The 189,232-nt window shown below is 61.1% G+C and carries 189 protein-coding genes, 2 tRNA genes and 1 pseudogene (1 of these 192 running past the window's edge); 95 read left to right on the forward strand and 97 right to left on the reverse strand.

What is annotated here, in order from left to right:
* The 3 genes from GVK95_RS04880 to thrC all read right to left on the reverse strand — a co-directional run.
* A protein-coding gene (locus GVK95_RS04880) for a GNAT family protein (RefSeq protein ID WP_159947074.1) crosses the window boundary here: on the reverse strand, positions 1 to 378 show its 5' portion. It extends 234 nt beyond the left edge of the window; the window shows 378 of its 612 coding nt (coding positions 1-378); its start codon is at positions 376 to 378; the stop codon falls past the left edge of the window.
* A gap of 66 nt (positions 379 to 444) precedes the next feature.
* On the reverse strand, positions 445 to 1,743 hold the full coding sequence (locus tag GVK95_RS04885; RefSeq protein WP_159947076.1) for a pitrilysin family protein: 1,299 nt from the start codon (positions 1,741 to 1,743) through the stop codon (positions 445 to 447).
* A gap of 20 nt (positions 1,744 to 1,763) precedes the next feature.
* Positions 1,764 to 3,170 carry a threonine synthase gene (gene thrC / locus GVK95_RS04890; RefSeq protein WP_200844219.1) on the reverse strand — a complete coding sequence of 469 codons (1,407 nt, stop codon included), beginning with the start codon at positions 3,168 to 3,170 and terminating at the stop codon, positions 1,764 to 1,766.
* A gap of 302 nt (positions 3,171 to 3,472) precedes the next feature.
* Between thrC and GVK95_RS04895 the strand changes: the two genes are divergently transcribed.
* Both GVK95_RS04895 and GVK95_RS04900 read left to right on the forward strand, forming a co-directional pair.
* Positions 3,473 to 4,069 (forward strand): hypothetical protein, encoded by a 597-nt coding sequence (locus GVK95_RS04895; RefSeq protein WP_159947080.1) that lies wholly within the window; start codon positions 3,473 to 3,475, stop codon positions 4,067 to 4,069.
* Between the two features lie 123 nt (positions 4,070 to 4,192).
* On the forward strand, positions 4,193 to 5,113 hold the full coding sequence (locus GVK95_RS04900) for a diacylglycerol kinase family protein (protein WP_159947082.1): 921 nt from the start codon (positions 4,193 to 4,195) through the stop codon (positions 5,111 to 5,113).
* 70 nt (positions 5,114 to 5,183) lie between these two features.
* Here GVK95_RS04900 and GVK95_RS04905 read toward each other — a convergent pair whose 3' ends face one another.
* The 4 genes from GVK95_RS04905 to GVK95_RS04920 form a co-directional block, all read right to left on the reverse strand.
* Positions 5,184 to 5,873, reverse strand: a complete 690-nt coding sequence (locus tag GVK95_RS04905) for an HAD family hydrolase (RefSeq protein ID WP_159947084.1) — start codon at positions 5,871 to 5,873, stop codon at positions 5,184 to 5,186.
* A gap of 115 nt (positions 5,874 to 5,988) precedes the next feature.
* Entirely contained in the window at positions 5,989 to 6,564 is a 576-nt protein-coding gene (locus GVK95_RS04910) for a TetR/AcrR family transcriptional regulator (RefSeq protein ID WP_159947086.1), read from the reverse strand.
* A gap of 1 nt (position 6,565) precedes the next feature.
* Positions 6,566 to 6,910: a multidrug efflux SMR transporter gene (locus tag GVK95_RS04915; RefSeq protein WP_159947088.1), complete on the reverse strand. Its 345-nt coding sequence runs from the start codon at positions 6,908 to 6,910 to the stop codon at positions 6,566 to 6,568.
* A gap of 153 nt (positions 6,911 to 7,063) precedes the next feature.
* The gene (locus tag GVK95_RS04920) at positions 7,064 to 7,750 is read right to left on the reverse strand and encodes a helix-turn-helix domain-containing protein (protein ID WP_159947482.1); all 687 of its coding nucleotides are present in this window, start codon (positions 7,748 to 7,750) and stop codon (positions 7,064 to 7,066) included.
* Positions 7,751 to 7,954: 204 nt separating this feature from the next.
* Here GVK95_RS04920 and GVK95_RS04925 point away from each other — a divergent pair, with 204 nt between their 5' ends.
* The 6 genes from GVK95_RS04925 (at position 7,955) to GVK95_RS04950 (ending at position 11,082) form a co-directional block, all read left to right on the forward strand.
* A complete protein-coding gene (locus tag GVK95_RS04925; RefSeq protein WP_159947090.1) occupies positions 7,955 to 8,284 on the forward strand; it encodes an NIPSNAP family protein in 330 nt (109 codons plus the stop codon).
* Entirely contained in the window at positions 8,281 to 8,625 is a 345-nt protein-coding gene (locus GVK95_RS04930; RefSeq protein WP_159947092.1) for an antibiotic biosynthesis monooxygenase, read from the forward strand. Before GVK95_RS04925 ends, GVK95_RS04930 begins: the two co-directional genes overlap by 4 nt.
* 78 nt (positions 8,626 to 8,703) lie before the next feature.
* Positions 8,704 to 9,372: a GntR family transcriptional regulator gene (locus GVK95_RS04935; RefSeq protein WP_159947094.1), complete on the forward strand. Its 669-nt coding sequence runs from the start codon at positions 8,704 to 8,706 to the stop codon at positions 9,370 to 9,372.
* Positions 9,373 to 9,603: 231 nt separating this feature from the next.
* Entirely contained in the window at positions 9,604 to 10,194 is a 591-nt protein-coding gene (locus GVK95_RS04940; RefSeq protein ID WP_159947096.1) for a biotin transporter BioY, read from the forward strand.
* Between the two features lie 7 nt (positions 10,195 to 10,201).
* Positions 10,202 to 10,693 carry a DUF1284 domain-containing protein gene (locus GVK95_RS04945; RefSeq protein ID WP_159947098.1) on the forward strand — a complete coding sequence of 164 codons (492 nt, stop codon included), beginning with the start codon at positions 10,202 to 10,204 and terminating at the stop codon, positions 10,691 to 10,693.
* A 44-nt stretch (positions 10,694 to 10,737) separates the two neighbouring features.
* Positions 10,738 to 11,082, forward strand: a complete 345-nt coding sequence (locus GVK95_RS04950; protein ID WP_159947100.1) for an MmcQ/YjbR family DNA-binding protein — start codon at positions 10,738 to 10,740, stop codon at positions 11,080 to 11,082.
* Between the two features lie 6 nt (positions 11,083 to 11,088).
* On the opposite strand, the gene GVK95_RS04955 is transcribed toward GVK95_RS04950, so the two are convergent.
* Both GVK95_RS04955 and GVK95_RS04960 read right to left on the reverse strand, forming a co-directional pair.
* Positions 11,089 to 11,382, reverse strand: coding sequence for a type II toxin-antitoxin system RelE/ParE family toxin (locus GVK95_RS04955; protein ID WP_159947102.1), 294 nt, complete (start codon positions 11,380 to 11,382; stop codon positions 11,089 to 11,091).
* Complete coding sequence (locus GVK95_RS04960) at positions 11,379 to 11,627, reverse strand: type II toxin-antitoxin system ParD family antitoxin (protein ID WP_159947104.1); 249 nt, start codon at positions 11,625 to 11,627, stop codon at positions 11,379 to 11,381. The genes GVK95_RS04955 and GVK95_RS04960 overlap by 4 nt, the downstream gene beginning before the upstream one ends.
* Before the next feature lie 323 nt (positions 11,628 to 11,950).
* Here GVK95_RS04960 and GVK95_RS04965 point away from each other — a divergent pair, with 323 nt between their 5' ends.
* A complete protein-coding gene (locus tag GVK95_RS04965; RefSeq protein ID WP_159947106.1) occupies positions 11,951 to 13,081 on the forward strand; it encodes a site-specific DNA-methyltransferase in 1,131 nt (376 codons plus the stop codon).
* 137 nt (positions 13,082 to 13,218) lie between these two features.
* Here GVK95_RS04965 and GVK95_RS04970 read toward each other — a convergent pair whose 3' ends face one another.
* The 4 genes from GVK95_RS04970 to mutY form a co-directional block, all read right to left on the reverse strand.
* Positions 13,219 to 13,581, reverse strand: a complete 363-nt coding sequence (locus GVK95_RS04970; protein ID WP_159947108.1) for a nuclear transport factor 2 family protein — start codon at positions 13,579 to 13,581, stop codon at positions 13,219 to 13,221.
* 374 nt (positions 13,582 to 13,955) lie between these two features.
* Positions 13,956 to 14,420 (reverse strand): hypothetical protein, encoded by a 465-nt coding sequence (locus GVK95_RS04975; RefSeq protein ID WP_159947110.1) that lies wholly within the window; start codon positions 14,418 to 14,420, stop codon positions 13,956 to 13,958.
* Positions 14,421 to 14,477: 57 nt separating this feature from the next.
* Positions 14,478 to 15,092, reverse strand: a complete 615-nt coding sequence (locus tag GVK95_RS04980; RefSeq protein WP_159947112.1) for an HAD family phosphatase — start codon at positions 15,090 to 15,092, stop codon at positions 14,478 to 14,480.
* Positions 15,093 to 15,095: 3 nt separating this feature from the next.
* Positions 15,096 to 16,202 carry an A/G-specific adenine glycosylase gene (gene mutY / locus GVK95_RS04985; RefSeq protein ID WP_159947113.1) on the reverse strand — a complete coding sequence of 369 codons (1,107 nt, stop codon included), beginning with the start codon at positions 16,200 to 16,202 and terminating at the stop codon, positions 15,096 to 15,098.
* A gap of 93 nt (positions 16,203 to 16,295) precedes the next feature.
* On the opposite strand from mutY, the gene GVK95_RS04990 reads away from it, so the two are divergent.
* From GVK95_RS04990 to GVK95_RS05005, 4 genes are all read left to right on the forward strand, one after another.
* On the forward strand, positions 16,296 to 16,790 hold the full coding sequence (locus tag GVK95_RS04990; RefSeq protein ID WP_159947114.1) for a DUF721 domain-containing protein: 495 nt from the start codon (positions 16,296 to 16,298) through the stop codon (positions 16,788 to 16,790).
* A 178-nt stretch (positions 16,791 to 16,968) separates the two neighbouring features.
* Complete coding sequence (locus GVK95_RS04995) at positions 16,969 to 17,649, forward strand: DsbA family protein (RefSeq protein ID WP_159947115.1); 681 nt, start codon at positions 16,969 to 16,971, stop codon at positions 17,647 to 17,649.
* Between the two features lie 381 nt (positions 17,650 to 18,030).
* On the forward strand, positions 18,031 to 21,495 hold the full coding sequence (locus tag GVK95_RS05000; RefSeq protein WP_159947116.1) for a chromosome segregation SMC family protein: 3,465 nt from the start codon (positions 18,031 to 18,033) through the stop codon (positions 21,493 to 21,495).
* A 40-nt stretch (positions 21,496 to 21,535) separates the two neighbouring features.
* The gene (locus tag GVK95_RS05005; RefSeq protein ID WP_244618638.1) at positions 21,536 to 21,913 is read left to right on the forward strand and encodes an Ivy family c-type lysozyme inhibitor; all 378 of its coding nucleotides are present in this window, start codon (positions 21,536 to 21,538) and stop codon (positions 21,911 to 21,913) included.
* On the opposite strand, the gene GVK95_RS05010 is transcribed toward GVK95_RS05005, so the two are convergent.
* The 3 genes from GVK95_RS05010 to GVK95_RS05020 form a co-directional block, all read right to left on the reverse strand.
* Complete coding sequence (locus GVK95_RS05010; RefSeq protein ID WP_159947118.1) at positions 21,874 to 22,932, reverse strand: glycosyl transferase family 90; 1,059 nt, start codon at positions 22,930 to 22,932, stop codon at positions 21,874 to 21,876. The genes GVK95_RS05005 and GVK95_RS05010 overlap by 40 nt on opposite strands.
* A 52-nt stretch (positions 22,933 to 22,984) precedes the next feature.
* Positions 22,985 to 24,151: an MFS transporter gene (locus tag GVK95_RS05015; protein ID WP_159947119.1), complete on the reverse strand. Its 1,167-nt coding sequence runs from the start codon at positions 24,149 to 24,151 to the stop codon at positions 22,985 to 22,987.
* Between the two features lie 162 nt (positions 24,152 to 24,313).
* Entirely contained in the window at positions 24,314 to 25,312 is a 999-nt protein-coding gene (locus tag GVK95_RS05020) for a VOC family protein (protein WP_200844220.1), read from the reverse strand.
* A 239-nt stretch (positions 25,313 to 25,551) separates the two neighbouring features.
* Between GVK95_RS05020 and ppdK the strand changes: the two genes are divergently transcribed.
* Positions 25,552 to 28,218 carry a pyruvate, phosphate dikinase gene (ppdK, locus tag GVK95_RS05025; protein WP_159947122.1) on the forward strand — a complete coding sequence of 889 codons (2,667 nt, stop codon included), beginning with the start codon at positions 25,552 to 25,554 and terminating at the stop codon, positions 28,216 to 28,218.
* Positions 28,219 to 28,497: 279 nt separating this feature from the next.
* Positions 28,498 to 29,904: an adenylate/guanylate cyclase domain-containing protein gene (locus GVK95_RS05030; RefSeq protein ID WP_159947124.1), complete on the forward strand. Its 1,407-nt coding sequence runs from the start codon at positions 28,498 to 28,500 to the stop codon at positions 29,902 to 29,904.
* A gap of 200 nt (positions 29,905 to 30,104) precedes the next feature.
* Here the strand turns inward: GVK95_RS05030 and GVK95_RS05035 are convergent, their stop codons facing one another.
* Together GVK95_RS05035 and GVK95_RS05040 are read right to left on the reverse strand one after the other, a co-directional pair.
* On the reverse strand, positions 30,105 to 30,560 hold the full coding sequence (locus GVK95_RS05035; RefSeq protein ID WP_159947126.1) for a hypothetical protein: 456 nt from the start codon (positions 30,558 to 30,560) through the stop codon (positions 30,105 to 30,107).
* 184 nt (positions 30,561 to 30,744) lie between these two features.
* Positions 30,745 to 32,169, reverse strand: a complete 1,425-nt coding sequence (locus tag GVK95_RS05040; protein ID WP_244618639.1) for a PAS domain-containing protein — start codon at positions 32,167 to 32,169, stop codon at positions 30,745 to 30,747.
* Between the two features lie 266 nt (positions 32,170 to 32,435).
* On the opposite strand from GVK95_RS05040, the gene GVK95_RS05045 reads away from it, so the two are divergent.
* From GVK95_RS05045 to GVK95_RS05070, 6 genes are all read left to right on the forward strand, one after another.
* Positions 32,436 to 33,056, forward strand: a complete 621-nt coding sequence (locus tag GVK95_RS05045; RefSeq protein ID WP_159947130.1) for a tyrosine-type recombinase/integrase — start codon at positions 32,436 to 32,438, stop codon at positions 33,054 to 33,056.
* Positions 33,057 to 33,345: 289 nt separating this feature from the next.
* Positions 33,346 to 33,585, forward strand: a complete 240-nt coding sequence (locus GVK95_RS05050; RefSeq protein WP_159947132.1) for a hypothetical protein — start codon at positions 33,346 to 33,348, stop codon at positions 33,583 to 33,585.
* 368 nt (positions 33,586 to 33,953) lie between these two features.
* Positions 33,954 to 34,895: a patatin-like phospholipase family protein gene (locus GVK95_RS05055; protein WP_159947133.1), complete on the forward strand. Its 942-nt coding sequence runs from the start codon at positions 33,954 to 33,956 to the stop codon at positions 34,893 to 34,895.
* Between the two features lie 12 nt (positions 34,896 to 34,907).
* Complete coding sequence (locus GVK95_RS05060; RefSeq protein ID WP_159947135.1) at positions 34,908 to 35,792, forward strand: nucleotidyltransferase; 885 nt, start codon at positions 34,908 to 34,910, stop codon at positions 35,790 to 35,792.
* 451 nt (positions 35,793 to 36,243) lie between these two features.
* On the forward strand, positions 36,244 to 36,540 hold the full coding sequence (locus tag GVK95_RS05065) for a cupin domain-containing protein (RefSeq protein ID WP_159947137.1): 297 nt from the start codon (positions 36,244 to 36,246) through the stop codon (positions 36,538 to 36,540).
* The gene (locus GVK95_RS05070; protein ID WP_200844200.1) at positions 36,537 to 37,475 is read left to right on the forward strand and encodes an MBL fold metallo-hydrolase; all 939 of its coding nucleotides are present in this window, start codon (positions 36,537 to 36,539) and stop codon (positions 37,473 to 37,475) included. Before GVK95_RS05065 ends, GVK95_RS05070 begins: the two co-directional genes overlap by 4 nt.
* Before the next feature lie 28 nt (positions 37,476 to 37,503).
* Here the strand turns inward: GVK95_RS05070 and GVK95_RS05075 are convergent, their stop codons facing one another.
* From GVK95_RS05075 to GVK95_RS05085, 3 genes are all read right to left on the reverse strand, one after another.
* Complete coding sequence (locus GVK95_RS05075) at positions 37,504 to 38,448, reverse strand: DUF1499 domain-containing protein (protein ID WP_159947139.1); 945 nt, start codon at positions 38,446 to 38,448, stop codon at positions 37,504 to 37,506.
* A 94-nt stretch (positions 38,449 to 38,542) separates the two neighbouring features.
* Positions 38,543 to 39,649, reverse strand: coding sequence for a hypothetical protein (locus GVK95_RS05080; protein WP_159947141.1), 1,107 nt, complete (start codon positions 39,647 to 39,649; stop codon positions 38,543 to 38,545).
* 284 nt (positions 39,650 to 39,933) lie between these two features.
* A complete protein-coding gene (locus GVK95_RS05085) occupies positions 39,934 to 40,494 on the reverse strand; it encodes a type 1 glutamine amidotransferase domain-containing protein (protein WP_159947143.1) in 561 nt (186 codons plus the stop codon).
* Between the two features lie 173 nt (positions 40,495 to 40,667).
* On the opposite strand from GVK95_RS05085, the gene GVK95_RS05090 reads away from it, so the two are divergent.
* A tRNA-Gln gene (locus GVK95_RS05090) sits at positions 40,668 to 40,742 on the forward strand.
* Positions 40,743 to 40,920: 178 nt separating this feature from the next.
* Positions 40,921 to 41,976, forward strand: coding sequence for a hypothetical protein (locus GVK95_RS05095; RefSeq protein WP_159947145.1), 1,056 nt, complete (start codon positions 40,921 to 40,923; stop codon positions 41,974 to 41,976).
* Between the two features lie 293 nt (positions 41,977 to 42,269).
* On the opposite strand, the gene rfbB is transcribed toward GVK95_RS05095, so the two are convergent.
* From rfbB to GVK95_RS05160, 12 genes are all read right to left on the reverse strand, one after another.
* Entirely contained in the window at positions 42,270 to 43,355 is a 1,086-nt protein-coding gene (rfbB, locus tag GVK95_RS05100; RefSeq protein WP_159947147.1) for a dTDP-glucose 4,6-dehydratase, read from the reverse strand.
* 4 nt (positions 43,356 to 43,359) lie between these two features.
* Positions 43,360 to 44,499: a dTDP-4-amino-4,6-dideoxygalactose transaminase gene (gene rffA, locus GVK95_RS05105; RefSeq protein ID WP_159947149.1), complete on the reverse strand. Its 1,140-nt coding sequence runs from the start codon at positions 44,497 to 44,499 to the stop codon at positions 43,360 to 43,362.
* Entirely contained in the window at positions 44,496 to 45,383 is an 888-nt protein-coding gene (gene rfbA / locus GVK95_RS05110) for a glucose-1-phosphate thymidylyltransferase RfbA (protein ID WP_159947151.1), read from the reverse strand. The genes rffA and rfbA overlap by 4 nt, the downstream gene beginning before the upstream one ends.
* A 574-nt stretch (positions 45,384 to 45,957) precedes the next feature.
* Positions 45,958 to 46,806: a class I SAM-dependent methyltransferase gene (locus GVK95_RS05115; RefSeq protein WP_159947153.1), complete on the reverse strand. Its 849-nt coding sequence runs from the start codon at positions 46,804 to 46,806 to the stop codon at positions 45,958 to 45,960.
* 630 nt (positions 46,807 to 47,436) lie between these two features.
* Complete coding sequence (locus tag GVK95_RS05125) at positions 47,437 to 48,339, reverse strand: hypothetical protein (RefSeq protein ID WP_159947157.1); 903 nt, start codon at positions 48,337 to 48,339, stop codon at positions 47,437 to 47,439.
* A 161-nt stretch (positions 48,340 to 48,500) separates the two neighbouring features.
* Positions 48,501 to 49,166, reverse strand: a complete 666-nt coding sequence (locus GVK95_RS05130) for an acetyltransferase (protein WP_159947159.1) — start codon at positions 49,164 to 49,166, stop codon at positions 48,501 to 48,503.
* Positions 49,166 to 49,798 carry a class I SAM-dependent methyltransferase gene (locus GVK95_RS05135; RefSeq protein ID WP_159947161.1) on the reverse strand — a complete coding sequence of 211 codons (633 nt, stop codon included), beginning with the start codon at positions 49,796 to 49,798 and terminating at the stop codon, positions 49,166 to 49,168. Before GVK95_RS05135 ends, GVK95_RS05130 begins: the two co-directional genes overlap by 1 nt.
* Positions 49,782 to 50,708, reverse strand: coding sequence for a glycosyltransferase family 2 protein (locus GVK95_RS05140; RefSeq protein ID WP_159947163.1), 927 nt, complete (start codon positions 50,706 to 50,708; stop codon positions 49,782 to 49,784). The genes GVK95_RS05135 and GVK95_RS05140 overlap by 17 nt, the downstream gene beginning before the upstream one ends.
* Positions 50,705 to 51,397: a WbqC family protein gene (locus GVK95_RS05145; protein WP_159947165.1), complete on the reverse strand. Its 693-nt coding sequence runs from the start codon at positions 51,395 to 51,397 to the stop codon at positions 50,705 to 50,707. The genes GVK95_RS05140 and GVK95_RS05145 overlap by 4 nt, the downstream gene beginning before the upstream one ends.
* The gene (locus tag GVK95_RS05150) at positions 51,394 to 53,232 is read right to left on the reverse strand and encodes a hypothetical protein (RefSeq protein WP_159947167.1); all 1,839 of its coding nucleotides are present in this window, start codon (positions 53,230 to 53,232) and stop codon (positions 51,394 to 51,396) included. The genes GVK95_RS05145 and GVK95_RS05150 overlap by 4 nt, the downstream gene beginning before the upstream one ends.
* 442 nt (positions 53,233 to 53,674) lie before the next feature.
* Positions 53,675 to 55,738 (reverse strand): DCC1-like thiol-disulfide oxidoreductase family protein, encoded by a 2,064-nt coding sequence (locus GVK95_RS05155; protein ID WP_159947169.1) that lies wholly within the window; start codon positions 55,736 to 55,738, stop codon positions 53,675 to 53,677.
* A gap of 390 nt (positions 55,739 to 56,128) precedes the next feature.
* Complete coding sequence (locus GVK95_RS05160) at positions 56,129 to 57,364, reverse strand: lipopolysaccharide biosynthesis protein (RefSeq protein WP_159947171.1); 1,236 nt, start codon at positions 57,362 to 57,364, stop codon at positions 56,129 to 56,131.
* Positions 57,365 to 57,712: 348 nt separating this feature from the next.
* Between GVK95_RS05160 and GVK95_RS05165 the strand changes: the two are divergent.
* Positions 57,713 to 57,841, forward strand: a pseudogene (locus tag GVK95_RS05165) (IS3 family transposase); the annotation flags it as partial.
* Positions 57,842 to 57,949: 108 nt separating this feature from the next.
* On the opposite strand, the gene GVK95_RS05170 reads toward GVK95_RS05165, so the two are convergent.
* The 8 genes from GVK95_RS05170 to GVK95_RS05205 form a co-directional block, all read right to left on the reverse strand.
* A complete protein-coding gene (locus tag GVK95_RS05170) occupies positions 57,950 to 59,167 on the reverse strand; it encodes a glycosyltransferase family 4 protein (protein ID WP_200844201.1) in 1,218 nt (405 codons plus the stop codon).
* Positions 59,164 to 60,252: a UDP-N-acetylglucosamine 2-epimerase (non-hydrolyzing) gene (wecB, locus tag GVK95_RS05175; protein WP_200844202.1), complete on the reverse strand. Its 1,089-nt coding sequence runs from the start codon at positions 60,250 to 60,252 to the stop codon at positions 59,164 to 59,166. Before wecB ends, GVK95_RS05170 begins: the two co-directional genes overlap by 4 nt.
* Before the next feature lie 16 nt (positions 60,253 to 60,268).
* Positions 60,269 to 61,423 (reverse strand): glycosyltransferase, encoded by a 1,155-nt coding sequence (locus GVK95_RS05180; RefSeq protein ID WP_200844203.1) that lies wholly within the window; start codon positions 61,421 to 61,423, stop codon positions 60,269 to 60,271.
* Between the two features lie 176 nt (positions 61,424 to 61,599).
* Entirely contained in the window at positions 61,600 to 62,883 is a 1,284-nt protein-coding gene (locus GVK95_RS05185) for a hypothetical protein (protein ID WP_159947175.1), read from the reverse strand.
* 111 nt (positions 62,884 to 62,994) lie between these two features.
* Complete coding sequence (locus GVK95_RS05190; RefSeq protein ID WP_159947177.1) at positions 62,995 to 64,104, reverse strand: DegT/DnrJ/EryC1/StrS family aminotransferase; 1,110 nt, start codon at positions 64,102 to 64,104, stop codon at positions 62,995 to 62,997.
* Entirely contained in the window at positions 64,101 to 64,661 is a 561-nt protein-coding gene (locus GVK95_RS05195) for an acyltransferase (protein ID WP_159947179.1), read from the reverse strand. The genes GVK95_RS05190 and GVK95_RS05195 overlap by 4 nt, the downstream gene beginning before the upstream one ends.
* Position 64,662: 1 nt before the next feature.
* Positions 64,663 to 65,724 carry a Gfo/Idh/MocA family oxidoreductase gene (locus tag GVK95_RS05200; RefSeq protein WP_159947181.1) on the reverse strand — a complete coding sequence of 354 codons (1,062 nt, stop codon included), beginning with the start codon at positions 65,722 to 65,724 and terminating at the stop codon, positions 64,663 to 64,665.
* A 2-nt stretch (positions 65,725 to 65,726) separates the two neighbouring features.
* On the reverse strand, positions 65,727 to 67,031 hold the full coding sequence (locus GVK95_RS05205) for a nucleotide sugar dehydrogenase (RefSeq protein ID WP_159947192.1): 1,305 nt from the start codon (positions 67,029 to 67,031) through the stop codon (positions 65,727 to 65,729).
* Positions 67,032 to 68,136: 1,105 nt separating this feature from the next.
* On the opposite strand from GVK95_RS05205, the gene GVK95_RS05210 reads away from it, so the two are divergent.
* Positions 68,137 to 68,379: an ATP-binding cassette domain-containing protein gene (locus tag GVK95_RS05210; RefSeq protein ID WP_159947194.1), complete on the forward strand. Its 243-nt coding sequence runs from the start codon at positions 68,137 to 68,139 to the stop codon at positions 68,377 to 68,379.
* A 141-nt stretch (positions 68,380 to 68,520) separates the two neighbouring features.
* Positions 68,521 to 68,685, forward strand: a complete 165-nt coding sequence (locus GVK95_RS05215) for a hypothetical protein (protein ID WP_159947196.1) — start codon at positions 68,521 to 68,523, stop codon at positions 68,683 to 68,685.
* Positions 68,686 to 69,062: 377 nt separating this feature from the next.
* Here the strand turns inward: GVK95_RS05215 and GVK95_RS05220 are convergent, their stop codons facing one another.
* Positions 69,063 to 69,476 carry a hypothetical protein gene (locus GVK95_RS05220; protein ID WP_007596947.1) on the reverse strand — a complete coding sequence of 138 codons (414 nt, stop codon included), beginning with the start codon at positions 69,474 to 69,476 and terminating at the stop codon, positions 69,063 to 69,065.
* A 425-nt stretch (positions 69,477 to 69,901) separates the two neighbouring features.
* On the opposite strand from GVK95_RS05220, the gene GVK95_RS05225 reads away from it, so the two are divergent.
* Positions 69,902 to 69,978 (forward strand) — tRNA-Pro (locus GVK95_RS05225).
* Between the two features lie 258 nt (positions 69,979 to 70,236).
* Here the strand turns inward: GVK95_RS05225 and putA are convergent.
* Positions 70,237 to 73,935: a trifunctional transcriptional regulator/proline dehydrogenase/L-glutamate gamma-semialdehyde dehydrogenase gene (gene putA / locus GVK95_RS05230; RefSeq protein ID WP_159947198.1), complete on the reverse strand. Its 3,699-nt coding sequence runs from the start codon at positions 73,933 to 73,935 to the stop codon at positions 70,237 to 70,239.
* Between the two features lie 125 nt (positions 73,936 to 74,060).
* On the opposite strand from putA, the gene GVK95_RS05235 reads away from it, so the two are divergent.
* The 3 genes from GVK95_RS05235 to GVK95_RS05245 all read left to right on the forward strand — a co-directional run bounded on the left by GVK95_RS05235 (position 74,061) and on the right by GVK95_RS05245 (position 77,087).
* The gene (locus tag GVK95_RS05235) at positions 74,061 to 74,564 is read left to right on the forward strand and encodes an Lrp/AsnC ligand binding domain-containing protein (RefSeq protein WP_159947200.1); all 504 of its coding nucleotides are present in this window, start codon (positions 74,061 to 74,063) and stop codon (positions 74,562 to 74,564) included.
* Between the two features lie 138 nt (positions 74,565 to 74,702).
* The gene (locus GVK95_RS05240) at positions 74,703 to 75,758 is read left to right on the forward strand and encodes an acyltransferase (protein ID WP_159947202.1); all 1,056 of its coding nucleotides are present in this window, start codon (positions 74,703 to 74,705) and stop codon (positions 75,756 to 75,758) included.
* 279 nt (positions 75,759 to 76,037) lie between these two features.
* A complete protein-coding gene (locus tag GVK95_RS05245) occupies positions 76,038 to 77,087 on the forward strand; it encodes a LacI family DNA-binding transcriptional regulator (RefSeq protein ID WP_159947204.1) in 1,050 nt (349 codons plus the stop codon).
* A gap of 135 nt (positions 77,088 to 77,222) precedes the next feature.
* Here GVK95_RS05245 and cysN read toward each other — a convergent pair whose 3' ends face one another.
* The 3 genes from cysN to GVK95_RS05260 all read right to left on the reverse strand — a co-directional run bounded on the left by cysN (position 77,223) and on the right by GVK95_RS05260 (position 80,614).
* The gene (gene cysN, locus GVK95_RS05250) at positions 77,223 to 78,701 is read right to left on the reverse strand and encodes a sulfate adenylyltransferase subunit CysN (protein WP_159947206.1); all 1,479 of its coding nucleotides are present in this window, start codon (positions 78,699 to 78,701) and stop codon (positions 77,223 to 77,225) included.
* A gap of 1 nt (position 78,702) precedes the next feature.
* Positions 78,703 to 79,659: a sulfate adenylyltransferase subunit CysD gene (gene cysD / locus GVK95_RS05255; RefSeq protein ID WP_159947208.1), complete on the reverse strand. Its 957-nt coding sequence runs from the start codon at positions 79,657 to 79,659 to the stop codon at positions 78,703 to 78,705.
* Between the two features lie 208 nt (positions 79,660 to 79,867).
* Positions 79,868 to 80,614, reverse strand: coding sequence for a phosphoadenylyl-sulfate reductase (locus GVK95_RS05260; RefSeq protein ID WP_159947210.1), 747 nt, complete (start codon positions 80,612 to 80,614; stop codon positions 79,868 to 79,870).
* A 317-nt stretch (positions 80,615 to 80,931) separates the two neighbouring features.
* On the opposite strand from GVK95_RS05260, the gene GVK95_RS05265 reads away from it, so the two are divergent.
* From GVK95_RS05265 to GVK95_RS05290, 6 genes are all read left to right on the forward strand, one after another.
* Positions 80,932 to 81,363: an Rrf2 family transcriptional regulator gene (locus GVK95_RS05265; protein WP_159947212.1), complete on the forward strand. Its 432-nt coding sequence runs from the start codon at positions 80,932 to 80,934 to the stop codon at positions 81,361 to 81,363.
* Positions 81,364 to 81,618: 255 nt separating this feature from the next.
* Entirely contained in the window at positions 81,619 to 82,644 is a 1,026-nt protein-coding gene (locus GVK95_RS05270; RefSeq protein WP_159947214.1) for a sulfate ABC transporter substrate-binding protein, read from the forward strand.
* 97 nt (positions 82,645 to 82,741) lie between these two features.
* Positions 82,742 to 83,593 carry a sulfate ABC transporter permease subunit CysT gene (cysT, locus tag GVK95_RS05275; RefSeq protein ID WP_159947216.1) on the forward strand — a complete coding sequence of 284 codons (852 nt, stop codon included), beginning with the start codon at positions 82,742 to 82,744 and terminating at the stop codon, positions 83,591 to 83,593.
* A complete protein-coding gene (gene cysW, locus GVK95_RS05280) occupies positions 83,577 to 84,452 on the forward strand; it encodes a sulfate ABC transporter permease subunit CysW (RefSeq protein ID WP_159947218.1) in 876 nt (291 codons plus the stop codon). The genes cysT and cysW overlap by 17 nt, the downstream gene beginning before the upstream one ends.
* 13 nt (positions 84,453 to 84,465) lie before the next feature.
* Positions 84,466 to 85,509 carry a sulfate/molybdate ABC transporter ATP-binding protein gene (locus GVK95_RS05285; RefSeq protein WP_159947220.1) on the forward strand — a complete coding sequence of 348 codons (1,044 nt, stop codon included), beginning with the start codon at positions 84,466 to 84,468 and terminating at the stop codon, positions 85,507 to 85,509.
* A gap of 93 nt (positions 85,510 to 85,602) precedes the next feature.
* Positions 85,603 to 85,974, forward strand: coding sequence for a hypothetical protein (locus GVK95_RS05290; protein ID WP_159947222.1), 372 nt, complete (start codon positions 85,603 to 85,605; stop codon positions 85,972 to 85,974).
* Between the two features lie 68 nt (positions 85,975 to 86,042).
* Here GVK95_RS05290 and GVK95_RS05295 read toward each other — a convergent pair whose 3' ends face one another.
* From GVK95_RS05295 to GVK95_RS05305, 3 genes are all read right to left on the reverse strand, one after another.
* Positions 86,043 to 87,353 (reverse strand): TRAP transporter large permease, encoded by a 1,311-nt coding sequence (locus GVK95_RS05295; protein WP_159947224.1) that lies wholly within the window; start codon positions 87,351 to 87,353, stop codon positions 86,043 to 86,045.
* Positions 87,353 to 87,892: a TRAP transporter small permease gene (locus GVK95_RS05300; RefSeq protein WP_159947226.1), complete on the reverse strand. Its 540-nt coding sequence runs from the start codon at positions 87,890 to 87,892 to the stop codon at positions 87,353 to 87,355. The genes GVK95_RS05295 and GVK95_RS05300 overlap by 1 nt, the downstream gene beginning before the upstream one ends.
* A gap of 70 nt (positions 87,893 to 87,962) precedes the next feature.
* Entirely contained in the window at positions 87,963 to 88,997 is a 1,035-nt protein-coding gene (locus tag GVK95_RS05305; protein WP_159947228.1) for a TRAP transporter substrate-binding protein, read from the reverse strand.
* A gap of 387 nt (positions 88,998 to 89,384) precedes the next feature.
* Between GVK95_RS05305 and GVK95_RS05310 the strand changes: the two genes are divergently transcribed.
* The 3 genes from GVK95_RS05310 to GVK95_RS05320 all read left to right on the forward strand — a co-directional run bounded on the left by GVK95_RS05310 (position 89,385) and on the right by GVK95_RS05320 (position 93,502).
* On the forward strand, positions 89,385 to 90,527 hold the full coding sequence (locus GVK95_RS05310; protein ID WP_159947230.1) for an alpha/beta fold hydrolase: 1,143 nt from the start codon (positions 89,385 to 89,387) through the stop codon (positions 90,525 to 90,527).
* A 246-nt stretch (positions 90,528 to 90,773) separates the two neighbouring features.
* Positions 90,774 to 92,090, forward strand: a complete 1,317-nt coding sequence (locus GVK95_RS05315) for a phosphatidylglycerol lysyltransferase domain-containing protein (protein WP_159947232.1) — start codon at positions 90,774 to 90,776, stop codon at positions 92,088 to 92,090.
* Positions 92,087 to 93,502: an AcvB/VirJ family lysyl-phosphatidylglycerol hydrolase gene (locus tag GVK95_RS05320; RefSeq protein ID WP_244618641.1), complete on the forward strand. Its 1,416-nt coding sequence runs from the start codon at positions 92,087 to 92,089 to the stop codon at positions 93,500 to 93,502. Before GVK95_RS05315 ends, GVK95_RS05320 begins: the two co-directional genes overlap by 4 nt.
* A 28-nt stretch (positions 93,503 to 93,530) precedes the next feature.
* On the opposite strand, the gene GVK95_RS05325 is transcribed toward GVK95_RS05320, so the two are convergent.
* Positions 93,531 to 94,901, reverse strand: coding sequence for a chloride channel protein (locus GVK95_RS05325; RefSeq protein WP_159947234.1), 1,371 nt, complete (start codon positions 94,899 to 94,901; stop codon positions 93,531 to 93,533).
* A 189-nt stretch (positions 94,902 to 95,090) separates the two neighbouring features.
* Between GVK95_RS05325 and GVK95_RS05330 the strand changes: the two genes are divergently transcribed.
* A complete protein-coding gene (locus GVK95_RS05330) occupies positions 95,091 to 95,363 on the forward strand; it encodes a prevent-host-death protein (RefSeq protein ID WP_159947236.1) in 273 nt (90 codons plus the stop codon).
* Entirely contained in the window at positions 95,360 to 95,656 is a 297-nt protein-coding gene (locus GVK95_RS05335) for a type II toxin-antitoxin system RelE/ParE family toxin (RefSeq protein WP_159947238.1), read from the forward strand. The genes GVK95_RS05330 and GVK95_RS05335 overlap by 4 nt, the downstream gene beginning before the upstream one ends.
* Before the next feature lie 4 nt (positions 95,657 to 95,660).
* On the opposite strand, the gene betA is transcribed toward GVK95_RS05335, so the two are convergent.
* Positions 95,661 to 97,316: a choline dehydrogenase gene (gene betA, locus GVK95_RS05340; RefSeq protein WP_159947249.1), complete on the reverse strand. Its 1,656-nt coding sequence runs from the start codon at positions 97,314 to 97,316 to the stop codon at positions 95,661 to 95,663.
* An 88-nt stretch (positions 97,317 to 97,404) separates the two neighbouring features.
* Between betA and GVK95_RS05345 the strand changes: the two genes are divergently transcribed.
* Positions 97,405 to 97,650, forward strand: a complete 246-nt coding sequence (locus tag GVK95_RS05345; protein ID WP_159947251.1) for a cytotoxic translational repressor of toxin-antitoxin stability system — start codon at positions 97,405 to 97,407, stop codon at positions 97,648 to 97,650.
* Positions 97,651 to 97,656: 6 nt separating this feature from the next.
* Complete coding sequence (locus GVK95_RS05350) at positions 97,657 to 98,007, forward strand: helix-turn-helix transcriptional regulator (RefSeq protein WP_159947253.1); 351 nt, start codon at positions 97,657 to 97,659, stop codon at positions 98,005 to 98,007.
* Between the two features lie 223 nt (positions 98,008 to 98,230).
* Here GVK95_RS05350 and betB read toward each other — a convergent pair whose 3' ends face one another.
* Positions 98,231 to 99,709: a betaine-aldehyde dehydrogenase gene (betB, locus tag GVK95_RS05355; protein WP_159947255.1), complete on the reverse strand. Its 1,479-nt coding sequence runs from the start codon at positions 99,707 to 99,709 to the stop codon at positions 98,231 to 98,233.
* A 109-nt stretch (positions 99,710 to 99,818) separates the two neighbouring features.
* On the reverse strand, positions 99,819 to 100,466 hold the full coding sequence (gene betI / locus GVK95_RS05360; protein ID WP_159947257.1) for a transcriptional regulator BetI: 648 nt from the start codon (positions 100,464 to 100,466) through the stop codon (positions 99,819 to 99,821).
* Between the two features lie 387 nt (positions 100,467 to 100,853).
* Between betI and GVK95_RS05365 the strand changes: the two genes are divergently transcribed.
* Positions 100,854 to 102,656 (forward strand): GGDEF domain-containing protein, encoded by a 1,803-nt coding sequence (locus GVK95_RS05365; protein WP_159947259.1) that lies wholly within the window; start codon positions 100,854 to 100,856, stop codon positions 102,654 to 102,656.
* Between the two features lie 36 nt (positions 102,657 to 102,692).
* Here GVK95_RS05365 and GVK95_RS25360 read toward each other — a convergent pair whose 3' ends face one another.
* Complete coding sequence (locus GVK95_RS25360; RefSeq protein WP_159947261.1) at positions 102,693 to 104,405, reverse strand: flagellin; 1,713 nt, start codon at positions 104,403 to 104,405, stop codon at positions 102,693 to 102,695.
* A 410-nt stretch (positions 104,406 to 104,815) separates the two neighbouring features.
* On the opposite strand from GVK95_RS25360, the gene GVK95_RS05375 reads away from it, so the two are divergent.
* Positions 104,816 to 105,817, forward strand: coding sequence for an NAD(P)H-quinone oxidoreductase (locus GVK95_RS05375; RefSeq protein ID WP_200844204.1), 1,002 nt, complete (start codon positions 104,816 to 104,818; stop codon positions 105,815 to 105,817).
* Positions 105,818 to 106,203: 386 nt separating this feature from the next.
* Here the strand turns inward: GVK95_RS05375 and GVK95_RS05380 are convergent, their stop codons facing one another.
* Positions 106,204 to 106,938, reverse strand: a complete 735-nt coding sequence (locus GVK95_RS05380; RefSeq protein ID WP_159947263.1) for a DUF3750 domain-containing protein — start codon at positions 106,936 to 106,938, stop codon at positions 106,204 to 106,206.
* Between the two features lie 72 nt (positions 106,939 to 107,010).
* Here GVK95_RS05380 and GVK95_RS05385 point away from each other — a divergent pair, with 72 nt between their 5' ends.
* Entirely contained in the window at positions 107,011 to 108,018 is a 1,008-nt protein-coding gene (locus GVK95_RS05385; protein ID WP_159947265.1) for an asparaginase, read from the forward strand.
* A 224-nt stretch (positions 108,019 to 108,242) separates the two neighbouring features.
* Here the strand turns inward: GVK95_RS05385 and GVK95_RS05390 are convergent, their stop codons facing one another.
* On the reverse strand, positions 108,243 to 108,998 hold the full coding sequence (locus tag GVK95_RS05390) for a DeoR/GlpR family DNA-binding transcription regulator (protein WP_159947494.1): 756 nt from the start codon (positions 108,996 to 108,998) through the stop codon (positions 108,243 to 108,245).
* A gap of 118 nt (positions 108,999 to 109,116) precedes the next feature.
* Here GVK95_RS05390 and GVK95_RS05395 point away from each other — a divergent pair, with 118 nt between their 5' ends.
* Positions 109,117 to 109,473, forward strand: a complete 357-nt coding sequence (locus tag GVK95_RS05395) for a DUF4406 domain-containing protein (protein ID WP_159947267.1) — start codon at positions 109,117 to 109,119, stop codon at positions 109,471 to 109,473.
* 231 nt (positions 109,474 to 109,704) lie between these two features.
* Here the strand turns inward: GVK95_RS05395 and GVK95_RS05400 are convergent, their stop codons facing one another.
* The 3 genes from GVK95_RS05400 to GVK95_RS05410 all read right to left on the reverse strand — a co-directional run bounded on the left by GVK95_RS05400 (position 109,705) and on the right by GVK95_RS05410 (position 114,006).
* A complete protein-coding gene (locus tag GVK95_RS05400; protein WP_159947269.1) occupies positions 109,705 to 110,364 on the reverse strand; it encodes a glutathione S-transferase family protein in 660 nt (219 codons plus the stop codon).
* Between the two features lie 167 nt (positions 110,365 to 110,531).
* Positions 110,532 to 112,373 carry an EAL domain-containing protein gene (locus GVK95_RS05405; RefSeq protein ID WP_348532444.1) on the reverse strand — a complete coding sequence of 614 codons (1,842 nt, stop codon included), beginning with the start codon at positions 112,371 to 112,373 and terminating at the stop codon, positions 110,532 to 110,534.
* Between the two features lie 247 nt (positions 112,374 to 112,620).
* Positions 112,621 to 114,006, reverse strand: coding sequence for a TIGR03808 family TAT-translocated repetitive protein (locus tag GVK95_RS05410; protein ID WP_159947271.1), 1,386 nt, complete (start codon positions 114,004 to 114,006; stop codon positions 112,621 to 112,623).
* Between the two features lie 339 nt (positions 114,007 to 114,345).
* Here GVK95_RS05410 and GVK95_RS05415 point away from each other — a divergent pair, with 339 nt between their 5' ends.
* Entirely contained in the window at positions 114,346 to 114,549 is a 204-nt protein-coding gene (locus GVK95_RS05415) for a hypothetical protein (protein WP_007599635.1), read from the forward strand.
* A gap of 159 nt (positions 114,550 to 114,708) precedes the next feature.
* Here GVK95_RS05415 and GVK95_RS05420 read toward each other — a convergent pair whose 3' ends face one another.
* Entirely contained in the window at positions 114,709 to 115,245 is a 537-nt protein-coding gene (locus tag GVK95_RS05420; RefSeq protein ID WP_244618642.1) for a MarR family winged helix-turn-helix transcriptional regulator, read from the reverse strand.
* 121 nt (positions 115,246 to 115,366) lie between these two features.
* Here GVK95_RS05420 and GVK95_RS05425 point away from each other — a divergent pair, with 121 nt between their 5' ends.
* Positions 115,367 to 116,956 (forward strand): MDR family MFS transporter, encoded by a 1,590-nt coding sequence (locus GVK95_RS05425; RefSeq protein WP_244618643.1) that lies wholly within the window; start codon positions 115,367 to 115,369, stop codon positions 116,954 to 116,956.
* A 108-nt stretch (positions 116,957 to 117,064) separates the two neighbouring features.
* Here GVK95_RS05425 and GVK95_RS05430 read toward each other — a convergent pair whose 3' ends face one another.
* Complete coding sequence (locus GVK95_RS05430) at positions 117,065 to 118,411, reverse strand: ATP-binding protein (protein ID WP_159947275.1); 1,347 nt, start codon at positions 118,409 to 118,411, stop codon at positions 117,065 to 117,067.
* On the reverse strand, positions 118,411 to 119,103 hold the full coding sequence (locus GVK95_RS05435; RefSeq protein WP_159947500.1) for a response regulator transcription factor: 693 nt from the start codon (positions 119,101 to 119,103) through the stop codon (positions 118,411 to 118,413). Before GVK95_RS05435 ends, GVK95_RS05430 begins: the two co-directional genes overlap by 1 nt.
* 207 nt (positions 119,104 to 119,310) lie before the next feature.
* Between GVK95_RS05435 and GVK95_RS05440 the strand changes: the two genes are divergently transcribed.
* From GVK95_RS05440 to GVK95_RS05455, 4 genes are all read left to right on the forward strand, one after another.
* Positions 119,311 to 119,613: a hypothetical protein gene (locus GVK95_RS05440; protein WP_159947277.1), complete on the forward strand. Its 303-nt coding sequence runs from the start codon at positions 119,311 to 119,313 to the stop codon at positions 119,611 to 119,613.
* Between the two features lie 87 nt (positions 119,614 to 119,700).
* Complete coding sequence (locus GVK95_RS05445) at positions 119,701 to 119,958, forward strand: cysteine rich repeat-containing protein (RefSeq protein WP_159947279.1); 258 nt, start codon at positions 119,701 to 119,703, stop codon at positions 119,956 to 119,958.
* Between the two features lie 150 nt (positions 119,959 to 120,108).
* Positions 120,109 to 120,891 (forward strand): L,D-transpeptidase, encoded by a 783-nt coding sequence (locus GVK95_RS05450; protein WP_159947502.1) that lies wholly within the window; start codon positions 120,109 to 120,111, stop codon positions 120,889 to 120,891.
* A gap of 161 nt (positions 120,892 to 121,052) precedes the next feature.
* Positions 121,053 to 121,772 (forward strand): L,D-transpeptidase, encoded by a 720-nt coding sequence (locus GVK95_RS05455; RefSeq protein ID WP_159947281.1) that lies wholly within the window; start codon positions 121,053 to 121,055, stop codon positions 121,770 to 121,772.
* A 274-nt stretch (positions 121,773 to 122,046) separates the two neighbouring features.
* On the opposite strand, the gene GVK95_RS05460 is transcribed toward GVK95_RS05455, so the two are convergent.
* Positions 122,047 to 122,496, reverse strand: a complete 450-nt coding sequence (locus GVK95_RS05460; protein WP_159947283.1) for a MarR family transcriptional regulator — start codon at positions 122,494 to 122,496, stop codon at positions 122,047 to 122,049.
* A 144-nt stretch (positions 122,497 to 122,640) separates the two neighbouring features.
* Between GVK95_RS05460 and GVK95_RS05465 the strand changes: the two genes are divergently transcribed.
* The 4 genes from GVK95_RS05465 (at position 122,641) to GVK95_RS05480 (ending at position 125,010) form a co-directional block, all read left to right on the forward strand.
* Complete coding sequence (locus tag GVK95_RS05465) at positions 122,641 to 123,063, forward strand: organic hydroperoxide resistance protein (RefSeq protein WP_159947285.1); 423 nt, start codon at positions 122,641 to 122,643, stop codon at positions 123,061 to 123,063.
* A gap of 233 nt (positions 123,064 to 123,296) precedes the next feature.
* Positions 123,297 to 123,683: an MbcA/ParS/Xre antitoxin family protein gene (locus GVK95_RS05470; RefSeq protein ID WP_159947287.1), complete on the forward strand. Its 387-nt coding sequence runs from the start codon at positions 123,297 to 123,299 to the stop codon at positions 123,681 to 123,683.
* A complete protein-coding gene (locus tag GVK95_RS05475; RefSeq protein ID WP_159947289.1) occupies positions 123,643 to 124,404 on the forward strand; it encodes an RES family NAD+ phosphorylase in 762 nt (253 codons plus the stop codon). Before GVK95_RS05470 ends, GVK95_RS05475 begins: the two co-directional genes overlap by 41 nt.
* A 183-nt stretch (positions 124,405 to 124,587) precedes the next feature.
* On the forward strand, positions 124,588 to 125,010 hold the full coding sequence (locus GVK95_RS05480) for a VOC family protein (protein ID WP_159947291.1): 423 nt from the start codon (positions 124,588 to 124,590) through the stop codon (positions 125,008 to 125,010).
* A gap of 55 nt (positions 125,011 to 125,065) precedes the next feature.
* On the opposite strand, the gene GVK95_RS05485 is transcribed toward GVK95_RS05480, so the two are convergent.
* The gene (locus GVK95_RS05485) at positions 125,066 to 125,512 is read right to left on the reverse strand and encodes a MarR family transcriptional regulator (protein ID WP_159947293.1); all 447 of its coding nucleotides are present in this window, start codon (positions 125,510 to 125,512) and stop codon (positions 125,066 to 125,068) included.
* Between the two features lie 49 nt (positions 125,513 to 125,561).
* On the opposite strand from GVK95_RS05485, the gene GVK95_RS05490 reads away from it, so the two are divergent.
* The 3 genes from GVK95_RS05490 (at position 125,562) to GVK95_RS05500 (ending at position 127,711) form a co-directional block, all read left to right on the forward strand.
* Positions 125,562 to 126,290 (forward strand): thioredoxin family protein, encoded by a 729-nt coding sequence (locus GVK95_RS05490; RefSeq protein ID WP_159947295.1) that lies wholly within the window; start codon positions 125,562 to 125,564, stop codon positions 126,288 to 126,290.
* Between the two features lie 124 nt (positions 126,291 to 126,414).
* Positions 126,415 to 126,903: a DUF1579 domain-containing protein gene (locus GVK95_RS05495; RefSeq protein ID WP_159947297.1), complete on the forward strand. Its 489-nt coding sequence runs from the start codon at positions 126,415 to 126,417 to the stop codon at positions 126,901 to 126,903.
* 22 nt (positions 126,904 to 126,925) lie between these two features.
* Positions 126,926 to 127,711: a VOC family protein gene (locus tag GVK95_RS05500; RefSeq protein WP_159947299.1), complete on the forward strand. Its 786-nt coding sequence runs from the start codon at positions 126,926 to 126,928 to the stop codon at positions 127,709 to 127,711.
* A 336-nt stretch (positions 127,712 to 128,047) separates the two neighbouring features.
* Here the strand turns inward: GVK95_RS05500 and GVK95_RS05505 are convergent, their stop codons facing one another.
* The 3 genes from GVK95_RS05505 to GVK95_RS05515 form a co-directional block, all read right to left on the reverse strand.
* The gene (locus tag GVK95_RS05505) at positions 128,048 to 128,281 is read right to left on the reverse strand and encodes a hypothetical protein (RefSeq protein WP_159947301.1); all 234 of its coding nucleotides are present in this window, start codon (positions 128,279 to 128,281) and stop codon (positions 128,048 to 128,050) included.
* Between the two features lie 151 nt (positions 128,282 to 128,432).
* On the reverse strand, positions 128,433 to 128,672 hold the full coding sequence (gene rpsU / locus GVK95_RS05510) for a 30S ribosomal protein S21 (RefSeq protein ID WP_007599597.1): 240 nt from the start codon (positions 128,670 to 128,672) through the stop codon (positions 128,433 to 128,435).
* A gap of 223 nt (positions 128,673 to 128,895) precedes the next feature.
* Entirely contained in the window at positions 128,896 to 129,105 is a 210-nt protein-coding gene (locus GVK95_RS05515; RefSeq protein WP_007599595.1) for a cold-shock protein, read from the reverse strand.
* A 472-nt stretch (positions 129,106 to 129,577) separates the two neighbouring features.
* Between GVK95_RS05515 and GVK95_RS05520 the strand changes: the two genes are divergently transcribed.
* Both GVK95_RS05520 and GVK95_RS05525 read left to right on the forward strand, forming a co-directional pair.
* Complete coding sequence (locus GVK95_RS05520; RefSeq protein WP_159947303.1) at positions 129,578 to 130,069, forward strand: histidine kinase; 492 nt, start codon at positions 129,578 to 129,580, stop codon at positions 130,067 to 130,069.
* 306 nt (positions 130,070 to 130,375) lie between these two features.
* Positions 130,376 to 131,428, forward strand: a complete 1,053-nt coding sequence (locus tag GVK95_RS05525) for a fatty acid desaturase (protein WP_159947305.1) — start codon at positions 130,376 to 130,378, stop codon at positions 131,426 to 131,428.
* Between the two features lie 53 nt (positions 131,429 to 131,481).
* Here the strand turns inward: GVK95_RS05525 and GVK95_RS05530 are convergent, their stop codons facing one another.
* The 5 genes from GVK95_RS05530 to GVK95_RS05550 form a co-directional block, all read right to left on the reverse strand.
* Positions 131,482 to 131,790 carry a BrnA antitoxin family protein gene (locus tag GVK95_RS05530; RefSeq protein WP_159947307.1) on the reverse strand — a complete coding sequence of 103 codons (309 nt, stop codon included), beginning with the start codon at positions 131,788 to 131,790 and terminating at the stop codon, positions 131,482 to 131,484.
* A complete protein-coding gene (locus GVK95_RS05535; protein ID WP_159947309.1) occupies positions 131,787 to 132,035 on the reverse strand; it encodes a BrnT family toxin in 249 nt (82 codons plus the stop codon). Before GVK95_RS05535 ends, GVK95_RS05530 begins: the two co-directional genes overlap by 4 nt.
* A gap of 95 nt (positions 132,036 to 132,130) precedes the next feature.
* The gene (locus tag GVK95_RS05540; protein WP_159947311.1) at positions 132,131 to 132,451 is read right to left on the reverse strand and encodes a YnfA family protein; all 321 of its coding nucleotides are present in this window, start codon (positions 132,449 to 132,451) and stop codon (positions 132,131 to 132,133) included.
* Positions 132,452 to 132,530: 79 nt separating this feature from the next.
* Positions 132,531 to 133,337, reverse strand: a complete 807-nt coding sequence (locus tag GVK95_RS05545; RefSeq protein WP_159947313.1) for an EAL domain-containing protein — start codon at positions 133,335 to 133,337, stop codon at positions 132,531 to 132,533.
* 376 nt (positions 133,338 to 133,713) lie between these two features.
* Positions 133,714 to 135,288 (reverse strand): helicase HerA-like C-terminal domain-containing protein, encoded by a 1,575-nt coding sequence (locus GVK95_RS05550; RefSeq protein ID WP_159947315.1) that lies wholly within the window; start codon positions 135,286 to 135,288, stop codon positions 133,714 to 133,716.
* A gap of 359 nt (positions 135,289 to 135,647) precedes the next feature.
* Between GVK95_RS05550 and GVK95_RS05555 the strand changes: the two genes are divergently transcribed.
* A complete protein-coding gene (locus GVK95_RS05555) occupies positions 135,648 to 136,040 on the forward strand; it encodes a hypothetical protein (RefSeq protein WP_159947317.1) in 393 nt (130 codons plus the stop codon).
* A 324-nt stretch (positions 136,041 to 136,364) separates the two neighbouring features.
* Positions 136,365 to 138,047 carry a methyl-accepting chemotaxis protein gene (locus GVK95_RS05560; RefSeq protein ID WP_159947319.1) on the forward strand — a complete coding sequence of 561 codons (1,683 nt, stop codon included), beginning with the start codon at positions 136,365 to 136,367 and terminating at the stop codon, positions 138,045 to 138,047.
* 192 nt (positions 138,048 to 138,239) lie between these two features.
* Here the strand turns inward: GVK95_RS05560 and GVK95_RS05565 are convergent, their stop codons facing one another.
* Positions 138,240 to 139,118, reverse strand: coding sequence for an AraC family transcriptional regulator (locus tag GVK95_RS05565; protein ID WP_159947321.1), 879 nt, complete (start codon positions 139,116 to 139,118; stop codon positions 138,240 to 138,242).
* A 194-nt stretch (positions 139,119 to 139,312) separates the two neighbouring features.
* On the opposite strand from GVK95_RS05565, the gene GVK95_RS05570 reads away from it, so the two are divergent.
* Positions 139,313 to 140,068 carry an SDR family oxidoreductase gene (locus tag GVK95_RS05570; RefSeq protein ID WP_159947323.1) on the forward strand — a complete coding sequence of 252 codons (756 nt, stop codon included), beginning with the start codon at positions 139,313 to 139,315 and terminating at the stop codon, positions 140,066 to 140,068.
* A gap of 49 nt (positions 140,069 to 140,117) precedes the next feature.
* Here the strand turns inward: GVK95_RS05570 and GVK95_RS05575 are convergent, their stop codons facing one another.
* From GVK95_RS05575 to GVK95_RS05590, 4 genes are all read right to left on the reverse strand, one after another.
* Positions 140,118 to 140,960, reverse strand: coding sequence for a hypothetical protein (locus GVK95_RS05575; protein ID WP_159947325.1), 843 nt, complete (start codon positions 140,958 to 140,960; stop codon positions 140,118 to 140,120).
* Between the two features lie 480 nt (positions 140,961 to 141,440).
* Positions 141,441 to 143,282, reverse strand: a complete 1,842-nt coding sequence (locus tag GVK95_RS05580; protein WP_159947327.1) for a cell wall hydrolase — start codon at positions 143,280 to 143,282, stop codon at positions 141,441 to 141,443.
* 11 nt (positions 143,283 to 143,293) lie between these two features.
* Positions 143,294 to 144,538: a hypothetical protein gene (locus GVK95_RS05585; RefSeq protein WP_159947329.1), complete on the reverse strand. Its 1,245-nt coding sequence runs from the start codon at positions 144,536 to 144,538 to the stop codon at positions 143,294 to 143,296.
* Between the two features lie 265 nt (positions 144,539 to 144,803).
* Positions 144,804 to 145,049, reverse strand: coding sequence for a DUF982 domain-containing protein (locus tag GVK95_RS05590; protein ID WP_113140650.1), 246 nt, complete (start codon positions 145,047 to 145,049; stop codon positions 144,804 to 144,806).
* Positions 145,050 to 145,221: 172 nt separating this feature from the next.
* On the opposite strand from GVK95_RS05590, the gene GVK95_RS05595 reads away from it, so the two are divergent.
* From GVK95_RS05595 to GVK95_RS05605, 3 genes are all read left to right on the forward strand, one after another.
* On the forward strand, positions 145,222 to 145,932 hold the full coding sequence (locus tag GVK95_RS05595; protein ID WP_159947331.1) for a helix-turn-helix domain-containing protein: 711 nt from the start codon (positions 145,222 to 145,224) through the stop codon (positions 145,930 to 145,932).
* 421 nt (positions 145,933 to 146,353) lie between these two features.
* The gene (locus GVK95_RS05600) at positions 146,354 to 147,181 is read left to right on the forward strand and encodes a class I SAM-dependent methyltransferase (RefSeq protein ID WP_159947504.1); all 828 of its coding nucleotides are present in this window, start codon (positions 146,354 to 146,356) and stop codon (positions 147,179 to 147,181) included.
* A 294-nt stretch (positions 147,182 to 147,475) separates the two neighbouring features.
* The gene (locus GVK95_RS05605) at positions 147,476 to 148,456 is read left to right on the forward strand and encodes a magnesium transporter CorA family protein (protein ID WP_159947333.1); all 981 of its coding nucleotides are present in this window, start codon (positions 147,476 to 147,478) and stop codon (positions 148,454 to 148,456) included.
* Positions 148,457 to 148,504: 48 nt separating this feature from the next.
* Here the strand turns inward: GVK95_RS05605 and tam are convergent, their stop codons facing one another.
* Both tam and GVK95_RS05615 read right to left on the reverse strand, forming a co-directional pair.
* Complete coding sequence (gene tam, locus GVK95_RS05610) at positions 148,505 to 149,275, reverse strand: trans-aconitate 2-methyltransferase (protein ID WP_159947335.1); 771 nt, start codon at positions 149,273 to 149,275, stop codon at positions 148,505 to 148,507.
* 72 nt (positions 149,276 to 149,347) lie between these two features.
* On the reverse strand, positions 149,348 to 150,598 hold the full coding sequence (locus GVK95_RS05615; protein WP_200844224.1) for an ROK family transcriptional regulator: 1,251 nt from the start codon (positions 150,596 to 150,598) through the stop codon (positions 149,348 to 149,350).
* A gap of 235 nt (positions 150,599 to 150,833) precedes the next feature.
* On the opposite strand from GVK95_RS05615, the gene xylF reads away from it, so the two are divergent.
* From xylF to GVK95_RS05630, 3 genes are all read left to right on the forward strand, one after another.
* Positions 150,834 to 151,874: a D-xylose ABC transporter substrate-binding protein gene (gene xylF, locus GVK95_RS05620; protein WP_007608594.1), complete on the forward strand. Its 1,041-nt coding sequence runs from the start codon at positions 150,834 to 150,836 to the stop codon at positions 151,872 to 151,874.
* A 270-nt stretch (positions 151,875 to 152,144) separates the two neighbouring features.
* Entirely contained in the window at positions 152,145 to 153,458 is a 1,314-nt protein-coding gene (locus tag GVK95_RS05625) for a sugar ABC transporter permease (protein WP_159947339.1), read from the forward strand.
* Positions 153,459 to 153,472: 14 nt separating this feature from the next.
* Positions 153,473 to 154,258: an ATP-binding cassette domain-containing protein gene (locus GVK95_RS05630; protein ID WP_159947341.1), complete on the forward strand. Its 786-nt coding sequence runs from the start codon at positions 153,473 to 153,475 to the stop codon at positions 154,256 to 154,258.
* A gap of 339 nt (positions 154,259 to 154,597) precedes the next feature.
* Here the strand turns inward: GVK95_RS05630 and GVK95_RS05635 are convergent, their stop codons facing one another.
* The 3 genes from GVK95_RS05635 to GVK95_RS05645 form a co-directional block, all read right to left on the reverse strand.
* Positions 154,598 to 155,116, reverse strand: coding sequence for a GNAT family N-acetyltransferase (locus GVK95_RS05635; protein WP_159947343.1), 519 nt, complete (start codon positions 155,114 to 155,116; stop codon positions 154,598 to 154,600).
* A 2-nt stretch (positions 155,117 to 155,118) separates the two neighbouring features.
* Positions 155,119 to 155,418: a DUF1778 domain-containing protein gene (locus GVK95_RS05640; protein ID WP_159947345.1), complete on the reverse strand. Its 300-nt coding sequence runs from the start codon at positions 155,416 to 155,418 to the stop codon at positions 155,119 to 155,121.
* 91 nt (positions 155,419 to 155,509) lie between these two features.
* Positions 155,510 to 156,586 (reverse strand): helix-turn-helix domain-containing protein, encoded by a 1,077-nt coding sequence (locus tag GVK95_RS05645; RefSeq protein ID WP_159947506.1) that lies wholly within the window; start codon positions 156,584 to 156,586, stop codon positions 155,510 to 155,512.
* A gap of 98 nt (positions 156,587 to 156,684) precedes the next feature.
* Here GVK95_RS05645 and GVK95_RS05650 point away from each other — a divergent pair, with 98 nt between their 5' ends.
* Complete coding sequence (locus GVK95_RS05650) at positions 156,685 to 157,734, forward strand: class I SAM-dependent methyltransferase (RefSeq protein WP_159947347.1); 1,050 nt, start codon at positions 156,685 to 156,687, stop codon at positions 157,732 to 157,734.
* 131 nt (positions 157,735 to 157,865) lie between these two features.
* On the opposite strand, the gene GVK95_RS05655 is transcribed toward GVK95_RS05650, so the two are convergent.
* A complete protein-coding gene (locus GVK95_RS05655; protein WP_159947349.1) occupies positions 157,866 to 158,249 on the reverse strand; it encodes an MAPEG family protein in 384 nt (127 codons plus the stop codon).
* Between the two features lie 195 nt (positions 158,250 to 158,444).
* On the opposite strand from GVK95_RS05655, the gene GVK95_RS05660 reads away from it, so the two are divergent.
* Positions 158,445 to 159,170, forward strand: coding sequence for a hemolysin III family protein (locus tag GVK95_RS05660; RefSeq protein ID WP_244618644.1), 726 nt, complete (start codon positions 158,445 to 158,447; stop codon positions 159,168 to 159,170).
* Between the two features lie 35 nt (positions 159,171 to 159,205).
* Here GVK95_RS05660 and GVK95_RS05665 read toward each other — a convergent pair whose 3' ends face one another.
* Positions 159,206 to 159,655, reverse strand: coding sequence for an ABZJ_00895 family protein (locus tag GVK95_RS05665; RefSeq protein ID WP_159947351.1), 450 nt, complete (start codon positions 159,653 to 159,655; stop codon positions 159,206 to 159,208).
* Positions 159,656 to 159,790: 135 nt separating this feature from the next.
* Here GVK95_RS05665 and GVK95_RS05670 point away from each other — a divergent pair, with 135 nt between their 5' ends.
* Positions 159,791 to 160,288 (forward strand): GNAT family N-acetyltransferase, encoded by a 498-nt coding sequence (locus GVK95_RS05670; RefSeq protein ID WP_159947353.1) that lies wholly within the window; start codon positions 159,791 to 159,793, stop codon positions 160,286 to 160,288.
* A gap of 6 nt (positions 160,289 to 160,294) precedes the next feature.
* Here the strand turns inward: GVK95_RS05670 and GVK95_RS05675 are convergent, their stop codons facing one another.
* From GVK95_RS05675 to GVK95_RS05690, 4 genes are all read right to left on the reverse strand, one after another.
* Positions 160,295 to 160,681 carry a type II toxin-antitoxin system death-on-curing family toxin gene (locus tag GVK95_RS05675; protein WP_348532445.1) on the reverse strand — a complete coding sequence of 129 codons (387 nt, stop codon included), beginning with the start codon at positions 160,679 to 160,681 and terminating at the stop codon, positions 160,295 to 160,297.
* Between the two features lie 13 nt (positions 160,682 to 160,694).
* Positions 160,695 to 160,877 carry a hypothetical protein gene (locus GVK95_RS05680; RefSeq protein WP_159947357.1) on the reverse strand — a complete coding sequence of 61 codons (183 nt, stop codon included), beginning with the start codon at positions 160,875 to 160,877 and terminating at the stop codon, positions 160,695 to 160,697.
* A gap of 130 nt (positions 160,878 to 161,007) precedes the next feature.
* Positions 161,008 to 162,414 carry a cytochrome P450 gene (locus tag GVK95_RS05685; RefSeq protein ID WP_159947359.1) on the reverse strand — a complete coding sequence of 469 codons (1,407 nt, stop codon included), beginning with the start codon at positions 162,412 to 162,414 and terminating at the stop codon, positions 161,008 to 161,010.
* Between the two features lie 107 nt (positions 162,415 to 162,521).
* A complete protein-coding gene (locus tag GVK95_RS05690) occupies positions 162,522 to 163,259 on the reverse strand; it encodes a hypothetical protein (protein ID WP_159947361.1) in 738 nt (245 codons plus the stop codon).
* Positions 163,260 to 163,387: 128 nt separating this feature from the next.
* Between GVK95_RS05690 and GVK95_RS05695 the strand changes: the two genes are divergently transcribed.
* Positions 163,388 to 164,551, forward strand: coding sequence for a helix-turn-helix domain-containing protein (locus GVK95_RS05695; RefSeq protein ID WP_244618645.1), 1,164 nt, complete (start codon positions 163,388 to 163,390; stop codon positions 164,549 to 164,551).
* Between the two features lie 132 nt (positions 164,552 to 164,683).
* The gene (locus tag GVK95_RS05700; protein ID WP_159947363.1) at positions 164,684 to 165,250 is read left to right on the forward strand and encodes a nucleoside 2-deoxyribosyltransferase; all 567 of its coding nucleotides are present in this window, start codon (positions 164,684 to 164,686) and stop codon (positions 165,248 to 165,250) included.
* A 217-nt stretch (positions 165,251 to 165,467) separates the two neighbouring features.
* Here the strand turns inward: GVK95_RS05700 and GVK95_RS05705 are convergent, their stop codons facing one another.
* Positions 165,468 to 165,716, reverse strand: a complete 249-nt coding sequence (locus tag GVK95_RS05705; RefSeq protein ID WP_159947365.1) for a plasmid stabilization protein — start codon at positions 165,714 to 165,716, stop codon at positions 165,468 to 165,470.
* Positions 165,717 to 165,875: 159 nt separating this feature from the next.
* On the opposite strand from GVK95_RS05705, the gene GVK95_RS05710 reads away from it, so the two are divergent.
* Both GVK95_RS05710 and GVK95_RS05715 read left to right on the forward strand, forming a co-directional pair.
* Entirely contained in the window at positions 165,876 to 167,165 is a 1,290-nt protein-coding gene (locus GVK95_RS05710) for an MFS transporter (RefSeq protein WP_159947367.1), read from the forward strand.
* A gap of 173 nt (positions 167,166 to 167,338) precedes the next feature.
* Positions 167,339 to 168,265 (forward strand): hypothetical protein, encoded by a 927-nt coding sequence (locus GVK95_RS05715; protein WP_159947369.1) that lies wholly within the window; start codon positions 167,339 to 167,341, stop codon positions 168,263 to 168,265.
* Between the two features lie 9 nt (positions 168,266 to 168,274).
* On the opposite strand, the gene msrB is transcribed toward GVK95_RS05715, so the two are convergent.
* Positions 168,275 to 168,688 (reverse strand): peptide-methionine (R)-S-oxide reductase MsrB, encoded by a 414-nt coding sequence (gene msrB, locus GVK95_RS05720; RefSeq protein ID WP_159947371.1) that lies wholly within the window; start codon positions 168,686 to 168,688, stop codon positions 168,275 to 168,277.
* A 331-nt stretch (positions 168,689 to 169,019) separates the two neighbouring features.
* On the opposite strand from msrB, the gene GVK95_RS05725 reads away from it, so the two are divergent.
* The 10 genes from GVK95_RS05725 to GVK95_RS05770 all read left to right on the forward strand — a co-directional run bounded on the left by GVK95_RS05725 (position 169,020) and on the right by GVK95_RS05770 (position 177,666).
* On the forward strand, positions 169,020 to 171,416 hold the full coding sequence (locus tag GVK95_RS05725) for a putative monovalent cation/H+ antiporter subunit A (RefSeq protein ID WP_159947512.1): 2,397 nt from the start codon (positions 169,020 to 169,022) through the stop codon (positions 171,414 to 171,416).
* Positions 171,413 to 171,832 carry a Na+/H+ antiporter subunit B gene (locus tag GVK95_RS05730; protein ID WP_159947373.1) on the forward strand — a complete coding sequence of 140 codons (420 nt, stop codon included), beginning with the start codon at positions 171,413 to 171,415 and terminating at the stop codon, positions 171,830 to 171,832. The genes GVK95_RS05725 and GVK95_RS05730 overlap by 4 nt, the downstream gene beginning before the upstream one ends.
* Positions 171,832 to 172,209, forward strand: a complete 378-nt coding sequence (locus GVK95_RS05735; protein WP_007598093.1) for a Na+/H+ antiporter subunit C — start codon at positions 171,832 to 171,834, stop codon at positions 172,207 to 172,209. The genes GVK95_RS05730 and GVK95_RS05735 overlap by 1 nt, the downstream gene beginning before the upstream one ends.
* A gap of 2 nt (positions 172,210 to 172,211) precedes the next feature.
* Positions 172,212 to 173,816 (forward strand): Na+/H+ antiporter subunit D, encoded by a 1,605-nt coding sequence (locus GVK95_RS05740; protein ID WP_200844205.1) that lies wholly within the window; start codon positions 172,212 to 172,214, stop codon positions 173,814 to 173,816.
* On the forward strand, positions 173,813 to 174,286 hold the full coding sequence (locus tag GVK95_RS05745; protein ID WP_159947377.1) for a Na+/H+ antiporter subunit E: 474 nt from the start codon (positions 173,813 to 173,815) through the stop codon (positions 174,284 to 174,286). Before GVK95_RS05740 ends, GVK95_RS05745 begins: the two co-directional genes overlap by 4 nt.
* Complete coding sequence (locus tag GVK95_RS05750; protein ID WP_200844206.1) at positions 174,283 to 174,693, forward strand: cation:proton antiporter; 411 nt, start codon at positions 174,283 to 174,285, stop codon at positions 174,691 to 174,693. The genes GVK95_RS05745 and GVK95_RS05750 overlap by 4 nt, the downstream gene beginning before the upstream one ends.
* Entirely contained in the window at positions 174,690 to 175,028 is a 339-nt protein-coding gene (gene mnhG / locus GVK95_RS05755) for a monovalent cation/H(+) antiporter subunit G (protein ID WP_159947379.1), read from the forward strand. Before GVK95_RS05750 ends, mnhG begins: the two co-directional genes overlap by 4 nt.
* Before the next feature lie 407 nt (positions 175,029 to 175,435).
* Complete coding sequence (locus GVK95_RS05760) at positions 175,436 to 175,864, forward strand: MucR family transcriptional regulator (RefSeq protein ID WP_159947380.1); 429 nt, start codon at positions 175,436 to 175,438, stop codon at positions 175,862 to 175,864.
* A 311-nt stretch (positions 175,865 to 176,175) separates the two neighbouring features.
* Positions 176,176 to 176,574, forward strand: a complete 399-nt coding sequence (locus GVK95_RS05765) for a helix-turn-helix domain-containing protein (RefSeq protein ID WP_159947381.1) — start codon at positions 176,176 to 176,178, stop codon at positions 176,572 to 176,574.
* Between the two features lie 159 nt (positions 176,575 to 176,733).
* Positions 176,734 to 177,666, forward strand: coding sequence for a DUF6456 domain-containing protein (locus GVK95_RS05770; RefSeq protein WP_244618646.1), 933 nt, complete (start codon positions 176,734 to 176,736; stop codon positions 177,664 to 177,666).
* 6 nt (positions 177,667 to 177,672) lie between these two features.
* On the opposite strand, the gene GVK95_RS05775 is transcribed toward GVK95_RS05770, so the two are convergent.
* The 3 genes from GVK95_RS05775 to GVK95_RS05785 form a co-directional block, all read right to left on the reverse strand.
* Positions 177,673 to 177,951 carry a hypothetical protein gene (locus GVK95_RS05775; RefSeq protein WP_159947382.1) on the reverse strand — a complete coding sequence of 93 codons (279 nt, stop codon included), beginning with the start codon at positions 177,949 to 177,951 and terminating at the stop codon, positions 177,673 to 177,675.
* 57 nt (positions 177,952 to 178,008) lie between these two features.
* Complete coding sequence (locus GVK95_RS05780; RefSeq protein ID WP_159947383.1) at positions 178,009 to 178,425, reverse strand: SufE family protein; 417 nt, start codon at positions 178,423 to 178,425, stop codon at positions 178,009 to 178,011.
* A gap of 291 nt (positions 178,426 to 178,716) precedes the next feature.
* Entirely contained in the window at positions 178,717 to 179,208 is a 492-nt protein-coding gene (locus tag GVK95_RS05785; protein ID WP_159947384.1) for a DUF5330 domain-containing protein, read from the reverse strand.
* Positions 179,209 to 179,664: 456 nt separating this feature from the next.
* Here GVK95_RS05785 and GVK95_RS05790 point away from each other — a divergent pair, with 456 nt between their 5' ends.
* The 5 genes from GVK95_RS05790 to GVK95_RS05810 all read left to right on the forward strand — a co-directional run bounded on the left by GVK95_RS05790 (position 179,665) and on the right by GVK95_RS05810 (position 184,778).
* The gene (locus tag GVK95_RS05790; RefSeq protein WP_159947385.1) at positions 179,665 to 181,218 is read left to right on the forward strand and encodes a HAMP domain-containing sensor histidine kinase; all 1,554 of its coding nucleotides are present in this window, start codon (positions 179,665 to 179,667) and stop codon (positions 181,216 to 181,218) included.
* The gene (locus tag GVK95_RS05795; RefSeq protein ID WP_159947386.1) at positions 181,190 to 182,275 is read left to right on the forward strand and encodes a peptidoglycan-binding protein; all 1,086 of its coding nucleotides are present in this window, start codon (positions 181,190 to 181,192) and stop codon (positions 182,273 to 182,275) included. The genes GVK95_RS05790 and GVK95_RS05795 overlap by 29 nt, the downstream gene beginning before the upstream one ends.
* A 118-nt stretch (positions 182,276 to 182,393) precedes the next feature.
* Complete coding sequence (locus tag GVK95_RS05800; protein ID WP_159947388.1) at positions 182,394 to 183,842, forward strand: methyl-accepting chemotaxis protein; 1,449 nt, start codon at positions 182,394 to 182,396, stop codon at positions 183,840 to 183,842.
* Positions 183,843 to 183,954: 112 nt separating this feature from the next.
* Positions 183,955 to 184,302: a DUF1491 family protein gene (locus tag GVK95_RS05805; RefSeq protein ID WP_159947518.1), complete on the forward strand. Its 348-nt coding sequence runs from the start codon at positions 183,955 to 183,957 to the stop codon at positions 184,300 to 184,302.
* Between the two features lie 101 nt (positions 184,303 to 184,403).
* A complete protein-coding gene (locus GVK95_RS05810) occupies positions 184,404 to 184,778 on the forward strand; it encodes a VOC family protein (RefSeq protein WP_159947390.1) in 375 nt (124 codons plus the stop codon).
* Between the two features lie 18 nt (positions 184,779 to 184,796).
* Here GVK95_RS05810 and GVK95_RS05815 read toward each other — a convergent pair whose 3' ends face one another.
* The gene (locus tag GVK95_RS05815) at positions 184,797 to 185,858 is read right to left on the reverse strand and encodes a DUF2336 domain-containing protein (protein ID WP_159947392.1); all 1,062 of its coding nucleotides are present in this window, start codon (positions 185,856 to 185,858) and stop codon (positions 184,797 to 184,799) included.
* Positions 185,859 to 186,246: 388 nt separating this feature from the next.
* Here GVK95_RS05815 and GVK95_RS25015 point away from each other — a divergent pair, with 388 nt between their 5' ends.
* Entirely contained in the window at positions 186,247 to 186,462 is a 216-nt protein-coding gene (locus GVK95_RS25015; protein ID WP_200844225.1) for a hypothetical protein, read from the forward strand.
* Positions 186,463 to 186,514: 52 nt separating this feature from the next.
* Here the strand turns inward: GVK95_RS25015 and GVK95_RS05820 are convergent, their stop codons facing one another.
* Together GVK95_RS05820 and GVK95_RS05825 are read right to left on the reverse strand one after the other, a co-directional pair.
* A complete protein-coding gene (locus GVK95_RS05820) occupies positions 186,515 to 187,063 on the reverse strand; it encodes a DUF1254 domain-containing protein (RefSeq protein ID WP_159947394.1) in 549 nt (182 codons plus the stop codon).
* Positions 187,056 to 187,643, reverse strand: a complete 588-nt coding sequence (locus GVK95_RS05825) for a DUF1214 domain-containing protein (RefSeq protein WP_159947396.1) — start codon at positions 187,641 to 187,643, stop codon at positions 187,056 to 187,058. Before GVK95_RS05825 ends, GVK95_RS05820 begins: the two co-directional genes overlap by 8 nt.
* 298 nt (positions 187,644 to 187,941) lie before the next feature.
* Here GVK95_RS05825 and GVK95_RS05830 point away from each other — a divergent pair, with 298 nt between their 5' ends.
* A complete protein-coding gene (locus tag GVK95_RS05830) occupies positions 187,942 to 188,268 on the forward strand; it encodes a DUF1236 domain-containing protein (RefSeq protein ID WP_159947398.1) in 327 nt (108 codons plus the stop codon).
* A gap of 251 nt (positions 188,269 to 188,519) precedes the next feature.
* Here GVK95_RS05830 and GVK95_RS05835 read toward each other — a convergent pair whose 3' ends face one another.
* Positions 188,520 to 189,128, reverse strand: coding sequence for a DUF2026 family protein (locus GVK95_RS05835; RefSeq protein ID WP_159947400.1), 609 nt, complete (start codon positions 189,126 to 189,128; stop codon positions 188,520 to 188,522).
* Between the last annotated feature and the right edge of the window lie 104 nt (positions 189,129 to 189,232).

Consider the following 189,232-nt stretch of genomic DNA (forward strand, 5'->3'; position numbering starts at 1 on the left):
CATATGGCCTTTTCCCGCATGACGCTCGCCCATCCAGTATCCGATCATGCAGCTTTGCGCAGCACCGCGGCGGATCAGGCCGATCGTCAGTCCGCCGATCAGTGTTTCGTCATCGCGAGAAAACAGCAGGAATGGCACAGCCAGGCCGGAGTGAAATTCCTGTTCATTACGGATCACCCGCTGTCGATAGGACCGTTCGGTCAGCTCGTCCGAACGCCAGCTCGGCTCCCATGGCTGCAGGAAGGCGCGGCTGTCGCGGCGGATTTCATGCCACTGGTCGAAGTCGCGGTAGCGGGGCAGGCGCAGCAGATGCCGTTCGCTGGTCAGCTCCGGTGGCTCCGGCTGCCGGGACAGAAACCGAAACACCGAGCGCGTCATATGCCGTCCCCAAAAGCAAAGCGCCGGCGGTTCAATACCGCCGGCATATCAAGTTTCGTGCTCGTTTCAGCCCGCCGCCTTCAGCGAGGCAGAGTTGCGTGCGGACAGCGCGCCGGCGATTTCGTCCAGCGAGACCAGCTGTTCGACCGGACCGATCGCCGAAAGCGTCGGCGTGGTATCGAAGAACAGGCGGCCGGCAAGATCGGTCAGGCGCTGCGTCGTGATGCCGGCAAGCCGTTCCATCATTTCCGCGTTTGGAATGGTCCGGCCATAGAGCATCATCTGGCGGGCGATCTGCCCGGCGCGGGCAGCAGGGCTCTCCTGGCCCATCAGCAGCTGGGCGCGGATCTGTGCCCGCGAACGCTCGATTTCCTGCTGGTCGATCGACTGCGACGCCTTGCGCAATTCGTCGATGATGACAGGCACCAGTTCCGGCAGGTTGTCGCCGCCGGTCGCGGCATGGATACCGAAGATGCCGGTGTCGGAAAAACCCCAATGGAAGGCATAGACCGAATAGCACAACCCGCGGATTTCGCGCACTTCCTGGAACAGCCGCGAAGACATGCCGCCGCCGAGGATATTGGCCAGGATCTGCGAACAGTAGAAGTCGCGCATGTGATAGGCCTTGCCTTCGAAGCCGAGCAGTACCTGCGTATCCATCAGGTCACGCTCCTCGCGCGCCTCGCCGCCGGTATAATGCGCGACATCCATCACAGGTGCCGCCGATGGCTGGGTCGGCAGGCCGGCAAATCGCTGTTCGACCTGCTTGACGAAGGCGTCGTGATCGACAGCACCGGCCGCGACGACGAACATCCGGTCGGTGGTGTAATTGCGCGAAAGATAGCCGCGGATCTCGTCGCTGGAAAACGACAGCACCGATTCCGGCGTGCCGAGAATGCTCCGGCCAAGCGTCTGGTTCTGGAAGGCGCGCTCGGAGAAGCGGTCGAACACGACATCGTCCGGCGTGTCGTCGGCAGCGCCGATTTCCTGCAGGATGACATGTTTTTCGCGTGCCAGTTCTTCCTCGTCGAAGACCGATTCCGTCAGGATGTCGGCGAGGATATCGACGGCCAGCGGCACGTCGTCCTTCAGCACGCGGGCGTAGTAGGACGTGGTTTCGGTAGAGGTGGCGGCGTTCAGTTCGCCGCCGACATTCTCGATTTCCTCGGCGATCTGCCGCGCACCGCGTCGGCTTGTGCCCTTGAATGCCATATGCTCGAGAAGATGTGCGATACCGTGTTCCGCCTCCGTCTCGTTGCGCGAACCGGACTTGATCCAGGTTCCGAGCGCCACGCTTTCGAGATGCGGCATATTCTCTGTTACGACCGTCAACCCCGAAGGCAGCCGGGTGCACTCAACATTCATGGTCCGTCTTTCTGCGTTTCTTATTTATCCGCCCGGGCATGTAAGCCGACAAAGCTTTCGACGGCTTTAAGTTCCGCGGGCAGGATATCGAAACGCTCCTCCCTGTCCATCAGATCAGCAAGCCACGATGGAAGCGCGGGGTCAATACCGGATGCTGATTTTACTGCGGCCGGGAACTTCGCCGGATGGGCCGTCGCCAATACGACCATTGGGCTTTGCGGCTTTTCGAATTTCTTCGCCACATGCACGCCGACGGCCGTATGCGGGTCGAGAAGATAGCCGGTATCGTCCAGTACCGCCTTGATTGTCTTGGCAACTTCCTTCTGCGTTGCACGGCCGGCGCGGAAATCCTTGCGGATGAATTTCAGCGCCTCGTCCTTGATTTCGAAGGCGCCGGACTGCTTCAGGCTTTCCATCGCGGAACGGATCGACGCGGCGTCGCGTCCGTAAGCTTCAAACAGCAGACGTTCGAAATTTGACGAGATCTGGATGTCCATTGATGGCGAAGTTGTGGCCGAAACGCCCTTCATCTCGTAGCGGCCGGTCTTCATCGTGCGCGCCAGGATGTCGTTGTCATTGGTGGCGATCACCAGCTTGTCGATCGGCAATCCCATCTTCTTGGCGACGTAGCCGGCGAAGATGTCGCCGAAATTGCCGGTCGGCACGGTGAACGAGATCTTGCGGTCCGGCGCGCCGAGCGAGACGGCGGCGGTGAAGTAGTAGACCACCTGAGCCATGATGCGCGCCCAGTTGATCGAGTTGACGCCCGAAAGCTTGATCCGGTCGCGAAAGGCGATGTCGTTGAACATGGCTTTGACGAGGTTCTGGCAATCGTCGAAATTGCCCTCGACCGCAATGGCGCGCACATTGTCGGCGGTCGACGAGGTCATCTGGCGCTGCTGCACCGGCGACACCTTACCATGTGGGAAGAGGATGAAGATATCGGTGCGCGACCGGCCGGCAAAGGCGTCGATGGCAGCACCACCGGTGTCGCCCGAGGTTGCGCCGACTATGGTGGCGCGTTCGCCGCGCTGTTCCAGCACATGGTCCATCAGGCGTGCGATCAGCTGCATCGCCACGTCCTTGAAGGCGAGCGTCGTGCCGTGGAAGAGTTCCAGCACGTAAGAGTTCGGGCCGGTCTGTACCAGAGGTGCGACGGCCGGATGGCGGAACGTGGCATAGGCCTCGTCGATCATCTTGCGGAACACGTCCGGATCGATCTCGCCATCGACAAAGGGCGAAAGAACTTCGAAGGCAACGTCCTGATAGCTCTTGCCGCGCAAGCCACGGATGGCTTTCTTCGACATCTGCGGAAAGGTACGCGGCACATAGAGGCCGCCGTCGCGGGCAAGGCCAGCCAGCAATGCGTCACAGAAACCGAGGCTTTCCGCCTCTCCGCGGGTCGAGATATATTCCACGAGCATTATCCTTGATCAGTAGAAGCGGGGAGTGCTTGCCCCGGAGACTATGGCGTTTTCGATAAAGAGGTTTGCCATTTTGCGCCAGACTTGGCGGCTCAATTTCGCAAGCCCGGCAGCCACACGCAGATCGAGGCTCCCCATCCGGAATGATGGGCATTGCAGGTGAGGTGAAATTTGAATCAAAACGCTGGCTACCCAATCGATTTTTATCAGCGCCGCTGGTATAGACCATCCGCAAGGGCGCTGAAAAGCCTCAAGTTCGACAGTTTTGCGGCTCTTTGAGCCGAGTATGCGGAAGGTAGAGTCTCGTGTCTGTATTGGTGTCGCGCGGTGTAGTGGCCGTTTCGCTTATGATGCTTCTTGCCGGGTGCAATTCCGGCAATCCAGGTGGCGATTTTGTCCTGGCGGGCAAGCCTGACCCTATGCAGGGCACCGGAGACCCGGCCACACGTTACACCAGGGTTCCTGTCGCAACGACAGCCGAAACCGGCGCCGTCGTCCAGGGTTTCTGCCCGGCCGTCGTCCTGCGTGACGGCACGGCCTATCATCGCAGCTACGCCGGCGGCAAGCAGGACGATCCCCAGCAGGTGGTCTATCAGGCCTCGCTGGCCGACAGCACGCGCGCCTGCGCCCGCACCGACACCACGCTGACCATCACCGCCGTGCTGCAGGGTCGCCTTGTTGCCGGGCCGCAGGGCAAGGCCGGCACATTCACCCTGCCGATCCGCGTCACCGTGCTCGATGGCGACAATGAAGTCAGCTCGCAAGTCGTGCAGTATCCGGTGACGATGGCCGACGTGAACCAGCCGACGCAGTTCGTCTTCAGCAACGAAGTCACCGTGCCGGGCGACGTCTCCGGCGCAACCCGCGTCTATGTCGGTTTCGAAGACAAGAAGAAAAAGTAACCCCTGCTGGCCTAAAGTCATTCACGCCAAGGAGAGCGTCTTCATCAGAAGGCGCCCCCGGCAATTGTCGAGCCGGTTTTTGCCGGCCTCGGCAAAGCACGGTGGGGCAGGGGATAAGGCCGCGTGAAAATCGCCATCATCAGAAATCCGGCTGCGGGCGGCGGGAAGAACGCCAGGTTCTGGAACCCGGCCCGCGATGCATTCGTCGGGCGTTTCCCGGATATCGACATCCGCGAGAGCCGGTTCCCCGGTGACGTCAACCGTCTGGCCGCCGAACTGGCCGATGCGGGTTATGATCTCATCATCGCGGCCGGCGGCGACGGCACGATCAACGAAGTGGTCGATGGCGTGTTGAAATCGACCCGACCACAGACGGCGATTTCGCTGATGCCGCTCGGCACCGGCTGTGATTTTGTCCGTAACTTCGTCCTGCCCAAGGATCCGGTCGCCCTTGCCGAGCGCATTGCCAATGCCTCCAGCCGTCGCATCGATGCTGGCCGCATTCTAAGCAGAGCCGCCAGTGGCGAGACCGTGTCGCGCTACTTTGCCAACATCACCAGCGTCGGCATTTCGGGCGAGATTGTCGAGGCGGTCAACGCGTCGGGCAAGCGCAAGGTTCTCGGCGGCCCGGCCCGTTTTCTTTATCATTCGATCCGCGCGATCCTGAATTTCCGTCCCTATATGTTTGCCGTCCGGATCGACGGGACGCTGATCTATGAAGGGCCGCTGGCCATTGCGGCGATCGCCAATGGCGGCTGGTTCGGCGGCGGCATGCATTGTGTGCCGCAGGCGGATCTCTCCGATGGCCTGTTTGATGTCGCCGTCATGCGCCAGGATTCAGTCCTGGGACTGCTCGACCTGCTCGGCAGGCTTTATTCGGCAAGTCATATCGGCCACCCGAAATTGAGCTTCCATCGCGGCCGCAAGGTCGAGATCCAGCCACTCGTGCCGAAGCGCTTTCCGGTGGAAGTCGATGGCGAAACCCTCGTCGAGGGCGGGTTCATTGCCGAAATACAGCCGAGCGCCCTGACCATACGAATTTGACGAGCCGGATCTGACCTTCGGATTTGACGAGCCCGTGAGTTGAACTGCTTTGCCGGAACGGTACGGCGCCTTAGATGGCGCCGACCCAGTTCTCCATTGCGGCAATCACCGCCGGCAGATCGACCATGCGCGCGATCACCGTTTCCGCCCCGGCATCCGTCAGACGGTCGGCATGCGACGGATAGGTATGCGAGGCGCCGGTAAAGCCGATCACCCGCATGCCGGCTGCGCGCGCTGCATGCACGCCATGCACCGAATCCTCGATCACCACGCAACGGCTGGATGCTACGCCGAACTGGGCGGCGCCATGCAGGAAGATATCCGGCTTCGGCTTGACCCGGTCGGCGCCGAGATCCTTGGCGGAATAGATATGCGGAGCGAAATGTTCCTTGAGGCCGACCTTGCTCAGCATCATGTCGAGCCGCGCCGAGGAGGAATTGGAGCAGATGCAGCGCGGGCCTTTCAGCCGTGCCAGCGCAAAGGCAACGCCTTCGATCGCCTTGACCTCGCGGGCAAGCCGCTGGTCAAGCAGCGCTTCAGACTTGTCGATCAGGCTGGCCGACAGCGGGATATCGATTTCCTTCTCGATCGACAGAAGGATGTTCTTCCAGGTCATGCCGGAAAAGCGTTCGCCCATCTCTTCGGTGGAGATCGGATAGCCTGCTTCGGTCAGAAGCTTCGATTCGACCTTGGCGGCGATGATTTCGGAATCGACCAGCACGCCGTCGCAGTCGAAGAGGATGAGGTCGAAACCGCTCATGTGGGGAAATCCGTTTGTCGTCAGGGAGGCGGCCTGACTACACGAATAAGATGGCAAGGACAATCCGCACCGCACGCATGGCTGCCAACCACCTGCGTCTATCACTCTGCGTCTGTCAGCCAGTCTTTGTCGAAACCGAAGCAATGGCCAGCAACTGCGCCTCCAGTTCCTGCGGATAGCGCTGCAGCCCGGCCTCTTTTTCCAGCATGTCGGCCAGCCAGACGCCATCGGCTGCAAGCCGTGCGATGGTAAGCGTCGGCATGGCGTCGGTGTCGTGGTGGCGTGCCAGCCGGGCGTCCAGCCATGCCGACCAGAGGGCGCGAAGCGCAGGCTCCGACAGCGTGGCGACCGAAAGCGCTGCCCAGAGATTTTGCCTGCCATGCGTACGGTCTGCGAAGCAGGCGCGAATATAGCCGCGGGTAAAGCTTCCCCGAGGCTCGGGATCAGCTTCGATCACTTGGTCGATCTGCCGGTCGAGCTGTTCCAGCAGGTCGGCAAACACCGCTTCGACCAGCGCCTGCTTGCTGTCGAAATGATGCAGGAGCCCGCCCTTCGTCACGCCGGCGCGCGCAGCGACAGCCTGAATGGTCAGGGCGCCAAGTCCTTGTTCGATGGCAATCTCCGCGACGCAGTCGAGCAGGGCGCGCCTGACTTGTTGCGGTTGTTTCTTGCGGTGATGGGCCTTTGCCATCTCAGTGCGAGACCGAGTTGGAGAACACGTTCATCACCACGACACCGGCGATGATCAGCCCTATTCCCGCCAAGGCCGGCATGTCCAGCGACTGCTTGAACACCAGCAGGCCGACGGCCGCCGTCAGCACGATGCCGAGCCCGCTCCACATGGCATAGGCGATGCCGAGCGGCAGTCCCTTCAAGGCCTGCGACAGGAGATAGAAGGACGCCACGTAGAACAGCACCATCGCCGCCGTCGGCACCAGTTTGCTGAACTGCTCCGACTTCTGCAGGAAGGTCGTGCCGATTACTTCCAGGACGATGGCGGCGGCAAGGGAACCATAGACGAGCAGGGAGGGGTTCATGGCGGATCTCTCGGGTAGTGGGTCTTTTAACCGTAAAGATACCGTCTGGACGGTTTCTTTACAAGAGCCATAAATTCCGATGTCTCCGCACTGGCCAGGTCGCCGCCGCACGATGCTGCAAGCCTCTTGTAGTGCTCCCTCGGAAAATGCGTTTTAGCCGACCGTCGGAAACATCTGCTGGAAACGCCGCTCGCCTTCCGGCGAAAATTGCACGATGCGGCTGCCCTCGATCCGCCGCGCATGGCCGCTGTCGGTGAAATGCGACAGCAGCGCCTTGCCGAGCGAGCCGGCCATATGGGCGCGCCGTTCGCTCCAGTCGAGGCAGGATCGGCAGAGCGGCCGGCGCAGTGCCCGCATTGGCGCAAGGGCAATGCCGTAGCGGTCGAACAGGTGTTCGCCGAAAGCCGTGACCCGCAGCGCATCATCCTCGGCTTCGATGGCGCCCTGGGCGATCAGGCTGTCGAGCATGCGCACGCCATAGTCGCCGGCCAGGTGGTCGTAGCAGATCCGCGCCTTGCGCAGCGCCGGCTCCTTCGGCCCGATCCGGTGGCGCAGATGTCCCCGGCTGGCGGCAAAACCCATCAGGGTCTCGATCATCGTGCCGACGGTGGCATCGGCCAGCGCGAAATACCGATGGCGCCCCTGCTTGCGCAAGGTCAGCAGGCCGCCCTCTTCGAGCTTCGAAAGATGCGAACTCGCGGTCTGCAGCGTCACGCCGGCAGCGCCCGCAAGTTCCGTTGCCGTCAGCGCCTTGCCGCCGAGCAGGGCGAGCAGCATGTTGGAACGCGCAGGATCCCCGATCAGCGATGCGATGCGGGCAATATCAGGGCCTTCTGCCATGGTCTTGGTCTCTGCTTCAGGGGCAATGTCGGGCGCCGTGCCAAGGACGTCCGCCATGATTTTCTAGCCCTCATATGTAGCAGATGCTTCGATCCGCGTCGAATTGTGGTCCCGGATAGCTCGGGCCCGACACTTCGATCCCGAACGAAGCAAGCAGCCAATGCGCCGTGTCACACCGGGCCTCCCGAAACTTGAGGACCACCCATGATCACCTGCATCATCCGCTACCAGATCGACCCCTTTGCCAAGGATGCCTTTACCGCCTACGCCCGCAACTGGGGTGAGGCGATCCCGCGTTGCGGCGCCGATCTTGTCGGCTATTACGGCCCGCACGAAGGTTCGGCCACCACCGCCTACGGCATCTACAATGTCCAGGATCTGGCGGCCTACGAGGCCTATCGCAAGAGGCTTGCCGCCGATCCGCTCGGCAAGGCCAATTATGATTTCGCCGCCAGGGAACGTTTCATCCTCAAGGAGGACCGACTCTTCCTGAAGAATGTCTCCGACCTGCCGTCCGATCTGGTGCAGCCATGATCGCGGTCATCTTCGAAGTGACGCCTTTTCTTGGCGAGCGCCACCGCTATCTCGATCTCGCCGGCGACCTGCGCTGCAAGCTGGAAAAAATCGACGGCTTCATTTCCGTCGAGCGTTTCGAGAGCCTCACCCTGCGCGGCAAGCTCCTCTCCCTGTCCTTCTGGCGCGATGAGGAATCGGTGCGCCGCTGGCGCGAGACGGACGCGCATCGCGCAGCGCAATCGGCAGGCCGGGGCGGCGTCTTTGCCGATTACCGCCTGCGCGTCGCCCATGTGCTGCGCGACTATGGTCTGGAGGCGCGTGACGAGGCACCGGCGGACAGCCGGGCGCGGCATGGCTGATCCTCGGCCTCTGCGCGGACTGATTGTCCCTGCGCGCCATGCTCGACAAGCGCCGGTTGGCTGACTATGCAAGGATCCATGGAAAAGGATCGGGACGATACCCTTGCAAGCCGCATCAGCCGCGCCCTGGCGGAACGCATCATCCATGGCGAATTGATCCCCGGGTCGCGTCTCGGCCAGGATCACATCGCCGAAGAATTCGGCGCAAGCCATGTGCCTGTGCGCGAGGCCTTTCGCCGGCTGGAGGCGCAGGGGCTGGTGGTCAGCATTCCACGCCGCGGCGTGCGGGTCGCCTCGTTCGACCTGAAGCAGGTGCGCGAAGTCGCCGAAATGCGCGCGGCGCTGGAGGTTCTGGCGCTCCGTCATGCGGCGCCCAACCTGACGGCGGACGTGCTGGATGCCGCCGAACAGGCAGCCAGTGACGCCGACAATGCCAAGGATGTACGCAGCTGGGAGGAGGCCAATCGCCGCTTCCACCGGCTGATCGTCTCGACCTGCGACATGCCGCGCCTGCTGACCGTGATCGACGACCTGCATGCCGTCAGCGCCCGCTTTCTGTTCATCGCCTGGCGCGCAGCCTGGGAGGCACGCACCGATCACGACCACCGCGCCATTCTCGGCGCCCTGCGTGGCGGTGATGCCAGTGAGGCATGCCGTATCCTGGAGCACCATGTGCAGTGGATCGGCCGCGCGCCGATGCCGTTGTCCGGTGTCCGCGACGATGAAGGCTTTGCCATCGTCGGCTGAGTTTCAAAATTATAGATAAAAATTCGGCCCCTGTGGATAGTGTTGCCGCAGCGGCTCGGTATGCGCTGATTTTGTTGGCAAATATTGCGCATGTGGGTCTTCCTGGCGGCGATTTTCATCGCGCTTCCATCGCCTGCAGGGCGGAGCCGCCACTCGGCTCGCTTGCTGAATCTGAAAATTATAGATAAAATATTCTTTGTCTGAAAAATTATCTATAAAATGGAGATATTTATGACCTACGTCACTTCAGCGCCTGCCCATCGCTTCGATCCGTTCGGTATCGGCCACCGCTCTCTCGCCGTCCAGGCCGTGCTTCTCGTGATCGGCACCGGCGTTCTGGCGCTCTCCTCGCAGATCAGCGTGCCCATGGTCCCGGTTCCGATCACCATGCAGACCTTCGCCATCACCATGATCGGCGTGCTGTACGGCTGGCGGCTTGGCGCCCTGACTGTGCTCGCCTGGCTGGGCGAAGCGATGATCGGCCTGCCGGTTCTAGCCAATGGCGGCGCGGGCCTCGCCCCGTTTGTCGGCCCGACAGCGGGTTATCTCGTGTCCTTCCCGCTGATCGCAGCCCTTGCCGGCTTTCTGGCGGAAAAAGGCTGGACCGGCGAGCGCTTGGTTCTGAGCTTTTCGGCCCATCTCATCGCCAACATCCTGTGCCTTGCCATCGGCGGCGCCTGGCTCTCCTGGCTGATCGGGCTGGAAAAGGGTCTGGCACTCGGTGTAACGCCCTTCATCCTCGGTGCGGTGTTGAAATCTGCGCTTGCCGCTGCCGTCCTGATGGCGCTCGGCCGCCGCGCGTCGCGCCGCATCGATATCTGAACCGGTCATGACGGTAAGGCTCCGCGCCCATCATCTGCTCTGCATGCTGACCTATGTCGGCAAGGGCTATTCGCCGGCCTTCGTCGACAATTACGAGGCGATTGCCGCCCGACTGTCGGCAGGCGAGGAGATTGAAATCGTCGATGGGCCTGACGACATCTGCGCGCCGCTGCTCAGCGGCGCGCAACCCCATTGCCTGGGCGACGGTGTGGCTGAGCGTGATCGGAAAGCGGCCGAGGCCGTGGCCGCATGTCTTGTCATGACGGTTGCAGCCGGTACCCGGGTCAAACCGAGCGGCTCGCTCCTTCTGCACCTGCGCCGGACGTTCGCCGAAGGCGATATCCGTACCGCCTGCTCGGGCTGCGAATGGTCCGGCCTGTGCGACGCGGTCGCCGCCGACGGCTATGCCAATGCCCGCATCGCGATGGCCGCAACCGACGAGGCCGGACACCGTCAGGGCCACCTGCAGTACCGCCTTTCGACTCGTTGCCAGACGTGACGAAGCTCTGTGTCTCTGGCAGACTGACGGCCGGAGGATTGCCCATGCTGACGATTGACGACCTGCGCACGATCATCCTGGCCTTTCCCGAAACCGAGGAGACCCGCTCCTGGGGCGCGGTCTCCTTCAAGGTCAACAACAAGGCGATCCTGTTCTGGAACCCGACCCATGATTGCCCGGTCTTCAAGGTCCCTTTCGAAGAACGCGATCACCTGATCGAGGTGGACCCCGACACCTTCTTCACCACCGAGCACCACCGCAATTCGCCGCTGGTGCTCGCCCGGCCAGACAGCGTCGATATCGAGTGGGTGAGGACCAACATCGCCCGCGTCTGGCGTGCCCAGGCGAAGAAGGCGGTGGTCAAGGCTTTTGATGCGGGGCGGAACTGATTGGCCTCAACCCGGCAGGTTCCTGCTGACATCCTGCCGCTGGTGCAGGATACGTATGATCTCGATCCGCTCTCGCTCGTCGCGAAAATAGATCATGTGCGATCCGACCGTCTGTTTCAGGTAGCCGGTGCGTATATCGACCGTCCGGCCACGGCTGACCCCAGAGGAAAGCCGCAGGCAGGCATCGCGGATATCGTCGGTGTAGCGGTCGGCCTGATCCGGTCCCCAAATGTCTGCGCTGTAGTCCCAGATCCGGTCGAGATCGGCCTCGGCCGCCGGTGAAAGCGCAAGTGTCTTCATCGGCCCTTTAACTCGGAGCGTTTTCGCGCCTTGAATGCCTCGAAGTCGAACGGGCGAGGCTCGCCGGACTGCTCACCTTCAATCAGTGCGTTCTGCAAGGCCTTGACCTTCGCTTCGTGCTCTTCCAGAAGCCGCAATCCCGCCCGCACGACTTCGCTTGTCGACTCATAGCGGCCTGTCTGGATCTGTTCGTCGACAAAGCCAGCAAAGTGGTCGCCGAGCGTGATCGATGTGTTGCGGCCCATGGATTTTCCTCCGTGCCTCGTCATGTACCAAAATGTATTACACGTAGACCCCAACAGCAAGGCGCGCTCATAGTATGTATGCGCTCGAGCTCGACGCGGCCTCGATGTAGTCGCAGGCAGGCAAGAAGCCTCGTCTGGGATGGTCGGAGACGCTGAGTTTGGATGCAAATCCATCACCTCGATTCACCATATCCACCACCACCCCGGCACGCTAACCCCTGACTCTGCACATTTTTTTCCGGTTCCATTCACTCTTCGGTAACCAAGATCAGTAACCATAGGCCTCTATTCCCGTGCTGCGTCAGCGTAAGAGTGAGTAACCGATGGCCTCTGTATTCCCGCTTGCCGAACTCCGCCGTTCTTCGGATCCGTTGTCCTGGATCGACAGCATCATCAAGGGCGATTGCGTTGCTGCCCTCGAGGCGCTTCCCGACAAATCCGTCGATGTGATCTTCGCCGACCCACCATACAACCTGCAGCTCGGAGGTGCGTTGCACCGCCCCGACCAGAGTGTCGTCGATGCCTGCGATGACGAATGGGACCAGTTCGCCTCCTTCGAGGCCTATGACGCCTTCACCCGTGCCTGGCTGCTTGCCTGCCGCCGCGTCTTGAAGCCGACCGGCACCCTTTGGGTGATCGGTTCCTACCACAACATTTTCCGCGTTGGCGCGACGCTGCAGGATCTGAATTTCTGGATCCTCAACGATATCGTTTGGCGCAAGACCAACCCGATGCCGAATTTCAAGGGCCGTCGTTTCCAGAACGCCCATGAGACGATGATCTGGGCTTCGCCCGATCCGAAGGCCAAGGGTTATACGTTCAACTACGATGCGCTGAAGGCATCGAACGACGACGTGCAGATGCGCTCCGACTGGCTGTTCCCGATCTGCTCGGGCGGCGAACGCCTGAAGGGCGACGACGGCAAGAAGGTGCATCCGACCCAGAAGCCGGAAGCGCTGCTCGCCCGCATCATCATGGCCTCGACCAAGCCCGGCGATATCGTGCTCGACCCGTTCTTCGGTTCCGGCACGACCGGTGCCGTCGCCAAGCGTCTCGGCCGTCATTTCGTCGGCATTGAACGCGAGCAGGATTATATCGATGCGGCTTCGGCCCGCATCGCCGCCGTCGAGCCGCTCGGCAAGACCGAACTGACGGTCCTGACCGGCAAGAAGGCGGAGCCCCGCGTTGCCTTCAACACGCTGGTCGAGAGCGGCCTGGTCAAGCCTGGTCAGGTTCTGTTCGACCTCAAGCGCCGGCATTCTGCCATCATTCGTGCCGATGGTACGCTGGTGTCAGGTGGTGAAGCCGGCTCCATCCATCGTCTCGGTGCCAAGGTTCAGAGCCTTGATGCCTGCAACGGCTGGACCTTCTGGCACTATGAGGACGGTACCAACCTGCGCCCGATCGACGACTTGCGCACGGTCGTCCGCAACGGAATGGCCAAGCTGGACTAACGATCCACCCAGCTTGGTTTATTGACGAACTTTCCCCGGCGGTTTTGTACCTCTAGTCCTGCCGGGGAAGGCCCGACGCCCGGTGTTCGCGCACCGGGCGTCTTTCATTTTGGCTGGCTCTGCCGAAGCGCGGTTGCTCAGACCTTGTAATCGGTGACATCCACCGAAACGATCTTGCCGTCTTCGTTGAAGGTGATCGTTTCCTCGCCGAAGCGCACCAGCGGTTCGCCGGTCTCGGCATGGGTTGCCTTCAGCCGCCAGACGGCGCGCGCGGCCATCGGCGACACCGCTTCCGTCAGCTCATCCACGGCGACCTGATCCGGATAGGTATCGAAATAGCGGCGAAACGCCGCCATGATCTCCATCTTGCCGCTCAGTTGCCCGACCTTGATCGAGCCATAGACGGCATCATCGGCGAAGAAATCGTCGATGACGGCAAAGTCGAGATCGTTGATGGCGTGATGAAAGCGCTGGGCGGCGGTCACGGGATCGAAGGTCATGCAGTCTCCGGAGTATGAACGGCAAGGCAAGGCATCGGAAGAAAACGTCAAATGTCTTCCTGTCCCATCTTTGCCCGCGCACCAGCCTCGGACAAGCCGATCCACATATCCAAGTGATCGAAACATGGGGATGATGGCAAGAATTGTCGCATCTTCAAGTGTTTGACCGCTTGCGGTCGAACTGGCGCGGGTCGGGGTCCGCCAACTCCACCCGCGCCAGCATCTCTACTTCTCAAGGCTCGCTCTGTGCGGCCGCTGGACAAAAGCTACGCGATGGTCACGTAGTCTCTGCTTTCCAAGCCTTTGTAGCTTTGCTCTCTTCGTGCTGGCAAGCTTGGCTAGATGATCATCGAGTTTCTTCATTCGAAGCTATTTCAAAGGTCAGTATGGGGGCGGGTGTGGGCGTCGATGCGTTCCATTAGTGCCTCTCTGAGGTGGTTCGCATACATGGCGCCAGCTCCAAAAACGACCCAGAGAGGAACGCCAATAGCGCCGCCCATTGCAGCGATGCCTGCGCTCTGGCCACCAAAGAACACGAGGCCTGCTATCGATCCAGTCAGGCCCAGACGTGTGTTCGTAGAGCGATTGTCCCAAAGACGGCGCCTACATTCTCGGAAGATCAATTTGAGTGTTGGCCAAATGACTTTGACATTCAATGTCTCTGCCATTGTAGCTTTCAGTTTCTGCAAGTTGCTTTGTTTACTGTCACGGACAATCAGAATCTTATCGATGAATGCAACGAGTTCCCGACATTCAATGTCGGGAACTTCCTTGGCAATAGCAATTGCAGCGATACGTTGCCGAGCGTCGGCGGGTATTGTTGTCAGACCTGTTTCCATGCCCCAACTGATAAGCAGTGAAAATGATTCATGCAATCTTTGGTTATATTTACCGTGCTACGCCGCAACGCCCAGCGCTGCCAGATCCGCCTTCAGCTTCTCGGCCCCGGTAAAGTGCACCGCCTGCCAGCCGGCAGCGCGCGCACCTTCGACATTGGCGTAGCTGTCGTCGATGAATACCGTTTGGGCCGGCTCGAGCCCGAAATCTCCTGCGTGCTTGTCATAGATCGCCACATCCGGCTTGATCAGGCCGATCTCGCCGGACACGGTGACGCCGCGCGGGATGTTGAGGAACGGATACATCTGGCGCGCCTCGCTGAACGTGTCGGCGGCAAAATTGGTCAGCATGGTGACGTCGCGGCCCGCATCGATCAGCCCGGTCATGATCGCGACGCTGTCGTCATAGGCATGCGGCACCATTTCTGCCCAGTGCTGCCGGAAAGCGCGGATCTGTGCTTCCCGCTCCGGATACTGCGCGATCAGCAGGGCTTCGGCCTCGTTCCAGTCGCGGCCGCGATCCTGTTCGAGATTCCAGTCATGGGTGCAGACATTGGCAAAGAACCACTGGCGCTCCTCGGCATCCGGGATGATCCGGGAATAGGGCAGGTTCGGATCGTAGTGGATCAGCACCTTGCCGATGTCGAAGACGATATGGCGAATTTCAGCGGGCATGTTTTATTCCTTGGTGTTGGCAAAGGCGGTCGGAATAGCGGCGGCAATTGCTTTTTTCATGACAGTTGGCAGCGCTTGCCCATCAAGTTCGGTGACGGGGACCCAGAAACCGTGATCGCCCGGTGGCACCTCGATCGGCCCGACCCGGAAGATCGAAAGCCTGAGCTCGAAATGGGTGAAGACATGGGCGATGCTGCCCGCCGCCTGCCAGTCGGCCGGGAAGGGGGCGGCGTCTGCTCCGGTCTCGCCGTCGATGCGCGACGTCCATGCGGTGGTAGGAACCTCGGTCATGCCGCCGAGCAGGCCGCTGTCGATCCGCTTGCGCAGCAGCAGCCGGCCATCGCGATCGACCGCGATGAACGCGGCACCCAGCCGCACCGGTTTTCCCTTCTTCGCCGCCTTGACAGGAAACCGTTCCGGCTCGTCGGTGGCGAGCGCCAGGCAGGCGTCGTTGAACGGACAGAGCGCACAGGCAGGCCGCTTCGGCGTACAGATCGTCGCGCCGAGATCCATCATCGCCTGGGCAAAATCGCCAGGCCGGTCGGCTGGCGTCATCTCGGCGACGCGCGCTTTCATCTGCGGCTTCGAGCCGGGCAGGGGCGCGTCGATGGCAAAAAGCCGCGAGATTACCCGCTCGACATTGCCATCCATCACCGCCGCCTGCCGGTTGAACGCGATCGCTGCAACGGCGGCTGATGTATAGTCGCCGATGCCGGGCAGGGCGCGCAGTCCTTCTTCGGTGTCGGGAAAGGTGCCGCCATGCTCGAAGGCGACCGCCTCGGCGCATTTCTTCAGGTTGCGCGCCCGGGCATAATAGCCAAGCCCCGCCCAGGCAGCCATCACGTCCTCCGTCGGCGCATGGGCAAGGTCCTCGACCGTGGGCCATTTTTCAACGAACTTGGCGAAATAGGCCTTCACCGCAGCAACCGTCGTCTGCTGCAGCATCACCTCCGACATCCAGATGTGATAGGGATTGGCGAGCACGCCGCGCCTGGCCATCGCTGGCGAAATGCGCCACGGCAATTCGCGGTGATGGCGGTCATACCAGCCGAGCAGGGTCTCGGCGGTCGCTTGTATTTTCGGAGATTTGGGCAGTGTCACGCGCTTCATTTGCCGGAGTGGGGGTGAGTGGCGTATATCTGTGCAAATCGCCCCCATATTCAAGTCTGTTGAAGGGCGTTAGCGAAGGGATCCCCATTCTCCATGGCACCACGCAAGGGTGTGACCCAGATCGCTGAGATCGCCAATGGCATAATCGACCCGGTGCTCGCCCGCCGCGCCGGGATCAACACGGCTTTGCTTGGCTCGTGGGACGAAATCGCCGGCGACAGCTTTGCCGACTGCACACGACCGGAAAAGATCACCTGGCCGCGTCGCGGCGATCTGCCGGAAGCGGGCGGCCATCGCCCCGGCGTGCTGACCATTGCTTGCGAAGGCGCGCGCGCGCTTTTCCTGTCCCATGCCCAGGGCGAACTGATCGCCCGCATCAACGGCTTCTTCGGCTATCCGGCGATCGGCCAGATCCGCATCGTCCAGAAGCCGGTCTCCAATGCCAGCCTGAGGCCCAGCCGCCCGCGCAAGCTGGAAGGCGAAAAGGCTCGTCGGCTCGAGGACATGATGGAGGGGATCGAGAACGAAAACCTGCGTCGCGCCATCGAGCGGCTCGGCACCGGGGTGTTTTCCGCCAAACGCAAATGAGTGCCGCAAATGAGCGAGGCCCTCGGTCCAGGTTCGAACGAACATGGACAAAGTTTAATCGCGGCCGCGCCTAAATGTCACGGAACTTTGATATTTCCAGCTCCGGACCGCCTTGTTTGCCACCCTTTCGCGTTATATCGGTTGGCCACGTTCAATTCATTCCTAACGGGTAAGAGACATGTCGATTTCTGAACTTTCGATCACCAAGCGTCGTCTTCTGGGCGGTATTGCCGTCGCTGCTGCGGGCATGACGTTTTCCGCTTCGACGGCGTTTGCAGTCGACATGCCGACGGCTGACCGTGATGTCGACATGGAAGCCGCGCTGAAGCCGGGTGCGCTGAAGGAAATGGCGCTGGGTGATGCCAATGCCCCGGTCAAGATCATCGAATACATGTCGATGACCTGCCCGCACTGCGCCCATTTCCACGAAACCACATTCGACACGATCAAGACCAAGTATGTCGACACCGGCAAGGTCTACTTCGTTCTGCGCGAATTCCCCTTCCCGCAGGACACCGCATCGCTCGCCGCCTTCATGCTGGCGCGTTGCACCACGGAAGATCGTTACTTCCCGTTTGTCTCGATGTTCCTGAAGCAGCAGCGCACCTGGGCGGCCCCGGCTGACAACGATGTGCGCTCGGCCATGCTGCAATTGTCGAAACTCGGTGGTTTTACACAAGAGACCTTCGATGCCTGCTTGACGAACGCGAAGCTTGCCGGTGATGTGTCGGCAGTCCGCGATCGCGGCGCTGAGGAATTCGGGGTCCAGTCCACTCCGACCTTCCTGATCAATGGCAAGGCCTATTCGGGGGACATGTCGGTTGACTCCATGTCGGCCCTCATCGACAGCCTTCTCTGACCCACGTTTCGTCATCATGACGGGCGGCGGCGGAAGCTGCGCGCCCTCGTTTCCGTCTCCCCGTTTAGGGGGAGAAGGTGCCGGCAGGCGGATGAGGGGCCGTGTGCAGTGCGGTTCACCCCCCTCTGCCCTGCCGGGCATCTCCCCCACACGGGGGGAGATCAGCAGAACGGTAACCGCTTCCCGCCTGGTCAACTTCTTTGCGACTGAAGCCGCTCGACATTTCATGAGGTCCGGCGACCCATCCTCCTTCCGATCTCCCCCCCTGTGGGGGAGATGCCCGGCAGGGCAGAGGGGGGCGATCTCGTTCATGTTTTGCCCCTCCTCCGGCCCTGCGGGCCACCTTCTCCCCGCAGGCGGGGAGAAGGGGAAGGCGGCGCGATGAAGTTCAATCGCCTGCGCCTTCTCGGCTTCAAGTCCTTCGTCGAACCTTCCGAATTTGTCATCGAACGCGGCCTGACCGGCGTTGTCGGTCCGAACGGCTGCGGCAAGTCGAACCTTGTCGAGGCCCTGCGCTGGGTCATGGGTGAGAATTCCTACAAGAACATGCGCGCATCGGGCATGGACGATGTCATCTTCTCCGGTTCCGGCAATCGCCCGGCCCGCAACACGGCGGAAGTCGGGCTCTATCTCGACAATTCCGACCGCACGGCACCGGCCGCTTTCAATGATGCCGACGAGATCCAGATCACCCGCCGCATCGAACGCGGCCAGGGCTCGGTCTACCGCATCAATGGCAAAGAGGCCCGCGCCAAGGACGTGCAGCTGCTGTTTGCCGATGCTTCGACCGGCGCCCGCTCGCCGTCGATGGTCGGACAGGGCCGCATCGGCGAATTGATCTCGGCCAAGCCGCAGGCCCGCCGCCAGTTGCTCGAAGAAGCCGCCGGCATTTCCGGCCTGCATTCGCGTCGCCATGAGGCCGAGCTGCGCCTGCGCGCCGCCGAAACCAATCTTGAGCGTCTGGAAGACATCACCGCCCAGCTCGAGACCCAGATCGAAAGCCTGAAGCGTCAGGCCCGCCAGGCCAACCGTTTCAAGATGCTCTCGGCCGAGATCCGCAGCCATGAGGCCATGCTTCTGCATATCCGCTGGGCCCAAGCCAAACAGGCCGAAGGCGAGGCGGAAAGCGCGCTCAATCAGGCGATGTCGATCGTCGCCGAAAAGGCCAATGCCCAGATGGAGGCGGCCAAGACCCAGGCGATCTCCAGCCTGAAACTGCCGCAACTGCGCGAGGAGGAGGCGAAATGCGCCGCTGCCCTGCAGCGCCTGCAGATCGCCCGTTCGCAGCTCGACGAGGAAGCCTCACGCCTGCTGCGCCGTCGCGACGAACTCACCCGCCGTCTCGCCCAGCTGGATGAAGACATTCGTCGCGAAGAGCGTCTGGTCTCGGAAAATGCCGAGGTCATTGCACGCCTGACCAGCGAAGAAGCCGAACTCGAAGACATCCTCGCCGATTCCGGCCGTTTCGGCGAAGAGGCAAAGGAAGCCTTCGATGCCGCAGCCGTCGCTCTTGTCGAAAGCGAACGCGCCTTTACCGCGCTGACCGCCGAACGCGCCGCGGCCGCCGCCGGCCGCAACCAGTTCGAACGGCTGATCCGCGATCTGGCCGACCGGCGTGGGCGCCTGGAGCGCCAGACAGCCGACGCCACGCGCGAACTTGAAGATGTCGCCGCCCGTATCTCGGCTCTACCCGATCCGGACGAAAAGCGCGAAATGGTCGACATGGCCGAGCAGGCGCTGGCTGATGCCGAAGCCGCCGCCATGGAAGCGGAAGCTGCCCTCAATGAGGCGCGCCGCACCGAGGCGATGGCGCGCGCGCCGCTCGATGCCGCCCGTGCCAAGGTCAATGGTCTGGAAACCGAAGCCCGCACCATCGCCCGCATGCTGGCCTCTGCCACCACCGGCGATTTCCCGCCGGTGGCCGACGAACTCTCCGTCGATCGCGGCTATGAGACGGCGCTGGGCGCTGCCCTTGGCGACGATCTCGAAAGCGCCCTTGATGCATCAGCGCCCGCCCATTGGCATGGCAATGGCGACGGTTCCAACGATCCGGCTCTGCCCTCCGGCTGCCAGCCGCTCCTGACCCATGTCCGGGCGCCGGCAGCACTCACCCGCGCATTGCGCCAGATCGGCGTCGTCGATGGTGGCGATGCGATTGCCCTGATGGCGAAACTCCAGCCCGGCCAGCGTCTCGTCACCCGCGAAGGTGCCGTGTATCGCTGGGATGGCCATGTCACCGGATCGGAAGCGCCGAGTGCCGCCGCCCTTCGTCTTGCCCAGCGCAACCGTCTGGCCGAGATCGAGCGCGAGACCGAGGAAGCCCGCGACGCGATGATCGAGGCGGAGGACCGTCTGGCGGAAGCCGCCGACACGATCCGCAGCGAGGAAAGCCGGCTTGCCGACGCCCGCGATCGCCAGCGCCTGACCGTGCGCCAGCTGAAGGAGGCCCGCGATGCGCTGGCCCAGGCCGAGCGCGCCTCCGGCGATCTCATCCGTCGCCGCGAAGTGGTGACCGAGGCCGTCAACGGCCTGAAGGCGCAGATCGAGGAAGCGCTCGAACAGGAAGAAAACGCCCGCATCGAGATGGAGGAGACGCCTGATCTCTCCGAGCTCGATGCCCGTCTCAGCGATGCCGAAAGCACCGTTGGCCGTGACCGTGGCCTGGCAGCCGAAGCCCGCGCCCGTTTTGAAGGGCTTGCCCGCGAAGACGATATGCGCCGCCGCCGCGTGCTGGCCATCCAGCAGGAACGCGCCAGCTGGCAGACCCGCGCCAGAAGCGCCGAGGATCATATCGCCACGCTGCGCGACCGCGAGGCGGAAGCCCGCGACGAGATCATGTCGCTGGAAATGGCGCCCGACGAATTCGAGGATAAGCGCCGCCAATTGATGTCGGCGCTGGAAAAGGCCGAAAAGGAACGCCGCGACGCCGCTGATCGTCTGGTCGAGGCCGAAACCCGCCAGCGCGACGCCGACCAGAAGGCGGCCTCGGCTCTGGCCGAACTCGCCGAAACCCGCGAAAAGCGCGGCCGTGCCGAAGAGCGTCTGGTGTCGGCCAGGGAATGGCGCAAGGACGCCGAGACCCGCATTGCCGAGGCGCTGAACGTTGCCCCGCACGAGGCCTTCCGCCTGACCGGTCTGAAGGACGCCTCCGAGATCACCGACCTGCGCGAAGTCGAGCGCAATCTTGACCGGCTGAAGATGGAGCGCGAGCGGCTCGGCGCCGTCAACCTGCGGGCCGAGGAAGAGCAGAAGGAACTGTCGGAAAAGCTTGCCGCCCTGATCAAGGAGCGCGACGACATCATCGATGCGATCCGCAAGCTGCGCGGCGCGATCCAGAGCCTCAACCGCGAGGGCCGCGAACGCCTGATCGCCGCCTTCGACGTGGTCAACGCCCAGTTCCAGCGGCTCTTCACCCACCTGTTCAATGGCGGCACGGCCGAATTGCAGCTGATCGAAAGCGACGACCCGCTGGAGGCAGGCCTTGAAATCCTCGCCCGCCCGCCGGGCAAGAAGCCGCAGACCATGACGCTGCTGTCGGGCGGCGAGCAGGCGCTGACAGCCATGGCGCTGATCTTCGCCGTCTTCCTCACCAACCCTGCGCCGATCTGCGTGCTCGACGAAGTCGACGCACCGCTCGACGACCACAATGTCGAGCGCTACTGCAACCTGATGGACGAGATGGCGGCCTCGACCGAGACCCGCTTCGTCATCATCACCCACAATCCGATCACCATGGCCCGCATGAACCGCCTGTTCGGCGTCACCATGGCCGAGCAGGGCGTCTCCCAGCTCGTCTCGGTTGATCTGCAGACGGCGGAACAGCTGCGCGAGCGGGATCTGGCGTGAGATGAAGTCGGCGTTTCAAGCAATACTTATTGCCACCTTTATGGCCACATTTGCCAATGCCCAGTCACCTGATCCGGCGCTCGCCGGCAATTTCCTGCCCTCGGTGCTTGCCTCGTCCGCGCCGCATCGCGACAGTCTTGTGGCTCTGATCAAGGGCAAGCAGGGGCTGCCGTCCTGGGTTCGAAACATGGTCCGGCAGCCACGCTACGTGGCGCTGGCTTCGCAGCAGGTCGAGGTTGCCGGAAAGCCGATGCAGGTATTCGAAGCCTGCGAGGCGAAACGTTGCGAGGAAAGTCGGATCCGCGTGCTCTATTCCGCCGATGGAAAGCGCACCTTGCTGCGGGTATCCGACGTGAAGCTGGGCGAAAAGATCTTCGGTCAGCCCTCGGCGGGCGAAATGCGAGCCCTGGGCCTGTAGGACAGGTCATCGCGGTCCCAGTGCTGTTCGATGATCGCGGCGGCGCGACGGGCCTGGCTTTGGAACGTCAGCGTCTGTGCCAGGGCCCGGCCGCGTTCGGCGATCGCCTTTGTCTCGCGATCATGGCTGCGGACCCAGTCGATCTTTTCGGCAAAATCCGTCATGTCGGCTGACACCGGCACGTAATGCTCCCACGGCTTGAGATCGTCGTAATACCATTGCGAAAAGCCGAATTGCGAAGTGACCTTCAGGACGCAGCAGCCGTAGAGCATGCGCACCAGAAGGTTCGACCAGGTGTTCGAATAGCCGTCGATATCGATGGCGAACTTGCGCCCGAGCCAGCTTTTGGAAGCCATCGGCTCGGCCATCAGGTCCTGCCGCAGCACTTCCATCTCGAAATCGCCTTCGCTCCAGCGGACGCCGACCAGCCGGACATCCGTTCCGGGCAGGTCCTTCAGCCGCCGTACCATGCGCAACCGCTGCACCACGGCCGGATTGTCCGTGTCCTCCGGCCAGAAACTGCCCCAGCCACAGCCGTTCATCCCGCCGCGCCAGACAATGTCGCCGGATCGGTCGTCCCAGGCCGGTGCCGCTTGGCCTAGGTCCCGATCGGCTGAAAACCCGTCATTCTGGAAGAAATGCGGGTCGGGCAGGGCGATCTGCCGGGCAAAACGCACCGAGGGCGCAAAGCGGGCATTCGACACATCCTCGCCGTCGGATGCGTTCACCGTGATGTGCTTCACCTCCGGCGCTGCAAGGCTCAGCCAGTAGGCATAGCCGCAGACGTTGCGGCGCATCGATCGGGCGAACCGGCGGCGGGCATCCCGTTCGATGACAAGGGAAATCTGCCGGCCGTGGCGTTCGATCAGCACGTCGCGTGGCGGATTGCCGCCATCGGTATAGCGTACACGCACCTGCGGCGCGGCTGCGCCGACCCGGGCAAATTCGCGCCTGAAATAGGGTGCAACCGGCAGCGCGTAGAAGAGGCGAAGAGGGTCGAGACTGAAAGTGCCGCTCATGCTGTTCCTCGACTGAAGGCAGGACCTCCTGCTTCCATCCGTCCGGTTGAGATCAGGCCACGACTGCTTCGCGTCCGACCGTATTTGTGTCCGACAGCGCGCGGCTGGCGAAGATCGAAACGAGGATCAGCGGCAGGCAGACGAGATAGGCGTTGCGGATGCCCCATGCCTCCGCCACGAAGCCGAGCAGCGGCGGAGCGAGGAAGAACACGACAAACGCCATCTGCCCCAAGGCCGCGACATTGACCACGGCCGGTCGGTCGCTGCGTTGTGCGGCCGCCGTCACGGCCATCGGATAGACCGCGCTGCAGCCGCCGCCCATCAGTGCAAAACCTGCCAGTGCGACAGTGGCATTGGGTGCAAGCCAGACCATGGCAATGCCGAGTGCTGCCGTCGCCAGCAGGACCAGCGCCACGCGCCTTGGCCCGTATCGATCGACAACCGGATCGACCAGCAGCCGCGCCAGCGCCATGAAGAAGGCAAACAGCGTCAGCCCCGAGCCACTGACGAGGGGCGAAACGTCAAAGACGTCGTCCATGTAGATCGCCGACCAGTCGATGCCGGCACCTTCGATCAGGAAGGCCGAAGTGCCGATCAGGCAGAGCGGCAAAAGCCCGAGCGTTGGCAGCGCGAAATGCGGTGCCTTCTCGCCGTCTGCCATTGCTGTGACCGGTGCATTTTTCATGCCGGCGATGATGATCGTGGCGATGACGAAGACCAGCCCGAGCACCAGATGCAGATGCAGCTGCATGGAAATGCCGGCCTGCCGGATCACCGATGCGGTGATGGCGGTGACGAAGAAGCCGAGGCTCCAGCAGCCATGCGCCCGGTTCATGATACCGAAGCCGATCCGCGCCTCGATCCGGCCGATCTCGACATTCAGTGTGATTTCCAGCGCGCCGGCCAAAAGCCCTATACAGAACAGCGTGCAGAACACGGCCTGCGCATTCGGCATCAGCGGAATGAGCGACAGCAGCGCCACGATGCCGAGCAGGGAGATTGCCAGCGACACTTTCGTGCCGAGGCGGACCAGCAGCGGCGAAGATGCGGTCAGCGAGATCAGCGTGCCGATCGCCATGCCGATCAGGGTCAGCCCGAGTTCGGCCTTGTTGAGCCCCAGGCTTCCCTGCAGGTCCGGCATCCGGGCAAACAATGCCCCGGTCGAAACGGCAAACAGGAAAAACGCGAAATAGACACGAAACTGCGGTGGCATGGACATGACGGGACTCAATGGGTTCGAAACGGACGTCATGGCAGTGCCACTCTGTGTCTGCTGTGTCCAGCCGCGATCACTGCCAGACAGTCGGGTTGTGCAGGCAATGTGAGCCAACGCACTGCATGCGGTTTGGCTCTCCGCGCCTGAGGGTAAGACGGCTCAGCTCTACACTTTCACCAGCCGCACCCGCGTGCCCCATGGGTCCAGCGCCTCGAAGCCTCCGTCAATCTCACTGACCGCAAAGCCCTTGGCGGCAAGCTCGGCCTTGCGGGCGGCAAGGATTGTGTCGTCGTTCGTCTGCAGCGAAAACCAGTCGAGACCGGTCATGCTGTCCTGGCGTTGGCCGGCGTCCCGGCTGTCCCAGATATTGGCGCCGACGTGATGGTGGTAGCGTCCGGAAGACAGGAATGTCGCGCCGCGCTGGTCGTCGCCCGCCACCACGTCAAGCCCGAGGCCGGTATTGTAGAAGCCGCGCGCCGCCTCCAGCGCGCCGACCTTCAGGTGGATATGCCCGATCCGCAAACCGGCGGGCACCGCCGCATAGTCGTCGCGGTCGGTGCGCGTCTGGGTCTTGAGGAAGATGTCGTCGATATCGAGTTCCTTCGTGCCCATCGACACGCGGTCGCCGGCCCACAGCCAGCGCTCCACCGGCCGGTCGCTATAGACCTCGACGCCATTGCCCTCGGGATCGGCCAGATAGACGGCCTCCGAGACGCTATGATCGGCAAAGCCGACCAGCGGAAACTGGCTGCGCGCCACATGCACCAGCCAGCGTGCCAGATCAGTCCTTGAGGGCATCAGGAACGCGGTGTGGTAGAGACCTGCCTGACCGCTTGCCTCTGGTTCCGCATCCGGGCGGCTGAGGATATGCAGGAGCGCCACGCTGCCGGCGCCGAGCGTCACTTCGTCCGTCGTCTCGGCCAGAACCTCCAGTCCCAGCATACCGGTGTAATAGCCCTTGAGCAGGCCCATGTTCCTGGCGCGCAGGCAGACCGCGCCGACATGAACCGGACGGGTCAGCGCGAAGAGCGGGGCGGTTGATTGTGCCGCCGGCGCGCCGGCCTGTTCTGCCGTCAAGCCCTCTGCCTTCAGCGCTCCTGCCATCGCTCCGGACAGCGTCGCCGCTCCCGCCAATGTCAAAAGCCGCCGTCTGGTTACGTCGATCCGCATATGCCGCCCCAAAATGTGTCGCTCAAATCCCTTGAGATCGTGATTTCGCATACACCCGACGCTCTGGTTTCGCCTGTCACGACTGCGTCTGCAATCTCACTTTGGCGTGACCTGTCTGCGCTCATTGCCGCAATTATGATGCATTGCAGCATAAACATCGGAGCTTGGCGTTTTCATTCCGTCACATTTGCTGTAAACGATGGAAAAACAAGCCTGTTTGGGTGGAGAGGGCTATGAGGAAGTGGGTTTACACCTTCGGCGGTGGGAAAGCCGAGGGGCGTATGGCCGATGTCGACCATTTGGGCGGCAAGGGTGCCAATCTCGCCGAGATGGCAAGCCTCGGCCTGCCTGTGCCCCCCGGCCTGACCATTGTTTCCGATGCCTGCGGCTTTTACTACAGCAATGCCAAGACGCTTCCCGATGATCTGAAGGCCGAAGTATTGGCCGGCATCAGGGGTATCGAGGCGATCAGCGGCCGCGGTTTCGGCGATACCAGCCATCCGCTGCTGCTCTCCGTGCGTTCCGGCTCGCGCTCCTCCATGCCCGGCATGATGGATACGGTGCTCAATCTCGGCCTGAACGACCATACCGTCGAGGCGCTCGGCCATCATTCCGGCGATGCGCGTTTTGCCTGGGACAGCTATCGCCGTTTCATCCAAATGTATGGCGATGTCGTCATGGGCCTAGACCACGAAGTCTTCGAGGAAATCCTCGAAGACGAGAAGGGGCGTTTGGGCCATGAACTCGACACCGATATGTCGGCCGTCGAATGGCAGCATGTCGTCTCGCTCTACAAGGAAACGATCGAGCAGGAACTGGATCAGCCATTTCCGCAGGATCCGCATGTCCAGCTCTGGGGTGCGATCGGCGCCGTCTTTTCCTCGTGGATGAACCCGCGCGCCGTCACTTATCGCATGTTGCACAACATTCCGCAGGAATGGGGCACGGCCGTCACCGTCCAGGCCATGGTCTTCGGCAATCTCGGCTCGACCTCGGCCACCGGCGTCGCCTTTACCCGCAATCCGTCCACCGGCGCCAGGGAGCTTTACGGCGAGTTTCTCGTCAATGCGCAAGGCGAGGACGTGGTGGCCGGCATCCGCACGCCGCAGTCGATCACCGAGGAGGCGCGCATCGACAGCGGCTCCGACAAGCCGTCGCTCGAAAAGCTGATGCCCGAGGCCTTTGCCGAATTCGGCCGCATCTGCGACCGGCTGGAGGCCCACTACCGCGACATGCAGGATCTTGAATTCACCATCGAGCGCGGCAAGCTGTGGATGCTGCAGGCAAGATCCGGCAAGCGCACCACCAAGGCTGCGATGAAGATCGCCGTCGACATGGTCGCGGAAGGCCTGATCACCGAGGAAGATGCCGTTCTGCGCATCGAGCCCTCGTCGCTCGACCAGTTGCTGCACCCGACCATCGATCCGCGCGTCCAGCGCCACATCATCGGCTCCGGCTTGCCGGCGTCGCCGGGCGCTGCCACGGGCGCAATCGTCTTTACCGCCGAAGAGGCCGTCGAAGCCGACAGCGAAGGCCGCAAGGTCATCCTCGTCCGCGTCGAGACCAGCCCGGAAGACATTCACGGCATGCATGCCGCCGAAGGCATCCTGACGACGCGCGGTGGCATGACCAGCCATGCGGCCGTCGTCGCCCGCGGCATGGGCATTCCTTGCGTTTCCGGTGCCGGCACCATGCGCGTCGACCTGCGCAACGAACAGCTGATCGGCATGGGCGTGACGCTGAAAAAGGGCGATGTCATCACCATCGACGGCTCGGCCGGCCAGGTGCTGAAGGGCGAGGTGCCGATGCTGCAGCCCGAACTGTCGGGCGATTTCGCCAAGCTGATGCAATGGGCCGACCGCACCCGCCGCATGACGGTGCGCACCAATGCCGATACGCCGGGCGATGCCCGTGCGGCCCGCTCCTTCGGCGCCGAGGGCATCGGCCTTTGCCGTACCGAGCACATGTTCTTCGAGGGTGACCGCATTCACGTCATGCGCGAGATGATCCTCGCCGAAGACGAGGCGGGCCGTCGTGCGGCGCTGGAAAAGCTGCTGCCGATGCAGCGTTCGGACTTCACCGAACTTTTCACCATCATGCATGGCCTGCCGGTGACCATCCGCATGCTCGATCCGCCGCTGCATGAATTCCTGCCCAAGACCGACGAGGAGATCGACGAGGTCGCAGACGCCATGGGCCTCGAGCCCGGTTTCATGCGCCGCCGCATCGATGCGCTGCACGAGTTCAACCCGATGCTCGGCCATCGCGGCTGCCGGCTGGCCATTTCCTATCCGGAGATCGCCGAAATGCAGGCCCGCGCCATTTTCGAGGCCGCCGTCACCGCCGCCCGCGACACCGGCGCCCCGGTCGTGCCGGAAATCATGGTGCCGTTGGTCGGCCTGCGCTCCGAACTCGATTATGTGAAGGCCGTCATCGACCGCGTCGCCCGCGAGGTGATGACCGAGGCCAAGCTGGAGATCTCCTACCTCGTCGGCACGATGATCGAACTGCCGCGCGCCGCCATCCGCGCCCATATCATCGCCGAGGCCGCCGAATTCTTCTCCTTCGGCACCAACGATCTGACCCAGACGACGTTCGGCATGTCGCGCGACGATGCCGCCGCCTTCATCCCGACCTACCAGCGCAAGGGCATCATCGTCCATGACCCCTTCATCTCGCTCGATTTCGACGGCGTCGGCGAACTGATCCGCATCGCCGCCGAACGCGGCCGCAAGACCCGCCCCGACATGAAGCTCGGCATCTGCGGCGAACACGGCGGCGACCCGGCCTCGATCCATTTCTGCGAGGATGTCGGGCTGGACTATGTCTCGTGCTCGCCGTTCCGCGTGCCGATCGCGCGGCTGTCGGCGGCGCAAGCGGCGATCAAGGCGCGGGGGTGAGTGGAGTTCCCTGCCTTCCTGCCACGTGATTTTCGCCTTGGCTTGGCAGTTGGCTTGATCTCGTCCGTTCCAATCTTCGTCAGAATCAAAGCCGACTGTCCGCTCCCGGCCCCGAAGTGACCGGTGATATCGTCGCAATCCAGTGCCGGATATGGGCAATCGAACCGGAGCGGCAAAAGGGCAGCATCCAGACCGGTCGATTTCTATTGGCAAACTCCCATGTTATAATCCCGATCCTGGCGTCGTCCGCCGTGGGTTCTGCACACGGAGACTTGTCTCATGAGTGAAATGGACGTGCTTTTTGCTACCCTGCGACAGGCAGCTGACCAGCATACGGTCGAGTGCATCGAAAACGCCGTCAGGCATGGCTCGGATCGTGATCTCAATCGCATCAATGCGCTCGCCTTCGCCGGTAAACATCATCTCGATGAAGAGAAAACGATTGCGGCGCTTCTCCACGCCGCCCGCATCGGCGTATTCGAGATGACCTGGAATGTCCTTTGTCCGGGATGCGGCGGTGTCCTCGACAGTGGCGCCACCCTTAAGGGAGTAGTCCACGACACCTACCACTGCGCGCTCTGCGCGGCCGGATATGAGCCGACCCTCGACGAGATGGTCGAGGTAACATTCACCGTCAGTCCGAGAGTGCGCAGGATTGCGGCCCACGACCCCGATCGGCTGTCTCCGATTGAATACTACCGCCAGATCTTCTTCAGCTCCGGAGTGGACCTGCCGGAGGATCTCGAGGCGCGGTTCGAACGCATCCTGTTGGAGATGATCGAGCTCGCTCCGGGCGAGAAGGCTTTCGTTTCGCTGCAACTGCCGGCGCAGTTCGTCATCATCTTCGATGCGGTCACCCATTCGGCGAAATTCATCGACGTGCAGGGCGAGCCCACCGACGAGCGTCAAAGCCTCTCGATGGTCATCAGCCAGGCGCATGCGCTGAACGAAACGCTGATACTGCGTCCCGGCCTGTTGCGGCTCACCCTCGAAAACCACACCGATCGCAGAGTGGTGCCGAATGTCTGCATCGCAGGAGACGACCTGCACGACCTTCTGGGCCGTAGGCGCCCTTTTCTGACGGCCAAGCGGCTGCTGACGAACCAGAGCTTCCGCGACATCTATCGGACCGACACGCTTGACGTCGATCAGCGCCTCAAGATCACCAGCCTGACCTTCCTCTTCACCGATTTGAGGGGATCGACCGCGCTCTACGAGCGCGTCGGCGATCTTGCCGCTTTCGATCTGGTGCGGGCGCATTTCAGGGTTCTTCACGAGATCGTCGCGGCAGAGGCCGGAGCCGTCGTCAAGACGATAGGCGATGCAGTGATGGCGACCTTCCCGAGCCCGGACCGCGCGGTGGCGGCGGCACTCAGGATGCGCGAGGCGATGCTCCGGCTGAATGCCGAACACGGTAGCGACGACCTTCTCCTGAAGATCGGCATTCATGAGGGACCATGCCTCGCCGTCAACCTGAACGACCGTCAGGACTATTTTGGCCAGACCGTCAATATCGCCTCCCGCGTCCAGGGCCTTGCCGATCCCAATGTGATCATGACGACTGAGGCGATCGTCGGCGACCCCAAGGTTTCAAGGATCCTCCGCAACGGCGGCATCACATCGGCCTCTCGCATGGAGGAACTCCACGGCATCGGGCGCGAGGTGAGGATTTTCGCGCTGTCGTGAGTTGGTCTGCTTGTCGATGGAAGGGAGAGTTGAGCGGCTTTCGCTGACGCAACGCTGTCGGGGCTTTTCCTTGTCGAAGGAGATGGCCGCCTTGCGCCTTCATTTCGGTCGCTTGAGCGAACTATCGGCACAAACCAGAAGCAGACATCTGCTCAATCAAGGCGCGTGGTGTCTTTGCGCCAACTGCGGTCATAGATACTTCATTCCTCGAACCTGTTGGCGACCACAAGGGTGCGGTCTCGGTTTGTGACAAGGTTCACCAAGCCGCCGTTTTTAAAACTGCCCGGATGGATGACGTGTCTTGTGACGGCCTCGAAATCCGGGCCCACAGGCGCGTCCATTCCATACGTTCTACCATTGCCGCGAATTTTTTCACTTTTGAACTCCCACCCGCGCAAGAGCAGATCAAAGTCCGTAGGGTCAATTTTAAAAGCACAACTGATTATAATGTCTGTGATTGCCCGTGCCGAGCATTCTGTATCTCGCACAGAGGAAGGCAGCTCCGGGAGATTGAGAATAAAGGCAATCCTTGCCGGGTTTTTCAAATGATCTCGGGCATTGATGCGCTGGATGTAAACATATGCAAACGCCGACGTACACACGACTGATATAACGACTGTGCCCGCCAAAATCACACGCGCTCGCAGACTTACCATACTCCTCCCCAGGCTCCCCGACGAACGTCAATGCATATTTTTGAGACTTGCAGGGATCAGCGACGGAAGCAAGCAGTTGTCCTCTTCGGGCCGAAGGCTGTCATGGCAGCGATGCGCCAATTGCGGACGTTGATTAAGCAACCGCCTACCATTTCCGTACGCAGAATTGCGCATCGCAAAAGCCTTATGCTGACAAGATGCTCGTCGGCAGTCGAACCGTGATTGTCGTACCTCCGGGTCCGCTCGCCCGCGCGAGTGTTCCCCCGATCTGACGGACGAAGGCATCTACGAACCTCGTTCCCATGCCAGACGATGCAGTCGTTCGTTCTTTGCCATCCAGGCCGACGCCGTTATCTTGAACCGATAGGATAAACTCGTCGTCGCGCTGCCGGAAGCCGATGACGACGAGGCCCATGTTGTTGGGGAAAGCATGTTTGATCGCGTTCGTGGCAAGCTCGTTGACCAATAAGCCAATCGGGACGGCATGGTCAGCGATGACATTGAAAGGTTCAACGTCCAAGGCTATCTCTATTTTCGATCCTTCACCGAGGAGACTTGAACGAATGCTTGCGGCAATTCCTGCCAGGTAGGCAGGCATGTCAACCGGCCCAAAGGCGCTGGAGCTGGCGATCACATCGTACAGGATTCCAACCGCATTGATGCGCGACTGCATTGCCTGATAGCCGACGACGCACGGCTCTGCCGCTCGCCTTATTTCAAATGAGACAAATGCAGAGATGATTGCGAGCGAGTTCTTGATGCGGTGAGCTAATTCCGCCGCCATCATGTCCTTGTTGCGATCAGCATTGATGGCCTCAGTGACATCCTCGAAAGCAAGCAAAAGGTTGGTGACATGAGTATCCGGCATATGGATTTTGCGTGCATTAAGCTTGAACACGCGATGTCCGAGATCGGGGAATTCGTCTTCGATTAGGAAGCTCTCGAATACAGTTTCTTCCGGAACGACATGTCTAAGGAGCGCGGTCAGCGCAGCGACATCCCATTGTCCTTGCTTCAATTCATCAATGCGCCTGTTCAACACATTTGCCTCCGTATCGCCGAACAAGCGCACGAAGTTACGGCTGGCCGTGGTGATGCATAAATTCTCGTCGAGTATGACAAAGGGATCGCGCACTGTATCGGCGATGCTTTGCGCTATTTTAACGGCACGGTCGGCACGAAGCTGCTCTTCGCGCGAGGCGGTCACATCAACTTGCGAAGCGAAAAAGAACTGTAGCTCTCCGGCTTTGGAAAACACTGGGCTGACATACAGCGTGTTCCAGAAAGCGGAGCCATCTTTGCGATAGTTCAGGATATCGACCGTGATATCCGTGCGCGCAGCAATAGCAGTTTTGAGAGATGCGACAGTGTCTAGTTCTGTGTCTATTCCCTGGAGAAAGCGGCAGTTGCGCCCCATGATCTCGTCGCGCTCGTAGCCGGTGAGAGCTAGAAAAGCGTCGTTGACGAAGACGATTGGATTGTCGTCCTGACGAGGGTCAGTGATTATCATTGGCATTCGCGTTGCGCGAAGAGCTGCCGCAAAAGGATCGCCCCTGCCCTGCTCATGCTCAAGGCGGTCGGTCATCTCCCACGCGTCAAACTTTTCCAAAAATACTTGCCTTCCATGGGATGCCGGGGCTGGCGTGGCAGAAGCTAACACGAGCGGGCCAACCATTATAGAGCAACTAACATATGGCTATGCATGAACCGAAATTTGCGTACTGGTGTTCGGTTTGCAATTCTAACAGCTTAGACGGTGCAAAAATCAGGTGCGGTTATCGCCCATGTCTGCAAAGGGCCGATTAGCGACGAGATGTGCTATCATCCGCTGCCTGATGGAGGCGACGCGGCGGGAGGAGTGGCGGAGAATTCGTCATGGATATTATCCCACTACGTCCCCGCCGCCCCTGGAACAAGGGTATTCTTGTTGGTCAGAAGCGCCCACTTCAGCCCAAGAACGTGTGGTCGATCCGTGTTCGACTGGAAATGAGCGGAGCGATCAGAGAGCTGGCGCTCTTCAATCTCGCCATAGACAGCAAGCTTCGCGCTTGCGACCTTGTAAGACTGAGGGTCGAAGACCTATGGTCTGGTAGCTCGGTCAGGGATCGAGCCACCATCATCCAAAAGAAGACAAAGCGGCCCGTACAGTTCGAAGTGACTGAGCAAACGAAAGCTGCACTTGTAGCATGGCTCCCATTCGTCCGACGTAGCGGCGGCAGCTATCTGTTCCCAAGCCGCCGCAAGACGTCGCAGCATTTGTCGACGAGGCAGTACGCCCGGATTGTCCAGCGATGGGTAACGTCCATCGGACTTGAAGCCAGCGCCTACGGGACCCACTCCCTGAGAAGAACTAAGGCGGCACAGATTTACAAGAAGACTGGCAATCTCCGAGCCGTGCAGATTCTGCTCGGTCACACCAAGCTTGAAAGCACCGTCCGATACCTGGGTGTCGAGGTGGACGATGCTCTGCGGATCGCTGAGCAGATTGAACTGTAGGTTCGTGACCATCGGCGGATTGCCGATGGTCCCTCTCGCGCCAAAAGGAGACGTTGCGCGAGTATCTGCACCTTTGCGTGAACGCGTGCGGGCGATTTTCAGTCCGTTGCTGCCTGGCACCCTTGCCAAGACAACGTCTTCCATCAGAGGTTAAGGTCCACGTCAAACCTCCGGTTTGAAGAGCTTGGGCTAATTGGAAGCGGAGCGCCTGGCAACTGCCGTAGTGGCGGCTAGCGTCACCCTAGCTGGCACACCATATGATTGTTGTTCAACTATGGAGGAAAAACACATGCCGCAACCGCTTACCCCTGAGCAACAGGGCCGACTTATTCTCGATGCTATGAAATCCTACAATGTTCGTTCGGGTGAAGTTCTGATGCAGCAGCACGTCATGCAGCACGGCATCAAACACGGGCTCTCAAATGATGATCTCACTGCGGGCTTAAACTACGCCCTTGAGCAGGGGTGGATTACCATCAACAGCAACAAGCATTATATCCTGACTGATAAAGGCTACGTGGAGGTCTGATCCATCGAAGCAAGTGTGGCATCCAGCAATTCCCGCTGGGTGCCATATTTTGCTTCCCACGGCCGCTTGCCCATCAAATGAATCGTATTGCGTGAATGCTGATGGTGCGCTTCCCAGAAGAATGGCCTCCTCATCTTGGCCTTCTGGCTCATACCGCGCCACTCAAATCCGATGGGGTGGTGGCAGGTTGTTCGGCCGGCGCACTCACGGCTCCAGTTGCCCGCAACCGCACACTCCAGTTGGCAACGCGCGCCAGGTGAGCAGGATTTTCGTTTTCAAGTTCGTCTTTCGTTCTCCTGTGGATACTGCCAACAACCTTAGGACGTGTCACCGCAATTCATGTAACTGTGTCGTCGAAGGTGAGCGCCATGACCGAAGCCATCGAAGCAGTAAAGCCGTACCGCATTCTCAGCCTTGACGGCGGAGGTGCGAAGGGATTCTACACTTTAGGCGTCTTGGAGGAGATAGAAGGGCTTATCGGGTGCCCTCTTCATGAAAAGTTTGACCTGGTCTTTGGAACAAGTACCGGCGCTATTATTGCGGCAATGATTGCCCTCGGCATGCCGGTGAAAGAAATACACGCCCACTACCTCAAATATGTGCCAGAGGTCATGCGGCTAAAAACGCCTTCTCAGAAATCCGCAAAGCTTGCCGAGCTTGCCAAGGAAATCTTCAAGGAAGCCAAATTTGATTCCGTGAAAACCGCCGTCGGCATTGTGACCACCAGATGGGTGATCGAGCGGCCGATGATCTTCAAAGGAAGTGTCGAGCAAGCTCATGGCAGGAAGGGTACGTTCCTTCCCGGCTTCGGGGTGACCATTGGGGACGCCGTCCAGGCCTCCTGTTCTGCCGTGCCCTTTTTCTCTCCGAAGACCGTCACCACAGGCAAGGGTGACGAGGTTGAGCTTATCGATGGTGGATACTGCGCCAACAATCCGACCCTTTACGCTATCGCCGATGCCACCCGTGCGCTGAACCTTGCCCACAAGGACTTGCGTGTCGTCAGCGTCGGTGTCGGCGTCTATCCTAGCCCCAAGCCGCGTTTTTTCAGCGCCATGTACTGGGCGAAATATTTCCAGAGTCTCCAACTCTTGCAGAAGACGCTGGAAATCAACACCCAATCGATGGACCAGCTTCGCGTGATCCTTTTCAAGGACGTGCCAACGGTCCGCATCAGCGACACGTTCGAGCAGCCTGAAATGACCACGGACCTCTTCGAGCATGACCTGAAAAAGCTGAATATCCTTCGGCAGCGCGGGCGTGAGTCCTTCGCCAAGAATGAGCCACTCCTCAAGGAATACCTCCTCTAACGGGATTTGCGAATGCCTATCAACGAGAACCAGCTCGATACGTGGTCAGCACTAGGCAGCGTCCAGCAATCGGCGGCGACCTACAAGACTATCAGTGGCGTCTTGAACGACACCGAATCCCCGTATTACCTGAAAATTTTCGGTACTTTCCTGCAAGGATCGTACGGCAACGATACCAACATCTATGCCGACAGCGATGTGGATACGGTTATTCGACTTACTTCGGTTTTCTACTCCGATACAAGCTCTCTCGGAGCAGGTGACAAAGCAAACTACGACCAGAAACGTTCGCCTGCCGAATACTCCCTGGCCAAATTCAAGGAAGAGGTTTCGGGCTGGCTTACCAAAAACTTTGGCAACGGCGTGAAGGCTGGCACCAAGGCCATCTACATTCCAGGCGGCGGCGCGCGGCGCGATGCGGACGTGCTTCCTTGCGCCGAGCATCGTCACTATTGGACCTATCCCACATACGGAGAGCCAACTTTTCGGGAGGGCATCGTCTTCTGGAAGAGCGACGGCACCAAGATTGTCAATTACCCGAAGCAGCATTCAGCGAACTGCACGACGAAGCACCAGAATACCGGAAGCTATTTCAAGCCAACCGTGCGCATCTTCAAAAACATGCGGAACCGGATGATCGCAGCAGGTACACTTGAGGCGGGTGTTGCACCGTCATATTATCTCGAAGGCCTGATTTCCAACGTCCCTAATGAGTTTTTCGGCAAGTCGTATCAACAGACCATCACCAACTGCATCAATTACATTTCGATTGCCGACACGAAGGAGTTTACCTGCGCAAACGGCATTCACTACCTACTTCGGGAAGGCCACGACGTCTGCTGGTCGCCGGCTAAGTTTGCGTCGTTCATGTACGCCCTCAAAAAATTCTGGGGCTGAGACGCCTCTACCGAATACTTCACCCACTTTTCCAGCATGACCTTGCGGGTGTAAACGTTGGCGCTGGTCGCCAGCCGGACATCGGCAATGAACGCTGCCAGCGACGGCATCCTTCTTTCTCCCCTCACCGCCCAGCGATAGGCCTTGCGCACAGCGTACAGCGGGAATTCGGCCAGTTGCACAGGTCATATTAGAATGTTTATCGCCGTGAAACGAGGAGCTCCCAAGCGACGACTAGGCAAAACGTACTCTCTATGACGGCTTAGGGCTTTATGCGGAAGTCGCTTGTCGAACGTCAGAGGTCCGCTTTCGAGTGGGCCGCACCAGCAGCGGCCAGTCCGCCTCAGGCTCCAAATTCGACCTCCACTTCCACTACCTCACCCCATCCTCCCGATTGCTGCCGCCGCCGCCGCAGGCTAGGTTGTGCCCTCATTCCTCCCGGAGACACCCCATGCCCGGCTATTCCGCCCGCCCACCTGCCATCCCGACCGTCGTGCTCGACGATGCCGTCACCCGCATCACCCGCTGGGATTTCGAGCCGGGTGCGGCGACCGGCCATCACACGCATGGGCTCGGTTATGTCGTGGTGCCGATGACCGATTGCCATTTCCTCATCGAGGACGAGGCCGGCGAGCGCCGGGTGACCAGCCGCGCCGGCGAAGCCTATCGCCGTGATGCCGGCGTCGAGCACAATGTCGTCAATGGCGGCGACCAGCCGATGAGCTTCATCGAGATCGAGTATAAATGACCGGCGACAGCGACGAAGCTGCGCCGGATATGCCACCGGAATTTGTCACGACCTTCGAGCCGGCGCATGGCGTGCCGGTGCCGCTCGCCGATGGCGTGGCGCGCATCACCGTCAACAATCCGAGCCCGTTTACCTTTCACGGCACCAATACCTATATCGTCGGCGAAAGCTCGGTCTGCGTCATCGATCCGGGCCCGGAAGACGAGGCGCATTTCCGCGCGCTGATGCAGGCGCTCGCGGGCCGCGAGGTCACCCATATCGCCGTCAGCCACACCCATCGCGACCACTCGCCGCTGGCGCGTCGCCTGAAGGCAGAGACCGGCGCGATCATCGTCGCCGAAGGACCGCATCGCCCATCGCGGCCGCTGCACGAGGGCGAGGCCAATCCCTTTGCCGAAAGCGCCGATATGGAGTTCCAGCCCGATGTCGCGCTGGCCCATGGCGACACAGTCAAGGGCGATGGCTGGCAGCTCACTGCCCTGCACACGCCGGGTCACACCGCCAATCACTGCGCCTTTGCGCTGGATGACCGCGGTATCGTCTTTTCCGCCGATCATGTCATGGCCTGGGCAACCTCGATCGTCGCCCCGCCGGATGGCGCCATGGCCGACTACATGGCCTCGCTCGACATGCTGCTGGAACGGCGCGACCGGATCTACTTTCCCGGCCATGGCGGCCCGGTTACCGATCCACCCGCCTTTCTGCGCGGGCTGCGCACCCATCGCCGCATGCGCGAGCGTGCGATACTGGAGCGCATCCGCCAGGGTGACCGGCTGATCCCGGACATGGTCAAGGTGATCTATGCCTCAACCGATCCGCGCCTGCATGGGGCAGCCGCACTCTCGGTGCTTGCCCATCTGGAGGATCTGGTGGAAAAAGGGCTGGTTGCGACCGACGGTCCGGCCCGGCTTCTCGGCGTATACCGGATCGCCTGAACCTGCCGTGCTCCGCTTTATCCGGCACTCAGTTGCCGGCAATACCCAGCAGTTCCGCATCGAGCGTATGCAGGAAATCCTCGGCGATCTGGTCGCCGAAGCCGAGATCATGCGGCCCGAACCGGCTGGCGACCCGCATGTCGACCAGCGTCATCTCCGCCTCTTCGCGCAGCCGAATGACCGCGTCGAAGGGCAGGCCGAGGATCAGCGTGCGGGTTGTTAGCTGCAGGCGAACCGTGCCCGGTGGCTCGGTCGGTTCCGGCGGCATGCTGGCCAGCTCGTCGCTCGGACGCGATGCGGGCAGGGGGCCTGTCTCGGGCAAAGCTTCGTCGGCCGGTGGCAGGCCCGACGGAGCCGGTTCATTGGCCGTGACGATCTCTTCCGTCGTCGGGCGAAGCGCGAAGTCCGGCATCGCATATTCCTGGCCGCGGCTCGCCGTCACCACCAGGCGGTTGGCCTCGGCCACCTTGCGCACCGCTTCATAGACGCGGTCGAGCGCGCCTTCGTAGCGCCGGCCGGTGAGGCCCGGATAGGCGGAGCCCTGCGCCGTGGCGGCTCCGGCTGGCGGCGCCGGACGGGGCAGGAAATGCTGCGGCGCATCGGGGACCGACAGCCATTCCGGCCGATCTGTGAGATCGCTCGACACATCGTAGAGGACCGGCCGGGTCAGATAGCGGTAGGCGCCGTAGCCCGGCAGTGCCAGAGGCAGGGCGACATAGACCAGCGCCCAGGTAGCCGCGACGCCACCCAGGGCGCCGATCTGCCAGAGCCGTGCAAGACCGAGCAGGGCCAGCGGCACGGCCAGAATGGCCGGGATCGCCGCAATCAGCACCAGGGCGACGAAATCCGGCGTCTTCAGCGGCCCGAAGCGATGTGCGAGCAGCACCAGAACCAGCATGCCGAGCGCAAACAGCCCGAGACGGCGCGCCAGGAAGGCGGAACGGGACACGGGGCGGTCAAAGCGGATGATCATGCGGAAACACCGGAATCAAAGCGGTTGGTCTGCCTTGTGTAGCCGCTCCCTTCGGGGGCGTCGACCGCAAAGCATCGTACGGCGCTATGCCGGATCAACGCACAGCGTCCGGCTGGTTGTTCGGCTGAGGTTGCGGCTCGAGATCCGGCCCAAGATCCGGCCCAAGATCGGGAACCGCATCCGGCCGGAGAGCCGGGCCGAGATCAAGTGTACTGCCGTTCAGCAGCGGATTGCCGCCATCCTCCGGGAGCAACAGCTCAAAACCACTGTCGGGCGCATCCTGAAGCCCTTCCTCGACAGCCGGATCGAGCGGCGGCAGCGCGGGCGCGTCCAGCTGTCCGTTCTGGCTTCCATTTTGCCCCCCATTCTCACCATTGTCGGGCATGCTCGGATCGGCAAGTGCCGGTGCATCATTGCCGAGTGGCACATAGAGCGACACCATCACGATGATGCCGATCACCACCAGCCACGATCCGATGATCCGTGCCGGGATGGTCAGCCAGGGGCCGCGAAAATTCCGCAACAAAAGGCCGGGCGCCAGCAGGATCCACAGCGCGCCGAGCACGGCGGTCAGTGTGAATTCCTGGATACCGATGCCGAAATCGTCCAACCCGATGAACAGCGACAGCGAAAATCCGACGACGCCGGCCGCCAGCGGCGCGCCGATGCGCCGCGCCCGCGCCGGCAGCCAGAGCACGACACCCGCCAGCATCACCGCAATCGGCGCGATCAGGAACAGCGTTTCGCCCAGCGGGCTTTGCAGGATGGCATGGAAGATCGGATCGAAGGCCAGCATCATCGGCGCCATCACGCCGAGGAAACAGGCGACGATCAGATAGATTTCGCGGCGACTGCCCGCCATGCCGACGGCGACCGAAATGCCCAGCATTGCCAGAACAAGGTCATAGATCGACAGGGTGAACAGGAAGCCGAGTTCGAAAAAGGCAAATTCGTGCGGGATCGACAAAGCCAGCGCAACGATGATGACGCCGGCCATGAACAACGCCAGCGACCAGCGGAAGCCCGCCGTTGCAGCGATCCGGGCAAAACGCATCCGTGCCGGTGAAAGACCGGTCGCATCTTTGCCGGCATTGCTGTCGACATTGGCGATGGTCCCCGCCGCGGCCACGCCGGACTGAGCGTCCGTGCGTTTTTGCCGGCCCTTCTGGTTTGCCTTCTGCTGCAGGCGACGCTGGCTCATGCTTCATTCCGCCCATCGGGATCCGTGATCCTTCGGCTATTCCACACTCGGCCCGATTTGTCACCGCCCACCACGGCTCTCTTCGCCGATCTTCACTTGGCCCTTCACTTGGCCCTTCACTTGGCCCTTCACTTGGCTGGACGGAGAAGTCTCGCGTCAAGGGGCGGCAAGGGGCGGCAAGGGGGAACGAAGGACGGCGAGCGTGAGAGGCAGCACGGATCCACACACCGAAGCGGGCGGCGGTGCCGAAACAAACCGCCGCTGCGCCTCAGAGCGAGGAAAGCCTAGGCCGCGCGGCTCTGGTGCGGGCCTTCCTCGACCTCTTCGATGATCTTGGCGACGAAAGCATCGAGATCGCCCGGCTGGCGCGCGGTGATGATGCCGTGATCGACAACCACCGCCTCGTCGCGCCAGTTGGCGCCGGCATTCTTCAGGTCGGTCTTGATCGAGGCATAGGAGGTCGCCTTGCGACCGCGCAGCGCATCCGCCTCAACCAGCAGCCAAGGGCCATGGCAGACCGCGGCAATCGTCCGGCCGGACTTGACGAAGCCGCGCACCAGTTCGACCGCCGTCTTGTCATTGCGCAGGATGTCGGGATTGATCTGGCCGCCGGGAATGACCAGCGCATCGTAATCCTCGACCTTGACCGCATCGACCGTCAGATCGACATCGACGCTGTCACCCCAGTTCTTCTCGTCCCAGCTCTTGATCGGCGCCGGCGTCAGCGAGGCAATCGAAACCCTGGCGCCCCGGGCCTTGAGCTGTTCCAGGGGTTTACGCAATTCCGAGCGTTCATAACCGTCGGTGGCGAGGATCAGGATATGGGCGGATTGAATGGAAGGCATGGATATGTCCTTTCGTCTCTCTCGTTTCGCTTGGGATATTTAAGAAACCCGAGAGACGCGGGATCGTTCCGGTAAAAAACTGGCAAGTTGCGGGCAAGGGGTGTTGCCGCTGGCCCTGCGCTTTGCTAATCAGGCGCCACCGCGATTTGGGAGATCTGTCTCCCGGATCCTGTTGGGGCGTCGCCAAGCGGTAAGGCACCGGTTTTTGGTACCGGCATTCCCAGGTTCGAATCCTGGCGCCCCAGCCATTTCCTCTTTTGTCAAGCGAAATCCAGGTTTTCCAGCGGTTTTTCTCAGCTGGGAATCGAATTGGGGGCACTGTCGTACACGATTGTCGTCATGGACTGTCGTACACGACTGTCGCCCAGGGACTTATCGCCCGGGAAGGCTGATGATCCTGCTCACCCTGTTCAGAAAGGGTTTAGCATGACAGCAGTTCAACACGTCTTCAAACGCGGTTCCGTCTACTGGTGGCGCCGCCGTTTACCGGTTGGAACCGGGCGCCATGATTGGGTGAGGCTTGAAGTGAGCCTCGAGACCAAGGAGTTGGACCGGGCGAGGAGGATAGCGCCCGAGGTCACGCTCGCCAGCCATCGTCTTCAATCGGACCTGAAGACCAAAATGATACCAGCCGATGTCGCACGACAGATCCTCATTCAGGTTGCGCGGGAAAAGAGTGATTGGCTCGACGCCGTAAAGTCCGGATCGGCGCGGAACGCCGAAAGCAACCGACGCAGTGAAACTGCGGCCGGCTGGGCCTATCGGCTGCTTGCCGCGCAGGGACGGGACGCTGTCGTTGGCCCCACAGAGGAGCGCGATCTCCGCAACGCCGGTCTCGACGACGACCTTATCAAGATGACCAAATCGGTGCTGAAATTCTATCAGGAGAATAATTTCGCGCGCGTTGGCAAGAAGTATCTGGAAGGCCTCCTCGAACAATATGGCATTCGGCCATCGCCCTTGGATCTGGGCTATGCCGAATCGCTCTATCTTCGGGGGCACGCAGCTGCCCTCCTGAACACGCAACGCCGGTGGTCAGGCGTCCGCGAAGATGATCTTGCGATCATCCAGGAGGCATTTGCCACCGCTCCGGTCGCCAGTGCACCGGCGCCTTCCCCGCACACTCCACGGCCCGTCAGGGTTCAAGAGCAATCCCGCAGACAAAGCGGTGTCAACCACGTCATTCACGAGGGTGCCGAGCGAGTGGGACATCTGCTCGCGGTCAACGGCGTGGGCATGGTTCGTCGCGTCGGCGACGGAGGTGTTCTTAGACGTCATAATCAAATCTCCTGTTCAATTGACCAGGATCGATGCTCAGCGCGACCCATGCGGACACGGGTCCGCCGCTGCGGAAACGAGTTCCACATTCGAGCCGGTGAGCACGATCCGGAAGGCGCGTCAGTCAGCGATCAGAATGGATCGCCGCAGCAGCCGCCCGAAGTTTTCAACAGGAGAAGGAAGAGAACATGCTTCCGATGGTGAAGCGAAGCAGTTAAGGGTCGACATAGCCGGTGGCCTTTCTTGAGAAGGTTGCTGGTCAGGCCCTCGTTTGGTGTTGGTAGCACCGGCGAGGGCCGCTAAGTGTCTGCAGAACCAGGACGTTTCCGAAGACACTGCAGACATAACCCGGAGATGATGCTCCGGCAAGGGGGCAGAACGCATCCGGAACAAAGAGCCCTGTTATGGTTAATCATCAGAGGTATGAAGCGGGCGTCGGGTTAGATTGAGCCGAAGTCCCGTAGCGGTAGCTTAAACCAACCAGGTGAAATTCCATTTCATCTGCTCTGCCCCAAACGCTGTCGCCCATAGTTTCCTTGCGCGCGATGGCACCAGTCGAGATTAGCCAAAAACCATTCGACGGTTTTTCTGAGGCCCGTATCGAAGGTCTCGGCGGGCTGCCAGTTAAGATCATGCTCAATTTTACTTGCGTCAATCGCATACCGGCGGTCATGGCCTGGGCGGTCAGAAGTGAATGTGATGAGTTCACGGTAACTTTGAAAGCTTGCTCCAGCTGACGGAGGCGCTAACTCCTGAAGCAGGTCGCATATCGCGCGGACGACTTCAATATTCTGTTTCTCGTTGTTGCCGCCGATATTGTAGGTCTCTCCGAGTTTCCCTCTGGTTAGGACGGTATAAAGAGCATGAGCATGGTCTTCCACGTATAGCCAGTCGCGAATTTGGTCTCCGCTGCCATAGACGGGGAGCGGCCTGCCTTCCAACGCGTTCAGGATTGTTAGCGGAATCAGCTTTTCTGGAAAGTGATACGGGCCGTAGTTGTTGGAGCAGTTGGTCACCAGAACAGGTAGCCCGTAAGTGCGCGACCAGGCGCGAACTAGATGGTCTGCACTGGCTTTGCTGGCGGAGTATGGGCTGCTGGGTGTGTAGGCCGTTGTTTCCGTAAAGAGATGGTGCTCCGCGCCACTCTCATCGGCCGGGTGCGGTAAGTCGCCGTAAACTTCATCGGTGGAAACGTGATGAAATCGAAAAGTCCTTTTGCGCTCATCCGGCAGCTCTTGCCAATAGCCGCGGGCAACCTCAAGCAGGGTGTAGGTTCCGATCACATTGGTTTCAATGAATGCCGCAGGCGCGTCTATGGAGCGGTCTACGTGGCTCTCCGCCGCCAAGTGCATGATGGCATCAGGCTGATGTTCGGTGAAGATGCGCTCTATCTGTAAGCGATCGCAGATGTCTGTATGCTCGAACGCGTAGCGATCTGACTGCGAGACTTCGGCGAGGTTTTCCAGGTTGCCCGCATACGTCAACTTGTCCACGTTTACAATGTGGTCGTCAGTATGCCTGTTGATATAGCGCACAACCGCCGAGCCGATGAAGCCGGCGCCCCCGGTAACGAGGATCTTCATTGCCTCATCCTCTCAATGCTTCAGCCAGAATGGTTGCGACGCGTTCTTGCTGCTCGATTTTTAAGCCCGCCCACAATGGCAGACGCACCAATCGTTCCGAATGCGATACTGTGACGTTCAGCTCGCCTGATATCCGCGCAAATCTCTTTCCCGCTGGTGAGGAATGAAGAGGGACATAGTGGAACACCGAAGAGATGCCGTTGCTTTTCAGTAGACCTAAGACTTTTTCGCGATCCGCATCTTCCGGCAGCAATACGTAATACATGTGGGCATTGTGCTGGCAATCTTCCGGAACGATGGGACGACGGAGTAGCCCCTCGGTTTCGAGCGGTTCAAGGATCGTATGGTAATTTTCCCAGATCGCCAGACGGTCGTCGGTGATGCGCTTAGATTCCTCAAGCTGCGCCCACAGGAAGGCCGCGATCAATTCACTTGGCAAGAACGAGGAGCCCACCTCTTGCCAAGTGTATTTATCAACTTCGCCTCTGAAGAAGCGGCTCCGGTCGGTACCTTTCTCGCGGATGATCTCGGCTCTCAACGCGAGCGCGGGATCATTGACCAGTAGCGCGCCACCTTCTCCTGAAATGATGTTCTTCGTCTCGTGAAAGCTATATGCCGCAAGTTCGCCGATGCTACCAAGCGGGCGCCCTTTGTAAGATGCCATCACACCCTGCGCCGCGTCCTCCACAACCTTCAGGCCGTGTTTCTTCGCAATGCTCAGAATGGTGTCCATTTCGCATGCAACGCCCGCATAATGCACAGGGACTATAGCGCGTGTGCGTGGGGTTATCGCTGACTCTACGAGACGTTCGTCAAGATTGAGGGTGTCCTCCCGTATGTCGACAAATACGGGAACACCGCCGCGTAGGACAAATGCGTTCGCTGTCGACACGAAGGTGTACGATGGCATTATGATCTCGTCGCCCGGTTCGATGTCCAGGAGAAGGGCCGCCATCTCTAATGCGGCGGTGCAGGAGTGGGTTAGCAGAGCCTTGTCGCAGCCAGCGGTCCTTTCAAGCCATTCGTGACACTTTCTTGTAAACGGACCATCACCCGCAAGCTTGTTTCCTGATTTTGCTTTGGCAATGTATTCAAGTTCCTTTCCAGTCATGAATGGTCGGTTGAATTCTATTCGGTTGCTCACTCTTGTCCCTCGTTAAGCCTATGCCATTCATCGGATACATTGCTCAGGTATTCGCTGTATTCGCACTGGGGCATGCGAGTGATCAGCTTCTCGAACTGCTTGATAGTGAGGAAGCCTCTCGTAAGGGCAGCTTCTTCGGGGCAACCGATTTTGACACCTTGCCGTCGCTCGATAGCCTCGATGTAGGAGGAAGCTTCATGCAGAGCCGTACTGGTACCCGCGTCGAGCCAAGCAAAACCACGGCTCAACCGCCGGACCTGCAATGTGCCGCGCCGCAGATATTCAAGATTGACCGCGGTGATCTCAAGCTCACCGCGTGCAGACGGCTTAACCGCCTTCGCGATGTCGACCACGCTATGGTCATATATGTATACACCAGGGACGGCGTAGCTGCTTTTGGGTATTGTCGGCTTCTCTTCAATCGAAATCGCTCTGCCGCTCTTGTCGAATTCCACAACGCCATAGCGCTCCGGATCTTTAACGTGATACGCGAAGATTGTTGCCCCGCCCTGGAATCCGGACACTGCCCTAGGGAAATCATCACCGCCGGAAAAAATGTTGTCGCCGAGCATCAGGATCACGTCGTCGGAGCCAACAAAATCCGCAGCGATCAAAAATGCCTGAGCAATACCCTCCGGTCGTGCTTGCTCACGATACTGGATCACCACTCCCCATTGACTTCCATCTCCTAGCAACTGTCGATATCGCGGTAGATCTGCGGGCGTCGAGATGATGCATAGCTCGCTGACGCCAGAAGCGATGAGCACGGTCAGAGGATAGTAGATCATTGGTTTGTCGAAGACCGCCTGCAGCTGCTTGCTGGAAATCTGTGTAAGGGGGTAAAGCCGCGACCCTGTGCCGCCTGCAAGAACAATCGCTTTCATTGCCAGTCCGTCAGTTCGTTGATGAAGTCTATGCATTATTTGTTGGCAAGATGGAGTCAAACGTCTGGTGCTATGGTGGATACCGTCGAAGTAAGCTTGGTCTGAAAGCTGCCGGCCCAGGGGTGAGTGTGTCCGTCGGCCGTTGTATGATTCATGTAATCTCCGTTGGCAGCGCAGGGCCTCGGACCAGCAAGCAGGCATACAGATATATCTCCACGTATCCGATTACCCAAGCCGTTCAACGAAGACATAGTGCCGTCACGTACACTTATGGTGCCGATCGCCTTGACGCCCATCTTCATCAGTTCGGAGACGTGCTGCCGCCAACATTTTAGCCCTTGTTTGAAGAGCTTGCGCAAATACAATTTTCGGCAGTGGGTAACGAGATCCATTTCAAAATCTGGCGCCACCAGCGTCTATTGAGACGGCAGCAAGTAAGACATATTTATTGAAGGCAAGACCATGGTATCGCCGCCGTCCCTCGTTATGTACTTTTTGTTCGTGGCATGGAAGTCAAAGTTGGGCAGAGGTACCACCTATCCTCGCGGCTAAAAATTCCCGATCCAGATCTCTGCTAAGTAATCTTTCGCGCTGCAACTATGCAGCTCGTGCCATATGATACCGAACGACCGCCGCTTATAAGCTGCTGCTCTTTCTCAAACGAGCGGCTCAGCCAGTGTCCGATTGGGCCTTTTGGAAGACTATGCTCGGCCGCAGTTTGCTTCATGTTAACATGGGACCGTACTCCAAGCTTGGTCGGCAAGGTTCGGAGGAAAAACATTGGCAACACAAGACTTGCAAAAAAATATGTTTCGAACTCGACTTCAAACCCTGCGCGATTTAGCTTTTCCCTCAAGCCTGAGACAGAATATCGTCGAAAGTGGCCCCCATCTATGTCTTCCTGTGACCAGAGCGATTGAAAAGCAGGAACAGCCACATACAACATGCCGCTCGGGATCAAGGTTTGATTTAGACGAAACAATGCGGCATCGTCATTTTCGATGTGTTCCAGTACGTCAAACAACCCAATAGCTGATGTGCGCTCTTTCGGCGGCACAATGTCCTGGAAGGCGGCGCGGACCACGGGGACGTCACGCGAAGTGCAGCTGATTGTACCTAGATGGCCGGGCTCGATCACCATCGCGTCGTAGCCACGCGCAATAAGCCCGCGAGCAACAAAACCGTTCCCCCCTCCGATGTCAAATATCGGGCCATTTGGCGGAAATAAGGCGACTACGTCGGCGATGATGTTGTTTCGGTGGGCAAACCAGTAAGAAATTTCTTCAACCTTTGCCAACTCGCTTTGGGTGTCGGTAGGGAATGACACCTCGCTGGACGTAATGCTCGTCCATATCCCATCAGTTCCCTTGTAGATTCCTTCAACCTCTTTGCACCACTTCTCCAGCCACTCTGGATTTTTCACAGGCTATCTCCTGGGTTATCGCGGAAAACAAAAAGGCGTAAAGAGACGTAGATTGCGCCTGCAGCAGTGATTGTCGTGACGACTACCGTCAACCAAGATGGGATTCCGATTGATTCCTGAGCCCAGGTAAACAAGACAGCGAATATATATGCAATCATGTATATCACAGTATACTTCCACCATTGACCCTTTGCACTAGACCCCGAAAAGCTCCAGCCACGATGGACAAAAAACGTGACGGCCACGGCAATTGGATTGACCAATAGGACTGCTTGCCAAGCCGCTAGCCCTGCCCAAATAAGCACCAAGGTGAGCGCATAGCATGTAGCATTCTGGGCCAGCCCCACGATTCCGAAGCGAAATGCCTTCATTTACCAGGCTGCCATACGTGATCAAGTTTCTCCAAAATCGCCTTCCCATATCAGTGCCCGATCTGAAAATATGTAGTCTGTTCGCCCAGAAGATGACTGAAACGGAAGCAAGGAAAAGAACAGCCGAGCCGCTCTTAGGCCATCACCTAGATCCAGATAGACAAGAACCGCGACATAACTTACCAATTATCAAGACATCCGGTCCGATGGTAACCTAAATCTGCCTGAGGGTTTCTGCGTTGATACGGGTTAAAATCTTCTATTCCAAGATCGCCAACCCTATGCCCGTTCGACCATAGTCGTTTCCATTGTAAATCATATAATTTTTGCCCTTCAGCTTGAAGAAGCTCGCATACGTTTGGGCATCAGCTTCCCACGCTTCGGCTTTGCCGATAAATGGAAAATCCTTATCGTCGCGTATCCAATTGCGTCCATCGACTGACCGTGCGCTGCCAAGGCGATACTGCGAATAGCGCCGGGAATAGAACATCGTGTAGCCATCTGAGCACTCGAGTATCCATGGTCTGGATACGGCAAATTCATCGCCCCCGATGACGGGAATACAAACTTCCTTAGACGGCGTCCAGTTGATGCCGTCCGATGATTCCGCTTCCCTGATGACATGAGTCATTTCAAGTCCAGTCGCACCCCATTCCAGGTGGGTGCCATACCACATACGCCATCCGTCACGGTCTTTCATGACAAAAGGATAGCCCACGCTGAAAGGGTCTAGTTCAGAGCGGCCTATGATTGGCGAGGCTCGAACCCGTGTAAACTTTGTCCCGTCAGAGTCCCCAATGGCGACCCCTATGAAATTGGTGAAAGGTACCGTCTTGGTCAGCGTCCAACCGAGATAATAGGCCAGCAGTTTTTCGTTGTGTGGCACTAGGCAGCTTATTGTTACTCCGTCGCAGTCAAACCCGCCACGCGGCCCGGGACCAAACAACGGGCCTTTTATTTCCGACGCCTGAGTGGCGGACTCGTCAACTATATGAAAGTCGATGCTCGCCGAATGGGCACGGTTCTCTTTGTCACGAACACTGAAGAAAATTCGAACTGCCTGGTCGCCAGTCACCAGCGGAATTGGGTAGGCAGCGTGCGACCAGCACCAGTCGCCCAAGCGTTTAGGTTCAACAATACGTCCAAGTCGTTTCCAACGCATTCTAGCCTCTTACTGGTTGAAGATCTGCGCCCACCGAATAACGGGCGTATTGCCCGGCGGATGCGAGGATTGGTTTGGCGTTTTTCAAACGGCGGCTGACCGTTGACACTACACGTAATGCAAACCGGCGCCCACGTACTCTTTTCGACCGCGCTGGAATCCTATATCGACCTCAAACGATTGCTTGGAACACGCGAGCGCTCGGTTTCTGCCGAGACATACACGCCATTCGTTTCCGCATCCGACAGGATGAGCGCTCCTGCACCGATAACGCATTTGTCGCCTATGGTGACATGGTCACGTAGCGTCGCGTTCACCCCTATGAAGCATTGCTCGCCAATCTTGACGCCACCGGAGACGACGACATGCGACGAGATAAAGGTGTGGCTGCCAATATGCGAGTGGTGCCCTATGTGGTTTCCACTCCACAAGGTGACGTTGTCACCAATCTGGCAGAATGGCTGAATGGTGTTGTCTTCGAGAATGAAGCAGTTGCGACCGATGGCATGCTCGTTTAATACGGTCGCCTTCGAGCTGATGTAGCTCGCAAGACCGTATCCAAGGGCTTGTGCCGCTTCGAACTTCTGTCTGCGTGTTGAGTTCAGCTTGGCGTAGCTGATCGCGACGAAGAGTTCATGGCCAGCCGGTGGATATGCGTCGATAAGATCTTCGAAGGCAACAACTGGCAGGCCGCAAAATTCGGTTGAGGTCAGATAGGACCGGTCCACTGTAAATGCGACGACCTCATACTCGCTGTCGTGGCGAAAATAATAATGCGCAAGTTGCGCGATATCGCCGGTACCGAATACTACAAGCTTTTTTGCCATCACGTTTTCCTCACTATCATGGTGAACTCGTATAGCTCGTAATCGTGCAGTATGGCCACTTGGCGCGAATATCGCCGCTTGCAGAGGTCAAAAAGATGAAGCGGATCGGCGTAGTACAGGTCTTTCCGCATGCGGTCTGCGTCGGAATACGACGTCAGGCAGTTAAACGAAAAACCCCGCAGGCTATTGGCATACATCATGTCGAGTGTTTCGATGAGATAGGCGAGCCACTCTTGGTCCGTAAGAGAAAAGCGGACATTGAATATGCCGGAAGCGACGCAATAGTCGAAGACTTCACCGGGAGATTTGTCGAGTTTGAATGTCACATCCTCAGCCCCGGCAAATCGTTTGTTTGCTTCTTCAATCATGGGCGCAGCGATGTCGATACCGGTGTACCGGACAGTCTGACCCAGCTGCCTTATGTGGTCGAGCAGAGCTCCGTAACCGCAACCTATATCCGCAATGGAATACGGTTGCAGAGGATCAACTACTTTCAACAGCTGATCGAAGCGCATGATCTGGCCGGCCTGACTGTTCCAGTCTACACCCGCCGGTGTCTGGCCGTGTTCCTCGATGCGGCGGGCGTAGTAACTCGCTACATCCGTCAGGATGTCATTATTTATTCCGACCATAGATGTGTCTCACGATTGTATAGGGGCGCTGTTTGGTTTCGGAGAAAATCTTTGCGAGATATATGCCGACTACGCCGATAAACGAAATTATCAACCCTCCAAGAAGCCATATGGAAGCCATAACGGACGTCCAACCGCCAACGGGCATGGACCAGAATAGCCGCTGCAACACTATGTAAGCGATGTATATCATCGCAAATAACGATATGGAGAATCCTATGTAGAATATGCTGATGAGGGGTGCGTTGCTAAACGATGTTACCGAATTGACGAGTATCGACATCTTTTTACGGAATGTGTATGTCGTCTCGCTCGTGTTGTGCTTTTTCACTTTTCGAGCTGACTGCGTGAAGCCGGTGATGTGCCATAGGCCGGCCATGAACACCTCCCGCTCTTGATGCTGCAACAGCGCATCGACATAGCGGCGAGTCATAACGCGAGCCGTAACAACATTTTGAGGCGGAGCGAAACCGGCAAGCAGCTTTAGCAGGCGATAAAACCATTGGCCGCTCCAGCGCTCAAACCAGTTCCCCTTTCGCCGTTCCTGAACGCCGTAGACCACATCGGCATTTTCCGCCATCATTTGCTGATGGAAGTTGGTAAGCCATTCCGGTTCTTCCTCAAGGTCGCTATCGATAAGAAAAACGCATTCACCCTTGGCATGCGAGAGGCCGGTCATCATCGCTTTGTGGTGCCCAAAATTGCGAGATAGGTCGACGACAACGACACGGTCATCGCTATCCGCAAGCTTGACAGCGATGTCCAGGCTGCCATCCGGAGAGCCGTCATTCACCAAGACAATCTCGTAGTCGTCGCCTGCCATTTGTTGCGCAGCGATTGTGGCGCGTTCATGGAACTCGGCGATGTAGGGAGCTGAACGGTAGAGCGTTGCTACGATTGATAGCTTCATATCGCGTATCTCATGTAACGTCGTGATTCTCGTCCGCAGTTGAAAAGCAGATCAAGTATCGTGACGCCGTGCGTGAACTGACCCCAGAGCTGCGGGTATTCTGGATAGCCGGAATAGTCAAACCATTTGATATCCAACCCAAGCTCCTTGAATTCCTCTTCATTCATGTAGTCTTGAGCTGCGGGTCCAGAGACATAGTCGGTGCCACCTGATTGCAGGCACAGAGATGCCAGCCGCCGCGTTTTACCCTCAACCAACTCGTAGTCCCAAGAATTGGAAATCACGGTTTTGATCGCAAGGTAGCTGCATATAGCTTCAATCATCTGTCGATTGAGCTGGGACAGGTGACTTGGCGGCTCGCGAAGATAGAGTGGCTCCAGCCAATCGGCGATTTCATCAAAGTGGGGTGCGCGACGATAGTTCTGCACAAGCGACCTCCAGTGGGTGGCTGCCCATTCGGAGCCTTCAATTTCTGTCTCGCGGATTTTTTGGTGGTATTTTCCTTTGACCCGCACGGGTACCGTGAGCCATTGCACGCCTTGAGGAGTCTTAATTTGGTTCCGGTTTCGCCAGTCGCGCCGTGTGTATTGCATGTCGTCGTAAAGTATAAACTCGTCCACTGACGCGATCATGTCAAAATACCCCTTCCAGGGAATGTAGTTTGACTGGACGATAGCTACCCGTTTCATTCGGCGGCCTTCTCTCGCAGGGAGTTGCATAATCTTAGAGTACCGGCCGGATTTTTCGGTCGATAGAGATTCTGAATTCGACTCGTAGCATAGCCGCCAGCCCCTTGAGCGGTATTCCAGGAGGCTGCCAACTGGTAATTTTGTGGAAACGCCGCTCCCAGATCTGCCAACAGGTCTGTCGGGATACTCCGCGGCCCTGTAGGCTCTACCAGAAGCCAAGCCTCGGAGATTTTTTCACACGAGACGCGGCCCAATACTGCCTTCGCGTACTTCGAACTGCCGGGATAGCCGCCGATCAGCCACGCAGCTCCAATGTTTTTGGCGCCGATGGCATAGAGGAGCGTTGGAGATTGGCCAGAAAGATCTATGACGGGGATGCCAGGTACGAAACCGCCGCCGTTCGCAGTTAGTACGGCATTCGATATGTAGAAGGCGTAGTCCTTGGAAACCGTGAGTTGAGATTTCTGAGGCCCAATTGGGACAATTGCATCCTGGCTCCTGATGGATTGAGGCTGGCGATACGGATGCTCTAGGGCTGATTGAAGAAGCATGACGGTTAGAGCTTGGGAAGCCAAGACGAGCGGGAGCGCAAATGCCCATGTCGAGCGCTCACGGGCAACTGGACCGAGCAGCACAAAACCGGAGAGAAGCCAAAAGAGGCCCGCCTGAACTCCGCTTTCCCAGTAATTTCGGTTGGTTCCAAATGCATACATATGTGGGGTTATCAAAAGCAGGCTCGCAACGCCCCATTGGGCGGCGGATAGGCCTCCCAGGAATTTTTGTTTGCCTAGCATAAGTCCCGAGAGCGTCGCAGCGCATAACACACCGAGTAACGACAATCCTTGAAATCGTCCTAGCCCTGAGACGCTGGGAAGCTGATCAAAGATAATGAGGGCTGTCGGCAGAGAAAAGCCAACTACGCCGATCAGTGATATTGCCATGCCTGTCGTACGTCCTGACAGAAAGCCCCAGACCGAAAGAAAGGCCATGGCAAACACGGTGAGGACAAGGAGTGTGCCCTTGGTGGTTAGCGCAAAAGTATCGATGCGCAGCAGCTTGCTGAATGCGTGGCCGCCACCGATAGCTTGACCATATTCGAGCCCTAGCTGCAGCCGCTCTGCAAATTTCCAGAGTGACCCGTCGATTGCAATGGCGCTGAGTATGAGGGGGATGACGGCACTGGCGACCATGATAGCAAGCAGACGAGGGCTCATCTTCTTGCAGGCCAGAATATACAGAAGTGCGCATGCGGCTAATGCAGCAGCGGTGCTCGGCTTGGCCATGAAGGCCAGCCAGCCTCCCATGCCAGTCATTACAGCGCCTGCAAAACTTCTGGAGTGCCATTCTCTCTCAAGCATGAGCAAGCCAATGCTGGTCAACAGCAGGGACTGAAGCGCCAGACTTTGGTAACTCGGAGTTAGAAGCCACAAGTTGAAGGCGACCAACACGCTTGTCGCCAATGCGACAGCCACAGTGTGAAATGCGGCGCCATCTGCCCTGGCTTCAGGTGCTATGGCGCCAAGGAGTGTATGCGTCAGTCCCCAAGCCAGAAAAAAAGTAGCGAGTATATTGGCTTGCCTCAAGGCCGCGATATCCCCGCCAAGCAGAAGATGCAGGGGATGATAGACAAATCCGAATTGTGTAACCGAAAAATCGTACAGGAACGGATTTGAGATCGACGCCAGATAAAATCCTTCATCTGTGAAATCAATGCCATAGGAACTGTATTTAAGCACCCACGCAAGAATCAGCATTGCTGTCAATGAGCTTAGGGCGATCATCGCATGACGGGAGCTTACGGCTAGCGCGCCGTCATGTTTTTCACTCAGTGCCATTTGGGAGTGCTCCCTGCTCATCAAGAGGCGCCCTCTAACGAGCGGCCTCGGCACGGGTTGGTTATAAGTGGTTCTTAGCTAAGTTCTTGTACGATTCAAGAGCGCTTCCATCTAGAGCGCTGCTTTTGTTTCAACTGTCCGGCGGGGGGGGCGTAAGCAGCAAATAGACTCCATCGGCCCCTGGTGATGCTGGGCTTGGTATCTGGCACATTGGACTTCTCTGAATGTGAGGATCAATTTACAGGCCTGCGGCTAGCCTTGGATTGATGCGGGTGATCGAGGCGGTTCTGGTCTGACGACTTCAAGGCAACAGCAGTTGAGCAAGCCTTTCAACCCGCGGCGACAGTTAGCCTGTCGCGCTGGCGATCGGGATCCTTTCGTCTCACTGTCGCGGGCGCAGAGAAATGTCGACGGTGCGTGCGGAAGCAGAGATCATGCGAGACTAACGTGTGTAATTGAACACTATCTCGCAAACCATGTGGGAGGGGCGCTGAATGTACGTGCCCGCGTTGATGTCTACCGGGCTTGCTAACGGCTGGTGATATTGTCGATAGAGGTAAGAGCCTTGCTCATCGGACACTGATGCAACCAGATAGGTCATCATCTTTTGGTAGTTAAGGTACTCGCATTTGTCCGTGCCTATGACTGCGCGTCGAAATTTAAGCGTGTTACCGAAATAGATCCTGTCGGAGCGGTGCGCCTCCAGCCGTTGTCCTTTCTCATTCAGGATAGGAAGAAGGCGCTCGCTTCCATCCGCTGCTATTGCACTGATTGTGAACCAATTCTCCGCCATGGCTAAGTCGGTGCGGTTGAATACGTTGATAGGAGTAATGCCATAAATATGAGCCGCATTGGCTAACGGCTTCGCAAATCCGAGGACACTTTGCACCGGCTGCGGGGCCGTCATGAAAAGGTACGGAGTGGGAATCGTAACGACGTAAGCAATTGCTAATCCAACCAACTGGATGAACACTGGGCCGATGATATCGCCCGATTTGATGCTAACGGGCGGTGCACCCTCTGATGTTGTATAACTGTACTCTCGCTTCGATGAAGGGATCTGGCAAACACCGAACATCGCCGTGCGGCGATCTGCGACAAATCGGTACACGGACCTTCCGCCGAGAAACGACCCAATCAAAAGCACTGGGTATAGAGGCAACAGCAAAAGTACGTCCCTAGTCAAAAGTAGATAAAAATCGTATCCTTTACTTGGGGCCGTCGATGATCCGGATTTGTATCCATAAAGGTCTTTTTGTGCGTCAGCGGGGTCGATTCCAACGGACCTGAGCCAAGCCTCATTCTTCGAGAGCGGTCGCATTTGTACTCGCCCAAAGACATCAACAAATTTGATGAATTGAATTGTGCGATCGCAAAGATTGCATCGATCATCATAAGCCACTTGCAACCGATTGCCGCCAGCAAGAAATGCCCTGCTCCAGAAGAGAGCCGCAAAAAAGAGGAATTCGAATTCCGCCAGCCAGCCAAGCCTGAGGACAGCGCAGCTGAGTAAAAAGAATAGCAACCCCCAAGTGATCGCATAGGTCCGAAACAAGCCCCCAATCAGCACACAGGGAAGTAGAAGAAGATACCAAGGCAACATTGCCCATAAAGCAAAGCGACTCATCACGACAGCGAATGTGCTAGATGAGAATAATTGCGCGAACTCACTCCCAAAACGCGACATAAATTCATTGGCGAGAAGTTGGGCCCCAGCATAGCCTTGCATCCATGCCGGCTCACCTAGATGAATTCCCAGGGAGTAGAGGCACACGCACCAGTAGGCGGAAAGCGAGACGAGTTTTGCAATCTGCAATGTCGCCGTCGAGGGAAGTCCGTCACGGTAATAAGTCGCAGAGATAATCGACCCGAGGCGCAGCCTGCTTCGCCTAAGCTGACTGTCGAAAGACAGATGGGCACCGGCATTGGCGAATATAAGCAGGAGTGAGAACGCTGCGGCGACATCGTTCCCGAGCGTAGTAGAAGCCAGAAACGCGTCACCTATATGCCACTGGAACAACATCAAGAAGATAAGCGTCGGTTGTGTGAAAAAGCCAATCGTGACTAGCAGTCCGCAAGCCGCAGCAGAAATGGCGGGTATTGCGACATGCCAGTCAGCCCAATCAGAATAAGACATATAATAGATGAGCCAAAGAGCACGGATTGTCAGAAGCGTGCCGAAGGCAATGCGTATTAAGGCAAACTTAGGTGCCTCAGCAACGGCGTTGGAATGAAAAGATCCTCGCTGTTCCAATGCTGCGGCGATTTTGTTCAGTGCTGCTGTTACGGCGGCTCCTACTGAAGGTAGCCCCATTACACCGATCGCAGCTCCAAGCATCAGAAAAAAGACTACAAGTCTCGCGCCATGCCAGCGGGTCGCGCCGAATATCCAAGTGGCTGACAAGGCTGCCGCTGCCACTGCAGATAGCAAAGCTAAGCACAGGATTGTATTTCGCATTGGCCAGGACTGTCGGCTGTGAGTACTGCGAATAAAGGTATCGGACAAGACAGTGGCCTCAATTCCATTTTCCATCTGACATATGGCAACTCCCTACGTTGTTGGTCAAGAACTCATCCAACCAAAGATGCATGGCTGGATTCCGCAACTTTGGGCCCTGCCGAAAATAACACCGGACTGTCGTCACGGATTGTCGTAAAAGACTGTCGTAATTGCATATTAGGTGATCAGGAATTAATAATCTTCTCAGGGGCTTGCAAAGGCGGAAATTTCTTAGCTGGGAATCCTGGCGCCCCAGCCAAGTTTGCCTTGTGCACCGAAAAGCGGATCAGATTGCCGCACCTGTGATGGCGATGCAATGAGACGGATTGGTCTGCCCATCGGCTTGATCGGGTTTATGTCTCACGTTCGCAATCTTGGCTCTATTTCACCCACCATTCAACGAGGTCGGCCTCCGCTGAATCGGAAGGACAGGTAGAGATACACCGCATACATCAGGCCATAGCCCAGAGCGTAGGCGGCAAGCGCGTTCTGGTATGTTGCAAAGGTGGTGAGTGTTACAACTGTCATCACGAACAGGCAAACCTGCCAGATAAGATCGACCGGTTGTTTCTCTGCGATAAAGAAAGTGTAGCTCAGGGGGCTGCTGACAAAGCGCATTGCAAATAGCGGGAGCAGGATCAAGGCTACCCTGCCGGCCTCGGCCCATTCTGGTCCGAAGGCGAACACAAACAGGTCCACTCCGACCAGCCAAAACGCGATGGTTACCGCCAAGGAGCCGGCAGAAAGGACAGTCAAAGTCTCGAGATAAGGGCCGCGACAGGAGCCGGTTGCCCGCCAGCTTTCCGATGCACGGCGCTTGAAAACATCCAGCACAGCCGAGCCGAGCAGCGAGATCGGCGCGCCCAGCATCCGGAAGGCCATGGCGACAAAGCCGGCTACGTCGGCGCCGAAACGGTGTGACATGAGGATAAGCGGAAGCTGTGCCGCTGCCGTATTCACCGTACCGGCCGGCAGTGCATAAATCGGAAAGCGCCTGTAGCGTTTCCAGAAGTTGAAAAGTGTTTTGCGCCCATCGGCAAGCCGGGGCGGTCGCAGTTTCCACGCCATCAGCAAGGCGCCGCAGACGACACCAGCCAGCTGCGCCTGGGCGAGTGTGCCCGCGGTGGGCTGAATGAAGCCAACAGCGATTTGCAGCCCCGTAACGATGGCTGCCTGCGTGATCCGCATCGCGGAAAGCGCCCGGAACTGACCCTCTGAAGCCGCCCATGATTGGAGGATGAGCACGCTCGCTGCTGCTCCAACGGCGGGGATGAAAAGCACAATAAGTGCGGTAGGTACGTCAGCCAGATACGGCAATAAAAGCGGCCATAGGCATGCAGCGACTATCGTGACGACACTTAAAATGACTGCAGCCGTTATCAGGGCGGAGCTTGCGGCCTGCGCTCTCGGCGCGCCATTCTCTTCCAGCGGTAAGGCAGTTTCAAATCGTCCGGTCGACAGAACAGCTCCGATTTGCACCAGTCCGAACCAGGTCATGAACATCCCGAACTCGGCTGGAATGAACAGTCGCGCAATGATCAGCGAACCCAGGATCGGGATGACCTGCGCCGCAGCGGTGCCTGAAAACACCAGCAGGACTGCGCGCCAGTAGGTTCTACGTTCACCGGTCAAACTGGCCGCCTTTGCTGTTCAGGCCATAGGGAGGCCGTCGTCGGGAATGACTTGCGTCGGCGCAACCGCCCCAATGCAAGGATCCGCGCTGGCGTTGATTATCCAAAACGGGCGCATATGGCAAATCGATATAAGCCACTAGTGTACTCAGTGAAGACCCTCGAACCTACCAGAACAACAGAATCGAATTTCTGTAGCCTTCGTCTTTCGACCAGCGAAAGGATCGCGTTTCTGCTGTGGTGATCGGCGTTTCGGGTTGTGGAACATGTCGAGGCAAATAAACGCGAAGCGACATGTCCAGAGGTGGTTCGGTTTGTCTGAACAGCTTCTGGCGTTTTGCTAAGTGGGTTCGCCACACTGGAATGGGTCGACTGGTTCAACCACAGTCGTCTTCTGGAGCCTATCGGTAACATACCACCAGCCGAAGCTGCAGAACGGTACCACGCCAAGCCGGACGAACCAGCCATGGCCGCTTAACTTAAACCAAATGGCCATTCGGCCAAGCTGACGCGGTTCAGTTCCATGTCGTCGTGAGGCTCACAGGTCATATTTCAGTCGGCACCATTGTGTGGCGCTAGCGCGCCCTCATCCCAGCAAAACCTGCTCAAGCAGCCGGGCATGCTGGGCGTAATCGTAATGTTCCAATGCTGCTTTACGGCCATTTTCGCCCATTCGCCGACGTTCTTCCTCGGGCATCGCATAGAGACGCCGAATGGCGTCGGCAAGGGCCTGTGGGTTTTCTGCGGACACAGTGATACCGCAGTCGAATTTCACGACGGGATCGCTTCCGCCGCTAAAACTATGAACAATGGGCTTTCCTGAAAACAGATATTCAGGAATCTTATTGGCCGCAATTCCCCATCGATAGAGTGGAGAATTCAGCCAGCCGATGTAACATGCGTCGCAAGCGCCCAGCACAGACTGGACCTGCGTTTTCGGCACGCCGTTTAGAAAATGCACATTGTTCAGACCGAGTTCGTCTCGCCTTGATTCCAGAAGGGCGCGTTCACGGCCTTGCCCGACCAGAAGAAAATGCACGTCTGGTAAATCATGTAGCAGTGCTGCCGCTTCGAGTAGTGTCTCCAATGCATTTGCTGCTCCGAGTGTGCCGGTGTAGGCAATACGCAAGCCCTGCGTAGGGATTTGCGCCGCGACCGCCGCGGGCAAAGGGACAGGACTTGCAACTTCATCAAGAGCGATGCCGTTTGACACCCAGGCAAACTTTCTGCCGTCCATCCCGCGCGATTCCATGTGCCCTACAGCACCTTCTAGATTTGAAACCACTCTGTCGGAATTCTTGTAGGCGCGATCTTCGATCCATTGCAGCATGCGGATAAAGGGATGGCGTGGACTATGACCACCGACCTCGGCTAAGGTGAGTGGCCATATGTCGCGAACCTCGAACACCAGCCGCGCCCCGCAGCCCCGCGCGAGCCTTTCCGCTGCCAGATATCCCACCGGATGTGGCGACGAATAGAGCACTGCGTCTGGCTTCTCGCCTAGCCGTCGGCGCAGTCCGAGCAACCGTGCCGCAAAAACGAACCAAGCCAGGATTCGCCGCTTGTCGTGCGCATGGAAGTAGCGGGGCACATCGATCCGGACAAAGCGGTAGCCGTCGACAATTTCTTCCGCCGGCAGTGTTTCGGTGTTCACATCCTGACGCAGCAGGTGATGCCGTCGCGCGGCCACCAGCGTTACCTCGTGTCCAAGACAGGCAAGTTCCTTTGCCAGGTAGTGGTGCCGCCCGCCCATCCCTGTAGACGGTGTCGAAGAATAGGGGTTTATCAACCAGATGCGGCTCAACGCAGCATCCCTTCAAGCCTGTCCACGATAATCGCGGAGGCATTTCCGCTGCCGTACGGCGCAATGTCCGCCCCCCGTGTTCCTCGGGCCTGCAGAATTGCCTGATGGATCGCTGCCGGATCATTTGGGATGACCAGGCGGTTCCAGCCTGCCTCGACCAGTTCCACCCATTCGGTTTCGTCGCGCAGGGTGATGCAGGGAACTTCATAGAAGAACGCCTCCTTTTGCACACCACCTGAATCGGTCGCGACCACGGCAGCATTCTTCTCGAGCGCGACCATATCGAGATAACCAACGGGTTCGATAATGTGGAGCGCTTCCAGTCTGTCGGTAAGATTTGCCGCGTCGATCCGGGCGCGTGTACGCGGATGCAGGGGGAGCACGACCTGTAGATCACGGGCCACCGCTGCCAATCCATCGAGAATGGCGGCAAGACGTGTTGGGTCATCCGTGTTTTCCTGGCGATGAACCGTTGCCAACACATATTGTCGGGGCGTGAGCCCGAAACGGGACGGACCAGCCTGACCGGCTTCAGCCTTCCTTCCGAAATGCAGCGCAGCATCGAACATCACGTCGCCGCACTCCACGATGTGCGCTTTTTGAACGCCTTCGCGCAACAAATTCTGTGTGGCTGTTGCCGTCGGCGTGAACAGCAGGTCCGAACATTGGTCTGTCAATATACGGTTGATTTCTTCCGGCATGCGCTTGTTGAAACTGCGTAGCCCTGCTTCGACATGCGCGACCGGGATGTGCAGCTTTGCTGCCGCGAGTGCGCCGGCAAGGGTGGAATTGGTGTCTCCATAGACCATCACGATGTCGGGACGCACGTCAAGCATCAATGTTTCAATGGCTGCGAGCATTCCCCCGGTCATAGCACCGTGTCCACCACCGGCAATCCCAAGATGATGCGCTGGTCGCGGTATCTCCAACTCGTCGAAAAAGACATCGGACATGTTGGCGTCATAATGCTGCCCCGTATGGACCAGTATTTCATCAAGCCCCTGAGTTTCGGCAATCTGGCGAGAGACCGCAGCAGCCTTGATGAATTGCGGTCGGGCGCCGATGACGGTTAGGATCTGCGGCATCAAAGTGTCTCCAGTATCAGGTGGCAGGCAAGAAATCTCGATAGAGAGCGATCAGGCTTTCGCTCTCTGCTTCCCAATTATAGCGCTGTTCGATCCCTTGGCGACCGCGTCGACCCATTTCGGCCGCTTCTGCAGGATGGTCAATGATCCATTGCATAGCATCCGCGATCGCCTGTGGATCTTTGGGATCGACGAGAAGCCCGCAGCCCGCGCCATCGACAATTTCGCGCCAGAGCGGAAAATCGGAAGCGATTACCGGCAGACTGGCGGACATGTATTCGAACAGTTTATTCGGTTGTGCACGTATATGGTTTGGTTCGGGGTAGTAGAGAACGAGGCCCGCCCTGCATTGCGACAGCATGCTCGAGACCGTTGTTCTGTCAGCCCAGCCGTAAAGGTCGACACGGTTCCAACCGCGGGTCTGCTCAAGTTCGTGGCCAAGACTAGCTGAAAAAGTGCCGGCCATCTGTAGCCGAATTGACTCGTCGGCAATGAGGTCAATCGCCTTTACCATCTCCACCGCTGCGCGGATGCGCGTGATCCCGCCGACATAAGCGAAATGCCGCGGCGACTGACTGACTTGGGCGAGATCGCCGCTCTGAAGCTCACCGAGCAGGGGGAAGTTCTGCACAAGCCGCGGGTTCAACCTGGAAAAATTCTGGCCGATGGAGGGGGTTGCAACCACAATCCTGGTGCATAGCCTTGCAAAAAAGCCTTCAACCAGAGCGACAGCTGCAGCCAGAGGCTTTCTGAAAGCAGCCTTGATATACGGCTTGCTCAAGGTGGCAGCCGGCAGATCCTCATGCGCATCATAAATAACCTGAATTCCGGAAAGCCGCAAAAGCGCAGCCCAGGGCAAAAGCTCAGGGTCGTGAAAGTGCACAATCTTCGGATGTGCGGTACGGATTGCCGAATACATTATCCAAGCGCCGACAGTCATGCGCCGAAGCCTGCCTCGCTCCGGGGCACCTGTGTCGTGCACAGAGAATCCGTTGCCTACATCCACCTCGTCACCTTTGCCGTCCTGCACAAAGAGCGCGACTTGCTTTGGCCAGACGCGCGCGAGCGTGGTTACTTCCTTGATGCGGATGCGGGTGTCGCTGCGCGGATGCACGGTGGTGAAGTGAATAATCACCGGATTGGTGTCAGCAGCCGTGCGCGTCGTGGGCAAGATGTGTCTCCAGTTAGGCTGCCGGTAAATTTCGGCGGTAAATTGCAAGGAACTTCTTGCTCGTTCCGTATGTATAACTCAATTCGACTGTCTCGCATTCACCGTTGCCTGTCGCTCTCTGCGCTGTGGTGATCGATGAAGCCGCTTTCGAATCAGATCAACATAGTGGTCGAATTTCACCTGGCTTCATGCGGAGGCCTCGAGGTGCGAGATGACGTCAGATCGACCGATGACAGGTTGGTTCCCCCAATCAGAACTGCCGAGGTGATCATTGCCATGAGCCACCCACCAGACAAAAGCGTGGTATGCAGCGCCGTCGAAGTGATCATCAGGATGAAAATCAGATTGATGGAAAGAAATGCCGGCAGGCTCACCTTGCTCATCAATAGCGTCGCGAGGCTGATTGCCACCGCTGCGAGCGCTCCGGCCAGCAACAGTCCGGGAATTCCGAAATTGGCATATTCCTCCATGAAATGTGCAGCATTCTTGCTGCCCTGGATACCTTGAGCTACTCGATCTGGGTACTGTATGGCATAGACCAGGCGCGCATTCTGCTCGAATTTGCAGCCGACAATAGGCGCAAGAAACCGGTAGCCACAGCCCTGTTCGAACGGGACCTTTTCCGGAAAGGTTTCGAACCACTCGGCAACCACCTGGCCGGGTACGATGAGCGCGCGTCTGGCAAGTGCTCTTGCCAACCTTTCAGCGAAGGACGCCTTTCCCGCGACCGTCACGTCCTCAGGCACAAGTTCGCTGATCTCCTGGCAGGCAGGATCCGAAGAATTGCTGGAAAACTTGCACGCCGTGTTGGCGGCGGGATTTGTCACGACCATCACAGCGTAGATAATGACAGCAGCCGAGACCACAAACAGCCCTGCCTGGAAAATCCGTTTAGTTAGTATGCAATACAGAATGACAGGGAAAGTCGCGAAAATAACGTGCCCCTTCGTGATGGTCAGGAGCCCGACCGCCGCCGCGGAGAGAAAGACAAAGAAGGCTGGCTTGAAATTTTTCGTATGCAGGAAGTAAATCACGATTGCCGGTGCGATCGACCGAGTGACAAGTGCAGGAATGTAGGATTCAGGAAAGCCGGATTTCGATATGTCGGTTCTTATTCTGGTGACCGCGTAGTATTCGTTCGCCCGTATTGCGTCGATCAAAGGGATGTTTCCAAGCAATAGGAAGTATATCGCGAGCAGCGCGATGGGTGTTAGGGCCAGGATCCAGGCGTATTTTTCAATGTTTACACCCGTGAATATTGAGTATTCCTTTGATGCAAAGCGATGAACGATCACAAGTATGATGGTGCTCGTGATGCAGAAGCCGAGGAAATGCGTCACGAAATGCTCAAGTCGCACATGGTCGCTGACGGAAAGCGCGACGATCCAGACTACAGACATCAGCATAAGATAGGACGTCGACAGAATAATCAGTCTTGATCTAAGGTTTTCATTCGTCATTCCGATAGCCTTGTAAGCGTTCAATTGAAGCGAATTAAGTCAACGTATCGACCTACGGATATCGCCAGGCAACCATCTTTGGTTCTCTGGTGCGAACTCTCTTCGTAACGCTCAGAACGCCTTGTCCATTGCGCCGATGATCTGCGCCTGATCGTCGCGGCTCAGATAGGGGTGCATCGGCAGGCTGAAGACCCGATCCGACAGATATTCGGTGTTTGCCAGGCTGCCTGAGATTCGGCAGAGATCCTTGTATGCAGGCTGCCGATGTAGCGGTGTTGGATAGTGAATGGCGGTCGGTATGCCGGAAGCATTCAAGACCTCCAGCAGTTTTTCCCGCTGTTCCGAGATCACCGTGAATTGTGCCCAGACCGACGTGCGTTCCGCGCGCACTGCCACCGGCCGGACCAGGTTGTTGTTGGCGATCAACTCTATATAGCGCTGCCCGATTGCGATGCGGCGCTCCACCTCCCAGTCGAAACGCTCCAGTTTCGCCAGGACGACGGCGCACTGGATCGTATCCATGCGTCCACCGACGCCGATCCGGGTGTGGTAATAACGACGCTCCTGGCCGTGGACACGGATCTGTCGCATGATCTTGGCCAGATCCTCGCGATCCGTGAAGATTGCTCCTCCATCGCCGTAGCAACCGAGCGGCTTGCTCGGGAAAAAGCTTGTGCAGCCGATATGCGAAACATTGCAGGACTTCAGTCCACGATAGTCGGCGCCAAAGCTCTGCGCTGCATCCTCGATCACAGTGATATTGCCATGCCGCGCGGCAATCGCGTTGATCGCATCCATGTCCGCAGTCTGCCCATAGAGCGAAACGGGAATAATTGCCCGGGTGCGTTCGGTAATCGCCGCTTCGATCAGCGAAGCGTCGATATTGCCGGTATCGCTTTCGACATCGACGAACACCGGAATGGCTCCAAGAAGGGCGATAACTTCTGCCGTGGCAATGAATGTGAAAGCCGTCGTAATCACTTCGTCACCCGGCTTAATGTCGAGTGCCATCAGCGAGATAAGCAAGGCCTCCGTGCCGGAGGCGACGGTGATGCAATGCGCCGATCCCGTGTAGGCCTCGAGCTTCTCCTCAAGCTCTCGGACTTCGGGGCCCATGATATATTGGCCGTGGTCGAGCACCTTCTGAATCCGCGCATCGACTGACGGCTTGAGTTCGGTATACTGGCTCTTCAGATCAATGAACTGCAATTGTCTGGTCATAAAGGTCTGCACTCTTCTGCCGAAATTTCATAACGATTGCCGCATTCGCAGCGCACTGTACCGGTACCTTTCAGCTGGGTGCCGCAACTGCACATCCAGCCTTTGCGCCGCGCCGGCACGCCGAGCATCAACGCGTGTGGGGGAACAGGCGTGTTGACCACGGCGCCTGCGCCGACAAAGGCATTTTCCCCGATCGAGTTGCCGCAAACGATGGTGCAATTGGCACCCAGCGACACCCCGCGGCCGACCACCGTTTCCCGATATTCGGATTTGCGCGCAATGGCCGAGCGCGGATTGTAGACGTTGGTGAACACCACGCTCGGACCACAAAAGACGTCGTCGCCGAGACGCACCGCATCGTAAACCGACACATTGTTCTGGACCTTGACGTTGTTGCCGATGATCACATCGTTGCCGACGAAGACATTCTGACCGAAGGAGCATCCAGAACCAATCTTTGCGCCAGCGCAGATATGGGTCCAGTGCCAGACCCTGCTGCCGTCACCGATCTCGGCGCCTTCATCGACGATCGCAGTTGGATGAATGGCAACAGGCATGTCAGTAGTCCAGCGGCAGCGCGATACGCTTGCCATCGCGGGCCGAGAGGTAGGCGGCGATCAGTACCTCAAGCGACTTCAATCCCTCTCTGCCGTCGGTTTCCGGCTCTGCCTCGCCGCGCATCACGTTGATGACATTGTCGTAATAAAGGGGATGGCCAAAACCATAAACGGAAGTGGTCGCATAGGATGCGCCGGCAACTTCCGCATCGTCGGGATGCGCTTCTTCGAATTCCCAGTGTGAAATCTCGTTAACGGCAACGCCGCCGACGCGAACCGTGCCCTTTTCCCCGATGATGGTGATGCTGCCTTCAAGATTTTTCGGATAGGTCAGCATCGTCACGTTCATCGAACCAAGCGCACCGGAACGCCAGCGGACACCCAACACCGCTGTGTCTTCGGTCTCGATATTACGAGCAAGCGTCGCGGTATAGGCTTGAAGGCTTTCGATCGGTCCGATCAACCAGTCCAGCAGATCCACATAGTGGCTGGCCTGGTTCATCAGCGCGCCGCCATCGAACTCCCATGTGCCGCGCCAGGAGGCGCTGTCGTAATATTCCTGCGGACGGGTCCAGAAGACGTTGAGGTTGACCATGTAGATCCGGCCGAAGCGCTTTTGCTCGACCGCTCGCTTGAGAAGTTGCAAGGTGGCATTGCGACGGTTTTGTTTGACCACAAACAGCCGGACATTGGCCTCGTCGCAAGCCTTGACCATCCGAAGCCCGTCCTGCCAGCGTGTCGCCATCGGTTTTTCGGTCATCACGTGACGCCCGCTGGCGGCGATTTCGGCGGTCTGCTCCGCGTGCAGGCCACTCGGCGTGGTCAACACGACGATATCGGCCTCGGTCGAGACGAGCAGATCAGACAGTCTTGAATGACCGGTGGCGCCGGTCAGTTCCGTGGCTTTCGCCAAGGCGTCCGGGTCGATGTCGCAGACGTCGACGATCTCCACGCGATTGCCATGCTGTTTCATGGCGCTGAAATGGTTTTGCGCGATACGGCCGCAGCCAACCAGCGCAAACTTGATTTTCCGATCCGTGATCGGGGCGGCGAAACTGCGCATGATCAGGCCTTCACAATGTGGCTGGAGGGCTCGAGATAACGACCGCGCGAATCCACGATCAACTGCGAATGCTTGCTGATCATCTCATAGTCGAAACGATCATGATCCGTTGCCAGCAGTACACAGTCGTAACTTGCAAGTGTTTCTGCTGTCAGGGAGACGCTTTTCAGGTCGAAACTGTGGTCGCGCATCTTTGGGAATGCCGGGATATGCGGGTCGCTATAGGCAATTTCCGCACCGAGGTCGCGCAGGCGTTCCATCAAGGCGACCGACGGCGACTCGCGCATGTCGTCGACATTCTTCTTGTAGGCGATGCCGAGCACCAGGATTTTGCTTCCTGCAATCGATTTGCGGACAGCATTCAGTGCCGACGTGATCTTCGATATGACATAGTCCGGCATCGAGGAATTGATCTCACCGGCGAGTTCGATGAAGCGGGTGTGAACCCCGAACTCGCGAGCCTTCCAGGTCAGGTAGAAAGGATCGATCGGAATGCAGTGTCCGCCAAGGCCGGGGCCGGGGTAATATGCCACAAATCCGAAAGGTTTTGTGGCTGCTGCGCGGATAACCTCATGTATGTCGATACCCATCTTGTCGGCAACGATCTTCATCTCGTTGACCAGGCCAATGTTCACCGCTCTGTGAATGTTTTCCAGAAGTTTGGTCAGTTCCGCAGCGCGTGTTGAGCTAACGGGCACAACCTGGTCGATCACTTGACCATAAAGAGCCATGCCCGCCTCGAGACAGTTCGGGGTGCAGCCGCCGCAAACCTTGGGAATGGTGTTGGTGGTGAAATTCGCGTTGCCTGGATCTTCGCGTTCGGGAGAGAAGACGAGGAAGATGTCTTCGCCGATCGTGTGACCGAAGCGTTCGATCCGCGGCCGCAATTCTTCGTCGGTGGTGCCGGGATAGGTCGTGCTCTCAAGCGATACGATCTGGCCTTGACGCATGTGGGGAGCCAGTGCTTCCACAGTGTTCATGACGAAGCTCAGATCCGGTTCGCGATATTTGTTCAGCGGTGTCGGCACACATAGAATGAGTGCATCGACCTCGGAGGCGCGCGAAAAATCGGTAGTGGCATCAAAGCCTTGCTCGATAGCCCGAGCGACGGAATTGTCGGGGATGTGTTCGATATAGCTCTTGCCGGCGAGCAGTTTGTCGACCTTATCGCGATCTATATCGAAGCCCACAACCTTGTAGCCGACCTCGCAGTAGCGCAGGAGAAGCGGTAGCCCCACATAGCCCAGTCCTACGATCCCTATAGTCGCCTGCTTGGCATTGAGGCTTTCAATCAAACGCGCTTTCACAGATTTTCCTTCCAAGCCAAGTTTTGCGGATCAAGCCGCGCTTGGCCGTTCCACCGAACATCATTCGTGGGCTGCTATATCAAGAACGAATGAAAAGGAAAATCCACAATCACCGATTGGCCCATGCCAAAGCATCCAGAATTTAAGACAAACAGCATTTTCCACATTTATATTGGAAGAATGGCGCGTTTAAGGCTCGTGACCTGCCTGGCGCGCCGCGGAGACGCCAGACGACCGTTATGTCCCCCGTCATTTATCGTGCGCAGAGCAGGTGCCTGCCGTTCCCGCAGATGCCAGGAGCCGTGTTTTCGATCTGACGTTACGGTAGTGATGACACACGAAATTTCTTCATCTTGTTGATCGTCGGTCATGTTGCTCCGCGGTGGCAAGCACAGGTGGTACAGAAGTGGCGCTCGTCAACAGCGTAGCCGTGATACGGCGTCCCCTGATATGGGCGCGCGTTGTCTTGTTTCACGTAGCCCACCTTCATTTCCATTGAAGGTGAACAGCCTGTCTGCGCGGATGAGCTTCAAGGTCGGTTTAATAGGAAACTGCGAAGCGACTTGGAATCTCAGCAGAAGTAACGCTAGGTCGTCGCTGCCGGCGTCAAGGCAGATCTGTTCTGCCGGGGCAAGTTGGTGGTTTGTCTTGGCCGGCTCATCGACATACGCCGATGAACGTTGGCCAAATACGCGGCCGGATGAGCCTAGGCCTTTAGTTGCAGGCACAGTCGTGACGTGTCTCAAAGGCCCGGAACCTCGGGGAATGCAAGGCTTCTATTTCCCCAGACCGGCTTCGTACGCAGACGGTACGGTGGAGAACGCTTCCATGGCACTGCGAAGGTTCGGATATGCCATGGCTGCGACGGCCCCGAGTATGGCTGAAGCCAGCACGGCGGGCTCAGCCGCAGTGGGCGCCTGCCCCGGTTTTCCGCAGACGTCTGCGAGAAGCGCGCGCGAGCGGGTTCGTACTTGCCCCCCCCGTTGATCGCCACCCACTTGATGGCAACCCGTTCCATTGCCTGTGCAACGGGCGCTTGGTCGCTTCTGGGCCTGCAGTCGATTTCGACCGGACTCGCCTTGTTCATCACATGGTCGGAGAGAATTTGCTCGATCTTCCGGATTGGTCGTTTTCGGTCTCTCCGGGTGAGATCACCGGCATCGCCGGCTTGATCGGTTCCTGCCGCAGCGAGATGGTCAGGGCCGTCATGGGTCACACCACGTGCAATTTCGATGGCGGCAGGATCTGGCTCGACGGTCGCGATATCCACTATGCGTTGCCGGCGCACGCCGATGGGTTCGCCTATGTCAGCGAAGACCGCAAGCTCGACGCGTCTTCGATGCCATGAGCATTCGCAGGAACCATTGAGCCGGGATCGCTTGCCAAGTTCGACCGGGACAAATTCCTCGTTCACTTTGCCAGGCTGCAGGATCTCGCCAGAAGCTGGTCTGAGAGGCGTTCGATTCCCAACATCGGGGAGAACCAGTTCGTGCTGAATCTCTCCGGCGGTAACCGGCAGAAGGTCGTCCTCGTCAAGCCGCCCGCCCAGAAGCCGAGATTGGCAATCTTCCACGAGCCGACGCGCGGCGTCGAAAAAGCGGCTCGATCGCCGTCGAATTTTCGCGGGCGGGCGCGACCGCAGCAGCAATCCTGAATGCGGCGGTGAAATGGAAAAAGGGCAGGGGATCGGCCTCGCTCCAGTTTCAGTCCGTTGAGGTACCGTAAATTGTAATCGCTCTAGGTAATTGAAAATTAATCATAAACCGATTGTCCGTAAGGCAATCGTTAACCCTGTTTCACCTATAAAAAAAGCGCTTCCACAAGGTCATGCGTTGCGAAGTTTTCGGTTTTTGTTCTGCGTTGGGGAGGGCGCCATCCACGGTGCCCTCCCGCCGCCGTTTGTCGCAGCCACTGACTTGGGCGGGGATGCACCAACGCCGCGTCAGAGCTAATCTCCTCCCTGCAGTCAAAAAAACACCCCCGGCGTGCAAGCGGCCGGAGGTGGATTTTCACGTGCCTTTATGCGGGTTGTCAGGCGCCGCCGAGGAATTCCTCGCAATAGCTCTGGCCGCCATTGACGCCGGGGCGGTCGACAACGGTGCGCACGCTGCGGATGATGTAGTCCGGCGACACCGTCAGTTGCACTTCGCAGCGCAGATATTCGGTGCGCGCCTTGCTGATGATCTTGCCCTTCTTGCCATCGACCTGCTCATAGACTGCCGGCACCACACGGGTCTTGTGCCCGCCGCGCCAGGTGTAGATCGTCGAACTGCCGGCCGCAGCGTCGCCCACCGGCGGGCCGAACTTGGCAAAAAAGACGCCGGCCTGCTGGCCGTTCCAGCGGGCCTCGACATCATTCTTGGCGATGCCCGTCGTCGTGCAGCCCGCCAAAGCAACGGCCAGGCCGAGTGTCGCGCCTGCCTTGATCATACCGCGGAAGTTCATTGTCCTGTCCCTCAAGCCCATCTGTCCCGAAAGCGCCCGGCACCCAGCCCCTGCTGGCTCCTCAAAAGGCACCAATTCCCGTTCAAGGCTTTATCCTCAAATCGAGGCTTGGGAAATCTGTCTTCACACGTTGAACATGCTATTTTTGCTTAGCTGATGCGAGCCTGCAACGACGCCTGAGGCAAACCGCCGCGCCGCGCGGTGCAAGCCCCTTGTAACGGTGGCAAATGGCACATGCGGCCGCGCGTTAGCGCCGCTTTGGCGCAACCTGCCGGACCCGGACGCAGCAGTCAGGCTTTCAGAAAATTAAGGACTTTCAGACGCCTGGCAGCCGGCCTTGGCGACGTCTCCATCTTTCTTTCGAGTTTTTTGGCTTGCCGTCTTGTGCAACAAAATTCGCTGGTCTATAGAGGCGCCGCTGGTCACGGAGTGTAGCGCAGTCTGGTAGCGCACCACGTTCGGGACGTGGGGGTCGCAAGTTCGAATCTTGCCACTCCGACCAGCCGTAACCCTCGCTCATTGCGACCGAAATCCAGGGTTCAAATCCTTCCCGAATTTTCCGAACCGAATTAACCGAGTGGCAGCTTTATCGTCGGGGGCTATGACAGCTTGCAAGCCGCTCTTCGAAGCGGGCAGAGCCAATTCCGCAATGATGTCCGCAAGCCAATCCGGATGGCATTCAAAAAGTGTTCGCTGTTCGTCATCCGTCTCTAAGACGATAGAGATTGGCCGCGACCGGCGAGGATCGCGGCCATCATGTTCAGCCGATTGTCATCAGGCTTGCATTGCCTCCGGCTGCAGCCGTGTTGATCGAGGTGGAAACCTCTTCCAGCAGCCAGTTGAGGCAATAGGCGCCCGCGTCGTTTGACAGCTCTTCGGTCGTAGCGGCCTGAACCAGCACCAGCGGGCCATCGAGCTTGGCGATCCGACCGTTCACATCCTTGACCCGGGCTTCGTCACCTTCGACCAGCGCGCCGGCAAACGGCCCTGCCGCATTCCAGTCGGAACGCCATGAAAGGCGCGCCACGACCGAGGCGGGAAGGGCGGTCAGGGCCGCTTCGAGACTGGCCGCCTCGTCGATCATCACGTCATTGCCGGTTGCCAGCGCCGCTGCGAGCTGGCGGAACAGCCCTTTCAGCGTCGTCGGCACGAGAAGAATGCGCCCGCGCGGATGGAGGGCATAAAGATTGAGCTCCCCGACAGGACCGACCAGCTCCTGCTTCAGGCCGAGCGCCGAAACCTCGGCCAGTTCACGGGCTGCTTCCGCATCGGCATTGTGTCCGCGGCGGCCGAGCCACGAGGCGAAGTCACGCAGCGCCGGATCGGTATGCACCGAGCTGTGACGGGGTGGTACGGGAGCCCGCTGCACCAGACGGCCGATATAGAGCGGTCCGCCGGCCTTCGGCCCCGTGCCGGACAGGCCACGCCCGCCAAACGGCTGAACGCCGACAACGGCACCGATGATATTGCGGTTGACGTAGAGATTGCCCGCCTTGATCTTGCTGGTGACGTGCTCGATGGTCTCATCCAGCCGTGTGTGCAGGCCGAAGGTCAGGCCGTAACCGGACTCGTTCACCTCGTCGATGAGACGGTCGAGGTCGTCGCGGCGGTATCGGATCACGTGCAGCACCGGGCCGAACACCTCGCGGGTCAGGTCCGACATCTTGTGGAGTTCGATGATCGTCGGCGGGACGAAAGTACCGGCGTTTGCGCCCTCGGGCAGGGGCAGCTGTTCCACCTTGCAGCCCAGCGACCGCATGCGCTCGATGTGTTTTTCAATCTCCGATTTGGCTGAGTCATTGATCACCGGGCCGATGTCGATGTTGAGCCTGTCCGTACGGCCGATGCTGAGCTCCTTGAGCGCGCCCTTGAGCATGTTCAGCGTGCGGTCGGCGATGTCCTCCTGCAGGCAAAGCACGCGCAGCGCCGAGCACCGTTGGCCGGCGCTGTCGAAGGCGGATGCGATGACGTCGAACACCACCTGCTCTGCGAGTGCGGAGGAGTCGACGATCATGCCGTTCTGGCCACCCGTTTCCGCAATCAGCGGGACCGGCTTTCCCGTCGCCGACAGCCGCTCGGAAAGCTGCGCCTGGATCTGCCGCGCCACTTCGGTCGAGCCGGTAAACATCACCCCGGCGGTCTCAGACGCCGCGACCAGGGCAGCACCCAGGCGACCGCTACCGGGCACGAACTGCAGCGCGCCACGCGGAACGCCTGCTTCATGCAGGATCTTGACGCTCTCGAAGGCGATGATCGGCGTGACGCCAGCGGGCTTCGCCATGACCGAATTGCCGGCCACCAGCGCGGCCGCGACCTGGCCGGTGAAGATGGCCAGCGGGAAATTCCACGGGCTGATGCACAGAACGGCGCCGAGCGGCGCGTGCGAAGGACCGAGGGTCTTTCGCGCCTCCACGGCGTAGTAGCGCAGGAAATCGATGGCTTCACGGACTTCGCCAACGGCGTTTGCGGCAGACTTTCCGGCCTCGCGCATGGCGATCGCCATCAGCATTTCCAGCCGCTCCTGCATCAGGTCTGCGGCCCGTTCGAGGCACCTGGCGCGGTCGGCGGGCGTGGTGGCAGCCCACTCGGCCACGCCCTCGGCCGCCATTCTGGCGATACGGCCCGCATCCTCGACCTTGAGCTCGGTCACCATGCCGACGACATCGCCATGATCCGCAGGATTGACGATAGGCCTTGTATCGCCGTCCAGCGACCCGTCAGCCAGCAGCGGCGTTGCGTGCCAGTCCTGTGCGAGTGTTCCCTCAAACTTGCGCGCCAGAGATGACAGCGTCGCCTCGTTGGAGAGGTCGAGGCCTTTGGAATTTTGGCGCTCGCGGCCGTAAAGCGAGGACGGCAGGGCGATCTGGTCATGCGGCATGCCGACAACGGGCATCGCCTGGACGATATCCACCGGATCGGCGATCAGTTCGTCGACCGACACGTTTTCGTCCGAAATGCGGTTGACGAACGAGGAGTTTGCGCCGTTCTCCAGAAGCCTGCGCACCAGATAGGCGAGCAGGGTCTCATGCGTGCCGACGGGCGCATAGATGCGGCAGGGGCGGTCGAGCTTGGCCTTGCCGACGACCTCGTCGTAAAGCGGCTCGCCCATGCCGTGAAGGCACTGGAACTCATAGGTGCCGACTTTGAACTCTGGCCCCGCCAGGTGATAGATCGTCGCCAGCGACTGGGCGTTGTGCGTGGCAAATTGCGGGAAGACGGCATCCGGCGCGGCCAACAGTTTGCGGGCGCAGGCGATATACGCGACATCGGTGTGAATCTTGCGGGTATAGACCGGAAATCCTTCCAACCCGTCGAGCTGCGCGCGCTTGATCTCGGCATCCCAGTAGGCGCCCTTGACCAGTCGAACCATGATCCGCCGGTTCGAGCGCTTCGCCAGATCGATAATGTAGTCGAGCACGAAGGGGCAGCGCTTGCCATAGGCCTGAACCACGAATCCGAGGCCGTTCCAGTCGGCGAGGTCCGTGTCCAGGCTGAGTTCTTCGAGCAGGTCCAGCGAAAGCTCAAGCCTGTCGGCTTCCTCGGCGTCGATGTTCAGCCCGATGTCGTAGGTCTTCGACAGCAGCGCCAGACGTTTAACCAGCGGCAGCAGTTCACCCATGACGCGTTGCGTCTGGCTGCGGCTGTAGCGCGGGTGAAGGGCGGAGAGTTTGATGGAAATTCCAGGACCTTCGTAAACGCCGCGACCAGCCGATGCCTTGCCGATCGCATGGATGGCGTTTTCGTAATCGCGCAGATAGCGTTCTGCGTCAGCCGCAGTGGTCGCCGCTTCGCCGAGCATGTCGTAGGAATAGCGGAAGCCGCGGGCTTCGAGTGCCTTGGATCGCTTGATCGCTTCGTCGATGGTCTCGCCCGTGACGAACTGTTCGCCCATCATGCGCATCGCCATGTCAACGCCTCGGCGGATAACCGGTTCGCCCGCCCGGGCGATCAGGCGGGTCAGTGCTGCTGCCAGATTGCGATCATTGACCGTCGACGTCAGCTTGCCGGTGACGACCAGGCCCCAGGTGGCCGCATTGACGAACATCGACTTCGTGCCGCCAAGGTGTGACTTCCAGTCGCCTTCGGAAATCTTGTCGCGGATCAGGGCGTCGCGCGTGTCCGTGTCCGGGATGCGCAGCAGCGCTTCGGCAAGGCACATCAGCGCCACGCCTTCCTGGCTGGACAGGGAATATTCGTGCACGAGCCCTTCGACGCCGGTTCCCTTGTGCTTGGCGCGCAGTGCCTGGATCAACTTGCGCGCCGTGACGGCGACATCGGCTTTCGTCGCATCGGGAAGGCGGGCCGCATCGACCAGCCAGGGCAGGCACTCGGGCTCCGGCGTGCGGTAGGCCGCCGTGATCGCCTGCCGCAGCGGCGACTGCGGACGGATCGGCGGGGCGAACGAGGCGAACGGTCGGGCAGTCTCAATTTCTGGATTTGTTTCGGGCAGGGAGGACATAAGGAGACCCTTTCGACGGTTCGGATATCGATGGCGAACACTAGCAGAAGCGCACTAGGCTTTCCGCCTATGTTGGAGTACCCTGCGTATCATTATCACTTATTTTTCCGGAACAGGCAGGCGAAATGGCTTCTGATGCTGGTGCTATTAGCGAAATTGATCATTTCGATCGCAATATCCTCGAAGTGTTGTCGAAGGATGGCAGGATCTCCGTCACGGAACTGGCGGAAAGAGTTGGGCTGTCGCGCACGCCATGCCAGATACGCATGAACCGGCTGATCGCCGACGGTTACATCGAGGGCTTCACCGCCATCATCAACCTGTCGATGCTGCAGCTCGAGCATATCGCGTTTGCTGAGGTGAAATTGTCGAACACGCAGGAAGACGCGCTGCTCAAGTTCAATGCGGCGGTCCGAAAAATCAAGGAAGTCGAAGAGTGCCACATGATCGCGGGCAGGTTCGACTATCTGCTGAAGATCAGAACCCGGGATATCCGCCGCTACCGCGAGGTACTGGGAGAACGCATCTCAAATCTTCCCTATGTCGCGAGCACGTCGACAAACGTGGCCATGGAAACGATCAAGGAAAGCGCCAGCACCGGCATCGTCGCCACTCTGGCGTCTGGCTAGGCATTTCATACCGTGGCGGGAACGGCGCTAAGCCGCATATCGTCCGGCAGCGTGTTAAGCATCTTCGCGGCTTTTGCTGGATATGATTGCATTAATGTATAATTAACCGTGCTCGGAGGATCGAGAGCGAGACGGGCAATGAATTACAGATCCATTCACTATCTCAGGGCCGTTGCGGCGCTGATGGTGGTTTTCTGCCACATTGAAATTCCGCTGGCGCGTCTCGGCTATCAGGGCATCTGGCCTGGTTTTCTTGAAGGCGGTGTCGATATCTTCTTTGTCATCAGCGGCTTTGTCATCTTTCTCTCGATTCAGTCTAAATCGGTCAGCGTCTTCGAGTTCTACAAGCGACGGATCTTGAGAATTGTCCCGCTCTACTGGATAATCACCACCTTCCTGGTGCTGGTGGCCGCTTTCGCGCCGCAGTTCCTCAAGAGCGTGCGGTTCGACACCCTGCATATCGCCGCCTCCTACGCCTTCCTGCCCTATCCGTCGCCGGCGGATGGATTGCTCTATCCCATCCTCGTGCCCGGCTGGACGCTGAACTACGAGATGCTGTTTTATGCCGCTTTCGGCCTCAGCCTGTTGGGTCCGCCGCGCTGGCGCATCATGGCGATCAGCGGCATGCTGATGTGCCTTCCGCTGCTCGGAATGCTGTTCCAGCCAGCATCACCAGGCCTGAACTTCCTGACCTCGACCATTCTTCTCGAATTCCTGTTCGGCGTCATGATTGCCTGGTTGCTGTGCAACCGCTCCGGTTCACGCACCGGCGGCGCAGCACTGCTGCTGTTCGGCGTGCTGCTGTTTGTCGCCGCGCCCGTGATTGCGCAGCACGTGCCGCTGCAGCGCTTCGTGCTTCTCGGCGTTCCGGCCGGCATGATCGTGGCCGGTGCCCTGCTCGTGGAAAAGGCGATCACGCTGCCGGCATGGCGATTGCCCAAACTGCTGGGTGACTCGTCCTATTCCCTCTATCTCACCCACGGCATCGTGCTCTCCGCCATCGGTCAGCTTTGGCTGCGGCTGCCATTCGGCAATGGCGGGTTCTCGCTCGCCGCCTTCAGTGTCCTCGCTCTGCTTTCAAGTGTGCTGGGTGGGGTCGTGATCTACCGGCTCATCGATGAACCGCTGCAAAAGCGCTTTCGCGCAGGCGGCAAAAACAACCGCCCGATCGAGCAGGCGATCGCGGCCCGGTAGGGCGCAGCTCCCTGCCGTCTTGGCCCCAAAACACCGTGTCATGTACGGCAGGACAGCACCCTCCAGACCGGATTTTACATGGTCCCGGTTGTAGCTGCCGGTTGCGGCCGAGCATGTTGCCGGTCGCCAGAACCGGTCGATTTATGTGTATATCGCGCTAAGCAATTGCGACGGCTGATATTTTCGGGCATTCTTGGATACGCATTATGCGTTCCGGGTATTCGACCTCGCAAAGGCGAATGCAATGTCAGGCTGCGGATTGAGCCGGGTGCGATGCCTATGAGTTTTGGGACAAGAAGGCGGCGCCAGCGCCGCGAGAAAGTGACCCTGTCCGATGTGGCGCAGGCCGCAGGGGTCAGCGCCATCACCGTGTCGCGCGCCTTGCGCGATCCCGACAAGGTCTCGCCGGCGCTGCGCGACATGATCCTGAAGACCGTCGAGGAGATGGGGTATGTGCCCGATCTTGCGGCCCGGGCACTCGCCAGCAAGAACAGCGGCATCATCGGGGTCATGTCGCCCTCGCTGACCAATTATGCCTTCATCGCCGTCATGCGCGGCATCGAGGACCGGGTCCGGGCGACCGATCTGCGCATCCAGTATGCCAATCCCGATTACGACAAGCAGGATGAGGTCCATCAACTGCGGCTGTTCCTGACCCAGAACCCGGCCGGGATCATCTATGCGGGACTGTCGGAAAACGACGAGCTGAACAGCATGCTGCGCGCAGCGCCCTGTCCAGTCGTCGAGATCATGGATGTCAGCGGCGATCCGCTGGAAATGGCGATCGGCATCGACCACCGTGCCGCAGCTGAAGTCGCCACCCGCCATCTGGTGCACAACGGATATCGTCGCATCGCGCTCCTGGGCGGCCGCTGGGACGTCCGGTCGCGGCGGCGGCTGGAGGGCTATCGCGCCGTGCTGGAAGAGGCCGGGATTTATGATGCCGCGCTCACCCTGTCGGTCGATGGTCATACCAGCGTCGCCCTCGGCGCGCATCTGCTCGAGCGCCTGATGAACGAACATGCTGATGTCGATGCCGCGCTGTGCCACAATGATGACCTGGCGCTCGGCGTCCTGTTCGAATGCCAGCGACGCGGCATCGCCGTTCCCGACACCTTCGGCCTCTGTGGCTTCAACGATCTCGATTATGCCGGCGTTGCCTGTCCGTCGATTACCTCGGTGCGCATCCCGCGCTACGAGATCGGCTACCGCGCCGTCGACATGCTGCTGAGAGCCACGGGCGAGGGCGCTCCACCACCGAGCCTGGTCGATCTCGGTTTCAACCTGATCGAGCGCCAGTCGACGTCGCGTCGCCTACCGGGCGCTTGACCCGTCGTCCCGGTTTGGCCGGCCTATACGGCCAGATATGACAAAAGCCGCAAACCTGACCCTTTCGGGGGCATGTTTGCGGCTTTTGTCATTGTCGAAATGGTTCAGGCCGAACGTGTCGGCCTGTTTGCCTTGTTATCCGTCGATATCGTCGAACAGGTCGCGCGCTTCTGCGGTCGTCAGCCGGCGGGTTTCCACTTCATCGCGGCGATTGGACAGAAGCTCGGTCGCCAGAAGCTGTTCGGCCAGATCAGCCGGCAGCGACAGGATCACCCGGCCTTCATGGGCATGCAGCCCGCCGAGTTCGGTGCGCTTGGCGGTGATCATGCCGCCGGCGACCGTATTGTTGCTGTCCGGATCGATCAGGATGAATGCGCCGGTCGCGCGGTTCTGATCATACGGGTCGAAGATCGCGGCTTCGTCGAACGACAGGTGAACCTTGCCGATGGCGTTCATCTGCAGCATTTCGGATGAGATCCATTTGCCGCTCTTCAGGTCGAGCTGCGACACCGGTTCGACCTGCACGCGCTGGCGGCGCGATCCGGCCTTCAGCCAGTAGCGCTTGCCGGGCACGATGCCGTCCGGCTGCAGCGCCACCATCTGCGCGTCAAACGCAAGGCCGGTCTGCGGCTGGGCGTCGAGCGAGACGATCATGTCGCCGCGCGCCACGTCCACCTGGCGGTCGAGCACCAGCGTGATCGCATCGCCGGAAACGGCCGCGTTGCGCACCAGGTCGAAAGTGACGATCTGCTTGACATTGGCGAGCTGTCCAGACGGCAGGATCGCCACGCTGTCGCCCGGCTTCACGGCACCGCCGGCAACTGTGCCCTGATAGCCACGGAAACTTTCGCCCGGCCGCGAGACGCGCTGCACCGGCAGGCGGAAGCCGGTCGACTGTCCCGAGCGCAGCGTTGCCAGCTCCAGCGTCTCGACCAGCGTCGGGCCTTCATACCACGGCATCACGGCGTCAGCGGCATAGACGACATTCTCGCCCTTCAGCGCCGACATCGGGATCGCGGTTACCTGGCGCACGCCGAGCGACAGGGCCAAGGCCTTGAAATCGTGGTTGATCTGCTCGAACACAGCCTTGTCGTAACCGACGAGGTCGAACTTGTTGACGGCCAGCACGAACTGCTTGATGCCCATCAGCGAGGCGATGGTCGCGTGGCGGCGGGTCTGCTCGAGCAGGCCGGTGCGGGCATCGACCAGCAGCACGGCAAGATCGGCGGTCGAGGCGCCGGTTGCCATGTTGCGTGTGTACTGCTCATGGCCGGGGGTGTCGGCGACGATGAACGAGCGGCGGTCGGTGGCGAAGTAGCGATAGGCGACATCGATGGTGATGCCCTGTTCGCGCTCGGCCTGCAGGCCATCCAGCAAAAGCGCGAAATCGGGCAGGCCGAGGTCGTTCTGCTTGCCACTGTCGCGGTTAAGCGCTGCGGCCTGGTCTTCCTTGACCGCCTTGGTGTCCCACAAAAGGCGACCGATCAGCGTCGACTTGCCGTCATCGACAGAGCCGCAGGTGATCAGGCGCAGCGGACGCGTATCGCGGCTGATGACGGCCGGTTCTGCCTGCGGTGCTGCGGCGGCGAGGGCTGTATTGGCTTGAGCGGTCATCTCAGAAATATCCTTCGCGTTTCTTCTTTTCCATCGACCCGGCCTGGTCGCGGTCGATGGCCCGGCCCTGACGCTCGGACACGGTGGCAATCTCGAGCTCGGCGATCACTTCGTCGAGCGTGGTGGCTTCGGACTTGATCGCCCCGGTCAGCGGCCAGCAGCCCAGTGTGCGGAAGCGGATCATGCCTTCCTGCACATCTTCGTCCGGCAACGGTTCGAAGCGCGGATCCTCGGCCCAGAGCAGCATGCCGTCGCGTTCGACGAACTTGCGGTTCTTGGCGTAGTAAAGCGGCGGCAGCGGGATATTCTCCGCCTGGATGTAGCGCCAGATATCGACTTCGGTCCAGTTCGACAGCGGGAAGGCGCGCACGCTTTCGCCACGGCGCACCATGCCGTTATATATGTTCCACAGTTCCGGGCGCTGGTTGCGCGGATCCCATTTGTGGTCCGGCGTGCGGAACGAATAGATCCGTTCCTTGGCGCGGCTTGCTTCCTCGTCACGCCGCGCGCCGCCGAAGGCCGCATCATATTTGCCGGCATCGAGCGCCTGGCGCAGCGATTCCGTCTTCATGATGTCGGTATGGTAGGACGAGCCGTGGGTAAACGGCGAGATGTTCTCGGCGGCACCGCGCGGGTTGATATGCACGAGAAGATCGAGGTCGAACTTTTCCGCCATCTCGTCGCGAAACGCGATCATTTCCGGAAACTTCCAGCCGGTATCGACATGCAGCAGCGGGAAAGGCACGCGGCCGGGGAAGAAGGCCTTGCGTGCCAGATGCAGCAGCACGGACGAATCCTTGCCGATCGAATAGAGCATCACCGGCCGCTCGAATTCGGCTGCCACTTCGCGGAAGATATGGATCGCTTCGTTTTCCAGCGCCTTCAGATGCGGATCAAGCGGCGGCTTGCTCGCGGCATCCTTGGAATGTGGATCGAATTCGGATGTGTGGGTATGCATCTGTCTATCTGCCTTGATGGCCATCAGCGATGGCATTTCGTGGACCCCCCTCTGCCCTGCCGGGCATCTCCCCCACAAGGAGGGAGATCACGTCCCGCCACCGTCCCGACCTTGAGACTTGGTGCGGCAGCGTCAGTCTGGCACTTCGATCTCTCCCCTTGTGGGGGAGATGTCGCGAAGCGACAGAGGGGGGTAAATTCTGGCTATGCTAGGCCGGTGTCGGAACCAGAGACGTCGCAGTCTCCGGCACATGCAGGCCGCATTCGCGCTTTTCGTCGTTTTCCCACCACCAGCGGCCGGCCCGTTCCGGTTCACCCGGCTTGATGGCGCGGGTGCAGGGCTCGCAGCCGATCGACGGATAGCCGCGGGCATGCAGCGGGTTGGTCGGAACGCTTTCCGTCTCGACATAGGCGTTGATCGCCTCGATCGACCAGTCGGCCAGCGGGTTGATCTTGATCAGGTCGCGCTCGGCATCATACTCGGCGAACGGCGTGGTGGCGCGATTGCCGGACTGTCCGCGGCGCAAGCCCGTCACCCAGAAGCGGGCGCCGACAAGCGCCTCGGCCAGGGGAACCAGCTTGCGCACATGACAGCAGGCATGGCGCGCTTCGACACTCTCGTAGAAGCCGTTCAGGCCGAATTTCGCCGCATAGGCGTCGACATCGTCCTGCTTCGGGGTAAAACGCTGGATGGCGATGCCGAAACGTTCTTCGGTCTCGGCGATCAGGTCCACGGTCTCCTTGAACAACCGCCCGGTTTCCAGCGTCGACACATCGATCGGCAACCGCGCCAGACCGATCGCAGCCGTGATCACCTGATCCTCGATGCCGAGGCTGGTGGTGAACACGGCGCGGCCGTGATGGGCGGCGACAATGCGAAGACGTTCGGTGAGATCGGCATTTTCCAGCGTCGTGTTGAGAATGCTGGCAAGTTCGGCATTGCTTGGAAGGTTCATCTGATTGTTCCTGCTACAGGCGCGCATTATCCCGTAAACGGGTGGGCACGAACAGGAATTGCCTTTCAAGCACATGCGCAGAAAGAGCAAATATCTCTCCCCAGCGATGCAAACACGGGATTTCGTCCCGCTCGACCAGCGCGGCCGTTCTGGACAGCGCCACGGCTTTGAGGCTCCGGGCCTGCTTTGTTGTTGCAACAAGGCCAGGATTGGACCGAGAAACACCGGAGGTGCGGAAATGGACATTTGAACCGATGGCGGATTTCGGCTATTGCGACATCGTGCGGACGCGGGTCCGCATGAGCCGGTGTTTTGTGATGATTTCCCAACGAGCCAAATATGCGCTGCGGGCGCTGAGTGTCCTGGCACGCGCGCCGAAAGGCGAGCCGGTGCAGATTCCAGACATCGCCGAACAGCAGCGCATACCGAAGAAATTTCTCGAGCAGATTCTGCTGGAACTGAAGCGCGCCGGCATTGTCGAAAGCAAGCGCGGCAAGCAGGGCGGCTATCTTCTGCTGCGGGCTGCCACGGACATTACCTATGGCGAGGTCCTGCGTCTGGTCGATGGTCCCGTCGCGCCCTTGCCCTGCCTGTCGCTCTCCGCCTATCGCCGCTGCGAGGATTGTGCCGGCGAGCAGGATTGCGAAGTCCGCCACGTCTTTTCCCGTGTTGCCGACGAGACGCGCGCCGTGCTGTTTTCCACCAGCCTCGCCGATGCGGTCTCCACGCGTCATCCGGAACTGGCCTGAGCCCGGCGCCCGCTTCGACCGCCTCCCCAGATCTGGTGTGACGCTCTTTCGAAGGCTTTTCCGCCTCGATGCCGTTTTGCGGCACGCCGCTTTGGCGGATTTTTCCACCTCCCTTACCCGCTCTCGGCGCACGCCTGTTCTGCCCCGACCCCTCGAGCGGGGTACGGTTTTGTTATTTTCCGGGCCGCGTTGACTAACTCTACTCGTCCAGTAGTCTTAACTTCATCGACAAATCGAGATGAGGAGGAAGACGCAATGCAAAGCATCCTGAAACAGGTGGGCGCTCTCGTGATTGGCCTGGGCTTGACGGCGGGCTCGGTCGCACCGGCTTTTGCTGATGCCCAGTTGCTCAATGTCTCCTACGATCCGACACGGGAATTCTACAAGGAATACAACGAGGCCTTCGCCAGGCATTGGCAGGAGACGGCCGGCGAGGCGGTGACGATCCGCCAGTCGCATGGCGGTTCCGGCAAACAGGCCCGCGCCGTGATCGACGGCCTCGACGCCGACGTGGTGACGCTTGCCCTGCAAGGTGACATCGATGCCATCGTCGAAAAAACCGGCAAGATCGCCAAGGACTGGCGCGGCCGGTTCGAAAACAACTCCGCGCCCTATACCTCGACCATTGTCTTCCTGGTGCGCAAGGGCAACCCCAAGGGCATCAAGGACTGGGGTGATCTGGTCAAGGGCGACGTGCAGATCGTCACGCCGAACCCGAAGACCTCCGGCGGCGCCCGCTGGAACTATCTCGCCGCCTGGGCCTGGGCACACAAGGAATTCGGCGGCGACGAGACAAAGATCCGCGACTACATCACCGAGATCTTCCGCCGCGCACCCGTGCTCGACACCGGCGCCCGCGGATCACTGACCACCTTTGCCCAGCGCGAGATCGGTGACGTCCTGCTGTCGTGGGAAAACGAGGCGCATCTTGCCGGACAGGAATTCGGCGCTGATGCCTTCGAGATCGTCACACCGTCGCAGTCGATCCTGGCCGAACCGCCGGTCGCCGTCGTCGATGGCAATGTCGATGCCAGGGGCACGCGCAAGCAGGCCGAGGCCTATCTCGCCTATCTCTACTCCGAAGAAGGCCAGCGCCTCGCCGCCAAGCATTTCTACCGCCCGTCCAAACCCGAGCTTGTGCCGGCAGATGCTTTGGCAGCCCTTCCGAAGATCGATCTCGTGACGATCGATGATCCGATCTTCGGCGGATGGGCCAAGGCGCAGCCGACCCATTTCGGCGATGGCGGCATCTTCGACCAGATCTACAAGCCGGCACGCTGAACAAGACGTCCTCCCAGGGACACGAGCCCCGACCTCGTTTGCGAGGCCGGGGCTTGTATGCGGCCCGAGTTGAGGCATCATCGATACAGGATATGGAATGACAGGACGGCTCATGAAGAACTGGCGCCAGCCAAGCATCCTGCCGGGATTTGGCCTGACGCTTGGCTATACGATAACCTATCTCACCCTGATCATCCTGATCCCGCTCGCCGCACTCGTTGTGCGAACGGCCTCGCTTGGTTGGGCCGATTTTTTCGCCGTCGTGATGGACGAGCGCACCCAGTTGGCACTGCGTACCTCCTTCGGCGCAGCGCTGATTGCCGCCGCCGTCAATGTCGTCTTCGGCGTCGTCGTCGCCTGGGTTCTGGTGCGCTACGATTTCCCCGGCCGCCGCCTGCTCGATGCGATTGTCGATCTGCCGTTTGCCCTGCCGACCGCCGTTGCCGGTATCGCGTTGGCGGCGCTTTACGCGAAGAACGGCTGGATCGGCAGCCTGCTCGATCCGCTCGGCATCAAGGTCGCCTTCACCCCGCTCGGCATTGTCTTCGCGCTGATTTTCATCGGACTGCCCTTCGTCGTGCGCACCGTGCAGCCGGTGATGGAGGAACTCGACCGCGAGGTCGAGGAGGCGGCAGCCACGCTTGGCGCCAGCCGTTTCCAGACCATCCGCCGCGTCGTGCTGCCCAGTTTGACGCCGGCCATCCTCACCGGTTTTGCGCTCGCCTTCGCCCGTGCCGTCGGCGAATATGGCTCGGTCATCTTCATCGCAGGCAATATTCCCTATGTGTCGGAAATCGCGCCGCTCCTGATCGTCATCCGGCTGGAGGAGTTCAACTACGCCGGCGCGACCGCCATCGCCTCGATCATGCTGATCATCTCGTTTGCCATGCTGCTGTTCATCAACCTTCTGCAGATGTGGAGCCGCCGGAGATATGCCAATGTCCGCTGACACGCGCGCAACCGTCCGCTTTCGCAATGCTGCGACCGAAACGCCGCTCGCCCGCCTCATACTGATCGCCGTCGCCGTCGGCTTCCTGGCGCTGATCCTGCTGATGCCGCTGCTGCTGGTCTTCATCGAGGCCTTCCGCGAGGGCATTCCGGCCTTCTTCGAGGCGCTTGCCGATCCCGACGCGCTGGCCGCCATCCGCCTGACGCTGTTGGTCGCCGCCATCGCCGTTCCGCTCAATCTGGTTTTCGGCGTCTCGGCCGCCTGGGCGATCGCCAAGTTCGAATTCAAGGGCAAGACCTTTCTCACCACCCTGATTGACCTGCCGTTCTCGATCTCGCCGGTCATTTCCGGCCTGGTCTATGTCCTGCTTTTCGGCGCCAACAGCTGGCTCGGCCCGATTCTCAAGGGCTGGGGCATCGAGATCCTGTTTGCCGTGCCCGGCATCGTGCTCGCCACGGTGTTCGTCACCTTTCCCTTTGTCGCCCGCGAACTGATCCCGCTGATGCAGGAACAGGGCACCGGCGACGAGGAGGCGGCCCTGTCGCTCGGCGCCAATGGCTGGCAGACCTTCTGGTATGTCACCCTGCCCAATATCAAATGGGGCCTGCTCTACGGCGTGTTGCTCTGCAACGCCCGCGCCATGGGTGAGTTCGGCGCCGTGTCCGTCGTCTCCGGCCATATCCGCGGCCTGACCGAAACCATGCCGCTGCATGTCGAGGTCCTCTACAACGAATACAATTTCGTCGCGGCCTTCGCGGTCTCGACGCTGCTCGCTCTCCTTGCCCTGGTCACGCTCGCGCTGAAGACGATCCTCGAGATCCGTTACGGCGAAGAGCTGTCGGCAAGCCGCAAACATTGAAAGGTCAGTCCCGATGGATGTCACGATCAACAATATCCGCAAGGATTTCGGCCAGTTTCCGGCACTGCACGATGTCTCGCTCTCGGTCGGCACCGGCGAACTGATCGCGCTGCTCGGGCCCTCCGGCTCAGGCAAGACCACGCTGTTGCGCCTGATCGCCGGCCTTGATCAGCCGACCGAAGGCCGGATCTTCTTCGGCGGCGAGGATGCTTCGCAGAAAAGCGTGCAGGAGCGCCATGTCGGCTTCGTCTTCCAGCACTATGCCCTGTTTCGCCACATGACCGTGGCCGACAACATTGCCTTCGGTCTCAAGGTGCGCCCCAGGGCCACCCGCCCGCCGGCGCATGAGATCAAAAAGCGCGTCGCCGACCTGCTCGAAATGGTCCAGCTCACAGGCCTTGAAAAGCGCTATCCGGCCCAGCTCTCCGGTGGCCAGCGCCAGCGCGTGGCACTTGCGCGTGCCATGGCGATCGAACCCTCCGTCCTGCTGCTCGATGAGCCTTTCGGTGCGCTCGATGCCAAGGTCCGCAAGGACCTGCGCCGCTGGCTGCGCGAATTCCATGACCGCACCGGCCACACCACCTTCTTCGTCACCCACGACCAGGACGAGGCGCTTGAACTTGCCGACCGCGTCGTCGTCATGAGCCAGGGCAAGGTCGAGCAGATCGGCACAGCCGACGATGTCTATGATCGCCCGAACTCGCCCTTCGTCTTCTCCTTCATCGGCGAGAGCTCGCATGTGCCGGTCACGCTGAAATCCGGCGAGATCCTCTTCCAGGGACAGTCCATCGGCATTGCCGAACAGGGTGGCGACTGCGACGGCATGCTGTTCTTCCGTCCGCAGGATGTGGCCCTGACCGATCATGCCAATGCGCTGTCGGGCAAGGTCACCGCCAGCCGCCGTCTGGCCGGTACCCGCATTGCCGAAATCGACATCTCCGGCAGCGGCGAGGCGCATCACATCGAGATTGAAGTGCCGCTTGAGGCCAATGTCGTCATTGGCGGCGAACTCAGTTTTCGACCAACAAGCTGGAAGGTCTTTCGCGATGCGGTATGAGTATCATGCGATGAAATACTGACGATCGTCAGTTCCTTTTCAGCCAATACACGCGATGGTATAGTTCCCCCGTTCAAAAGGGGGAACACGCACATGCCTATGCTTTCCATCTGGTTTTTCCGGACCGCAATCCTGTTTCTGATCGCCGGGATCTGTCTTGGTCTCTATATGTCGATCACCCATCAATTCGAGGCGACAGGTGCTCATGCGCACATTAATCTCCTCGGATGGGTGACCATGGCGATCTTCGGGATCTATTACGCGCTCAATCCCGCCCAGGCGGCAAGCCGGATCGCCCGGCTGCAGTATTTCGTCTACACGCTCGGCATCCTGGTCATGGGGCCGTCGCTGTTTCTGATGTTGAGTGGAAATCCTGCCATGGAGCCGCTGGTGGCGATCTCGTCGCTGGTCACCTTCGCCGGCGTGCTGCTCTTCGCCTTCATCCTGTTTACCCGCAAGGCCTGACGCCGCGACAGGTTCGTGTCCGCTCGCAATTCGGCCGGCGCCCTGTCTCAGGCGCCGGCTGGGTTGCTTCACACCAGGAAGATAGAGATGATCGGAAAGGCCGTCAGCAGACCGATGCGCAGCAGGTCTGCGGTGACAAAGGGCGTGATGCCCTTGTAGGTCTCGCGCATCGGCACATCTCTCGACATCGCCGATATGATGAACAGGTTGAGCCCGACGGGCGGCGTTATCATGCCGATTTCGGCCACCATCAGCACCAGGATGCCGAACCAGATGGCGAAATGCTCCGGGCTGAGGCCGAAATCCATTGCAGTCACGATCGGGAAGAAGATCGGGATGGTCAGGATGATCATCGACAGCGAATCCATGATGCAGCCGAAGACGACGTAGAGGGCGAGAATGATGATCAGCACGGTCATCGGTGCATAGCCCTGCGCCGTCACCCATTCCGCGCCGAGCTGCGGCAGGCGCGAGAAGGCGAGGAACGAGTTGAACACCGAGGCACCGAGCACGATGAAGAAGATCATGCCGGTCGAGACTGCCGTCTCCTTGAAGCAGTCGAACAATGCCCCCTTGTTCAGCCCGCCCGCCTGCCAGGCTACCAGTCCGGCGCCGGCTGCCCCAATGGCGGCTGCCTGTGTCGGGGTGAACCAGCCGAGATAGATGCCGCCGACGACGAGGAAGAAGATCGCAACGACCGGCCAGACCGCGATCAGCGCCGGCACCCGTTCGGCCCAGGGAATGCGCTTCGCCTGGCCGGCACTTTCCGGCTTGAGGCGCACGTAGATGGCGATCACCAGCAGGTAGGATGCAGCCGCGATCAGGCCCGGGACGAAGGCCGCGAGAAACAGCTTGGCAATGTTCTGCTCGGCGAGGATCGCATAGATGACCAGCACGACCGAGGGCGGGATCAGGATGCCGAGCGTGCCGCCGGCAGCCAGCGTCGCTGTTGCCAGCCCGCCGTCATAGCCGTTGCGCTTCAGTTCCGGCAGGGCGACCTGCGCCATCGTGGCAGCCGTCGCCAGCGATGAGCCGCAGATCGAGCCGAAGCCGGCACAGGCGCCGACGGCGGCCATGGCAACGCCGCCCTTGCGATGGCCGAGAAAGGCGGCGGCGGCGTTGAACAGCGCCTGGCTCATCCCGCCACGCGCGGCAAACTGGCCCATCAGCAAGAAAAGCGGGATGATCGACAGCGAATAATTGGCATTGGTCGACCACGGCAGCGCCTTCAGCTGCGACAGGATCGGCGTCCATTTGCCGAGCACCAGATAGGTGCCGATCACGCCGGTGCCGAGCATGGCGGCGGCAATCGGGACGCGCAGGAAAATCAGAAGAATGAGGACGGGAAAGGACCAGAGCCCGATTTCAACACTGCTCATCAATGGGCTCCAAGCGATGCGACGATGGTCCGGCCGCTTTTGATCTCGCGGATATCGGACAGGATGATGTAGAGGCAGACAATCAGGTTGGCGATCATCAGGGCAAGCGCGACGGCATAGCCCCACCAGACGGGCAGGAGCAGCAGCGCCGTCGTCTCGCCGTTTTCGAATTTGTCGAATGTCCCGATCGCATGACGCCAGGTCAAAAGGCCGATCAGGACGGCGATGATGATGTCGCCGATCAGTTGGGTCCAGTTCATCGCCTTCGAGCCGAAGGCGGAGATCAGGATGTCGACGCCGACATGGCCACGCTTCAGCTGGCAGAACGGCATGAAGGCAAAGACAGCAAGGCCGCACAGCGCCTCGACCAGTTCGATTTCGCCGGGCAGCGGCTTGAAGATCAGGCCGCCAAAGATCGACAGGCCGGTCAGGATGCAGGCCGCAACAAGACAGAACCCGCCGAAGGCGACAAGAAAGCCGGCAAGCCTCTCGCAGGCCTGCTTCAGGCGTTCAAAGCTGTTTTGGGAGAAGGTGGCCATTCAGGCGTCCTCGTCATGATGTGAAACTCCGGGCGCCGTGCAGACGACGCCCGGAGTTGTGATGCTGGGATTATTTGCTGTATTGCTCGATCAGGGCAACGGCATCCTTGTGCAGTGTCGTCCCGTCCAGGCCCTTGCCGTCCATGTCGGCGATCCACGCCTTGGTCACGGCTTCGCCGGCGGCTTTCCAGCGGGCGGTTTCGGTCTCGTCGAGCGTGAACGTCGTATTGCCGGCCTTGTCGGCAATATCCTTGCCGCGCACGTCGCCTTCGTCCATCGCCACGCCGAACTGCCGCGCCAGTTCCTTGCCGGAATTGGCGTCGATGACTTTTTTCAGGTCGTCGGGCAGGGCATCATAGCTGTCCTTGTTCATCGCAAACAGGAAAGTGCCGGTATAGAGGCCGTTCTTGCCCGAAAACGCCGTATGATTCGGAGCCAGCTCGGCGATCTTGATCGCCGGCGTCACTTCCCACGGAACGACCGTTCCGTCGATCACGCTCTTCGACAGGCTTTCCGGCACCGCCGTCACCGGCATGCCGACAGGGGCGGCCCCCATGGCTTCCAGCATCTGGTTGACCACCTTGGACGTGCCGCGCAACTTCAGGCCGTTCATGTCCTCCAGCGCCTTGACCGGCTTGGCCTCGATTGTGTGGATCAGTCCCGGGCCATGGGTGTGCACGGCGAGCACGTGATAGTCCTTCAGCTCATCAGTGAGGTGTTTTTCATAGTAGTCGTAAAACGCCTGCGATGTCGCCTCGCCGGTGGTCATCACGAAGGGCAGTTCGAAGGCTTCCGACTTAGGGAAGCGACCCGGCGTGTAGCCGAAAAGCGTCCAGCTGATATCGACGACACCGTCCTTGACCTGGTCGACCAGATCGGCCGGCTTACCACCCAGCTGCATGGCCGGATAAAGCTCGACCTCGATGCGCCCGCCGGAATCCGCCTTGATCTTTTCGGCCCAGGGCGCGAGCACCTTGGCAGGGATTGTCGCCTGTGGCGGCAGGAACTGATGCAGTTTCAGCGTCACCTCGGCCGAAAAGGCAGAGGTTGACATTGCCGCCAATGCGGCTCCGGACAATCCGGCAAAAAGGAATTTACGCAACATGATCTCCTCCAGACGTGCGCGTGACATATATCGGGGAGGTCTGTTGCTCAGTCATGCCGCAACGCCGGATGAAAGGACAGGTGCGATCCCTGTCATTCGCCTCCGGAGAGACGATCCTCCGTGATCGCAGCTCCTCCCCCAATATGGTTATGTTTGCAGAAGTGCCGGACGCCCGCAAATAATAATCTCGGCACAATCCATAACGGTACGGATATGTTTGAGGCGGATTATGCTCAGATGACAGGCGCCTTAATTGCGGTCATTCGGTCGTGCGGCGTGTGTGCGGCGTATGTGCGACTTGGCGAATGGCAAGCCGCACAGTATAGCTGCCGCCGGCCCGACCATGATGGTTCGATGAGGGCGGCGAAGGTCAAGGACAGGTCTGGCATGAGTGTTTCCCGCGTGATGATCCGCACTGTGCGTAAAGGCTTGGTGCTTGCCGTCTGTTTGACCATCGGTCTGTCATCCTGCGCCGGCCGACCCGGTCCCGAAACCCTGGCTTCGATCGGCGATACCGCGTTCAAGCCGGTCAAGGTCGAAACGCTCTATGCCGTCACCACACGAGACCGGGCCGAGCCCGGCAAGAATGTCTTCACCGCCGGCAAGGCGCGCAGCGTCAATTACGCCAGCTTCGACGTGTCGATCCCGGCCAGTCACAAGCCGTCCAATATCGAATGGCCAAAGGGCTCCAAGGTCGATCCGTCCAGGGATTTTGCCGTCATCGATCAGTCCGTCATGCAGCGCGAGCAATTGCTGGATGCGGTGGCGCGGCGAACCGGCAAGGGCTCTGCCCCGACCGTCTTCGTGCATGGCTACAACTACAATTTTCAGGAAGCGCTTTATCGCCTGGCCCAGTTGAAGACCGACAGCGACATCGACGGTTCGCCGATCGTGTTTTCGTGGCCCTCGCATGCCGCCATCCCGGCCTATGTGGCCGACAAGGAATCAGCCACCTATTCGCGTGACGCGCTGGCGCAATTGCTCGCCGATCTCACCGCCCGGACAAAGGGCACGGATGTCGAGGTCTTTGCCCATTCCATGGGCGGCTGGCTGACGGTCGAGGCTCTGCGTCAGTTGAAGCTTCAGGGGCGCGATGACGTCTTGAGCCGCCTGCGGGTCATCCTGGCCGCCCCCGATATCGATGCGGATGTGTTTGTCTCCCAGCTGGATGTCATTGGCCCGATGCGCCGTCCGATCACCATTCTCGTCTCGCCGGACGATCGCGCACTCAAGGTGTCGAGCATTCTCGGCGCTGGCTCGCAGCGTGTCGGCGCGGTCGATGTCAACGATCCCAAGGTCGCCGATGCGGCAAAGACGGCCGGCGTCAACGTCATCGATATCTCCTCGCTGGAATCGCTCGATGCCACCAACCACAATCGTTATGTCGAGGCGGTGGCCCTGGCGAAGACATTGAGCAAGCCGACCGCCAATGCCGGTCTCGGCGATGCCGGCGCCTTCATCTTCGATGCCGCGGCGCAAACCATTTCCAGTCCCTTCTCGCTGGCGGCCACAGTGCTGCGCGGCAATTGAGCCTGGGCCGACCGGCAGTCGGTGCGGCAGCACCGGTTACGCTGCGCTGCCGCGCGTCCACGACACATTGGGGATAGGGTCCGGCCTCGTCGGATTTGCCAATCTGTAGGGTTGACCGGCGGCGGGATCCGGTGTCTTGCGCGAGGCAGAGGGTGGATACCCGTTCGCCGCGTGGCGTGACGCAAGCTCCGCTCCATGCATGGACGCTAATGGGCGTTCTATCTCAATGAATTAGTGGTTCCCCGCATGGCGCAATTCGCCGTTGAAGCCGAGATACCAGCGCCCGCCGCCGCGATCGCTCGCACAAATCCTGTTATTGCCGCGCTGTTGGCTGCATCGTTGCGCGCTGTGGCAAGGTCCAGGCCCTTCAGTGTCCTGCTTCTGGCCCTTGTCTCATTCGCCATGGCTGTGCCGCTATTTTTCGAGGAAAGCCTTCTGCAGATGCTCTGGCGCCTCTGGCTGTCGCGTCATCTGACCGATCCGGCGGAAAACACGCTCGGCGTCACCATGATGATCGGCGCGATCGCCTCGCGTGGGCTCGTCCGCCTGCCGCGTCGCCGCACAGAGCAGCCATCTGCGGAGGATGTCGCCCGTGCGGTCGAGCTTCTCGCCAGCCAGCCCAATGCCAGCGCCGGGCTTGTCCGGCTGGGTGACAAGAAGCTGCTGTTTTCCGACTGCGGCCAGGCTTTCATCATGTATGCCCGCCGCGGCCGCTCGATGGTGGCCCTGTTCGACCCGGTCGGCCCCAGGGCGCTCTGGGCGCCGCTGGCGCTGAAATTCATCGGCGAGGCCAAAAGCCGCCGCTGCCGTCCGGTCTTCTACCAGGTCTCCGCCGACTTTCTCCCGGTCACGGTCGAAGCCCGGCTGAACGCGCTGAAGCTCGGCGAACAGGCGGTGGTCGATCTGTCGCGTTTCAGCCTGGCCGGCGGCGACTGGCTGAAACTGCGCCGCTCGATCAATCGCGCCGAACGCGACGGCCTTGAATTCCAGTTGCTGGCGCCGGCTGACGTGCCTGCGATATTCGACGAGTTGTCGGCCGTCTCAGATGCCTGGCTTTCCGCACACAAGGCCGGCGAGAAGGGCTTTTCGCTCGGCACGTTCAAGCCGCATTATGTCATGTCCGAGCCGGTCGCAGTCATCCGCCTCGAAGGCCGCATCGTCGCCTTCGCCAATATCCTGACCACGGCGTCGGGCGGCGATGCTTTCATCGATCTGATGCGCCATCTGCCCGGCGTGCATCGCGGCATGATGGACCTGCTGTTTGTCCGGATCATGGAACACCTGAAGGCCGAGGGTTTCCGCAGCCTCAATCTCGGCATGGCACCGTTTGCCGGCCTGTCGACCCACAAGCGCGCGCCGATCTGGAACCATGTCGGCCGCCAGCTCTATGAAAACGGCGAGCGCTTCTACAATTTCCGCGGCGTGCACGCCTTCAAGTCGAAATTCGACCCCGACTGGCAGCCGCGTTATCTGGCCGTCGCCGGGGCCGGCTTCCCGATCGCCTCCCTTGTCGATGTCACCATGCTGATCGGCGGCGGCCTGAAGGGTGTGCTGCGCCGATGAACCGCCTGATGATGAGCCGCCTGCCGATAAGCCGCCTGATGGTGATGCTGTGCATGGGGCTCGGTCTTGCGAGCCTGGTTCCCCCAGGCCCGGCAAGCGCCGAGATGGCGGCGTCGGCGCAATTCACCACGGTCAGCCTGCCGACAAACCGCATCGTCGTGCCCGCAGGCGAGCCGTCGGGTCTCGTGGTCCTGCTATCTGACGCGAATGGCTGGACCGGAGACGAAGAGCGCATCCAGCGCCGGCTGGTCGACAGGGGCGGCATCGTCGTCGGCATCGACCTGCCCGCCTATCTTGCGGCCCTGCGCCGCGAAACGCGCGACTGCCTCTATCTCGTCTCCGATATCGAAAAGCTCGGCCGGCAGATCCATCGCGCCTATGACATCAAGACCTTCCATCCGCCGATCGTCGCCGGCTGGGGCGAGGGCGCGACGCTGGCGCTGGCGATCCTGGCCCAGACCCCCAATACGACGGTGGCCGAGACGGTTGCGGTGGATCCGCAAGCCGTCCTGCCGCTTGTAAAACCGCTCTGCACCCCGGCCGAAAAGACACCGGACGGCGAAGGCATGGTCTACGGTCTGAAACCAGCACCGCTGCCCGATCCGCTCAGCCTCATCCTGTCGCCCGCGGCAAGCGAGCGCGGCCGAAGCCATGCGCTGGGGCTGAAAGCCGCAAAACCGGAGATCACGCTGGAGGACAGCGCAGACACTGCAGCCATCCTGTTCGAGCGCGAGAGCCTCGCCGCACTCGACCGCATGGCAGCAAGCCGGGCGCCGCTCGATCTGCCGATCATCGAACTGCCGGCCGAACCGCGCTTCGACACGCTTGCCATCATCTATTCCGGCGATGGCGGCTGGCGCGATATCGACCAGAAGCTCGGTGGCTTCCTCCAGGCCGACGGCGTGCCGGTCATCGGCGTCGATGCGCTGCGCTATTTCTGGCAGGAGCGCAGCCCCGACCAGACGGCGGCCGACCTGTCGCGCATCATCGCCACCTATCGCCAGCGCTTTGGCGTCAAAAATGTCGTGCTGGTCGGCTATTCCTTCGGCGCCGATATCCTGCCGGCCACCTACAACCGCCTGCCGCCGGCCGACAGAGCCGTCGTCACCCAGCTCTCCCTGCTCGCTTTGTCGCGCAAGGCCGATTTCGAGATCGCCGTCACCGGCTGGCTCGGGATGAGCGGCTCCGGCAAACACGGCGATCCCGTCGTGCACCTCAGCCAGATCGAGCCGGCGAAGATCCAGTGCATCCATGGCGAGGCCGAACAGCAAAGCGGCTGCAAGGCACTGTCCGGCATGGCGGATGCGCAGGTGATCACCCGGCCCGGCGGCCATCATTTCGACGGCAATTACAAGCTGCTCAGCGATCTGGTTCTCGCTCGCCTGCGCGCCGGCTTCGACCGGCGCTCCTGACTCTGACGAAACGCCTGTCGCGCCTGTTCTAGCCGTGCTGTCGCGATGTCGCCAGATGTTCGTCTGCCCGCACCACGTTGCGTCGTTGGCGGATCGCCTGGGCGATGAAGGCGCGCGACAGCCCGTGATAGAGCGGTTCCGGCGAGACCAGACGCGAGGTGACATAGCCGATCATCGAGGCCGCCATGATCGGTAGCACCGCCTCGTGATTTCCGGTCATCTCGATGATGATGACGAAGGCGGTCATCGGCGCCTGCACCACGCCGGCGAAATAGCCTGCCATGCCGAGGATCGCAGACAGGCCTATGCTTGCGCCGAGCATCGAGCCGATGGTTCCGCCAAGGCCGACGCCGACCGAAAGCGAGGGTGCGAAAATGCCGCCTGGAATGCCCGACACCATCGACAGGAAGGTCGAGCCGAGCTTGGCGATGAAGAACATCGGCGACAGCGGCTCGCCGGCCAGAACCCGTTGCGATTCCTCGTAGCCGGTGCCGAAGGTCTGGCCGCCCGTCGCAATGCCGATGACGGCGACGGCAAGGCCGCAGGCCGCAGCCAGTGCCAGCATGCGCCGGAACGGATCGGGATGGGCCCAGAGCCGGATGCGCCGTGAGGCCGCAAGCGCACAGCGGCTGAACGCAGCACCGAGCGCGCCGCCGACGACGCCGCACAGCACCACGGCCACCCAGTCGCGTGGCGTCGTCGCCGAGACCATACTTTCGCCGAAATAGGTATAGGAGCCGACCAGCCCCATGGCGGCAAGGCCCGACAGGATCACCGCCGTCAGCACCAGGCCGTTGGCCCGCGACTGGAAGGTCCGGCTCATTTCCTCGATGGCAAAGACGATGCCTGCCAGCGGCGTGTTGAAGGCGGCGGCAATGCCGGCGGCCGATCCGGCAAGGATCAGCCCACGCGCCTGCGCCATGCCGCCAATCCGGCCGCTTGCCAACATGATCGACGCCCCGACCTGCACCGTTGGCCCCTCGCGGCCGATCGATGCGCCACAAAAGAGACCGATCACCGTCAGCAGGATCTTGCCCGCCGCAAGCTTCAGCGACAGCAGCCCATGCCGGGCATCGGCATCTTCGAGATGACGCGCGGCGATCGCCTGCGGAATGCCCGAACCCTGCGCATTGGGAAACAGTTTCATGCTGAGAAGCGCACAGAGCAGGAAGCCGGAAGGGGTCAGCGCCAAAGGAATGAGATAGCCGAAACGGCTGCTGGCATTTAATGCCCGAAACAGCGTCTGGGCCTCATCGGCGGCAGCCGCAAAGCCGACACTGACGACGCCGATGGCGATCGCACCCAGCCAGAAGACAATCCGCGGTTTCCACAATCGCCACGACCATCCGATGACGCGGGAGCGGCGACGGAGTTTCGACTTGCGATAGGAAAGGGGCATGGCAAAGGCACCAATCAGGGAAAGACCGGCCCCTTATTTGCCCCTGGGTCCGGTTTTGCAACCCTGAAAAGGCCGATTGAGGGCGGAGCCGCGTTCGTCACCAGCCCACGGAAAGCTGGGAGGGCAGGCCTTATCAGTCAAACCATCCTGCGCTACAGTGCCTTGGAAAATGCGCGCAGGAACACGCCGATGACTTCGCCGGTCAATCCGTCCGTATTGCAGGACGAAGAATTCCAGGCCGCAGCCAAGAGTGTGCTGCGCGAGGGTGAAACTGTGGCGGATCTGATCGATCACTCGGCTCGGGCCGAAGTTGAGCATCGGCTGGTCCAGGCCGAGTTCATCACCCGTGGCCTCGCCGCGTTGAAAAAGGTGCAGGAAACAGGCGTTTCCCACAGCGCAGAAGAAGTCCACGCTGAAATGCGAGCAATGCTCGAGGCTAAGTCGGCCGGGCACCACAGATGAAACGAAAGGTCCGTTACTCGCCGGAAGCGCGTACGGATATCCTTCGGCTCTATGCTTTTCTACTTGAGAAAGATGTTGTCGCGGCCGGTCAGGCGCTGGCCGCGATTGAGCAAGCCGTAATGGGGCTGGCTCTTCTTCCCTTCAGAGGACGCAGGCTCGAAGCGGCGGTCGACAACATCCGTGAACTCGTCACCACCTTCGGTAAGGCGGGATATCTCGCGCTCTATCACGTCTCCGACGACATGGTGACCATCCTCGCGATCCGCCACCAGCGTGAGGATGATTATCGTTGAAGTCCTACCGGTCGCTCGTCTCCCAGCGCGGATTGATCCACGGTTCCTGGTTGCTGCGGGGCAGCGGCTGTTTGCCGAGGATATGGTCGGCGGCCTTTTCGCCGGTCATGATCGACGGACCGTTGAGATTGCCATAGGTCAGGCGCGGGAAGATCGAACTGTCGGCAACGCGCAGGCCCTCGACGCCGATCACCCGGCATTCCGGATCAACGACCGCCATCGGATCGTCCTTGGCGCCCATCTTGCAGGTGCCGCTCGGGTGATAGGCACTTTCCAGATGTTCGCGCAGGAAGGCGTCGATCTGTTCGTCGCTCTGAACGTCTTCGCCCGGCTGGATTTCCGGCCCGCGGAACTGGTCGAAGGCCTTTTGGCCGAAGATCTCCCGGGTGAGGCGCACGCAGTGGCGGAATTTCGCCCAGTCTTCCTCGTGGCTCATGTAGTTGAACTTGATCAGCGGGTCGGCCATCGGATCGGACGAGGCAAGCGTCACGCTGCCGCGCGACTTCGAATGGTTGTAGCCGACGTGCACCTGGAAGCCATGGCTCTTGGCGGCAGCCTTTCCGTCATAGGAAATGGCGACAGGCAGGAAATGGAACTGGATGTCCGGCTGCTTGACGCCGGCCGCCGAGCGCACGAAGGCGCAGGATTCGAACTGGTTGGAGCCGCCGAGCCCTCTGCCGGAAAACAGCCATTGCGCACCGGCCACGCCCTGCCAGAACCAAGGCAGCCAGGAATAAAGCGATACCGGCTTCGTCGAGACCTGCTGGAAGTAGAATTCCATATGGTCCATCAGATTGGCGCCGACGCCGGGCCGGTCGACCTTCACCTCGATGCCCATTTCCTTCAGATGCGCGGCCGGGCCGATGCCCGACAGCATCAGCAGTTTTGGCGAGTTGAAGGTCGAGGCCGAGATAATCACCTCGCGATTGGCCTTCACCACTTCGATTTTTCCGCCGCGCTCGATCTCGACGCCGACAGCGCGACCGTTCTCGATGACGATCCGGCGGGCAAAGCAGCGCACGAGTTCGACATTTCCCCGCTTCATCGCGGGCTTCAGATAGGCATTGGCGGCAGACCAGCGGCGCGAGCGCCAGATGGTCTGCTCCATCAGGCCGAAGCCTTCCTGCTTCTCGCCGTTATAGTCCTCGGTCGTCTCGAACCCGGTCTCGCGGCCCGCCTCGACAAAGGCGCGCACCAGCGGGTTCTTCGCCGGTCCGCGTTGCACATGCAGCGGCCCATCCGTGCCGCGCCAGCCGTCCTGGCCGCCATGCGAATTTTCCATCCGCTTGAAATAGGGCAGCACATCCGCATAGGCCCAGCCACTGGCGCCAAGATCCTCCCAGCGGTCGAAATCATCCGCCGAACCGCGCACATAGACCATGCCGTTGATCGAAGACGACCCGCCGATCACCTTGCCGCGCGGTGCCGTGATCCGCCGGTTGTTGAGGTTGGGCTCCGGCTCGGAGAGATAACCCCAGTTGTATCGCTTCATGCTCATCGGCCATGCCAATGCCGCCGGCATCTGGATGAACGGCCCGATATCAGACCCGCCATATTCCAGCACCATGACGCTGTTTTTGCCATCTTCCGACAGCCGGTACGCCAGTGCCGAGCCGGCCGAGCCGGAGCCGATGATGATGAAGTCTGCCTGTTGGGTCATGGATAGGTCCAGCGGGTTAGTGGAATGGGTGACAGGGGTATCGCGATACGCTATACTCTGGCGCATCGGCATCGCTGAGGGCGACGGGATGAAAGAAGTCGTGGTTTCCCAGCGCGCCGACAAGGCGCTGCAGAGCATGCAACTGAAGCGCCGGCTCGCGATTATCGCGAAAGTGAAAGCCTATGCGCGGGGCGAGAGGGTCAACATCAAGAAGATGAAGGGCCTTCAACTCTGGCGCATCAGGGTTGGCGACGACCGGGTCATAATCGATGATCAGGGCCGTATAGTTCTGGTCGTAGCGGTCGGGCCGCGCGGCAGCATCTACAAGGATTGAGAGGCCATGGGACGTATCCAGAAGATCGAAATCGAGGGTAAGGCCTATGTCTTGCTGAGTGAAGAAGACTATGAGGACCTTGTCGATGGTCTCGAAGCGAGTGCCGTATTGGCCGAAATCGCTGGGGGACAGGAAGTTTGGCCGCTGACCATCGTCGAAGCGCGCGCCAAAGGTGAAAACCCTATTCGGGTTTTTCGCACCTACCGTCAGATGACCGTCTCCGACCTCGCCGCCGCTGCCGGTATCTCTCAGCCTTACCTGTCCGAAATCGAGAGCGGCAAGAAGACCGGCTCCGTCGATGTGCTGAAGCGCATTGCGTCCGCCCTGAAGGTCGACCTCGACGATATCGTGGTGTGAGCCGAAACGCAGGCTGGCCGCTTCAATGGAGTGCCGCGCAGGCCCCCCTCTGGCCTGCCGGCTATCTCCCCCACAAGGGGGGAGATCGGATGGAGCCGGTCTCTCGCCAATCTCTAACGTGGTTGGGGACGTAGCAAAGGCGCGTCTAGCCGATCTCCCCCCGTGTGGGGGAGATGCCCGGCAGGGCAGAGGGGGGCGATCTGGCGCGACAGCAGCCTTCATCTCAATACGGCGCCTCGCATGGTCCCATGCCGACATACACCGTCTTCAACTCGCTGTAGTGCTCCAGCGCCGCTGCCGAATTCTCGCGGCCAAATCCCGACTGCTTGGAACCGCCGAACGGGATCTCGACCGGGCACAGATTGTAGGTGTTGATCCACAGCGTTCCTGCCTCCAGCTGGTCGACCACCCGGTGCGCGCGGGTGAAGTCTGCGGTGAACACGCCGGCCGCGAGCCCGAATTCCGTGGCATTGGCCCGTGCGATCACCTCCGCCTCGTCGTTGAAATCGAGCACGCACATCACCGGCCCGAAGATTTCCTCGCGGGCGATGGTCATCTCGTCGGTGACATCGGCAAACACCGTCGGCTGGATGTAATAGCCTTCACCGGGCTCCTTGCTTGGCGACACGTCGTTGGGAATGCCGCCGCCGGTCACCAGCGTCGCGCCTTCTGCCTTGCCCTTCTCGATATAGCTGATCACCTTCTCGCGCTGCGCCCAGGAGACCATCGGTCCCATCTGGGTCGCTTCGTCCTGCGGGTCGCCGATGACGATCGCCTCGGTGCGCTCTTTCAGCCGCGCGAGGAACTTCGCCTTCATCGCCGTGTGCACGAAGACGCGCGTGCCGTTCGAGCAGACCTGGCCGGTCGAATAGAAATTGCCGAGCATGGCGCCGGATATGGCGCTTTCCATGTCGGCATCGTCGAAGACGATCAGCGGCGACTTGCCACCGAGTTCCATGGTCACGTGTTTCAGGCTGCCGGCAGCCGCTGCCGCAACCTTGCGGCCGGTCGGCACAGAACCGGTCAGCGAGACCTTGGCGACGTCAGGATGATTGACCAGCAGCGGGCCCGTGTCACGGTCGCCCTGGATGACATTGTAGACGCCCTTCGGCACGCCGGCCTCGATCAGGATCTCGGCGATCTTCAAGGCGCCGAGCGGCGTCATTTCGGAAGGCTTGAACACCATGGAATTGCCGGCGGCAAGCGCTGGCGCGCCTTTCCAGCAGGCGATCTGCTGCGGGTAGTTCCACGCACCGATGCCGACGACCACGCCAAGCGGCACGCGCTTGGTATAGGCCCAGTCACCGCCGAGCGGGATCTGGCTGCCGTTCATCGCGGTGGCAATGATGCCGCCGAAGAATTCGAAACTGTCGGCCCCCGAGGTCGCATCGGCGACAATCGTTTCCTGGATCGGCTTGCCGGTGTCGAGCGTCTCCAGTTCCGACAGTTCGCGGTTGCGCGTCCGCATGATCTCGGCCGCCTTTTTCAGGATGCGGCCGCGTGCCGTCGGGCTCATCGCGCCCCATTCCTTCTGCGCCCGCTTGGCCGAGGCAATCGCCATCTCGACGATCGCCGGCGTTGCCGCATGCAGCTTGGCGATCACTTCGCCGGTCGCCGGATAGATGCTCTCGATCACGGTGCCGGCGGTGTCTTCGACATAGTCTCCGTCGATGAAATGGGAAGCTTTCGGTTGGGCTTTCATGATGTCTCTCCGGACGGGTGTTCGTGTCAGTCTTGTCATCGGGTCTATGCCCCGCATCTGCCCTGCCGGGCACCTTCTCCCCGTTGGAACGGGGAGAAGGAGGCGCGAGCTAGCATTTGGCTTTCCCTCTCCCCGCCTGCGGGGAGAGGGCAGGGTGAGGGGCAATCTGTTCGGCGGTCACCGCGTGCAGCTGTCCCGTCACATAATCTTCGACCAGCGCCACCGACGCCTCGATCGACAAGGGTGCAGCCTTGAGAGACTGCCGGATATAAAGCCCGTCGATCATCGCGGCGGCGCCATCGGCAATCCGGTCCGCGTCGTGGGTTCCGCACAGAGGCGTCAACCCCGACATCAGGTTGGAATGCAGTCGTCGGGCATACAGTGCGAGCAGACGGCGCACCGCTTCCGAGCGCTGCGCCTGTGAATAGAAGGCAAGCCAGGCGGCGACGACATCCGGGGCAAACTGGCCGGCCTGGAAGGAAACGCGGATCACCGCCGAAATCCGCGCGCGCGGCGTCTCCGCTTGCGAAAGCGCCAGCCCCGCATCCGCCTTCAACTGCCTGAGCAGCGAGCGGATGGTCTCGATCAGCAACTGCTCCTTGGAGCCGAAATAGTGATGCGCCAGCGCCGGCGATACGCCAGCCTCACGGGCAATCTCCGACATCGTCACCGACAGGGATCCATGATGACCGATCGCCTTCAGCGCGGCATCGACAAGCGCCTTGCGGCGCACGGGTTCCATTCCGATCTTCGGCATCGCGGCTTCCTTTCAATCGTCAATATATTTTTGATTGACTGATCAATCAATAAAAATCTTACCCGCCCAAGCTGATCGCAACAGACTTCGCCAGCCCGTCGACGGATTGTTTACGGTAAATCCAGACACCGGTGCAGGTCGAGGCGCAACCGGTGGTTCGCAACGGGTTGTGGCTGGCGCTGCCGGCGAAATGGCAAAGCGCCTTCTGCGCCGGGCAATCACGATGCGAAATACCGCATGGCCCGATGGCCGCAGCGTTGACCCGTCTCGCGCACAAGTAGGGCCGTCATCAAATGTTCATACGGCTGTCACATCCCGGAAAGGTTTTCTTGACGAATTGCAGGTCAAGTTTCATCCCATAAAAACAAATGCATACTGGAGAAAGTCATGGTTCTGGGCATTGTTGAGGATGGCGGCGTCCTGCGCCGCTTCGCCAATGATCAGCTGCTCACCCTGGCCAAGCTGGTGGTCGAAAACGCGCTGCAGCCGATCGTCGAGGTCGGCACAGGTGCGGTCTTCGGTTATGAAAGCCTGATGCGCGGCCATGATCGCATCGGTTTCAAGTCGCCGCTCGATCTGCTCGATCAGGCCTATGAGAGCGGCGAGCTGCTGGCGCTGGAGCAGATGGTGTCGAGCCGGGCGCTCGCCAAGTTCGCAACCCTGCCGGATTGTTCGGCCGCCACGCTTTTCCTCAATCTCGATGTCCGGCTGATCCGCGATGGCAATGCCCTGGTCGATACTTTGCTCGACCAGTTGCGCAAGGCAAATATCCCGCCGTCCTCCGTCTGTTTCGAACTGTCCGAGCGTTTCGACAATACCCAGGTGCCGGAGTTTTCGGGCCTGATCGCACGCCTGCGCCGCTCCGGCTTCAAGCTCGCCATCGACGATTTCGGCGTCGGCCATGGCGAGATGAAACTACTCTGCGATTTCCCCGTCGACTACGTCAAGATCGACCGCCATTTCATCGCCGGTCTCGACAGCAATCCGCGCAAGCGCCATCTGGTCAAGAACATCGTCAATTTCTGCCATGTTCTCGGCGTGCGTGTCATTGCCGAGGGCATCGAGACGGAAGCGGAATTCATCGCCTGCCGCGAGTTCGGCGTCGATCTCGTCCAGGGCTGGTTCATCGCCCGCCCGACCACGATGATCACCGAGCTGAAAAGCGCCTTCCCGCATCTGCAGGAGATCGGCACGGTCCGCCGCAGCACCCAGTCGCTCGATGAAGTGCTGATCCGCAAGCAGATCGAACTGATGCCGACCGTCTACGAGCATGAAAACATCGAGCATGTCTTCGATCTCTTCCGCCGCAATCCCGGCCAAAGCTTCTTTCCGGTGCTCAACGCCAATGGCGAGCCGCGCGGCATCATCAACGAGATCCACCTGAAGGAATATATCTACCAGCCCTTTGGCCGCGATCTGTTGAAGAACAAGGTCTATGAACGCTCGATATCGCATTTCGTCGATCGCGCCCCGATCGTCGGGCTGGATGCCGATGCCGAACGACTGATGACCATCTTCGCCAATATGGAAGGCTCCGACTGCGTTATCCTGACCGAAAACATGCGTTATGCCGGCGTCGTTTCGGCGGCATCGCTGATCCGCGTGATGAACGAGAAGCGCCTGAAAACCGCCCAGGACCAGAACCCCCTGACCGGCCTGCCGGGAAACCGCGCGATCCGCGACTACATGCGCGACATCGCGCTCGACGGCGATGAGACGCGTTATTTCTGCTACTGCGATTTCGACAATTTCAAGCCGTTCAACGATCACTATGGCTTCCATCTCGGTGACCATGCGATCAGCCTGTTTGCCGCCCTCCTGCGCCGCTATTTCTTCTCCGACGGCGATTTCCTCGGTCATGTCGGCGGCGATGACTTCTTCATCGGTGTCAGCGACTGGAGCCGCGAGGAACTGACCGAGATCCTCGACCGGCTGCTGTCGGACTTCCATGACGATGTCATCGAACTCTACAGCGAAAACGACCGTTCGGCGGGGCGCATCAAAGGCGTGGACCGGCATGGCCAGGAACGCGATTTCGCTCTGATGCGTTGTTCGATCGGCGTGCTGGAACTGCCGCGCGGGCGGGTCATCGACGACGTCAATCGCATCAGCGCCGAAATCGCCGACCTGAAGAAGGCCGCCAAGGATAGCGACGCCGGTCTGGCCCTGGGCACGTTCGGCGTCGCGTGAGCGGCGCGCAGAACCTTGTCGATCAGTTGCCGCCGATCACTGCCTGAACAGCTGCAACATGATGTCCGTGCTGCTGTTGGCGATCTGCAGCGCCTGGATACCGAGCTGCTGCTGCGTCTGCAGCGCCTTTAACCGCGTCGAAACCTCGTTCAAATCGGCGTCCACCAGTCGACCCACACCCTTGTCGATCGAATCGGACAGCTTTTCGGCAAAGTCCGCCTGCATGTCGATCCGCGTCTGGAACGAGCCGAGCTTGCTTGCGCTGGCGATGGCAAGCTTCTCCATGTGATCGACACCCTTGATATACTGGTCGATGGTCCGCAGGTTCTGGACGATGTCGACCTCGGCGAGGTCGAAGTCCGGTGCATAGGGCGGGTTCGACTGGACATTGCCGACATAGACGCGCGCTGCGCGATTGCCGGCCTCGGGATAGACGGTCTGATCGGCCGCGAAGGTGATGCTGTTGCCGCTGGCGGTGACAGCCAAAGCGCTGCCGGCCGCGGCCTGGCTGATCACGGCTGCAAGATCGGCGGCGCTGCCGATATAGCCGTCACTGGTGCCGAGAGCCGCATCGACCACGCCGCGGTCGATCGTATAGGTCTGGCGTCCGCCTGAACCGACCTCGACGTCGAAATACACCTCCGCCAGCGCCGAGACCGTGAACGGCGTGGTGAAGGAGATCGACGCCTTGGGATACATGTTGTCGTGCTTTTCGGTCGGCGCATTCTCAAGCCCCATGGCGAAATTCGCCGGATAGACGCCACCGAAATCCGAGGTCACCGCCGAAATCGATATGCTTGATCCGTCATGTCCGGACGTCTCCAGCGAGCCGATCTCGAATTCGCTCGTGGAAGACGTGCTGGTGAACATGCTCTCATAGGCCGTGGCTGGCACGCCATTGTCCTGGAACACCCGCTCCAGCACGGCGCGCAATTGCACAGCCGTGTTGATCTTGCCGTCGGTCGTGCCCAGCGCCGCATCGACAACCGTTTTGTCGATCGTCAGCGCATAGGCATTGCCGGCCGAATACGTGCCGGCATCGACGGTCAGGGTGAAGTTGATGTAGTCGGTTGCCGCAAATGTGCTGCTGCCGGTAAACGCATAACTTTCATGCCCCTCATGGGCGACGGAATTGACGCCGGTGTCGCGGAAGCCACCGATGTCGCCGACGCTGTGCAACTGCTTTTGCAGGATGCCGCCGCCACCGGTATTCAGCATGCTGGTCTGCTTCAGGTCGACACTGATCGTCTTGACCTGCACATTGTTGTTGGCATCGCGGACGAAGGACGAGACCAGCGACGTGTTGAGCTGAGCGGTTTCGCTAATGTGCGTCGCCGCATTCGTCTTCAGCCAGTTCTCGCCGCTGAAGCTGGACGAGGCGACCACGCTTTCCGCCTGCGCGTTGAACTGGTCGAGCTCCTCCTGGATCTTGGCCCTGTCCACGCCCTGTTCCTTTGCCGCGACCAGCTTGGCCTTGTATTCGCCAAGCACGTCGACAATCGCCTCCGTGCCTGTGGAAGCTGTATCCACCGTTGCCGCCCCGAGGCCAAGCGCGTCACTGACGGCAGAAATGGCCATGGTGTCGGAGCGCATGGTCGTGGCAATCGACCAATAGGCTGCATTGTCGGCGGCAGCGGACACACGCAGTCCCGAAGAGGTCTGGCCCTGTGTCGTTTCCAGATCGGAGGCAATGGAACGCAATGTCTGGAGCGCACTGATGGCGCCCAGATTCGTCAGAATACTGGCCATGAAAATCTCAAGTGTTTTGATTTTTAGCAGCCCGTCATGGGCGAAGTCTTGTCGCTCGATACAACCGTTTTATGGTTAGCAATCGGTTAATGACGGATGCCAAGAAGCGGCACTGGCGTCATGTTCACGACACCGTGATCATTCTTCATGTCCTTGATTTAATGCAGTGATATCGGCATAATCAGATATGCCAAACGGTCAGGCGCTACGCTTGCAGGCCGTGCACATCGCTGCACGGATCGGTTACTCGGGGTTGCATGTCGGTATTTTGCCGAAGCGCGCCCGACGCATCGAACGGCATGGCGCCCCAGGGTTCCCCACGGCCATTTGTCGCGGGCGGCAAAGAGCCTCCTTTTCATCGCAATTGCGCTGCTCTATGCCGGTCTGCAATCAACGCGAGGGAGCCGCCTATGTCTCTTCCAGACACCATGCGCTATGTCGATCTGCCCACCCATGGTCCAGCCGAGGTCATGCGGCTGGCGACAGGGCCGGTGCCCAGGCCACGCCCCGGCGAAATCCTCATCCGCGTCGAAGCGGCCGGGGTCAACCGGCCCGATGTCGCCCAACGCCAGGGAACCTATCCCGCCCCGAAGGATGCAAGCCCGATCCTCGGCCTTGAGGTCGCAGGCGAGGTCGTCGCGCTTGGCGAGGGGGCTTCCGGTTTTGCCATCGGCGACAAGGTCTGCGCGCTGGCCAATGGCGGCGGTTATGCCGAATTCTGCGCGGTCCCCGCGACCCAGGCCCTGTCTTGGCCCGGCGGCTATGACGCGGTCAAGGCGGCCGCCCTGCCGGAAACCTTCTTCACCGTCTGGGCCAATCTCTTCCAGATGGCCGGCCTGACCGAAGGCGAAACCGTGCTGATTCATGGCGGTTCGTCGGGCATCGGTACCACCGCCATCCAGCTTGCGCGCGCCTTTGGCGCAACCGTCTATACGACGGCGGGATCGGCTGAAAAATGCGCGGCCTGCATGGATCTCGGCGCTGCCCGGGCGATCAACTACAAGACCGAGGATTTCGTCGAACTGGTCAAGGAAGCGACCGCCGGCAAGGGTGTCGATGTCGTGCTCGACATGATCGGCGCGTCATACTTCGACCGCAACCTCCAGGTTCTCGCCAAGGATGGATGTCTGTCGATCATCGCCTTCCTCGGCGGCGCCGTGGCCGAGAAGGTCAACCTGTCACCGATCATGGTCAAGCGCCTGACAGTGACCGGATCGACCATGCGTCCGCGCACGGCGGAGGAAAAGCGCGCCATCCGCGACGAGTTGCAGGCTGAGGTCTGGCCGTTGCTCGAAGCGGGCGACGTCGCGCCCGTCATCCACCGCGTGCTGCCGATCGAAGACGTGGTCGAGGCCCATCGCCTGATGGAAAGCTCCAGCCATATAGGCAAGATCGTGCTGACGCTGGGCTGATTTTGTCGGGGGTATTTGACCGGGTTCGCTCGGTCTTCTGACTCAGCGAGCATCTCCAGCGCGCGAATAATCGTGCTTTCACGCCCAAATGTCCAATAAAGAATCTTCGGCGCCTGTCATATAACGTGCCTTGCAGAAGTGCTGCAATGCACCTACCTTTTAGTCATCGACAACGTAACGAAAGGAAGGTGATCCAATGTCTAATGAGATTTCGGTCTGCGTTTGGGGCTTTGGCAAGGTGATGGTTTTGACGGGGCAGCCCTCGGCCTGACACCACCTTCCTTTGGCCGCTGCCTGGCAGCGTCCGTGCCCAGCTTAGGGACCAAAACTCATGGAGAGCCGCCTCGTGCGGCTCTTTTTGATTCCGGGCTTTCGTTTGAATTCGCTCACCAGCCGACATAGCCGAAGCCGGGAACCTTGAGGGCAGGGCGGCTGAAATCCACACCGGCCACCAGGCCGAGGAAATTGACCTCGATACCGCTTCGGGCACCGAGTGAAAACCCGGCAAGACCCCCGAAGCTCAGATGCAGGTCACGGCTGTCGGCATCCAGCGCATAGAAACCGCCATTGTCCAGATAGTCGCGCCCCACCGCATCCGGCGGCAGCACGGCGCCCAGTTCCGGCACGCTGCGCAGCACATGCGCGACGAACGTATTCGAATTCGGTCCCGGATAGATCCTGTACCCACCCGGCTCGCCATGCGGATAGCCTGCGATCGCCGCCTCGATCTTCGGGATCAGCCGCTCGGCCTCTGCTCCCGTGATCTCCACAACCAGCCTTGGCGGATTGGAATACCAGAAACCGTCCGGTGCCCGGTGGTTGCGGCGGATCGGCGTACCCCAGCCGACCTTGTCATAGCGCTGATAGGCACCGCCCTTTTCCTTGGTGACGATCCACGCATGGCTGGCGACGGCACCCTTCAATCCGCCGGTCATCGCCGAGAAGACATGGACCGAGGCTTCGGGCGAAGCGTCTGCACGGGGCAGGATACCGGCCGATCCCCAGTTTGCCTCGTTCCACCGCCCCGGCCTGTCCGTGGTGGCCCAAAGTCCGGCTGAAACCAGTGTCGGCAGCACGAAGACCAGCACAAGCACAGCCAGCAGACGGATGATGATTTTCAAATCTTGACCTCGTGCATCGCTCGGTGTTTTGCGCTATCAGCCGGAAACAATCCGGGAATTTTGAGGCAAGACATGAACAATCCGATCACGGTCGAAGTCACGCGCGGTCAACTCGTCGAGAGCCGCCATCGCGGCATGGCCGTGGTCGTCGATGGTGACGGGCGCATGGTCTTTTCCGCCGGCGATGTCGATGCTGCCGTTTTTCCCCGCTCGGCCTGCAAGGCAATGCAGGCTCTACCGCTGATCGAGACCGGTGCGGCCGATGCCTATGGCTTCGGCAACCGTGAACTGGCGCTCGCCTGTTCGTCGCATTCCGGCGAACCGGAGCATGTCGCAACGGCCGCCGCCATGCTGAAGGCCTCCGGCCGCGATGTGTCGGCGCTCGAATGCGGCGCCCACGGGTCGTTCGACCAGGCAACCCTGATCAACCAGGCCCGAAGCCTCGACCGACCGACGGCCCTGCACAACAACTGCTCCGGCAAACACGCCGGCTTCGTCTGCGCCTGTTGCCATGCCGGCGACGATCCGGCCGGCTATTCCACCTATGATCACCCGCTGCAGCAGCAGATCCGCGCCACTATGGAAAGCCTGACCGGAACAACGCTTGGACCCGACAATTGCGGCGCAGACGGCTGCTCGATCCCCACCTATGCCGTTTCGCTGAAAGGCCTTGCCCATGGTTTTGCCAGGATGGCCACGGGCCAGGGGCTGGAGCCGATCCGCGCCCGCGCCGCACGGCGCCTGATCGACGCCTGCATGGCCGAACCCTTCTATGTCGCCGGTACACGGCGTTTCTGCACTCGCCTGATGCAGGTGGCACCCGGCCGGATCTTTGCCAAGACCGGTGCCGAAGGCGTATTCTGCGCCATCCTGCCGGAAAAGGGCTTGTCCTTTGCGGTCAAATGCGAGGACGGCACCACCCGCGCCGCCGAAACCATGATCACCGCCCTTCTCGCCCGCCATTTCGACAGAGACAGCGTCGAGCAACAGGCGCTGATGGCCATGGCCAATCACACGCTGAAGAACTGGAACGGCATCGCAGTCGGCACAGTCCGCGTCACCGATGCGCTGTTTGGTTGAGCTGGAAGACAGGAAGAATGTCCCCCTCACCAAGAAAATCTACGATTTAGCATTCGCTAAGATCGTGATTTTCTATCCTCTCCCTCAAGGGGAGAGGCAGGGCCTCGCGCCTGCTGCTGGTGTAGGCGGCCTTCCTTCTCCCCTTGAGGGAGAAGAAGCGAAATCGAGGGCTTAGCCGCAGGCTAAACCTCAGATTTCGCAGATGAGGGGGCATTTCTATGAACCTAAGCCACCACAATCTCGACGCCCGCCTCCCGATAACCCATGAGCCCGTCCGCCCCATTCCCCGTCGCAACGATCAGTCCGGTGATCTCGGGTAACCTCGCAACCAGGCAGGGCGAGACCGCGTCCAGCTTATCGGCCGTCAGCGGTACATAGGTGGCGGCGCTGCGCTCGATGATCCGCCGCTTGATCGCCGCTTCCTCGAAATCTCCCGTCGTCAGCCCCTCGACGGGATGGGTGGCAGTGACGCCGAGAAAGAAGATGTCCGGCCGCAAGCGGTCGATCGCGGCAATTGCCGTGGCCCCCACCGCGACCATCGAATGTTTGTACAGCCGGCCGCCGATCAGGATCACCTCGACGGCCGGGTGATGCTCGAATTCGGCCGCGATGGTGGGAGCATGGGTAACGATGGTCAGCGCCATCTCGCGCGGGATCTGTCGGGCAATCTCTGCCGTCGTCGTACCGCCGTCGAGAAAGACCATCTGCCGGGGTGACAAAAGCCGGATTGCCGCTGCCGCCAGCCGCTGTTTCTCTTCGGTTGCCACACCCTGCCGGGCGCTGAAGTCCGGTAGCACCGGCGCCATCGGCAGCGCCCCGCCATGCACACGCTTCAACAGCCCGTCCGCGGCCATGTCCCGCATGTCGCGCCGGATCGTGTCTTCCGAGACATTCCAGTCGCGCGCCAACTGACCCGCCAGCGCGCGTCCCTCCCGTGTCAGGATGTCGAGGATCATCTGGCGTCTCTGTTCGGTCAGCACGGCTTCACCCATTTGTTCACGAAGTTGCACGATAATAGCCAGTTAGAGTCGACATTCCAGAAGAATCATGCGGAAATGTACAAAATCCCGCATGGGGCGGGAGGCAAAGGAGATGACCATGTTGATTTTGATTGCCGGGCCGTATCGCTCGGGCACCGGTGACGACCCGGTAAAGATGGCGGCCAATCTGCAGGTGCTCGAGGCACCATCGCATGCCCTGTTCAAGGCTGGTCATGTGCCGATGATCGGCGAATGGGTGGCGTTGCCGGTCTGGCATTCAGCCGGCGGCAAGACAATCGGCGACGATCTCTACGAGGAGATTTTCCATCCCGTCGCCCACCGTCTTCTCCAGCTATGCGACGGTGTCCTGCGCCTTCCCGGCGCATCGAAGGGGGCCGACAACGACGTGCGCATCGCCACCGAACGCGGCATTCCTGTCTGGTACAGACTGGAAGACGTGCCGGGCATCGCATGACTTGACGTCGACCCTCCCCTTGAAGGGGAGGGCCGGATCACAAGTTCGGGGCAGAGGTCCGGGGTGGGGTGATGATCGCAATCTCGATAGCGGATGATATTGCCGCCAGCCGCGCCAATGGTACCAAGGTTGGACGGCCGAAGAAGTCGGCCGATCCGGCTTGACGTGATCCTGCCCGTTGAGGGGCGGTGGCTCACTGCGCAGCTTTCTCCTCAACGGGCAGGGCGACCCTCATTCCTTCTCGTCAGTCCGCTTCTGCCACATCGCCTTGAAGCCGGGGCGATCCTGGATGCGCTTCAGCCATGCGCCGGTCTTCGGATGCGCGTCGAACAGCGTCTGATAAGGCTGCGCATAGCGCACGATCTCGCCCAGATTGATGTCGGCCACTGTGAAGCGGTCACCGACGGCATAGTCATGCGCGGCAAAATGCTTTTCCAGCACGCCGAACGGCCGCGACAGGATACGCGCCACGACCTTGGCCTCGGCCTGGCCGGCCTCCGTCGCAAGCCGTCCCTCGTTGTTGCATTGCGAGATCTTCAGCGCTTCTGTTTCGATCGATGTCGCGCCAAACAGCGTCCATTGCTGCATCTGCGCCTCTTCGGCGATGTCCTTCGGCGCCAGCGGCCCGCCATGTTTCTTCGCCAGATAAAATGTCTGCGCCAGCGATTCGTTCAACACCAGCCCGTCGTCGTCGATCGTCGGAATGCTGCCCATCGGGTTGATCTTGAGGAAGTCCGGCGAGCGCGTGTTGAGCCGTGCATCCGGCGCCATCGGGTCGGCAAGCTTGTAGGCCTGCAGCACCGGCACCAGCTCGAAGGAAAGCCCGAGCTCCTCGGCTAGCCAGAGAATGCGCGTCGCGCGCGATTTGTAGACGCCGTAGATCTTCAGCATGGATATCTCCTGGTTGCGGATGGCGACGCTAGCCGCTGGCCGCGGGGGAGAAAAGCCATGTTGCATTGATCCGGCCATGAAATTCGCTGATGGCAGCGGAGATTGACCACAGCGACCGGGGGATCCGGCATCCGGCACCTGCGCAGATCATCACCGCCCTGGCGCCTTCAGCAGGCGATGGCCGCTTCGGCCAGCAGAGCGTGGTCGGCGGTGATATAGCCACGGCCGGCATGCAGCAGTCTCAAGGCGGCATCGGGGTCGAGCGCCCTGGCATACAGATAGCCCTGGCCAGCCCGGCAGCCCATGGCGGTCAGTCTGGCCGCCTGTTCCGCGTCCTCGATGCCTTCGGCGACGACCAGGATGTCCAGCCCATCGGCAATGTCCAGCAGCCCCTTGATGATCACGCCGCCGGCCCGATCCAGGACCATGCGCTGCACGAAGCATTTGTCGATCTTGATGATGTCCACAGGTACGGTCAAAAGATGGGTCAGCGAGGCAAAGCCGGTGCCGAAGTCATCGAGCGCCACCATCAGCCCGGCTGCGCGCATGGTGCGGATCTCGTCGGCGACGATCTGGTCGCGCTGGCCGAGATAGACCGATTCCGTCACCTCGGCGACAATCTTGGACAGCGGCACGTCGAGCTGCTCGAAGGCCTTGCCGATCCGCCCGGTGAGGCCACCGCGGTAGAAGTCCGCGGCCGTGAGATTGATGCCGACGCGGCCGAAACTCAGCCCCGCATCCATCCAGCGGCGGCAATCGGCAGCCGTTTTCTCCAGCATTCGGTCGGTCAGTTCGATGGCGACATGCGCATCCTTCATCGCCTCCTGGAAATGGCCGGCGGCGATCACCTCGCCATTGCACGTGCGCATCCGGCACAGCGCCTCGAGCCCCACAATGCGCCCGGTCGAGAGCTCGACCAGCGGTTGGTAATAGGCGTCGATACGGTCGTCGCGCAGCGCTTCACCGACGTCGTGAATGGCACGGAAGCGCTTGACGATAGCGGTGCCGAGGCCCGGCACATATTCGATGTAGCGACCGCGATTGCGTTCCTTGGCATGATAGAGCGCATAGTCGGCATTCTGGCGCACGGGGGCGGGGTTCTCGCCGGCGTCCGCTCGCGCACCGCCGATGGTGATCGACGGATAGAGCAGATGCCCGCCGCATTCGCAGGGCGCCTTGGTCGCGGCAAGCAGATCGGCGGCGAGCGTGCCCGGATCCTGGTTCTCAAGGCAGGGAATGATGATGGCGAATTCGTCGCCGCCCAGCCGAAAGGTCATGCCCGGTTCGGCTCGGCGCGCCAGCCGTTCAGCCACGGTGCTGATCAGGTCGTCGCCGGCCTGATGGCCGAATGTATCGTTGACCATCTTGAGATTGTCGACATCGGTGAGCAGCAGCCCCCAGGCCCGCCCGCTGTCTGCCTGGATCTGGATCACATTGTTGAACCGCGCCCGGTTCGGCAATTGCGTCAGGGCGTCCGTCTCGGCCAGCCGCCGCCGTTCGGCGATGCGCTGGTCGCGCTCGATGGCGATGGCGCACAGATGCACGCAGGCATCGACCAGTTTCCGTTCAATCGGCGATGGCCCGCGCGGGGTCCGGTAGTAGAAGGCGAAGGTTCCGACCACCTTGCCCGATACCAGCATCGGCGTCGACCAGCAGGCCAGCATGCCGTGCACGAGGGCAAGCTGCTTGTAGTTCTGCCAGTAGGGATGGGTTTCGATGTCCTCGACCAGGACGGGTTTGCCGGTATAGGCAGCGGTGCCGCAGGAACCGACGCCCGGACCGATCTGGACGCCGTCGATCGCGGCCGCATAGGCTTTCGGCAGGGACGGCCCGGCGAGATGATGCACACGGTTGTCGTCATCCAGCAGCAGCACCGAACAGATGATGTCGGGCGATGTCTTTTCCGCTTCCCGACAGAGAAAATCCACGGTTTCCGATACCGGAAGCCCCGTGGCGATCATCTCGAGAATGGTGTTCTGTAGCTGTAGCGGCAGCATCTTCGGTTTCACTGGAATGAGGTGTCCGAAGACTAAAGCATCGCAAGGCTTAAACAGGGATTACGATTTTGCGCGCCCTCTAATATTAGTGATTGGAATTTTAAGTCTATCGCTAACACTTGATGAAATTGCCGGGGAGGGAACCGGCCAGTACCGAGACCCCTGCCAGTATCGGTACCAGTGCCGGGTGGGCGATGCCGGGTGGGCGGAGCCGGGCTTGTCCTGATCATGCCGCCCGCAGTTTCTCCAGCCGCAGCGCTCAGCCCCGCCGGTTGCCTTCGACGATCAGCGTGTCTGGATCCTGTGAGCCGTCGATCAGCTCTTGCGTCGCCTTGTCGGCCCATCGGTAGCCGAGGATCGCGCCCGTCGGCGTCTCTGCGATCAGGTTGTGGCTGACCACCACGCTGCCTGTGCCCTCGACGATGCTGATCATCACGCCGACCGGCGCCTTGCGGATGATATTGTCGGAGACGACGACATTGCGCAGATATGGCCCCCAGCCGAGCATCAGCCCGGCCTTGGCGGCATTCTCGACAACATTGCCGGTCACGGACGTCTCCGCTTCCACCGCGATGCCATAGCCGAACCCCGCGCCGTCATGCACATAGGGGCCCTCGGCGGTGACGTTGCGGACGATATTGCCGCTGACCGTGGCCAGCCGGCCGCCCTGGTCGAAATTGACCACCGAAATGCCATTGGCGGCGCCATCGACCAGATTGCCGGCAATCAGCGCGCCCTCGAACGAGAACTCGGCATAGATCGCCGTTTCGCCTGAACGCAGAACCTGGTTGCCGCTGATGATGACATTGGAGGCGGAATTCGCCCGGATGGCGGAAAAGGCGCAGTCCGTGACGTGATTGCCCTCGATCATCACGCCATCGGCGCGAAACAGGTTGATGCCATTGCCGTGCTGGCCGGTTCCGCCATCGGCGGCGGCGATCCTCGCGATGCGGTTGCCGGTCACCATCGTATTGTCGATGCCCTTGGTCCAGCGATGCACCAGGATGCCGCCATTGCCGCAGTCGCTGATCTCGTTGTCGCGGATGGTCATGGCGCGGCCCTCGACCGACCAGATCGCCGCCTTCGCCGCCCCGGTGATCCGGCTTGCCGCAATGCGCCCGCCGCAGCGCTCCAGTTGCACGCCGTATTTGCGGCTGCCGGCGATGGCGCAATTGTCGATCAGCACCTCTTCGACGCCGCGAAAGGCGAGCAGGCCTTCGGTATAATCGGCGATCCAGCGGTTGGCGCCGTCGAAGGTGATGCCCGAAAGGCTGACATGGCGCACGTCGCGGGCGGCCACCAGATGGCCGTCGCCGCGATAGGAAAGCCGCGTCGCGCCGGGCACGCCGGACAGGCGGGTGCCCTCCGGAAGATCGAGATTGGACACTTCATAGGTCCCCGCCGGCAGGAAGACCGGCTGCCCGGCCTTGGCGGCGGCATTGATCAGCGCCTGCAGCTTGCGGCTCTGGTCGTCGTCGGCGCCCGGCATGATCCCGGCATCGGCCGCATCGAACCCGCCACGCAGTTCGACATGACTGAGCGACTGCGCCGCTGCCAAGCCGCTGCACACCGCGGAAAAGCCCCCGGTCGCCCCGGTTACAACAAGGCCACCGAGGCCGGAGAGGATGCTGCGTCTGGTCGGCATGATCGTTTCCGGGGCGTAGAGCCGTTCAAGGCGGGGTGAGACGGCGTCCGGCCACCTGTGCCGGAAGGGTCCAAATCTGGCCGAAGCATCGGCCGACAGCAAGCCATGCACCCGGTTCACCCCGATTCATGGTGAATCCCGCCCGGAGATTGAGGATATTCATGACATGCCGGGCAATCTGCCGCATCGATCGTGGAAAACCGCAGTCCCCCGGCTCAAGGCATGCAGAAATACGCCTTTGCTCTGGTCGAATGGGCAAAACGATTTGCGCCAGATCAAGGACATCGCGTGCCGGGACCTTACTCTCTGCATCAAGCAAACAACGCCTGGGGGTCGAACATGCTGGGTCTGACTGCAGTCCTTTACATCCTCGTCGCAAGCGCGCTCGGCGGCGCTGCGGTGATCACCGTGCTCTCGCTGGACATGGTCCAGGGTTGGCATATCGCCGGCGCCTTCTTGGGCGGCTGTCTTGTCGCGCTGCCGGTCTCGATCTTGCTCGGGCGCAAGATCTACAGAGCGCTTCAGGGTCCGAAAGCCATCTGATTTTGCCTTCGGCGCGTGGATCGCACAAAACGTCGTCAGCTTTGGGCGAGGCAACGGCGATCATGGTGGAGCGTCCCGCGTCGACCGGCCGGTATTCTCTCGGGGGAGGGGATGCCGGCCGGATTGTCTTCGGCGTCCGCGCCAATGCCGGCGGTTGCCTTATTCGCCCTGCTCGAACTGGTCGAGCTGGGTTTCCAGCCCGACCGTAAACCGGTCATAGAGCGCGGCAAATTTCACGATGTCCTCCTGCGGCCATCCGGCGGTGGCCTCGACGATCAGCTCCCGCTTGATCTCCTCGATCTGCTCCAGCACCTGTTTGCCGGAAGCCGTCATGCGAACGATGCTGCGCCGTCCGTCCTCCTGCGAGGCGGCCCGCTCCAGCAGGCCTTGCTTCACCAGATCGGCAACGATCCGGCTGCCGCGCGACGGATCGATCCGCATCTGCTCGGCAATCGCGCCCACCGTCACCTCCTGATGCGGCGCCACGCGCTTGATCACGCCGATCGCATCGATATCGGACAATTCCAGCCCGGTGCCGATCCGCTTCAGCGCCATGCGGCCGACAAAACGCCGGCCGATCAGCAGTCGCATGCGCGTCATTGCCTGGCCGATCCCGGCAAGGGCCGGATCGGGACCATCATGTGTTGCGCCGCTGGCCTCTGGCCGCGTGTTTGCCGGATCATGCCTGTCTGTCATGGGCATCTGAATAGCAGGTTCCTCGCCGCTGTAAAATCAAAATGTATGATAATCGCATTTATATGCTGTTGACATATAATTTCCCTTGGCCCATTTTGAAGCCAACAGGAGCCCCCGATCCATGGACAATTCCGTATCCACCGCCGCGACGACACGCGTTGCCGTCGTCTCTCCCCCATCCTCTGCCCCGTCTTCCCCATCGCCCGATCTGTCCGCGCCAACAAGTCTTCCGCCGCTGGTGACGGACCCCAAGCTGCGCCTCGTCGTCTATCTGCTCCTGCTCGCCGCGATGTTCATGGCGACACTCGACAACCAGATCGTCTCGACCGCACTGCCGACCATCGTTGGCGAGTTCGGCGAACTGGAGCGTTTCGGCTGGGTCGGCTCGGCCTATCTGCTGACCACCAGCGCGGTCATGCCCCTCTACGGCAAGCTCGGCGATCTGTTCGGCCGCAAATACGTCATCATCGCCGCTGTTACCATTTTCACCCTTGGCTCGCTCGTCTGCGGCCTGGCCGTCTCGATGAACACGCTGATCGCCGCCCGCGTGCTGCAGGCGCTCGGCGGCGGCGGCATCATGGTGTCGATCTTCGCCATCAATGCCGATCTCTTCGAGCCGCGCGAACGCGCCCGGTACCAGAGCTATTCGAGCCTGGTGCTGATGGCGTCGGGTGCGCTCGGCCCGGTGCTTGGCGGCACGCTGTCGGATCTCTTCGGCTGGCGCTCGATCTTCCTGGTCAACCTGCCGATCGGCATCCTGGTGCTCGCCGGCCTGGTCTGGCTGCTGCCCTACCGCAAGCCGCATCGTCGCCCGAAGATCGATTATGCCGGTGCGCTGCTGCTTGCCGGTGCGGTCGCCAGCGTCGTGCTCTGGGCCGACAGCGGCCAGATCTTCGGCTCGCTCATTGCGCCTGAAAGCCTCGGCGTCGTCGCCTTCGGCGTGTTGTGCCTGATCGGTTGGATCTTCGTCGAGCGCCGGGTGCCCGAACCGGTCGTGCCGCTGTCGCTATTTTCCAGCCGCACGGTCAACCTGCTGCTGTGCATCTCGCTGGTCTCCGGCGCCATCGGCATCGGCTCGGTCAACTATGTCGCGCTCTTCCTGCAGACCACCACCGGCCTGTCGCCGTCGATGGCCGGCCTGCTGTTCATCGCCACCACCGGCGGCATCGCGCTCGGCTCGTTGTCGGCCGGCCGCATCATCTCGAAAACCGGTCGCTACAAGCCCTTCGCCATCGCCTCGACCGCGACCGGCATCGTCAGCCTCGCCGTCTTCAGCCAGATGCATGCCGGAACCCCGATCATACTGCTCGGTCTTGTCATGCTGCTGCAGGGCATCGGCGTCGGCATCGGCCAGCAGGTGCCGGTGATCGGCGTACAGAATGCCGCCTCCGGCGCCGATGTCGGCGCGGCCACCGGCACGGTAACGCTGACCCGCATGGGTGGTGCCGCCATCGCCATCTCCATCTACGGCGCGATAATCAGTGCCGGCCTTTCTCATGTCTCGATCGCATTGCCGGACGGCGGCGATTTCCGCAGTCTGACGCCACAGATGCTGTCGAACCTGCCGCAGGCGGTCCAGACCACAGTCGCCAACGCCTATTCCGACGCTTTCCTGCCGCTGTTTCTCACCGCATCCGGCATGATGGCGCTCGGCCTGATCGCAGCCGTCATGCTGCCCAATGTCCGCCTGCCGGTCGGCAAGGGCAAGTAGGCCTAGCGCAATTCCAGCAAAAGTGGGAACCGCTTTTGTGTCCGGAGTTTCGTGAAAACAAGGAGATAGAGCATTGAGGGCGACCGTTTTCGCCAGCATCCTCTGCGTTTAGCCGCAAAACAGCGGCAGAACGACCCTGATTTCGGCGCCCCCCGTGGGCGCCGTGTCGATGTCGATCCGCCCGGCATGGGCCTCGACCAGCGTGCGCACGATGGCCAGGCCAAGCCCCGCGCCACCGGTCTGGCGCGCCCGCGACGGCTCGCCGCGGATAAACGGTTCCAGCAGTGTCTGTCGCAGTTCGGCCGGGATGCCGGGACCTTCGTCGCGAACGGTGATCATTGCGTCCTGACCCGATACCGCAAGCCCGACATGCGCGACCCTGCCGTATTTGATCGCATTGTCGATCAGGTTCGACAGGATGCGCCGCAGCGCCAGCCGGTCGCCGAGCACCAGCACCTCGCCGGCAGGCAATGCCGGATCCAGAGCGACGGCCATGCCGTTGCGGCCCATGTCGGCAATATCCGAACGCAGCAGCGTGCCAAGGTCGATCAGTTCCTCGTCGAGTGCGCCACTGCCCGCCCGCGCACTGAGAAGTGCGTCGTCGAGCAGCCTGATCATGTCGTCGATATCCTTGATCGCCCGGTCGCGCTCGCGCGCCTCCGGAATTGCCTCGACCCTCAGTCTCAGCCGCGTGGCAAACGAGCGCACGTCGTGCTGCACGCCGGAAATCAGCGCCAGCCGGGTTCGCATCAAAATCTGCAACCTGTCCTGCAGTCTGCCGAAAGCGCGGATCAGGGTTGCGACATCCGGTGTGCGACCGGCGGTGCGGGGCAGGGGGATCGGCGGCCCGGAGGGATCGAACCGGTCGGCCGCCTGGGCGAGCTTCAGCAGCGGCCGGATTTCGATCTGCACCAGGACCAGCGTCAGCAGGGCGATCAGCGTGCCGACCAGCCCGGCGCCCATGCCGACCGGCAGTCCGGTCACGGTCGTGGCGAACGGCGGTCGGCTTTCGACGACCAGCACGCTGGCATCGGCAAGCCGGATGCGGAATTCGAGCGGCAGGCCCTGTCCGTTGCTGCGCCGCAAAGCCGGCACAATGCGTGCCCGGCGCTCGGGGCTTGCGATCGACAGAAGCCGGTCTCCCAGTGCCGTTTTGTAGTCTGCGAATTCGGCCGGTTCCGACAGTTCGCCGAGATCGCGCCGCGCCGCCGTCCCCGCATTTTGCAGCGTCAAGTCAAGGGTCGCCGATCGAACCGCCGCAAGCACCTGCGGCCGATCGACAGACGGCGTGCGTGACAAAAGGTCGGCCAGAGCCACGAGCTGGCCGGGGCTCGGATGCGGCGAGGCAGCGGTGCCGTTTGCCCGGTAGTAGCCGGCCAGGATGATGATCCACATCGCGATCAGGCAGGTCGCGCCGATCGCCAGCATGCGGGCCGTGAGGCCAAGCCGTGCCATCAATTGACCTGCCTGACGCTGGCGGTCAGCAGATAGCCGCCGTTGCGCACCGTGCTGATCAGACCGCTGCCGGGGCTGAGGCTGTCAAGCTTGCGGCGCAGCCGCGACACCAGGATGTCGACGGTGCGGTCCAGCGGGTCGCAGTTGCGCCCATGTGTCCAGTCGAGGATCTGGTCGCGCGACAGAACCCGCCTAGGCCGCAGCACGAAACAGGCCAGGAGGTCGAATTCGGCGCTGGTCAGCGCCGCCGGCTCATCCTCGAAGATCACCACCCGCGCGTCGATGTCGATGACGAAACGATCGAAGGCATAGCGGCGCACGATCGGCTGCTGTGCCGCCTGGTTCATGCCACTGCGCCGCAGCAGCGCCCGCACCCGTGCCAGAAGCTCGCGCGGCCCGAACGGCTTGGGCAGATAGTCGTCGGCGCCAAGTTCCAGCCCGACCACCCGGTCGGTCTCGTCGCTCTTTGCTGTCAGCATAAGGATCGGCACGGCCGAGTGGGCGCGCAGCCTGCGGCAGATCGAAAGCCCGTCTTCGCCCGGCATCATCAGGTCGAGGATGATCAGGTCGGGGCTGCCCTTCTGCAGTTCTGCATCCATCGCCCTGCCGCTTTCGGCCAGCCGCATCCGGAAGCCCTCGCGTTCGAGAAGCCGGCCGACGAGGTCGCGGATATCTGGGTCGTCATCGACCATCAGGATGGAAGTGCCTGGCAAGATGGAAGTGTCCGGTGTCGTCATGCCGCGAGGATGATCGGCAAGCCCTGCGAAATCAAGCGTGGCCGGGCCTTTGATACAAAACGCTACATTCGGTTTATCGGCCGGACAAATCAGTGGTCCAGTCTTTGCCCATCGACAGCCGATGCGCCGCAGGCGCATCAGATCCACCACGAGGAACCCGAGATGAACAAGACCGCTCTCCTGCTTGCCGCCATCGCCTCCCTTGCCATGGTTTCCGAAGCCTCGGCCTGGAGCCGCAACCGCAGCGTCTCCACCGCTCACGGCACCACGCATTTCAGCGCATCGGGGTCGTGCGCCGGCGGCAGCTGCAGCCGCAGCGCCACGCGCACCGGCCCCCGCGGCAACAGCCTGTCCGCCACCTCGTCGGCCACCTGCAGTTCTGCCAGCCAGAGCTGCAGCCGCAGCAAGACCTATACCGGTTCGAACGGCGGTTCCGCCACGGTCCAGAGCAGTGTCTCCAGATAGCACCTGATCCGGCAGGACGGAGCCGCGTCCGCTCCACGGCACCCGCCTGAGGACATGGAGACTGAGGACATAGAGAAGGAATAGACCATGATGAAACGAATGATCGTCGCGCTTGTCTGCCTGGCCGCGTTGACCGGCATTGTCGCGGCGCAGGAGGGAGTGAACGTCTCGCCGGAAATGCGCGCCAGGATCATTGCAGCCGGCAAGGCCTGCCGCCCTGATATCGGCAAGTTCTGCGCCACGGTCCAGCGCGGCGAGGGGCGCATTCTCCAGTGCCTCGTCACCCATGAGAAAAACCTTGAGCCCGATTGCCTCAACGCCATGAAAGCCATGCGCAATTCCTGATCCGATCCGGTAACCCATCTGGCGCGAGGCGGTGCGAAACACCAGCCTCGCGCCAGCCGCGACTGCCATGGTGCCACCGTCGAGGTCAGTCTGAATCGGTGGAAAATGGTGTCTCAATTCTTCTTGTCCGGCATGTCTCGTGGCCAGCCGATGCTCGCCCGTCTCTTCGGTCTTGCTGCAACCGGTCTGATGCTGTCGGCCCTTTCAAGCTGCATCCTGGTCACTGATACCAGCCGGATGAACATCGATGTCTTCCAGGACGAGGTCGCGCCCGTCTGGCATGATCCGGCCCGCACGCCGCCAGCCGCCACCCAGCCGGTGCCGCAGCGCCGCGAGCTTTACCAGACCCAATTCCACCAGACCTATGGTCTTCCCGTCACCAATCCGCTGCACCGGACCATGTATGGCGTGATCCGCGACAGTGATCACACGCTGCCGGCCATTCCGCTCGACCGCGTCAACCGCGACATGCTGCGCCAGGAGGTCGACTACCAGACCGCCGAGGTTCCGGGTACCATCGTCGTCGATACCAAGGCGCATTATCTCTATTTCGTCCAGGCGAGCGGCAAGGCGGTGCGTTACGGTGTCGGCCTCGGCCGCGACGGTTTTGCCTGGTCGGGCAGGGGCGTGATCGAGCGCAAGGCCAAATGGCCGCACTGGACGCCGTCCGACGAGATGGTCGCCCGCCAGCCGAACCTGAGGCCGGTTTCGGCATCTGAAGGCGGCATGGTCGCCGGCCTGAAGAACCCGCTCGGTGCCCGCGCGCTCTATATCTACCAGGATGGCAAGGACACGCTCTACCGCGTCCACGGCACGCCCGACTGGCAATCCGTCGGCAAGGCGACGTCGTCCGGCTGCGTGCGCATGTTCAACCAGGACGTCATCGATCTCTTCGACCGCGTGCCCAACAAGACGCCGATTGTTGTCATTTAGAGACAGGCCCGGACCGCAAATGCCCCTCTCGCAAAGTTGAAAGGGCTGCGCGGTTGCCTTTGCAGGTGCTTTCCTGTTTGCATCGCCATGGGGCGGAACAAAGCGCTGGCTGAGACGTCTAAGGGTGTCTCGCTGCATTGCTACAGGAAATCAGTATCTCCATGTCATCTTCGAATAACCTGACCCGACGCACGCTTCTGTCGCTGACGGGTCTTGGCGCGGCAAGTCTGCTCGCCAGCTGTGCCTCTTCCCGTCCGATCTCGCCGAGCCTGCGCCTTGACGGTCCCGTCGCGCGCCCGATGGTCGATGCGCCGCCAACCGGCCGCTCGCCCGAACTCGATGCCATGTATGGCGAAATCTTCGACGGCGGCTATGTCATCCCGGCCATCCCGTACTGGCAAATCCCGGAACGCTTCTATCGCCAGCAGGTCATCGACCCGACTGGCCAGCCGGCAGGCAGCATCGTTGTCGATACGCCGAACCGCTTCCTTTATCTCGTCGAGCCGGGTGGCACCGCGATGCGCTATGGCGTCGGCATCGGCCGCGAGGGCTTCGCCTGGCAGGGTACGGGCGTCATCCAGTGGCGGCAGAAATGGCCGAAATGGACCCCGCCGGACGAAATGGTCGCCCGCCAGCCGGAACTGGTCAAATATTCCATCGCCAATGGCGGCATGCCGCCCGGCCTGAAGAACCCGCTCGGCGCCCGCGCCCTGTATATCTTCCAGAATGGCGAAGACACGCTCTACCGCCTGCACGGCTCGCCGGAATGGAACTCGATCGGCAAGGCCGTCTCGTCAGGCTGCGTGCGCCTGATGAACCAGGACATCATCGACCTCTATGAGCGCGTGCCCAACAAGGCCAAGGTCCAGGTCTGGCAGTAACCGCAACCACCCTCCCCTTGAGGGGGAGGGTGGCTAGGGCGCCCCGGCTCGTCTCAAGCTTGAAGGAGAGGTCACCGCAAGGCGGCGGCTGGGCTGGTCTTCGTCCTGCTACGCGCTCAAGGCGAATAGGCAAGTGGCTTGCCCCCGACGGCGGCCGCCATCTCTCCCCCTGCGGGAGAGAATGGAATTTCAGCATCTTAGCGCAAGCGAAGTGCTAGAAATTCCAAGAGAGGGGCTGTTTCCGATCCTGCCCAGTCGTCCCCCTTCCAACTCCCTACACCTCATCCCCCAATTGCGCCTGCAGCCGTTTGAGGCTGTCGCGCAGGGTGACAACCTCATCAAGCGAACAGCCGGTCTGCTCGCCGATCGCGCGAAACACGCCGACGGCCTGTTTCTTCAACGCCCGGCCGGTGTCGGTGAGGGTGATGAATACCTGCCGCTCGTCGGCCGCATCGCGGCGGCGTGCGACATGGCCGGCCTGTTCCAGTCGCTTCAGCAGGGGTGACAGCGTGCCGGAATCAAGTCCGACCTTTTCGCCGAGCGCCTTCACCGGCACATCGTCGGTTTCCCACAGCGCCATCATCACCAGATACTGTGGATAGGTCAGTCCCAGCGGCGTCAACAGTGGCTTGTAGGCGCGGGTAAACGCATGCGCTGCGCCGTAGAGCGCAAAGCACAGTTGCTTGTCGAGCGTCAGTTCTTTTTCCAGCGTTTCGTCGTCCATGGTTTGATCGAACCTCCAGAGACACAGATCTGTATTCGACTGTGTCGGAAAGATTATTTTCATGCAATGCGCAAAAAACAATTGCACACAATTCAATTGTGCAATATATAAACTCTATCGCAACGCAAGACAAGGACACACATCATGGCTATCCTCTACACCGCACATGCTTCCGCCACCGGTGGCCGTACCGGCCACGCCGTCAGCGACAATGGCGTCCTTGACGTCGCGCTGACCACGCCCAAGGAACTCGGCGGCGATGGCGCCACCGGCACCAATCCCGAACAGTTGTTTGCCGCCGGCTATTCCGCCTGCTTCCTCGGCGCGCTGAAATTTGTCGCCGGCAAGGAAAAGGTGAAGCTCTCGGAAGACACCAAGGTTTACACCGATGTCGGTATCGGCCCGCGCGCCGACGGCGGCGGTTTCGAGATCGATGTGAAGATCTCCGTCGAGATCCCCGGCGTCGAGCGCGAACTGGCGGAAAAGCTGGTCGCCGCCGCCCATATCGTCTGCCCCTACAGCCACGCCATGCGCACCTCGACCGAAGTGCCGGTCTCCGTCCGCTGATTTTCGACCCTTGCCAGCCTCGTGCCAGCCTCGTGGCCACATAGGCATTCATGCTGGCCGATGAACCGGTTTTCCTCCGGCCGGTTCATCGCCGTCGATCCATCGCCTGACGGACGATCCACCGTCTGAAGGCCGGCCCGGTCTCTGCGCCGGGCCGGCCTTTTGCTTTTCGGTCGGCCATCTTGCCGCCGGAAAGAAAACGCCTATACCCTTTCCCGAGGAAAGGATGCCCCATGCTGTTCGAGACCAATGACGCGCCTGATCATGGCGTTTCGGAAGCCATCACGGTCACCAGGGCGGTCATCGGTGCCGCCGAGCGACTGGGCCTGTCAGCGCGCCAGCTCTCGGTGATCCTGGGTCTTTCGGAAGCCTCGCTGTCGCGCATGAAGCGGCTCGAATTCCGCCTCGAGCGCGGCACCAAGCCCTTCGAACTCGGGCTTCTGCTCATCCGCCTGTTCCGCGCTCTCGATGCTGTCACCGGTGGCGATGAACTGGTCGCCCGCGCCTGGCTGAAGAATGGCAACAGCGTACTGGGTGGCATTCCCGCCGAACGCATGTCCACGGTTGCCGGTCTGGTCGATGTGCTGGCCTATCTCGATGCCCGCCGTGCGCTCGTCTGAACCGCGGCCGTTCAGCGGTACCATCTGGCGCGTGGTCGGGGCCCAACACCAGGCGTCGGTGATGAAACTTGTCGACAGTGTCGAAGAACAGGCTTTGCTCGAACGCCTGCTGGAAGAGACGAAACCGGCCCTGCCGCGCGAATGCGCCGGGCTCGACCCGCTGCTGTCTGCGCCATTCCGCTACGGCGCACCCGATCCTGGCGGTTCACGTTTCCGTAGGGCAGGGCGCACGCCCGGCGTCTTCTACGGTGCCGAGACCGTCGAGACAGCGCTGGCCGAGATGGTCTTGTACCGGCTGTTGTTTTTCGCTGAATCGCCGGACACGCCGCTGCCGTCGGCCCCTCTGGATTTCATCGGATTTGCAGCCGCGATCGATACACAGCATTGCGTGGATCTGCTGATCGAGCCGTCGCTGCGCGATGACGCTCATGCGCTGGTCGACAAGGACCACGCCGCCGGCCAGGCACTCGCCGATGCCGCCCGCGACGCTGGCGTCGAGGTGATCCGCCATGTTTCGGTCGACGTCCCAATCATCGGCACGCATCTGGCGCTGCTCTCGCCCAAAGCGTTTGCCACCAACGAACCGGTCGAGCGCGAGCTCTGGCGCATCCGCTTCTCCGAAGCAGGCATCTCCGCCCTTTGCGATTTTCCCCGCCGAAGGATCGGCTTTCCACGGTCGGATTTTTCGGCTGATGCCCGGCTGAGGGCACGCTTCGGCTGAGGATCTGGCGCCTGCAGCCTTGCCGGCGGGCGCAATTGCCCGCATGATATGGATTGTCTGAAACAGGTTAGGTTGGTGCGGTTGGCCCAACCCCCGCGTCCGCGGGTCCTTCCGTCGTTCCTGCGGCGGCCCAAGACCTTCAACGTCGTGCAATAGCGCGCGGCGAACGAAAGGATCTTGATCATGCAGCAGCAGGTCTCTGTGATAACGCTTGGCGTTACCGACCTCCCGCGTTCCAGACGTTTTTATACCGGCGGCTTCAGCTGGGGCCCGGTCTTCGAAAACGAAGACATCATCTTTTATCAGATGAACGGTTTTGTCCTCGCAACCTTCAGACTGTCGGCGCTGGAGGAGGACATGGGGCGTATCGGCCTGTGCACGCCCGGTGCGTCGGCACTTGGCCACAACGTTGCGGAAAAGGATGATGTCGAGGTGGTCATGGGCCGCCTGCTCGGTGCCGGCGGGCGTCTGCTGCGTGCCGCCGATGCTCCGGCGCATGGCGGATTTCGTGGTTATGTTGCCGATCCTGACGGCCATGCCTGGGAAGTTGCCTGGAACCCCGCCTGGGCGATTGATGCGCGTGGGCTGGTGACCTTCGGCCTGTAGCGACGGGTCACGCCGCCGTCGTCACCTTCCGGGGAGGGGCGGCGGCGACAGACCCTTACCCGCTGACCTCCAGCATACCTTGCCGCACGACATCCGCATCGACCGTCATCGTCGCCTCGATCTCGGCATGCACCGCGCGCCAGATCGGTACGGCGGCGGAAAGCACGGCGGTGCCGTCCGGGGTCAGCTTCAGCCGCCTGCCGCGTTTGTCCTTCGGATCCGGCTCGACCGTGATCCAGCCACGCCGCTCGAGCGGTTTCAATGCAGCCGTGAGCGTCGTGCGGTCCATGGCGAGCAGCCGCGCGACCGGCCCCATCGGCGGCGGCTCCGGCCGGTTCAGCGCCATCATCAGGGAAAATTGCTGATTGGTCAGGCCCAGCGCCTTCAAGGCCGTATCGAAGCGCCGGCCAAGTGCTCGGGCGGCGCGCTGCGCGTGCAGGCACAGGCAGGCGTCGCGGATATGCAGGGTGGTCGAATAGGGAATCGGCGGGGCATTTGACATAAGTTATTTATGTTGATATCAACCTAAATGTCAAGAGGAGGACGAGGAAATGGAACATTCTGTCGTATCGCGTGACGAGTGGCTGGATGCCCGAAAGGCGCTGCTGGCGAGTGAAAAACAGATGACCCGCCTGCGCGACAAAGTGAACGCCGAGCGGCTCGCGCTGCCCTGGGTCAGGGTCGACAAGGATTATGCGTTTGACACGCCGACCGGCTCCAGGAGCCTGGCCGACCTGTTCGACGGACGCAGCCAGCTGGAAATCTATCATTTCATGTTCGGTCCGGATTGGGAGGCCGGTTGCCCCGGCTGCTCGTTCTTCGCCGATCACATCGATGGCATGCTGCCGCATCTCAACAACCACGACGTCACCTTCGTCTGCATCTCGCGGGCGCCGCTCGACAAGATCGAGGCCTACAAGCACCGGATGAGCTGGAACTTCCCCTGGTTCTCGTCTTTCGGCAGCGATTTCAACTTCGATTATCATGTCTCGTTCACGCCCGAGCAGCTGGAATCCGGCAGTGTCTTCTATAATTTCCGCGAAACCCCGCGCGAAGATGCCCATGACGAACTGCCCGGTCTGTCGAGCTTCTATCGCAACGAAAAAGGTGAGATCTTCCACACCTATTCGCAATATGCCCGGGGTGGCGAAGAAGGCCTCGGTGCGCTGATGATGCTCGATTCCGCACCGCTCGGCCGCAACGAAACCTCGACGTTGAGTTTCGTCAAGCGCAAGGACGAATACGAACAGAAGCCGGTGGCGGCCGCCTGTTGCCACTGACGTTTCCTGGCAAGGCTGCAAACCTGGATCTGCATCTCGAACGGCGTCAACCGCAAACGCAAAGTGCATCACCGATGAACGCGCTTCATCGGTGATGCACTTTCCGCAATGGGAGGAATTCATCATGGAATTTGCAAAACCCCGCGAAGAACATCGCTTTCTCGACAGGCTGATTGGCGACTGGATCTATACCAGTTCCACCGGCCACAAGGACTATGACGTCAATGATCCGGACAAGGTCTGGACCGAGACGGTTCGCTCGATCGGCGGCCTCTGGGTCCTCTCTGAAGCCGAGGGCGGCATGGGAGATGGCAGCCGCTCTTCGATGATCATGACACTTGGCTATGATCCGCGTCTCGGGCACTATGTTGGAACCTGGATCGGGTCTATGATGGACAAGCTCTGGGTCTACAAGGGCTGGGTCGAGGACAATGGTCAGACGCTCGTGCTGGAGGCGGAGGGGCCGTCGTTCGAAGATCCGTCAAGGACGGAGGTCTACCGCGATGTCATTCACTTCCACGATGATGACCACCGGTCGTTCTCCGGCAGCGTCCGCAAGCCGGATGGCAGTTTCCATGTTTTCATGACCAGCGAAAGCAAGCGCCGCGGCTGAAGCGGCCAACAGGGAGAACACCATGCACAGCATGCACGGCAAGTTTATCTGGTATGAACTGATGACCAGCGACACCGCTGGGGCGGCGAAATTTTATGGCGAGGTTGCCGGCTGGACCGCCAAGGACAGCGGCATGGCCGATATGGACTACACCATCCTGTCGATTGCCGGCTCCGAAATGGGTGTTGCCGGCATGTTGCCGCTGACCGACGAGGTCAAGGCGCGCGGCGTTCCCTCGAATTGGACCGGATATGTTGCCGTCGACAATGTCGACCGGGTTGCCGACCACTTCGTCAGCGATGGCGGCAAGGTGGTGCACGGCCCGATCGACATTCATGGTGTCGGCCGCTTCGCCGTGCTTGCCGATCCGCAGGGTGCTGTCCTTGCCGTGATGACGCCGATCATTCCGGCCGGCGGTGTGCCGCCCGAGCCGGCGCCTGATACGCCCGGCACCTTCGGCTGGCGCGAACTGATGGCCCGCAACGGTTCGGAAGCCTTCGATTTTTATTCCGGCATCTTCGGCTGGCAGAAGGATACTGCCGTCGACATGGGTCCGATGGGAATCTATCAGCTGTTCCGCAAGGACGATCAGGTGATCGGCGGAATGATGACCAAACCCGCCGAGGTGCCGCTCCCCTGCTGGGGCTACTACGTCAATGTCGACGCGATCGATGCCGCTGTCGCGCGGGTGACGAAAGCCGGCGGCACGGTGATCCAGGAACCGATGGAAGTCCCCGGTCCCGCCTGGATCATCCAGGCCATCGACCCCCAGGGCGCCTATTTCGCCCTGGTCGCGCCCAAGCGCTGACCGCTTTTGCGCCCGCCTCACGTCTCGACCCTATGCCCGCTCGCAGGCAGAGGGGAAGGATACGGCTGTGCTTGCCATATCATGTCCTGCAGGTGCCGGCATAGGCATGAGAGGTAAGGCAGACGAGGACAGGGCAGGCCGGCGAGGGGGGCGAAGGGGAGGCGGCTCGCTCAACCACCGCCATGGCCAATGTCCGTCGAAACGGCAAGCGAGAAGTCATGACACTCCGACAGGCAAAACGCAGCTGTCGGTGGGCAGACCGTGATCAAATATAGGTGAGCTCGCCCGATCTGAAGATCAGGCCAAAGACCGGAGCCGAAGCTGGGCTGGGCGGCATTATGCTTTGGTCGTGGCAGTCTTGCGTGGCGCGCGTGTCTTTTTCGGTGCCGGTGGTGCCACGGCCTGCTCGGCCTCACGCTGCATGCGAAGCGCGCGTAGCGCTTCGGTCTTGCGGTCGCGTTGCTTGACTTCCTGCTCGATGATCGCGCGCGCGGCGCTGTCGGTCGTCGTCGCCTTGTCCTGGGCGGCGATTTTCTCGGGCTTGAAGAATTTGTCCTTGGTCGCTGTCATATCCGTCCTTCCTCCACGCTATGGGCCGTCATGGTTTCGGCCTTCACGGTATCGGTCGTCGTTTTGGATGGGTGTATTCTTGCGTGCAAGCTGACCTGAGTGACAGGCAGCGGCGGGCGCGCCAGAGGCGCGCGCCCGAACCCATGGCCCCTTAGCGGGCGGGACGCAGCACCTTCTTCGGCGCCGGCAGCAGGCCTTCGCGCTGCAGCTTCTTGCGCTGAAGCTTGCGCTGGCGACGAATGGCTTCAGCCTTTTCGCGCGTGCGCTTTTCCGAAGGCTTTTCATAAGCGCTGCGGGTCTTCATTTCACGGAACAGGCCTTCGCGCTGCATCTTCTTCTTGAGAACGCGCAGGGCTTGGTCGACATTGTTATCTCGGACGAGGACTTGCAAATTCGCTTCCTTTCCGGGCTGTGAGCCCGCGAGTTTGAATGGGCGGAATATGGGATGAACGGCAAATGCGCCATTCCCCTCGAATGATCCCGGAAAAGTGCCGAAATCGCTGTAAATGGCCTTTCGGCCGAAAACAATAAAAAGGCCGGGCAAAACCCGACCTCTTCCTGTCACTCAGCCGACCGTTCCGGAAAACCCGTGGTCGGCAGGGCGAGCGACAAAATCAAGCGGCGCGAAGGTTGTCGGCAGAGCTCTTGCCCGTGCGCTTGTCCTTGACGATTTCGTATTCGACCTTCTGGCCTTCGGTCAGCTCGCGCATGCCCGAACGCTCGACGGCAGAGATATGAACGAAAACGTCAGCAGAACCTTCGTCAGGCTGAATGAAGCCGAAGCCCTTGGTGCTGTTGAACCACTTAACGGTACCTGTGCTCATAACGATTCCCTTTCAATCGTTGGACTAACCGGAGAGATATTCGACCGGCCTATCGATCTTGAGAGGAAATCTGGCGTGCGCCGCTGGCGCGTAGACAAAGGTCACTAGCAATCTTCGATGGGCGCAATATAGACTGCCAGCGGTCAAACACAAGAAAAAAGGCCAAACGGCCCTTCGCAGGCTTGTTTCATACAGGGATAAATCCCGGCGAACAGCCTGTTTTCACAGGAAATACCGTTCGATTGCCGCCGGATTCTTTCTGCCCTCCGGCACCCGGCAATGTGAGGCATATGGTGCCGATCCCTGGTTGTTTGGCACATCGCCGGATTTCCCGATCCGCATGCCGTCCTCTGCAGAAACAGTACGACGATTCTAGGCGCCGCCTGCTACAGGAAGGCGCGCACAGCGCCGCGGTCGCCTGGTCGATCCGGTTGGTGCACAACCATAAAACGCTATCAACAGGCCATATCCGATGCAGAAATTTCTTGCCGCGACAGCCATGCTACTGATCTCCGCCACCACGTCCCTTGCGGGCGAGTTTTCCTTCCCGTCCGACGCGCCGGTGGCGACCGTCAGCATTCCCGACAGCTGGCAGCCGTCGGAAACCGAATATGGCGTCGAAGCCACGTCCGATGACGGCGGCACCTACATCTCCTTCGATATCGCCGGCGATAGCGACATGGATGCGGTGATGACGCAGGTCTTCGACTTTCTGTCCGAAAATGGTGTCGAGCCGGATCCGGCAACCCAGAAAGACAGCAAGGATACCTTGAACGGCATGCCGTTCGAGGCCATCGACTGGACGGGCAAGGACAAGGACGGTCCGGTCTCGATCGGCGTCGGCATCATCGGCCTGTCGGCCGAAAAGATTGCTATCGTCACCTATTGGGCATCGGCGGAAACCGAAGAGAGGAACATGCCGGAAGTCGGCAAGATCCTCGCGACCGTCAAACCGGTCAACTGAGGCGTTCAAGGCAGGTGGCGCGCCAGCGCGCCATCTGTTTCTGGCCATGGTTCGTCCGATGGTCTCAGACCGCACCGCCTCCGATTTCCCCGGCTGCGTCTAATTGCGCAAGCGGAATTGGTTTCTTTTACCGTCAAAAAAGGCTAGGGGAGCTTATCCCCGCGCTGATGACCGTCCGGGGGCACTTGTTTCGGGACGATCTGGAAGCACTATGACGATGTATTCTGCCGATAATTCGCGCGTCGACCTTGCGCCTCATGCCGCCGCCTCTGCGCCTCATGCGGGCCAAGAGATCGGAGCCCGCTCATGAGCGCGGCCCTGGAGTTCTCCACCGAGACCGCCGATGTTGACGACAGCCGCGACGCCAAGGCGTGGCTGAAGATCATCAACGCCTACCGCCAGCCGAATCTCAAGCGCAGCACGTTCGAACTTGCCGTCACCTGCCTTGCCTTCGTGCTGCTCTGGGTCGCCAGCTGGGCGCTTCTGCACTACGGCTACTGGGCCGGACTGCTGTTGACCATCCCGGCCGCAGCCTTCCTGCTGCGCCTGTTCATCATCCAGCATGACTGCGGCCACGGCGCGTTTTTCGCCCGCCGTCGTTTCGACGACTGGACCGGCCGCATTCTCGGCGTCTTCACGCTCACCCCTTACGATTACTGGCGTCGCGCCCATGCCGAGCACCATGCCTCGGCCGGCAATCTCGACGAACGCGGCATAGGCGACATCACCACGCTGACGGTTGCCGAATACAAGGCGCTGTCGGCCCGCGGCCGTCTCCTCTATCGCCTTTATCGCCATCCGCTGGTTCTGTTCGGCATCGGCCCGGCCTGGGTCTTCTTGCTCAAGCAGCGTCTGCCGTTCGGCATGATGCGCTCGGGTGCCTTGCCGTGGATCTCGACCATGGCCACCAATGTCGGCATGGTCGTTCTGGCCGCTCTTTTGATCTGGGCCGTCGGTCTCGGTCCTTTCCTCGCCGTGCATCTGCCGATCGTGCTGATGGCCGGTGCTGCCGGCATCTGGCTGTTCTATGTACAGCACCAGTTCGAAGACACCCATTGGTCGAACCCTCCGGCTTGGCAGTTCCAGCATGCGGCCCTGCATGGCGCCTCGCACTATGATCTGCCCTGGGGCCTGCGCTGGCTGACCGGTTATATCGGCGTGCATCATGTGCATCACCTGTCGAGCAAGGTTCCCTATTACCGTCTGCCGGAAGTCCTGCGCGATCATCCCGAACTGCGCGGCATCAGCCGCATCACTCTGCGCGAAAGCTTCGCCTGCGTGAAGCTGGTCCTCTGGGACGAAAAGCTCGGCCGCCTGGTGTCCTTCCGCGAAGCCAATCGCAAGCCGGTCGCAGTCTGATCTGCCAACAATTGATTGAACGAGGGGAGGGCGGATCGCTCTCCCCTTTTTTGTCAGAGCCCCACGGCCTTGCGTAGCGCCTCGTTGATCCGCGATTGCCAACCATCGCCGGTGGCCCTGAAACGCGCGATCACCTCGGCATCGAGCCGGATGCTGATCGCCTGCTTCGGAGCGTCGGATTTCGGTCGTCCGGCAAGCTTGCGGTCGATGGCTTCGGCAATATCGGGATAAACCTCGCGCAACGGCCGGAATTCCTTCAATTCCTCTTCGGTCGCTTCCGGATTGTCATCAACGTCATCCCAATCGCTGCGTGAATAGCCGCGCCCTTCTGCAAAGGCTTTCAAAGTCTTTTGGCGCTTCATCGGATCAGTCTCCTTTCCTGCAAGTTTGCCGGGCGCATTGAGATAACGGATAGACCTTGTGAGCCGAGCAAAACGAAGATCACCGCGATCGTTCCGTCTTCGAGCCGTCCGATTGCCTGTTTTCGTCCGCGCTTGGCCGACCGGACGATGGCCGTCGAGAAAAAGTCCAGCGACAGGTCAGCGAAATCCAGCCCGTGCTTGTCGAGATTGGCGAGCCGTTTCGGTTCATCCCAGACGATCATCATAATTTATGTATATACGGAAATTTCGCAAGCCGGTATTCCGGCTTTTGAGGGGAAATCGCCCCAAAATGCCCAAATGACAGCGGGCCTGAAGCCTCTCAGCCCCGCTGCGGCAGCAGGATCACCATGGCCCCGACAAGGCAGATGGTGGCTCCTGCCAGATCGAAACGATCCGGACGCTGGCCCTCGATCAGCCACAGCCATGAAAGCGAGGCGGCGATGTAGACGCCGCCATAGGCCGCATAGGCGCGACCTGCAACATCCGTCGGCACCAATGTCAGAAGGAAGGCAAACAGCGCCAGAGACAAGACGCCAGGCGCCAGCCACACGGGCGAATGGCCCTGCCGCAACCAGGCCCAGAAGGCAAAACAACCGGCAATTTCGGCAAGAGCGGCGCTGCAATAGATCACGAGAAGCATGGCTGACCCTGCCACGATCCGGGCGGACATGCCAGTGCGTTCAACGGTTTCTGGTCAGTGGTGCGCGGTCACGCAACAATCAAGCGCTGCGACCCTGCAGGTTCAACACATGACAGACCCGCGGCACCATTTCCGCCTCTTTCGGGAAGCAGACGAAATAGCCCTGGATGCTGTCGACCCCGAGTTGCAGGGCGGCTTCCATCTGCGCCTCGCTTTCGACGCCCGACGCGGTGATCGTGATACCGAGATCATGCCCGAGCCCGATCACATGGCGGATGATCGCCCGGTCGACCGAATTGGTCAGCGCGTTGCGCATCAGGCTCTGATCGATCTTCAGCCGGCTGAAGGGATAGCGACGCAGCGCCGACAGGCCGGCATAGGTTGCGCCGAAATTGTCGAGCGCCAGCGAAAATCCCGAATAGCACAGCATTTCGATGGCCAGGCCCACCTCGACGGCGCGTGGTCCGTAGAGTGCATTTTCCGGCACCTCGATCTCGATCATGTCCGGCGACAGCCGGTAGAGGGCGAGCATGGTTTCCAGCCGTCCGGCGAGGTCGCCGGAGCACAGGTCGAACGCGGTGGTGTTGATGCTCAACCGGCCAAAATGGTGGCCGTCGTCCTGCCAGGCCGCCGCCTGGCGAATGGTGTTTTCGAGCACGAAGTTGCGGATCGACAGCGACATCGACGGATCGCGGAAGATACCGCGGAATTCTTGCGCGGCCGCCAGCTTGCCGGGCTCCATGCGCCAGCGCAGCAGCGTCTCCAGGCTGTCGACCTCCCTGTGGCCGACCGAATAGATCGGCTGGTAGATCAGCTCGAAGCGGCCCTTCTCGAGAGCCCGTCTGGCATTGTTCACCAGGACGACATGGTTCAGGCCGCTATCCACGCTACACCTCACGCAAGACTGGACAATCGCCAGCCATCGATAATCTGCCGATCATAACCCAGTATCCGTTGCGCTTCGGTGAATAACCAGCCCCAATTCACGCTGAGGTTTAACGGGTCAAATATTGTGGTTCGGTTCAACTGTCCTGCTCTGAAACAGCCAAAGCTTTCGCCAGCGTAAAAACATCGCCCTCAATATTGAGTAAAAACAGAGACTTTCCCTCTGTCAACTTGATCTTGAGCAAATGCCAACCTGAGCCGCAAAGCCTCAATTCACGTGCGCCGGCATGCCCCGAGGTGGCGGCCACGAAGACGACAGCAGGTTGCAGTCGTCTTCGCCGCGATTGCCGAGATCGAAGCAGAAGGCCGTTTCCGGTTTAGCGCCTGAGGCTTCCCAGGATGCCGCGCACCAAGGCCCGGCCGACCGAGGTTGCCACCGAGCGCGCCGCACTCTTCATCGCCGCCTCGATCACCGTCTCGCGCTGGTAGCCCGACGATTTGCGTGTCGGCTTGCGGCCGCCGTCTTCGTCAGCCGTATTGTCGTCGCCGAAGCCGGGCAGGGTCCAGCGGCCCGACGCGCTGTCCTCCGCCTCGCCGTTTTTCGCCCGTTCCTCCGCCGCCTGCTTGGCAGCGGCGGCCTCTGCCGCCTTGGCGGCGCGGGCATTGAGGATCTCGTAGGCCGATTCAGCATCGAGATCGTCGTCATACTGGCCGGCGACCGGGCTGAGGCTCATCACCTTCTGCCGTTCGGGATCGGTCAGCGGTCCGACGCGGCCTGACGGCGGACGCACAAGCGTGCGCTCGACGATCGACGGCGCCCCTTTGCTTTCCAGCGTAGAGACCAGCGCCTCGCCGATGCCGAGCATGGTGATCGCGGTTGCGCAATCGAAGGCCGGGTTGGGGCGGAATGTGTCGGCCGCCGTCTTCACCGCCTTCTGCTCGCGCGGCGTATAAGCGCGCAGCGCATGCTGCACCCGGTTGCCGAGCTGGGCCAGCACGGTTTCGGGAACGTCGAGCGGGTTCTGCGTGACGAAATAGACGCCGACGCCCTTCGAGCGGATCAGCCGCACCACCTGTTCGACCCGTTCGGTCAGCACTTTCGGCGCGTCGTTAAACAGCAGATGCGCCTCGTCGAAGAAGAACACCAGCTTCGGCTTGTCGAGATCGCCGACTTCCGGCAGCTCCTCGAACAGTTCCGACAGCAGCCAGAGCAGGAAGGTGGCATAAAGCCTCGGGTTCATCATCAGCTTGTCGGCGGCCAGCACCGAGATTGCGCCACGACCGTCATTGGTGGTGCGCATGATGTCGGTGATCTTCAGGGCAGGTTCGCCGAAGAAATTCTGCGCGCCCTGCTGCTCGAGCACCAGCAATCCACGCTGTAGCGTGCCGATCGAGGCCTTGGAGATCAGCCCGAACTGGCTGGACAATTCGCTGGCATTTTCCGCCATGTAGGTCAGCAGTGCCTGCAGGTCCTTCAGGTCGAGCAGCGGCAATCCGCCTTGGTCGGCAATCTTGAAGGCGATGTTGAGCGCCCCCTCCTGGGCTTCCGACGCATTCATCAGCCGCGACAGCAAGAGCGGCCCCATCTCGGCAACCGTGGTGCGCACCCGGTGGCCCTTTTCGCCGTAGAGATCCCAGAAGATCACCGGGAATTCGGCCGGCGCATACTCGGTGAAGCCGATCTGTTCCGCCCGTTGGGTGATCCAGTCCTTCGGCTCGCCCATGGCGGCAATGCCGGATAGATCGCCCTTGATGTCGGCAGCAAACACCGGAACGCCTGCCTCGGAGAAGCTTTCGGCGAGAACCTGCAACGTCACGGTCTTGCCGGTGCCGGTCGCGCCGGTGACGATGCCATGGCGGTTGCCATATTTCAGCGCCAGATATTCGCCCTTGTTCAGGCTGTCGTCCGGATTGCGGCTGGTGCCGATATAGAGTTCGCCGTCTTTCAACATATGCACTCATCTCCCTAGCGCTTAACGCATTCGTCCGCTTGCTCTTATAAGGATAGTGTGGAACATCGACAACGTCCGGTATAGGTCATTCTCGACTGCCATCCGGCCTGTTATCTGGCCAATCACCTCGCCAATCGCATGGCGAATGATCCGGAGGGCGGCGGAACGGCTGACCGGCACGCGCCGCAAGGCACAAGCCGGGGCAGGCGGGCGACATGGCGGCCCTGGTAGCCCGATGGTTTTGCACCGATTATCGGGCAGCACGCGCCAGACTCCGGCAAAGGTCACTTGAGTTCGACGAAAACATCCATTACGTTGACGTTAACGTCAATATTCCACGGGCAGGAGGCCTCCAAATCATGAGCGAAATCGTCACCCGCATCGCCGACAGCGTCGGCATTTCCCCGGATCTCGCCGAAAAGGCACTCGGCATGATGCTCGGCTTCCTGCAGCGCGAAGCAGCCGACGGCCCGGTCGCCCGGATGATCGAAGCCATTCCGGGTGCTACTGAACTGGTTGCTGCCCACAATGGCGAAGGTGCCGGCGGCGGCGGCCTGCTCGGCGGCCTGATGAGCGCCATCGGCGGCGGCGGCATCATGGGTCTCGGCCAGCAGCTGATGGCCCAGGGCCTCGGCATGGGCGAGATCACCACGCTTGCCAAGGAAACCATGGCCGTTGCCCGCGAATACGCCGGCGCCGAGACCGTCGACGAAGTCATTGCCTCGGTCCCGGGCCTGAGCCAGTTCGTCTGAGCGTTCCGCAAGGTTGAAATGCAAGAGCCGTCGGGTGAACCGGCGGCTTTTTTTTGTGAACCGGTCGACCATGCAACTCCGTTTGAGCCAACAGAACTGATTCCATTTGGAAATGAACGGCTCTGATATAGTCGTCGGCGCGTCCTGCAGCATCACACTTCGGCCCGAACCTTTATGCGTGATTGTTCATTCAATCGGAATTGCGCGCGTTCGCCGCTCTGCCAGTTTGACGTTTATCAAATTTAGTAATGCTTTGCGCAACAATTTAGTAACTCTTAACATAAGGGTGCTTTTATCGTGCTCAGTCAATCTGGGGACGAAGCAATGGCACTGAGCAACTATCTGAATGCGAACCGAATGGCCGAAGACCTGGCGGCGCTGGGAAACTCCCAGGCGATGATCTGGTTCTCGCCCGATGGCATCACCCTTGATGCCAATGTGAATTTCTGCAAGGCCCTGGGTTATGACGCCAAGGAGATCATCGGCAAGCATCACCGGATCTTCTGCGAAGACGCCATCGTCAAGTCGCCGGACTATGGCCGCTTCTGGTCGGAGCTTGGCGCCGGAAAATTCCAGAGCGGCCAGTTTCGCCGTCAGGGCAAGACGGGAGCCGATGTCTGGATCGAAGCGAGCTACAATCCCGTCTTTCATGGTGGGCGGGTGGTCCGCATCCTGAAGATCGCTTCCGACATCACGACAAGCAAGATTGCCTCGCTGCATGATGGCAACCGCCTGCGCGCCATCGATCAATCCCAGGCGATCATCGAATTCGAGCCGGATGGCAAGATCGTCCAGGCTAATGACAACTTTCTGACCGCCATGGGCTACAATGCCCAGGAGATCGTCGGAAACCATCATGCCATGTTCTGCGAAAAGTCCTATGTGCAGACGGCCGAATACAGCGATTTCTGGGCCAGACTGCGCGCTGGCGAATTCATCGCCAGCAATTTTGTCCGCTATGGCAAGGGTGGCAAGGAAGTCTGGATCCAGGCAGCCTATACGCCTGTGTTCAACTCGCGTGGCGCCGTCTACCGCGTGATCAAGGTTGCGACCGATATCACCGCACGCATGGTCGCCGTGCGCACAATCGGCGTTGCCATCAAGCGGATGGCCGACGGAGATCTGACGGTCGACATCACGGAAAAGCTGGATCCAGCGCTGGAAGAGACCCGCGCCAATTTCAACACCGCCGCAAGGTCCTTGGAAAGCACCGTCGCCTCGATCGTCGAATCGGCCCAGGCGCTGGCGCAGAATGCCCGTGTCATCAACGAAATCTCGGCCGGCATTGCTTCGAACGGCGAACGACAGGCAGCAACCGTCGAAGAAACAGCCGCCGCCCTCGAGGAGATTACCACGACCGTGCGCGACACCTCGGTGCGCACCACGGAGACCACCCGCCTGGTCGGCGCGACGCGCAGTGATGCGGAAGCCTCCGGCGCCGTGGTGCGACAGGCGACCTCGGCCATGGGCGAGATCGAGAGCTCGTCGCGCGAGATCGAAAACATCATCGGCGTGATCGACGAGATCGCCTTCCAGACCAATCTTCTGGCACTGAATGCCGGCGTCGAGGCTGCCCGTGCAGGGGAGGCGGGCAAGGGTTTTGCCGTCGTTGCCCAGGAAGTCCGCGAACTGGCCCAGCGCTCGGCAAGCGCTGCCAAGGACATCAAGAGCCTGATTGCAAAATCCGCCGAAGCGGTCCGCCAGGGCGTCACCCTGGTCGACAAGACCGGCGTCGCCTTGCAATCGATCGTCAATCAGGTCCAGCAGATCGACGCCAATGTCGATGCCATCGCGACCGCCGCCCGCGAGCAGACGATCGGCATCAATGAGATCAACGCCTCGATCAACAGCCTCGACAAGGTCACGCAGCAAAGTGCGGCAACGGTCGAGGAGGCCAATGCGACGGCCGCGACGCTCTCCGAGGAGGCGAATGCGCTGTATCTGCTGATCTCCCAGTTCAAGACCAGCCAGTCGATGGCCGCCGAAAGGCCCCGTCGCGCCGCCTGACCGCGCTGACCGCTTTACCGCTCTTCTCCCCGCACGCGGGGAGAAGATGCCGTCGGGCATGTGGGGCAAAAACCCCAGGCGTTGCAATCAGCCGAGCCTGCACGCCAACCGCACTTGGCGCGACGTTGGAGTTGCAGCCAACACCACGAACCGGCCCAATGCGCCTATCCCGGGAACAACCACATCACCTCATCACGCCACGGCGTGTGAGGCGTGCACGTCCCGGACCGGCGGCAGGCCGAACAGGCGGCCATATTCCCGGGTAAACTGGGATACGCTTTCATATCCCACCTTGAATGCGGCAACGCTTGCCGGCGCGCCTTCGGACATCATCAGTCTGCGGGCCTCGATCAGGCGCAGATGTTTCTGGAATTGCAGAGGAGACAGCGAGGTCACGGCGCGGAAATGGTGATGAAACGAGGACAGTCCCATGCCGGAGACCGATGCCAGTCGTTTCACCGGGATCGTTTCGGCAAAGTCATGCCGCAGGACCGCGACCGCGCGTGCGACGCGCTCGACGTGACTGCCCATCATGCCGAGGCGTCGGATCGCATCGCCATGCCGCCCGGCCAGCAACCAGTAATGCATCTCGCGCACAAGCTGGCTTTGCAGCACGGGACGGGATGAAGGCCGGTCAAGCAGGCGCATCAGTCGCAGCGCCGCGTCGGACACTTCCGCATCCGTCGGGCCGACCTTGACTGCCGTCTGGTCGCTAACCTGCACGGCATGCATTTCCACGCCAAGCTCGGCAATGATCGCCGGATCGAGTTCCATGACGAGTGAGTAATAGGGCGAGGCGATGCTGGCGCGGGTGATCTGGCTCACCGTCGGCACATCGGCGGTGATCAGCAGCGTGTCTCCGGTGGCGAACGCGTACTGTTGCGTTCCCATCGTCACCTGTTTTGCACCCTGCACGACAAGGCATGCCAGCGGCCGCGACATATCATGCATGAGCTTGCTCGGTGCCGTCGCCCTCACGGTCGAAAGCCCGCAGATCGGTGTCAGGGCGATGCCTGTCGGGCTTGCATGGGCCTCGGCATATCGGCGGACAGTATCGAAAAGCGTTTCCATTCGGCAAACATACGCGTTGCCCGGGATCTCGCCTAGCGCCTTTGGAGGATTAGGCAAGAGTTGGCGAGATTCTGGCAACATGGCCTGCCTGTTCGAAGCGATAAAGCGGTCAAGCCACATTGGGTCAGGCCACATTGGGCCAAACCACAGCGGACTAGGCCACATTGGGGTGGTCGCCACGAAAGACATGGATCATGACCAAGATTTCTCTCATCACGGGCAGCAGCCGCGGTCTCGGACGCAACACCGCACTCAGCGTTGCCAAGGGCGGCGGCGATGTCGTCGTCACCTATCATAGCCGTTCGGAAGAGGCAGATTCCGTCGTCTCCGACATCCGTTCAATGGGCCGCAAGGCGGTTGCGTTGCAACTCGACACCGGTAGGGTTTCCACCTTCGACACCTTTGCCGAGACCCTGCGCACGGCGCTGCGCGACACCTGGCAACGCGACACGTTCGATGCACTGGTCAACAATGCCGGTCATGGCGATTATGCGCTGATCAGCGACACGACTGAACAGCAGTTCGATCGCCTCGTCGACGTCCACCTCAAGGGCGTGTTCTTCCTGACGCAGAAGCTGTTGCCGCTGCTGGCCGACGGCGGACGTATCGTCAACCTGTCCTCCGGCCTGACCCGAGTCTCGGCGCCCGGCTGGTCAGCCTATTCCGCGGTCAAGGCTGCGGTTGAAGTGCTCAGCATCTACATGGCCAGGGAACTCGGCAGCCGCGGTATCGCGGTCAACACCGTTGCCCCCGGCGCGATCGAAACCGATTTCTTTGGGGGTGCCGTGCGCGATACGCCCGACTTCAACAAGTTCTTCGCCGACATGACGGCACTCGGGCGTGTCGGCGTAGCCGACGATATTGGTCCGGTGATCGCCGGCTTGCTCAAGGATGACAACCGCTGGATCAACGCGCAGCGCATCGAAGTGTCGGGCGGCCAGGGCATCTAGCCGCAATACCTCTATGGGGCCACGACGGCCAAGTCGTGGCGACGTCCCCTCAAGCTTCTCTCGTCTTGTGCTTCGGCTGCTTGTGTTCCGGCCGAAGCAGGCCACGGATCATCGTGCCGAGCCGCCGTCTCAAAGTGCGCCATATGCGGCTCCACACCAAAGTCTGCTCGTCGAGAAAGATCACATTGACCGGCAGCGAGGACATGGTTCGGTCGTCGGCGCGCAAGGGCCCGTCCGGATCTGTCACTTCATAGAAGCATTCATAGTTCGGCCATGTGTAGCCGTCTTCCCATGTCCAGCAATTATGCGCCTGGTAATGCTGCATCAGGCGTGCGCCAAGCGCCTTGTCGGTCGCCAGCATGGCGGATGGCGCACCGAGGCGAGGGGTGTTTCGCTCCATGAAGTAGAGCACCCGGTCGCTGACATAATTGCTGACGAACATCCGGAAATCGCGCTGGCGCTTGATATGCGAGACGGCCCGAAACACCTGCACATGCTCTTCATGGCCGTATTCGCCCCAGGGATTGTGGGTGACGACGATGTCTCCCGCCTCCAGATGCGCGTCCAGCGCCGCCGTCAGCAGATGGAAGTTTTTTGCATAGGCATCGCTGTTGCGGTCGCAGCGGATGCCATAGACCGTCTCCTCGGGCTTGCGCCAGTTCGTCGTCTGGTAGGTATTGGATTCGGTGATGGCGAGATCGACGACGGTCTTCAGCGGAAAGTCCTGAAACACCGTCCGGCGACCATGGCTGATATCGTCGCTATTGGGCGCTTCATTGTAGCAGATGATGATTTTCTTCGCCGATGCCAGGATCGAACTGGCCCAGAGAATTTCGTCATCCGGGTGAGCCATGACAACCACGGCGCCTTTGAAATCATCCAGTGTCATCATCGAAAAGTCTTGTACCCCACAACCACCGTGTCGCATCGGCTTCCATCATGGATCGACCGGCGCGGCAAAACACCGGGTGTAACCAACCGGCATATCCATGCGTCACATCCATCGTCCCGCAGCGGCCGGCCATCCTTGGATGGGCGGTCCTGTCGTCGCGCCATCAGAGCGCTTCGGGTAGCAGTGCTTGTCCGGCGATGAACCGGTGCTATCAGCAGTAGCAAAGGCACATTTTATTGAGATCCGGTTATCATGCCGGCTTTCTCCAGCGGTTTTTGCCCGGATCGCGAATAATTGATCGAAAACAGTCGGACAGCAGCAGCTAACCCGCTTTCTTTTCCGGCCTGCCGGGAGAGGCGACAAGAACAGGATCTGTCCCGGAGATTGCCGGCGCGGGGTATCGTGCTGATCGGCCCGGAGTGCTGAAGACACTGGCTGAGACGTCGATCGGTCCGCAGCGATCCGCCAAGCCATGGCGCGTCAGGCGATGCCCCGGTAGAACAGATGGCGCCCGATCTTCCGTTCCATGAACGCGTGTGGTGAGTTTCGCACCCAGCCGGGACTGCCGATCGAGGTGGAATGATAGTGCAGGACCGCGTCGGTCAGGTGATTGATCGTGCCCGCCAGGGCCTCGCCGGCGACGACGAGGCATTCATCGAAGTCGTCGTCCGCGCCAGGTTGAAGATGGATGATCTTTGCCCGGTTGGGATCGCTGGCGTTCCAGCAGGAAAATTGAAAGGGCTGCAGGCAGACCGCGATGATGCTGTCGGGATAGCGGGGGGATGCCTTGCGGTTCAGGATGACCTCGGCCACGGCTTGGCGCCCCATCTCTCTTTCGCTGCGTGCCTCGCCATAGATCGTCCGCGCCAGGATCAATTGCTCGTCGCCGGTCGGCATGTCCACTTGCGTCAGCGCCCGGATCGACGCGACCCGGCTGAGGTCGAAAGCCTCGGTGCGTACGGTGTCGCCCTGATTGCCGCCGATACAGGTCAGCTTGCGGGAGTTCTCCATCCGGCTGAGCGCGAAACAGGCATGCCCGGTTGTGCCGGTATCCTTGCCGGGATGCAACACCACGACCGCGCCTTCCAGTGCTGCCCGTATCTTGGGATCGGTCAGCCCGCCCTTGCGCAACTCGACGGAGCCCCAGGTCTTCCAGCTTTTTGCCGTGGCGGCCTGTTCGACGATCGGAGCGCCCGCCTGTGTCAGGCACCAGGCAACGAAAGCGCCGCACCATGGCTCCACGGTGGACGGACGATAAGGCGTCGCGCTGAAATAGTCCTTCACCCGGGCTTTGCCGGCCGGCGTCGTTTCGCCGACATCGGCCCGTGCCCAGAACGCCTGCTCGGTCTGCGCGAAGGCCAGCCATGGCGTTCCGCCCGCAAGGGCGCTCACCGGCGGAATGGCAAATTCGGGAAAGTGTTGTTTCAGCTTGGAAAAGCCGACCTGGAAAGCCTCGTTCAACACGGCGGCCGTCTTCTCGACGAACTCGTCCACCGTGGTCGCATGGCCGGCAAGCCCCTGCAGCAGGAAACGCCGGCGACGGCTGATCAGTGCATCCCGATCGCCAGGCTCCGGATAAAACGGTGCAAGCGCTTCGGCGACCGGTGTCTGCGGGTTGCCCTCGGCATGCATCCGGTCGATGGCAAATGCCGCCCTGGCGCCGACCAGCCGTGCCTGGAAGAGAAGCAGGAAGCTGGGAATGAAGCTCTGCTCCGGCTCGGCAATGCCGGCGGTGACCGCCTCTGCCTCCAGTGCCTCCCAGTCGCGCTGGGTGAGGAATTGCGCGCAAGTCACCTGCGCCAACGCCTGGAAACGCTGAAACGCACCATATCCAGAACGAGGATTGGCATTGAGGAATTCCGCCCATTCCTCCTGCGTGATCTGGAACGGTCCCACTGCAGACGTGCCGGAAAGGCGACTGCCGAACTTGGTCAGTTCGCTTTCGATCCAGGCGAGGCCGATGAGGTAATCCGCGAGAATGGCCGGCGCGCCATCACTGGTGCCAGCACTCGCCTTGAGTTCCGCACGGCCGCAGGCCTGCACCAGTTCCTCCTCCGCGATCGCCGGGACTTCGAACTGGTGCGCCGGGCCGATATATTTGTCCTCCAGCCAGCCGGGATCGCCCTTGGCCGATGGCGTGGGTCGGAACTCTACATGTTTCCACCCCTCCGGTGCGTCTCGGTTCTCGTCCGAACCGGCTTCGAAATAGATGAGATTTCCCTTGACGAGCCCGACCACGAAGTCGGCATCGTCGCGCGGCTCCGCGAGAATGGCGGGGATAGCGGTATCATCGGGCTGTATGACGACGAAGGCTTGTTCCACCGATTTTCTCCTCACCGTGGTTTGTGCGCCTCTTCTGCGATCTTGTTCTTCAGTTTGCGCGACATGCGGGCATCGTTGACAGGGTCACCGGTCCCCAACTGGTATCGCGCCCGGGCCTCGGCGATCTTGGCGCGTAGCGCATCCGATTTCAGGGTGCTGTCGACGGGGAGAGGCGTGGCCGGCAGGACAATGTTGAGGTTCGTGATCAGCTGCTTCAACTCTTCGCCATTATCCCGATAGGTAATGGCCTCGAAGAAGTTCTGCAGCCCCTTGTCGCTGTCGCCCTCCTTGCAGCCCAACGATAGGAGATCAGAATATTCCTGCTCCGTAATCAGGCCCGTCCGTTCCCAGCCTTGGGTGTCGCGAAAATTCGTCACGGCCGTAAGGGTGGATCGTCCCGAATTTCCGTCGCTTTTCACGCAAAGTGCCGTCTGCGCCGCCTTGATACGCGCCGGCGTATATCCCTTGTCGGCAAACAGTTTGTTGCAGGCGTCGCACACCACCGTGCCTCGCTTGATGCCGGTTCCGGCCGATGTCCCGGGCGTTACAGGCGCCTGACCTGCAGCGATCGCATCCACTTCCTGTTGCACGCTCTTGGCCAGCGATTGCGGCGCGATCCCGGAGGCGACGGCCAAGGCATAGGTATTGGCGTCGAGCACGATTGTCTGCGGCGTGCAGACCCGCAGATAGCCGCGCAATGCAAAAACCATGGCTGGACTTGTGGAAAAGTTCACCTGGACGAACTGGCGGCGGAACTCCAGCCGCCGCTCGTAGACGATCCGCTTGATCGTGCTGCTTTCCAGCCCCATCAGCATGGAATTGTTGAAGGCGTCATAAAGCGAACCGGTCAGGCCTAGTGCCTGGGCGACATAGGCAATCGTGTCCGTACTGGCGCTGGCGATCGTCAGCACGCTGGTTGCCGCGCTGCCGATTGCCCCCAGTGAGGAATGCACGCGTCCAGCTTGGGCGCGCTTGTTGTCGATCCACGCCAGATAGTGGTCGCATCGCGCGTCGATATCGTTGAACCCGGCCTGCACCAGCATCGAATAGTCGCTGCAATTGGCCGAGGTGCCGCTGCGCTGCAGATTGCTCTGGTTGCAGAGTTCGCCGAAGTAAGAGGCAATATTGTTGGTCGCAACAGGTGTCTGGCTGGAATAAAGATCCTGCCCGACACCTCTGTCGCCAAGGGCCGGAGTGCAGCCGGCAACAAGGCCTAGCGTGATGAGAAAGAGGATCCGTCGCAGTATCACGATCATGCCCTTTCAATTAAGACATGTCGAAAAATCTGCGCTCGCGTTTGACGTGCGTCAAACTAATTTTATTAGAAGTTGATACGGATTCTTGGCTTTTCCACAAGTTGAGTAAATGCTGTTGAATTACTCCTGAGTAGATGCAAGTGAACTCATGTTACGACATAAGTTTTTATCGAGGGATCGGTGCATATACATGCCACCTGATCTACGCGCATCCAGTGTGGGAGGTTGCGCTCGCGGTCGATTTCCCGAGGGGCGGCCATCGTATTCACCCCTTGATCGCAATCCCGGCCTCGATCGCTGCTGCGATAAACGCCTTGCGGGCGTCCTCGTCGGTCTTCTTGCCGGCGTCCACCGCCGCACAGACCAGCAGGGCCGTGTCGAGCGCTTTCCCGTCTTCCGCCGGCCAATCCTCGATCAGCGCCCAGCAGGCGGCCATCGTGCTGTCGATGGTGACATCGGCGCCCTCTTCTCCGATGGCGAGGATCACGGGCTGGGTCCAGGTCTTGTGCATGGTTTTGGCTTTCGAAAGGCGTGTCTCGCAACAGGGAAGGGCCGGCAGGCAGCCCCGTTTCGTTCTCTATAGAACCAAGCGCGCCATCCCGTCACTACACTATCTGTACTGGACGGCCCTGTGTCACAGGCTCATAGTTTCCTCTGGCAGGGATCTGCGCGGAGGATCGGCAATGTCGAATGACGGCTATCACCAGTTTTGCCCCGTGGCCAAGGCCTGCGAATTGCTGGAACCGCGCTGGACCATGCTCTTGCTGTGCGAAATGTGGTCCGGCTCGACCCGTTTCAACGAGATCCAGCGCGGCGTGCCCGGAATCTCGCCGACGCTCCTGTCCAAGCGCCTGCGCGAAATGGAGGAGCGCGGCCTGGTCGAGCGCCACGAAAGTCTCAACGGCACCGAGATCCACTACCGCACCACCGCCATGGCCAACGAGCTGGAGCCAATCGTCCACGCGCTCGGCGAATGGGCCCATCGCAATGTCGATACCGAGGTGTCGCTGGAACATCTCGATGCGAGGCTTTTGATGTGGAACATCCGCCGCAAGGTCGATGCCGGTTTCCTGCCGCCGGGCCGGCTGTCGGTGATCCAGTTCACTTTTCCCGACTTGGCGCGCGAGGATCAGAGCTTCTGGCTGGTCGCCAAGCCGGGAGAAATCGTCGATCTCTGCTCGATCGACCCGCGCTACAATGTCGATCTCTTCATCCGCGCCGATCTCTACGCCATGACCGCCGCCTGGATGGGTCATTCGACATACCACGCCGAGATCGCCCGCGAACGCATCGCCCTGATCGGCGATCGCACGCTCGCCGCCACCATCGACCGCTGGCTGGTCCGCAGCTCCTATGCTGCGGTTTGCCCCAGCAATTCTAGGAAAAGTGCGTAAGCGGTTTTCCGTCCGCAACAACTGCGACACCGGTGATCGGAAGCAGGCGGAACATGCGAGGATCGTCATGCTCGGCCTTGTGCCGAGCATCTGCCGAGGTCAGCCAAAACCCGGAATTTACAGATAAAAACAGTGTCACAATCATGACGCGGCAGACCCTCGGGACAAGCCCGAGGGTGACATTCGCGAGCGCTGACACATCGTCCGACAAGAGGTGCCCACCGCCGCCGCCCATCCCCACCACTACACTTCCTGTATCGCCCGCTACACTTCCTGCACTGGCCGCGACCACGGTCCGGGGCGCATCCTTGGCATCAACAGGCAAGCGCTCTGATAGCCTGCCTGTGATCCGATCCATCCAAGGAGAGATGCCATGCCATCCCACCAATCTTCAGTTCATCCCTCGCCATCTGCAGCCCCCATGCCACCCGGTGCAACGATGCCGGTGGCCGATCTTGCCGCCCTCAAGGCGCGCCAGCAGGGTGCCTGGTCATCCGGTGACTATGCCGTAATCGGCACGACGCTGCAGATCGTCGGCGAAAACCTGTGCGAGGCGCTTGATCTCCACGCCGGCAGCCGCGTGCTCGATGTCGCCGCCGGCAATGGCAATGCGACGCTCGCCGCCGCCCGCCGCTGGTGCGACGTCACCGCGACGGACTATGTGCCGGCGCTGCTGGAAAAGGCCAAGGCACGGGCGAGGGCCGAAGGTCTCGACATTGCCTTCCAGACGGCCGATGCCGAGGCTCTGCCCTTTGCCGACAGGAGTTTCGATGTGGTTCTGTCGACATTCGGCGTGATGTTCACGCCGGATCAGGGCAAGGCTGCGGCCGAGATGCTGCGCGTGGTCAAGCCCGGCGGCCGTATCGGCCTTGCCAACTGGACGCCGGAAAGCGTCATCGGCCAGCTGTTTTCCACCCTCGGCCGGCATCTGCCGCCACCGGCCGGCGTCAAGTCGCCAGCACTCTGGGGCACGCGGGCAAGGCTGTCGGAACTGTTCGAGGATGCGGCCGGGGTCGAAACCACCAAGCGCAGCTACACCTTCCGCTATCGCTCGCCGGCCCATTGGCTGGATATCTTCCGCACCTGGTATGGCCCGGTCCACAAGGCCTTTGCCAGCCTGCCAGATGATACAGCGCGCGCCGCGCTCGAGCGCGACATCCTCGCCGTGATCGACCGCTACAACCGGGCCGAGGACGGAACCCTGGTCATGCCGAGTGACTATCTCGAGGTCATCGTCACCGCCCGCTGAGGCGGCCCGATCGCCGCAGATCAATCGAGACAGGACGAAAGCCGCCGGAGCATTCCGGCGGCTTGTTCGCGTTGTTCGCATGCGCCGCCGCCAGAGCGTGAGACATCCATCTTGACTTGACGTCCATCAAGGTCCATTTGCCCCTGATGGGTGCGCCGCAACAAATGCCACCCGAACCGAGGACAGGAAGATGAACCCCGACAGTCGAAGTTCGACGTCTGATAGCCCGCGAATAACGGTCATCTAGTCCTCGTCGAGGCGCTCGGTGACCGCAAGGTCGCCAAGGAGTGCCCCATGCTGCGCAATTTTTCGCGTCAAGCCGATCATATCGTGTCTGCAGATCCTGCTGCCGCCGAGCCCACACCCGTCATCTGGTTCGACCTGCTCAATCCGGCAACGGACGAAAGCCGCTTGGTCGAGGCCGCCCTCGATATCGCCATTCCGACCCGTGACGAGATGGAGGAGATCGAGCTTTCCGCCCGTCTCTACCAGGAGGACGGTGCCGAGTTCATGACGATGACGGCCCTTGCCGGCCTCGATGGCGACGATCCGGTCAAGACGCCGGTCACCTTCATCCTCAAGGGTGAAAGCCTGGTCACCGTGCGTTATGCCGATCCCAAGCCCTTCGAGACCTTCATCATCCGTGCCAAGCGCGCCAATGGTCTGGTCTGCACCAATGGCGAAACGGTGATGCTCGGCCTGCTCGAATCGGTCATCGACCGTCTCGCCGACGTGCTCGAACGTGTCGGCAACGAGATCGACGGTGTTTCGCGCGAGGTGTTCCGTTCCAAGGCCGCCAAGGTCAACAAGAAGACGCGCGATTTGCAGTCGCTAATCGAGCAGATCGGCCGCAAGGGCGACCTCTTGACCGCCGCCCGCGAAAGCCTGGTGTCGATCTCGCGGCTCGTCGCCTATCACGCAGCGCTGGAAACGCCGGCCCGCAAGGTGGCCAAGGAAACCCGCCAGCGCATCAAGCTCTTACAGCGCGATGCCGTCTCGCTCGGCGATCACGCCCAGTTTCTCCAGGGCAAGATCAATTTCCTCCTCGACGCGACGCTGGGCCTGATCAATCTCGAGCAGAACCAGATCATCAAGATCTTCTCGGTCGCTTCTGTCGCCTTCCTGCCGCCGACGCTCGTTGCCTCGATCTACGGCATGAATTTCGAGACCATGCCGGAACTGCAATGGCAGATCGGCTATCCGATGGCGATCGGCCTGATGATCCTCTCGGCCGTCCTGCCGTATCTCTACTTCAGGCGCCGCGGCTGGCTTTAGCATAGAGGAGAAGGGACCGCCGCACCCGCGACGGTCGCCATCTTCATGTCATGCCCTGACGGCGACGACGAACAGCCGCGGAAAACGCAACAGCCGCCGCCCGTCGGCAAGCGGCGGGTAGGCCCGGTCGATCCGCGCCGTGTAGTCGGCGAGGAACGCCGCTTCGTGCTCCATGCCGGCGGCTGCCAGATACGGCCGAAGGCCGGTGCCTCTGACCCATTCGACGATCGCCTGCGCATCGGCCATCGGGTGATTGTAGATCGTGTGCCAGACATCGACGCGGCTGCAGAGCGGCGACAGCGCCTCGAGATAGCGGGCGGGCTGCGGCAGCGGCGCCCGGCGCAGGCGCGAGCCTTCAAAACGTGCCGCCCAGGGCCCGGCTGCACCGGTCTCCTCCATCAGCAAATGTGTGGGTTCTCCGAGATTGTCGGGCATCTGCACGGCAAGAACGGCGCCGGGTCGAAGCGCCTGAAGCCATTGCTGCATCAGCGCCAGATGATCCGGGATCCATTGCAGCACCGCATTGGCATAAAGCAGATCGGCGTCGGCCGGCGGTTGCCATTGGCTGAGATCGGCCGCATCAAAGCGGGTGTGCGGCAGCCGTGCCCGCGCCTTGTCGAGCATGTCGCGGTCGCTGTCGAGGCCGCTCACGGCATCCACACCGAAGCGCTCGACCAGCAATTCGGTCGAATTGCCCGGCCCGCAGCCGAGATCGATCACGCGCGCCGCCGTGCCAAGCGGCACCTGCGCCAGCAGATCGCTCGCCGGGCGGGTGCGCTCATTCTCGAACTTCAGATATTGTTCAGCCGACCAGGCCATGGCGATACTCCCTTTGCCGGCACTATAGCTTCGTGTCGAGACAGGCGCGAGATCCGCCCGAAAACCGCGATATCATCCGCCAAGATCCTGGTCGATCTCGGTCAACGCCCGGTCGACATGGCCCTCGAAGACCAGCGTCTCTTCCTCGGTGATGATCAGGATTTCCGGCGCGCCATGCACCCGGACATGCTGGGATTGGCCAAGCCCCTCGGTCAGTCCGCGCATCAGCAGGTCCATGAACCGCGTGCCGGGGCCGGTAATCGCGATCGGCATGGTTTCCTCGGCAAGGCTGAGCATGCGCGACAGGCTCTGGCCGAGCGCAAGACCCGCCTGGCGAAAGGCATATTCCGAAACCCGGTGTCCCTGGCGGGCGCGGCTGGCAATCTTTTCCATTTCTGCGAGCGGCACGAATTTCGCCGGGATCGTATCCGGCGGCACTTCGAAGGCGGCGCGCAGGATGCCGTAGAAACCGGCGGACGCCTCGACGCAGCCATATGCGCCGCAGCGGCAGAGCTTGCCGTCGGCTGCATGCAGCATATGGCCGAAATTCGGTGCCACGACACGCACCAGCCCGCTGCGGTCGCGCAGCGCAACCCCCAGCCCGATCGAATGACCGAGCGACAGCGTCGCCAACGCGGGCAGGGGTGTTTCACGCGTCTTTTCCAGCCGAAGCAGCAGCGCATGGGTGACCAGCAGGCTCTCGTTGAACAGCCGGATGCTGCCCCCGCGCAACACACCGGAGTGCGACAGGCCAGAGTGCGACAGGCCGGACAGCGCGCTTTCGAAATCGAGCGATTCGTAGCCGAAGATCGGCGACCACAGCAGTTTCGCGCCATCGCGATCGGCTATGCCCTTGCTGCTGATCGAGATCGTCATCACCGCGTCTTCCGCCAGACGCGAGCGCAGGATCAGCCGCTCGATCGCGGCGCGAAAGCCGTTGAGAAAGGCCTGGCTCGTGGTTGCGCCATGATCGCGCTGCTCTTCGATCCGGTCGATCAGCGTGCCGCGATAGTCGGCCAGCGAATACTGCACGGCATGCGATGATATGCGCACGGCAATCACATGGGCGGCGTCGCGTCGCCGGTTGAACAGCACGCGCGGCCGGCCGCGATGGCCGACATTGGCGACTTCCCGCCGCTCGATTAGGCCGGTTTTCTCAAGCTCTGCGGTAATTGCCGAAACGGTCGCCGATGAAAGCCCGGTCGATGCCGACAGGTCGGTATGGGCCAGCGGCCCGTCGTGCCGCAGCGCCTGCAGCACCAGCCCGCTGTTCTGCTGGCGCACGCTTTCGTTGCTGGTCTTCTGGCTGGACTTGCTCAGCATGGGCCTTGAGGCCGGTTTTTGTCTATCCACCGCATGCTCCTCCCAAAGCATTTGGTCGGCTGCATTGCAAGCCGGGACAGGCCTCAGTTGACAGCACGGGAATCTTCTGCCAGTTATTTTCTCGACTGTCGAGAAAAACCATTGGACGGGGGTCCGTGGGGTAAGGGCAGTTTTACAGCGGGTCGTTTGGTTGGGAGGTCTTCCAACGGTCCGCTATCACCTTGGGAGGTTTAAAATGAAATCCGTATTGAAGCTGATGGCGTGCACCGCCGTCATCGTGAGCCTGCATTCCGTCGCAAGCGCCAAGGACATGATCGTTGGCGTTTCCTGGTCCAACTTCCAGGAAGAGCGTTGGAAGACCGACGAGGCCGCGATCAAGGCTGCACTCGAAGCCAGTGGCGACAAGTACATTTCGGCTGACGCCCAGACGTCTGCCGCCAAGCAGCTGACCGACATCGAAAGCCTGATCGCCCAGGGCGCAAACGCCCTGATCGTTCTGGCCCAGGATTCGGAAGCCATCGGCCCGGCCATCGAAAAGGCTGTTGCTGAAGGCATCCCGGTCGTCGGTTATGACCGCTTGATCGAGAACCAGAACGCCTTCTACATCACCTTCGACAACAAGGAAGTCGGCCGCATGCAGGCCCGCGAAGTCATGAAGGTCAAGCCGGAAGGCAATTACGTCTTCATCAAGGGCGCCTCCACCGACCCGAACTCCGACTTCCTCTATTCCGGCCAGATCGAAGTGCTGAAGGAAGCCATCGACGGCGGCAAGATCAAGAATGTCGGCGAAGCCTACACGGACGGCTGGAAGCCGGAAGCTGCCCAGAAGAACATGGAGCAGTTCCTGACCGCCAACAACAACGCGGTTGACGCCGTTGTATCGTCCAACGACGGCATGGCCGGCGGTGTGGTCGCAGCGCTTGAAGCCCAGGGTATGGCCGGTTCTGTTCCGGTGTCCGGTCAGGACGGCGACAAGGCAGCGCTGAACCGCGTCGCTCTTGGCACCCAGACCGTGTCTGTCTGGAAGGACAGCCGCGAACTCGGCAAGAAGGCCGGCGAAATCGCTTCGGCCCTCGCAGCCGGTACCGCGATGGATGCCGTTGAAGGCGCCGTGAAGTTCGCTGGTGGCCCGAAGGGTCTCGAGATGAACTCCTACTTCATCGCCCCGCAGCCGATCACCAAGGACAACCTCAACGTCGTCATCGACGCTGGCTGGATCTCCAAGGAAGAAGCTTGCCAGAGCGTTGCTGCCGGTTCTGTCGCAGCCTGCAACTGAGTGCTTTGGTTTAACTGACCACCGAGCTTGAGCCGCAAACGCCGCAGCCTTGTTGCTGCGGCGTTTCGGCTGATCGGGAACTTCAAGCAGCAGGACCGTGCACGCGACAATCGCCATTTGGCCAGTCCGACACCCGGACGTCCATTCAGGCCGGTGCGGGTCCTTGTTCACTGCAGGAAGCGTCCGATCCGAATCGCCGGCCACCGGTCGGCACCGCACGCAACGATGCGGAAAAGGTCGCAAGCCGTAAACGACTGGGGAGATATCTGTATGGCGGATCAAAGCCTTGCCACGCCTGCGCCCGCAGCCCGGGCATCCAATGTTTCAGCGGTAAAACGCTTCTTTCAAGCCACCGAAATTGACACGCGCCTGCTCGGCATGGTGATCGCGCTCGGGATCATCTGGATCGGCTTCGACGTCCTGTCGAACGGCCTGTTCCTCACCTCGCGAAACCTCTGGAACCTCTCGGTCCAGGCGGCCTCCGTCTCGGTCATGGCCACCGGCATGGTGCTGGTCATCGTCACCCGCAATATCGACCTCTCGGTCGGCTCGATCCTCGGCTTTGTCGGCATGATCATGGCCGTGCTGCAGGCCCGTATCCTGCCGCCGATCATTGGTTTCGAACATCCGCTGATGTGGGTGATCGCGCTGTCTGCCGGCATCGCGGTCGGCACGGCGATCGGCGCCTTCCATGGCGCGATCATCGCCTTTCTCGGCGTGCCCGCCTTCATCGTCACGCTCGGCGGCCTGCTCGTCTGGCGTGGTGCTGCGTGGATGGTCACATCAGGCGCAACCGTCGCCCCGATGGACACCACTTACCGCCTGATGGGCGGTGGCGCGGATGGCTCGATCGGCGTCACAGCCAGCTGGATCGTCGGCGTGGTCGCCTGCGTTCTGATCGTCCTGTCGATCTTGAACACCCGCAAGCAGCGCCGCCGCTTCGGCTTCCCGCTGCGCCCGCTGTGGGCCGAGTATTTCCTCGTTGCCTCCGGCTGCGCCGCCATCCTCGGCGCTGTCTGGGTCGCGAACAGCTATTACATGCCGGTCAATCTGGCGAAGAAATATGCTGCGGCCAATGGCATCGCCTGGCCGGAAGGTGGCCTGCAGATCGGTCTCGGCATCGCCATCCCGGTCCTGATCGCCATCGGCATCGCCATGTTCATGGCCTTCATCACCAACCGCACCCGTTTCGGCCGTTACGTCTTCGCCATCGGCGGAAACCCGGAAGCCGCCGAACTCGCCGGCATCAAGGTCAAGTGGGTCACCGTCAAGATGTTTGCGCTGATGGGGGCACTCTGCGCTGTCGCCGCAGCCATCTCGACCGCCCGCCTCAACGCCGCGACCAATGCGCAGGGCACGCTCGACGAACTCTATACGATCGCCGCGGCCGTCATCGGCGGCACGTCGCTCGCCGGCGGTGTCGGCACCATTGCCGGTGCCATGCTCGGCGCCGTCGTCATGCAATCCTTGAATTCGGGCATGGTCCTGCTCGGTCTCGACACACCGCTCCAGAGCATTGTCATCGGCATTGTGCTCGTCGTCGCGGTCTGGCTCGACACCGTCTACCGCGCTCGCGCCAAGTAAGGGGAGTTGAACCAATGACAGAAGACCGCACCCCACTGGTGGAAATGCGCAATGTTTCCATCTCCTTCGGCGGCATTCATGCCGTGGACGATGCCTCCGTCGACCTCTTCCCCGGTGAAGTCGTGGCGCTGCTCGGCCACAACGGCGCCGGCAAGTCGACGCTGATCAAGATCCTGTCGGGCGCCTACAAGCGCGACAACGGCGATATCCTGATCAACGGCGATTTCGTCGACATCGGCAATCCGCGTGATGCGAAGAAATACGGCATCGAGACGATCTACCAGACGCTTGCCGTCGCCGACAATGTCGATGCCGCCGCCAATCTCTATCTCGGCCGCGAACTGCGCACCCCCTGGGGCACGCTGGACGATGTCGCGATGGAGGCCAAGGCCCGCGAAGTCATGGGGCGTCTGAACCCCAACTTCCAGCGCTTCAAGGAACCGGTCAAGGCGCTCTCCGGTGGCCAGCGCCAGTCGGTGGCGATTGCCCGTGCCATCCTGTTCGACGCCCGCATCCTGATCATGGACGAGCCGACGGCAGCCTTGGGTCCGCAGGAAACCGCCCAGGTCGGCGAACTGATCATCCAGCTGAAGAAGGAAGGCATCGGCATCTTCCTGATCAGCCACGACATCCACGACGTCTTCGACCTCGCCGACCGCGTCTTCGTCATGAAGAACGGCCGCGTGGTGGGCCATGCGCGCACCCAGGATGTCACCAAGGACGAAGTGCTCGGCATGATCATCCTCGGCAAATGCCCTCCCGGTGCAGTCCCGGGACCGGGCGCCATGCAGACGGCGTGATCGCTGCGGACCAATGAGGCAAGACAGGCGAGGGGGCGAAAGCCCCCTCGTTTGCGTTGAGGCGGTGCGTGCATTGCCGTTAAGGTATATGTCACCATGGTCGAGCGCTTTGGGGGATAGGCATCGAATGACTCCTCTCTTGCTATACTTGGAAGTCGTCCCTCGGCGCCCTTGGTGCAGACCTCACGGCAGACTCTGGGAACAACCCAGCAGTCCACCCGGCGTATGTGCGCCCGGCTCGCGCCAGTTCGATCGAAACTGCATTCCTTGAGACGGCGGCGGTTGCGCCAGGATTCGCATTGCGGAAGAGACCTGCGCCAAAGCGTGTTTGGCCAAACCTTAGCCGGAATTCCGTGATGCCTCCGCCAGCGCAGCGGCGATATGCGATATCGGTCGCAGCAGCCTGAAGGGATCATCCTTTGAAGGCATAAACCCGCGTCGGATCCAGAACAGCCGCGCCTCCTCGTCGATCGCATGCACGATCAGCGCCCGCCCGCCGACAAGGGATGCCCCCTGAACGCAGCGGGAAAGGGCGTGCTTGAGCAGACCGGTGCCTATCCCGTATCCGGCATAGGACTGGTCGACGGCGAGCTGCCCGAGAAGCAGGCAGGGCACCGGATTGGGAGGCTGGCCGGTGCGGATGGCGCGCGGCAGGCCGGCCGGAAGGGCCGCCGTCGGCGAGAGCCCGTAATAGCCGGCGACCCGTCCCTCTTCATGCACCACGATGACAACGGTGAAACCGTTCTCCTGATTGCCGCGTGCCCGTGTCTTCAGCCAAGTGTCGAGGGCGGGCTTGCCGCAGGAAAAGCGGCTCAGGTCATGGCCCTCATGCAGCGGCTCGGGAGCGGAAAGCGCCATGCTCAGCCCTTCGGTTGAAAACCCGCTTCCCAGGGGGGCGACCGACGCAACACCTCAACCATCCCGACAGGGATCTCCACCGGGGCGGAGAGTAGCGCCATGAACTCGGCAAATCCGTCTTCCGTCATGCGGACCAATTGCTGCTCCATGACTGCTTCTTCTGCGGCCCGAACGGCAGCCTCGCGCACGAAATCGGTGCGCGAACGTCCCTTCAGTGCCGCAGCACGATCGATCATCGCCACATCCGCGTCCGGCAGACGCATGGAAATCGGATGGTCTTTGCGATCGGTCGAGCGGGACATGACATCACTCCTGATGAGAGATCAATGTCGCAGTTTGTATTGTAAAATGCAATACCCTTCATGCGCCCCCCATTCTCGCCACCCAATCATTCTAACCGCGCCCATCACCCGAATGTCGAATGGCCGCCTCGACGGTCGGGGGCAGCCGAAAGCGCCGGCGATACTCACCAGGGGTCAACCCGGCGATCTTGCGAAACAGACGGCGAAAGGAAGCAAGGTCCGAATATCCGACATCGCAGGCGATCTCCTCGATCGGCCGATCCTCGAGTTCGAGCATCTGCTTTGCTTCCTCGATCCGCAGGCATTGGATATATTCCAGCGGTGAAAAGCCCGTCGCCTTCTTGAACCGTCGATCGAACGACCGCTTTGGCAGGCCGGATAGTTGCAGCAATTCGGCCAGGATGGCGGCGGACTGATAATGGTCGGGCGCATAGGCCTGGCATTTCTCGATGACGGCGTCGCCATGGCTGATATTGGCGATCATCGAGGCATAGGGAAGCTGGCCGTCGCGATGCCACTGGTAGAGGAACAGCTTGGAAATCCGGATAGCCTCCGCCGTGCCGGCGTGCCTGGCAATCAGATAGAGGGTCAGATCCTGCCAGGACGAGGCGCCCCCCGAGCAGACGATGGAGTGTCCGGCACCGGTCTGGACCAGGATGCGCTCCTCCTTGAGCTCCACTTTCGGATATTCTCGACGAAACAGCGGCGCATACATCCAGTGCGTTGTTGCCGACTGCCCGTCCAGCAAACCCGCTTCGGCCAGCACGATCGATCCGCCACAGGCCGCCAGCAGCCGTGCGCCCTGCCGATGCATCCTGACGATCCAGTCCAGCAGTCGACGATCCAGGGCGCGGATCGTTTCCGGCGTATCGACGACGACATTCGGAACGAGCACATAGTCCGTGTCGTCAACCTCGTCCAGGGTGACATGCGGCATGATCGTAACCCCGGTGATCAGGGTCAGTGGGCCGGGGTCAGCCGCCACAAGGCGCGGCGCAAACAGTACCTCGCTGGTCGGCTCGTTCGAATTGCTCTTCCAGTGCGCGCCGGCAATCCAGAGCGTATCGAAAATGCCGTAGAGGATGGATGGATCACATTCCGGAAACGTCACGATGCTGACCCGCAAGGGAGGCTTTGCGTTCGCGAGTTGTGGCTTGATCGGCTCCATAGCGGCCATTCTGCCTCTGTTGAGGGGCATAGGCAACGCCTAAAACTCCGGCCGAACGGGCGGCATTCTGCAGTCCGATACGACAGGAACCAAAGACGATGGAATTGAATTTCGACAAACTGAACGCCTTGCTGGGCGTCATGGTGAATGAGCTTGGCGCGGCGCAGAATGCTGCCCTGGTGACGATTGGCGACGAATTGGGCCTCTACCGGGCGCTGGCCGGCAAGGGACAGCTCTCGGCAGCCGAACTGGCGGCGGCCACCGACACGAAGGAGCGCTATGTGCGGGAATGGCTGGCGGCGCAGGCGGCATCCGGCTTCGTGACCTACGATGCGGCCACGGCAAAATTTGCCCTCTCGCCGGAACAGGCGGCGGTCTTTGCCGTCGATGACAGCCCTGTCAACATGATCGGCGGGTTCCAGGCGCTGGAGGCCGTGTATGCGGATCGCCCCAAGCTAGCGCATGCATTTCGCCATGGCGGCGGCGTGTCGTGGACGGATCGCTGCAATTGCATGTTCTGCGGCACAGACCGCTTCTTCCGGCCGGGCTACAAGGCCAATCTTGTTGCCAACTGGCTCCCCTCGCTCGATGGCGTCATCGACAAGCTGGAGCGCGGAGCGCTGGTGGCGGATGTCGGCTGCGGTTTCGGTTCATCGACCCTGATCATGGCCGAAGCGTTTCCGAACTCGCACTTTGTCGGCATCGACTTCCACGCCCCGTCCATCGACCATGCGAAGCGGCACGCCAAAGCATTGGCCAATGTGCAGTTCGAGACTGCACGCGCACAAGACTTTCAGGGCTCTGGCTTCGATCTCGTCACCATGTTCGACGCGCTTCACGACATGGGCGACCCCGTCGGCGCCGCACGCCACATTGGCAAGTCCTTGAAGCCGGATGGTGTGCTGATGCTGGTCGAGCCGATGGCCGGCGATACGCTCGCAGACAACCTCAATCCGATCGGGCGGATCTTCTATGCCGCATCGGCCAATACCTGCGTCCCGGCGTCCCTGGGCCAGGAGGTGGGGGCGGCATTGGGGGCACAGGCAGGAGAGCGAAAGTTGACGCAGATACTGAACGAAGGTGGCTTCTCCAGGGTCCGGCGCTCGGCCGAAACGCCGTTCAACATGGTTCTGGAAGCGCGCCTTTGATTGCGGGTGAAATGCGCAGGGGCGGGTGGTCGATGACCGCCCGCCTGTTCCAGGCCGCCTGTTTCAGGCCGCCTGTTTCAGGCTTTGTGATCGTCAGCCATCACAAAGTGGCATTTTTTCCGCCCTCCACATCACCCCATCTTCACCAGCGCCCCGATCGTGCCGCCGACCAGCAGCACCAGCCCGATCAGCGTCGTCAGTGCCGCTCCCGGTCCGCGCTTCTTCGCATCAGTGTAATATTCCGCCGCATAGAGCGCCCGCGCCGCCGTCCAGCCGAGACCGAGAAGGCCGGCGAGCTGGTCCGAGACATAGGTGCCGAAGATCCACAGCGCCGGCAGGAACAGCACAAGCTGCTCGACGGTGTTCTGCTGCACCCGGAAGATCCGCTCAAAGTTCTGGTTGCCGGAGGTCTTCGGCGCTTCCACGCCGAACTGCTTGCGCGCCCGCGCCACCTTGATCATGAACCAGCAATAGGTCATCAGCGCCGCAAAGGTCGCCAGAATGGTGAACCGCATCGAAACCTGCTCCAAAATCATCCTGAAAACGACCAGTAAAACGTCATTGCCTAACCATCAACTGGTAGGAGAAAGGCTGGAGCCGCGCAAGCGCCATGCTGCGGCGCACTGCATCAAAGCTTGCGCTAAACGACGAATTCCGCCATCATTCCGTCAGCTGCGTTGCAGCCGGTGCGTGCAGGAAAGGCCGCCTTGATGAGCCCCGAATTGACCACGGAAATGACGATCGAAACGAGCATGGAAACGCCCCCCGAACGGACGGCTGACGCAACCGGCGAGAGCTTCAAGTTCGGCCGGCCTTACGACCTGCACGAGCTGGTCGCCGATGGTGTCATCCATGGCATCGGCGTCGTCTTCGCGCTGGTCGGCGCCACGGCGCTGATCTTCTATGCGACGGTCTATTCCGGCTATGCCGACATCGCCGCATCGTGGATCTACGGCCTCGGCCTGATCGTCGCGCTCGGCGTCTCGTTCACCTACAATATGTGGCCGCATTCGCGCATCAAGTGGATCCTGCGCCGCTTCGACCATTCGGCGATCTTCATCCTGATCGCCTCGACCTACACGCCCTTTCTCGTCCAAGGCGCCGACCAGCCGATGATCCTTGCACTTCTGGTCGGTATCTGGCTGACGGCCGCCCTCGGCATCTGGCTGAAATTCCGCTATCCCGGCCGCTACGATAGGCTCGCCATCCTGCTCTATCTCGCCATGGGCTGGAGCGGCGCGCTGGCCATGGGACCAATTTCCGAAATCATCCCCGGCATCACGCTGACCCTGATCATCATCGGCGGCTGCATCTATTCCGCCGGCGTCATCTTCCACGTCTGGGAACGCCTGCGCTTCCAGAATGCCATCTGGCACGGCTTCGTCGTCACTGCCGCCGTGGTTCATTATTCGGCGGTGTTTACCGCGATCGCGTGAACTGTCGGTAAGGGGCCAGGCGGATCGGACTATCGTCAGGCTTTCTTCTGTTTCGGCGCCTGCTTGGATCCCATGCGGAAAAACAGCGCCGTCGGTATCCAGCAGATCGCAAGGCCTAGGGCGGCAACCGCGAGCAGCGACAGCACGGTCATCTCGGTGAAGAAGCCGACAATGCTTGAAAGTGGGATGCCGCCCACTGCGGTGAACACGCCGAACAGCAGGACCGTCAGCAGCGCCTGCACCACGGTCAGGATGCCGGCGAACTGCCAGCTCTCGCCCCAGCTTGCGACGCGCCCATGCTCCTTGCGGAAATATGTCCCGGCCCAGATGCCGCTGCCGGCCAGAATGCCGACATTGCCGCTGGCGCCGATGTCGTCGACCACGCCGTAATGGACCAGAAGAAAGGTGATGATCACCAGGGCGACGGTCATCGCCAGGGCGACGAAAAAATAGCGTATGCACAGGGCATTGATGAAACCGGGCAAATGCAAACTCCTCATGCCTTGACGGAAAGCCCTGCAAGGATCAGACGATAGTTACCGTCGCCTTCGCCGCCATGGCAAGCCCCGTCGGCGTCTCGCCCGTCCCGGCACCCCCATAGAGCACCCGCAAGAGCATCCATGACCGACCTCATCATCCGCGACGCCACCGAAGCCGATCTGCCCGCAATCCGCGATATCTACAATCACGCCGTCGAACACACGACGGCGATCTGGAACGAGGTGCTGATCGACGTCGACAACCGCCGCGTCTGGCTGGAACTGCGCCGTGCCAAGGGTTATCCGGTTCTGGTTGCCGAGCGTGACGGCAAAGTCGCCGGTTACGCCTCCTACGGCGACTGGCGCGCCTTCGACGGCTACCGCCACACGGTCGAGCATTCGGTCTATGTCGACAAGGACTGCCGCGGCGGCGGCATCGGCAGGCGGCTGATGGCAGCCCTGATCGACAGGGCAAAAACCGGCAATGTCCATGTGATGATCGCCGCCATCGAAGCGGAAAACCAGGCCTCCATCGCCCTGCACGAACGCATGGGCTTCACCCTCGTCGGCATCCACCGCGAAGTCGGCACCAAGTTCGGCCGCTGGCTCGATCTGGCGATGATGGAGCTCAGGGTCTGAGCGAGGCTAGTGCTCTATTGGTTCGATGTAGGGGTCGATGATTGCCGTATAGTCCGACACTGTTAGTAGATCCGCAGACAGATCGGCGAACTGGGCGGCAAGATACTGATGGAGATGCTTGGGAGCGCGGAGTTCGTATCCGTTCTGGTGAAGAAAGAGCATGCCGGCTTGAAACGCCGCACGTTTGTTGCCTTGCTCAAAGGCATGTGCCTTTGACACTGCGTACATGCAGTGAACTGTCAGAAGAAAAAGGTCTTCAAGTCCCGCATAGCGAAACTGGTTTTTTGCTCGTTTTACGGCGCTCTGCAGACGGTCAGGGAAAAGCAGAGCGTAGTTTTCGCCAGTAAATTGAACCGCATGGCGATTGAGCGCCATGACGTCGTCAGCAGTCACCCATACGGGCTCGCTACTTGGCAAGTTCGGCCATCAGATCGGGATGGTCCTCATGGAATTTCCTGGCAAACTCCGTCGCATCGATTTTTTCAGCATTCGGTCGAGCCAAAACCACAGGTCGCCGGGCGAGCACCTTCTTCGTGTCATCGCTGGCGATCTTGTCGTCGTGTTGCATGCCCTTTGCCGGATTGCTCATCACCGTGTTCCTTGCCGAGCGTGGGCGCACGCGCCCGTTTGCCGTCCAAATGTAATGTTTTCTTGCCGTTCCGGCAAGTTAACCCGCCGGCGGCCTCAGGTGGGGACCAAAGATACGTCTGAACCCCCACTCATCCCGCCGCCATCTCCTGCCAGCGCACGCCTGAAATCACCACGCCGTCCTTCGGCCGGCATGGCATGTCCGACAGCGAAACCGACACATCCTGTTCCGTCGGCATGTCGTAGTCGATCGCCGTGGTCAAAAGCCGCACGCCTTCCTTGATGATCGAAAGCGTCGCCTCTTCGCCGGGACAGCGATGGCCGTCCTTCACCGATCCGGCGCCTTGCGCAACGAAGCTGTAGTCGTCCGGCCCGTGGCGCAATTCGCGCAGCGGCCGGAACTCGCCGGCATTGTGAAACGCCGCCTCGTCATGGCAGGTGCCGTAGAGGTCGAAAAGCAGCCATTGTCCGCGCCGGATCTGGTAGCCGTTCCAGTCGAAGCTGGTGCGGGCCACGGCACCGACAAACGGATAGAACGGCACGCAGCGCCGTACTTCTTCGGCAAAATCGGTCAGCAGCCGGTCGTCCGGCACGCGCAGGATTTCCCGCCATTCGCCGTGCCGCTCCAGTTCGACGGCGGCAAACAGGATATAGCGCCCGAGCGACGCGATCGGCCCGAGCAGGTTGATCAGTTCGCCCGCCGCGACAGCCGGCGACAGCGGCCGTCCCTGTGGGTCGAGGTAGCCGGCGATCATCGCCATCGGCGTTCCCGGCAGCGGCGCTTGGCGGCCCCGGCGGATCTGGCGAAAGGCGGTCTTCAGCCGCCGTTCGAGGGCCGAGCTCCGGCGAGGCAGGGGCAGGCGGCGCGGCCCGAAATGGCCGGCCTGTTCGGCCAGTTCCGCCAGAAGCACGTCGTCCCTGTCGATCTCGTCTGCATCGATCGGCGCATGCGTCCAGGCAAGCGCCGTGCGGATCAGGATCAGGTCCAGCTCTGCGCCGAGCGGCACGGCTCCCCAGCGGATCCAGTCCGGCACCCGTTCGATGAAATTGCGCCGGAAGATCGCCACCAGCCGGTCGATGCCGGTGCGGTCCTCGACCAGCATGCGCACGAACATCGCCTTGCGGTGCCGGTGCACCGGGCCGTCGAGCTGCTGCACGCTGCCTTTGCCCGCAATCAGCCGCAACACCATCTGCGGCATGGCGCCGACCCGGGTCAGCCGGTCGTCGTCATAGATCAGCCGGGCCGCATCCGGCCCGGTCAGGCAGATAACGTCGCGCAGCATAAGCCGCGTGCGGAAGATCTGGCTGTTCATCGACCGGAAGCGCTGCGACAGGAAGCCATAGCCTTCGCGCGCCAGCTTCACGGTCTCGTCGAAGCCTGGACTGCGCGGGATCGCTGGCGAACGGGCGGGTTCGGACGCACCTGCGGGCAGGGCGCCCGACAAGGCTTCGGACAGGGCGGACGAAGGCTGGGCAAGCGGATGGGCCGAGGGTGCGGCAAGCGTGTCCGGCTGGCGGTGAAACTCGCTCTGGTTCATGCCGACCCCTCCCTGGCGCCCCGGTTTCCCAGACAATACTCCGAAATTTCGGCGCGCTCCATGCGCTTTGTTCCCTCGTGTCACGCGAGGGATCCAGATCTCTCCCGTTATTCGATCCGCACCCGCGCCATCTCGCCGCGAATGGTGATCGAGGGCCTGGCGCCCGGCGTGTTCGGCAGCGCACTGTCGACATAGGAGGCGACCGTCTCGACCAGATAGCTGATCGGTGTTGGCTGCAGGAAACGTACGGTCGCATCGAGCATCGTGCCGGAAATGGCGATCGCCTCATTCTGCATCACCCGTTCGAAGGTCAGCCGTGCCCGAAGTGCTGCCCCCGAAACCGCAATCGATGCGGCATGGCCGGTAAAGGCGATATCGCCGGCATCGCTGCGGATGTCGAGCGCCGAGAATTCGCCGTCGAGCCGTGTCCGCGCCGCCCGCTGGTCGATGGTAACAGTGGCGCCGGGTTGAACATTGGCCGTCAGCGTCATGGTGCAATCGCTCCAGTCGAAGAAACGGCCACCGCGGCCGACATCGACCGTCAGCGTGTCGCCGTCGCGCAGCATCGTGCCTTCGGCCGGGCAGGAGTTGGAAAACCAGCTCGAATGCCAAAGGGCGCCCCAGCCATGCCGTTCGCCGGACAGTTCGGCAACCTGCGGCATCTCGGCATCGGCGTTGATGCTGATCTCGCTCGCCGTGCCGGTCACATGGACTTTCTTGACGCCGGAAAGGTCGAGCGGGCCGGACCGGCTGTCGCTGGCGCTGATCAGCGACACGCCGCCGTCGATGGCGAGGATGGCGACGATCACGCCGGCAACGGAGAGAAGAATGGTTCTGCGTTTCATCGGGCAGGCTCCTGGTTGGGCCGCGACGGGCCGTGGTTTGAGCCCCGACCGTGCCGCTCCTCTTCCTCCATCGCGACCTTGATCGCGTTTCAGGTCGAAGCGCATCGCGTTTGAGGTCATGATGTGCCATGCATCGGGCATTGCCCCGCATCGGGCCGCGCTCCGCCATGGATCCCGGTTCGCCCAGTCCACACAATTTCGCTTGCAAGACGCCGATGATCCTCGTTCCGCTCTCCTTTCTCGTCTCGCTCTATCTGGCAGTGTTTCTCGTCCGCCTGCTGCTGCGCGGCCGCGACACCTTTGCCGCCAATGGCCTCTTCCTGCTGCTGATCGCCGTCTATATCGTCCAGACCGTGCTGGTGGGCCTGCGCTGGGGGTATGGCATCATCGCCATCCTGCCGCTGCTCTCGACGCTGGCAAGCCTTGTGCCGCCGCTGTCTTATCTGGCCTTCCGCGATCTCGCCCGCGAAGAGCGCGGACTGTCATGGCGGGACTGGCCGCATCTCGTGCCCACGGCCGCGCTGATGCTCATGATGCTGGCCTGGCGCGATCTGCTCGACCTGCTGATCATCGCGGAGTTCCTGTTTTATGGCCTGGCGCTGCTGTGGCTCGCCCGGCTCGGCCCCGATGGCCTTGTCGCAGCCAGGCTCGACGGCACGCTGCGCTCCTACCGCTCGCTGCAGCTGACCGGTCTGGTGTTGATCGGCTCGGCCGCAACCGATGTCGCCATCAGCCTCGACATGCTGTGGAGCGGCGGCCAGTATTCCGCTCTGGTCGTTTCGGCCTCAACGACCGCCATTCTTTTGCTGCTCGGCATCGCCGCCGTCGCAGTCGGCTCGGAAGAGGCTGGCGACGAAGACCTCGACAATGAGACACCGGCGCCGGATGTCAGCACGCGCGACGGTCGAATGCCGGTGATTGGCGGGGCAGGGGCGGTTGCATTGGCCTCCGGGGAAGACCAGCAGGTCGCCGCCGATCTCGATCGGCTGATGTCCGAACGCCGCCTCTATGCCGATACCGGCCTGAACCTGGCACGGATTGCCCGCCGCATGAGCCTTCCGGCCCGCAGCGTCTCCCAGGCGGTCAATCGCGTCCACGGCATCAGCGTCTCGCATTATGTCAACAATCACCGCATCACCGAGGCCTGCCGGCTTTTGTCTCAAACCGATCTGCCGGTCACCCGTATCGTCTTCGACGCCGGCTTCATGACCAAGTCCAATTTCAACCGCGAATTCCTCCGTGTCACCGGCATAAGCCCGAGCGACTGGCGCCGGCAGAAAAAGGCGGCGTGACGGCCGCCGCCGCAGGTTGCGGCCACCGCGTCACAAAGTGTGCAAAGCAGCATCCGCAGCGCGCAACGACCTTGCCTTTCGCCTGGGCGCGCTGTTCCCTTGGCGCATCATTTGATCACCCAGGGATTTGACATGCCTCTCAAGCTTTATCTCGCCGGCCCCGAAGTCTTCCTGCCCGATGCTAGAGGCGTGCTCGACGCAAAGGCCGCCCTGACCCGCGCTTATGGCTTCGAGCCGATCTGCCCCGGCGATATCGAGATCGAGCCAGCCCCGACAAGACACGAATTCGGCCTGAAGATCAGCGCCGTCGACGAAGGCTTCATGAACGCCGCCGATGGCGTCATCGCCAACCTGACCCCGTTTCGCGGCATTGCGGCGGATCCCGGCACGGTCTTCGAACTCGGTTATATGTGCGCCTCGGGCAAGCTGGTCGCCGCCTATACCAATGTCACCGACAGCCATTTCGCCCGCACCAAAGCCTGGTATGGCACCGAACTGACGGTCGACGAACACGGCCGCAAGCGCGGCCCTGACGGCCATTCGCTCGAGGATTTCGAAATGATCGAGAACCTCATGCTTCACGGCGGCGTCACCCGCCGCGGCGGCCATATCGCCATCCACGCCGCCAGCCCCGACCGCCTCTACCACGACCTGACCGCATTCGAACAATGCCTGAAGGCGCTGGCCGAACGCGGGTAAAGCTTCGCAGTATTCGGAATTTACCCCTCACCCTGACCCTCTCCCCGCAGGCGGGGCGAGGGGACGCAAGGCCTGACCACAATCGTCCTTCTCCCCGTTCACGGGGAGAAGGTGGCGGCAGCCGGATGAGGGGCGGTGCCGGACGGATAGATTCGGACGATGAGCGGCCAATGATAGCCCGTGCCGCCCGAGCTGCTGGGCCTTCATCAGCCCAACATCAAAGTTCCGGCCCTTGATGCGGTTGGTAATCCTCCCGGATCTTATCGCTCAGGACGAAATCGAGGCCGGCTTCAACGCTGATCCGGCGATAGAAATCGGCGGCCGACTCGCGTCCGGTCTGGCGTGTCTCATAGGCCTCCAGCGCCCGTACGACGATATCGGCAATTGAACAATTTTCCCGCCGCGCCGGCCGGTGGGCGAGGTCGCGCGCCCGGGAACTGCGAACGGACAGTTGCGGTTCTGCCATGACGGATCTCCTTCAGCCCCCAATCTGGGCGTTTTCTCGTCAGTCATCAAGACGGCAACTGATGGTGTGCCGACCGCCCGCTTGCCGCATTTCCCTGCCTTTTCACGGCTTGCCAAGCCGCATCGCCAATGCTCCGTTGCGGTTGCAAAAGGAATCGTCATGAACCAGCATGTCACGCCACAACGTAAGCTCGGCGCCAGCTTTTATCGTCTCTGGCTGTCGAGCGGACTGGCCAATCTCGCCGATGGCGTCGGCATCGTCGCCTGGCCGTGGCTCGCCTCGCTGATCACCCGCGATCCGCTGGCAATCTCGATGGTGGCCGCAGCCCAGAAACTGCCATGGTTCCTCTTCGCTTTGCCGTCCGGCGTCATCACCGACCGGCTGGACCGCCGCAAGCTGGTGGTCGCCATGGATTTCGCCCGTTTTGCGGTCCTGATAATGCTGGCCGCAGCGCTTTTGCTCCCCGGCCTGCTGCCGCAAGACCCGATATCCGACTTCCCGACAGCCCCGCTTTACTGGCTGCTGCTCGTAGCTGCCCTGTTGGTTGGTTTTGCCGAAGTGCTACGCGATAATTGCGCCGTCACCCTGATGCCGGCGATCGTGCCCTTGGAGCGGCTGGAAACGGCGAACGGTCGTATGGGCAGCCTCGAAGTGCTGATGAACATGATGATCGGCCCGCCGCTCGCCGGCCTGCTGATCGGCCTCGCTTTGCCGCTCGCCTTCGGCCTCTATGGCCTGGCTTTCGCCTTTGCCGGCATGCTGGTCCTCTCGATCCCCGGCCGCTTTCGCGCCGAACGGGCCGCGCCGCGCCACTGGGTTACGGAAATGCGTGAAGGTGCCGCCTATCTCTTCCGCCACCCGCTGCTGCGCGATCTGGCGATCGGTCTCGGCGCCTTCAATGCGGTGGAAAACATGCTGCTGATCGGGCTTGTTCTGTATGCCCAGGAGGTCATGGGCCTCAATTCGACGCAATATGGCCTGCTGCTCACCGGTGCCGCCGCCGGCGGCCTGCTCGGCGGCCTGTTTGGCGAACGCGTTATCCGCCGCCTCGGCGCATCCGCCTGCCTGCGGCTTGCCATCGCTGCGTGCCTCTTGCAGGCGCTGGTCACGCTGCTCTTGCCGTATTTTGTCGCCGTCTGGCTTGCACTGATGCTCGCCAGCCTCACCGGCATGATCTGGAACATCATCACCGTGTCGCTGCGCCAGCGCATGATCCCGCCGCATCTGCTCGGCCGGGTCAACAGCGTCTACCGTTTCTTCGGCCTCGGCACCATGCCGCTCGGCCTGATCATCTCCGGCCTGAGCGTCACCATCGCCGAGGGCTTCATGCCGCGCAGCCAGGCGCTGGCCGCCCCGTTTGCCCTGGGTGCCGTCCTGGCGCTGCTATTGCTGGTCGGCATATGGAAACGCGTGTCGCCAAAGGCGCTGAGGGATTTCAGCGGTCGGTGACCCGGTCGTCGCGGCGGCGCCAGATGGGGCAGCACCTGGCGAAACAGTGAGCGCAAGACGCACTTGAAGGCGGTTAGAAACCACAAAGCTTTGCACATATTTGGTTAGGCTGGATGATCAATCAATCAATCAATCAATGGTTGATCGGTCGGTGCCTTTGCGAGGTTTTGCTGATGAGATTTAGTTTCTTCCTCTGCTGGTTCATCTTGTGCGGCATTTGCCTGGTGGGAGCCCTGGTTCCATTTGTCGGCGCCGTCTTCATCTTGCTCATGCCATTCATCCTTGGCACTTTGGCTGCACTGGGCCTGCTTGCCGTCTTCCTCGATGTGCTGATCCGACGGTTGCATATTGCTTTTCTCGTTTTGCCGGTTGGTGCGCTCGTCTGGTATTATGGTCTGGTGGTTTTCGACCAGCTGGATCTTCGTCGTATTCGCGACGAGATCGCTGCGCAAAATCCAATGACAATCGCCGCGTTTGATCCGAGCGCGCATGACCTTGTGTTGCCGGACGCACAGCGCTTCGTCCGCTTGAATGCGATTGCAACAGCCTACGATGAAAAGCAGAGCTTGTTCGAAAAAGAGTTTGCGCAGATCAGCGCGTTGAATGGCGATGACTGCAGCATCGTTGCCGATTTCATCAAGACTGTGCCGGGTAGCTGGGCGGATGTTTCGCCGGGCATATTCGGCGCGGTCTGTGTTGTGACCGTTCCCGGAAAACCGGCCAGACCGAATGTCAGGATCACCAGACAGCACTCGCTCTACAAGGACAACCCGCAACTCCAGGCAAGCGGCCTCCAGTTGAGCGGTGCCAATGGGCCGGTGATGACGTTGATTGACCGGGTGTCGGTTGATGCCTATCCCCCGATCCCGGTTCTTCTTCTGGGTTGCATGTCGATGACCGAAGGTCAGCCACAATGCTATTTCGGTCCGAAGAAACGGCCCCGCACACTTGAAGTGATCAATCCGTCAATCGACCGCGATCTCTATCCCGAGCCGGAGAATATCCTGCTTGGTATCCCCGCCAGGAAGAGTGGCGAGGGACCGTTTGCAGACCGGGAAACCGTGATGGCCGCGATCCGTAACGCGGCCGCCGGACGGTAATCCACCACCTCACGCCAGCGGTTCAAACACCATCGAGTGACCGTTGATGCAGTAGCGCAAGCCGGTCGGTTTCGGGCCGTCGGGGAAGACATGGCCGAGATGGCCGCCGCAATTGGCGCAGCGGATTTCGGTGCGCACCATGCCATAGGCGGTGTCGCGATGTTCGGTGACGGCGCCGGGCTTCACCGGTTCGAAATAGCTCGGCCAGCCGCAGCCGGCGTCGAATTTCGTGTCCGACACGAACAGCGGTTCGTCACAGGCGGCGCAGCGATAGAGGCCCTTGTCGGTCGTGTCCCAATAGGGGCCGCTGAAGGCGCGTTCGGTGCCGTGCTCGCGCAGAATCCGGTATTGCTCCGGCGTCAGCTGCTCGCGCCATTCCTCGTCGCTCTTGGTGATCTTCGGTGCGGTTGTGCTGTCGCTCATGATGCGCTCTCCAACTGGAATTTCGGGTGGATGGCCGGCGATCCGGCCTCCGTTGTTCTATAGATAGGACGGCGAGGCGGTTGCGGCAAATCCTCGTGCACGCAGGCGTCGTCGTGTCGCGGCGGAAATTTCGCCTTTCGCTTTGCCGGCACCGTCAACGCACGGCACAAAAGGCGGTTTGACCAGAGGAAACCGGGGGTTGACACCTCCGTGATCGCATTTTGGTCCGTTTTTGCTTGAGACGACGGCCCCCATGTCCTAACACGGAGCCTCCTTGCATCGTCGCCAAGTTCACCATCGAACGACCGCCCGGGGAGGTGGAATGCCTGTTATGACCGGCGATCTGACTTGGATCGCAATGTTGCTGCCCTTTGCCGGTGCGCTTGTCGCCCCCTGGTTGACCGCACGGCTCGGCGCGTCCGCAGCCTGGCTGCTGGCCCTGTTCCCGGCGCTTGCCTTCCTGCATTTCATCGGCTTCTTGCCGGAAATCGCCGCAGGCGAAGTGGTGACCGGCGGTTACGCCTGGGTGCCGAGCCTCAATCTGTCCTTTTCCTGGTTCCTTGACGGCCTGTCGCTGACCTTTGCCCTGTTGATCACCGGCATCGGCGCGCTGATCGTGCTCTATGCCGGCGGCTACATGAAAGGCCATATCCAGCAGGGGCGTTTCTTTGCCTATATCCTGCTGTTCATGGGTGCGATGCTCGGCGTCGTCGTCTCCGACAGCCTGCTGATGCTCTTCGTCTTCTGGGAATTGACCTCGATCACCTCCTTCCTGCTGATCGGTTTCGACCACAGCCGCGAGGCCGCCCGTCGTGCAGCCCTGCAGGCACTGGTCGTCACCGGCGGCGGCGGCCTGCTGCTGCTCGCCGGCCTGATCCTGATCTGGAACATCACCGGCGTCAGCCAGTTGTCCTTGCTGCTGCATATGGGCGACACGCTGCGCGCCAGCCCGTTTTATCTGGCGGCCCTGTTCCTCGTGCTCGGCGGCGCCTTCACCAAGTCGGCCCAGTTCCCGTTCCATTTCTGGCTGCCCAACGCCATGGAAGCGCCGACCCCGGTCTCGGCCTATCTGCATTCGGCCACCATGGTGAAGGCCGGCGTCTATCTGCTGATGCGGCTCAATCCGGCCATGGGCGGCACGCCAGCCTGGGAAATCCTGCTGCCCTTCTTCGGCGGCGTTACGCTGATCGTCGGCGCGGTGCTGGCCATCCGCCAGACGGACCTGAAGCTGATGCTCGCCTATACGACGGTCGCCTCGCTTGGCCTGTTGATCATGCTGACCGGCTTCGACACGCCTTATGCGACCGAGGCGGCGGTTCTCTATCTGGTGGCCCATTCGCTGTTCAAGGGCGCGCTGTTCATGGTCGCCGGCGTGATCGACCATGAAACCGGCACCCGCGACATTAGAAAGCTGAGTGGCCTGCGCCGTGCCATGCCGGTCACCTTTGCCGCAGCACTGGTTGCCGCCCTGTCGATGGCCGGCCTGCCGCCGCTGTTTGGCTTTCTTGCCAAGGAAGAGATCTACACGGCCCTTGCCGGCACAAATCCGCGCGCCGTGGTCTTCACCGCCGTTGCTATTTTCGGCAATGCGCTGATGTTCGCCATTGCCTTCGCCGTCGGCCTGAAGCCGTTTGTTGGTCCGCTGGCAAAGACCCCGAAACACGCCCATGAGGGTCCGGTCCTGCTCTGGCTCGGGCCGTTGAAACTGGCTGTCCTCGGCCTGGTGCTGGCGGTTTTCTCGCCTCTCACCCATTGGCTGATCTCATCGCCGATGGCGAGCGCCATCGATGGCGAGGCGCAGATCGTCTCGATCAGCCTGATCCCGCATCCCGGCGTTCCGCTGGTCCTGTCGCTGCTGACGATCGCGCTTGGCGTGTTTGTCTATCGCTATCTCGACCGCGCCCGCGCTCTGGTTGCCGAACTGCTCGACGCCATCGGCGCCGGCCCCGATCGCGGCTTCGATCAAGCGATCAGCGGCCTGGTCAAGCTGTCCTTCCATGTCACGCGCAGGCTCCAGGGCGGACGGCTGGAAGTCTATATCACCAGCACCTTCGTGCTTCTCGCCGTCGTCCTGCTCGTGCCGCCGATTGTCTATGGCGAGTTTCCGGGTCTGCCGGCATGGCCGGCGAACCTGCGCTTCCACGAGCTGGCCATCTTCGCCATCGCCGTCATCGGCGTGCTTGCGGTCCTCACCGCCAAGGACCGCCTGACCGCGATCGTCTGCCTCGGCATCCAGGGCTTTGCCATCGCCGTCATCTTCCTGCTGTTCGGCGCGCCGGACCTGTCCTTCACTCAGTTCATGGTCGAGACCCTGTCTGTCGTCATCCTGGCGCTGGTCATGTCGCGCCTCCGGCTGTCGCCCTCCGATCACCGTCCGCTCTGGGCCACGCTCAGCGATGGTGCCGTGGCGGTTGTCTGCGGCACGGGCTTTGCGCTGCTGTTGATGGCGGCCACCGAAATGCCGTTCGACAACACGCTCACCGAATTCTTCAACACCTATTCCAAGGTGATCGCCCACGGCGCCAATGTCGTCAACGTCATCATCGTCGACTTCCGCGGCGTCGACACGCTGGGCGAGATCTCGGTGGTGATGATCACCGGCCTGTCGATCCTCGCCCTGATCCGCGTCCGCACCCGCCCGGCGGTCGCTGGAGTGGCAGCAGTCGCCAAGGTTGCCGGCGAACCGGCAGCGCCGGCCGCGAAGAAAAAGAAGGGGGCGAAGAAATGAACACCCTGATCTTCCGCACCGTCGCGCCGTTCCTGACCGCGCTCATGCTGCTGTTTTCGATCTTTGTCCTGCTGCGCGGCCACAACGAGCCCGGCGGCGGCTTCATCGGCGGCCTGATCGCCGCCTCCGCCTTTGCCATCTACGGCATCGCCTTTGGCGTCCAGGCCGTGCGCCGCGCCCTCTATTTCCATCCGATGTCGATCGCCGGCTGCGGCCTCCTGGTCTCGACCCTGTCCGGCTTCGTCTCGGCGCCGCTCGGCCTGCCGTTCATGACCGGCGTGTGGATCTATCCGACGCTGTTCGGCGTCGAGGTGCCGCTCGCCACCGTCGTCTCCTTCGATGTCGGCGTCTATCTCGTCGTGCTCGGCGCCTTCACCTCGATCGCGCTGGCGCTCGAAGAAAGGGACGACGGCTGATGGAAGCGCTGTTTGCAGTCCTGGTCGGCATCTTCTTTGCCGCCGCCCTCTATCTGATGATGTCCAAGCATATCATCCGCGTCCTGCTCGGCGTCGTCCTGCTCGGCAATGCCGTCAACCTGCTGCTGTTCACCGCCGGCCGGCTGACCGCGGAAGTCCCGCCGATCATTCCGGCCGGTAGCGACACGCTGGCCATGAGCGCTGCCAATCCGCTGCCGCAGGCGCTGATCCTGACGGCGATCGTCATCTCGTTCTCCTTCTTCTGCTTCCTGCTGGTGTTGACCTACCGCGCCTATCAGGACCTCGGCACCGACGACACCGACGACATGCGCGTCGCCGAGCCGAAGGATGAACCCATGCCGCCGATGGGATATTGATGATGGCTACACCGTCCACCCCGATCGACCTGTCGCTGGCGCTTGTCATGGATCCGGCAACCGCCGGACAATGGCTGGCGATCCTGCCGATGGGGCTCTGCCTCGGCACCGGTGCGCTGCTGATGATGATCCGCCATCGCATCACCTGGCATCCGCCGGTGGCCCTTGCCGGTCTCGCCCTGCTGGTACTTGTCGATGTCCTGCTGCTGTCGAAAGTCCTGGCCGACGGCCCGCTGACCATGATGATGGGCCGCTGGCGCCCGCCGTTCGGCATTGCCATCACGGTGGATCTCACCGGCGCGTTGCTGGCGCTGGCGGCCGCCATCGTCGCCTTTGCCGCAGCCCTCTATGCCGAGGTCGATATCGACAACAGCGGCCGCCGCTATGGTTTCTATCCGCTGCTGATGGTGCTGATGGCCGGCGTCTCCGGCGCCTTCCTCACCGGCGACATCTTCAACCTTTATGTCTGGTTCGAGGTTCTGCTGATCTCGTCCTTCGGCCTTTTGATCCTCGGCTCCGAACGCGAACAGATCGACGGCGCGCTGAAATATGCGGTGCTCAACCTGATCGCCACGACGCTGTTCCTGATCGCTGTCGGTTATCTCTATGCGATCTTCGGCACGCTCAACATGGCCGACATCGCGCTGAAGGCGCCGGAACTGTCGGGATCCGCACCGCTGATGACGCTGTCGGCCCTCTTCGTGTTCGCCTTCTCGATGAAGGCGGCGGCCTTTCCGGTCAATTTCTGGCTGCCGGCCTCCTATCACACGCCGCGCGTCGTCGTGTCCGCGCTGTTTGCCGGCCTGCTGACCAAGGTCGGCGTCTATGCGCTGCTGCGCGTCATGGTCATGCTGCTGCCGATCGAGCGCGAGGCGCTGAGCCTTGTCATCGCCATCGTCGCAGCCCTCACCATGATCCTCGGCGCCATGGGAGCGCTCGCCCAGACCGACATCCGCCGCTTTATGGGCTATATCGTCATCGCCGGCATCGGCAACATGATGGCCGGCATCGCCATCGGCGGCGAAGCGGCGATCGGGGCTGCGATCTTCTATGCGCTGCATTCCATCCTGCTGATGACGGCGCTCTATCTCGTCGTCGGCGAGGCGGCCCGCATCGGCGGCAGTTTCAGCCTGGCGAAACTGGCCGGCCTGTGGACATCGGCACCCGCCTTTGCCGCCCTGTCGCTTGCCCTGTTTTTTGCCGCCAGCGGCCTGCCGCCCTTTTCCGGCTTCTGGCCGAAGGCGCTGCTGGTCAAGGCTTCGCTCGATATCGGTGCCTGGTGGCTGGCTGGCGCCGTGCTGCTCTCGGGCTTCCTGTGCACCATCGGCTTCGGCCGGCTGTTCCTGCTCGCCTATTGGCGCCCGGCTCTGGCGACCGGCCCCGAGGCTACGGTTGCCGCTTCGGGGCAGGGCACCTTCGTTCCGCCGCCGCCGGTCCCCCGCACAAGTCTGTGGCGCAGCGCGCCGATCCTGCTGCTTTCTGTGTTTGTCGTCTGGTTCGGCCTGTTTCCCGATCCGCTGATCGTCGTCAGCCAGCAGGCGGCGGCTGGTCTCTCCAACCCGGCCGCCTACATCCTGTCTGTCTTCCCCGAGAAAGCTGCGCCATGAGCCTGTTTGCCATCAGCGTCATCATGACCGCAATCTGGGCCGCCGTCAGCGAAAGTGCGGCCCTGCACAATCTGCTGCTCGGCTTCGTGCTTTCGCTGGTCATCCTCAGCCTGCTGCGCGAGCAATTGCTCGACGGCGCCCCGCCCAATCGCACCCTGCGCATCCTGTCGCTGGTCTGGCTGTTCCTGGTCGAACTGGCCAAGTCCGCCTGGAAGGTCGCCGTCATGGTCTGCCGGCCGAAACTCGACGTGAAGCCCGGTATCTTTGCCTATCCGCTGACCGTCACCAGCGATCTCGAGATCACTCTTCTGGCCAACCTGATCACACTGACCCCCGGCACGCTGTCGGTCGATGTCTCGGATGATCGCAAGACGCTCTATGTCCATGCCATCGACTGCGCCGACCCGGAGGCCGCCCGGCTGGACATTGCCAATGGTTTCGAACGCAAGATCCGCGAGGCCTTTGCATGATCACCCCTGGCCTGATTGTCGACTATGCCTCCGTCTTTGCCCTGCTGGCGCTCGGCATCGCCTTTCTGCTGACGGTCTACCGCGCCGTCGTCGGCCCGACCCTGCCGGACCGGATCATCGCCCTCGACATGCTGGTCGGCATCGTCATCGGCTTCATCGCGGTGATCGCGCTGCGCTCCGGCTATACGCTCTATATCGACATCGCGATCTCGCTCGGCCTTGTCGGCTTCCTGGCAACGGTCGCCTTCGCCCGGTTCATTCTCGCCCGCGGTTCGGTTGGCGAAGGAGAGACACATGATTTCCGTGGAATTCGCACCGATCCCGCAGCACAACCTGTATTAGAAAAGCCGCCCCGCCCGGCAAAGCAGGCAAAACCCCGCGTCAGCCGCAGCAAGGAGGCCAAATGATCGATTTTCTTGTCGCGATCCTGATTGCCGCCATCATCATTGCCGGCGCGCTGTTTTCGCTGGTTGCCGCCATCGGGCTGAACCGCCTGCCGGATCTCTACACCCGCATGCATGCAGCCTCGAAGGCAGGCACTGTCGGTTCCGGTCTGCTGCTGATCGCAGTCGGTCTGCATTCCGGCGAATTCGCGATTTTTATCCGTGCCTTGGCCGGCTTCCTGTTTTTCATCCTGACAGCCCCGGTATCGGCGCATCTGCTTGCCCGCGCCGCCCACAAGGTTGGCTACAAGCTATCGGCTGTATCATTGCAAGACGACATGAACAAAAAACTGTCATAATGGTCTCCCAGGTTATTTTAGCAGATCCTGTGCAATCTGTGGGCGGTAAAGACCGGGTTGTTCAAAGCAAAATCAGAGTAAAGCCGCTTTATACCCGTGACATCTAGTAGAAATATCGGGTGGACATTTGCGCAGGGAGTGCTAATCCACTGATACGATGCTTATTCGCTGTATTCGTTGAGTGACTGCTGGTTTGAGCCAATGATTACCACTTGGTAATATTCAGGGCGATGACAGCATTGACTGCGGCGCAGGACGGGACGGTTTGGGGCTGGACCGGGAGATAAGCGCGTTTTTGGGGTGGTTAATCGTTCCGGGACTGGTCGATAGGCGACCGGTAGGAGCGCACATAATTGACTCAAGTTGGGTGCGGCGGCTGCCAACGACGAGATGAACAGGAGAATGAAATGATTGAAGTACAACAGGGCCCGGGCCAGCAGCTGCTGGTCGAGCTGACGGCCGATATTGTTGCGGCCTATGTCAGCCATCATGTGGTGCCGGTTGGCGATCTGACCAATCTGATCGCCGATATCCACCTGGCCTTGAGCAATACCTCGTCGCCCGCGCCCGTGGTGGCCGTGGTCGAAAAGCCGAAGCCGGCTGTCGCCGTGCGCAAGTCGGTCCAGGACGATCACATCGTCTGCCTGGAATGCGGCGGTTCGTTCAAGTCGCTGAAGCGTCACCTGATGACCCATCATTCGCTCGGCCCGGAAGAATACCGCGAGAAGTGGGATCTGGCTGCCGACTATCCGATGGTTGCCCCGGCCTATGCCGAGGCGCGTTCGCGTCTCGCCAAGGAAATGGGTCTCGGCCAGCGCCGCAAGCGCGGCAAGTAAGCATTCAGAGACGATCCGGCGGATAAGCCGAACAGGAACCGGGCCAGAGGTCCGGTTTTTTGTTGTCCGGATCTGTGAAAATAATCCCATTCTGCCTTGTTTGTTGACATCACGATCCGACATGCCGGCCAGCCATTGCGGCAAGTTCCGGCAAAATTTAGCAATAGGAAGTCTGTTTTATATCTCCGGGAACTATGAATTTTCCCGCCGTTGCCGATTGCTGATCGATGTCTCCCTCAAAATATACGGGTATCTTTCCATCCAGACTCTGCTATCAATATAGGAAAATAAACCTACTGTTGGGGTTGCCGATGTCTAGTCTCTCCGAACCTGAACCACACCCGCTTCCCGATGACGCACCGGATTGCCTGGCCCAGGCGAGGCCGCTGACCCCGGAGCGACGGCTGCTCTGCATGGTGGTCCGCCAACTTGCCATCGAGCTTTTGACCGCCGTCGGCTTCGACGCCGAGCGCGACGGTCGTCGCCGCGCCACCAATCATGTGCGCCAGATCGCCATGTATGTCTGCCACGTCGCCTATTCCATGCCGATGGTCGAGGTTGCCGAAGCCTTCGGCCGTGACCGCACCACCGTCCGTCATGCCTGCCGCATGGTCGAGGACCGCCGCGACGATCCGGCCTATGACGGTTTCGTCGCCATCGTCGAGCGCATGGCCTGCGCCGTCGTCCTCGTCGCCGGCCCGAGGCCATGACCGGCGCCATGACCGAGGCCATGACCGACCCGAAACCATGACCGGCGAGACACAATGCTGCCCGCCGAAGCCCGCCCGTACACGTCGGCAAACACCGGGCTGAAAGAGACGCCCGTCCAGCAGATACGCCAGCAGAACAATGACAGCGAGGAGATCCCGATGACGAAGACTCGGCCATCCGCCATCCGCCAGGCAACCCACGACATCAGCCTTGACACGAGCCCGAGCCCCAACCCCGGCGCGAAAAGCAGCGTCAACAAAGCCATCTCCACCGGCTTCAATCCCGGCGACCGCAAGCTGGTCCGCCGCCTGCTGCGCCTGGCGCTCGACGGCCCGCTAAGCTTGTCGGCCGAGGCGCAGGCCCGCCCGGCGGTCATGGCCGGCGGCCGGACAATCGCCGACGTCGATCCGGCCCTGCTGCGCCGGCTGGTGGCCGATGGCCTGCTGGTGCCTGTATCTGAGGGCTATGCCGCCACGGGCGAGACCGCAAGCTGGCTGCGCCGTGCGCTGACCGATGCGGCATCGGAGCCCTTCCTCGATCAGCACCGCGTGCTGGAGACGGTAACGTTGAAGGAGCCGGATGGCCGCCGCAGCGTGCGCCGCAATCTGGCCGAACAGCCGCTCTTCCCCCTGCTGCGCCTGAAGGACAGGCAGGGCCAGCCGTTTTTGCCGGAGGACGCGGTGCGCGCCGGAGAACGGCTGGCGCAGGATTTCGAGCGCGGCGGCCTGCAGCCCCGCATCACCGCGTCCTGGGAGCCGCGCCTGTCCAGCCGGGCGAGGGGGCAGGCGCCGTCGTCCGCCGATCTCTCCGACATGGCGCAATCCGCCCGCCGCCGTCTGGCCGCCGCCGTCGCTGCCATGGGGCCGGAGCTGTCCGGCGTCGCGCTTGATGTCTGCTGCTTCGGCAAGGGACTGGAAACGGTCGAGCGCGAACGCCAGTGGCCGGCCCGCTCGGCCAAGCTCATGCTGCGCGCCGCCCTGCTTGCGCTCGCCCGCCACTACGCCCCGCCGTCAACGCAGAACGTCCAGCACCGCCCGCGTCACTGGGGCGAGGAAGGCTACCGGCCTGAAATTCCGGGTCTGAGCAGATGAAGGGCGTCAGCGATTTTTGCCTTTTCGTCCTGATCTGGGTTCGATTGTGTCCAGCGCATCCGTCGGGTCAGGCTCGACATTCGCCACTCTGTCCAGGATGGCCAACGCCGCATTCGCGTCGCCACGCCCGGCACGTGCCTTGAGGGCCATGATCGCCCTGCGGTGGCCGATGCCGTCGGTAACCAGCGCGGTCAGCAACTGGTTAAGCGAGACATTGTCCTCGGAAGCAGCCTGCCGGACTTCGTCCATGACATGCTCGGGCAATCTCAAAGGATAGGTGCTCATCGATCGGTACTCCTCGTCGCCAGTTGTCTCGCGATATCAAAGCACATCAACCGGCTTTCACACCAGCCGGCGGGCCGCTTCCTCGCGGATCCGCTGGATCATCGAGCGCAGGCCGTTGGCGCGCTGGGCCGACAGATGCTCAAGCAGGCCGATCTGCTTGAACAGCTCGATCGCGTCGAATTCGACGGCTTTCGAGGCCGTCTTGCCGGAATAGGCGGCGAGCACGATGGCGACCAGGCCACGCACGATGAAGGCGTCGCTGTCGCCGCGATAGGTCATGACCGGATCGGCGCCATCGCCCGAGGAGGTCGCAAGCCAGACCTGGCTGGCGCAGCCCTGCACCTTGTTGTCGGCGCTCTTGTCGTCGTCGGCAAGGTCCGGCAACGCCTTGCCGAGCTCGATGACGAACCGCATCCGGTCCTCCCAGTCGTCGAGATAGGCAAAATCGTCGATCATCTGTTCAAGCGTCGTCATGGCACACCGGGTCTGTTCCTGCTGCATGCCATATAGGCGAAGCGCCCGCCGTTTTGAACCGTCTCCGTCACATGAAAAAAAGAAAGCCGCGAGGCAGTTAACCTCGCGGCCCGGCAAAATGCCAAAGGGACAGTTTAGGACAGGCAGACAGGCATCCGCACAACCGTCACGGGGACGGTCGCTCTGATGCAAGAGGGGTGGGGCAAGGGCCCCGAATTGGGCAATGTTCGAAACGATCTGCTGCAGGCTCGGCTTGCGCTGATGTTCCGGACGGTTGAAGGGTCGGCAGCCTCAAAGCTTCGGCGGCGTATAGGGTTTCGGCAGGTTCTTGTTTGCCGGCCGCGGTGTTGGCACCACGGTGCCGGTCACGATCGCTGCCGTGTCGAGGTTTTCGGACAGGTCGACCGGCATCGGATCGAGCGCCTGGCTGGTCGCGGTTTCGACCGCCGGCTTGACGATCTCGACGCGGCCCTTGGCCGGCAGCGGAACTTCGCTCGTGCCGTCATCGGTAAACTGCTGGTCGAGCAGCTGGAAGGCAACCAGGGCGCCTTCGCGGGCCCGCTGACCGAGAGCCTGGAAGGTCTCCTTGCCCTTTTCGCAGACCTCAGGCTTCTCGACGCAGATTGCCGAGACATACTGGTAGGCATCCGTTGCCGCCGTGATCGCATCGCCCATGACGAGGCGCGGTCCGCCGGCGGTTTCCTCCTGCGGCGGATTGCCGAAGAACGACAGCACCACCAGTGCCATGGAGCAATAGAAAGTTCCCTTGATCAGAAACCACATTGTCGTCACCAAATCCCTGTTGCCGGTCGTTGCCGGACCTCTCGGGTTGCTTCCCGAATTCGTGATTTGAACCTATCGCTGAGTCGCAAAGATCGCTTTTCAGAACCTGTTCGGCTTTGAGACAAGATTGATTAAAATGCCAGCTAAGTCGCGTTTTTGTAGCCTTTGTCTCAAATTGTAACGGTGGCTGTTAAGCATAATTGTGGCGCCCGCCCGACAATCCCGCAGCTTTTGGCAGACGCGATCGACACAAGTGTTAACGCGACTGTGAAAACTCTTGGAAATCCGTTGCTTACGCCCGATTAACCATAAAATTGAAAGCCCGGTCCGGCTGTTCTGTTTCGGGTCAGATGAGCCAATTCCGGGCCTCAAGCAGGCCTCGCCTTATCGTTTCCTTAAGCGCGTGAAGCCTATTGTCGGGCTCGAAAAGACGAAAATGAGTCTCGGATTTCCCGCGTGTTTGTATTGCGTAAAAATGTGGATGGACTGACGGCGATCATCGATCGCCTGGCTGCGCGATGCCTGCCGCGCCAGTCCCATGGACGCACGGCCGATGCCGCCGAAATCCGGCTGATGCGCAAGCTGACTCTGGCTTTCCTGCCGGCCCTGCCGATCGTGCCCGCCGCCGTCTCGCTGACCTTCGGCGCCGCCATCGGCCTGCCGCTCGGCTTTGGTCTCGTCGCTGCCCTTTATATGATGGCTGCCGTGGCGTTGATCGCCGGCCGCCGTGTCGGCGCTGAAAGCGCTGCCAATCTTGCTGCCGCCGCACAGTCTGCCGACGCCGGCTCGCCCTACGATCTCTGCCCCGGCCTGTTCCTCGGCCTGGATGCAGCCGGTCTGGTGCGCACTGCCGGTGGCCGCGATCGCCAGATGTTTGTCTCGTTCCTGCGCGAACCCCTGTCGCGCCCCTTCGTCGATCAGGTGCATGTCTCCGACCGTCTGTCCTTCATCCAGGCGCTCGATGCGCTGCGCCAGGGGGCAGACGCTGTCGTCATCGACCTTCGCCTCGATCGCCCGGTTCTCGGCCTCGACCACACCCAGTTCCTCAATGTCCGCATGGACATGACCGCCGTTCGCTGTGCCGATGGCGCGCTGACCGGCGTCCAGGCGCAGATCCTCGACATCGAGGGCGAGATGCAGATCCGCGACACCGTCAGCGTCAAGGAAAACGAAGCCGTTGCCGCGCATGAGGCCAAGAGCCGGTTCCTCGCCGCCGTCAGCCACGAATTGCGCACGCCACTCAATGCCATTCTCGGCTTTTCCGACATTCTCGCCGGCGAATATTTCGGCAAGCTCGCCAATGATCGCCAGCGCGAATATGTCCAGCTGATCCGCCAGTCGGGTGCCCATCTCCTGTCGGTGGTCAACACCATGCTCGACATGTCGAAGATCGAGGCCGGCCGCTACGAGCTGCTGCTGGAACCATTCGCCATTGCCGAAACCGTCACCGAATGCGAGCGCATGCTGTCGCTGCAGGCGACCTCCAAGGGCGTCAAGCTGACCAGCCGCCTGCCGCGCGGCCTCGGCGAGGCGGTCGCAGATTCCCGCGCGCTGCGCCAGGTGATCATCAATCTCGTCGGCAACGCCATCAAGTTCACCGACAATGGCGGCGCCGTGATCATCGATGCGAGCCGGACCGACACCGACCTGGTGATCAGCGTCAGCGATACCGGCATCGGTATGGCGCCGGAAAAGCTGAGCATGCTCGGCCGGCCGTTCACCCAGGTTCACGACGACCTCAACCGCACTTACGAGGGCACCGGCCTTGGCCTGTCGCTGGTCAAGGGGCTGATCGCCCTGCATGGCGGCACATTCGCGATTACCAGCCGCCCGGGCGAAGGGACTGTGGTTACCGTCACTCTGCCGGTTGACGGCTCGGGCGCTGTCGCGCAGGCTGAGAATGAAGATAATATGGTCGAGTTTCCGCCGCGCCTGACCGCGCAGCCGGTGGCTCGCAGAAGGGAAGGCAAAGAGATCGCGTATGACCAAGCGAACGCGAAAATCGCCTGAGAAGAAGAAAAAGCCTGCGCAGCACGCGCTTGGCCTTCTTTCCGCCGGCGTGGCCGTGCTTGCGCGGCTTGCCGGGCGCCATCCGCGCCTGGTGGGCGGTTTTGCCGTGTTTGGCGTTGTCTTCGGCACCGTTGCCGCCAATGCGCTCTGGTACCAGCCCGGCCAGCATCCGTCGCCTTTCCTGCGCACCCGCGATGCGACAAATTTCAGCGCCCTTGCCGGCGTCGGCCGTGCCCAGCATCTGCCCGAACAGCCGCATGCCAATGTCACCACCTTCAAGATCGCCCGCGAGGGCGAGGAGGGCCTGGACGCAGAGACGACAGCACCCGCGGCTGCACCCGTTGACGGCAGCGCCACTGTGGCAGCGGTCACGCCGGCCGTAGCGACTCCGGAGACAGCAACCCTGACCGCGGCCCAGGCGCCGGCAAGCGACTGGCCGGCAGCAACCGGCGAGACGGCCGTGCTCATCCGCGATGTCCAGGCCGAACTTTCCCGCCGCGGCCTTTATGACGGCGAGGCCGATGGCGTCATCGGACCACGCACCGAAACCGCCATCGCCGTCTTCCAGAAATCCGTCGGCATGGAGCCGAATGGCCTGGTCAGCGCCGAACTGGTCGCAGCGCTCAGGGTCGATCGCAGCGTCACGGCAGCCGTGCCCGCCCAGCGCCCGACGCCGGATCTGGTCCGCGAGGGTGCCGCCGTTGATCCTGTCGCTGCCGCGATCCGCCGTGCCGAGACCCAGGTCGTCAACGCGCCGCGTCGAGCGGTCGCCAAGCCATCCGCGCCGACGCCGGTTCCCCCCGGCGAGATCCGCGCCACGCAAGCAAGGCCGGACACGCAGCTGCCGGTGCAGCAGGCGAGTTTCGATCCGGGTCTGGTGATGGAAATCCAGCGCGGCCTGTCCAACATGGCCTATAGCGATGTCACCATCGACGGCGTGCCCGGCGAACAGACCCGCAATGCCATCCGCCGCTTCGAGCGCCACTACAAGATGGCCGAGACCGGCGAACCGAGCGCCATGGTTCTGAAGAAGCTGAAGTCGATCGGCGCGCTGTAAACTCTGGCTTATTGATCCATCTCAGTCTCGCCCGTGACCGACGAAAGTCGAAAAGACGCTTAAAGACCTCGTTAACCATAACATGGCCACTATTCCTCACCGGAGGAGAGACCAGGCCATGAACGCTGTAAACGGCATTCCTCGCCACGAGGATGAAGTGGCAGCCGCATCGACAGGTGCGGATGCCGAAACCTTGAAGCATATTGTCAGCCGTCTGGCCGACGAGGCGTCGAGCCTGGGCATCGATATCGTCGATATCGCCGGCGCCATTCAGGACGTTGCCCTGATCTCACGGCGCCATTCCGGCACTTTCGACCAGGTCACCCGCACGGCGCTGTCGATTGCCGAAACCAATCGCGATGTCGCCACCTCCTTGCGCGAAACCGATGAGACCGCCGGCGAGGCCCGTCGCATGCTGAGTGAATCGGCCAGCCGCCTGACCGGCGCCGTCGGCAAGATCGATCACATGGTGGCGGCCTCCGAAGAGATCGGTAGCGAGATCGGCACGTTTGCCCGCTCGCTTGCCGAGGTCGACAAGGTCGCCGAGGAGATCGGCGCGATCGCCCGCCAGACAAACCTTCTCGCTCTCAACGCCGCCATCGAGGCGGCGCGGGCAGGCGAGGCGGGCAAGGGCTTTGCCGTCGTCGCCAGCGAAGTGCGCACGCTGGCATTGCAAACCTCGCAGGCCACCGGCGCCATCCAGCAGACGCTGGGCGTGATCCACACCAAGATCAGCCGCCTCACCGAAGCCGGCCAGGGAGCAAGCGCCAGCGCAACCGACGTGCGCCAGACATCGCAGGCGTTGAACGGCTCCTTCGGTGCGATGGAGCAGGTGATTACCCGCATCCTCGACGGGTCCTCGGCCATGGCGCGCACGACCGATATGGTCGACCGCCAGTGCGCCGAATTCGTCGCCACGCTGAACACCATGGCGGGCGAGGTCAAAGGCTCGGACGCAGCCCTGCAGAATGCCGCCGGCCGGGTCGACAAGGTGGTCGCACTGTCGGAAACCCTGATCCAGCTGACGGCAAGCGCTGGCATCCGCACAGCCGACAGCGAATGGATCGACACGGCAACCGCGGTCGCTGCCGATATATCTGCCGTCTTCCAGCACGCGATCGACAATGGCCGGATCACCATGCAGGCACTGTTCGACCGCAACTACCGGCCGATCCATGGTACCGATCCGGTGCAGATGATGACGGCCTTTACCGATTTCACCGACCAGGTCCTGCCGGCGATCCTCGAGCCGGTCGCCGCCATCAGCGAACGCATCGGCTTCTGCGCCCCGGTCGACGAAAACGGCTACCTGCCGACGCATAACAAGAAGTTCTCCGCCCCGCAGCGCCCCGGCGATACCGTGTGGAACACCGCCAATTGCCGCAATCGCCGGATCTTCAACGACCGTGTCGGCCTCGCCGCCGGCCGCTCGACCGCCCCGTTCCTCGTCCAGACCTACCGGCGCGACATGGGTGGCGGCAATTTTGTCCTGATGAAGGATATCTCCGCCCCGATCACCATCGCCGGTCGGCATTGGGGCGGCTTGCGACTGGCGGTGAAGGTGTAGCCCGTCATCCCGCTGCCCATCGGCCCGCATTGTCCCGGTTGACGTGATCGGGAGACCGCAGGACGTTGCCAACCACCTTCCCATCCGCCCTGACATCGCCTACACCCGTGCCATGCGCATCCGCTCCGACATCTTCGTTTCTGCACTGACCCGCCGCGTCTTTTCCGCCGGCGGATTTGCCGCCGTGGTCGAGAAGGGCTCGGACGCCTCCGGCGCGATCTTCATCCGCCAGCGCTTTCGCGACGGGCTGGAAACGCTCTATGGGCCGGCGCCGCAATCGATGGTGATGGTCGAGGACCGCGATGACCGGCAGTTCGAGATCCGCCTGGCGCGCGCCGAGGCCGAGGCGGTCAGCGATCTGATCGCCCGCGAACAGCGCTTCGACAGCGATCTGTGGCTGGTGGAAATTGAGGTCGACGATATCGGCGATTATGTGCCGCTTGCTGCTGGGCAGAACTGAAACCTGTCTGCCCCGGCTGTCCGGCCTCATGAAATCCCGAGGATTCAGGCGAACATTTAGTCTAGAATGGGACAGATCGAGTGATTTACCGGAGATGAAGCATGTTCACCCATGTCATGATTGGAAGTAACGACCTGGAGCGCGCGAGAAGCTTCTACGACGCCACGTTTGTCGCATTGGGGGGCAAGCCCGGCGAGATGGATGCGCGCGGCAGGCTGATCTACCTCCATGAGGGCAGCCGGCTGATGATCACGAAACCGATTGACGGCAATCCGGCGACTGCAGCCAATGGTGGGACGATCGGTATCGCCGCGGCAAGCCGCGACCATGTTCTGGCGTGGTATTCCGCCGGTACCGCGCATGGTGGCAAGGCGATCGAGAGCCCACCCTCGGAGCGTCCGAACGGGGCATTCGTCGCATATCTCCGCGATCCTGATGGAAACAAACTGACGGCGCGGTCTCAGCCGACGATATGAGATAGCTGTGAGCAGTGCCTAGCGCTTACGTGCCCGGAGCAACTGGCGGCCAAGCTCGTCGCCGACCGGCTTGCGTGCTGCGACTGGCGGGCTGGGGGCTACAGTCATCCTTGGACTATTGCCGGCCACCGGCACGCGCATATCGTCGTCACCGGTCTCGCCACTTGTCCCAAATGTATAGCTGTCGGCCCGCTGCCAGCTGTCGATGCGCGCTTCGCAGTCATGCGGATCGAGGCTGGAAACCAGCCGGTCGGCGCGGCTGATGCCGCCTTCGGCCCGCGCCAGATGCGGGTAGATATGTTCGAGCACGAAGACGATCTCGGCCAGCGGCATGGCGACGCCGACCAGGGTCGTCGCCAGCTGACGGCCGGAAATGTCGAGCAGGATGCGCTCGGCAAGCCAGCGGCTCGACGACAGCAGATCCGCAAGCGTCGTGGCGAAATGACCACCCTCGTGGCTGCGGGCAAAACGGATGAGCAGGGCGGCCTGCATCTGGCTGACGGTCCGTCGTCCCAGCCGGTCGCTGTCGGGCGGATTGAGATGATGGGCGAGCCGCTTGATCTGGAGGCGCAGTTCTTCCTCGCGCGCCAGGCGCTCAACGTCGGTCGGCGGCGGCGCAATCTGCATCTCCGTGCGCCGCACGTTCGGCATCGCGGTGGCAACGGGGTCTGTGCTTGTCTCTGTATCGGCAATGACGGCCGCCTGGGTCACGGCCGGTTCGCGCGCCGGCTCGCTGTGGCGCAGGCCGACCAGCGCATCGATCACGGTCGGCGAAAGCTTCTCGCGCTTGACGATCGCGCGCGCATGGTCTGCCCCTTGCGTGCGGGCGATCATCACCAGCATCTCGTCGGTCAGCGCGGGCGAGGCGGCGAGAAACGGTGCGGCAATGGCGATCGGCTGGGTGGCGATGAACACGGTGATCGCCATCGGCAGGTTCGGGCTCTGCGACAGCGCCGCCACGGCTTCGCGCCGCGCCTCGATGGTCGAATTGGCAAACAGCGGCTGGAACAGCTCGGCAAACAGTCGAAGTTCCGACTTGCCGGGAAAGGACAGCGCCTGAAAACTCGTGACCGTGGCCATCAGAACAACGTCCTTTTTACGCACGCTGATGGGCTTTTCCAGCTCCCGAAACCGATCGTTCACGACAAACCCACCCCAACGCAATACAACTATGGCTCAGTTTAGAACGAATTTGTTAGCAAGCTGTTAACTAACCTATGGCTTGATCAACAAACGCGGATGGCGCTGGACGGCGATTCGCGTACTGTTTAAGATATTAGGAATATGCGTGCCCCTGAGTAGAGTGGGCCAGATCCACGACAGGAGGGGCGCGTCAGAGAAAGGCGCAGATGACCCCGGATTGTGCGAAATCTTCCGCGACACGACCCGGATTGTGCCAGCCCTCCTAATCGGGGGCAGGGTGAAATTGATCTTTTCATCCGTCTCGACTGCTCAATGGAGACGAGGCATGGCGGAAATCATCAGAATGACGGACAGGCTCGATCTGTCGCGAACCCGTGAACAGCCCGAGGGCCGCAAGGCGGAAATCCTGCTGTTTACCGGCATTCGCTACGAGCGCCGCGAAAGCGCACAGATCCCGACCACCCGCAAGAACAAGCCGCGTGTGCCGGCTTTGCCCAAGCCGCGCGAACAGAATGTCACCTCGGACGTGATGCCGTTCTGAGAAACAGACGACCTGCTTTGCCGCCGTGCGCGCCTGGCCGAAGGCGCAAGGATCACCGCCCGGTAAACGGCAGGCATTCTGCCTCGGCGAGAAATTCGCGCGCTTCTGCCTCGAAACTCGGCTGCGCCACCATGCTGCGCAACACCGCATAACCGGTCGTGCCGCGATGCTCCACCAGGATCGTCTGGGCCAGCGCCGCAATCGGCGTCTTGCGCAATTGCGCGATCTGCACCGGCGTCGCCAGAAGTACGTCGACATCGCCAGCAACCGAGGTCCGGTCGTTCATCGAGAACACCTCGTTGGAATCCTTGTCATACAGCGAAATCGACCAGAAGCTGCCGCTGCCCAGCGCCACCAGCGACAAAGGCTGCCGGCTGATGTCGAAATGGCAGACCGCCACCCGCATATAGGGATCGAGGCTCGACAGCCCCGTTGCGTCCGGCTTGACCTCCAGCCGGTGGAAGAGGAAGGGCGCGCCCTCGGCCACCACCCGCGTATAGGCATCCTTGCCGGTGAAATGCGGAATGCCGAGAATGATGATGATATGCAGAAGCACCGCGCCGAAGATCCCGGTGATGACGGCGTAAAGCAGCTTACTCATTGCCGCACCCGAGCGTTTCGATCCCCGGCATGTCGAGGCCGATCAGCCCCGTCGAGCCTGCAGCCGGCGTGTCGAGCAGCGTCAGCACCAGCGAAAACGCGCCGGTATCGGGCAGAGCCAGCCAGTTGCCGGCCTTGGCTGTCGGCGAAATCGTCACCGAAAACGTGCCGTCGCGCTGGCGCAGCACGGTCTGCGAATTCAGCGATGCCGGCAGGTCGGCACCGGCGGTAAGCGGCAGGCCGTCGCTGTCTGCGGCATAGAGCGTCCAAAGCCGCGCCGTCGGCGTGCGGCCGGAAAGCGTGTAGCTGCAGGTGCCGGTCAGACGCTCGCCGCTGTCGTTGGACGACGCGGTAAAGGTCAGCCCCTCGGCCGAACCATAGAGCAGCCGCCCGGCTTTCGCCCGATGCGCCTTGGCATAGGGATCGGCCTCGGCCGTCTGGGCGGCGGGAAACGCCGACCACACGCCGATCCGGATCGCCCCGAAGCCGACAGAGGCATTCAGCGCCGACAGCGAAGACAGGATGCCGCCGCCAAAGGCGATGATCAGGGTGAGCGCAATGAGCAGGGGGACACGAAACACGTCTCGTCAGATACCTTGTTCGACCTTGCCGGCAGACAGCCGGACTTGGCGGCTAGCGGTATCACTGATTCGCCATCGGGAAAAGGCAAGCCGCACATCCCGTCAGCCCATCCTGCCCCGGTTGCCAGCCTCCGTCCTGCCCTTGAAGGAGCCGGTGAGGGACCCCGTGAGGGGGCCTTTGATGAAGCCGTTCATGGAACCGATGGCGGCGCGAACCGTTGTTGAGCCAGACACGCCCGTCTTGAAACATGTCTTAAAGCCGTCTTCCAGCAAGACACGAAACACCAGGAGAACGATCATGCGCAACAGGCTCATTCTGGCCGCCGCCGCCACGCTTTTGACGCTGTCGGCATCCGCCAATGCCCAGGAAACCGTCATCATCCAGCAGGCCCCGGCACCGGCCCCGCAGACCGTCGTCATCCCCGGCGAGGTTCGCACCTATGTCATGGAGCAGCAGGTCCAGTCCGTGCCCTACGAGGGCGATGTGCTGATCGGCCGCGTCATCGACGGCCCGGTCGAACTCTACCCGGTCGATGGTTATGACGGCTATTCCTACACCGTCGTCAACGAACGCCGGGTCATCGTCGACCCGCAGACCCGCGCCGTCGTCCAGATCCTCGACTGACCAGATCCTCGACTGAGTGGACGTCCCAACGGGCTAACCACGCGCACGATCTGCCAAAGGCCGATGTGCCAGAGAACGATTGGAAGCCCGGTGCCATGCGCCGGGCTTTTTGCGTGGCAATGGCCCGAAGTCATGCCCGGATCGTTCTGATGGAGCCCTGTGATGAAGTGTTGTAGTCAAGCCTGGCGATCAAGACCGCCGGCGAAGACCAATACCGAGGACCAATGCCGAAGACCGGTAAAGTCCGGCGCTCACCAGCTGCCGGAAAGCGCATTGCCGGTCAGCGGGATTTCCTTCAGCTTGCCATGCCTGTCCTTCGACGAGATAGCGCTCGCCATATGTTTCGGCGAGCGGCGAAACCATTGCGCGGCCACGGTTGCGAGATCGCCGAGCAGAGCGTGTTTGTGCCATGCGGCAAAGCGCCGGGCGCTCGCCTCCGGCTCCGACTGGTAGAAGAAGTCGCCCGACTGGTTCAGCGCATTGATGTCTGAAGCCATCGATGAAAGCGGTTTCTGGAACATCTTCGATGGCAAGGACAACTCGCGCGCACTTTCGGCAAACGCCGGCGCCATGAAATCGATAGCCCAGCCATCCGCCTCCACCCAGCAATGAAAGTTCTCGCCAGCCCCCGTCACATGCCCGTCGTCTCGGTGATCGGCAAACAGGATCAAGGTTCCGCCGAGATTATAGGCCGCAAGCCCGCTCTTCGGCACGGCATTGACCTTGTAATGCTGCTTGAGAATGAAGGCGCCGAACGTGGCGAAATACATCCCCGCCACCGCCGGATCGGCATTCTCGTTGACCAGCAGGCTGTTGATGACCCGGTAGATCCGCTGGTAGTCGCTCTGCTTGATCAACATGGTGGTCACCTGTGCCTGGGGTATGTTGAGGGATTTTTCGCTTTCTGTAGGCGAGGGCGGCAAGGATGTAAACGGAGGTGGGGGGCGAGCGGCGGGGTGTTGGT

Origin of the sequence: Rhizobium sp. 18065, assembly GCF_902706095.1 — a bacterium.
Taxonomy (GTDB): Bacteria; Pseudomonadota; Alphaproteobacteria; order Rhizobiales; family Rhizobiaceae; genus Allorhizobium.

Coding starts and splice junctions, on each gene's coding strand:
- GVK95_RS04885 (WP_159947076.1), bottom strand. CDS start 1,743: ATGAATGTTGAGTGCACCCGGCTGCCTTCGGGGTTGACGGTCGTAACA.
- GVK95_RS04905 (WP_159947084.1), bottom strand. CDS start 5,873: ATGAGCGGTTTCGACCTCATCCTCTTCGACTGCGACGGCGTGCTGGTC.
- GVK95_RS04910 (WP_159947086.1), bottom strand. CDS start 6,564: ATGGCAAAGGCCCATCACCGCAAGAAACAACCGCAACAAGTCAGGCGC.
- GVK95_RS04915 (WP_159947088.1), bottom strand. CDS start 6,910: ATGAACCCCTCCCTGCTCGTCTATGGTTCCCTTGCCGCCGCCATCGTC.
- GVK95_RS04920 (WP_159947482.1), bottom strand. CDS start 7,750: ATGGCAGAAGGCCCTGATATTGCCCGCATCGCATCGCTGATCGGGGAT.
- GVK95_RS04925 (WP_159947090.1), top strand. CDS start 7,955: ATGATCACCTGCATCATCCGCTACCAGATCGACCCCTTTGCCAAGGAT.
- GVK95_RS04930 (WP_159947092.1), top strand. CDS start 8,281: ATGATCGCGGTCATCTTCGAAGTGACGCCTTTTCTTGGCGAGCGCCAC.
- GVK95_RS04935 (WP_159947094.1), top strand. CDS start 8,704: ATGGAAAAGGATCGGGACGATACCCTTGCAAGCCGCATCAGCCGCGCC.
- GVK95_RS04940 (WP_159947096.1), top strand. CDS start 9,604: ATGACCTACGTCACTTCAGCGCCTGCCCATCGCTTCGATCCGTTCGGT.
- GVK95_RS04945 (WP_159947098.1), top strand. CDS start 10,202: ATGACGGTAAGGCTCCGCGCCCATCATCTGCTCTGCATGCTGACCTAT.
- GVK95_RS04950 (WP_159947100.1), top strand. CDS start 10,738: ATGCTGACGATTGACGACCTGCGCACGATCATCCTGGCCTTTCCCGAA.
- GVK95_RS04955 (WP_159947102.1), bottom strand. CDS start 11,382: ATGAAGACACTTGCGCTTTCACCGGCGGCCGAGGCCGATCTCGACCGG.
- GVK95_RS04960 (WP_159947104.1), bottom strand. CDS start 11,627: ATGGGCCGCAACACATCGATCACGCTCGGCGACCACTTTGCTGGCTTT.
- GVK95_RS04965 (WP_159947106.1), top strand. CDS start 11,951: ATGGCCTCTGTATTCCCGCTTGCCGAACTCCGCCGTTCTTCGGATCCG.
- GVK95_RS04970 (WP_159947108.1), bottom strand. CDS start 13,581: ATGACCTTCGATCCCGTGACCGCCGCCCAGCGCTTTCATCACGCCATC.
- GVK95_RS04975 (WP_159947110.1), bottom strand. CDS start 14,420: ATGGAAACAGGTCTGACAACAATACCCGCCGACGCTCGGCAACGTATC.
- GVK95_RS04980 (WP_159947112.1), bottom strand. CDS start 15,092: ATGCCCGCTGAAATTCGCCATATCGTCTTCGACATCGGCAAGGTGCTG.
- mutY (WP_159947113.1), bottom strand. CDS start 16,202: ATGAAGCGCGTGACACTGCCCAAATCTCCGAAAATACAAGCGACCGCC.
- GVK95_RS04990 (WP_159947114.1), top strand. CDS start 16,296: ATGGCACCACGCAAGGGTGTGACCCAGATCGCTGAGATCGCCAATGGC.
- GVK95_RS04995 (WP_159947115.1), top strand. CDS start 16,969: ATGTCGATTTCTGAACTTTCGATCACCAAGCGTCGTCTTCTGGGCGGT.
- GVK95_RS05000 (WP_159947116.1), top strand. CDS start 18,031: ATGAAGTTCAATCGCCTGCGCCTTCTCGGCTTCAAGTCCTTCGTCGAA.
- GVK95_RS05005 (WP_244618638.1), top strand. CDS start 21,536: ATGGCCACATTTGCCAATGCCCAGTCACCTGATCCGGCGCTCGCCGGC.
- GVK95_RS05010 (WP_159947118.1), bottom strand. CDS start 22,932: ATGAGCGGCACTTTCAGTCTCGACCCTCTTCGCCTCTTCTACGCGCTG.
- GVK95_RS05015 (WP_159947119.1), bottom strand. CDS start 24,151: ATGTCCATGCCACCGCAGTTTCGTGTCTATTTCGCGTTTTTCCTGTTT.
- ppdK (WP_159947122.1), top strand. CDS start 25,552: ATGAGGAAGTGGGTTTACACCTTCGGCGGTGGGAAAGCCGAGGGGCGT.
- GVK95_RS05030 (WP_159947124.1), top strand. CDS start 28,498: ATGAGTGAAATGGACGTGCTTTTTGCTACCCTGCGACAGGCAGCTGAC.
- GVK95_RS05035 (WP_159947126.1), bottom strand. CDS start 30,560: ATGGTAAGTCTGCGAGCGCGTGTGATTTTGGCGGGCACAGTCGTTATA.
- GVK95_RS05045 (WP_159947130.1), top strand. CDS start 32,436: ATGGATATTATCCCACTACGTCCCCGCCGCCCCTGGAACAAGGGTATT.
- GVK95_RS05050 (WP_159947132.1), top strand. CDS start 33,346: ATGCCGCAACCGCTTACCCCTGAGCAACAGGGCCGACTTATTCTCGAT.
- GVK95_RS05055 (WP_159947133.1), top strand. CDS start 33,954: ATGACCGAAGCCATCGAAGCAGTAAAGCCGTACCGCATTCTCAGCCTT.
- GVK95_RS05060 (WP_159947135.1), top strand. CDS start 34,908: ATGCCTATCAACGAGAACCAGCTCGATACGTGGTCAGCACTAGGCAGC.
- GVK95_RS05065 (WP_159947137.1), top strand. CDS start 36,244: ATGCCCGGCTATTCCGCCCGCCCACCTGCCATCCCGACCGTCGTGCTC.
- GVK95_RS05070 (WP_200844200.1), top strand. CDS start 36,537: ATGACCGGCGACAGCGACGAAGCTGCGCCGGATATGCCACCGGAATTT.
- GVK95_RS05075 (WP_159947139.1), bottom strand. CDS start 38,448: ATGATCATCCGCTTTGACCGCCCCGTGTCCCGTTCCGCCTTCCTGGCG.
- GVK95_RS05080 (WP_159947141.1), bottom strand. CDS start 39,649: ATGAGCCAGCGTCGCCTGCAGCAGAAGGCAAACCAGAAGGGCCGGCAA.
- GVK95_RS05085 (WP_159947143.1), bottom strand. CDS start 40,494: ATGCCTTCCATTCAATCCGCCCATATCCTGATCCTCGCCACCGACGGT.
- GVK95_RS05095 (WP_159947145.1), top strand. CDS start 40,921: ATGACAGCAGTTCAACACGTCTTCAAACGCGGTTCCGTCTACTGGTGG.
- rfbB (WP_159947147.1), bottom strand. CDS start 43,355: ATGAAGATCCTCGTTACCGGGGGCGCCGGCTTCATCGGCTCGGCGGTT.
- rfbA (WP_159947151.1), bottom strand. CDS start 45,383: ATGAAAGCGATTGTTCTTGCAGGCGGCACAGGGTCGCGGCTTTACCCC.
- GVK95_RS05125 (WP_159947157.1), bottom strand. CDS start 48,339: ATGCGTTGGAAACGACTTGGACGTATTGTTGAACCTAAACGCTTGGGC.
- GVK95_RS05130 (WP_159947159.1), bottom strand. CDS start 49,166: ATGGCAAAAAAGCTTGTAGTATTCGGTACCGGCGATATCGCGCAACTT.
- GVK95_RS05135 (WP_159947161.1), bottom strand. CDS start 49,798: ATGGTCGGAATAAATAATGACATCCTGACGGATGTAGCGAGTTACTAC.
- GVK95_RS05140 (WP_159947163.1), bottom strand. CDS start 50,708: ATGAAGCTATCAATCGTAGCAACGCTCTACCGTTCAGCTCCCTACATC.
- GVK95_RS05145 (WP_159947165.1), bottom strand. CDS start 51,397: ATGAAACGGGTAGCTATCGTCCAGTCAAACTACATTCCCTGGAAGGGG.
- GVK95_RS05150 (WP_159947167.1), bottom strand. CDS start 53,232: ATGGCACTGAGTGAAAAACATGACGGCGCGCTAGCCGTAAGCTCCCGT.
- wecB (WP_200844202.1), bottom strand. CDS start 60,252: ATGCCGCAGATCCTAACCGTCATCGGCGCCCGACCGCAATTCATCAAG.
- GVK95_RS05185 (WP_159947175.1), bottom strand. CDS start 62,883: ATGACGAATGAAAACCTTAGATCAAGACTGATTATTCTGTCGACGTCC.
- GVK95_RS05190 (WP_159947177.1), bottom strand. CDS start 64,104: ATGACCAGACAATTGCAGTTCATTGATCTGAAGAGCCAGTATACCGAA.
- GVK95_RS05195 (WP_159947179.1), bottom strand. CDS start 64,661: ATGCCTGTTGCCATTCATCCAACTGCGATCGTCGATGAAGGCGCCGAG.
- GVK95_RS05200 (WP_159947181.1), bottom strand. CDS start 65,724: ATGCGCAGTTTCGCCGCCCCGATCACGGATCGGAAAATCAAGTTTGCG.
- GVK95_RS05220 (WP_007596947.1), bottom strand. CDS start 69,476: ATGAACTTCCGCGGTATGATCAAGGCAGGCGCGACACTCGGCCTGGCC.
- putA (WP_159947198.1), bottom strand. CDS start 73,935: ATGTCCTCCCTGCCCGAAACAAATCCAGAAATTGAGACTGCCCGACCG.
- GVK95_RS05235 (WP_159947200.1), top strand. CDS start 74,061: ATGGCTTCTGATGCTGGTGCTATTAGCGAAATTGATCATTTCGATCGC.
- GVK95_RS05240 (WP_159947202.1), top strand. CDS start 74,703: ATGAATTACAGATCCATTCACTATCTCAGGGCCGTTGCGGCGCTGATG.
- GVK95_RS05245 (WP_159947204.1), top strand. CDS start 76,038: ATGAGTTTTGGGACAAGAAGGCGGCGCCAGCGCCGCGAGAAAGTGACC.
- cysN (WP_159947206.1), bottom strand. CDS start 78,701: ATGACCGCTCAAGCCAATACAGCCCTCGCCGCCGCAGCACCGCAGGCA.
- cysD (WP_159947208.1), bottom strand. CDS start 79,659: ATGCATACCCACACATCCGAATTCGATCCACATTCCAAGGATGCCGCG.
- GVK95_RS05260 (WP_159947210.1), bottom strand. CDS start 80,614: ATGAACCTTCCAAGCAATGCCGAACTTGCCAGCATTCTCAACACGACG.
- GVK95_RS05265 (WP_159947212.1), top strand. CDS start 80,932: ATGATTTCCCAACGAGCCAAATATGCGCTGCGGGCGCTGAGTGTCCTG.
- GVK95_RS05270 (WP_159947214.1), top strand. CDS start 81,619: ATGCAAAGCATCCTGAAACAGGTGGGCGCTCTCGTGATTGGCCTGGGC.
- cysT (WP_159947216.1), top strand. CDS start 82,742: ATGACAGGACGGCTCATGAAGAACTGGCGCCAGCCAAGCATCCTGCCG.
- cysW (WP_159947218.1), top strand. CDS start 83,577: ATGCCAATGTCCGCTGACACGCGCGCAACCGTCCGCTTTCGCAATGCT.
- GVK95_RS05285 (WP_159947220.1), top strand. CDS start 84,466: ATGGATGTCACGATCAACAATATCCGCAAGGATTTCGGCCAGTTTCCG.
- GVK95_RS05290 (WP_159947222.1), top strand. CDS start 85,603: ATGCCTATGCTTTCCATCTGGTTTTTCCGGACCGCAATCCTGTTTCTG.
- GVK95_RS05295 (WP_159947224.1), bottom strand. CDS start 87,353: ATGAGCAGTGTTGAAATCGGGCTCTGGTCCTTTCCCGTCCTCATTCTT.
- GVK95_RS05300 (WP_159947226.1), bottom strand. CDS start 87,892: ATGGCCACCTTCTCCCAAAACAGCTTTGAACGCCTGAAGCAGGCCTGC.
- GVK95_RS05305 (WP_159947228.1), bottom strand. CDS start 88,997: ATGTTGCGTAAATTCCTTTTTGCCGGATTGTCCGGAGCCGCATTGGCG.
- GVK95_RS05310 (WP_159947230.1), top strand. CDS start 89,385: ATGAGTGTTTCCCGCGTGATGATCCGCACTGTGCGTAAAGGCTTGGTG.
- GVK95_RS05315 (WP_159947232.1), top strand. CDS start 90,774: ATGGCGCAATTCGCCGTTGAAGCCGAGATACCAGCGCCCGCCGCCGCG.
- GVK95_RS05320 (WP_244618641.1), top strand. CDS start 92,087: ATGAACCGCCTGATGATGAGCCGCCTGCCGATAAGCCGCCTGATGGTG.
- GVK95_RS05325 (WP_159947234.1), bottom strand. CDS start 94,901: ATGCCCCTTTCCTATCGCAAGTCGAAACTCCGTCGCCGCTCCCGCGTC.
- GVK95_RS05330 (WP_159947236.1), top strand. CDS start 95,091: ATGACTTCGCCGGTCAATCCGTCCGTATTGCAGGACGAAGAATTCCAG.
- GVK95_RS05335 (WP_159947238.1), top strand. CDS start 95,360: ATGAAACGAAAGGTCCGTTACTCGCCGGAAGCGCGTACGGATATCCTT.
- betA (WP_159947249.1), bottom strand. CDS start 97,316: ATGACCCAACAGGCAGACTTCATCATCATCGGCTCCGGCTCGGCCGGC.
- GVK95_RS05345 (WP_159947251.1), top strand. CDS start 97,405: ATGAAAGAAGTCGTGGTTTCCCAGCGCGCCGACAAGGCGCTGCAGAGC.
- GVK95_RS05350 (WP_159947253.1), top strand. CDS start 97,657: ATGGGACGTATCCAGAAGATCGAAATCGAGGGTAAGGCCTATGTCTTG.
- betB (WP_159947255.1), bottom strand. CDS start 99,709: ATGAAAGCCCAACCGAAAGCTTCCCATTTCATCGACGGAGACTATGTC.
- betI (WP_159947257.1), bottom strand. CDS start 100,466: ATGCCGAAGATCGGAATGGAACCCGTGCGCCGCAAGGCGCTTGTCGAT.
- GVK95_RS05365 (WP_159947259.1), top strand. CDS start 100,854: ATGGTTCTGGGCATTGTTGAGGATGGCGGCGTCCTGCGCCGCTTCGCC.
- GVK95_RS25360 (WP_159947261.1), bottom strand. CDS start 104,405: ATGGCCAGTATTCTGACGAATCTGGGCGCCATCAGTGCGCTCCAGACA.
- GVK95_RS05375 (WP_200844204.1), top strand. CDS start 104,816: ATGTCTCTTCCAGACACCATGCGCTATGTCGATCTGCCCACCCATGGT.
- GVK95_RS05385 (WP_159947265.1), top strand. CDS start 107,011: ATGAACAATCCGATCACGGTCGAAGTCACGCGCGGTCAACTCGTCGAG.
- GVK95_RS05395 (WP_159947267.1), top strand. CDS start 109,117: ATGTTGATTTTGATTGCCGGGCCGTATCGCTCGGGCACCGGTGACGAC.
- GVK95_RS05400 (WP_159947269.1), bottom strand. CDS start 110,364: ATGCTGAAGATCTACGGCGTCTACAAATCGCGCGCGACGCGCATTCTC.
- GVK95_RS05410 (WP_159947271.1), bottom strand. CDS start 114,006: ATGCCGACCAGACGCAGCATCCTCTCCGGCCTCGGTGGCCTTGTTGTA.
- GVK95_RS05415 (WP_007599635.1), top strand. CDS start 114,346: ATGCTGGGTCTGACTGCAGTCCTTTACATCCTCGTCGCAAGCGCGCTC.
- GVK95_RS05420 (WP_244618642.1), bottom strand. CDS start 115,245: ATGACAGACAGGCATGATCCGGCAAACACGCGGCCAGAGGCCAGCGGC.
- GVK95_RS05425 (WP_244618643.1), top strand. CDS start 115,367: ATGGACAATTCCGTATCCACCGCCGCGACGACACGCGTTGCCGTCGTC.
- GVK95_RS05430 (WP_159947275.1), bottom strand. CDS start 118,411: ATGGCACGGCTTGGCCTCACGGCCCGCATGCTGGCGATCGGCGCGACC.
- GVK95_RS05435 (WP_159947500.1), bottom strand. CDS start 119,103: ATGGTCGATGACGACCCAGATATCCGCGACCTCGTCGGCCGGCTTCTC.
- GVK95_RS05440 (WP_159947277.1), top strand. CDS start 119,311: ATGAACAAGACCGCTCTCCTGCTTGCCGCCATCGCCTCCCTTGCCATG.
- GVK95_RS05445 (WP_159947279.1), top strand. CDS start 119,701: ATGATGAAACGAATGATCGTCGCGCTTGTCTGCCTGGCCGCGTTGACC.
- GVK95_RS05450 (WP_159947502.1), top strand. CDS start 120,109: ATGCTCGCCCGTCTCTTCGGTCTTGCTGCAACCGGTCTGATGCTGTCG.
- GVK95_RS05455 (WP_159947281.1), top strand. CDS start 121,053: ATGTCATCTTCGAATAACCTGACCCGACGCACGCTTCTGTCGCTGACG.
- GVK95_RS05460 (WP_159947283.1), bottom strand. CDS start 122,496: ATGGACGACGAAACGCTGGAAAAAGAACTGACGCTCGACAAGCAACTG.
- GVK95_RS05465 (WP_159947285.1), top strand. CDS start 122,641: ATGGCTATCCTCTACACCGCACATGCTTCCGCCACCGGTGGCCGTACC.
- GVK95_RS05470 (WP_159947287.1), top strand. CDS start 123,297: ATGCTGTTCGAGACCAATGACGCGCCTGATCATGGCGTTTCGGAAGCC.
- GVK95_RS05475 (WP_159947289.1), top strand. CDS start 123,643: ATGTGCTGGCCTATCTCGATGCCCGCCGTGCGCTCGTCTGAACCGCGG.
- GVK95_RS05480 (WP_159947291.1), top strand. CDS start 124,588: ATGCAGCAGCAGGTCTCTGTGATAACGCTTGGCGTTACCGACCTCCCG.
- GVK95_RS05485 (WP_159947293.1), bottom strand. CDS start 125,512: ATGTCAAATGCCCCGCCGATTCCCTATTCGACCACCCTGCATATCCGC.
- GVK95_RS05490 (WP_159947295.1), top strand. CDS start 125,562: ATGGAACATTCTGTCGTATCGCGTGACGAGTGGCTGGATGCCCGAAAG.
- GVK95_RS05495 (WP_159947297.1), top strand. CDS start 126,415: ATGGAATTTGCAAAACCCCGCGAAGAACATCGCTTTCTCGACAGGCTG.
- GVK95_RS05500 (WP_159947299.1), top strand. CDS start 126,926: ATGCACAGCATGCACGGCAAGTTTATCTGGTATGAACTGATGACCAGC.
- GVK95_RS05505 (WP_159947301.1), bottom strand. CDS start 128,281: ATGACAGCGACCAAGGACAAATTCTTCAAGCCCGAGAAAATCGCCGCC.
- GVK95_RS05515 (WP_007599595.1), bottom strand. CDS start 129,105: ATGAGCACAGGTACCGTTAAGTGGTTCAACAGCACCAAGGGCTTCGGC.
- GVK95_RS05520 (WP_159947303.1), top strand. CDS start 129,578: ATGCAGAAATTTCTTGCCGCGACAGCCATGCTACTGATCTCCGCCACC.
- GVK95_RS05525 (WP_159947305.1), top strand. CDS start 130,376: ATGAGCGCGGCCCTGGAGTTCTCCACCGAGACCGCCGATGTTGACGAC.
- GVK95_RS05530 (WP_159947307.1), bottom strand. CDS start 131,790: ATGAAGCGCCAAAAGACTTTGAAAGCCTTTGCAGAAGGGCGCGGCTAT.
- GVK95_RS05535 (WP_159947309.1), bottom strand. CDS start 132,035: ATGATGATCGTCTGGGATGAACCGAAACGGCTCGCCAATCTCGACAAG.
- GVK95_RS05540 (WP_159947311.1), bottom strand. CDS start 132,451: ATGCTTCTCGTGATCTATTGCAGCGCCGCTCTTGCCGAAATTGCCGGT.
- GVK95_RS05550 (WP_159947315.1), bottom strand. CDS start 135,288: ATGTTGAAAGACGGCGAACTCTATATCGGCACCAGCCGCAATCCGGAC.
- GVK95_RS05555 (WP_159947317.1), top strand. CDS start 135,648: ATGAGCGAAATCGTCACCCGCATCGCCGACAGCGTCGGCATTTCCCCG.
- GVK95_RS05560 (WP_159947319.1), top strand. CDS start 136,365: ATGGCACTGAGCAACTATCTGAATGCGAACCGAATGGCCGAAGACCTG.
- GVK95_RS05565 (WP_159947321.1), bottom strand. CDS start 139,118: ATGGAAACGCTTTTCGATACTGTCCGCCGATATGCCGAGGCCCATGCA.
- GVK95_RS05570 (WP_159947323.1), top strand. CDS start 139,313: ATGACCAAGATTTCTCTCATCACGGGCAGCAGCCGCGGTCTCGGACGC.
- GVK95_RS05575 (WP_159947325.1), bottom strand. CDS start 140,960: ATGATGACACTGGATGATTTCAAAGGCGCCGTGGTTGTCATGGCTCAC.
- GVK95_RS05585 (WP_159947329.1), bottom strand. CDS start 144,538: ATGATCGTGATACTGCGACGGATCCTCTTTCTCATCACGCTAGGCCTT.
- GVK95_RS05590 (WP_113140650.1), bottom strand. CDS start 145,049: ATGCACAAGACCTGGACCCAGCCCGTGATCCTCGCCATCGGAGAAGAG.
- GVK95_RS05595 (WP_159947331.1), top strand. CDS start 145,222: ATGTCGAATGACGGCTATCACCAGTTTTGCCCCGTGGCCAAGGCCTGC.
- GVK95_RS05600 (WP_159947504.1), top strand. CDS start 146,354: ATGCCACCCGGTGCAACGATGCCGGTGGCCGATCTTGCCGCCCTCAAG.
- GVK95_RS05605 (WP_159947333.1), top strand. CDS start 147,476: ATGCTGCGCAATTTTTCGCGTCAAGCCGATCATATCGTGTCTGCAGAT.
- tam (WP_159947335.1), bottom strand. CDS start 149,275: ATGGCCTGGTCGGCTGAACAATATCTGAAGTTCGAGAATGAGCGCACC.
- GVK95_RS05615 (WP_200844224.1), bottom strand. CDS start 150,598: ATGCTGAGCAAGTCCAGCCAGAAGACCAGCAACGAAAGCGTGCGCCAG.
- xylF (WP_007608594.1), top strand. CDS start 150,834: ATGAAATCCGTATTGAAGCTGATGGCGTGCACCGCCGTCATCGTGAGC.
- GVK95_RS05625 (WP_159947339.1), top strand. CDS start 152,145: ATGGCGGATCAAAGCCTTGCCACGCCTGCGCCCGCAGCCCGGGCATCC.
- GVK95_RS05630 (WP_159947341.1), top strand. CDS start 153,473: ATGACAGAAGACCGCACCCCACTGGTGGAAATGCGCAATGTTTCCATC.
- GVK95_RS05635 (WP_159947343.1), bottom strand. CDS start 155,116: ATGGCGCTTTCCGCTCCCGAGCCGCTGCATGAGGGCCATGACCTGAGC.
- GVK95_RS05640 (WP_159947345.1), bottom strand. CDS start 155,418: ATGTCCCGCTCGACCGATCGCAAAGACCATCCGATTTCCATGCGTCTG.
- GVK95_RS05645 (WP_159947506.1), bottom strand. CDS start 156,586: ATGGAGCCGATCAAGCCACAACTCGCGAACGCAAAGCCTCCCTTGCGG.
- GVK95_RS05650 (WP_159947347.1), top strand. CDS start 156,685: ATGGAATTGAATTTCGACAAACTGAACGCCTTGCTGGGCGTCATGGTG.
- GVK95_RS05655 (WP_159947349.1), bottom strand. CDS start 158,249: ATGCGGTTCACCATTCTGGCGACCTTTGCGGCGCTGATGACCTATTGC.
- GVK95_RS05660 (WP_244618644.1), top strand. CDS start 158,445: ATGAGCCCCGAATTGACCACGGAAATGACGATCGAAACGAGCATGGAA.
- GVK95_RS05670 (WP_159947353.1), top strand. CDS start 159,791: ATGACCGACCTCATCATCCGCGACGCCACCGAAGCCGATCTGCCCGCA.
- GVK95_RS05680 (WP_159947357.1), bottom strand. CDS start 160,877: ATGAGCAATCCGGCAAAGGGCATGCAACACGACGACAAGATCGCCAGC.
- GVK95_RS05685 (WP_159947359.1), bottom strand. CDS start 162,414: ATGAACCAGAGCGAGTTTCACCGCCAGCCGGACACGCTTGCCGCACCC.
- GVK95_RS05690 (WP_159947361.1), bottom strand. CDS start 163,259: ATGAAACGCAGAACCATTCTTCTCTCCGTTGCCGGCGTGATCGTCGCC.
- GVK95_RS05695 (WP_244618645.1), top strand. CDS start 163,388: ATGCATCGGGCATTGCCCCGCATCGGGCCGCGCTCCGCCATGGATCCC.
- GVK95_RS05700 (WP_159947363.1), top strand. CDS start 164,684: ATGCCTCTCAAGCTTTATCTCGCCGGCCCCGAAGTCTTCCTGCCCGAT.
- GVK95_RS05705 (WP_159947365.1), bottom strand. CDS start 165,716: ATGGCAGAACCGCAACTGTCCGTTCGCAGTTCCCGGGCGCGCGACCTC.
- GVK95_RS05710 (WP_159947367.1), top strand. CDS start 165,876: ATGAACCAGCATGTCACGCCACAACGTAAGCTCGGCGCCAGCTTTTAT.
- GVK95_RS05715 (WP_159947369.1), top strand. CDS start 167,339: ATGAGATTTAGTTTCTTCCTCTGCTGGTTCATCTTGTGCGGCATTTGC.
- msrB (WP_159947371.1), bottom strand. CDS start 168,688: ATGAGCGACAGCACAACCGCACCGAAGATCACCAAGAGCGACGAGGAA.
- GVK95_RS05725 (WP_159947512.1), top strand. CDS start 169,020: ATGACCGGCGATCTGACTTGGATCGCAATGTTGCTGCCCTTTGCCGGT.
- GVK95_RS05730 (WP_159947373.1), top strand. CDS start 171,413: ATGAACACCCTGATCTTCCGCACCGTCGCGCCGTTCCTGACCGCGCTC.
- GVK95_RS05735 (WP_007598093.1), top strand. CDS start 171,832: ATGGAAGCGCTGTTTGCAGTCCTGGTCGGCATCTTCTTTGCCGCCGCC.
- GVK95_RS05740 (WP_200844205.1), top strand. CDS start 172,212: ATGGCTACACCGTCCACCCCGATCGACCTGTCGCTGGCGCTTGTCATG.
- GVK95_RS05745 (WP_159947377.1), top strand. CDS start 173,813: ATGAGCCTGTTTGCCATCAGCGTCATCATGACCGCAATCTGGGCCGCC.
- GVK95_RS05750 (WP_200844206.1), top strand. CDS start 174,283: ATGATCACCCCTGGCCTGATTGTCGACTATGCCTCCGTCTTTGCCCTG.
- mnhG (WP_159947379.1), top strand. CDS start 174,690: ATGATCGATTTTCTTGTCGCGATCCTGATTGCCGCCATCATCATTGCC.
- GVK95_RS05760 (WP_159947380.1), top strand. CDS start 175,436: ATGATTGAAGTACAACAGGGCCCGGGCCAGCAGCTGCTGGTCGAGCTG.
- GVK95_RS05765 (WP_159947381.1), top strand. CDS start 176,176: ATGTCTAGTCTCTCCGAACCTGAACCACACCCGCTTCCCGATGACGCA.
- GVK95_RS05770 (WP_244618646.1), top strand. CDS start 176,734: ATGACGAAGACTCGGCCATCCGCCATCCGCCAGGCAACCCACGACATC.
- GVK95_RS05775 (WP_159947382.1), bottom strand. CDS start 177,951: ATGAGCACCTATCCTTTGAGATTGCCCGAGCATGTCATGGACGAAGTC.
- GVK95_RS05780 (WP_159947383.1), bottom strand. CDS start 178,425: ATGACGACGCTTGAACAGATGATCGACGATTTTGCCTATCTCGACGAC.
- GVK95_RS05785 (WP_159947384.1), bottom strand. CDS start 179,208: ATGTGGTTTCTGATCAAGGGAACTTTCTATTGCTCCATGGCACTGGTG.
- GVK95_RS05795 (WP_159947386.1), top strand. CDS start 181,190: ATGACCAAGCGAACGCGAAAATCGCCTGAGAAGAAGAAAAAGCCTGCG.
- GVK95_RS05800 (WP_159947388.1), top strand. CDS start 182,394: ATGAACGCTGTAAACGGCATTCCTCGCCACGAGGATGAAGTGGCAGCC.
- GVK95_RS05805 (WP_159947518.1), top strand. CDS start 183,955: ATGCGCATCCGCTCCGACATCTTCGTTTCTGCACTGACCCGCCGCGTC.
- GVK95_RS05810 (WP_159947390.1), top strand. CDS start 184,404: ATGTTCACCCATGTCATGATTGGAAGTAACGACCTGGAGCGCGCGAGA.
- GVK95_RS05815 (WP_159947392.1), bottom strand. CDS start 185,858: ATGGCCACGGTCACGAGTTTTCAGGCGCTGTCCTTTCCCGGCAAGTCG.
- GVK95_RS25015 (WP_200844225.1), top strand. CDS start 186,247: ATGGCGGAAATCATCAGAATGACGGACAGGCTCGATCTGTCGCGAACC.
- GVK95_RS05820 (WP_159947394.1), bottom strand. CDS start 187,063: ATGAGTAAGCTGCTTTACGCCGTCATCACCGGGATCTTCGGCGCGGTG.
- GVK95_RS05830 (WP_159947398.1), top strand. CDS start 187,942: ATGCGCAACAGGCTCATTCTGGCCGCCGCCGCCACGCTTTTGACGCTG.
- GVK95_RS05835 (WP_159947400.1), bottom strand. CDS start 189,128: ATGTTGATCAAGCAGAGCGACTACCAGCGGATCTACCGGGTCATCAAC.